We start from the raw sequence: 225093 nt of genomic DNA on the forward strand, positions 1-225093 counted from the left end.
ACAGGACCTTCCGCCGCCCCCGCGAACAGGGGGGCGGTGTCGTGCCAGTAGGAGACGAGCTTCATGGTCCGATCCTTTTCTTAAAGTCCGACGACGCCCGCAAGACCACCGATATTGGCGATTTCCACGTAACCGTAATAGGGGTTTGCCGGTTCATGGCCGCGGTTCACCCAGACCTTGTTCTTGATGCCGAGATCGTGGGCAGACATCAGATCGTAGCGGAACGACGAAGAGACATGCAGAATATCTTCCGGGCCGCAGCCGAGCATGTCGAACAAATATTCGAAGGCCTTGAAATGCGGCTTGTAGGACTGCGCCTGTTCGGCCGTATAGACGGCATGAAACGGTGCGCCAAGCTTTGCGACATTCGATATGATCTGCGAATTCATGGCGTTGGACAGAATGACCAACGGAATTTCCTTGGCGACCTTTGCCAGACCGGCTGGAACGTCGGCATGCGGACCCCAGGTGGGAACCCGCTCGTAGGTCATTACGGCATCCTCGTCCTTGAAGGAAACGCCGTTGCGTTTGCAGGTGCGCGACAGGGCATTGTGAACAACCTCGGCGTAAGGCTTCCAGTCATCCATGACCTCGTCAAGACGATAGGCCGAGAAGTTCTTGATGAACTCCTGCATCTCAGTCTCTCCCAGACGATCGCCATAAAGATCGCGGGCAGCTTCTGCCATCTGGAAGTTGATCAAAGTACCGTGGCAATCGAAAGTGATATATTTGGGGCGGAAGATGGTCATGTCATCGTCATCCTTGCTTGGGGATCGGTGGTGGCCTCGATAATAAGATCATAATGGCCTTTGCCCGGTCGGCGCACCGCAATTGCCATTCGCGGAAGCAGATTGTTGCGTATGCAGCCGCCAGTTTGGCAGAGAGTTGCGTTCCAACGTCCTGCCCGTTTTCACCAGCCCCGTCTTTTCTCCCGAGGTGAACAACGAGCGGCATAAGATGCGGCGGCGGGTGAAAGCAACAGTGAAACATATCGAACCTTGCCATTCGTCGGGACAATGTTCTTTTACCCCCGGTCTATCAATGAATGAGCAGAATAAACGGAGTTGGGCCATGCAAGCCAGCCTGATCGCTATCCAGAATTTCGAGCCTGAACACCTCGATGCCGCCGTCGAACTTTCCCGCCAGGCCGGCTGGCCGCACCGCCGGGAAGACTGGGCACTGGTCCTGGCACTCAGCAAGGGTTTCGTCGCATTGGAAAATGGCCGCGTTGTCGGCACTGCAATGGCAACGCTTCTCGGCAAAACCTGCGCCTCGGTCAATATGGTGATCGTGGATGAGACCATGCGTGGTCGCGGTCTCGGACGCCAGTTGATGAACGCCGCCCTCGAAGCCGCCGAAAATCGCGAATGCCGCCTGACCGCTACCGCCGATGGCCTTCCGCTTTACGAAAAGCTGGGGTTCGTTGCCTGTGGTGAAGTGCGCCAGCATCAGGGAATTCCAGCAGCCTCAGCTAAGCCCGCCAGTGTGGAATGGGCGGAAACGATTGCGCCGACCGAGCTTGCCGCCCTTGATGCGCAAGCTTTCGGTGCGGACCGCATCGCCCTCTTTACGGAACTTGCCGACAGGGCGCGTTTCGCGGTCGTAAAAGAACAGGGCGTCATCACGGGTTTTGCCGGCCTACGCGCCTTCGGTCGCGGTGAAGTCATCGGCCCGGTTGTGGCAGAAAACGCTGAAATCGCACGAGATTTGATCGCTTTCATGCTGTCGGAGCGCTCCGGTGCATTCCTGCGCTTAGACACCACGGTCGATACGGGCCTTGGCCCCTGGCTTGCCGAACAGGGGCTTGCCCTTGTCGGTGGCGGCATCGCCATGCGCCGGCCAAAGGCCGAAATTCCGACTGACAAAAAACTGAAAACCTTCGCATTGACCAGCCAGGCGCTGGGCTGAATCTGGAGAAACCCATGTTAAGCAATTCCCTGATCGAACTGGACCGCGCCCATCTGGTGCACCCCGTCTCTTCCTTCCGCGGCCATGAAAAGCTTGGCGTGCGGGTGCTGAAATCGGCGAAAGGCGCCACCGTCACCGATATGACCGGCCACCAGTTGATCGACGGTTTTGCCGGGCTCTGGTGCGTTAACGCCGGTTACGGCCATGACAGCATCGTTGAGGCGGCGGCAAAGCAGATGCGGGAATTGCCCTATGCCACCGCCTATTTCGACATTGGCAGCGAACCGGCCATCCGGCTGGCCTCCGAGCTTGCCGACCGGGCGCCCGGTGATCTCAACCACGTCTATTTCACGCTTGGCGGTTCCGATGCTGTGGACAGCACCATTCGCTTCATCCGTTATTACTGGCATGCAAAGGGTGAGCCTCAGCGCGACCAGTTCATTTCCATCGAACAGGGTTATCACGGCTCCACCACCGCCGGTTCGGGCCTCACCGCCCTGCCCGCCTTCCATGCCGGTTTCGGGGTGCCTTACGACTGGCAGCATAAAATCCCGTCGCATTATGCCTATCGCAACCCGGTTGGAAACGACCCGGCCGCCATCATCGCCTCCTCACTGCAAATCCTGAAGGACAAGATCGAGGCCATCGGCCCGGATCGGGTCGCGGCGTTTTATGCCGAACCTATCCAGGGCTCGGGCGGCGTTCTGGTGCCACCAACGGGCTGGATCAAGGCGATGCGCGACCTCTGCCGCTCCTATGGCATCCTTTTCGTCGCCGACGAAGTGATTACCGGCTTTGGCCGCACCGGCCCGCTATTTGCCTGCGCCGACGAGGACATCGTGCCGGACTTCATCACCGCCGCAAAGGGCCTCACTTCCGGCTATGTGCCGATGGGTGCCGTCTTCATGGCTGATCATGTTTATGATACAATTGCCGACTTCGCGGGCGAAGCGGCCATCGGGCACGGATATACCTATTCCGCCCACCCTGTCAGCGCCGCCGTTGGTCTGGAAGTGCTGAAGCTTTACGAAGGCGGGCTGCTGGAGAATGGTCGCCGCGCCGGTGCGCGACTGATGGCCGGACTGGAGGGCCTGAGAAGCCATCCGCTGGTGGGCGATGTCCGCGGCCGCGGCATGCTTGCAGCGATCGAGCTTGTGACCGACAAGGAAAAGAAAACACCGCTTCCGGCAGCCGCCACGCCGGCCCGCAAGGTTTTCGACCGCGCGTGGGAAAACGGCCTCATCGTCAGAGCCTTCGCAAACGGCATCCTCGGTTACGCACCGCCGCTCTGCTGCACCGATGGCGAAATCGACGCCATTATCGAGCGGACGCTGAAAACCCTCGACCAGACGCTCGAGGACCCGACGGTGCGGGCGGCAATGGCCTGAGGCGCAACCCGGCTGTATCGCGGCACCTTCTCTAAATGTCGCAACACACCGCATATTCGCAATATTCTGCCGAAGAGCCGATCCATTTCGGCGAATCCGGCGTGCTGGAAGTGCCAAACTATCCTTAGAAAAAGCACAAAGCGCCATGAAAACCGGCGTTTTGAAAAATGGGAACGGGACAAGGATCTCGTCCGGGAACAAAATAAAATGCCGCAGCCTCCCCCAAGAGGAGGAGGCGGCAGAGCGGAGACCGACATTGCCCAAAAAATTGAACGACTTCAAATATATGAGCTTCGATGTGGTGGGAACTCTCATCGATTTCGAAGGGGGTCTGAAATCGACCCTGACGCAGATCGGTACTGAAAACGGTGTCGAGGTCGACGGTGAAAAGGCGCTCGGCCTTTACCGCGCGGCCCGTTACTCAGACGCAACCGACCTGTTTCCCGACGATCTCGTCCGCGTATATCTCATCATCGCTCCGGAACTCGGTCTGCCGGCAGAGCGTGCTCTTGGCGAGCGCCTGCGCGACGCCGCCAAAAACTGGAAGGGTTTCGAAGACAGCCGTGCCGCCATGGCGCAGCTTGCAAAGACACACCGCCTCATCGCCATGACCAATGCCCAGCGCTGGGCCTTCGATTACTTCTCTAAGGAACTCGGCAATCCATTCCATGCCGCTTTCACGGCGGATGATACCGGCACCGAAAAGCCGGATCCGGCCTTCTTCGAGAAGGTGTTTGCCTTTGTTGAGAGCGAGGGCGCATCGAAAGACGACATCCTGCATGTCGCGCAAAGCCAGTACCATGATATCGGCATTTCCCGGAAGCTCGGCATGACCAATTGCTGGATTGAGCGCCGCCACGACCAGAAGGGATATGGCGGTACGATCGAGCCGGAAAACTTTACCGAGCCGGATTATCACTTCACCTCGATGGCCGGCCTTGCCGAAGCCGCGAGGCAGGCGGGGGGCTGAACCGCCCTCCACCAAGGGCGTGGCGCGAACTGGGACGTGGCCCGCCGGAATTTTCTGCAGACGCATTTCAACAAATCATACAAAAGGGGAAGACCATGAGTGACAGGATTACAAACTGGACCCGCTCCGACGATGCCGCCGTTGAACAGGCGATCCGTCGCGGCGCGACGCGGCGTGAGCTGCTTCACATGATGCTGGCCGGCGGCGTCGCCCTTTCCGCCGGTTCTGCGATCCTTGGCCGCGCCTCGCAGGCGCTCGCGGCCACCCCGGTTTCCGGCGGCACGCTGAAGGCGGCCGGCTGGTCGTCCTCCACAGCCGATACGCTCGACCCCGCAAAAGCCTCGCTTTCCACGGATTATGTCCGTTGCTGCGCGCTTTATAACCGGCTGAGCTTCCTCGACGCTTCCGGCGCGCCGCAGATGGAACTTGCCGAATCCATCGAATCCAAGGACGCCAAGACCTGGACGGTCAAGCTGCGTTCCGGCGTCACCTTCCACGACGGCAAGGCGCTGACGGCCGATGACGTGGTCTATTCGCTGAAGCGCCATCTCGATCCGGCTGTCGGCTCCAAGGTCGCCAAAATCGCCGCCCAGATGACCGGCTTCAAGGCGCTCGACAAGAGCACGGTCGAGATCACGCTCGCCAGCGCAAATGCCGACCTGCCGACGATCCTTGCCATGCACCACTTCATGATCGTCGCCGACGGCGCCACCGATTTCTCCAAGGGCAACGGCACCGGCGCCTTCAAGCTTGAGACATTCGAGCCGGGCGTCCGCTCGATCATGTCCAAGAACAGCAATTACTGGAAATCCGGCGGCCCGCACGTCGACAGCTTCGAGTTCTTCGCGATCTCGGACGATAATGCCCGCGTCAATGCACTTCTCTCCGGTGACATCCAGCTCGCGGCCGCCATCAATCCGCGCGCGCTTCGCCTGCTCGACAAGCAGGAGGGTGTCGTCCTGTCGAAGGGAACTTCCGGCAACTACACCAATCTCAACATGCGCCTCGATCAGGCCCCGGGCAACAAGGCCGATTTCATTGCCGGCATGAAGTCGATCGTCAACCGTGAGCAGATCGTCAAGGCGGCCTTGCGCGGTCTTGGCGAAGTCGGCAACGACCAGCCGGTTCCGCCCATGAGCCCCTATCATAATCCGGACCTGAAGCCGAAGGCCTTCGATCCCGAGAAGGCCAAGTTCCACTTCGAGAAAGCCGGCCTCCTCGGCCAGTCCATCCCGGTCATCACCTCGGATGCGGCAAATTCGGCCATCGATATGGCGATGATCATTCAGGCCTCCGCTGCCGAAATCGGCCTCAAGCTGGATGTGCAGCGCGTTCCCGCCGACGGCTACTGGAGCAATTACTGGCTGAAAGCGCCGATCCATTTCGGCAATATCAACCCACGCCCGACACCGGACATCCTGTTCTCACTGCTTTATGCGTCTGACGCTCCCTGGAACGAGAGCCAGTACAAGTCGGAGAAGTTCGACAAGCTGATGCTGGAAGCACGTGGCCTGCTCGATATGGAGAAGCGCAAGCAGATCTACTTCGAGATGCAGACGATGATCGCCGACGAAGCCGGCACCATCATTCCCGCCTATCTTACCAATGTGGACGCCATCAGTTCCAAGCTGAAGGGCCTGGAAGCCAATCCGCTCGGTGGCATGATGGGTTACGCCTTTGCGGAATACGTCTGGCTCGAAGCCTGATAGACCATGGGGCCGGGCGCAAAAACAGCGCCCGGCCAAGTTTTCCGCCGGTGCGGAAAGCCTCCACAATCAGGCAGGTCGCAGGAGCATGTGAATGAACAGCCGGATATTGTCCCTTGTCGCCCGGCGGCTGGTCGTCATGCTGACGACGCTGCTGATCGTGTCATTTATCGTCTTTTCCGCCACCAGCCTGCTGCCCGGCGACACGGCGACGATCCTTCTCGGTCAGGCGGCAACGCCGGAGGCCGTGGCCGGCCTGCGCACGGCCATGCATCTCGACGATCCCGCCCTGCTGCGCTTCGTTCGCTGGGTTTTCGGCCTGCTGCACGGCGAACTCGGCACCTCCTATGCCAACAACATGGCGATTGCCGATCTCATCGGCCCGCGCTTCATCAACTCCATGAAGCTGGCCGGCATCACCACACTCATCGCCGTGCCGCTGGCGCTCACCCTCGGCATCAGCTCCGCCATGCTGCGCGGAACACTCTATGATCGCGTCGTCACGGTGCTGACCATCGGCGTCATCTCGGTGCCGGAATTCATGATCGCCACGCTCGCCGTCCTGCTTTTTGCGGTTTATCTGAAATGGCTGCCGGCGCTTTCGCTGGTCAGCGAGGTTCACACGCTATTCGATGTGCTGCGCGTTTACGCCATGCCCGTCATCACCCTTACCTTCGTCGTCTCTGCGCAGATGATCCGTATGAGCCGCGCCGCCGTCATCGAGACGCTTGATACGCCCTATGTCGAAATGGCGCTCCTGAAGGGTGCGCCGCGCATGCGTATCGTGCTGCGCCACGCGCTTCCCAATGCGCTCGGCCCCATCGTCAATGCGGTGGCGCTGTCGCTTTCGTACCTTGTCGGCGGCGTCATCATCGTCGAGACGATCTTCAACTATCCTGGTATCGCCAAGCTGATGGTCGATGGCGTCGCTACCCGCGATCTGCCGTTAATCCAGACCTGCGCGATGATCTTCTGCGTCGGTTATCTCCTCCTCATCACGACGGCTGACATCATCGCCATCATGTCCAATCCGAGGCTGCGCTGATGGCCGACAATATCAAAACAACTTCGGGGACCTCGCGTTTGGGTTACAAGATCAACGCAGTCGGCGTTTTCGGCTTTCTCGTCATCTTCCTCTGGGCCATGGTCGCGATCTTCGCGCCCTATCTCATTCCCCATCCGGTGGGTGAAATCGTTGATCTCGATTACTTCGGGCCGATGACGTCGGATCTCTGGCTCGGTTCCGATTACCTCGGCCGAGACGTGTTCTCCCGCATCCTCATGGGCGCGCGTTTCACGGTCGGCATCTCGCTCGCCGCCGTCACCATCGCCTGCACCTGCGGCGTCGTGCTCGGCATGTGCGCCGCCGTCGTCGGCGGCTGGTTCGATGCGGCACTCAGCCGTTTCCTCGATGCGGTGAACTCAATTCCGAGCAAGCTTTTCGGCCTCGTGGTCGTCGCCGCCGTTGGCTCGTCCATTCCGGTGCTCATCGTCACGCTGTCGGTCATCTATACGCCCGGCGCCTATCGTTTCGCCCGGGCGCTTGCCGTCAATGTCAACACCATGGATTTCGTCACGGTCGCGCGCGTCCGCGGCGAGAGCCTGCTCTATCTCATCAGCTCCGAAATCCTGCCGAACATCGTCCGTCCCGTACTTGCCGATCTCGGCGTGCGTTTCGTATTCATCGTGCTGCTTCTATCTGGCCTGTCCTTCCTCGGTCTCGGCCTGCAACCGCCGAACGCCGACTGGGGGGCGCTGGTGCGTGAAAACATCGGCGGCCTGCCCTTTGCCGCGCCGGCCGTCATCTTTCCGTCGCTGGCCATTGCCAGCCTGACAATCAGCGTCAACCTGCTAATCGACAATCTGCCGCAGAAAATCCGCGACAGGAGCGAATAATGAACAATCTCGTTGAAATCCGCGGACTGAAGGTCGAAGCCACCACCGATTCCGGCCGCCGCATCGACATCATCAAGGGTGTAGACATCGACATCGCCGAGGGCGAAATCGTCGCGCTGATCGGCGAAAGCGGCTCCGGCAAGACCACCATCGCACTGACCCTGATGGGGTATGCACGACCGGGCTGCCGCATTTCCGACGGCAGCGTCACGGTGGCAGGCCGGGACATGGTGCAACTGTCCGAAGCCGAGCGCGCAAAGGTGCGCGGCACGAAAATATCCTATGTGCCACAGAGTGCGGCCGCCGCATTCAACCCGGCACAGAAAATCATCGATCAGGTCATCGAAGTCACCCGGATCCACCATCTTATGCCGCCTCAGGAGGCGCGTAAAAAAGCGGTCGAGCTTTTCAAGGCATTGTCACTGCCCAATCCGGAAACCATCGGCGAGCGTTACCCGCATCAGGTGTCCGGCGGCCAGCTGCAGCGCCTCTCGGCCGCCATGGCGCTGATCGGCAATCCTCAACTGGTGATTTTCGACGAACCGACGACGGCACTTGACGTGACGACCCAGATCGAGGTTCTGCGTGCCTTCAAATCGGCGATGCGCAAGGGCGGCATTGGCGGCGTCTATGTTTCGCACGACCTTGCCGTCGTCGCGCAGATCGCCGACCGGATCGTGGTGCTGAAAGGCGGCGAGGTTCAGGAAACCGGCACGACCAAGGATATTCTTGAGAATGCCCAACACCCCTATACCCGCGAATTGTTGACCGCCTTTAACGACAAGGTGCGCGTCGTGACGCCGCTCACGAAAAATGAGGCGACACCGCTCCTCGATATCGACCAGCTGATCGCCGGTTATGGCACGAAAGGCGAGGACCGCATGCCGCTGGTGCGTGCGGTGGATTCCGTAAGCCTTGCGGTCTATCCCGGCCGTAATCTTGGCATCATCGGCGAATCCGGTTGCGGAAAATCCACCCTGGCGCGCGCCATTGCCGGCATCCTGCCAGCAGCAAGCGGTCATGTCATCTTCGAAGGCCGCGAACTCGATGCCGATGCACGCCGGCGCACCAGCGACCAGCTGCGCCGAATGCAGATCGTGTTTCAATATGCCGATACCGCGCTCAATCCGGCAAAACCCATCGAAGATATTCTCGGCCGGCCGCTGACCTTTTATCACGGCATGAAAGGCAAGGCCCGGGATGCGCGGATCGATGAGCTGCTCGATATGGTGAAGCTGCCGCGCTCGGTGCGCCACCGCCATCCCTCCGGCCTTTCCGGCGGGCAGAAGCAGCGTGTCAATTTCGCCCGTGCGCTTGCGGCCGAACCATCGCTCATCATCTGCGATGAAATCACCTCGGCGCTCGATACGGTCGTCGCAGCCGCGATCATTGATCTGCTCGGAGAATTGCAACGGGAACTGAACCTCTCCTACATCTTCATCAGCCATGATCTTTCGGTGGTTGAGACAATCTGCGACGAAATCGTCGTGATGTATGGCGGCCAGAAGGTGGAGCATCTGGAAACCGAAGCAATCAAATCACCTACCCATCCCTATTCGAAGCTGCTCTTCTCCTCAGTGCCAAAACTCGATCCGACATGGCTCGACAATCTTCAGCAGGATGCGGAGCTGGTGCGGGCGTTTTCCAAACGGTGAGCCGCTGGAAAATAGTAAGGCGTTGCGAAAACCTGGGTGAGTGCCAAAGAGGATTGAGAAGCTGTCCTCCGTCATGCCGGTCCCCGGAACAAGTCCGAGGATGATCCGACATCCAGCCACGGCGCGTCTGCGCCGTGAGAAGAGTCTTTTGCGATCAAGGGCTTGATCGCGCTGGCCCCCGGATCAAGCCCGGGGTGACGGAGTGCAAGTGCAACACCCTGTCAAACCCATAGGTTTTGCGGACGTCTGATGCACTCCCTCTCACCTCAGAGCGGAAACAGGCTGGTCAGCGGCATATGCGATTTGGTGATCGGCGATTTCAGCACCACGAAGCTGAAATATTTGTCGATGCCGACATCCATATCCGTCAACCGCTCCATGATCGACTGATATTCAACGATACCCGAGGTGACAAATTTCAGCAGGTAGTCGTAACCGCCTGAAACGAGATGACATTCCACCACCTGGTCGATCTTTTCGACAACGCCGAGAAAGCGGGCAAAATCGATCTGGCGGTGGTTCTTGAGCGTGATCTCGGTGAAGACCGTCAGTGTCTGGCCGAGTTTGTTGATGTTGATCTGCGCCGAATAGCCTTCGATGTAACCTTCGGACTGAAGCTTCTTGACGCGCATCAGGCAGGGGCTGGGCGAAAGATTGACAAGCTCCGCCAGTTCCACATTGGTGATGCGACCGTTTTTCTGCAGTTCGTAGAGGATCTTGATATCGATCCGGTCAAGTTTCATCACGTACGGAACCCCTTTTTTGTTTTTTCGAGTGCGCGGCATAAAATTCTGACGCTGCGGTGGAAATCTTATCACATGCACGTGCCCTGTCGATGTAAGCATGTTTTTTTGATGCAGCATAAAGAGTTGCAGACATGGCCACGAACAGCAGGAGATTCCGGCAAACCGCTCAGTCTGGCAGCGTTTACACGCCAGCCAAGGTAAATTAGGACGAATATAAGGAGTCCGACCCATGCCCGCCCCGCTGCAACAGATCACGACATCGCCGGAGCTGCCGAAAGCCGCAGACGCCGTCATTATCGGCGGTGGGATCGTTGGGGTATTCGCCGCTTATTACCTTGCCCGGCGCGGCCTGAAAGTTGCGCTGGTGGAAAAGGGCCTTGTTGGCGCGGAGCAATCCAGCCGCAACTGGGGCTGGTGCCGGCAGCAGAACCGCGATGCGCGCGAATTGCCGATTTCGACCCAGAGTCTTGCGCTCTGGGAGCAGTTTGCCAATGAAAGCGGCGAAGACACAGGCTTTCGCCGCTGCGGATTGTTTTACCTGAGCGACAACGAGGCGGAACTTGCCGGCTGGGCGCGCTGGCGCGACTTCGCCCTCACCGCCGGCGTGACGACCCATATGCTGAGCGCCGATGAGGCAAGCGAGCGCGGGCGCGCCACGGGCAAACTTTGGAAGGGCGGCGTCTTCTCACCCACCGACGGCACGGCCGATCCTTCCATGGCGGCACCCGCCGTGGCGCGCGCCATCATCAAACTCGGCGGCACGGTGCATCAGAATTGCGCCGCACGCGGGCTTGAGACCGAAGGCGGCCGGGTCAGCGCCGTCGTCACCGAAAAAGGCACGATCCGTACCAAAACGGCCATCATGTCCGGCGGCGCCTGGGCGTCTTCCTTCTGCCGCCAGCTTGGCATTCGTTTTCCGCAGGCCTCGGTCCGCTCCTCCATCCTCTCGGTCACGCCCGGTGCGGAAGGTCTGCCGGATGCGTTACACACCGCCGCCGTCTCAGCAACGAAGCGGCACGATGGCGGTTACACGCTCGCCATCAGCGGGCTGGGGCGCATTGACCCAACGGCGCAGCAGATGCGTTTTGCCCGCGAATTCATTCCGATGTTCCTCAAGCGCTGGCGCAGCCTCAGGCCGGGCGGGCTGGAAGGCATTCGCGGCGGCCATGAGACGCTGAAACGCTGGCGGCTGGATGCGCCGACGCCGATGGAGCGGGTTCGCATTCTCGATCCGAAACCCAATGCCGCCGCCATCCGCGAGACCCATAGACGAGCGCTGGAACTTCTGCCTGCACTTCGCAAAACCCGGATTTCCGCCGCTTGGGCCGGCTTTATCGACAGCACGCCGGATGGTGTGCCCGCCATTGGCGAAACCAGCGAATTACCCGGTTTCATCCTCGCTGCCGGCTTCAGCGGCCATGGTTTCGGCATCGGACCGGGGGCCGGTCATCTGATCGCCGATATCGTCACGGGTTCAAACCCGATCGTCGATCCCGCCCCTTATCACCCCAGCCGTTTCCTTGGTTCGTCATGGGGCAAGGTCGCGGATTTCTGAAGCCATAACAGCAAAACAATATCCGCAGGCGAACCTGCGGATATTGCCATCCGCCGCATTTTTTCTACCAGTCAGCTTTTTGGCAGGCCGGGTGGGTTGGTGCGCGATTCCGGCAGGGCCTCTTCCGCAAGCTGCCAGCGATCAAGAATTTTTGCGTAAGCGCCGCTCTTGATCAGATCATTGGTGGCAAGCGTCAGTGCATCCGCCAGTCCCGAACCCTTGCGGGTGGTGATGGCGACGTCGGAGCGTTCCGGCCAGCCGGCGGACAGGGTTCCGACGCGCTTGATAGTCTTGTCGCGTGCGGCGATGAAAACCAGCTGCGCATGCGGCTGGACGATCACATCCGCCCGACCGGCTGAAAGGGCAACGAGCCGCGTGGCTTCGTCATCGTAATATTGCAGCTCGATCGGCTTCAAGCCGGCAGCGACATTCTCGTCGCTCCATTTCAGCAGAATGCGCTCCTGATTGGTGCCGGCACCGACGATGATCCTCAAACCTGCCGCATCCTTCGGCTCGGTGATGGAGGTTATACCGCTGTCGGACTTGACGAAGAAGCCGTGCAGGCCCTGGCGGTAAGTGGAGAAATCGAACTTTTCCTTGCGCTGTTCGGTAACGCCGACATTGGAGATGACGGCATCATATTTGCCCGAGGCAAGGCCGAGCGGCCAGTCGGCCCATGCCACGGCCATCAGTTCCAGTTCAAGGCCGAGACTATCGGCCACGGCAAGCGCGTAGTCCGGGTCTGCGCCCACAACGGTCTTCGCATCCGTCGCATAAGTGGCCAATGGCGGCCCGCCGGGAGAAACGGCGACGGTGAGTTTACCCGGCGTGACGAATTTGAAATCTTTCGGTACGGCGGCAATGGCGCCGGGATCTTTTTCAGCCCTGATACGACCGGGCTGATCCGGTGACAGATCGAAGACATCGGTTGCGAAAGCCGGGGCGAAACCGGAGATGGAAAGAAAGGCGGCGAGCGCGGCCGTGGCGAAACGAGAGGTGAAGGTCATCATGATTTCCCGATAAAGGATTGCGGGACGGAGGTAGCGCGGGCGGGAGGATGCCCGCGCCACCGGCTGAGTGATGTCCCACCTTCGACTCAGCTTTTGGGAACTCGGTTTTTCACGCTCAGCTCTTGGGCAGGCCGGGCGGATTGGTGCGGGATTCGGTGATGGCTTCCGAGCCGAGATTCCAGCGAGCGAGAACCTTGCCGTAATTGCCGTTCTTGATCTGGGCATTCAGCGCAGCGGTGATGGCCTCGGCGATGCCGGCATCCTTTTTCGAAGCGACGGCGATTTCCGCCGCTTCCGGCCAGCCGCCCGAGAAGGTGCCGACGAGTTTCGTCTTTTTCTGGCTTGCCGCCTGGAAGGCAGAGGTGGCATTGGGGCCGAGATAGGCATCTGCGCGACCGGATTGCAGGGCGACGTCAAGCACGGCCTGATCGTCATAATATTGCACTTCAGTGTCGGCCAGTCCCTTTGCCTTGTTGTCCTTGATCCATTTCAGCAGGATCTGCTCCTGATTGGTGGCAGCGCCGACGATCACCTTCAGCCCGGCGACATCCTCCGGCTTGCCGATTGATGTGACCTTGCTGTTGTTGCCCACATAAAAGCCGAGCAGATCGTTGCGATAGCTGGAGAAATCGAACTTCTCCTTGCGCGCTTCCGTCACCGTGATGTTGGAGGCGACGGCGTCGTATTTGCCGGAAGCAAGACCGAGCGGCCAGTCGGCCCAGGCAATCGGAACGAGCTGAAGTTCAAGCCCAAGGCTGTCGGCAACCAGCTGGGCAATATCCGGCTCCACGCCAACAGGCGTTTTAGCGTCGCTCGCATAATCGACCAGTGGCAGGCGGAAAGGCACGGTCGCGAGCGTCAACTTCCCATCGGTAATGAATTTATGGCCGGCCGGCAGAAGCTTGATTGCCTCCTCAACCTTTTCGGCGCGCACCCGGCCCTTCTGTTCGGGCGACAGATCGACCTCCTGCGCATGCGCGGCCGGAATGAGCGCGGTGGTGGCAGTGAAAAGACCGCCGGCGAGCAGGGACAATAATTTCGATGAAAAGGCCATGTGAGTGTTTCCTTTGTTATGATTAGAGAACTTTTGCGAGGAATTCGGCCGTGCGCGGATGTTCAGGGTTGTTGAACACCTTTTCCGGTGTGCCCGTTTCAACGATGCGGCCCTGTTCCATGAAGACGACCCTGTCGGAGACTTCGCGGGCAAAACCGATTTCATGGGTGACGATGATGAGGGTGACGCCGGAGCGGGAGAGCTCCTTGATGACGTCAAGCACTTCATTGACCAGTTCTGGGTCGAGCGCCGATGTCGGCTCGTCGAACAGCAGGACCTTTGGCCGCAGGGCAAGTGCCCGGGCAATCGCCACGCGTTGCTGCTGGCCGCCGGAAAGCTGGCGTGGGTAGGAATTGGCCTTCTCGGCAAGGCCGACACGGGCCAGAAGATCGCGCGCCTCGGCCTCGGCCTGTTCTTTCGAGATGCCGCGAACCGCAACCGGCGCTTCGATGATGTTTTCAAGTGCAGTGAGATGCGGGAACAGGTTGAAGCTCTGGAACACCATGCCCACTTCGACGCGGCGTTTGAGGATTTCCCGCTCCTTCAGCTCATAAAGCGTATCGCCCTGCTGGCGATAACCGACCAGCTCGCCGTCTATGGCGATAAAGCCGTCATCGACGCGCTCCAGATGGTTGATGGAGCGCAGCAGGGTGGACTTGCCCGAACCGGATTGGCCAAGAATGGTGGTGACGCTGCCTGCCGGAATGGAAAGGGAGACATCATCCAGCACCTTGAGCGTGCCGAAAGATTTGGAAACACCGTGGATATTCACCGAACCGCCACGATTTCCGATGCGGAAGCCTCCCGCATGCGCAGATACCGAAGCTTCCCGCTTTGCAGGTACAGCCGCCACGGCCGCCGGCTCCGCCGCTGCCCGGCGTGGCAGGAACGTGCGGTAGACAGTGGCGAAAAGCGAAGGCGGCGGATTGCGCAGTGCACCGCGGGAAAAATGCCGTTCGATATGATGCTGAACGATCGATAGCGCCGTCAGGATCACCAGATACCAGACGGTTGCCACCATCAGCAGCGGGATCACTTCCAGATTGCGGCGATAGATGATCTGGATGGTGTAGAACAATTCCGGCAGCGCAAGGATGTAGACCTGCGACGTTCCCTTTGCGAGGCCGATGATGTCGTTGAAGGCCGTTGGCAGGATGGACCGCATGGCCTGCGGCAGAACGATGCGGGACGCCTGCCGCCTGCGTGGAAGACCGAGCGCGGCGGCGGCTTCCAGCTGTCCCTGATCGACCGAGAGGATGCCGCCTCGCACGATTTCCGATGCAAAGGCCGCCTGATTGAGAGTGAGGCCCAGCACAGCGGCGGCAAAGGGCGTCATCAGCTGCGTCGTATTCCAGCTGAAGAAGTTGATGCCGGTATAGGGCACGCCGATTGTCACAGTTTCATAGAGATAACCGAGATTGTTGAGGATCAGCAGAAGCACGATCAGCGGGATCGACCGGAAAATCCAGATATAGGTCCAGGAGACAGCAACCAGCAGCGGCGAGCGTGACACACGGGCAAGTGCCAGCAGCGTTCCAAGAACAAAACCGAACAGGGCGCCAAGCGCCGTCAATAGCAACGTCCGGCCAAGGCCAACGAGCACCGGTTCGGCGAAGAACCATTCGGCAAAGACGTCCCAGCCCCAGCGTGGATTGCCGAAAACGGAATGCAGCACGGCCGCGATGATCAGGACGGAAAAAACCGTGCCCACGGTTCGCAAGGGGTAACGGGCCGGAACGATGCGGAAATGGCCGTAACCGCCTTTAACCGGCTCGCCCTTCTTCTCGCTGACCGCCACATGCGGAAAATCAGAGGCTATTGTCATCTAAAGAGCCTTTCACGGATGGGCGGAAGAGGGTTGCGGATGCACGGCCGGTATCGGCGCGCCGTCCGGTACGGAACCGGAAACCGCATCGGAAAGAAATTTTTCGAAGGGCAGCGACCTGATCGTCTCAGGGTCGGCCGCCGTATCGAACAAGGCGCGATAACCATTGGTGAGATAAAGGCCGACGGCTTCCGGCTGGCGGAACCCCGTGGTCAGATAAACACGGGCATAACCCTGCCGGATCGCCTGCTGCTCCAGCTCCCGAAGCACGAGCTTCGCCAGCCCCTGCCGACGATGGGCCGAATGGGTCCAGACCCGCTTGAACTCGGCGGTCTCTTCGTCGTAACGCATGAAAGCGCCGCCGGCGATCGGCTTTCCGTCCCGCAGCAGCAGCAGGAAATTGCCGGATGGCGGACTAAAGGCTTCCGGGGGATATTTGTTCAGCTCCGCCCTTGCCCCTTCCGCATTGAAGAACGTGCCGTAGCGGCTGTCATATTCGAACAGCAACTCCTCCAGAAGCGGAGTTGCGAGCGGATCCTTGACCGATGTGTAGAAAAAACTGTCGCTCATGTCCTTGTCCTAAATTTCGTGTCAGGAGAGGTATGCTTCAGCCAGGCGCACCCAGAAGCGTGCCGCAGGCGCAATGATCGCATCGTTGAAATCATAGTGAGGGCTGTGCAGCGGCGCGCTGTCGCCATTGCCGACGAAGAGGTAGGAGCCGGGTCGCTCCTGCAGCATGAAAGCGAAATCTTCGCTCGCAGTGCGCGGCTGAAACCCTTCCGAGACCTGTCCGGCTGAAAAATGCCGTCTGGCAACATCGCGGGCGAAAACCGTCTGCGCGGCGTGATTGATGACAGGCGGAAAACCACGGGAATAAGCAACTTCCGCCTTGGCGCCAAAGCTCTCCGCCTGCGCTTTGGCGAGTGCCGGAAGCCGTTCTTCCAGCCTGTCGCGCACAGCGGGTGAAAAAGCCCGGGCGGTGATCTGCAATTCCACGCTCTCGGGAATGACATTGGAGGCGGTTCCGCCATGAATGGAACCGACGGTCAGCACCGCCATTTCGCGCGGATCGACGTTGCGGGAAACGATGCTCTGCAGGGCGGTGATGAAGCTTGCCGAAGCGAGGACCGGATCGACCGTCTCATGCGGCGCCGCACCGTGGCCGCCTTTGCCGACGATCCGCACCTGCGCCTTGTCGACGGAGGCCATGGCAGGGCCTTCGACGAAACCGAACTGTCCGGTTTCCACACCCGGCCAATTGTGCAGGCCGAAGACCGCATCGACGGGAAACCGCTCGAACAGCCGGTCCTTTATCATCGCCCTCGCACCCGCGCCGATCTCCTCGGCGGGCTGGAAGATCAGCGTCAGGATGCCGGAAAAATTTGAAGTTTCAGCAAGATAACGGGCGGCCGCGAGCAGGATCGTCGTGTGGCCATCATGACCGCAGGCATGCATGACGCCCGGCGTTGCGCTGGCATAGGCAAGGCCTGTCTCTTCATGAATTGGCAGCGCATCAATATCGGCGCGGATGCCAAGACGTTTTTCACCATGGCCCCGTTTCAGGGTGGCAACGACACCGTAACCGCCGACACCCTCCGTCACCTCATATCCGTAAGACAGCAGATAACGCGCAACGAGCGCCGCCGTGCGTTTTTCCTTGAGCGACAGCTCCGGATGCCGGTGGAGATCATGCCGGATGGAGATGCTCTCCTCTATGAAGGCAAGGATTGCCCGTTCGGCGTCGTCCTGCGGACGCGCGCCGTCAATGCGGATATTCATGGTTCTGTCTCCTGCGCGGCCATTTGCGCGCGGCGTCCTGTAATCTGCGCCGGGCGGCGGCCTCGTCGCCCGGCCGCAGCCTTATGCGATGGCCTTGTTCGAGCCGCTTTCGCCACTGGAATAGACGCTTTCCCGGAAAGGCAGGCCGAGATGATCTCGCAACGTCGCCCCTTCCAGATGCGGGTCGAAATAACCGCGCCGCTGCAGCACCGGAATGACGAGGCGGATGAAATCATCCAGCCCTTCGGCAATCACCGGGAAGCCCAGAATGAAGCCGTCGGCCGCATCATTTTCCACCCAGCGGATAATCTCATCCGCCACCTTGTCCGGCGTGCCGATGAAGCCTTCGCGCGGGGTTGCAGCCTCCAGCGCCGCTTCCCGCAGCGTCTGGTTTTTTTCCTTGGCGCGGCGCTTGATGCGGTCGGTCGTTGAACGGAAGCTGTTCTTGCCGATATCACCGAGTTCGGGGAAAGGCTCATCCAGCGGATAGGCCGTGAAATCATGGTGGTCGAAAAAGCGGCCGAGATAGGCAAGCGCGTCCTCGATGGTGATGAGGTTGCGGATGACGTCATATTTCGCCTCCGCTTCTTCCTGCGTCTCACCGACGATCGGGCCGATGCCGGGGAAAATCTTCACGTCGCTGGCGGATCTGCCCTGCGCAACCGCGCTCTGCTTTACACGCTTGAGGAAGGTCTGGTTTTCTTCCAGCGAAGCGGAATTGGTGAAGACGGCATCGGCATGTTTGCCCGCAAGGCCGATGCCCGCATCGGAAGAACCGGCCTGAAACACCACCGGCTGCCCCTGTGGCGAACGCTGGATGTTCAGCGGGCCTTCCACCTGGAAGAACCGCCCCTTGTGACCGAGCGTATGGAGTTTGTCGCGCTCAAAGAACTGTCCGCTCTCCCGGTTGCGCACGAAGGCGTCGTCGTCCCAGCTATCCCACAACCCCTTGATGACTTCGAGATATTCATCGGCAATCTCGTAGCGCAACGCATGTTCCGGATGATTGCGGCTGTAATTCTTCGCCGTGCCTTCAAGCGGCGTCGTCACGGCATTCCATCCGGCGCGGCCGCCGCTCAACAGGTCGAGCGAGGCGAACTGGCGGGCGATCGTGAAAGGGTCGCTATAGGAGGTCGAAACAGTACCCGCGAGACCGATCTTCGAGGTGACTGAGGCAAGCGCCGAAAGGATGGTCAGCGGCTCGAAACGGTTGAGGAAATGCGGGATCGACTTGTCGTTGATGTAAAGCCCGTCCGCCACAAAAGCGAAGGCAATGCCGGCGGCTTCCGCTTTTAGCGCCGTCTTCCTGAAGAAGTCGAAATTGACGCTGGCATCGACCGGGCTTTTGGGGTGTCGCCAGGCATTCATATGCCCGCCGGGACCCTGAAGCATGATACCGAAACGAATTTTCTTTCTCGTCATGTCATTTCTCCTGAGGACAAGATCACGCCGCCCGGGAAAGGCGATGCGTGGCCAAGAGTTCAATCGAGGCAAGCCGCTGATCGGCTCCCACATGCGGCGGTTCGATGATGAACTCCTCGATGCCGTGTTCTTCGGAAAGAGCACGCAACGCCCGGTGAATATCTTCCGGCGCACCATGCAGGACGTTGGGCTTGCGCTCCTCGATGCGATAATCGCTGTCACCGGACTGGCGGGCGAACTCTTCCGCCTGCTCGCGCCGGCCGAGGTTGAACGCCCTGCCATCGCTCAAAAACACCCGGTAGATGCGCTGCCCCTCCACCTGCCTTGCGGCATGGTCAGGGTCACTCGCGGCAAAAGCCGACAGGGCAAGGATCGGGGCGTTTCCGCCGCTTTCCTCGCGGAAAGCCGAAAGGCTGCGGCGAAGAACCTCCGGATCACCATTGAGGTGGCCGGCAAAAACGAAGTTCCACCCTTTTGAGGCCGCGAGCCTTGCGCTTTCCGGGCTGGCGCCGAGCAGAAATCTCTCCGCTGCAACCGGCGGCGCCGGTGTCGCCTGCAATCCGGCCTGCGCGTGATCCTGCGGCGCGACACCGGACAAGAATGTGGTGAGTTCCCCGAAAGCCGTCTCGAAACCCGGCTTTCGCTCAGGGTCATAAGCCTGCTGCAGGGCTGAGGTTGCCAGCGGCAACCCGCCCGGTGTCTTTCCCACACCAAGATCGACCCGGCCGGGTGCAAGCGCCGATAGCACGTTGAAGACTTCGGCAACCTTATAGGGGCTGTAATGCTGCAGCATGACGCCGCCAGAACCAACACGGATGCGGGATGTCTTTGCCAGAATCCAAGCCACCAGCGCCTCTGGCGCGGAACCGGCAAGCTCCGGCGAATTGTGATGCTCGGCCACCCAGAACCGGCGGTACCCCAGATCTTCGGCGCGCCTGGCAAGGTTGATCGTGTCGCGGAATGCGCCTGCCGCATCCTCACCCGCCGAAACGGGGCTCTTATCCAGCAAACTGAGAGTATACATCATCACCTCGCACGTCTTTTGATGCATACTTTGTCTACTGATTTTATATTCTAATAAAGAACGTTCGTTCCACGTTGCGACGCGATCAGAGAAAATATTGTTTTCCGTCACGATTCTGAAAACCGGTTCTGGCAAAAAATATCCGCAGCGCCGGAGATGCGACGTCGAAAAGGCGGAAAACAGGCGGTTTTCAAGGCCATATCCGGACGAAACGGCTTGCGCCGGAATTCGCTAAAAACTACTTAGTAAGTTAGGAATAATATGGCCGGCGTTGCGGAATGTGCCGGCCCTCTTTGCGGATCAGGCGATGTTGACCAAAAAAGGCAAATACGGATTAAAGGCTCTGGTCGATCTGGCGCGGTTGCCGCAGGGAGAGACCGCCTTCGTGACCGAGATTGCCACGCGCAACAATATTCCGAAGAAATTTCTGGACACCATTCTTCTGGAGCTGCGCAACAGCGGTATTCTGCGCTCCAAGAAGGGACCGAATGGCGGTTATTCCCTATCGAAAATGCCATCCGAAATCATGATCGGCCAGGTCATCCGCACGCTGGACGGGCCTTTGGCGCCCATTCGCTGTGCGAGCCGCACCGCCTTTGAAGCCTGCGACGACTGTGACGATCCCGAGACCTGTCAGGTCAGGGTTTCGATGACGGACGTGCGTGACGCCATCGCAACCATTCTGGATAACATGACGCTCGCACAATTCGTCGCAAAGGATGGGCAGGACGCGCTTTCCATTCCTGCTGGCAAATAGGCTTCGCTTATTGCCGGCGCAGATCATCCTCCAGAGAGGCAATCAGCCCGGATTCGCTCAGGCCATCGATAAGGCCGAGACGCGCCATCAGGATTTCAAGCGTGATGGCGTTGTTTCTGACGGAGCGAAAGGTAACGTTTTCCGAGCCCACCTGCGCCGCGTCGATATTTGCCGCCAGGCTGGAAATTTGCGCCTTCAGCAGTTCAATGGCGAGAAAAACCTCGCCGATGACGGGACGCGCCGCGCCTTCGTCTGCCAATCGGTCAATCAGCAGGGTCGAAAGTTCACGCTGTTTTTCACCCAGGGCCACCGCCGCTTTCAACAGGGTGGAGACGGAGGCGGCGAGATTTCCTGCGCCCTCCGCAAGAAACGTAACCTGATCGGCGCGCAGCAGGCCATCCCATGATGTGTCCGGTCGATTGCGCAAGACCACGAGCAGGTTTTTTCCCGCCGCATTCACAGCCGGAACGACAATCCAGTCCGCATCGGTCGCAACAGAGCGCACAACATCGTCGGGAAGCCGCCGGGCGAAATCGTCGTCGTTCGTTAAAACCGTCTGCTCCGCGCTGAGATCGGAAGAAGCAAGAGCGAAGGTTTCGCCAAGATCGAGACGGGCAAAAAGGGCCTTGCGTTGCTCTTCGCCGCCGGCATTCCGGATAAATTCAAGCGCAGTGAAATGTTCGACCAGATCACGCGCCGCCTCCGAATCCGCGGCAGCAATAATCGAAAGCGCCTGCGCGAGAATATCGTTGGTTATATCCGCTCCACCCAGTTCATTCGGAACGGAGAGGGCAAGAAGGCCGGAACGGGCGATCCGCGCTTGGATCTGCCCGCTATTTTCGAAGGGACATTTCCCGGCAATCGCCCGGGCGACGGTCAGCACATCGCCATCCGCGCCGAGACGTGGAGGAACGAAACGAATTCTTTCGCCGAGCGGCGTGACAGATCCCATGCTCAACTCCCTCAAAAAATAACCCGTTGAAAGCGCTTGAATGGCCGTCACTCAGTCCAGCGAATGATAACGCCCGTTCTGATAGACCAGCGAATGTCCGGAGCCGATACGGATCGCCTCCACCTTGCCGATGATGATGACGTGGCTGTGCCGCTCAATTGCCTCTTCGATGGTGCAATCGATAGCGGCAACGGCGTCCTCAAGGATGGGCGCGCCGCTTGCAAGCCTGGTCCACTCCGCACCGCGATAACGATCCGCACCCTTCAGGCCGCCGATACCCGCAAACTGGTTGGCGATGAATTGGTGGTTCGCGCCGATGATATTGACGGCGAAGTGACCGAAACGCTGCACCACCGGCCATGTCGAAGATGATCGGTTGAGCGCCACCAGAATTCTCGGCGGATCGACCGACAGGGCGGTGGCCGAAGTCACCGTCGCACCCGTGCGCGCCTCGCCTTCTCCGGCGGTGATGACGCTGACGCCGCCACCGAGCGTTCTCAGCGCCGCCTTGAGGCTGTCGGCATCCGCCGCCTTACCCGAGACCGGATCGCGAAGATTGATGAATTGTTGATCCTTGGCCGCATATTGCAGTGTCATCGATCGCTCCTGAAAACAGCTTGATTGTCCAATAGCTAGCAGCGGCGGCGGGGGATTAAATAGACATCGTTTTCCATAATATTTATATTCTATGGAAATAATGTTCTATCTATCAGACCCTTTCTTGCTCAACCCGGCCGGCAAGAAACCGGACAAAAAAGAGAGTAGCCAATTCCCCCGGCTATATAAGAAATTTCGTTCCAATTTTTCCGAAGAGGGGAGTGTTTGTCTCCCCCACGAGCCTCGTCACACCGGCAGCCTGCAACCTCAGAAAACCGGGTACAGGCTGAGCATAGCGAAGTTCATTTCGCAGATTTCTTCCCGTTCAAGCTCGAGATCGCTTTTTCCCTGCCTGATACGCCCGGAATGATCCAGCGGATGAAGAGTACCTTGCTCATCTGCGTGCGGCCGACGCCGGGTCAGACCAAACAGATCGAAAGTAAACGCATGAAATCCCTGCGGCATGTGCGCCTCCTTTGCTCAACGTCCACTATCCTCCGGCGACGATCCAAAATCGTCAATATTTTCCATAAAATTACTATTCTATAATTGGTCAGCAGCCTGCAAAGGCGGACTAAGGTTGCCCGGATGCGGAAAATTCCATTTCGCAGGCCAGAATCGGCAGGATTTCAGCACATGAGCGTCACGGCCACGCAAACCGGCGTTTGATAATGAGGCCTGCGAAAGCGCCAAGACCACAAAAAAGGAAAAATACCCAACCCGACACCGCCCCCGCATGAATGCCCGACAGCAGCACGCCGATGGTGCAGCCAAGTGCTGTCATGCCACCCCAGCCCATCAACACACCTCCGGCAAAACGGGTTACCAACCCGCCGGCAGACGGCCAGGATGGCTGGAATTTTCCCGCCGAAAGCGCGGCTGCGAAGCTCGCAAGGACCAGCCCCAGCACAAAGACGCCGTTAGGCGACAGGATCGTGGTTTTCACCGCGCTGATGCAGCCGCGCACCGTGTCAAGGCCCGCAAGGGTTTCCGGCACCCATGCCGCGGATGCGCCGGCCGTTCTGACGATGCTGCCGAGTTCGGCGGTTACCCCAAGCGGCGCGACGCGGAAATAGGAGAAGGCGCTGACAGCTGCAACCACAACCCCGGTGACGACGGGCGGCCAGCGTTCAACAAAAACGCCTCGCAGGGCCTGCCGCAGCCGGTTTTCCGGTAAGCCCATTGGAACAGGCGCCATCCTGTCGAAAAAGAGAACAATGAAAATCAGCCCGGCCAAAACGAAACCGGCAAGCAGCAGCGCCAAGCCATATCCCAGATGGTGCGGCAGCCAGATCGGCGGGTCGTTGAAAACGCTGAGCGTATAAAGAAAATTCCAGCTGAGGAACGCCAGCAGAAAACCGAGGGCCGCACCGGCAATGGCAACAACGGAACCAAAGGCTCCCTCCCCCAGCCGGTAGAAATGCCCCGACAGGCAGGAACCGGAAAGCGCAGCGCCTACACCAAAAACTGTCGACGCCAACGCCAGGACCCAGCCGACCGGGCCAATATGCGCGTTCGGCGGAAGACGGCCGGGCTGCGGAACCGGCATCCACGCGATGGTGATGATCTGATAAAACACCACGCCCGCAAGAAGTGCGACGAGAATTGCAAGAACGCCATCCGAGCGCCTGTCGTCGACGAAATCCCGGAAATTGCAGAGGAAGCAGAACCGCCCGCGCTGCATCACGATGCCGAAAGCGATACCGGCCAATAGTGAAAATGCAAGCTGCCTGCCATTTTCAAGCGTCCCCAGTTGGTGAGCAGCGACAGTCAGCGTGCATAAAATGGCAAAGGCCGCGGAGCGGCGAAAGGTAAGATGCATGAAATACCGGATATGGCAGGAGAAAACGCCGGTGCGCCGCACTGGCGCACCGGCGTCAAAAAGGGAGGCTGCGGCTTATTTGCCCGTCCAGACCGTACCGGTCGGATTTCTGATGGGAACGCCGACCGCATTGCCATATTCGGTCCAGGAACCGTCATAGTTGCGGACGTCGTAACCGAGTATCTTCTTCAAGGCGAACCAGGTGTGGCTGGAGCGCTCGCCGATACGGCAATAGGTGATGACCGGAGCAGAGCCGTCGATGCCCTTTTCCGCATAGATCGCCTTGATCTCGTCTGCAGATTTGAAGGTGCCATCCTTGTTGACAATGGTGCCCCACGGCACGTTGACAGCGCCGGGAATATGGCCGGCGCGCACGGACAGCTCCTTGACGCCATCGGGTGCGAAAATCTTGCCGGAGTATTCGTCCGCCGAGCGAATATCGACCAACTTGATATTGTGTTTGCCTTCGGCCACGGCGACCACATCAACAAACCGCGCCCGCACCGACGTATCCGGTTCGCCAAGCTTCAGCTTCGTTTCAGCCGTTGCGGGTGCCGATGTGTCGAAAGGCAGGCCCTGCGCTTCCCAGAGCTTGCGACCGCCATCCAGCAGCTTCACCCGGTCACCAAGGCCATAGGTTTCAAAAACCCATGCACCCCAGGCGGCGAACCAGTTATTGTTGTCGCCATAAAGAACGATCGTCGTATCGTCACCGACACCGGCCTTCTGCAACAGGGACTGGAAATTTTCCCGCGCGGCAATGTCACGCCGTTCCTTGTCGACGAGGTTCGCATGCCAGTTGAGGTTCACCGCACCGGGAATATGTCCGCGCTCATAGACGCCGGTATCGACGCTGACCTCAAACACCCGAACCTTCGGATTGTCGAGATTTTCCTTCAGCCAATCGGCCGTTACCAGCGCCTCCGATGCTCCGGCAGCAGACAGCGATACCGTGGACAACAACAATCCGCCGAGAACCGACGCTACAGACTTGATCCTGGACATTCCCTTACCCCTTCCTGATTTGATGACCATTGAAAGGTCGCAACAAAATCGTCCGGAGCGAAGAAACAGTTTTTCATATTTTCTGTAGAAAATAAATGCAGCCACTCAAAACAATCAAAAGGTGAGATTCGAAATTTATGCCAGATAAAACAGCCATAAAGCTCTTAATGGTTGCATTTCGTTGACAAAAAAGACTGAGCTGAAACATAACCCTTCATGAGCCGATGGATTATAACGCGCTTGCATCACCCTGAAGATGCGCACCACGAACCACCGGCAATCCCCGTATCCTCGATCTGGCCGTAGGCGATTGGGAGCCCGCACCCGCTTTCAGGCGTGCCAGCAGGTCATACCCCTCTGGCCACCTTCCGAAACCGGCCGCGATATTGATGTGCCCTGCCGGGCCGAGATTGACGAGATCGCTTCCCCAGCTGGCGGCCGTGTGCGCCAGTTCTTCCGGGCTCATATAGGGATCGTTCACACTGCCGACGACGAGACTGGGGAAAGCAAGCGGCGCCAGGGGAAAGGCTCCAAACCGGACAATACAGGGATGCATCGCTTCCACCCTGTCCAGATGGGCCGGCGCGACAAGAAGCGCACCTCTGATTTTTGCCGCCGCGGGCCGGGAGGCCATATTCGCGACCAGCACGCAACCGAGGCTGTGGGCGACGACATAGGCGCTATCGACCGAGGCAAGTGCTGTTTCAAGACGGCCAAGCCAATCCCCGAGAACCGGGCATTGCCAGTCATCCTGATCTACCAGCTGCGCTGCGGGATCATCCAGCAGCCAGTGCCGCTGCCAATGCCCTTCATCCGAACCGTTCAGTCCGGGAACAATCAAGGTGGTACACATGCCTGCTCCGTGGTTGCGGGTGGTCCGTGCAAAGCATGATGATTTTTACGATTCCAGTCGAATGCTCGCTTGCTCACCTTTCTGGATCAAAGAAAAAATCGATCTGAAGAAATTTGATACAGAAGAAAATGCGTTCTCGTTCGCTGATAAATCCCTATTCAGGCGGAATCATTTACTCACATTTTTTACATAGAAAATATGTGCAATATATTCACCTCCTGCGGAAAGCTTTTCCTCCGGCGCACATCAAATGAGACACCGCTGCTTGGCCCATCCGCCGCTGCTTTGTCATTCTCGCACGGCGACAGAAAACGAAAATTCAGGCGGATAATGTGAGCAGCACGAGCGAATTTCTCTGGTATATCCCCAATGACGTCAAACCCGGCCATAGGGGCGATGCCGTCAGCGACAACCATAACAGCCTCGACACATTGACCAGCCACGCAAAGGCGCTGGAAAATCATGGCTGGAAAGGTGCGCTGATCGGCACCGGCTGGGGCCGGCCCGATACATTCACGGTGGCGGCAGCGCTTGCGGCGCGCACCACCACCTTCGAGCCGCTGATCGCCATCCGCCCCGGCTACTGGAAGCCTGCCAATCTCGCATCCGCCGCCGCCACGCTCGATCAGCTCTCGGGTGGCCGGGTACGGATCAATGTCGTCTCGGGTCGCGACGAGCTTGCTGCCTATGGCGATGAAGAAGGTGATCAGGCACAGCGTTATGCGCGCACGAAAGAGTTCATGCGGCTGGTGCGGCGGCTCTGGACGGAAGAAAATGTCACCTTCGACGGGGATCATTTCCGGGTCAAGAATTCCACTGTCCTGCCGCGTATCGCCGTACGCGACAGCCGGCCGCACCCGAAGTTTTATTTCGGCGGCGCATCCGAGGCGGCCGAGCAAGTCGCCGCAACCGAGGCCGATGTACAATTGTTCTGGGGCGAGCCGCTCGCCGGTGTGGGCGAACGGATAGAAAGGCTCAGGCATTTCAGTGAAACGCTTGGCCGCGACTTACCGCCGCTGCAATTCGGCCTGCGGATCACCACGCTGGTGCGTGAGACGACGGCAGAAGCATGGCGCGACGCGGAAGCGAAGGTTGCTGAAATGGCCGCAAATAACGGAGCGCGCTGGAACGACCATCTGCAAGGCGTGGCAATCGGCCAACGCAGGCTGCTGGATTTGCACCGTCAGAGCGACGTGCTGGACGACAATCTCTACACAGCGCCCGGCAAATTCGGCGGCGGCGGTGCCGCAACGACATGGCTGGTAGGTTCGGCGGAAGACGTCGCGGCGTCACTGCGCAAATACCGCGCGCTTGGCATCACCCATTTCGTGCTTTCCGACACGCCTTATCTGAAGGAAATCGAACGGCAGGGCGACAGCTTGCTACCGCTGTTGCGGGATTGATAGGCGTGGCTTGAACATGGGCGGCCCGCCTCAGGCAAGGCCGCCCGGTGCCTTTACCAATCAACCACCCGCCGCCTTGATGCTCTGACGGCCGAGAATCGTGCGGATCATGTGGCTTTGTGGCGCATGCGCCCTTGCCGTGATGGCATCGCGATGATGGCGTTCGAGATTATAATCCCGGCGCAGGCCGCGATTGCCGCCAAGTTCCAGCGCCAGATCCGTCACCGCCACGGCATTGTCGATCACCACGTGACGAACGGCGAGCGCATCGGTTCCCACCCTTTCGCCAGCGTCGATATCGCGGGCGACGGAGAGAAGCAGGCGTCTGTTTGTCGCCAGCAGCACCTCGATCTGGCCAAGACCTTCCTGAATACGGGGAATGGAGGAGAGCGGCGCACCAAGGCTTGCGGGAACATGGCCATTCAGATGGCGCAACAGATCATCCCGCGCCGAAAGCGCAACACCGTGATAGACGGAAGCCAGCAGCGCGAAGAAATTATAACCGTCTGCCTCATCGCGCCGCAGCGGCTCGTCCGCCGGCTGTTCGGCAACGATATCGGCAAGTGGCACCCTTACCTCCTCCAGCACCAGATCATGGCTGGCTGTGGCGTACATGCCGGTCGCCTCCCATGCCTTTTCCTGGGCGATCCCCGGTGCGTCGAGCGGCACCAGAAGCTGAATGAGGCGCGGCGTCTCTTCCGTCGTCACGGCGAGCACGATCGCCCATTTCAGCCCTGGCAGGCCGGTGACGAAACTCTTGCGGCCATTGACCACCCAGAAATCGCCCTCGATCCGCGCCGTCGTTTCCGGCAGACCGCCATGGGCCGGCGAACCGACACCCGGCTCCGCCTGCGCATTGTTCAAAAGCGCCGGCTCCCTGCTATTGGCGGCCAGCACCCTTGCCGCAAGTGCTGCCGGCCACTTGCCGCGCCGGATAGCGGCATGGACACTGTAATGCATGGCGAGAATGAGGGCTGTCGACGGATCGCCACTGGCAATGGCGGCGATGACGGCATGCGCCGTTTCCATGCCCTCGCCCCAGCCACCATCCTTTTCAGCCGTCACGAGACCCAGCAGGCCGGACTTGAAAAGCGCTTCGAAATTGCCGGCGGCGAATTCGCCGCTTTTGTCATGGTCCGCCGCCGTCAGGCTGAAATCTTCGGCCAGCACGGTTGCGACGGTAATGGGGCTGGATTGCTGTTCCGGCGGCCGCGGAACGGCGGAAAGTGCGATGCTCATGCCACCGCCCTTTCACTCGCCGTCACGAAACGGTCGTCAATCCATCCGCCGAGATCGAAGTCGTTCTCAAGGAAACCCCACTGGTGCAGGAAATCCTTGTAATGACCGACAGCAGCCACAAGCTCTGCATCAAGGCCGAGACCGAGATGACGGTGAACTTCCGGCCCGTTGGCAGCCAGAACCTGTTCTTCCGTCGCACCGGCCTCACGCGCAATGAAACGACGGGTTTCTTCCGGATGCTGCTCCGCCCACAGCGAGGCTTTGCCGATGGCGGCAACCAGTCGCTCCACCAGATCGGGACGCTCATCGGCCAGACGCCCGTCCACCGTCAGCACCCGGGGCGAACCGGAATTGATGCGTATCTTCGGATCGGGGTGAAAACCGAATTCCACCACCTGCACCGCGCCGATCAGATTGGCGGCGGCAATACCCGCCGTTCCCTTGACGAAAATCGCATCGACTTCACCCCGCAGCAGCGCGATGATCTCCTCACCGAAGGATTGCCGGCGCTTCAGCCCGAAAAGAGACGGCCCCTCCTGCGAGGCCAATACCGAATCCGTAATGACGATATCCTTCAGTTCGACATCATCAACCGTCAGCCCTTCCAGCGAAAGCGCGGAGACGATGCCCTTCAGCGCCGTCGCCCGCATGAAATCGACAATGCCCTCCGGCCTGCGCGGCACGCCGAAACGGCGACCGACAAGATCGGCAACAGAGCGGATACCGGTCTCCGGCAGGGTGATGATCGCCTGAAACTCATCCGTCCAGGTAATGCCGATGAGGCGCGTATTGCGCCCTTCCGAACGGGCGCGAATGGGCGGCACATTGCCGCCGTGGCGGAAGGACCATTCCAGCGTGTGGTTGAAATGGCTCTGACGAACGGAGCGGTCAGGCGAATCGATGATGGATTTCAGCGCTATGCCAACCTCCTCGAATGTCTGCCCGAGATAACCGAGCTGCGCCGCCAGGCCCACGGGCGTGGGCACTGGGCAGCGTGTGTACCAGATTTCAGAAAGTGACGTGCTCATGGCTTTGTCCTCGATGAAAGGGAAAAATCCCGGCCCGCCGCAAAGGGGGCCGGGTCTGGTGAAACGATCAGGATGCAGCGATATGCGCGAAGGCGAGACTTCCCGCCACACCTTCGGCGCCGATGGTGTGATCGGCGATACGCTTGTTGAAGATGGTAATTTCTGGTGCCGCGACGATGTCGATGGCAGGCACGTCTTCAACGAGAATCTGCTGGATTTCCTTCCATTGCGCGACGCGCTTGTCCGGATCGATCTCGATGGCGGCGGCTTCGAGAAGCGCATCCACCTTCGGATTGCTGTAGGCCGCGCCATTGGAGAAAGGCACGCCCTTCTTGAAGTTCTTCGACCAATAAAGCCGCTGCACGCCGACGGTCGGATCGAAGAGATTGCTCATGCCCTCATAGGCAAAATCGAAATCGCGATCCGTATAGATGCGCTTGGTATAGGTGGCGAAATCCTGCGTGCGCACCGTCACATCCACGCCGACCTTCGCCAGCGCCTGGCGAATATAATCCGCGCCGCGCGGATAGGCTTCGGTGCTCGGCACATAGTCCAGATTGAGCTTGAAACGGATGCCATCCGCACCGCGCTTGTATCCGGCCTCATCCAGCAGCGCTTCAGCCGCCTTCAGGTCGATCGGATAGGTTTTCAGATCATCCACAAACCATTTCGTCAGCTTCGGATTGATCGGCCCGGTGATCGTCGCGCCATAACCGTAATTGACCGTGTTGAAGATGACGTTGCGGTCAATGACATGGGCAAAGGCGCGGCGAACGCGCACATCCTTGAACACATCCTTTTCGAGATTAAACTCAACGCGGCTGACGGAATTCGAATATTGATAGCCGTTGGTTTCGAAGCCGAGGCTCGGCAGCTCCTTCAGCCGGTCGAGATCGCTATAGGCGACTGGCGTGCTAGGCGCGAGATCGATCTCGCCGGTTTCGATGGCAATCGCGCGGGCCGAAGCATCCGGAATGAAACGAACGATCAGCTTGTCGAGATAGGGGCGCGGCGCATCCCAGTAGTCCGCGTTGCGCTCGAAAACGATATGACTGCCGCGTACCCACTCCTTGAACTTGAACGGGCCGGTGCCGATGGGCGCGAGATTGACAGGATTCTCTGTCACTTTCGTGCCTTCATAGAGATGTTTCGGAACGATGGGCGTTTCGGCAGCGGCGAGCGCCGTGATCAAATAGGGCGCAGGTTTGGAAAGAACCAGAACCGCCGTCAGCTCGTCCGGCGTCTCGACGCTTGTGAGGTTCAGGAATGTGTTACGGCCGCGCGGATGCACTTCCTTGATGGTATTGATGGAGAAAGCCACATCGGCGGAGGTAAAGGGCTTGCCGTCATGCCATTTCACGCCGGGCCTCAGCTTGAAGGTGTAACGCAGGCCATCCGCGCTCACATCCCATGATTTGGCCAGGAGCGGCTTGGGGTTGAGATCGAAATCATAGGTCAAAAGTCCTTCGGTGACCTTGGGCGATATGTAGACGGAATTATAGGCCGTATGCGCAATCGTCGTCAGCACCGGCGGTTCCGACGAAATCAGCAGCGTGGCCGTGCCGCCACTTGCCGGCTCCGCCGCGTTAAGCCTCAGTCCCGGCAGCGACACCACGCCAAGCGCCACCGACGCCAGCAGAAATCCACGCCGCGTCGTCTGGTTGAAAACAGTCATGCGATACCCTCTCCTTGATTGAACCGGCGAAAAACCGGCAAACTGAACGGCCGCGCTTAGGAAGAAGTTTGTTCCGCAGAGGAGAGTGAGTTTGGCATGAAGAACCAACCATTCTCGTAATTAGGAATTATCTTTTCTTTATTGCGCATTTTTCCGTAAATTTCAGAAAATAATTCTATTACTCTTTGACAAATTCCATAAAATTAGTCAACTAATACCAACGCCCTCACGGGCTGATTTCACATTTTCACGCTTACGGACTGGAGCCGATGTCGAATTCGAAACGGATTTTATCGCAGGCAAAGCGGGTGGCCATTCAGGCCATTCCGACGGTTCTCGGTATCGTCATCCTGAACTTCTTCCTGCTGCAGCTGGCGCCGGGTGATGCCGCCGATGTGCTGGCGGCGGAAGCGGGTTCGGCAACCGTCGAGACCATGGCAGAAATCCGCTCCCGCTTCGGTCTGGATTTGCCGGTTCTGCATCAGCTGATGAATTATCTCGGCAATCTCGCCCAGTTCAGCCTTGGTTTTTCGCCGCGATACAGCATGCCGGTGGCAGACCTTATCGGCCAGCGCCTGCCCGGCACGCTTGCGCTGATGGGCGCAGCCCTTGGTATCGCGATCTTCGTCGGCGTGTTCCTCGGCTCCATCATGGCGCTCTTCTCCGGCAAGCTGCCGGACCGGATCATTTCGATTGGCTCGCTGATCTTTTATTCCGTGCCCGGTTTCTGGATCGGCCTGATGCTGATCCTGACCTTCTCGGTCAAGCTCGGCTGGCTGCCTTCGGGCGGGGATAGCACCATTGGCAGTAGCCTTACCGGTTTTGCAGCCTTTCTCGACAGGCTTCGCTATATCGTTCTCCCTGCCCTTTCGCTGGCGCTTTATTTTCTGGCGATCTATGCCCGCCTCACCCGCGCGGCGATGCTGGAAGTGAAATCGCAGGACTATGTGCGCACGGCGCGTGCCAAGGGCGTTTCGCCGATCAGGCTCACCACACGCCATATCCTGCGCAACGCGCTCATCCCCATCACCACCATGGCCGGCATGCATATTGGCGGCCTCCTCGGCGGCGCCGTCGTGGTCGAAACCGTCTTTAGCTGGCCGGGCCTTGGCCGGCTCGCCTTCGAAGCCGTGATGGCGAGGGATTTCAGCGTGCTGCTCGGCATTCTGCTTCTCTCCTCCCTCGTCGTCATCATCGTCAATGCCGCCGTGGACCTGTTGCAGGCATGGCTTGACCCCCGCATCGGAGAAAGCCGATGAACTCATCCCACACAACAGCGGTTCTCAACACGGCCGAAATTGGTGCTGAAGAGACCAATCCCAAACCGAAAAAGCCGGAAGAAAAGGCCTGGCCTTATATCCATGCCCCGGATGCGCTTTCGGCCCGCTCCGTCTCCGTGCCGCGGCGCGGCCTGCGGCGGGAACTGAAAATCTTCCTCACCAATCCCAACGCCATCGTCGGGCTGCTGTTTCTCGCGACCGTCATCGTCACCGCGCTGATCGCGCCCTTGATCTATCCCGGCGATCCCCTGGAAATGGTGGCCCGCCCATTCCTTTGGCCGGGCCAGAATGCGGCCTATCCGCTCGGCACCGATTCCATGGGCCGGGATGTTCTGGCCGGCATCGTGCATGGCGCGCGCATTTCGCTTACCGTCGGTGTCGTGGCAACGCTGATCGGGCTGACGATCGGCATCGCCGTCGGCGCCTTCGCCGGTTATTTCGGCGGCGTCATTGACGACATCCTCGTCAAGCTGATCGAAATCTTCCAGACCTTGCCCAATTTCGTGCTCTTGGTGGTGCTCGTCGCCATCGCCCAGCCATCCGTCACCACGGTCACGTCAGCCATCGGCATCATCACCTGGCCGCTCGTTGCGCGTCTTACCCGTGCGGAATTCCGCGCCATCCGCGAGAAGGACTATGTGCTCGCCGCCCGCAGCCTGGGTTACGGCCACGCGCGCATCGTCTTTCAGGAAATCCTGCCCAATGCGCTGCCGCCGATCATCGTCACCTCCTCCGTCATGGTGGCTGGCGCGATCCTCATGGAAGCAGCACTCTCCTTCATGGGGCTTGGCGATCCCAACCGTGTCTCCTGGGGGTCGATGATCGGTTCGGGCCGCGATGTCATCCGCACCGCCTGGTATCTGACCGCCCTTCCCGGCCTCGCCATCGTCTTCACCGTCATTTCGCTGAACCTCATCAGCGACGGCCTCAACGATGCGCTCAACCCCCGTTTTTCGGAGGAACGCCGATGAGCAAACTGATCGAAGTCCATGATCTCTCCGTCAGCTTCGGCTCGGCCCAGCCGGTAAAAGGCGTCAGTTTCGATGTCAGCCCCGGCGAAATGCTGGCTATCGTCGGCGAAAGCGGCTCTGGCAAATCCCTGACGGCGCTCGGCCTGATTGGCCTGCTGCCCTCCCACGCCAAGACCGGTGGGCGGGTTCTGCTCGAGGGCCGCGATCTGCTGCCGCTTTCCGAACGGCAATGGCGCGGTATTCGCGGCCGGGATATCGGCATGATCTTTCAGGAACCGATGACCTCGCTCAACCCTGTCCTGACCGTCGGCGAACAGATCATCGAGGTGCTGCGCATCCATGAGAAGATCGACCGGCACCAGGCGCGCAAACGCGCCATCGAGCTTCTGGATCTCGTCAACATTCCCGATGCCGGCCGCCGGGTGGATGATTATCCGCACCAGCTTTCCGGCGGCATGCGCCAGCGCGTGATGATCGCCATCGGCGTTGCCTGCAATCCTAAATTGCTGATCGCCGACGAGGCGACGACCGCGCTCGACGTGACGATACAGGCGCAGATCCTGCAATTGCTCGATAATCTGCGCCGCGATCTCAACATGGCGGTCATCCTCATCACCCACGATCTCGGCATCGTGGCGCAATGGGCGGACCGGGTGATGGTCATGTATGCCGGCCGCAAGGTGGAAGAAGGATTGCCGGAGCCGGTTTTCTCAAACCCCTACCATCCCTATACGCGCGGCCTGCTTGCGGCGTCACCGCGCGCGGAAGACGGCCAGCATTATCGCGATGGGCCGCTCATTGAAATTCCCGGTTCCATCGTTTCCGCCACGGGGGAACGCGGTTGCGCCTTCCGGCCACGCTGTCCGAGCGCCCGCGGCTTCTGTGGGCAGTTCTTACCGCCGCTGCGGCATATTTCGGAAGGTCGCTACGCCGCCTGCCCCTTCGTTGCTCCCACATCCAAGGAAGTATCCGATGACGCTCTTGTCAGTGCATAGCCTGTCCACCCATTACACGGGCGGACGCGGAACCGTGCGTGCCGTCGATGACGTCTCGCTCGATATCGAGGCGGGCGAGACCGTGGCGCTGGTGGGTGAATCCGGCTGCGGCAAATCCTCGCTCGGCAAGTCGCTGATGCGTCTGGTCGAGCCGTCTTCCGGCCGGATCACCTTCAAGGGTGCCGATGTCACGGCAATGACGTCATCGCAGCTGCGCGGCATCCGCCGCCGCATCCAGATGATCTTTCAGGACCCTTTCGCCTCGCTCAACCCGCGCCAGACGGTGCGCACCATCCTTACCGGCCCGCTGAAGGTGCACGGCATCGGCGACCGGGCGCGCCAGCGGGAGATTGTTGAAGCCATCGTCGCACAGGTTGGCCTGCCGGCTGACGCGCTCGACCGTTATCCGCATGAGTTTTCCGGTGGCCAACGACAGCGCATCGGCATTGCCCGCGCGCTAGTTCTGGAACCGGAACTGGTGGTTTGCGACGAGCCGGTTTCGGCGCTCGATCTTTCGATACAGGCGCAGATCCTCAACCTTCTGGTGGAGATGAAAAAGCGGCTTTCGCTCTCCTATCTCTTCGTCTCCCACGATCTTTCCGTGGTACGCTATTTCTCCGACCGCGTGCTGGTCATGTATCTCGGCAAGATCGTCGAAAGCGCGCCGACGGCGGAACTCTGGGCCTCGCCGAAACACCCCTATACCCGTGCGCTTCTCGCCGCAGTTCCCGATCCCGCCCGCCGCAAGCAGGCGGCCCCCATTTCCGGCGATCTGCCCAGCCCGCACGATCCGCCATCCGGCTGCCGGTTTCACACCCGCTGCCCGCTCGCTACCGATCTCTGTCGCGAAAAAGCGCCGGATTACAGCCTTTTCGGCAAGAACCACGCCGTGGCCTGCCACCATGCCCAATAACCTAAAGGAGCAACCATAATGGTCGATTATCGCTATCTCGGACGCAGCGCGCTGAAAGTTTCACCGCTCAGCCTCGGCACCATGATGTTCGGAGGCCCGACGCCGGATGACGTGGCCTTCCGCATCATCGACAAGGCGCGCGAACAAGGCATCAACTTCATCGACACCGCCGATGTCTATCACGACGGCAAGTCTGAAGAGGTCGTTGGCCGCGGCATCAAGTCCACGCGCGATCACTGGGTTCTGGCGACGAAATTCGTCAATTCCCACACCAAGGGCCCAAACCTTGGCGGCCATTCGCGCAAATGGGTGATCGAGACGGTCGAGAATTCGCTGCGCCGTCTCAACACTGACTATATTGACATCCTCTATTTCCACCGCGCTGTCTTCGATGCGCCGCTGGAAGAGCCGGTGCGCGCCATCGCCGATCTCATCCGCGCCGGCAAGTTGCGCTATTTCGGCGTGTCGAATTTCCGTGGCTGGCGCATCGCCGAAATTTCGCATCTGGCCGATCAGCTCGGCATTGACCGTCCCGTTGCCAGCCAGCCGCTCTACAATATCGTCAACCGCACGGCCGAAGCCGAACAGCTGCCGGCAGCCAATCATTATGGTCTTGGCGTGGTGTCCTATTCGCCGCTCGCACGCGGTGTGCTGACCGGCAAATATCAGCCGGGCGAACAGCCGGGCGCCGATACCCGCGTCGGCCGTGGCGACAAGCGCGTTCTGGAAACGGAATGGCGTCCGGAATCGGTTGACATCGCCCAGAAGGTTGCGGCCCATGCCGCTTCGAAGGGCGTTTCGGCGGCGGATTTCGCGCTCGCCTGGGTGCTGAACAACAAGTTCGTCACCGCCGCCATCACCGGCCCGCGCACCGAAGAACATTGGAACGGCTATATCCGCGCCCTCGATGTGAAGATCGATGCCGAAGATGAAGCGCTGGTCGACAGCCTTGTGACGACAGGCCATCCCTCCACGCCCGGCTTCAACGATCCGAGCCATCCCGTCGAAGGCCGCGTGCCGCGCAATCTCGAGCCCGCACCCCGCCCGGCGCTCAAGCCACGCGCGGTCGCCTGATCGTCCAGACGAACACGCCTGCGGCGCGATTGTGCCGCAGGCCCTCACATCCGTTCAGGGAAAACCGCAATGTCCAATCCGAAACTACAGACAACCACCACCGATAATTCCGGCGTGCCGAGCCGGGACGAGATTCTGACCCGGGCAAAGGACATTGCGGCTATTGCGGCCAGGGATGCCGCCCGCCGCGAACGCCAGCGGGAACTGCCCTTCGATATCTTCGCCCTTATCAAGGAGGCGAAGATCGGCACGCTGCGCGTTCCCGAAGCCAAGGGCGGACCGGGCGGCTCGATTGCCGACTATATCGAAGTGCTGATGATCCTCGGCGAAGCCGACAGCAATATTCCGCACGCGCTTCGCAGCCATTTCAATTTCACCGAAAACCTCGCTCTCGCACCCATCGAGCTGGAGGACCGACGGCATCTCGAACATGTGCTTGCCGGCAAGCTCTTCGCGGGCGCCAGCACCGAACAGGGCACCAAACGCCCCGGTGAAATCACCACGCGTCTAAGCGCCGACGGCGACCGCTACCGGCTGAACGGCCGCAAATGGTATGCGACCGGCACTGCCTTTGCCGATTTCGGCACCTTCAGCGCCATTGGCGATGACGAGCAGCCGATCGGCGTGCTCATTCCGCTCGATCGCGCCGGCATCACCATTCTCGACGACTGGGACAGCATGGGTCAGCGCATGACGGCAAGCGGCGGGGTGCTGCTTGAGAATGTCGAGGTCCTGCCGCATGAGCTGACGACCCGCAAGCTCGGCACCCAGATCGGCCGCCACAGCTCGGCCATGCGGCAGCTGCATCTTGCCGCGTCGGCCGCCGGCGCTGTTCAGGGCGCGCTGAATGACGGTGTCGATTATGTTCTGCGCCAGGCGCGCACCACGCTTCACAGCGCTGCCGAAACCGCTAATCAGGATCCCTTCGTGCAGAAGATGCTCGGCGAAATCAGCGCCGGTGCCTTCGCGGTGAAGACCCTCATCCGCGAAGCGGCGAGAACGCTCGACCGCACCGCTGCGGCCTTCGCCGCCGGGGACGAAGAGGCGATAGAGGCGGCCCTGCTGGAAGGCTCGCTCGCCACGGCACGTACCCAGATCATCGCCTCGCAGCTTTCTTTGACGGTCGCCACCAATCTTTACGAACTCGGCGGCGGCTCGGCGACATCGAGCGATCGGAATTTCGACCGCCACTGGCGCAACATCCGCACTGTCTACAATCACAATCCGCTCGCCCATAAGGCGCGGGTGATCGGTGACTATTACCTGAACGGCACCACGACGCATCTCCGGGAAGGCCGGGTGTTCTGACCATGCGGGAGATGCAGGCGGCAAAGGAGGAACAGCGATGAGAACGGAGTTTGTTGCTCCCGCCGGGAGCCGGGCGGCTTTTCGCCTGCCCACACTTTCCCGGCTGCCGCCGCTGACCGCCTTGCGCGCTTTTGTGGTGGCCGCCCGCCACGCCAGCTTCTCGCGGGCGGCGGAGGAGCTGCATGTCTCGACCGCGGCAATCGGCCAGCAGGTGAGAATTCTCGAAACCCATCTCGGCCAGCCGCTTTTCAGCCGCCAGCGCGGTGAATTGTTGCTGACCGATGCCGGCAATGCGCTTTATCCCGGCCTTGCGGACGCCTTCGAGACCATGATTGGCAGCCTTTCCGACCTGATGGTTTCGAACGCCCGACCGCAGCTGAAGGTGCTGGCCGAAGGCTGTTTTGCCGCCCGCTGGCTGGCTCCGCGGCTGGGCAGCATCGTTCCGGCACTCGGCGACGTCGAGCTTTCGATCGAATCCCTTGAAAGCGAAACCATCGACCTCACCCATTTCGATGCCGATTGCGCCATCGTCGCCACCCATGCGCAAATCCCGGGCTTCATTCACGAGCCGCTTTTCGCCGACACGGTCAGCGCCGTCTGCACCCCGGATTTCGCGGCCCGCCATGCGCTTGCAGACGAACCGGAGCGGTTGCGAAATTTCGGTTTTGCGATGTTGCGTGGCAATGGCGTGGACCCCGCCTTCGAATGGGCAAACTGGCTTCGCGCCTGCCGCATTCCGCTCAGGCTTTCTGCCACCGGCCCCCGCTTTTCACGCCAGACCGCGCTGATAGAGGCGATTTTATCCGGCCACGGCATCGGCCTCGCACGCCACTCGCTGATTTCGGAGGAACTCAGGACCGGCCGGCTGATCGCCCCCTTCGGCACACCGCAGCCAACCGCCAGCCGTTATCACCTGCTGACCAGTCCCGACAGGCGGCGGCTGCCGGAGGTCGCATCTCTACTCGCCCTGTTGCGCGAGGATATGCGCTCTCTCGAGGCCGCCGCCTGAACACGCCCGTCCCACCTCAGGCGCGCTCCCTTTGCGGCTCCTGGGCCGCATAGATATTTTCAGGCCGTGGCAGGCCATAATGGTCGCGCAGCGTGTCGCCCTCATAGTCCTCGCGGAACAATCCGCGCCGTTTCAGGATCGGCACTACCTCGTCCACGAAGATATCGAACCCGCCATTCAGCCATGGCGGCATGATGTTGAACCCATCGGCAGCGCCCTCGCGGAACCAGGTCTCTATCCAGTCCGACACCTGTTCCGGCGTTCCGGAAATAACCTTGTGGCCGCGCCCGCCGGCAAGCCGGTGCAGCAATTGCCGGATCGTCGGATTTTCCCGGTCGATGACATCAAGAACAAGCTGATGACGGCTGCTATCCGCTTGAGCCCGCGTCGCCTCCACGGCCTCCTTCGGCAAAGGCTGGTCGAGATCGGCCGATGACAGGTCTATGCCGGTGATGCGCTGCAATTGCCCGAGCGAAAAGGCAGGCTGGATGAGATCGTTGAAGGAGGCCTCAAGTTTGCGCGCCTCCTCTTCGGTTGACGCAATGAAGGGGCTGATGCCCGGCAGGATTTTTACATGGGCGGGATTGCGCCCCGTGGCCGCGACACGTCGCTTGATGTCAGAATAAAAAGACCGCGCACTCTCCAGAGTCTGATGCGCGGTAAAGATTGCCTCAGCATAGTGAGCCGCAAAACCACGGCCCTCCTCCGAGGAACCCGCCTGAACATAGACCGGCCGGCCCTGTGGTGAACGGGGTACATTCAGCGCGCCCCGCACCCGATAAAATTCGCCATCGTGATTGGCGGGGTGGATGCGGTCTGTCTCGGCAAACAGGCCGCTCTCCTTGTCGGCGACGATGGCATCGTCTTCCCAGCTATCCCAGAGCTTCGTCACCACATCGACGAACTCGATGGCCTGACGGTAACGATCGGCATGCGGCGGATGCTTTTGCAGATTGAAGTTGCCGGCTGCGGCATCGGCCGAGGTCGTGACGATGTTCCAGCCCACGCGCCCGCCGCTGATATGATCGACCGAGGCAAACAGCCGGGCAAGATTATAAGGCTCATAATAGGTGGTGGAGGCCGTTGCAATGAAGCCGATCTTTTCCGTGACGGCGGCGAGCGCCGAAAGCATGGTGATCGGCTCCAGCCGGTGGCGGGCGGCGTAGCGGATATTGGCGTCCAGCACCGGTGCATCGGCAAAGAAGATGGCGTCCAGCTTCGCCGCCTCGGCCTTGCGGGCAATATCCTGATAGAGCCTGATATCGGTGACGCGGTGGGGCTCCGAGTCCGGATGCCGCCAGGCCGCCTCATGATGTCCACCCGGATAGATGAAGGCGTTGAGAACCAGCTTTTCGGATTTTCTGCTCATGGAAATGACCTCTTTTTCGCTCTGATGCGGCTTGAAACCGAAGGCAAGGCGGCTCACGCCTCCTTCGTCACCCAGGCTTTGGCGAGATTGCCGCTGAGACCTTCAGCCCCCGTCGCGTAATCCTTGATGCGGACGCTGCCGACAACCGGCTGGATGGGAGAGACGAGATTGATGACGGGAAGATCTTTTGCGATAACGGCCTGAAACTCCTTGAAGAAGGCGGCGCGTTTTTCGATATCCGGCTCCACCGCCGCCGCTTCCAGCAGCCGGTCCACTTCGGGATTGGCGTAATGGCTGGCATTCGAGAACGGCAGGCCGATCTTGAAGTTCTTGCTCCAGTAGACACGTTGGACACCGGCTGTCGGATCGAAGGTATTGGAAAGGGATTCGACCGACAGGTCCCAGGCGCGATCGGTATAGACTACCTTCACATAGGTGCCGAAATCGAATTTCTGGATCTCCGCCTCGATGCCGATCTTCGACAGCGCCTGCGCGATGAAATCCGAATAGGTCTGGGGATTGAAGGGGTTGGTGGTGACCCGGAGCTTGAAGCGCTTGCCGCCGTCCTTGCGCGGGAAGCCCGCCTCATCCAGCAGCTTTTCAGCCTGTGCGACATCGAACTTGGCGAAACCGATGTCGGGATTGTGGAACTTCGCCAATCCGGGGCTGATCGGCGTCGGCGATGGCACGGCGTAACCATAAAGCACAGTATCGATCAGCGCCGGAACATCGATGGCATGGGCGATGGCCTGCCTGACTTTCAGCTCCTTTAGATACTCGTTCTCAAGATTGATGACGAGCTGGTTCTGCTGGCCGGCATAGGCATAGATGCGGTCATCCACCTTCAGTGTCGGGATGGATTTCAGCCGTTCCAGATCGGCAAGCGCGACCGGGTTGGGGCCAATATCCCCTTCCCCGGTTTCCAGTGCGGCCGCGCGGGCGCCGGCATCGTTGATGAGGCGAATGATGACGCGGTCAAGATGAGGGCGCGGCGCGTCCCAATAATCGGCATTTTTCTCCAGCAGGATATGACTGCCGGGCACCCATTCCTTCAGCACGAAAGGGCCGCTGCCGATGATCTGGGCAGGCTTCGGATTTTCAGTCGGCTTGAAGGTCTCGAAGATGTGCTTTGGCACAACGGGCGATTCCGAGGAGGCGAGCGCGGTGATCAGGCCCGGCGCGGGTTTGGAAAGCTTCACCTTCGCAACCAGCGGATCGGAGGTATCGACACTCTCGACATGCGAGAACGTCGCCCGGCCGCGCGGATGGGCTTCCTTCAGCCGCAGGATGGAAAACTCCACATCCACCGATGTTACCGGCTTACCGTCATGGAACTTCGCATTCGGCTGCAGATGGAAGACATATTCCAGCCCGTCGGCCGAAACGCTCCATTCCTTCGCAAGACTTGGCTGGGGCGATAGCTCGTAATCATAGGTCAAAAGCCCGTCGTAAATCTTTGAGCCGATGAACTGCGGGCCACCCGCGCTGGTATTGATGGCCACGAGCTGGTTCGGTTCAGGGAAATACACGATCTTGAGTGTGCCACCCGAAACGGGCTCTTCGGCAGCGGCAAAAGAACCGCCCGGAAGCGCCACGAATGCGCCGGCGGCAAGTGCAATCTTATGAAACTGGCGTCTGGAAATGGTCATGTCTGTCTCCGAAAAATCCGATATGCGAGGGAGCGGCAACTCAATGCAGCTGCGGGAACCCGTGGCGCTCGGCGAGGATTTGCAAAATGCGTTTGGTGTCCTGAATGAAGTGCGTGTCGCCCTTTGCAGCAGCGTCAGCGGGCGCCTCGCCGGCAAAGACGAACAGCGGCAGCGACTGGTTTTCCTCCCCCACGGCGGCGATGACCGCCTCTCGCGGACGCTGAAAACCGACCCGGCGGATATCGATCTGCGCCGCTAGGTCTGGAAAGGCGGCAAGCAGACCCTCGATCTGGTTACAATGCGGGCAGACGAAGCGGACACCGGGGTGCTTTGGGTCTTCAAATCCGGGGGCGATCAGAAAAAGTGTGTCCTTGGCCATGGCATCCATCATTTGTGGGTGAGATTTCCTGCTCACAGTGCAGGCAGCCAAAGCGTGGGTCCAGAAAGCAATTCTTGCTTTGAAACGAAGAATTGCTTTACTCTAAATTATTGATGAAATTGATTTTTTCGAAATTTTAACACGCGGCATCGCTGTTTCGCCCGATCTGTTTCGTGCGCAAAGTTTTTCCCTGAAACGGGCTTGCCGCGCGAAGGTGCAAACAGGATGGAGGGTGGGTTTTGACAATAAAAAACCCGGCAGAATTGCCGGGTTCTGGTGAGATGCTGTTGGCGTAAAACCTCTCCTTCGTCATGCTCGGGCCTGTCCCGAGCATCTGCGAGCTACACGGTCAGGATGCCCTGGTAGATCCTCGGTACAAGACCGAGGATGACGTCGAATATGGAGGAAAGTTCGCCGCTACTCTCGCTGCACAGGATGCCGGGTTCGCCTTCACTCGCTCTTCCAGGCCGTCGACAAATCCCCATAGGCAATGTCGATGGTCGTGACGAGCGACTTCAGACTGGTATTGCGCAGAATGACGGTCGGCAAAGCGACGATGGAGAAATTCGGCAGGTCGTCACCAGTGATTTTCTGGATGTCGCGGAATTGCGCCGCTCGCTTCGTTTCATCCACCTCGATGGCGGCCGCACGAAAAAGATCATCCACCTTGGGGTTGTTGTAATGGGCAGCGTTGACATAGGGCGCGGGGTTCTTAATGCCATCGGACCAGTAGAGACGCTGCACGCCAGCCGTCGGATCGAACAACCGGCTGATACCGTTTACCGTCAGGTCAAAACCGCGCTCGGTGTAAACGCGCTTGATGAAGGTGGCGAGATCGCCTTCCACGATATCCACCTTCACGCCGAGTTTACCGAAGGATGAGCGCAGATATTCGGCGGTTTTGCGGAAGACGTCAGATGGCAGGAAGGCGAGCCGTAGTGAAAAACGGGTGCCATCAGCACCTTTCGGGTAACCAGCCTTATCCAGTAATTCGTTCGCTTTGGCGAGATCAAAAGGATAGGTGAAAGGCTTCTCGTCATTATAGGCGGTGAAGACGGCCGGGATGTTCGAACCGGCGGGTTTGGCCGTTCCGAAAAAGATGGCGTCGTTGATGAAATCGCGGTCGATGGCATGGGCCAGCGCGTGGCGGATTTCCTTTTTGGCGAGGATCGGGTTCTCCAGATTAAACTCGAAGATGGCGGCATTGTTAAGGTAGGAGTCGGTATATACCTCCACCGCGAGCTTCGGATTTTGCCGCAACCGCTCCAGATCGCTGTACGAAACATCGGCGGTATAATCCGCCTCGCCGGTTTCCACCGAGATAGTGGTGGAGGCGGCGTCCGCAACGAAGCGCGCAACGAAACCATCGAGATAAGGCAGATCGGCCTGCCAGTAGTTCGGGTTCTTCTTCAGCTTCACATAGCTGCCGCGTTTCCATTCCTCGAACACGAAGGGGCCCGTGCCGATTGGCGCGTTGCCGTTCGGGCTTTCATTGTAGTTTTCCGAAGCATAGGCATGAGCCGGCAAAATCGGCGTTTCGCCGCCCGTCAGCGCCCGCAGGAGATAGGGCGCGGGCTTGGACAGCACCACCACGGCCGTCAGCGGATCGGGCGTTTCGATATCGGCAACATTGGCGAAGGTGATGCGTCCGCGTGGACCGACCTTCTTGAAGGCCAGCAGGGAAAATTTTACATCCTGCGACGTGAAATCCTTGCCGTCATGCCATTTGACGCCCTTGCGCAGCTTGAACGTGTGGCGCAGCCCGTCGGCGGAGGTTTCCCAGCTTTCGGCAAGAACCGGATGCGGTTTGAACTCGCTGTCGAAACGTACCAGCCCTTCGAGGATTTTCGTGGAAATGGCGCGGGTGCGCGTATTGGAATCAGAAAGCGGCACCAGCGTCGTCGGCTCACCAAGACCCGCAAGCGTGACGATACCGCCCTTTTTCGGCGTTTCCACCGCCAGCGCGGGCAAGGACGGCAACAGAATTGCCCCGGCAAGAGCGGCACTCAAAAGCAATGTCCTACGTCTCGTAATATCCATGGATGTTTCCTTTTGCGAAATTGTTTTTAAATTTTCAGACAGCCTTCAGCCGGGTTTCCACCAGCCGGGCAAACAGGGTGGCGCCGACTGGAAGAATGGCGTCATCAACGATGAAACCGGGATTGTGAGCGGGCACGGTGCCGGAATGGCCAAGGGTGAAAAATGCACCGGGTGCATGTTTCAGGAGATCGGCGAAATCCTCACTGCCCATGAAGCGGCCGGGCTCGGTGGAAACGCACTCGTCTCCCAGAACCTCGCGCGCCACGCCGGCGACGATCTCCACAGATGCATCGTCATTGGTGAGAACCGAGAATATGTCGCGAACATCCACCTCGGCGGTGAGGCCATGGGCGGCGGCGATGTGGTCGGAAATCGTGTGGATGCGCTGCCGGATGGTTTCACGCACGCTGTCGGAGAAAGCGCGCACCGTTCCGGAAATCGAGGCCGTTTCGGGAATGACGTTATAGGCCGATCCCGCCTCGATACGCGTGATCGACAGCACGGCAGGATCGGTCGGCGACACGTTGCGGCTGACGATCGTCTGCAGGGCCTGAATGAGTTCGCCCGTTGCCGGCACCGGGTCACGCGAAACATCGGGGTGGGCGGCGTGGGCGCCTCTGCCCTTTAGTCGGATATCGAAGAAATCCGCACCTGCCAGAATGGTGCCGGGCGAAACCTTGAGATGATTGGGCGCAGCATGGGTGGAATTGTGCAACCCGTAGATCTCATCGACGGGGAAATCCTTGAAAAGCCCATCGGCAATCATGGCGCGCGCGCCGCCAAGACCTTCCTCGGCCGGCTGGAAAATGAACACCACCGTGCCGGCGAAATCGCGGGTTTCCGCCAGATAACGGGCGGCGCCGAGCAGGATGGTGGTGTGCACATCATGCCCGCAGCCGTGGAACCTGCCGGGATAGACCGATGCATAGGACAACCCGGTTTCCTCCGGCATCGGTAAGGCATCCATATCCGCCCGCAGCCCGATGGAGCGATTGCCCGCATGGCGGCCGCGCAGCACACCCACCACGCCGGTCTTGCCATAACCGCGATGCACCTCAATACCCCAGGAAGCGAGTTTTTCAGCCACGATGCCTGACGTGCGTACCTCCTCGAATCCGATTTCCGGATGCCGGTGCAGATCGTGACGGATGGAGACGAGTTCGGGAACATAGGTCCCGATCCGGTCCAGAATTTTCGGTGCGGATGTTTTGACGGGATCGACGGCGATGTTCACGGTATCTCCTCAGGGCAAAAAATATCGCTTTCGCAATCGGGCGATTGCGAAGGTGGCTTCGGAACTGGAAAATCGGGGTTGGAAAGAGGTCAGAGCCTCAGGCCAGCCTCCTTCATCAAGGGCAGAATGCGCTCGGCGAAGTAATCAAGGTCTTCACGGAAATCGTAGAAATTCAGCTGCACACCATCGATGCCGGCTTTCTTCAAGCCGATCAGCTGCTCGACCACCTGTTCCGGCGAACCGATGATTTCAATATTGCCACCGAGATTGCGCCCCTGCCTGTGGCGTGCATCGCCACGGCCGCGCCAGGCATGGGCGTCGCTGTCGTAATTATTGGTGGCGAAGGCGCGGGTGCCGGCCTGCGGTTTTCCAGCCTCGATGGCATCGGCATAGGCGATCGCCTCCTTTTCCGTATCGCGGCTGACGATAATCGGATTGATGAGAGTCTTCACCCGCCGGCCATGGGCTTTGGCACGGTTCTTGATGGTGGCGACATGACCGGGAAGCGTTTCCAGCGCGCTGTCTATATGCGCCCCGCCTGGCGAAGTGACGAAAACCAGATCGGAATGGCGCGCCGCGAAATCGATACCGGCAGGCGAACCAGTCGCCGTCACCAGTGGCGGGCGGCCGAAGGCCGGCTTCGGTGTAATCCAGCCATTGTTGATGGCCCATGGGTTGAGCTTGCCCTCGTAGGAGAAGTTCTCGGTCTCACCCCACAGGCGGTGAAGCACATCGAACAACTCACCCGCCATATCGTAACGCTTGTCATGGTCGATCCGCTGCCAGCCGAACATTTCATGCTCGATGGCGCGGTGGCCGGTGACGATATTGATGCCCCAGCGCCCCTTGGCGATATGATCCAGCGTCGCGCCATATTTGGCGAGATGCAGCGGATGCAGAGGCCCGTAAAGCACATGGATGGTCGAGATCAGCAGAATGTTCTTCGTGACCGCCACCATGGCGCCGAGCGCGATGAAACTGTCGAGCGAGGATTCGCCGTCATAACCGCCCTTGGGCAGCCATTGCGTGCGGCTGAAGGCGATTTCGAAACCAAGCTCTTCCGCGCGCTTCACCAGTTCGACGTTATAATCGAAAGTCCAGCTGTTGCTGGTCGGCAGGCTGGAGAAATTGATGTCCTGCAGATTGAGGAACAGGCCCAGCATCAGCGGCTGTTTTACCGCCCGGCTGAGCGGGCTGTCGTCAAAATCGGCAGGACTTTTCAGTTCAAGACCTTTCAGCTCCAAACCATCGGGCAAAGGAACACTCAGCGCCATGTCTTTTCTCCCTCGGAATGATCACCCTGCGGGGTATCCGCAGCCAGCCGGGCGCGCAGGTACCCCTCCACACTGCGGGGCTGATGACCGGTGATCTGGTGGATGGTATCGCTGACGGATGCCGCCAGACCTTCGCGGATGAGCTGCCCGAATTCGCCGATCGCTTTCTGTTCGAACACGCCGATATCCGGTGGAAAGGCCAGCACGGCATTATGCGAAACACCAACCGGCCGATGCAGGATACGGGCCGCGATGCGGGCGATCTCCAGCCCCGTCAACGCTTCGCCGCCGGTCAGCACCAAGGGGCCGGCAAGCGGTGCGTCGGCAGTCAATGCATGAACCGCCACATCGGCGATATCGTCGGCATCGATGAAGGAGACGGCCGCATTGCCGAACCGGGCGGGCACATCCTCTCCCTTGCGCAGCGCGGCGACAACGGGTTCCAGCGCCACCTGCATCCATGCATTCGGCCGCAGCACCGTATGCGCTACGCCGGTTCTGGCGAGATGCGCTTCCACCTCAGCATGGGCCGCACCCGAGATGGAGCTGGCGGCATTTTCAATGGTCCAGTCGGAGCCGGATATTTTCACGATCCGCGAAACCCCGGCGGTGAGAGCCGCATCGATGACCGCATTCTGATCAACCGTCAGCGTTTCTCCGATGGGGGAAAGCACAAATATGGCGTTTATGCCGCGCGCAGCCTCCTTCAGACTAGCCGGATCGGAAAAATTCCCCTCCGCAATATCGACCCTGTCGCCCCACAGTTTCAGTGCATCCTCACGTCTGCGGCTCAGCACGCGAACTCTAGCCTGTCTTTGCAAAAGACGGCCGACAACACGCTGGCCGAGTTTGCCGGTTGCACCCGTTACAAGAATGGTGGCTGCCATGATGCCCTCACTTTCCCGCACTGTGTCGCGCGGCCTCTTGCAGTGAAGAAAGGGCGCGTGGATCGGCCCAGTCCCGCACATCGAAATCGTCAGGGATGAATTTCCATTCCAGCAGGAAATCCTTGAAGTGGCTCAGCGCGTCCAGCTCGGCCGGGTCGAGATCGAGCCGCAAATTGCGATGCACATCCGCGCCATTGGCGGCCAGCACCGCCTCTTCGCTGACGCCGATCTCGCGAGCGATGAACCGCACGGCTTCTGCCGGATTGTCATTTGCCCACTGGGCAACCCGCTGAACGGTGGCCACCAGTTCCGCCACCAGATCCGGCCGCTCATCGGCAAAGGTAGCGTCCACCGTCAAGGGACGCGGCGTGCCATTGTTGATGCGAATTCTCGGATCGGGATGAAACCCGGTCGATACGACGACCTGCGCGCCGATGAGATTGGCGACGGTGATACCTTCGGCACCCTTGACGAAAAACGCATCGATCTGGCCGCGGTGCAGTGCTGCAATTTCCTCGCCATAGGGAAGTCGCCGGCGCAGGCCATGGAACCGCTCATCCGTTGGACCAAGCAGCACGGGCTCCCGGGCAGTCAAATCGACAAGTTCGACATCCGCAACGGTGAGATCGGAAACGGTGAGTGCCGACACGATGCCCTTCAGCGATGTGGCGCGCTGGAAATCGATGGTTTCATTCGGACGTTTCGGCAGGCCGATGCGCCGCCCCTTCAAATCACGACCCTTGGTTATTCCGCTTGCGGGTAGCGCTATGACCGCCTGAAACTCATCGGTTCTCGTCAGTCCCACCAGCCGCGTCTGCCGGCCACCCGCCTTCGCCCAGATTGGCGGGATGTTACCGCCCTGGCGGAAGGACCAGTCCAGCCGATGATCGAAATGGCTTTGCCTGATAGCCGGATCAGCCGCATCGCGAATGGAGGAAACGGAGATGCCATGATCGGCAAAACGCTCCTCTATCCAGCCAAGCTGTACCGCGATGGAAAGCGGCGTGGGTGCCGGGCACCGGGTGTACCAGAGCGTTACGGGTTGGGTTGCTTGGCGAAGGGCGGCATCAGCCATGGCGGTCGTCCTCGAAATTGCGATCTGGACAGCACGCTACACGCCGTTGAATAATTTCTATAGATAAAGTGTACTATTTAAGAGGTGATTGAAGAAATTCGTTTCCATGACACCAGCCCGTCACATGACGAACGAAATATCGTTTCGAAAATGGCGTTATTTTCGAACGCGGCTTCCGATTGCATCCATTCATAACCGGGCGCCTACCTGGGAACAGGAAAAGCCATGCTCGAAAGTTTTTCTTCTCCGAGCAGCAAGGATTTTTAACTCGCGACCGCAATCGCGGCTGTTACGCTTTCAGACAAATGTGCCGGCTACAGGCTGGAATCCCCACACAGACGGAAAAGTAAAAGCATGAGCAAGACCGAACGCCGGCTCAATCTCAATGTCGGCATCAACACAACGGGATATCTTCCCAATGCCTGGAAGTATAGAAGCGGAGACCGGCACGATATCAATGATATCGGCTATTACCGGCGGCTGACGGAACTGGCCCACAAAGGCCGGTTCGACGCCGTTTTCCTCTCCGATCACCCGGCATTGCTGACCGACCCGGCAAGCCGCCCATTTCACACCATCGATCCCCTCATCCTCTCCACATCGCTCGCCGCGCAGGTGCCGGATATCGGTTTCGTGGCAACCATATCCTCCACCTATAATTCACCCTATAATTTTGCGAGACGGACGCAGTCTATCGACGTCGTCACGGGTGGCCGGTTGATCGTCAATATCGTCTCGTCCTTCAATCCCAATGTCGCTGCCAATTTCGGCAACGATCCGCTGCCGCCACGCAGCGAGCGTTATGCCAAGGCCACCGAATTTCTTGATGTCGCGAAAAAGCTCTGGTCTAGCTGGGATCCGCGCCGCGAAGGTGAGGTGCCGGAAGACCGCTTCTGGGATGCGGCAACGGCTGCAACCATCGATCACGAGGGGCAATATTTCCATGTAAAAGGCCCACTCAACGTTCCACGTGGTCCGCAGGGACATCCCGTCATCGCGCAGGCCGGCGCTTCCGAAGGTGGCATCGATCTGGCGGCTCGCCATGGCGAGATCATCTATTGCAACATCCTGTCACGCCCGGCGGGTCAGGCCTTCGGCAAAAAGGTGCGTGACCGCGCCGTCTCTTTCGGCCGCGATCCCGCAAGCATCCGCATCGTTCCCGGCCTCGTCGTCATTCTCGGCGAGACCCGTGAGGAAGCGCTGCGCAAGCATGAACTCTTCAGCGGAACCGGCTCGGAAGACGGCCTTCTGGCGCGTTTCGCCAAGGAAAACGGCATTGATCCGCGCGATTTCAACCCGGACATAAAACTCGATGGCGAGCGCTTCATTCCCGACCAGAACCGGCAATGGGCCGTTGGCATGGGGCTTGGCCTTTCCGAGCTGCTGACCCATGAGAAGCTCACCGCGCGTGAGGCCGTGCGCCGCTCCGAGGGACATCACCGGCTGCTGCTCGGCACGCCGGAAGAGGTGGCGGATGGCATTATCGACCTCTGGCAGGATGGCACGGTTGATGGCTACACCCTGCAGCCGCCGCGTGCGCCCGATGATATCGCCGAATTTGTCGAAAAGGTCGTGCCGGTGCTACAGGACCGCGGCGTTTATCCGCGTGAATATGACGGTGCGACGATCCGCGACCGCTATGGTCTGCCTTATCCCGATTGAACCAAGGATGGGGCGCGGGTAAAGCGCCACACCTCCATCGCCCCCCTTTGCGCCGTACATGGCAATGGGGGGCAAGGGCATATTATTGGCCAGCCGCCACTTTCAAAACCGGCAGCCCGCCGGAAAGCTGCGGCACGGCAGACGCGAAATCCGTGACGATCTGGCGATAATCGTCCGGCTGAAACTCATAGGGCAATTCCAGGCGGAATTCAGAGACATGCGGCAGCACGGGATCACGCGACAGCTTCTCCAGAATCTCCTCAGTCGTGCCAACGATGTCGGGCAGGAAAAGCGTGCGGCGCGCGCCATGCGGCGCATGTGTGCGCTTGTCACGCTCAGCGGCGAATTCCGCATAACGGCGGCGTGTCGCGGGGCTTGCGCTATCGGTCGGCAGGATCACCCGTCCCAGCGCGACGCGCGGCTGGCGCTCATGCGCCCATTCCTGCCGGAAGCGGGCAACGAGAGCCGCCTGCGCGGTCAAAAAATCATCGGTATTTTCACCACTGACGATATTGCCGGTCAGAAGATTGAACCCTGCTTTGCCGGCCCATCGGGCGGAATTCTGCGATCCGCCGCCGTACCACAGCCGGTCGGTCAAACCCTTTGCTAACGGACGAAGGCGCGGCACCTGCGCGCCGGCCGCATTACCAGCCTCCGTGTCACTGGATAAAGGTTCAGATCTCAACGCCTTCGCCAGCTTTTCCGCCCGGGCGTGACTGTAATCCGCATCGGCAGCGTTATCGACATAATCCGAAATGAGATGCGCGAAGGGCGGCGCGCCCACCGAAACGCCAACATTCAACCGCCCGTGAGACAGGACATCAACCGTGGCGAGATCTTCGGCCAGCCTGAAAGGATTTTCATAACCCAGCTGAATGACGGCGGTGCCCAGCCCGATCCGCTTCGTGCGCTGCGATGCAGCGGCAAGAAAAGTGGCTGCCGAGGAAACGCCCCGTTCCAGATGGCGCTGACGCACCCAGGCGCTGTGATAACCCAGCGCCTCACCGGCTTCGAAAAGCTGCAGGGTTTCTTCCAGCCCCTTTGCAGGGTCATCATCGTGATAATTGCCGGGAACCAGAAAGGCGAAATGGGAAATACGGGAAAGAGGCATAGTGAACGTCCGGGAATGGTTGTTGACGGAAGATGGGCTCAGGCGACGCGGCTGCGGCAGTTCTTCCGTGCCGCGCATACTCCAGCAGAATGCCTGATGAGGGGCGCGGCTTGCACGGCATGGTCTTTTATAGTCCCGGTCATTGTTGAAAGATCGTTGCGCGATTCAATAGTCTACTAAAATTATAGGTTATTCGCGACAATCCTGCCGCGCCCAGCTCTCCACTTCCCGCGCTCCTTTCGCCGTTTCTGCGAGCCACAAAGCCGGTCTGGCCCACGACGCCAGATACGGGCCAGCCGACAAAAAACTTGATTTCCGCCCCAAACATGTAATACAGATTATCATACATGTTGACAAATAACGCAGACATGTATGACATTGCAGCAATCATGAACGCTGCGATACCTGCACGAGGGAGGAATTATGATCATCACCGACGTCGAGGTCCGTGTTTTCCGCACGACGACCCGTCGGCACTCGGACAGTGCCGGTCACGCGCATCCGGGTCCGGCGCATCAGGTGGAACAGGCCATGCTGACCATCCGCACGGAAGATGGGCAGGAAGGTCATTCCTTCACCGCGCCGGAGATCGTTCGCCCGCATGTCATCGAAAAATTCGTCAAGAAAGTCCTGATCGGCGAGGACCATCGCGACCGGGAGCGGCTGTGGCAGGACCTTGCCCACTGGCAGCGCGGATCGGCCGCGCAGCTGACCGACCGCACATTGGCGGTGGTGGACTGCGCCCTGTGGGACCTTGCCGGCCGCAGCCTCGGGCAACCTGTATACAAGTTGATTGGCGGTTATCGCGACAAGGTGCTGGCCTATGGCTCCATCATGTGCGGTGACGAGCTGGAAGGCGGGCTGGCGACGCCGGAAGATTACGGTCGTTTTGCCGAAACGCTGGTGAAGCGCGGATACAAGGGCATCAAGCTGCACACCTGGATGCCGCCCGTCAGCTGGGCGCCGGATGTGAAGATGGACCTCAAGGCCTGCGCCGCCGTGCGCGAGGCGGTTGGACCCGATATTCGCCTGATGATCGACGCTTTCCACTGGTATTCCCGCACCGATGCGCTGGCGCTTGGGCGCGGCCTCGAAAAGCTCGGCTTCGACTGGATCGAGGAGCCGATGGATGAACAGTCGCTATCCTCCTACAAGTGGCTTTCCGACAATCTCGATATACCGGTCGTCGGCCCGGAAAGTGCTGCCGGCAAGCATTGGCATCGTGCCGAATGGATCAAGGCCGGCGCCTGCGATATTCTGCGCACCGGCGTCAACGATGTCGGCGGCATCACCCCGGCGCTGAAGACCATGCATCTGGCAGAAGCCTTCGGCATGGAATGCGAGGTGCATGGCAACACGGCCATGAACCTGCATGTGGTCGCCGCCACCAAGAATTGCCGCTGGTACGAGCGCGGTCTGTTGCACCCCTTCCTCGAATATGATGACGGCCACGATTATCTGAAGTCGCTGTCCGACCCGATGGATGGCGACGGCTTCGTGCATGTCCCCGATCGGCCGGGCCTTGGCGAGGACATCGATTTTACCTTCATCGACAACAACCGGGTGAGGTAACGGGTAATGAAAACGGTGCTCGCCTTCGGAGACAGCCTCACCTGGGGCGCGGACCCGGCCACGGGTCTCCGGCACCCCGTTGAAAACCGCTGGCCGGAGGTGCTGGAGACCGCGCTTTCCGGAAAGGTGAAGGTTCACCCGGAAGGGCTTGGCGGGCGCACCACCTGTTATGACGACCATGCCGGCCCCGCCTGCCGCAACGGCGCGCGGGCGCTTGAAGTTGCGCTTTCATGCCACATGCCGCTTGATCTCGTCATCATCATGCTCGGCACCAATGACATCAAGCCGGTGCATGGTGGGCGGGCGGAAGCCGCCGTTTCCGGCATGCGGCGGCTGGCGCAGATCGTCGAAACCTTCATCTACAAACCGCGCGAGGCCGTACCGAAACTGCTGATCGTCGCCCCGCCACCCTGCGTCGCAGGCCCGGGCGGAGAACCGGCGGGCGGGCGCGATATCGGGCAATCGCTCAGGCTTGCGCCGCTTTACCGCAAACTCGCCGCCGAACTCGGACACGCATTCTTCGATGCCGGATCGGTCACCAGCGCCTCGCCGGTGGATGGCGTGCATCTGGAAGCACCGGCAACAGCCGCAATCGGCCGGGCGCTCGTCGCACCCGTCAGAGAGATTCTTGGCTGATCCTGCGACGCCCGAGGAGGAACCGGGCGTGTGGATCAAAACGTGGAAAGGCCGTATGAACCGGCCGTATTGGGAGGAAAGATGAGACATTTTCTTGCAACCGCAGCACTTGGCGCATTGCTTATCGGCGCCATGCCGCTCAGCAGCTTCGCCGAAACGCCGAAAGACCAGCTTATCGTCGCCACGACCATGAGCAATATCCTCACCCTCGACCCCGCCGCCATTACCGGCCGCGAGACCGTGCAGGTTCTGAACAATGTCTATGACACGCTGGTCGTGCTTTCCCCTGAGGATCGCAGTGTTCAGCCCCGCCTTGCCGAACGCTGGGAAATTGCCGAAGACCGGAAATCCATCCGTTTCCACCTGCGCGGCGATGCCAAATTCGCTTCCGGCAACGCCGTGACGGCCAAGGACGTGGCGTGGAGCCTGAAGCGGCTGCTCGCCCGCAACCTGGCGCAATCGTCTTTCCTCAAAACCCGCGGCTTCAAGCTCGAGGAAGCCGACAAGCTCTTCGTCGCCGAAAACGACCAGACCTTCGTGCTGAATATCCCGAAGCCCGACGATCCCAATCTGCTCCTGATGATCCTTGCGCAGAACGGCCCCGGCTCGATCATCGACAGCAAGACGGCGCTTGAGAATGAAAAGGACGGCGATCTGGGCGGCGCATGGCTGACGCTGAATTCCGCCGGCTCCGGCCCCTTCAAGCTGACGCAGTGGAAGTCCAACGAATATATCATCCTCACCCGCAATGACGATTATTGGGGCGAAAAGGCCAAGATGAAGCGCATCCTGATGCGCCATTTGCCGGAATCGCAGTCGCAGCGGCTGATGCTGGAAAAAGGCGATATCGACGTTGCCTATTCCCTGCAGGCCCCGGACCTGAAATCGCTTGAGGCCGACAAGACCGTCACCATCGAATCCACACCCGGCTCCGGTTTTTATTACCTCAGCGTTTCGATGAAGGATGAGAAATTCGCCAACAAGAAGGTGCGCGAGGCCCTGCGTTACCTGATCGATTACGACGGTCTCGACAAGGCGGTCATGCCTTACTACGGCAAGCTGCATCAGCGCTCGCTCAGCACCGGCGTCATGGGCGCGCTGCCGGACCAGGGCTACAAGCTCGACATCGCAAAAGCCAAGGCGCTTCTGGCCGAAGCCGGTTACCCCAACGGTTTCAAGACGACGCTTCGCGTGCTTTCCGAAGACCCCTTCATGAAGGCGGCAACGGCGATCCAGAACACGCTTGCCCAGGCCGGCATTCAGGCCGAGTTGATCAGCGGCTCCGGCGACCAGATCTATGGCGCCATGCGCGAGCGGAATTTCGAACTGCTGCTCGGCCGCGGCGGCGGCGGCCAGCAGCCACATCCCGACAACAACCTGCGCTCCATCGCCTATAACCCCAACAATGCCGATGACGCCAAGCTCACCAATTACCAGAGCTGGCGTACCAGTTTCTTCGATGAGAAGCTGAACAAGATGATCGAGGCGGCGCTGGTCGAGCGCGACGTGGCGAAACAGACGAAGCTTTATGAGGAGCTGCAGGGCTATATGGACGAGATTGTCATGTCCATTCAGCCCTTCTCCGAAGTCATCGACACCGCCGCCTTCCGTAGTGACGTCAAGGGCATGATCGTCAGCCCCTGGCTTTCGCGGTTTGAAGAGGTGAGCAAGGAGCGGTAATTCGCCGACACAGCGGTTACTCAGGAAAAGGCGCGGCTTACCCCGCGCCTTTTTTGTTGGCGGCAAGACTGTACAGAGCGGCTCCGACTGGCGAAAACATATCGCTTCCGTCATTCCGGCCTTGAGCCGGAATGACGGTTGGAGGGAGCCCAGCAAAACATCGCCCGTTCCTGCTTCATCATTACATCAATACCCGATGGTGCAGTTGCCGGCCTGCTCCTCTCAAGCCATCCAAAAAAATGCCCGGCAGGGAGGCCGGGCAAGGAAGGAGGATGTTATTATCCGTGACGCCCCGGAGGAGGACGGTCACGTTCTTGGAGCCGTCACGCGCCTTCATATTCCAGCGAGGCGCCGATCAGTTCGCGCGCATAGGGATGCGTCGCGCCATTGCCGGCGATAGCCTCGCGCGGCAGGATTTCGGTGATTTCGCCACGCAGCATCACCGCGAAGCGGTCGCACATGTGATCGACCACGGCGAGATCGTGGGTCACCATGATATAGGTGAAGCCGCGCTCTTCCCGCAGGCGCTGCAGCAGGTTGAGGACTTCCGCCTGCACCGAGACATCGAGCGCAGACGTCGGCTCATCGAGCAGTAACAGTGATGGTTCGAGGATCAGCGCCCGGGCAATCGCCACACGCTGCCGCTGGCCGCCGGAAAGCTGGTGCGGGAAGCGATCCAGAAAGGAGACGGGCAAGCCGACATCGGTGATGACCTTGCGCATGCGCTCTTCACGGTCACCGAGCTTGTGGATCGCAAGCGATTCCGAAAGCACGGTGCGCACCGACTGGCGGGGATGCAGCGAACCATAGGGATCCTGAAACACCATCTGCAGGGTGCGGCATCGTTCGATCAGCGGCATGTCACGCACCGACCGGCCATTGATGAGGATTTCCCCGCTCCAGAAATCATTCAGCATCGACACGCAGCGCAGAACGGTGGACTTGCCCGAACCGCTCTCGCCGACCAGCCCGAAACATTCGCCCGGCTCGACACGGAAGGATACCGAAGGCAGCACTTTCAGTGCCGTATGGCCGCTGCCGAAGGTGATGGAGAGATCGCGGGTTTCAACGGAAACGGCCATTATACGTTCTCCTCCAGCCATTCGGGACGGCGATCCAGCACCGCGAGGGGTGAGCGCGAGCCGCCGATACGCGGCTGCGCCGCCAACAGGCCGCGCGTATAGGGATGTTGCGCCTGATCGAGATCGCGCGCGGCAAGCGTTTCCACCACGCGGCCGGCATACATGATGAGAACCCGGTCGCAGAAATTGCGCACGAGATTGAGGTCATGGCTGATCATGATCAGGCCAATGCCGCGATCCCGCACCAGACCGTCGAGAATATTCAGCACCTGCAACCGCACAGTCACGTCAAGCGCTGAGGTCGGCTCGTCGGCAATGACGAGATCGGGATCGGCAAGCAGCATCATGGCGATCATGACGCGCTGGCCCATGCCGCCTGAGATCTCGTGCGGATATTGCTCATAGACGCGCGCGGCATCGCGGATTTTCACCGCATCGAGCATGGCCAGCGCCTTTTCCCGGGCCTCGGCTTTCGACGCCTTGAAGTGGCGCAGATAGGTTTCCGTCACCTGTTCGCCAACCCGGCGGATGGGGTTAAGGGAGAATTTCGGATCCTGAAGGATCATCGACATGCGTCGCCCACGAACCTTCAGCATCTCTTTTTCACTCAGCGCGAGAAGATCGAGACCCTCGAAACCCAGCTTGTCGGCGGTGATCGTCGCTGATGGCAGGAGGCGCAGAAGGGCACGGCCGACTGTGGATTTGCCCGAGCCGCTTTCGCCGACGATGCCCAGCCGCTCCCGGCCAAGGGTGAAGGAGATGCCGCGCACCGCCTCGGTGGGCGAACCGCCGTAACGAATGCGGAGATTTTCGACGTCAAGGATTGGTTTTTCCATGGTCTTATCTCCGGTTCATCTGCTTCGGATCGAGCGCATCCCGCAGGCCGTCGCCTAAAAGATTGAAGGCGAGGCTGACGGAGAGGATCGCAACACCGGGGAAAGTCACCAGCCACCAGCTATCCAGCATGTAACGTCGTCCCGTGGCGATCATCGCCCCCCATTCCGGCAACGGCGGCTGCGCGCCGAGCCCGAGAAAGCCGAGGCCGGCGGCGGTGAGAATGACGGTCGCCATATTCAGCGTCAGGCGGATGAGAACCGAGGGCAGGCACATGGGCATGATCGACTTGACGATGATGCGCAGTGGCGAGGCGCCCTGAAGCCGTGCGGCGGCAATATAATCCGCCTTTCGGAAAGTCATGGCCTCGGCGCGTGCAAGACGCGCGATCGGCGGCCACGAGGTGAGCGCAATGGCGATGATCGCATTGTTGAGGCTCGGCCCAAGCGCCGCCACGAAGGCGAGCGAGAGGATAAGGCTCGGGAACGACAGGAAGATATCCGTGATACGCATCATCACCGTATCGAACTTGCCTCCGAGATAACCGGATGCCGTGCCGACCAGAAGACCGACCGGGCCGACGATGACCGACACCAGCGTGATGATGGTGAGCGTGATGCGCGCGCCCCAGAGCAGACGGCTGTAAATATCTCGCCCCAGCTCATCCGTACCGAAGACATGGCCATTGCCGGGTGGCTGCAGCGTGTTGGCGAGATCCTGCACGTAAGGATCGTGCGTCGCGAGCCAGGGCGCGAAAATCGCCGAAATGACGAGAAGCAGCAAGATCAACAGGCCGAAGGCCGATGTCGGGCTTTTCAGCAGGAAGAGGATGATGTTCTTCAGCGCGTTCAACGGCACCGGAAGACGAGAGGAAGTTTCTGCACGAGCCGTCATCAGCGGGTCCTCGGATCGAAAAAGCGATAGAGAATGTCGGACAGGAGATTAAGCCCGATGAAGATGACACCAACGATCAGAACGCAGGTCATCACGGCATTCATGTCGCCGATGATAAGATTGCTGGTGAGATATTGCCCGAAACCCGGCCAGGCGAAGACGGTCTCGATAAGCACCGCGCCTTCCAGCAGCGAGCCGTAAGCAAGGGCAATGATGGTGACCAGCTGCACGCGGATATTGCCAAAAGCATGCAGCCACACCGTCTGCCGCTGCGACAGGCCTTTGACGCGGGCTGTCGTTACATATTCCTGCCCCAGCTGATCCAGCATGAAGCTGCGTGTCATTCGGGTAATATAGGCGGACGAAGAATAGCCCAGCAAGGCGGCGGGAAGGATGAGGTGGTTGATGGCCGACCAGAAGACTTCCATATCGCCCGCAAGCAGGCTGTCGATCAGAAGAAAGCCCGTCCGTTCCTCCACCAGACCGATATAGAACTGGTCCATGCGACCGCCGCCGCCGACAAGGCCGAGATGGGCATAAAAAACGATCAGCGCGATCATGCCCGTCCAGAAAATTGGCATGGAATGGCCGAACAGGCTGAGAACCCGCACAAGATGGTCCTGCCAACGGTCTTTCTTGACGGCGGCATAAACCCCCATGGGAATGCCGAGGCCGGCACCGATCAGGATCGCAAAGGTCGCAAGCTCCATCGTCGCGGGCATGACGCGTATGATGTCTTCGATGACCGGGCGGCCGGTGCGGATCGAGGTGCCGAAATCGCCGGTGAACACATCGCCGAGATAATAGATGAACTGCTGCCAGAGCGGACGGTCGAAGCCGAGCGCATGATACACCTGTTCATAGGTTTCACGGGTTGCATCCTCACCGACGATCGCCCGCACCGGATCGGCAGGCATCAGTCGGCCGATAAAGAAGGTCAGCAACAGCAATCCAAGCAGCGTAACGGCAATACTTCCGATCTGGCCGGACAGGCCATAAAGCGAAAGGCGTCTTTTTGACATGATTCCTCCCTTGCCAGAAACCGACCGGCGCAAGGATGAAAGCGCAATCTTGTCTGACAACTATTCGCAAGTTGTCACAGGTGTCGAAAGCTGTCAAGCACGGGTCGGCAAAATCGATAGTGCCAAAGGCTCCGAAAAATTTCTCCCGGTGGAAATTTCACCCTGCGGTTACCGGCGTTTCTACTTCGCCGGAAAATGAACCGCCTGCGTTGCTGCAACCGCAAAAGCCGGTGTTCTTCCGCTTCGAAAATATGCCGGCGCGGGTGCAGTTCCACGACACTACCGACAACATCGAGGGCTTCGGGCGGAGAGCAAGAGATGGCCGATATGACGCTTCTGGCATTTGCCATGGTCGCTTTCGTCGGTATCGCGACGCCCGGTCAGACTGTTCTGCTGGCATTCTCGAATGGCTCGAAATTCGGAATTCAGTGCGCTTTGACCGGCATGGCCGGCGCCACTCTCTCCAATTTCGTTCTAATCGGTGCGGTTGCACTGGGGCTGGGGCTGGGGCTGGGAGCCCTGCTCGCTGCCTCGGAATTCTGGTTCAACGTCGTTAAATGGGTGGGCGTCTGTTATCTTGTCTTTCTCGCTTCATGCTGCTTCGCTCCAGAAGCAAGCTCGACGGCGCGCTGCAACCGGCAGATAGGAACAGGGCAACATCCGCGCGCTCGATCTTCCTCAAAGCACTCTGGTCGCGGCGACCAACCCCAAGGGCTATCTGTTCTTTTCTGCTTTCCTGCCGCAGTTCATCAACCCTTTAGCGCCGCAAATTCCGCAATATGCGTGCTTGCGCTGGTCTTTGCCGCCATCGATTTCATCGTGATGTTCGGATACGCCCTGCTGGGCGCACAGCCCGTCAGAATGTTGCCCAAATCCGGCGCCCTGCGGCTCGACCGGATTTGCGGCGGCGCGCTGCTGACGCTTGCCGCCTCTCTGGCACCTTATCGCCGGGTAAGCACGTAAGCCATTGAGCTAACTATGTTTCCCGCTTACTCCGCCGCCGTACGGGAGCGCAGAAGCACCTTGTAACGTTCAAGACTGCCACGCAGATGCGCCGCCATATATTGGCGCGCTGCCTCCGCATCGCTTTCTATGATGGCGTCAACGATCCTGGCATGTTCCTCCTGCAGATGGAGATTATAGTCCTTCGGACGTGCGCCGGGTGCCGCACCCTGCAATTCGCCGCGCGGAATGATGCCGGAACGGATGAGTTGCAGAAATTCCGGGAAACGCCGGTTCTGCGTCGCCTGCGCAATCGCCAGATGGAATTCGAAATCGGCGTCCCTTGTCGGCAGCCCGGCGGCCAGGCAGTCACCAATCCGCCGGTGCGCATCGACAATCGCCTCCACCTGCACGGCAGAACGGCGCGATGCCGCAAGGCCGGCGGATTCGACCTCGAAAACCGTGCGCAATTCCAGCAATTCGATCACCGAAGAAATCCGCCCGATAGCCAGATCGTTGAAAGGCAGTTCCTTGGCTGGTTTCGTCTCCACGGCAAAAACGCCCGCGCCCTTGCGGGCTTCAACGAGACCATCGGCGCGCAGAATGGCGATGGCTTCGCGCACCACGGTACGGCTTACGGAATATTCACGCGTCAGGGCGCTCTCGCTCGGAAGACGGTCACCGGGACGGAACACGCCCTCCGACAAATCCCGCCTCAGTGCCGAACTGATTTTCGCCGCGAGCGATACCCCCTGCTTCGTGCTGCTCTCAACGTCCATTCCAGCCCACCTGTTTTTAACCTGTCTGGCATGTTAGCAAACGCCCGCAACATTGCAAGGGCCGGGCGCCTTGACGATTGGCTGCCTTGCCTGCTCCTCGCGGTCATCCATCTTGGGCGATGCCTTGCGCCAGCCAGAATGCCCTGTCACGAAGGATGTCAAATCAATCCAGTCACTCGAAAAGAAATTTCCAGCTCTTGCATGAAAACAATATACATTATATAATAACGTATATTAATTTAGAACAACAGGAGATGCTGATGAGCGCCGTGAAGATCAATGAGCGCCTGACCGTAGCCGGCCAGCCGGAGATCGCCGATTTCCCTTCGCTCTCCGCTCAAGGATATAAAAGCATCATTAACGCCCGACCGGATGACGAAGATGTCGGCCAGCCGGGCAACATGCGGGAAAAAAGCGCCGCCGGTACGGCAGGTCTGACTTATAATTTCATTCCGGTCACCGGGCCGACCATGACCGAGGCCGATATTCGCGCCTTCCAGCAGGCGATGGCCGCGGCTGACGGCCCTGTTTTTGCCCATTGCAAAGGCGGCACCCGCGCGTTGACGCTCTACGTGCTCGGAGAAGCGCTTGACGCGCGTATGCAGCAAAGCGAAATCGAGACTTTCGGCAGGACGCATGGTTTTGACCTGTCCGGTGCGGTTCGCTGGCTGGAGCGGCGGTCTTTGGCGGCGCCACACGTCAAGGCTTTCTTCGATCCGCGTACATCCAGCCTGCAATATGTCGTTTCGGACCCAGCGACCGGACGCTGCGCCATTATCGACCCCGTCTATGATTTTGATGAGAAATCTGGCGCGACGGGCACGATGAATGCCGATGCCATTCTGGCCTACGTCGAAAACGAGGGCCTGTCGGTAGAATGGATTCTCGATACCCATCCGCATGCCGACCATTTTTCCGCCGCCCATTATCTGAAACAGAAAACCGGCGCGCAGACCGCCATCGGCGCAAAAGTTACCGGCGTACAGAAACTCTGGCAGGCGAAATACAACTGGCCCGAACTTGAGACCGATGGCTCGCAATGGGACCGGCTGTTTGAAGCGGGTGACGGGTTCAACATCGGTTCGCTGGAGGCCCGCGTGCTGTTTTCGCCCGGACACACGCTGGCTTCCGTCACCTATGTGGTAGGCGACGCCGCCTTCGTGCATGATACGGTTTTCATGCCGGATTCCGGCACCGCGCGAGCCGATTTTCCAGGCGGCAGCGCCAAGGAGCTTTGGGCTTCCATTCAGGATATCCTCGCCCTTCCTGACGAAACACGGCTTTTCACCGGCCATGACTACCAGCCCGGCGGCCGCGCGCCGAAATGGGAAAGCACGGTCGGAGAACAGAAACGCAACAATCCGCATCTAGCCGACATGACGGAAGAAGGCTTCATCCGCCTGCGCGAAGCTCGGGATCGCACCCTGCCTATGCCCAAGCTCATTCTGCACGCGCTGCAGGTCAATATCCGTGGTGGCCGCCTGCCGGAGCCGGAGGCCAATGGCAAACGTTACCTCAAATTCCCGCTCGATGTGCTGGAGGGCAGCACATGGTGAAGGACAATAACTTGCAACAGGCTCGGCGCATCACCGAAATCCCCCTGCCCGCCATGGAGGAACGCGCCGTCGAAGTTGCGCTGCTTTTAAAAACACTCGCCCATCCTGCCCGGCTGATGCTGGCCTGCACTCTGGCGCAGGCAGAATTTTCCGTCGGCGAACTGGAGACGAAGCTTGATATTCACCAACCCACACTTTCCCAGCAGCTCGGCGTGCTGCGGGAAGCGGGTGTCGTCGAAACCCGGCGCGAAGCCAAGCAGATTTTCTACCGGATGAGCGAGACGAAAGCGGCCCAGCTTATCGAAGCTCTCTACGCCATATTCTGTGCACCGGAGGCGGCCCCGTGAGCCCCTATTGGCCCTCGCTTTTCGGCGGCATGCTTCTCGGTCTTGCAAGCATCCTCCTGTTTTTATTCAACGGCCGCATCGCCGGCATCAGCGGTATCATGGGCAAGATGCTCGGCAGGGAGCGGCGTCTCACCGATCTGGCTTTCGTGGCTGGCCTGCTGGCCGGGCCCTATCTTTATGCGGCCGCATTTGGCCGGCTTCCCACGATAACCATAATCGCCCCATGGCCGCTGATCATCATTGCCGGCCTGCTTGTGGGTTTCGGCACGCGCATGGGCTCCGGCTGCACCTCGGGCCACGGCATCATGGGGCTGGCGCGGTTTTCCCGGCGCTCCATCGCCGCAACCGCAACCTTCCTGATCACCGGCATTCTCGCGGCAACGATCGCGGGAGCACTGTCATGAAAAATCAAGCCATGGCGCGTGTTATGCTGGCATTGGTTGCAGGAGCACTGTTCGGTTTCGGTCTGTCGCTCTCCGGCATGGTCGATCCGGCCAGCGTTTCAGGTTTTCTTGATCTGGCGAGCGGCCATTGGGACCCGAGCCTGATGTTTGTTCTTGGCGGTGCAGTCTCGGTCGCCGTGCCGGGTGTCCTGCTCAGCCGTTTTATTGGCAGACCGGTTCTTGCCGAAGACTTCAGCCTTCCGGCAAAAACCCGCATCGACCGGCCCCTCATCCTTGGTTCGGCCATTTTCGGCATCGGTTGGGGGCTTGCCGGTTTTTGCCCCGGCCCGGCACTGTCGGCTTTTGCTCTTGGGCTTCTGCCGGTCATTCTTTTCGTCTGCGCCATGATTGCAGGCATGTTGGCGCATGATCGCCTCGTGGCAAAAGAGCCATAACGCAACCGGCCAACGTTCATACCCAGGCATGAAAAAATGGGCTGCGCGGGTGGCAAAGCACCCGCGCAAGGACCTTCGATTACAGGTCGATCAGGCTCTTGCCCGTCATTTCCGGGGGCAACTCCACGTTCATCAATTGCAGCAAAGTGGGCGCAACATCGGCGAGAATGCCGTCATGCAGCTTTGCGCCTTGCGGACCGCCAAACAGGATCACCGGCACCGGATTGATGGTATGCGCCGTGTGAGGGCCGCCGGTCACTGGGTCGACCATGGTTTCGCAATTGCCGTGGTCGGCGATAACCAGCATGGCGCCACCGACTTTTTCGAGAGCGGCAACGACGGCAGCAAGCCCGCGATCCACGGCTTCGCAGGCCTTGATCGCAGCCTGCAGATCACCGGTATGACCAACCATGTCAGGATTGGCGTAATTGGTGACGATGAGATCGTAGCCCTTGCCGATCGCCTCGACGAATTTCTCCGTCACTTCCGGCGCGCTCATTTCTGGCTGCAGATCATACGTCGCGACCTTGGGGGATTTCGGCATGAAGCGGTCTTCGCCCACCTCCGGCTCTTCCTTGCCACCATTCAGGAAGAAGGTGACATGCGGATATTTTTCGGTTTCAGCAAGACGGAACTGCGTGAGTCCCTGTTTTGCCACCCATGCGCCCAGCGTATTGGCGATATCGCGCTTCGGATAGGCCGTCGTCATGAAAGCCGCGTGGCGGGTGGAATATTCCACCATACCAAGCAATGCCGAAAGCACGGGCTTTTCGCGCGCAAAGCCATCAAAATCATCCGCACCGATGGCAAGCAGGATTTCACGGGCACGGTCGGCACGGAAATTCAGGCAGAACAACCCATCGCCGGCCTTGAAGCCCTCATAACCATTGATCACAGTCGGCAGGATGAATTCATCTGTCACATTGTTCTTATAGCTCTGAGCGACCGCGCTTACCGCATCCGACGCATGTTCGCCCTTGCCGAGAACCATGGCGTCATAGGCCTTTTCAACGCGCTCCCAGCGATTATCGCGATCCATCGCATAATAGCGACCGATCACGGTGCCGATGCTGGCACCTTGCGGCAGGCTCGCGACGAGCGCCGCCACAAAATCCTCCGCCGATTGCGGCGCGACATCGCGGCCATCGGTGATGGCGTGCACGACGACTTTCAGACCGTGGCTGATCATCAGCTTCACCGCCGCCTGGCCGTGGAGGATATGGCCATGGACGCCGCCATCGGAAACGACGCACATCAGATGCGCCACGCCGCCCGCCGCCTTTACCGTGGCGACGAAATCAAGCATCGCCGCATTGCGGAAAAAGCTGCCATCCTCGATCGCCAGATCGATCTGCCCGAGATCCATCGCAACGATACGGCCGGCGCCGATATTGGTGTGGCCGACTTCGGAATTACCCATCTGGCCGGTGGGCAGGCCGACATTCGGTCCGAAAGTGGTCAGCGTCGCATTCGGGCAGGTGGCGAAAAGCCGGTCCATGGTGGGCGTGTTCGCCAGCACCGGTGCGTTGCTGGATTTATCCTCACTCAGCCCCCAGCCATCGAGAATAGTCAGGACAACGGGTTTGGGAGTGCGCATGGGAGGACCTTCTTCTTCATTCGGTTGCCGGCGGACAGCGGATCGCCGGGCACCGGAGCGCCCTCGTCCGCCACTATGATCATGATGAGAAAACATGCTTCTCGTTCTTCTCTTCTATACCCGAAGATCACGAACGCAAGCCTATACCGACACCGAAACAGTTCCGTGAAGCCGGAGCGCTTCACGGAAAAAAGCTTTTGGATGAAACCTCAGCCGTCGATGAATATCAGAGCCGGCTTTTCCAGGAGCGCCTTGATCGCCTGGATGAAGACGGCCGCATCCCAGCCATCGACCACCCGGTGATCAAAGCTGGACGACAGGTTCATCATCTTGCGGGGCACGAAGCGCGTGCCATCCCAGACCGGACGCGTCATGATCTTGTTGACGCCGATGATCGCCACCTCCGGATAGTTGATGATAGGCGTCGAAACCACGCCGCCCAATGCTCCGAGTGAACTGATGGTGATGGTGGAGCCCATCAATTCTTCCCGATGCGCGGTGCCAGTGCGGGCGGCTTCGGCAACGCGCGCGACTTCGTCTGCGCATTGCCAAAGGCCGAGCGTTTCGGTGTGGCGCACGACCGGAACGGTGAGGCCGGACGGTGTTTGCGTGGCAACGCCGATATGGACGGCTTCGTAATGGCTGATGACACCAACCTCGTCATCAAAAGTGGCATTCATGCCGGGATGATCGGCCACGGCTTTCACCAGAGCGCGCATCAGAAACGGCAGGATCGTCAGTTTCGGCTGTCCGGAACGGCGATTGCCGTTCATGGTCGCGCGCAAATCTTCCAAATCCGTCACGTCGATTTCCTCGACGTAGGTGATATGCGGAATACGGGAGGCGGAGAGCACCATCTTCTCGGCAATCTTGCGCCGCAGCCCCGTCACTTTCACTTCCTCGACGGCGCTATCGTGGGCCGCTGCCGGCTCGGGGCGTTCCGGCCGTCCCCGCACGGTTAAGAACCCATCCAGATCGGCATGGGTGATATGCCCGTCCGGCCCGGTTCCCTTGACCTTTGTGAGATCAATATCGAGATCGTCGGCGCGCTGGCGAACGGCGGGAGACGCCAGCGGTTTGTGATGCGGTTCGACTGGAAGGGGCGGCGGCGCATCCTCGGCCTGGCGGACAGCCGGCTGGGTTTCAACGGGTGGTGGTGCTTCCGTCATATCAGCGGGCGCTTCGGCTTCCGGCGCGTTGAGCTCTGGGGCGTCAGCAGAGACATCGGTTTCGATGCGGACGAGCGGTGCTTTCACCGGCACGGTGTTTCCGACCGTCACGGCCAGCCAGGTGACGATGCCCGCCACCGGCGACGGGATTTCAACCGTTGCCTTGTCGGTCATCACAGCGGCCAGCACCATGTCCTCATGTACCGGATCGCCCGGCTTGACGTTCCATTCCACCAGTTCGGCTTCAGCAACGCCTTCGCCGACATCGGGCATCGTAATGGTATATTCCGCCATAATCAGGCCTCCATGACTTCGACAAGTGCGCGCCCGACGCGAGCGGGTCCGGGAAAATAGTCCCATTCCTGGGCATGCGGGTAAGGCGTATCCCAACCGGCGACACGGACGACGGGCGCCTCCAGATGATAGAAACAATGTTCCTGCACCAGCGACACCACCTCTGCGCCAAAGCCGGAGGTCAGCGTCGCCTCATGCACCATGACGCAGCGGCCGGTCTTGGAGACGGATTTGACGATACTGTCGAGATCAAGCGGCAGCAGGCTGCGCAGATCGATGATCTCGGCATCCACTCCGGTTTCTTCCGCTGCCGCCAGCGCCACATGCACCATGGTGCCATAAGCGATGACAGTGACAGCGTTTCCGGGGCGGCGGATTTCGGCCTTGCCGATGGGAATGGTGTAGTGCCCCTCCGGCACCTCGCCCATATCGTGCTTGGACCACGGCGTTACCGGCCGATCGTGATGGCCGTCGAAGGGACCGTTATAGAGCCGCTTCGGCTCCAGAAACATCACCGGATCGGGGTCTTCGATCGAGGCGATCAACAGCCCCTTGGCGTCATAGGGGTTGGAGGGAACCACCACCTTCAGTCCGCAGACATGGGTAAAGAGCGCTTCCGGGCTCTGGCTATGCGTCTGCCCGCCAAAAATGCCGCCGCCGGTCGGCATTCTGAGCACGATCGGGCAGGTGAAATCGCCATTCGAGCGATAACGAATGCGCGCCGCTTCCTGGGTGATCTGGTCATAGGCGGGGTACATGTAATCGGCGAACTGGATTTCGACACAGGGCCGCAATCCATAAGCGGCCATGCCGATGGCGGTGCCGACGATGCCGGATTCGCTGATTGGTGCATCGAAACAGCGGGTCTTGCCGTATTTCCCCTGCAGCCCCTGCGTGGCGCGGAAGACGCCGCCGAAATAACCCACATCTTCGCCGAACACCACGACATCGTCGCTGCGCTCCATGGACACATCCATGGCGCTGCGGACGGCTTCAATCATCGTCATTCTTGCCATGTCTTACCATCCTGCCTTCTGGCGCTGGCGGGCGAGATGCGGCGGCATCTCGGCGTAAACGCCTTCAAAAATATCCTTTTTCGGCGGTTTTTTGCCCTCATGCAGGGTGCCGTGGCTTTCCGACTCGCGTTGCGCTTCCAGCACTTCGTCGGCGATTTCCGCCTCCGCCTGCCGGTGCCGTTCTTCCGACCAGACGCCACGCAGGGTGAGATGCTTCTTGAGGCGGAGAACCGGGTCGCCCAGCGGCCATGCTTCGGATTCGGTCTTGGGGCGATAGGCGCTTGGATCGTCCGAGGTGGAATGGGCGCCGACACGATAGGTGACATATTCGATCAGCGTCGGGCCGAGATTGCGGCGCGCCCGCTCCACCGCCCAGCGCGCCACGGCATAAACGGCGAGATAATCATTGCCATCGACCCGGAGCGCGGGAATACCGAAGCCAAGCCCACGCGCCGCAAATGTGCCGGAGCCACCGCGCGCAATGCCCTGAAAGGTGGAAATGGCCCATTGATTATTGACGATATTGAGGATGACCGGGGCCTTATAGGTGGAGGCGAAGACCAGCGCGGAGTGGAAATCCGACTCCGCCGTCGAACCGTCACCGATCCACGCAGCCGCGATCTTCGTATCGCCCTTGATCGCAGACGCCATCGCCCAACCGACCGCCTGGACATATTGCGTGGCGAGGTTGCCGGAGACGGTGAAGAAACCGTGTTCCTTCGAGGAATAGAGAACCGGCAATTGCCGCCCGTGCAGCGGATCCAGTTCGTTGGAATAGATCTGGTTCATCATCGTGACGAGCGGATAGTCATCGGCGATCAGCAAACCGGCCTGCCTGTAGGTCGGGAAATTCATGTCGCCCTTGGAAAGCGCCTTTCGGAAGGCGCAACTGACCGCCTCTTCCCCCAGATGCTGCATATAGAACGAGGTTTTGCCCTGACGCTGCGCCATCAGCATGCGGGCATCGAAAGCCCGAAGCCGCATCATGTTCTTGAGGCCGACCAGCAATTCCTCGTCCGAAAGCAGCCCCGCCCACGGCCCGACAGCCTCGCCCTGATGATTGAGGACGCGGATGATCGAATAAGCGAGATCGCGCATGCTTTCTGGTGCGGCGTCCACTTCCGGACGCGGCACGGTGCCTGCCTTGGGTATCTTCACATTGGAGAAATCCGGCTCCCCGCCGGGCCGCACCGCAGGCTCCGGAACATGCAGGCTGAGATGTGGCGTTTCTGATATATCCATTCTACTCCTCCCGTCACGGTCTCCTCCAGACCGCGAAACAATCCTCACAGGTTCCGAGCGATCACCATGCGCTGGACATCGCTTGTCCCCTCGTAAATCTGGCAGATGCGCACATCGCGATAGATCCGCTCCACCGGATAATCCGCCATGTAACCATAACCGCCGTGAATCTGGATGGCGTCCGAGCAGACGCGCTCGGCCATTTCGGACGCGAAGAGCTTGGCCATCGACGCCTCCGAAAGACAGGGCTCGCCCGCCTCCTTCAAGGCCGCTGCATGCAGCACCAGTTGCCGCGCCGCCGCAATGCGCGTCGCCATATCCGCGAGACGAAACGCCACCGCCTGATGCTCCACGATTGCCTGCCCGAAGGCCTTGCGCTCGCGGGCATAATCCCGCGCCGCCTCGAAAGCCGCCTGCGCCATGCCGACAGCCTGCGCGGCGATGCCTATGCGCCCGCCTTCCAGATTAGCAAGCGCGATGCGATAACCCTGCCCCTCTTCGCCCAGCCGCAATTCGGCCGGCACCGCCATGTCGGTAAAGGCAATCTGGCAGGTATCGGACGAATGCAGGCCGAGTTTTTCTTCGACCCGGATGACCTCGTAACCCGGCGTATCCGTCGGCACGATGAAGGCGGTGATGCCCTTCTTGCCCGCCGCCGCATCGGTGACGGCGAAGACGATGACGACATCACCATTCTTGCCTGACGTGATGAACTGTTTTGCACCGTCCAGAATGTACCGGTCACCATCGCGCCGCGCCCGGGTTTTCAGATTGGAGGCATCGGAGCCGGCCTGCGGTTCGGTCAGCGCAAAACCGCCAATCCATTCGCCGGAAGCCAGTTTCGGCAGGAAACGCTGCTTCTGGTCTTCGGTCCCGAATTTCAGGATCGGCACGCAGCCGACCGAATTGTGAACGCTCATGATGGTGGAACAGGCACCATCACCGGCAGCGATTTCTTCCAGCGCCAAGGCATAGGCCACGGCACCGGTTTCCGAGCCGCCATAATCCTCGGAGACCAGCATGCCAAGGAAACCGAGGTCTCCCATCTCTTTCAACTCGTCTTTCGGGAAACGGCTTTCCCGGTCCCGCGCAGCAGCCCCGGGGGCGAGCCGCTCGCGGGCGAAATCACGGGCCATGTCCCTGATCTGCTGCTGGGCTTCGTTCAGGATCATCGCCGCCTCCCTCAATGCCGCTCGATGCCGAGCGCGGTTGCTTCACCGCCGCCGATGCAGACGGCGGCCACGCCGCGTTTCAACCCGTGACGCTGCAGGGCGGCCAGCAATGTGACGACGATCCTCGCGCCGGAAGCGCCGATCGGGTGGCCGAGCGCACAGGCCCCGCCATGCACATTCACCTTGTCATGCGGCAGATCGAGATCGCGCATCGCCGCCATGGCCACCACGGCAAATGCCTCGTTGATTTCGAACAGGTCGACATCCTTCGCCGTCCAGCCGGTTTTTTCAAACAGCTTTTTCATCGCGCCGATGGGAGCCGTTGGATATCCGGCAGGGGCATCCGCATAGGCGGCCTGACCGATAATGGTCGCCAGCGGTGAAAGACCCCGCCTTTCCGCTTCGGAACGACGCATGAGAACGAGAGCCGCCGCGCCATCGGAGATAGAACTGGAATTCGCCGCCGTCACCGTTCCGCCATCGCGAAAGGCGGGCTTCAGCTGCGGAATTTTCTCCGGCCTTGCCTTGCCCGGCTGCTCGTCCACGGTAACATCGCCAACAGGCGTGATTTCCGCTTCGAACGCACCTTCTGCTATGGCGCGCCGCGCCCGTTCCAGCGAGGTGAGCGCATAGTCGTCCTGCATGGCGCGGGTAAATTGGTAGTCTTGCGCGCAGTCTTCCGCGAAAGTGCCCATCAGCCGGCCCTTGTCATAGGCATCCTCGAGACCGTCGAGAAACATATGGTCGATGACCTTGCCGTGGCCGAGACGATAGCCATTTCGGGCACGGTCCAGCAGGTAGGGCGCATTGCTCATGCTTTCCATGCCGCCGGCCAACACGATGGAGGCGCTTCCCGCCGCGACCTGGTCATGGCCCAGCATGATCGCCTTCATGCCCGAGCCGCACATCTTGTTGATGGTCGTTGCGCCAATCGAATTGGGAATGCCAGCGGCAATGGCTGCCTGTCTGGCGGGCGCCTGGCCCTGCCCGGCCGTGAGCACACACCCCATCAGCACATCGTCAATATCAGAAACTGGAATAGCGGCCCGCTCGACGGCCGCGCGGATCGCCGCCGCACCGAGATCGGGCGCAGCCACCGATTTGAATTCGCCCTGGAACCCACCCATAGCAGTACGGGCGGCCCCGACGATCACGACAGGGTCATGCACAGCCAAATTCACCTCCCTTGGACATTCCCTCGCTTGAGAAAACGACCGTCATCGCGATCTCCTCCAGACCTCGACTGACATGAACGCTATCACCAACTCGAATTCATTTCAAAGCTATTTTGATTGACAGTTTTTTGATTGACGATATGTTTGATCCAACAATTAGTCATATCATAGAGCAAATGATCCATGATTGAGCTCGACAGTTTCGACCGCAAGATTCTGCATGTGCTCGGCGATGACGGGCGGGTGAGCTGGCGCGATCTGGCGGCCCGTATCGGTCTTTCCTTCACGCCGACGCTGCGCCGCGTGCGCAAGCTGGAAGAGGAAGGCATCATTCGTGGCTATACCGCCGTGTTCGATGAGAACCGGCTGCTCGGCAATATGGGCGTCTTCATCTCCGTCACGCTGGAGCGGCAGATCAAGGAAGCGCTGACGACCTTCGAACACCACGTCGCTTCTATCCCCGAAGTCGTGGGCGGTTACCAGACGAGCGGCAGTTCCGATTATCTGATCCACGCCATGGTGCGGGACCTGCCGCATTATCAGGAGCTACTGGATTTCCTGACCACGGTTCCCGGCGTGTCGCGCATCCAGTCCAACTTTGCCATCAAGACATTCGTGCGCCGTTCTGCCGCCTTCACCGGAGGTGACGCGCCGTAATCAAGGGTTGCCGGCGCGGAGGAGGTGCCGGCAACTGACAAGAGGGACGGCAAATACCGTCCGGAGGAGGAGACGCGATGAGTTTGAACCTCGCCGCCATTTTCGACGCCGACCTCGGCCCGGAAATCGCAGCATTGCGCGACAGCGCAAGTGCATTTGCAGACGATAAAATCGCCCCGCTGGCGGCGGAGATCGACCGCGACGACCGCTTCCCGCGTCAACTCTGGCCGCAAATGGGCGATCTCGGCCTGCACGGCATCACGGTTTCGGAAGAATTCGGCGGTGCTGACATGGGCTATCTCGCCCATTGCGTGGCGATGGAGGAAATAAGCCGGGCTTCCGCTTCCATCGGCCTTTCCTATGGCGCTCATTCTAACCTCTGCATCAACCAGATCCACCGCTGGGGAACCGATGAGCAGAAGCGAAGATATCTGCCGAAACTCGTCTCCGGCGAACATGTCGGCTCGCTCGCCATGAGCGAGACGGAAGCCGGTTCGGATGTCGTGTCGATGCGGCTGAAGGCGGAGCGAAGGGGCGACCGCTACGTGCTGAACGGCGCGAAGATGTGGATCACCAATGGCCACGAGGCCGACACGCTGGTGGTCTACGCCAAGACGGATATGTCCGCCGGCCCGCGCGGCATCACCGCCTTCCTGATCGAAAAGGGCTTCAAGGGGTTTCGTCCGGCCCAGAAACTCGACAAGCTCGGCATGCGTGGCTCGCCCACATCAGAACTGGTTTTCGAGGATTGCGAGGTGCCGGAGGAAAACATTCTCGGCAGCCTCAATGACGGCGTGACGGTGCTGATGAGCGGGCTGGATTACGAGCGCGCCGTACTGGCTGCCGGCCCGGTCGGCATCATGCAAGCGGCCATCGATCTGGTGCTGCCCTATGCCCGCGAGCGCAAACAATTCGGCAAACCCATCGGCGAATTCCAACTGGTGCAGGGCAAGCTTGCCGATATCTATTCGGCCATGAATGCATCCCGCGCCTATGTCTACGCCGTGGCGCGGGCCTGCGACAATGGCCGCATCACAAGGCAGGATGCGGCAGGCGCGATCCTTTTCGCCGCCGAGCGTGCGACGCAGGTGGCGCTGGACGCGATCCAGCTTCTCGGCGGCTCCGGTTACGTCAATGAAAGCCCGGCCGGACGGCTGCTGCGCGACGCTAAACTCTACGAAATCGGCGCAGGCACCAGCGAGATTCGCCGGATGCTGATCGGCCGCGAACTGGTCAAAGGCAACGGGTGAGGACGCGCGATGAAGCTTACATCCAGTCTGAGCCGCGATCCCGCCTTCACCGCTAATACCGCTTTCATGTCCGGTCTGGTGGAGGATTTGAGAGGGCACGTCGAAAAAATCTCCAAAGGCGGCGGCGACAAGGCCCGCGAGCGGCATCTTTCCCGCGGCAAATTGCTGGCGCGCGACCGCATCGAAGGCCTTCTTGATCCCGGCAGCCCATTCCTCGAATTTTCGCAATTTGCAGCTTACGAGGTCTATGACGAACCCGTTCCCGCCGCTGGCATTATCACCGGCATCGGCCGGGTCTCAGGCCGCGAATGCGTGATCGTTGCCAATGATGCGACGGTGAAGGGCGGTACCTATTATCCGCTGACGGTGAAAAAACATCTGCGCGCGCAGGAAATCGCCACTGAGAACCGCCTGCCCTGCATTTACCTCGTGGATTCCGGCGGCGCGAACCTGCCCAATCAGGACGAAGTCTTTCCCGACCGCGATCATTTCGGCCGCATCTTCTATAATCAGGCCAACATGTCGGCGGCCGGCATCGCCCAGATCGCGGTGGTGATGGGCAGTTGTACAGCGGGCGGGGCCTACGTGCCGGCCATGAGCGACCAGTCCGTCATAGTCAAAAATCAGGGCACGATCTTTCTCGGCGGGCCGCCGCTGGTGAAGGCTGCGACCGGGGAAGTGGTGACGGCTGAAGAACTGGGCGGCGCGGATGTGCATTCGCGGCAATCCGGCGTCACCGATCATTATGCCAACGACGACCGCCACGCGCTGGCGCTGACCCGGCGGATCGTTTCCACCCTCAATCGCCGCAAACAGGTGGAGCTGGATATTCGCGAACCGGCGGAGCCGCTTTATCCGGCAGACGAACTTTACGGCATCGTGCCCGCCGATACGAGAAAACCCTTCGAGGTGCGCGAGATCATCGCCCGCCTGGTGGACGGTTCCGAATTCGATGAGTTCAAGGCGCTTTACGGCACGACGCTGGTCTGCGGTTTCGCCCACATCCACGGTTATCCTGTCGGCATCATCGCCAATAACGGCATTCTGTTTTCGGAATCGGCGCTGAAGGGCGCGCATTTCATCGAACTCTGCTGCCAGCGCGGCATTCCCCTGGTGTTCCTGCAGAACATCACCGGTTTCATGGTCGGCAAGGCCTATGAGGCTGGTGGTATAGCCAAGGATGGCGCAAAGCTCGTCACCGCTGTTGCCTCAGCCAAGGTGCCGAAATTCACCGTCATCATCGGCGGCTCCTTCGGGGCTGGCAATTACGGCATGTGCGGCCGCGCCTACTCGCCGCGCTTTTTGTGGATGTGGCCAAATGCCCGCATTTCCGTGATGGGCGGCGAACAGGCGGCCTCCGTTCTGGCGCAAATCCGCCGCGACGGCATCGAGGCCGATGGCCGCCACTGGTCGAAAGAAGGCGAAGAGACCTTCAAGCAGCCGATCCGGGAAAAATACGAGCGGGAAGGACATCCCTATTATGCCAGCGCAAGGCTGTGGGATGACGGCATCATCGACCCGAAAGATACCCGCCTCGTGCTTGGCCTTGGTCTTTCCGCGGCGCTTAACGCACCGATAGAACCCACCCGTTTTGGCATATTCAGGATGTGAGGCGACGATGTTCTCGAAAATACTGATCGCCAACAGGGGCGAAATCGCCTGCCGCATCATCCGCACCGCCCGCAGCATGGGCATCCGCACCGTCGCCGTTTATTCGGACGCCGACCGTGACGCCAAGCATGTGGCACTGGCCGACGAGGCAATTGCCATCGGCCCTGCGCCCGCGCGTGCCTCCTATCTCGACGGCGAAAAAATCATCGCCGCCGCAAAAGCGACCGGCGCGCAAGCCATTCATCCCGGTTACGGTTTCCTCTCCGAAAATGCCGGCTTCGCCGAAGCCTGCGCCGCTGCCGGGCTCGTTTTCATCGGCCCGCCGGCCACAGCAATCCGCGCCATGGGCGGGAAAAGCGAAGCGAAAGCGCTGATGGCGAAGGCCGGCGTTCCCGTCGTTCCCGGCTATCACGGGGAGGATCAGGCAGAAGAACGGCTGGGCAGCGAGGCGGAGGCCATCGGTTATCCCGTTCTGCTCAAAGCCTCGGCCGGTGGCGGCGGCAAGGGCATGCGCATCGTGCGGAAGAAACGCGACTTTGCGGCAGAGCTTGCCGGCGCAAAGCGCGAGGCGCTTGCCGCCTTCGGCGATGACCGGATGTTGATCGAGAAATATCTCGAACGGCCACGGCATGTGGAAGTGCAGGTCTTTGCCGATGGCCACGGCAATTGTGTTTCGCTTTTCGAGCGCGATTGCTCGATCCAGCGCCGGCACCAGAAGGTCATAGAGGAGGCACCCGCTCCCGGCCTGCCCGATGCCTTGCGGCAACGCATGTATGATGCGGCAACCGCCGCCGCCCGCGCCATTGATTATCGCGGCGCGGGAACCGTGGAATTTCTGCTCGACCCTTCCGGCGACTTCTATTTCATGGAAATGAACACCAGGCTTCAGGTCGAGCATCCGGTGACGGAATATATTACCGGGCTCGATCTGGTCGAATGGCAGATCCGCGTCGCGAACGGCGAGGTCCTGCCGGAAAGCTGGACCGATCTCGGCATCAACGGCCATGCCATCGAGGCGCGGATTTACGCCGAAGACCCGGCGCATGATTTCCTGCCGTCGATCGGCACGGTCAGCCATCTCGTTTTTCCCGATGAAGGCCCGTATCTCAGGATCGACAGCGGCATCCGCGCCGGAGACGCGATCACCGTGCATTATGATCCGATGATCGCCAAGCTGATCGTCTGGGATCATGACCGAGCCGCCGCCGTGCGGCGGCTGCGGCTGGCGCTGGAAAAACTGGCAATATGCGGTGTCACCAGCAATGTTGCCTTTCTGGCGCGGCTTGCAAGGCTCGAGGCTTTCGCCAACGCCGATCTCGATACCAGCTTCATCGCCCGCAACGAGGCGGCACTTTTCGCCCCCGCAGCCACCGGCGAGAGCGAGAAAGCTGTAGCCGCGCTTGGCCTTCTTCTTTTGCGACAGAAAGCGGCCAAGACTGGTTCTCTGTCATCGACCGATCCCTATAGCCCTTGGAACAACACTAACGCTTTCCGCCTGAATGCACCAACGCGGGAAACCCTGAATTTCACTCTCGACCACCAGCCGCTCACGGTTGCCGTTACTCATGAGGAGGACGGGTTTTCGCTGGAGATTGACGGCGGGTCGATCCGTGTCGCCGGGAACCTCTCAGAAAATGGCGAGCTGCGTGCGGCCATAAATGGCAGGGGTAAGCAGGGCTATCTCTTTTCGGAAGGTAGCAGCACCGCCCTTTTTCTGGATAGCGAACACTATCGCATCAGCCAGCCGGACCCGGTCGATATTGCCGATTCCACCAGTCACACCGGCGGTCTGGAGGCGCCCATGCCGGGTGTTATCCGCGCTTTGCTGAGCCAGAAAGGTGCGCTCGTCGAAGCAGGCGAGGCGCTGGTGGTAATGGAGGCGATGAAAATGGAGCACACGATACGTGCTCCGGCGAAAGGTATCGTCGCCGCCATCAACTGCGCCGAAGGCGATATGGTGACCGCCGGTGCTGTGCTGGTAGACTTCGAGCCGGAAGGTGCGTGAGATGGACTGGCCCCGCAGCGTGAAGATCGTAGAGGTGGGCGCGCGTGACGGCCTGCAGAACGAAAGCGCCGAGGTTCCCGCCGCCATCAAGATCGAATTGATCGAACGACTTGCCGCAGCCGGTTTGCCAGCGGTCGAGGCAGGAGCTTTCGTGTCGCCCAAAAGAGTTCCGCAGATGGCGGATTCGGCGGCTGTGTTTCGGGGCCTGAAACAGCGGCAAGGCACAGCCTATCCGGCGCTCGTTCCCAATATGAAAGGTTTCGAGACGGCCATTGAAGCCGGCGTGACGGAAATCGCCGTTTTCGTCTCCGCATCCGAAGGCTTCAGCCAGCATAATATTGGTTGCACGCGTGCGGAAAGCCTCGAACGATTACACGACGTCGCAGAGGCCGCAACTGGCCGAAATATCCGCATGCGCGGTTACGTCTCCTGCATCGCCGGCTGCCCCTATGACGGCACGGTTGCGCCCGATGAGGTGGCGGCGATGGCTGAGGCGCTTATCGCGCTGGGCTGCTATGAGATTTCGCTCGGCGATACGATCGGCATCGGCACGGCCGGCCGGATTCGCAATGTCATCGAGCGTGTGTCGAGTCGCATCCCGCGCGAAAAAATCGCCATGCATTTCCATGATACCTATGGGCAGGGCGTCGCCAATGTGCTGGCCTCGCTTGAGGAAGGCATCGTCGTTTTCGACAGTTCCGTTGCCGGGCTGGGCGGCTGCCCCTTTGCGCCGGGAGCGAGCGGCAATGTCGCCACCGAAGATGTCGTTTATCTGCTGCAGGGGCTTGGCATCGGAACCGGTATCGACCTGATGGCGGTAGCGAAGACCGGTGACTGGATCAGCCGGCATCTCGGCAGGCCGAACGCGGCACGCGCCGGAAAAGCGTTGCTCGCCGCAAAACAGGAGGGTGACCTGAATGGCGGATGAGTTGTTGCGTGAGACACGCAAGGATGTTCTGTGGCTGACGCTCAACCGGCCCGAGGTGCACAACGCCCTTAATGCTGCGATGACGGATGCGCTCACGGATGCCATCCGCGCTGCATCCGGTGACCATAGCCTGCGCGCCGTGGTAATAACGGCAGCGGGAGACCGCAGTTTCTGTTCGGGAGCCGATCTCAAGGAAAGCGCGGGGGGCATGTTCCTTTCGCGCGATGGAACAAACCCGATCGCCGATGTGATGCGCGCCATCGAGCGATGCGAAAAACCCGTCATTGCCCGCATCAATGGCCGGGTTTTGGCCGGCGGGCTAGGCCTCGTTGCCGCCTGCGATCTTGCCTATGCCGCAGATCACGCCGAATTCGGCCTGCCGGAAGTGCTGGTCGGGCTTTTCCCTGCCATGGTGGCGGCGAAGCTTCTGGCGAAAATACCGTTGAGTGGGCTTCAGGAAATGGCCTATCTCGGCCAGCCAGTCAGTGCTGCCGAGGCAACGCGTCTCGGCCTTATCAATCGCGCAGCACCTGCGGCCGAACTCGATCGCTTGATCGAGGATGTTCTTGCAAAACTGCGACAGAATGCGCCGGGCGCCATCGCAGCCGGAAAGGCAGCCTTGCTGGCGATGCGCGACATGCCGTCCGATGAGCGGCTGGCCTTTGCCGAAAGTACCATCGCCACCCTCAGCGGCAGCGATGAGGCGCGCGAAGGGCGGCAGGCTTTTGCGGAAAAGCGGCCTCCTGTATGGGCAGGCACATCCTGAACAGCAGCACGCTCACCGTAGTCGTCGTCTCCCTGGGGCGTTAATCGATATAATGCCCGCAGCCGCGTTGACCCGGTTCAGCAAATCGCGTTCTATCCAGCACCTTTCGCCGGACGGTGATCGGGCAGCCGGAGGAGACCCTATGCGCCTTGTAAAAACCGTCACCGAATTGCGGGATGCGATTTCCGCCTTTCGCCGCGAAGGCAAGACTGTCGGCTTTGTGCCGACTATGGGTTTTCTCCATATCGGCCACCTCACACTCGTTGCCAAAGCCAAGGCAGAGAACGACGTGACGGTGGTTTCCATCTTCGTCAACCCGCTGCAATTCGGCGCGAATGAGGATCTGGCGCGTTACCCGCGTGACCTCGCCCGCGACAGCGCGTTGCTGGAAGAGGCGGGCGTCGATATTCTGTTCGCGCCCGAGGTAACGGAGATGTATCCGCGCCCGATGTCAACCGTCGTGGATGTGCCCGAACTGGGCAGCCAGCTGGAAGGCGCGGTGCGGCCGGGGCATTTTGCCGGCGTCACCACCGTCGTGACCAAGCTTTTTAACCTCGTCCAGCCGGACGCGGCCTATTTCGGCGAAAAGGACTATCAGCAAGTGACGTTGATCCGCCGCATGGTCGAAGACCTTGCCCAGCCGGTGCGGGTCGTGCCGGTCGCGACGGTGCGTGAGGCGGATGGTCTCGCCTGCTCCTCGCGCAATGTCTATCTGACCCCCGAGCAACGTGCTGCCGCGGTGATCGTGCCGCGCGCGCTTGAAGAAGCTAACCGGCTTTATGACCAAGGCCTTGATGATCCCGCCGCCCTGGAAGCGGCGATAGAAAAGTTCATCGCCGCTGAGCCATTGGCTTCGCCGGAGGTCGTTGCGGTGCGCGATCCCGATACGCTGGCGCCGGTTACCTCCGTGCAGGCAGGCCCCGTACTGGTGGCGCTGTTCGTGCGCTTCGGCAGCACGCGCCTTCTCGACAACCGCGTCATCGGCCGCGACAAAACCAATCAACAGGAGGCCGCACGATGAGCACCCATGGAAAACTGAAGCGGCTGACGACGGCCTCCATCCGGCAGATGAAAGGTGAGACGCGCATCGTTTGCCTCACCGCCTATACGACGCCGATCGCCCGCCTGCTCGATCCGCATTGCGACCTGCTGCTGGTGGGAGATTCCCTGGGCATGGTGCTTTACGGCATGGACACGACGGTTGGTGTCACACTGGACATGATGATCGCCCACGGCCGCGCCGTCATGCGCGGCGTCAACCGAGCCTGCGTTATCGTCGACCTTCCCTTTGGCACCTATCAGGAATCCAAGGAACAGGCCTTCCGCAACGCGGTGCGGCTGATGCAGGACACCGGCTGCGACGGCGTGAAGCTGGAAGGCGGCGAGGAAATGGCGGAGACAATCGCCTTCCTCGTGGCCCGTGGCATTCCTGTCTTTGGCCATGTCGGGCTGATGCCGCAGCTTGTCCACACCGCCGGCGGCTTCCGCTCGCTCGGCCATTCGGAAGCGGAAACGCAGAAAATCTGGCGAGATGCGATTGCTGTCGATCAGGCGGGCGCCTTCGCCATCGTCGTGGAAGGCACCGTCGAGCCGCTTGCCCGAGAGCTGACCGAGAAACTTTCCGTCCCCACCATCGGCATCGGCGCATCGCCGGCCTGCGATGGGCAGGTGCTCGTTTCCGACGACATGCTCGGCCTCTTCACCGACTTCAAACCGAAATTCGTTAAACGTTTTGCCGATCTTGGTGCGGCGATTTCGGATGCAGCCAGGGACTATGCCGATGAGGTGCGCTCCGGCGCGTTTCCGGGGCCTGAGCATACGTTTCAGGTTCGCAAGCCGTCGCGTTCGGGGGAGTGAGGGAACCGGGCTGATGTGCTGGACAACGCCCTGACCAAAACTCGACGTCATCCTCGGGTCGAGCCCGAGGGCGACGAAGGAGAGGTTGAGGCGCGACGCTGTCAGCTCTCAGCGGTGTACTCGGCCTGATCGCAGGCTTTTCACATCCAGCAAAGCGAGCGACTACACAATCCCACCGCTGCCACCAACCGAGGCAGGTCGTTCCGCCGCCACCCGCTTGCGATAGCCGCTCGCCCGATAGGCCGCAATGGGGTCGATTGCACCCCCAGCCAATTGCCGGGCCTGCGCGAGGATCGGCTCAACATCGGTGCGGTAAGCCCGTTTCAGCGTATCGGAAGCCAGCAGCGCATCATTTTCCTGCTGATAGCCATCCAGAGCTGCGCGATCGACCAGCAGCGCCTGCGCATAGGCGCGACGAATTTCATTGGCGCTGGAGATCAGGCTTTCAATCGGGTCCGTCACATTATGCGACTGGTCAATCATATGAGCGGGATGGAAACCCTTCACGCCGCGGTGTTCGGCATCGACAAGCTCGTTGAAAACGAGGAACAGGCGGTAGGGTTCGATTGAGCCTGCATCCAGATCGTCATCGCCATATTTGCTGTCGTTGAAGTGGAAACCGCCGAGCTTGCCGAACTGGATCAGCCGGGCGACGATCATCTCAATATTGGTGTTGGGCGCATGATGGCCGAGATCGACGAGGCAGAAGGCCTTTTCGCCGAGCGTATTGGCGATCAGGTAATTGGTGCCCCAGTCCTGCACGACGGTGGAATAGAAGGCCGGCTCATACATCTTGTGTTCGGAAAAGATGCGCCAGTCATCCGGCAGCGCCTTGTAGATATCGGCCATGCCGGCGAGATAACGCTCGAAGCTTCTGGTGAAGTTGCTCTGACCGGGGAAGTTGGAGCCGTCACCCACCCACACCGTCAGCGCCTTGGAGCCGATGGCGTTGCCGATCTCGATACATTCGATGTTGTGCTCCACGGCCTGCCGGCGCGTGGCGGCATCGGTGTGGCTGAGCGAACCGTATTTGTAGGAATGGCTCTGGCCCGGCGCATCCGAAAACGTATTGGAATTCATGGCGTCGAAGCCGAGACCCAGCGCATCGGCATGGGCTTTAAGCCGTTTCGGGTCTTCCTTATCCCATGGAATATGCAGGGAGACATTCGGCGTGGCGCGCGTCAGCTGGTTGATGACAGCGCAATCATCCAGCTTGTCGAAAATGCCGCGTGGCTCCCCCGTGCCCGGAAACCGTGCAAAGCGGGTGCCGCCGGTGCCGACGCCCCAGGAGGGCACGGCGACGAAAAACTCCGCCACCTTGGCCGTGACCGCATCGACATCGATATTTCGACGTGCAAGCTGATTGCCCAGCGCCTGATAATCATCCTTCAGCGCGGCGGCGCGTTTGTCGTTTTCTGCCGCGATCACATCGGCGGCGATTTTCGTCTCGGTCATGTCTTCCTCCCCGGTCATGGCGGCGCTGCCGCCGCCTGTCACCGTCCCATATTATCGCGTGAAGCTCTGCGCGTTACCGGCATCGACATTGATGATGTTGCCGGTCGATTTGGCGGAAGCATCTGACGCCAGGAAATAGATCGCCTCGGCGATATCTTCCGGGAACACATTGAGCTTCAGCATCGAGCGCTTGCGATAATGTTCCTCCAGATCGGTCACCTCGATCTTGGACGAAGCCGCACGCTGCTCGCGCCACTCGCCGTTCCAGATTTTCGAACCACGCAACACGGCGTCGGGATTGACGGTGTTGACGCGAATGCCCGCCTCCGCGCCTTCGAGCGCAAGGCAACGGGCGAGATGGATTTCCGCAGCCTTCGCCGTGCAATAGGCCGACGCATTGGGCGAAGAGGCAAGGCCGTTTTTCGAGGCGACGAAGACGACGTTGCCGCCGAGATTTTGACGCCGCAGCAACCGGAACGCCTCCCGCGAGACGAGGAAATAACCCGTGGCGAGAATATCGATATTCTTGTTCCACATGGCAAGCGTGGTGTCTTCCACCGGCGCAGAGGACGCGATACCGGCATTGGAGACGAGAATATCCACGCCGCCAAATTCCACGCTCGCTTCCGCGAAGGCGGAAATGACGGCGTCTTCCTGCGTCACGTCCAGCTTGACGCTACGCACCGCGTCAGCGCTGTAACGCTTGACGAAATCGCCCTTGGCAGCCTCCAGCGCCGCCTCGTCAATATCCGCCAGAACCACGCAGGCGCCCTCGCCCGCCAGCCGTTCCGCCGTTGCCCGGCCAATGCCGCCGGCACCGCCGGTGACGAAGGCCACGCGACCGGCAAGGCTTTTCGGCTTCGGCATACGCTGCAACTTCGCTTCTTCCAGCAGCCAATATTCGATATCGAAGGCTTCCTGCTCCGGCAGGCCCTGATATTCGGAGACGGTGGAAGCGCCGCGCATGACGTTGATGGCGTTGACGTAAAACTCACCGGCTATGCGAGCGGTGGCCTTGTCCTTGGCGAAAGACAGCATGCCGACGCCGGGGATCAGGAAAATCACCGGGTTCGGATCGCGCATCTTGGGCGAATTATCGTGGCGGCACGCCTCGTAATAACGGCTGTAGTCGGCGCGATAGACATCAAGCGCCTTGTCGAGACCGGCCATCAACGCATCCACATCGGGATTTGCCGTATCGAGATCAAGGATCAGCGGGCGGATTTTCGTGCGCAGGAAGTGGTCCGGGCAGGATGTACCGAGCGCACCGAGCGGCTTCAGATCTTTCGAATTGACGAATTCCAGAACCGCATCCTGATCATCGAAATGGCCGAGCTTGCGCTCTTCGCGGCCAATGCGGCCACGAATTTCCGGCATCAGCCGGGCGGCAATCGCACGGCGTTCGGCAAGCGGCAGGCTTTTCGCCACCGCGCCGCCGAAAATCGTCTTGCCTTCGGTCTTTGCCGCAAACCATTCGATCGCCTTGTTGATGATGGCGAGCGTCAGTTCGTAACACGCCTTGGCGTCATTATCCCAGGTGAACAGGCCGTGGCTTTCCAGCACCACGCCCTTGGCCTTGGGATTGGCCTTGACGAAAGCTTCGAGATCGAGACCGAGCTGGAAACCGGGGCGACGCCAGGGCAGCCAGCCGATGTCATCGCCAAAGATCTGCTGCGTCAGTTCCTTCGAATTCTTCGAGGCGGCAATCGCAATGATCGCATCCGGATGCATGTGATCGACATGATCATAAGGCACGAAACCGTGCAGCGGCGTATCGATGGAAGCCGCGCGCGGATTGAGGTTGAAGGTGCAATGCGGCAGGAAGCCGACCATGCGGTCTTCGTCTGCGACACCTTTATAAATGCCCTTCAGCGCTTCCAGCTTGTCGAGATAAAGCGTCGCAAAACCATCAAGCTTGATGGTGCCGACATCGCCGCCGGAGCCTTTCACCCACATGACGCGGACCTTCTCGCCCGTCAGCGGATCGGTCTCAAGCACCTTCGCGGATGTGTTTCCGCCGCCATAATTGGTGATGCGCTTGTCGGCACCCAAGAGATTGGAGCGATAAAGCAGCTTGCCGGGCTCATCGAGCGTTTTGGCATAGGCATCGTCCCAACGGCTTTCGAGAAGGCGGGATGTTCCCGTCATGTCTTCCTCCCAATATCTGTCTGCATTCGCGGAGCCGATCTCGGCCCGCCTCCTTTGATGGCAGGTATCGCGCATCCAAAAGCACAATGTCAATCAAAAACGATCATAAATTTTCATGTTGCAGCGCGATATTGATTAATTTGATCGTTCTTGATTGACAACATAAAGAGATTGCGAATAATCACAATCAGGAGGACCCCATGCACGAACGCGAACGCCATCGCATCATCTTGAGCGCCACACAGGAAAAAGCTGTTGTGACGGTGCAGGATATTGCTGAACTCACGGATGCGTCGGAAGCGACGATCCGCCGGGATATCGCGTCTTTGCATGTTCAGGGCAAGTTGCGGCGTGTGCGGGGCGGGGCGGAAGCGGTGCATCCGCCGCAGCTCGGAAATCTGGCCGCACGGCCATTCCGCGTGTCCGAATCGGTCAATATCGACAAGAAACGCGCAATTGCGCGCAAGGCGGTCGATCTCTGCAATGATGGCGATGCCATTATCCTGAATGGCGGCACGACCACATTCCAGATGGTGCATTACATGGCGGCGCGCCGCCTGCAGGTGATGACCAATTCCTTCGCGATTGCCGAGCATCTGGTCAAGCATTCCAAATGCAATGTCAGCGTGCCGGGCGGCGCGATCTATCGCGACCAGAGCCTTATCCTGTCGCCCTTCGAGAACGACGCGATCCGCAATTTTTATGCGCGGCGGATTTTTCTCGGCGCGCAGGGCGTGGGCGCGCTTGGCATCATGGAATCCGACGCGCTGGTCATCCAGAGCGAACAGAAGCTGATGCGGCAGGCGGAAGAATTGATCGTGATGGTCGATTCCTCGAAATTCAGAAAACGGTCCAGCCTGATTTTATGCCCGCTCGAAAACGTCTCGACCATCATCACCGATGACGGGATTTCGGACGAGGCGGCAAGGATGGTGGAAGATGCCGGCGTCGAATTGCTGATCGCCGGCGCGGTGGCGGTGGGAAAAACCGCCGGTCCGCCGGATGAGGAGAATTCTTCTTCAGTCGCTTGAGGAGCGCTGGAGGGAAAAACAAGGTTCAAAATGGGAGGAAAAGGGACATGAAACTTACACGCAGAACATTGACCAGCGTTTTGGCACTCAGCGCGGCGCTCTCCGTCGCGGGGCTTGGCAGCGTTGCTGAGGCAGCAGACGTCAAGATCGCACTGGTGGTCAAGTCACTCGGCAACGGCTTTTTCGAAGCCGCCAACAAGGGTGCGCAAGAGGCCGCGAAGGATCTCGGCGGCGTCGAGATCATCTATACCGGTCCGACCAGCACCACGGCGGAAGGCCAGATCGAAGTCATCAATTCGCTGATCGCGCAGGGTGTCGACGCCATCGCAATCTCCGCCAACGACCCCGACGCGGTTGTTCCGGCACTGAAAAAGGCGGCGCAGCGCGGCATCAAGGTCATTTCCTGGGATTCCGGCGTCGCGCCTGAAGGCCGCATTCTCCAGCTCAACCCTTCGTCCAACGCGCTGATCGGCAAGATGTGCCTGCAGCTCGCCGCATCGCATCTGGAAGGCGGCAAGGGTGACTTCGCCATTCTTTCGGCCACCACCACCTCCACGAACCAGAATATCTGGATCGACGAGATGAAGAAGCAGCTGAAGGATTTCCCCGGCCTCAACCTCGTCACGACAGTTTACGGTGACGACCTTGCCGACAAGAGCTATCGCGAAGCGCAGGGCCTGCTCTCCTCGCAGCCGAATGTGAAGGTCATCGTCGCGCCGACGACGGTTGGCGTTCTCGCTGCTTCGCAGGCCGTGAAGGATGCCGGCAAGATCGGTCAAGTCTTCGTGACCGGCCTTGGCCTGCCGTCGGAAATGGCCGGCGCCATCAAGTCCGGCGCCACCAAGGAATTCGCCATCTGGAACCCGATCGACCTCGGTTACTCCGCCACCCAGATCGCCTACCGCCTTGTGAAGGGTGAAGCCGACGGCAAGCCGGGCTCGGAAATCGAAGCCGGCCGCATGGGCAAGATCAAGGTCGGTGAAAACAGCGAAGCGGCCATGGCCGATCCGTTCGTTTATTACGCGAAGAATATTGATCAGTTCTCGAAGATTTTCTGATCTGAGCAATATCCGGCGGTGCGGAGGCTACCCCCTCTGCCCTGCCGGGCATCTCCCCCTAAAGGGGGGAGATCGGCTGGACGATAACGCTCGCTCACTCTCAACTTTAGTGATGGCCTCAACGGTGCCGCATATCGATCTCCCCCCTTGAGGGGGAGATGCCCGGCAGGGCAGAGGGGGGTGCCCCTCGTCGCTTCAATCAAACTGACCGGTAAGACGGATGATGCGTATCGAAACGAAAATTTTAGACATTGCCGACGCTTCAAATTCAACGCCCATTCTCGAAATGCGCGGCATCAGCCAGATATTCCCCGGCGTGAAGGCGCTGGATGGCGTCGATATCGCGCTTTACCCCGGCAAGGTCACCGCGCTGATCGGCGAGAACGGCGCGGGCAAATCCACGCTCGTCAAAATCCTCACCGGCATCTACCGCCCGAACGAAGGCGAAATCCTGCTGGACGGCACGGCCGTGACCTTCCACGGCGCGCAGGACGCCATCGATGCCGGCGTCACCGCCATTCATCAGGAAACCGTGCTGTTTGACGAGCTTTCGGTCGGCGAGAACATCTTCCTCGGCCATGCGCCAAAAGGCCGTTTCGGCCTGATCGACTGGAAGACAATCAATACGCGCGCCAGAGTTCTGCTGGAACAGCTCGAAAGCACCATCGATCCGTCCATCCGGCTGAAAGACCTGTCCATTGCCCAGCGTCACCTCGTGGCCATCGCCAGGGCGTTGTCGGTCGAGGCGCGCATCGTGATCATGGACGAGCCGACGGCCGCGCTTTCCCGCAAGGAGATCGACGATCTCTTCCGCATCGTCGAAAACCTCAAGCGGCAGGGCAAGGCGATCCTCTTCATCAGCCACAAGTTCGATGAAGTCTATGAAATCGCCGAGAACTACGCTGTTTTTCGTGACGGCAAGATGGTTGGCGCCGGCAATCTGGCAGCCACGCCACAGGACGAGATCGTGCGCCTGATGGTTGGCCGCGACGTGACGAACGCCTTCCCCAAGCAGCCCGTCACGCTGGGCCCAACGGTTTTGTCGGTCCGCGATTATTCGCACCAGACGGAATTCCGCGATATTTCGCTGGAACTGCGCAAGGGTGAAATTCTTGGCCTTTATGGGTTGATCGGCGCCGGCCGCTCCGAACTCTGCCAGTCGCTGTTCGGTATCACCCGTCCGGCTTCGGGAGAAGTAACGCTGAACGGCCAGCCGCTCACCATCCGTTCGCCTGAGGACGCGATCCGTGCCGGCATCGTTTATGTGCCTGAAGAACGTGGCCGCCACGGTCTGGCGCTGGACATGCCGATCTATCAGAACATGTCGCTGCCTTCGCTCACGCGCACCTCGCGCAAGGGGTTTCTGGCGGCCGCCAATGAATTCGCGCTGGCACGCAAATATGCGTCCCGTCTCGATCTGCGGGCGGCTGCACTCTCCGTTCCAGTCGGCACGCTTTCGGGCGGTAACCAGCAGAAGGTGGTGATCGGCAAGTGGCTCGCCACCCAGCCCAAGGTCATCATTCTCGACGAGCCCACAAAGGGCATCGATATCGGCTCCAAGGCCGCCGTGCATGGCTTCATCAGCGAGCTTGCGGCCGAAGGGCTTTCCATCATCATGATTTCATCCGAACTTCCCGAAATCCTCGGCATGTCCGACCGCGCCATCGTCATGCGTGAAGGCCTGATGGCGGGTCAGTTCGAACGCGCCGATTTTTCTCCGGAAAAGCTGGTGCGCGCCGCCACCGGCAACGCCTGAGAGGGGCAAAACCATGCAACGTTTCCTCAAAAATCGCGAATGGCTGCTGGCAGGCATCATCATCATCATGATCGCCGGTTTTGCGCTGCGCGCCCCCGGTTTCAGCCGACCGGCCAATCTGGTTAACATCTTCAACGATACCTCGATCCTCATCATTCTGGCGCTTGGCCAGATGGCGGTCATTCTCACCAAATCCATCGATCTTTCGGTTGCCGCCAATCTCGCCTTCACCGGCATGGCGGTGGCGATGACCAATGCCGCATTTCCTGGCATTCCGCTGCCGCTTCTGATCGTCATGGCGGTCGGCATCGGTGCGTTTCTCGGCTCGCTTAACGGCGTACTGGTCTGGTGGCTCGGCATTCCGCCCATCGTCGTCACGCTCGGCACACTCACCATCTATCGCGGCATGGCCTTCGTGCTCTCGGGCGGCGGGTGGGTGAATGCGCACCAGCTTTCGCCCACTTTCCTCAATGTCCCACGCACCGTGGTGCTCGGCATGCCGGTTCTTTCATGGGTGGCGATCCTTATCATCGCCGGTGCCTGGCTGGTGCTCAGCCGCACCTCCTTCGGTCGCTCAGCCTATGCGTCAGGCGGCAATCCCGGTGCTGCCGTCTATGCGGGCATCGATGTCGGCCGCACGCGCTTCTTCGCGTTCGTACTCTCGGGGGCGCTCGCTGGTCTCGCAAGCTATCTCTGGGTCTCGCGTTATGCCGTTGCCTATGTAGATATCGCCGCCGGTTTCGAACTGGATAGCGTGGCGGCCAATGTGATCGGCGGCATCTCGATTGCCGGCGGCATCGGCTCGGTGGCGGGGGCGGTGCTCGGCGCGCTGTTTCTCGGCGTCATCAAGAACGCCCTGCCCGTCATCGGCATCTCACCCTTCGCGCAGATGGCGATATCAGGCGTGGTGATCGTGCTTGCCGTCGTTTTCAACGCCCGCGCCGAAGCTCGAAAAGGCCGCATCATCCTGCGTGACCGGGCGGCAGCCGATCAGGCCAAGGAGGCCGCAGCATGAGCCCGATGTCTCAACCGGCACAGAGCCCACGTGTTATCCCCGACAAGCTCGGTACGCCGCTGCGCCGGGTCATGGCCAGCTGGGAAGTGTTGCTGCTTGGCGTTGCGATCCTCATCTTCATCGCCAATTCGCTCGCCTCGCCCTATTTCCTCAATGCCTGGAACCTCTCCGACGCAACCTTCAACTTCACCGAAAAGGCGATCATCGCCTTTGCCATGGCGCTTCTGATCATTGCCGGTGAAATCGATCTGTCCGTCGCCGCCATCATCGCGCTCGCCTCCACCGCCATGGGTGCGGCGGTGCAGATGGGTGTCGGCACACCCGGCCTCGTCGCCATCGGCATCGGCACCGGAGTTTTGTGCGGGGCTTTCAACGGCTTTCTCGTTGCGGGACTGAAACTGCCATCCATCGTCGTCACCATCGGCACGATGAGCCTGTTTCGCGGCATCTCCTATATGGTGCTGGGTGATCAGGCCTATGGCAAATATCCGGCCGATTTCGCCTATTTCGGACAGGGTTACGTGATCTCCGTCATCTCTTTCGAATTTGTGCTGTTCATCGTCATGGCCGTCCTCTTCGCCATTCTGCTGCATGCCACCAATTTCGGCCGGCAGGTCTATGTCATCGGCACCAATCCCTTCGCGGCCCGTTTTTCCGGCATCCCCGTCGAGCGCGTGAAGTTCATCCTCTTCCTGCTCACCGGCCTGATGAGCGGCATCGCCGCCGTCTGCCTCACCTCGCGGCTCGGCTCCACCCGCCCGTCGATTGCTCAGGGCTGGGAGCTTGAGGTGGTGACCATGGTGGTGCTGGGCGGCGTCTCCATTCTCGGCGGCTCCGGCACCATTGCCGGCGTCGTCATCGCCGCCTTCGTCATGGGCCTCGTCACATTCGGTCTCGGGCTGCTGAATGTGCCTGGTATCGTCATGTCGATTTTCGTCGGCCTGCTTTTGATCATCACCATCGCCATCCCCATCGTCGTTCGCCGCCTTAGAGCCATGAGAGGCTGAGCCATGCCGGAATTCGAAAAACACGCCTTCAAGATGAAACTCTTTCCCGGCAAGCAGGCGGAATACAAAAAACGCCATGACGAGATATGGCCGGAACTTGTCGCGCTGCTGCATGAAGCGGGTGTGAGCGATTATTCCATCCATCTCGACCCGGAAACCAACATTCTGTTCGGCGTGCTGACACGCCCGAAGAACCACGGCATGGCATCCTTGCCCGAAAATCCCGTGATGAAAAAATGGTGGGCGCATATGGCCGATATCATGGAGAGCAATCCCGACAATTCGCCAGTCGTGAAAGACCTCGTGCCGGTGTTCCATCTGCCATGAGCGATCCAATCATACCCGGCCGCATCGCGGTCATCGATATCGGCAAGACCAATGCCAAGGTCGTCATTATCGACACCGGCACTGGAGAAGAGATTGCCAGCGACCGACGGACGAACCCGGTCCTTCGCGACGGCATTTATCCGCATTACGATGTGGAAATGCTCTGGAGCTTCATTCTCGCCTCGCTTCGCCGATTTGACCGTGAGCCGGGTTTCGACGCGATTTCCATCACCACCCATGGCGCGGCAGCGGCCCTTCTCGATGGCAACGGCGATCTTGCCATGCCGGTGCTGGATTATGAGCACAGCTATCCCACGGCTATTCAGGAGGCCTATCTTGGCCTCAGACCCGATTTTTCAGAAACCGGCTCGCCACAACTGCCCGCCGGGCTGAACCTCGGCGCGCAAATCCATTTCCAGAAAGCGGCCTTTCCAGATGACTTCGCCAGGGTACGCAGCATCGTCACCTATGCGCAATATTGGGCGGGGCGGCTGACCGGCATTCACGCCACCGAAACGACTTCGCTTGGTTGCCACACGGACCTCTGGAACCCTCGGCGGAAAACCTTCTCCTCGCTGGTCGAACGTCTCGGCATCGAGCAATTGATGGCGCCAGTGCGCTCCGCTTTCGATGTGCTTGGGCCAGTTCGCACGTCACTGGCACAGGAAGCCGGTCTGTCTCCGGATGTGTCCGTCTATTGCGGCATCCACGATTCCAACGCATCCCTCCTGCCGCATCTGTTGCGCCGGCAGGGCGATTTTTCGGTCGTTTCCACCGGTACATGGGTGGTGAATTTCGCCATCGGCGGCACAGTGGATGCGCTGGACCCCGCCCGTGACACGCTGTTGAATGTCGATGCTCTCGGACGCCCCGTTCCGTCGTCCCGCTTCATGGGCGGCAGGGAGTATGAAATGCTGACGCAGCAATTCGGGCCTGCGCCGGACGACGAGATCGAAGCCACGCTTAGTGGTGTGCTGGCCAAGGGCATGATGCTGTTGCCCAGCGTCGTCGGCGGTTCCGGCCCCTTCCCCGGCAAAACGGCGCGCTGGATCAATGACGACAATGCCACGGTCGCGGAACGGCACGCGGCAGCATCCCTTTATCTTGCGCTTATGACGGAGTTCAGTCTTTCGCTGATCGGGCGAAAAGGCCCGGTGCTGGTTGAAGGCCCATTTGCCAGCAATGCGCTTTATCTCAAGGCGCTGGCGGGTTTTGCCGATGCGGAGGTGATCGCCGTCGGCGGTTCCACGGGCACCAGCGCGGGCGCCGCACTCCTCACCGGTATCAGGCCGCTTGCCGGCCGGGAGCGTCATTTCGCTCCTGATAGCATTGCCGGGCTTGGTTCATATCGTAGCGACTGGCTCGCGCGTCTGGATTGACCCAAAATACGAAACGCGGCCTCGAATGAAGCCGCATTCCCTTTCGCCCAAAGATCAGCCCTTGATGAAGGCCAGAAGATCGGCGTTCAGCACATCGGCATTGATGGTCAGCATGCCGTGCGAGAAACCGGGATAGGTCTTCAGCGTGCCGTTTTTCAGCAGCTTTACCGATTTCAGCGCGGAGTCGGCAATCGGCACGATCTGGTCGTCTTCGCCGTGCAGTACCAGCGTCGGAACACTGATCACCTTCAGGTCTTCGGTCTGGTCGGTTTCTGAAAAAGCCTTGATACCATCGTAGTGAGCCTTTGCGCCGCCCATCATGCCCTGCCGCCACCAGTTCTGGATCACGCCTTCCTGAGCGGCCGCACCATCACGGTTGAAACCGTAGAACGGGCCGGACGGCACATCGCGGAAGAATTGCGCGCGATTTGCGGCAAGTGCCGAGCGGAAGCCGTCAAAAACCTCCATCGGCAGGCCTTCAGGGTTGGCCGCGGTCTTGAGCATCAGCGGCGGCACGGCGGAAACGAGCACGGCCTTGGCAACGCGGCCGGCGGGTTCGCCATGTTTAGCGACATAACACGCCACTTCGCCACCGCCGGTGGAGTGGCCGATATGTACGGCGTTCTTCAGATCGAGCGCCTCGACGACGGCAAAGGCGTCGGCGGCGTAGTGATCCATGTCGTGACCGTCGGCAACCTGGGCGGACCGGCCATGGCCACGACGGTCATGGGCGACGACGCGAAAACCCTTGGAGAGAAAGAACAGCATCTGCGCATCCCAGTCATCGGAAGAGAGCGGCCAGCCGTGATGAAACATGATGGGCTGGGCATCCTTCGGGCCCCAGTCCTTGTAGAAGATTTCGGTTCCGTCTGTCGTCTTTACAAAGCCCATGATCATTCTCCTTCGGTTGCGTTGGCATCTTCCGGTGCGGCGTCAGTTGTGCGCCGGTTTGATGGAGGGATGATGACGCAGGACAACGGTTGCGACAATTGCAACAATAATTGGCAATGAATTGCTGTTAATGAAATTATCTTTTCGATCCGCATGTCTGCACACGCATCGAACCGCTCCGCGCCCTCACTCTGCAGTGAGAACGAGAGGATAGGCAGACGGTTCCGTGAATTCAATCACCTCTTGGGCGACCCTTATTTTCAGTCCACGTCGGGATCGTATTCCCTGGGGCTGTCATCGTTGGAGAACAACACGCAGGGCCCGCGGGAACCGCGCGGATCATAGGCATAGCCCTTGGCCGTCAGCGCCTGCATGATATCGCGAACCCCGGCGAGGCCATAAAGATGGTCGTGCAGCTCCACGAATATCCGCTCTACACCGGTAAGCTTGGCCCTGCCAAGCAGGTCGCGTTCGGCACCTTCAATATCCATCACGAGGGCAGTAATGCCGTGGCTGGCGATGAACTCGTCGATATTTTCGGAAGAGATTTCGATGCGCTGTTCATAAGGCCCCTGATTTTCGTCCATGGAGGACATCCAGAGATCCTTGCGGACATAGAAAGGATAGGTGCTCGGCGCATCGGCGGTGAGAAGCCCCTGCGAAAACACGACATTGCCACGGCAATTGGCCTTGAGCACCCGCTCTGCTAGCGCCGCCGTCGAAGGGTTGGCCTCGAAAGCCCACACCGAAACATCGTCTATGCCGGCGATGATGGAGGTAATGATGCCGATTCCGGACCCCAGTTCCAACACGCGGTCGCCGGGCTTGATGGCTTTCAGGACGCTGCGGGCCTCTTTCGCCTCATAGCTGCCGTCGGTCAGCGCCTGCCAGATGACGGGCGATACCTCATCGGAAGAAAGAGGCAGGGCAACTCCATGCACGTCCAGTATTTCCATGTCTCAAGCCTTTTCGCAAAACCCGGTCGTTTCACCGGAACGATCCCGTATCGACCGGGAATGCTCTACAGCATCGCTGCGGCAACCGGTATCGGTTTTAGCAGGAACCAATGCATCCGGTTAAAATTTCGATACGCTTGCGATGGTGCGAAAACGAGGATTTCAGACGGAACTCCAGAACACCAGTTCCTTGGCCGGCAACGGCCTGCTGATCAGATAACCCTGCACCTGATCGCAACCCAGACGTCTGACGCATTCATATTGCTCTTCCGTCTCGATGCCTTCGGCAATCGTGGTCATCCGCAGACTGCGTCCCACCCCGACCACAAATTCGACGATCGCCAGCGCGTCGCGATCGCTGGTAATATCGCGCAGGAAGGACCGGTCGATCTTGATCTTGTCGAAGGGTACGCCGCGCAAATTCGCGAGCGAGGAATAACCTGTGCCAAAATCATCCATGGCGATCTTGATGCCGACATCCTTCAGCCGGGTCAGCGTATTGATCGTCTGGTCGCTCTTGTTCAGCAGGATCGATTCGGTGATCTCAAGCTCAAGCCGGCTCGGCTCCAGGCCGCTTTTTTGAAGAGCACCCATGACGTTCTGGATGAGGTTGGTGCTGTGAAACTGAACCGGCGACAGATTGACCGCCACTTTCATGTCCTCGTCCCAGCCCATCGCTTCACGGCAGGCAGTCTCCATCACCCATTTCCCGAGCGAATGAATAAGGCCGGTTCGTTCCGCAACGGGAATGAACACGCTGGGCGGCACATCCCCCCGCACAGGATGCTTCCAGCGCAGAAGTGCCTCGAAACCGCAGAGCTTGCGTGTCTGAGTCGCCACCTGCGGCTGATAATAGACTTCCATCTCATCGTTCTGCAGTGCGGTCTGCAGATCGGCCTCGAAGGATTTCTTTTCGGTCAGCTGCTTCTGCATACGGACCTTGAAAACACTCGCCCGGCCCGGGCCGATGGCTTTCGCCTCATAAAGCGCCAGATCCGCGCGCTTGAACAATTCATCCGCATCGACTGTGCCATGCGATATGGCGATGCCGATGCAGGTGCCGATTTTGACTTCCTGCTCGCCAAGCTGGTAGGTGCGGCTGATCTGGTCGATGAGCTTGGAGGCAAGGCGGCGGGCCGTGTCCTCGTTAAGATCATCGGACACCACGGCGAATTCGTCGCCGCCCAGCCGGCACACCATGTCGTAATCTCCGCCGATCGCCGAAAGCCGCTGCGCCACAGCCTGGAGCAACGCGTCTCCCGCATCGTGGCCAAGCGTATCGTTGACGTCCTTGAATCCGTCGAGATCAAGCAGAAGGATCGCTGTCGTTCCTGTGCCGCCAAAGGACCGACGCAACCTCTCGATCAGTTCCTGGCGGAACAGGGACCGGTTGGGCAGCCCCGTCAGCGCGTCGTGATAGGCGTCATGTTCCAGCCGTACATTTTTCGCCTGCAGCTCCAGCGTTGCGGCGCGCAGATCGTCCGTCAGGCCGCGCATGCTCTTCTGCGCCCGGTTCAGCAGGTCGTTCTGACGAAGCAGCAATATGACCAGCGCGATGCCGCACAGGATGAGGCCACCCGCCAACGCGGTATAGACGATGTGCAGCTTGCGGACATCCTCATGGGCCGTATCGATGAGATTGACATCATAGGCCACTGATGACGAGGCCAGTGTCGTCATCGGCGCATCGAGCGCGCTCATGGACGAGAGCAGATCCGGAACATCCGCCGGTTCCAGACTGTTCATCTGCTGTTCCAGACGCGCCAGAACGGCGTCAAGCTGGGCTACGAGTTCCCGCCACTGCTGTTTTTCATTGATGAAAGCCCCCAGATTGCCTTGCTTCAAAAGCTCCAGGCGGCTGAGCATGATGTCCAGACGCAGCTGCAGTTCGTCCCGATCAAGCTTGCCCGGGCTCAGCGCGAATACGGCGAGCTTATTCTGAAGACGAAGATATTCCGCCACGGTCTGGCTGACAGCCCACGAATCGTTATAGCGGGCAAACTTCTGCAGAGCGGTTTGCCGCTCGGCAATGACGAAAGCGATATAGCCCGTTGCCAGGACGAAGCAACAGATGATCACCGCCACAAGTTTTCGCAAACGGCACCTTTATTCCACTATCAATTTGGCGACTTGCCACGCGGACCGCGAATAATAGGTCTGCTTCTGCAATTCCGGGTCGCTGTCATAGGGGTAGATGACGAACAACGGACCCTTTTCTCGAACCGTCATGTAATTGCCATCCAGTTTGATCGCCAGAATAACGTTAAATTTCTTAAAATCCTCAACCGGTATCGTGCTGACATAATCATTGAGAGCGACCGCCGTGATGCTGGTGCCTGTCGCACCGACGACCTCCATCAATTTTGCCAGCGAAACACCGTCGAAACGGACGCGACCATCGTGCCATGGCGTCGTCGTCTCCACCGTCACCATGCCGAGCGCCTCCAGCATGTCGCGATCGAACTGCGCGGCACCGTCGGCGTTCGTATTGGTGATCTTTCCAGATATGGTTAATATCGGCTTGCCTTGCGGTTTGGCAATCGTCCCGGCTTGGGCACAGGAAAGCCACACGAGCGACAAGAACGCACTGAGAAGTACCCGGGCGAAACTCATACTTTTTCTCCATCGATAACGTTCAGGTCGAAGGTTTTCGCCAACCGCAATGGTCAAGGGAACCGACGTCCGCAATATATATCAGGAACGGATGTTATATCCTCACTGAGATTTTATCCGTATTTTCTCTAGGTTTTGAGTAAACCCTTTGGATAATTTTTCTGTCTTATTTGTACTTTTTTACGTTTCGCGCACTGTTATGACGCAAGCGAAGCCCACTCATGCTGTCTCATCAAATTCGTCCGGCGGGACGAAGGCCAAATTGTGGCGGGAGCTTTCCTGCTCACATAGAGAAACGTGTGATTCGCGCGAACCGGAGGTTGTGATCGAAAATCCGGCATCGGCTTGCATGCTAAACATAAATGACAAAAGACAAGTTCCACGTCACAGAAAAATCATCGTCTTTGCCGGAGCCGACGGTTGAAACATACCGCGCGGAACTTAATATAAAGACTGTCGTTTCCGTTTCCGGCAACTCCAGAATCCCCGCCGGAAATGTCCAGACACAAGTTCCGCGCAGCGAAAGCCGCGATGCCGGATATCGTCCGGCCAGGAAAATTCTGTTCACGTCTCCGGGCCTGACGGCACCTGCCGTATTGGCCGCATCATGAAGGTAGCCCCTATGCACACCTATCCCGACATCAAACTTCTCATTGATGGCGAATGGCGAGACGCCGTTTCCGGCAAGACGATCGCCGTGTCCGATCCGGCAACCGACGAGATCATCGGCGCGATCGCCCACGCAGAGAAAGAAGACCTCGATCTGGCACTTGCCGCCGCTGACCGTGGCTTCAAGGTGTGGCGCGACACCTCACCCTTCGAGCGTTCGAAGATCATGCGCAAGGCCGCGGATATCCTGCGCGAGCGCAAGGACAAGATCGCCTATGTGATGACCCGCGAGCAGGGCAAACCGCTGGCGCAATCCGCTACCGAAATCATGGGGGCCGCCGATACCATCGACTGGTTCGCCGAAGAAGCACGCCGCACCTATGGCCAGGTCATTCCCGCGCGTGCGACCGGCGTTTCGCAGCTTGCCATCAAGCTGCCGGTTGGTCCCGTTGCGGCGTTTACGCCCTGGAACTTCCCGATCAACCAGATCGTCCGCAAGCTTTCCGCAGCGCTTGCCACCGGCTGCTCCATCATCGTCAAGGCGCCGGAGGAAACCCCGGCCTCGCCGGCGGAGCTGATCCGCGCTTTCGTGGATGCCGGCGTACCGGCTGGCGTCATCGGCCTCGTTTACGGCGTTCCATCAGAGATTTCGGAATATCTGATCCCGCATCCGATCATCCGCAAGATTTCCTTCACCGGCTCCACCCCGATCGGCAAGCACCTCGCGGCGCTGGCCGGCAAGCACATGAAGCGCGCCACGATGGAACTCGGCGGCCATGCGCCGGTGATGATCTTTAACGACGCCGATATCGAAAAGGCGATTGAGGTGACTTCGCTTTCGAAGTTCCGCAATGCCGGTCAGGTCTGTGTCGCTCCCACCCGCTTCCTCGTGCAGGACGGCGTGGCGGACCGTTTCCTTGAAGGTTTCGTGGAAGCCGCCAAGGCGGTGAAGGTCGGCAACGGCCTGGAAGACGGTGTCATCATGGGTCCGCTCGCCAATGAGCGGCGTATTCCGGCGCTGGAAGGCCTCATCAGTGATGCGGTTTCCCATGGCGGCGAATTGAAGACCGGCGGCCGCCGCATCGGTAACAAAGGCAATTTCTTCGAACCGACGGTTCTCGCCAACGTGCCGACCACCGCCAAGATCATGAATGACGAGCCCTTCGGCCCGGTCGCGATCATCAACCGCTTCTCGAGCTTCGACGATGCGGTTGCCGAAGCGAACCGCCTGCCTTTCGGTCTTGCATCTTATGCCTTCACCGGTTCGGTCAAGACCGCGCATGCGCTCGGTCATCAGGTTGAGGCCGGCATGCTGACCATCAACCATAACGGCCTTGCGCTTCCCGAAGTCCCCTTCGGCGGCATCAAGGATTCCGGTTATGGCACGGAAGGCGGCTCGGAAGCGGTCCAGGCCTATCTGGAGACCCGCTTCATCAGCCAGATGAGCTGAATAGGTCTTGAAATTTCTTCTCCCCATCGGGGAGAAGATGCCCCAAAAGGGGCAGATGAGTGGGCAAGCTCTCCGCACATCTCTGTGCTCGCCCCCTCACCCCCCTGACGCGACCTTCTCCCCGGCGGGGAGAAGGAGGCAAGCCGCACTCGCTTATCCTTTCTCACGCCCTGGAAGTTGCTCAGCATTATCTTGCCTCCAGCTTCATCGTGCCCTAGAAGAACAAAAAGTGAACTTTGAGGGCGATATGAGCGACACGGCGGCACCGGCATTGAAGGAAATCTTCAACAGCGAAAAATTGCGGCATATTGCCGATCAGACGAAGGCCGTTCATCCACCATTTGACGTTTCCGCCTTCATGACGCTCGCAACGACAAATCTCGAGGCGCTTGGCATCATGCAGCGCATGCGGCAGGTGGCGACCAGCCTGCATGCCACATTGCCCGGCGACTATGCCCGCAATATCGAAATTCTGACCGCCGCAGCCCCCGGAATCGGCAACGGTTTCGCCTCCATTTCACTGCCGGAATATGTGGCGCTTTACGGCCTCGATGATTTCGATCTTTCCATGCAAGCACTTAGCTATTTCACCCGTTTCGGCTCCTCTGAATTCGCCATCCGGCATTTTCTGCAAAGGGACATGGCCCGCACCCTTGCCGTGATGGAAACATGGTCCCGGCACGAGAACGAGCATGTGCGACGGCTGGCGAGCGAAGGCTGCCGGCCCCGCCTGCCCTGGTCTTTCCAGCTCAAACCCTTGATCGACGATCCGTCACCGGTCACGGCGATCCTTGAGACCATGAAAGCCGATGAGGCGCTTTACGTCCGCAAATCCGTTGCCAATCACCTGAATGACATCACCAAGGACAATCCCGCCTTCGTGCTGGCGCTGATCGATACATGGCCGAAAGACAATCCGCATACGCGCTGGATCATGCGACAAGCCCTGCGTACGCTGATCAAGAAGGGAGATGCAGCCGCACTTTCCCATCTTGGCGCGCATGAGGAAGCGCAGATCGCGCTTGCCGCGTTTCAGGTCTCACCGGAAAAGATCGTTCTCGGCAATCCCGTGCGGATTTCGGCCTCCTTCACCTCCACGGCAAAGAGCCCACAGAAACTGGTGATCGATTACGCCGTACATTACGTCAAGAAGAGCGGCGACGCCTCGGCGAAAGTCTTCAAGTGGAAGGAAATCGAACTTCAGCCGGGCGAAACATGCGCGCTGTCGATCAGCCGCGCCATGCGCGACTTTACCACCCGCAAGCACTATGCCGGTGTCCACAAGGTCGATCTCATGGTCAATGGCAGGCTGGTAGCAGAGGCCTCTTTCGAGCTCCTGATCTAAGGCTGTCGAGGATCTCTCACGCCGCCGGGAAAATCTTTGCCCGGCGGATGATGACGGAACCACGGTCACCGGCGGCAACATCGTTTTCCGGCGGCACGTCGAATTCCAGCAGATCACCGCCATCAGTGCTGGCGATCACCCGGCGCTCGCCCGCCCGGTCGAGAACCCGCGCCACCGAAGCAGGAATGCCTTCATGCAGGTCTTCCCATTCGAGATCGCCGGGACGGGCATAAATATCGACCGCGCCGTCCCCTTGCGCATAAGAGAAAGGCAGTTCGTTTTCACCGACATAAACCTTGCCGCCGCGCGCCACGCCGGACACCCGGTTGGCATCGCCGAGAAAACGCATGACGAAAGAACTATTGGGCTGGCGGCACACCTCTTTCGGCGTGCCCTGCTGCACGATCTCGCCCTGATTGAGAATGACAACGCGGTCGGCGAGATCAAGCGCCTCTTCCTGATCATGCGTCACGAAAATTGTGGTGATGCCCAGTGCATCGTGAATTTCACGCAGCCAGCGGCGCAGGTCGCGGCGCACATTGGCATCCAGCGCGCCGAAAGGCTCATCGAGCAGAAGCACCTTCGGATCGACCGAAAGCGCACGCGCCAGAGCCACACGCTGGCGCTGTCCGCCAGAAATCTGCGCCGGAAAACGCTCGCCGAGACCATCGAGCTTGACCAGGCTCAGAAGCTCCCTGACCCGGGCATCGATCGCCGCTTTGTCGCGCTTGACCTTCGAAACCTTCATGCCGAAAGCAATGTTTTCGTGCAGCGTCATATGCGGGAACAACGCATAGTGCTGGAATACGAAACCGACGCCGCGATCACGCACCGGAATATTGGTGGCGTCTTCATCTCCGAAGAAGATACGGCCGCCATCGGTATATTCGAGACCGGCGACCATGCGCAAAATCGTCGTCTTGCCGGAGCCGGAAGGCCCGAGCAGCGCCAGAAGCTCGCCGCTTTCGATATCCAGCGAAACATCGCGCACCGCGCGGAACGTATCGAAGGTCTTCACCACGTTTTCGAGGCGGATTTTCATGGGAATCAGGTCTCCGTGGCGATGGCGGCATCGCCGTTGGTCTTCTTGGCTCCGCGCCCGGCACCACGCCGTTCCAGCGCCACCTTGGCGATGATGGTGACGACGGCAAGCAAGGCGAGGATGGAGGCTGACGCGAAGGCGCCGGCCGTCTGGTAATCGTGGTAGAGCAGCTCGATATGCAGCGGCAGCGTGTTGGTCTGGCCGCGAATATTGCCTGACACGACCGACACCGCGCCGAACTCACCCATCACGCGGGCATTGCACAGAACGACGCCATAAAGCAGCGCCCATTTGATATTCGGCAGCGTCACCGAAAAGAAGGTGCGCCAGCCGGAGGCGCCAAGCGAGGTTGCCGCCTCTTCCAGATCGCGTCCCTGCGCCTGCATCAAGGGAATGAGTTCACGCGCCACGAAAGGTGCCGTGACGAACATGGAGGCGATGACGATGCCGGGCAGCGCAAAGAGTATCTTGATGTCATGCGCATCGAGGAACGGCCCGAACAGGCCCTGCAATCCGTAAACGAAGAGATAGGCGACGCCCGCAACGATCGGCGAGATGGAGAAGGGTATTTCGATCAGCACCAGCAGGAAGCGCCGGCCGGGGAAATCGAATTTGGTGATGGCCCAGGCAGCCGCAACGCCGAAGGCCGTATTGACGGGCACGGCGATCAGCGCCGTCAGCACCGTCAACATGATGGCGTGGCGGGTATCGGGATGGGTGATGGTGGCGGAATAGACCTTCCAGCCCTGCGAAAAAGCCTCGACGCCGATGATGATCAGCGGTGCGACAACCAGCAAAGCGCCGATGACCAGCACGAAGGCGATCAGGCTGCGGCGAACCCAGTTTGCATCTCCGACGCGCGGCGGCTTGCGGTGTTGGGAAAAGGCGCTCATGTCTAGCTCCTCACCGTGTAGCGCAACGCCCGTGTCTGCAGATAATTGGTCACGGCCAGCATTACGAAAGCGGTGATGAGCAGCACGGAGGCGATGGCGGCGGCGGCCTGATAATCATATTCCTCAAGCCGGATGAAGATCAGCAGCGCGGTGATCTCCGTCGAAAAAGGCTGGTTGCCGGCAATGAAGATGATCGCTCCGAATTCACCGAGGCTGCGGGCGAAGGAAAGCGACAGACCGGCCAGAAGAGCGGGCGTCAAAAGCGGCACGATGACCTTGCGGAAGATTTCCAGATCAGAACCACCAAGCGATTGCGCCGCTTCCTCCAGCGCCGGATCGAGATCTTCCAGCACCGGCTGCACGGTGCGCACGATGAAGGGCAGGCTGGTAAAGGCCATCGCCACCATGATGCCAAGTGGCGTATAGGCCACCTTGATGCCGAGCGGCGCCAGCAGCGAACCGAACCAGCCATTGCCCGCAAACAGCGTCGTCAACGCAATGCCGGCAACGGCGGTGGGCAGCGCAAAGGGCAGATCGACAATGGCATCCACGAGACGCCAGCCGGGAAAGCGGTAACGCGTCAGCACCCAGGCGAGTGCCAGCCCGAAGATGACATTGAACAACGTGGCGGCCAGCGCGCAGAGCACGGTGACGCGATAACTGGCAACGGCGCGCGGCGAAGAAATGATCGCCCAATATTCGGCCGGCCCAAGGCTTGCCGCCTTGAACACCAGCGCCGAGAGTGGCAGGAGCACGATGATGGCAACGTAAGTCAGGGTAACGCCAAGGGACAATTTCAGCCCCGGCAGAACATTCCGCTTCAAACCCCCGCCCCCATTTCATCATGAAGCGACCCGGCAGTTTCCCGCCGGGTCGTTTTCAAGTTCCGTTTCGTTGTGATTAGCGGCTGCCGTAAAGCGTATCAAGCGTCGCGCCGGATGCAAAATGCTCTTTCTGGATTTTATCCCAGCCGCCGAACACGTCGTTGACGTTGACGAGGCGAATGGCCGGAAAGTCACCCTTGAATTCGCCGACGACTTTTTCGTCGTGCACGCGGTGGCCGAACTGCGCCGCAATGCGCTGGCCTTCTTCCGTATAGAGGAAATCAAGGTAGCTCTTGGCCAGTTCACGCGAACCGCGCTTGTCGGCCACCTTGTCCACCACCGCCACCGGGAATTCTGCCAGCAGGCTGACGGAAGGCACGACGCCCTCAACCTTGTCCTTGCCATATTGCTTGGCAATGCCACGGGTCTCGGCCTCAAAAGTGATCAGCACGTCGCCGATTTCACGCTCGACGAAAGTGGTGGTGGCGGCACGGCCGCCCGTGTCGAAAACCGGGGTGTTGTCGAAGATTTTCTTGACGAATTCCTGGACCTTCTTCTCGTCGCCGTTGAACTTCTCCTTGGCGTAAGCCGTGGCGGCGAGATAAGTGTACCGGGCGTTGCCAGAGGTTTTCGGATTGGGGAAAACGACCTTCACGTCGTCACGGGCGAGGTCGTCCCAATCCTTGATGCCCTTGGGATTGCCGGCCCGCACGAGGAAGGACGGAAAGGAATAGAACGGCGACGCGTCGTTCGGGAAATCCTTCTGCCAGTCGGCGGAGACAAAACCCTGCTTCACCAGAAAATCAACGTCGGTCACCTGGTTGAAGGTGACGACATCAGCTTCCAGACCCTCAACGATGGCGCGCGCCTGTTTGGAGGTGCCGGCATGCGACTGATCGACAGTGACGCCCGGGTGCTGCTTGATGAAAGCCTCGTTCTCAGCGGCAAAAACCTCGCGGGCGACATCGTAGGAGGCGTTAAGAATAGTGGTCGGAGACTGCGCCTGCGCCGCACCTGCAAAAAGGGCGGCAATGGCAGTGCCGATAATGAGAAGTCGTTTCATGAATACCCCCGGAAAATCGAATGGTCCTCAACATAGAGGGCGGAGGCAACTGCGGCGAGAAACAGCTGTGCTTTACGGGATCATGAATTGGAAATTTCGCCCAAAGAACAGAATTTCTAAAGGCGATAATTTCATATATGGCGACAAGCCGGATTTCTTTTGCGTCTACCTAGAGACGATGTTCGGGAAACAGATTGCCGGAATGATCGACTAGGTAGTGTGAAATATCCTCCTCCCGCACTTCTTCCAGCCGCGCAGGTCGCCAGCGGGGGTTGCGGTCCTTGTCGACCAAGGCTGCACGCACGCCTTCGTAAAAATCATGCTGGCGCAATATCTCGGTGCCGGCGGCAAACTCCCGCTCCAGGCACTCGATCAGGCTCGCGCTTTCGCGGCCAAGGCGCAGAAGCTTCAGTGTCAATTTCAGGCTGGTGGGAGAGCGTTTTTGCAGAACCTCAAGCGTTTCTCGCGAAAAGGCATCATCCCGCGTCGAGAGCACTGCGAAAATTTCCTCGACCGTATCGAAACGGAATGTCGCATCGATGATATCCCGGTTTGCAGCCAGCACGCCTTCACCCCCATCAATGGCATAGCCCGCTATCGCTGCCTCCACGCCTTCGACATCCGTCGTTTGCGACAGATCCTGCATCAGAGCTTCGAGACGGTCCGAAGGGACGAAATAATCGGCAAACCCGGCATAGATCGCGTCGGCAGCGGTAACGGCGTTGCCGGTTAGCCCGAGCCACGTGCCGCATTCGCCCGGCGCCTTCGGCAAAAGCCAGGAACCGCCGACATCAGGGAAATAACCAATGCCCGTTTCCGGCATGGCGAGCCTTGTGCGCTCGGTGACGATGCGGTGGCTGCCATGAGCGGAAATGCCGACGCCGCCACCCATGACGATGCCATCCATGAACGCCACATAGGGTTTGCCAAAACGGGCGATCCGATAGTTAAGCGGGAATTCTTCCCGCCAGAAATCAAGCACCTGCGGGTCGCCCGCCTTGCCGAGGTCGTGAATGACGCGGACATCGCCGCCGGCGCAGAGCCCTTTTTCGCCCTCCCCCGTCAGCACGACGCAGGAAATGCCGGCATCGTCCTCAAAACGCTGAAGCGCTTGAAACAGGGCACGCACCATCGGCAATGTCAGGCTATTGATGGCTTTCGGACGGTTGAGGTTGATGATGCCGGCCCCTTGCCGTTTCTCGACGATGACCTGCACCTCCGCTTCGGTTCTCAGTTCCAATCTCGCCTCCTCCGCTGCCAGTTATTCGCCCATCTTGGCGGCCTTGGCACAATCACGCAACGTTGATCTTGTCGTGTGGGAACGTCTTTCGCCCAAACCGCTTTCTCAGGCGTAAAATGCCTGAAATCCGCTTTCGCAATGCAGCATGTTTGCTTGACGCCCGGAAGATCATGGCATGTAATGGGTCTTGGAAATGCCGGCATTGATTCCTGTCGAGCGTGTGCCGGACCAAGCGGAATGTAGCCTTCTCAAAGGCGCTGTAAACAGCAACGGGAGACGAGCATGCAGGTTTCGGAAAACGAGTGGATCAGCAAACGCGCCTATACACTCTGGGAAAAGGAAGGCCACCCCCACGGCCGCGATGCGGAACATTGGGAACAGGCAAAACATGAATTTTCACTTCTGAAGACATCGGAAGCGACGAAACCAGCGCAGCGCAAGAAGGCAGCTCCCAAAGCCGTCTCCGCTGATGCGGCGGCACCGGATGCAGAAGCCCCGGCGAAACCCAAAGCCCGCGCTCGCAAGGCTGTCGCTGCGAAATAAAGCCCCCCCAAATAGTCATCTGAAGCACCAAATGAAAAAGCCCGACGAAATCTCGCCGGGCTTTGTCTGTTTAGCGTGGGTCGCAGCCCGGATCGCCGATCCGGCAGCCGCCCCGGAGATTTTCCGAAGCGGGCGCGCGGCGTGGATCATCCCACTGGCGACGTTCCGGAGGGAGCCGACCCCCACTCTCATTTGGTTGACGGTCACGGTTGCGGTCGCGGTTTTCGTCTTCAACGCGGGGGCGATTGTCCTCCCGGCGCGGCCTGTCGCCCTGATTTCTGTCACCCTGATTACGATCACCCTGGTTCCAGTCGCCATAACGACGCTCCCAGCGGCCGTCATTCGGTCCGCCGCCCTGGCGCGGATCACGCGACTCATCGCGGCGGCCATCGCGCCAGTCATCCCGGCGGCCATCACGCCACTCGTCGCGTGGACGCGGGCGATCCCAGTCCGCACGCGGCGGCGGAGGTGCGGCATTCCAGTAACCGCCGGACGGGCGACGCCAGCGATCACGCTCGCGGTAAAAATCGCGGTCGCGATAATAGCGGTCCCAATAGCGGCCGGCTTCGAAGGTGATGATCGGCACGCCGAGATCGCGGTAGTAGCGCGGCTCGACATAGACCCGGTTCTGCCGATAGGTGGTTTCGATATAGCGTCCGGCGACCCAGCCGCGACCGGCCACAAAGGAAACGTCGCACCAGGGTGTATCGGACAGGCAACCATGCACCGTGAGCGGTGCGCCGTTCGGGATCACGACGACGGCCGGGTAAGCCGTGCTCGGGCCGGAGCGCATATTCACGTTCGCTGTGGCAAAGCCGCGTGTCGCGGCTTCGGCAAGTGCCGGCGCAGCAAGCATGGCCACCAGCGCAATTGCGCCAAACAGTTTTCTCTTCACTTCTTTCTCCTCAAGCAAAGGCCCGCTTTGCCCTTGTCGGCATCCATCGTCTTAGATGGACGAGTATGCGTTCCGCATACTGCCACGATCGGAAAATACGCGTCTCTCCATGAACGCAGCATGAAACAAATGAGGTGCCCTATCAGTTCCACCTGCGGCATTGCGCCCCCGACAAATTGCCGGCGGAATGGCCCGTCGGTCTTGACTTCGGGGGGCAATCATCCGACTTCAGTGCAACAGCAATATGGAGCAGAACCATGAGCGAAACCGCACAGACGACCATCGACCAGAGCGAAGTGGATCGTTTCTCCGCGATGGCTGCCGAATGGTGGAGCCCGACGGGCAAGTTCCGCCCGCTGCACAAGTTCAATCCGGTGCGGCTGGAATATATCCGCAACCGCGTCTGCGAGAATTTCGGCCGCGACCCAAAGGCGCATCGCCCGCTGGAGGGGCTGCGCGTGCTGGATATCGGCTGCGGCGGCGGCCTGCTTTCCGAACCCGTAGCGCGCATGGGCGCCACCGTGGTGGGCGCCGATCCCTCGGAGAAGAATATCGGCATTGCCTCCACCCATGCGCATGAAAGCGGCGTCACCGTCGACTACCGCGCCGTAACTGCCGAACAATTGCAGGAGGCCGGCGAAACCTTCGACGTCATCCTCAATATGGAGGTGGTGGAGCACGTGGCGAATGTTGATTTCTTCGTCACCACCTGCGCCAAAATGGTGCGCCCCGGCGGGCTGATGTTCGCCGCCACGATCAACCGCACGCTGAAAGCCAGGGCACTCGCCATCTTCGCCGCCGAGAACGTGCTGCGCTGGCTGCCACGCGGCACCCACCAATATGAGAAGCTGGTTCGCCCGGAGGAGCTTGAGCGGCCGATGGTGGCAAGCGGCATGGATATCATCCACCGCACCGGCGTCTTCTACAACGTCCTGCAGGATCGCTGGAATCTCTCGCCGGATATGGACGTCAACTATATGATGCTGGCGAAACGGCCGGTATAAGTCGGCATTCAGACTGGAATAGCCTGCACCGCCGACAGCAGTTCCTTTTGCCCGGCAGCATTTCTTGCGGCGATCTTCCGGACCTCGGCACGGTCGATTTCAACCGGAGTTCCATTCGCCGCGAAAGGCTGTTTGAAATTGAACGCCTGTGGCGACGGGCCGTGGTCGTGCAGATGCTCGAACCTTCTGACGGCATCCGTCCAGAGGGGATTATCCGCCGCATCCACCCACCATAGAACAAGCGGCGGCCATTTCTGTGGAGTATTCCAGTTGCGTCCGTGCTTCAGGGCCTCCGCATGCACGCCGGAGTAGGAATACGCCATCAGCGATTCGAGATCGCGCCAGAGCGAAAAGGATGAAACACCGCTTGTAGCGCCGTTTTCCTTCAGGAAACGCGGGAAGACCTGCACGCCCCAGCTCGTGGGCCCGGGTTCGCCTTCGTAACCAGACCGACCGATGAAACCTTCCGAGCGTTCGGCGGCCATGAAATTCAAAGGTTCGCGCCGGGCAAATCCCGCAACGGCGGGATCATCATAGGCGGCAATCTGTATTCCGAAATTATAGATTGCTACCCGCATAGGCAAACTCAGTTTATATCGTCAGGTAACGACGGCAGCGGCGCGATTTCGATGCCCTCGTCCAGCAGGGCCTTGGCTTCCTGCACCGAGGCATTGCCGATGATGCCGCGCTCGTCCGCCTCGCCATAATGGATTTTGCGGGCCTCTTCAGGGAATTTATCCCCGACATCCTCCGCATTGGCGCGGATATTGGCGACGGCCTCGCGGATTTTCGCAATCGCTTCCTTTTTCGCCGTGTCCATGGCGAGCGTCTGGCGTTCGTCCTTCTTGCGGGCGGTGGAGACCGAAGGCGCCATCAGAAGTTTGGAGACCTGCACGGAATTGCAGACCGGGCAGGACAGGAAGCCGCGCTGCAACTGATTATCGAAATCGTCGCTACCGGCAAACCAGCCTTCAAACTCATGGCCCTTCTCACAGGCCAGCGCATAACGGATCACGCCGCCTCACCTCCGGCAGGTTTCAGGGGAATAACCGTATCCAGCCCGAATTCGCGGGCATTGCGCAGATTGGGAATTTTTCCGCGCGCAGCCACCACCAGCGCCGTATCGATCTCGGCAAAGATGATCTCTTCCCCGCCGCCGCCGGCCATGGCCAGAACCTTGCCCCAAGGGTCGATGATGATGGAATGGCCGAACGTTTCACGCCCGTCCTCATGCACGCCGGCCTGCGCGGCAGCGATGACGAAAGCGCCGTTTTCAATGGCGCGGGCGCGCAGCAGGATTTCCCAATGGGCCTCCCCCGTCTGGCGGGTGAAGGCGGCGGGCACCGTCAGAACTTCGGCGCCGGCCAGCGCTTCTGCGCGGAAAAGCTGCGGGAAACGGACGTCATAGCAGATAGCAAAGCCGAATTTCGCCAAGGGAAGTTCGGCGATACGCGCCACTTCACCGGGCTCATAGGCAGCGCTTTCGCGCCAGCTTTCGCCATTGTCGAGATCGACATCGAACATGTGGATCTTGTCATAGCTGCAGATGCGCGAACCATCCGGCCCGAAGAAAAATCCGCGATTGGCGATCTTGCCGTCCGGCCTGGCAATCGCCGTCGAGCCGATATGGACATGAATACCGAGTTCGCGCGCAAGGCGCGAGGCGGTCGCAACGATGATGTCACCGTCATCATCACGCAGCTGGGCACGAAGCGCCTGTCTGTCCTTCTGGATCGCGCCCGTCATTTCCGGGGTCTGCACATAAACAGCGCCTGCCGCCGCAGCGGTGCGCACCAGCCGTTCCATGTCGGCGGCGTTTTTCTCCGGATCAACGCCGGAGCGCATCTGGATGGCGGCAGCCTTGAAACTCATCACATCCTCCGTCGATCGGGCCGATCAGGCAGCCAGCATCGCGTCCAGTTTGCCGGCACGCTCCAGGGCGTGCAGATCGTCGCAACCACCAACAAGCTCGCCATTGATGAAGATTTGCGGAAAGGTCGTTCCGCCGGATTTCTCGATCATTTCCTGCCGGTATTCCGGTGTCGTGGTGGCGTTATATTCCGCATAATCAACGCCCTTGCTGTCCAGCAGCGCCTTGGCGCGCGCGCAATAACCACAAAAATCCCGCGTATAGATCGTTACCGGTGCCATGTCTTTCAAAGCCTCGCAAACGTGCGATTAGACGCACGGTTTCCTCATGTCATTCAGGCTTCATATAGGCCCGGAAATGGCCATTGCAAAGGTCAAAACTGTCACATCCGCGGCACCTGCCTTGCGCAGAGCGCGGCTTGCCGCACCCACCGTCGCTCCGGTTGTGTAGACATCGTCCACCAGCACCACGCGCTTGCCATGAACATCGGTTTCCCGGCCGGGCGCAAACGAAAAAGCACCGCGCACATTATCCCGCCGGGCAAGTGCGGAAAGCCCCACCTGACGCTCGGTCGGCTTTACGCGCAACAGCGTGCCGGCGAGCAGGGGTTTGCCGGCCGCCCTCGCCAGATGCCGCGCCAGCTCAGCGGACTGATTGAAGCGACGGCGCAGGAAACGATGACGATGTAAGGGCACGGGCACAACGCAATCGCAGGCATCCACCGTTCCGTCGCTTGCCCGCAGCATCCACAGCGCCATCAACCCGGCGAGATCGGTGCGGTCCTGATATTTCAGACGATGCACCAGCTTGCGGGCAGTGCCCTCATGGCTGGCGACGGCGCGCAGGCGATCAAAGGGTGGCGGATCGGCAATTGCCTGCGCACTGACAACGCCTTCGCCATGATCACGCGAAAAGGGGATGCCCAAAACCTCGCAGAAAGGCCGTTCGATGAAGGCAACCTCTCGCCAGCAATCGGGACACAACGCCCCCCCGCCGCCGGTCATGCGATTGCAGCCCGCGCAGGTTGGCGGATAAACCATGCGGAAGGCCGCGCGCAACAGACCACGGGCAGCGGCCGGCACGGTGGCGGACTTCGACAGTAAACCCGAAAACAGATCGTCACCAGCACCCATGAGGTTGACTTTAGCGCCGAACGGGTGCCTTTGCGAGAGCGATATGGTCCGGCCAGTGACCGGAAAACGATGCCCCAAGGGGGCATGACAGCAAAGATACGGCCCGCCGATCCCGAAGGCGCTATTGGCCGAGCAGGCAAGACGATGGATATTCTCTTTGACCAGACCCTGATCGAACAAAACCGCCGCCGGGCATGGAACCGGCGCGACGACAAGGCCCTGTTTCTTCTCGATATGGCAGCTGAAGAACTCGCCGACAGGCTCGCCATTGTCGAGCGCCAATTCGAGACAGCGATCGAACTGCATGGCGGAACCGGCATCACCGCGCAGCGCCTGGCCGAGACGGGCAAGGTGGAGGCAATCCGCCGTATCGAGACCGAGAGCTGTTTTGCCACGGATGGGAATATTCCGCAGGCAGCCTCAATGGAACATCTGCCGCTTGAGGAGGCGTCCGCCAATCTCGTCGTTTCGCCGCTTGCACTGCATCTCACCAATGATACGCCCGGCGCGCTGATCCAGATCCGGCGGGCATTGAAGCCGGATGGCCTGTTTTTAGGCGCCATTCCCGGCAGCGGCACCCTGCATGAACTGCGCGACGTGCTGCTGACGGCGGAGGCGGAACTGACGGGGGGCGCCAGCCCACGTGTCATTCCTTTCGCCGATGTGCGTGATGTCGGTGCGCTTCTGCAGCGCGCCGGCTTTGCGCTTCCGGTCACCGATTCGGAAACCTATACGGTGCGGTACGATTCGATTTTCCCGCTGATGCGCGACCTGCGCGCCATGGGCATGGCCAATCCGCTGGCAAGCCGCAGCAGAAAACCGCTCAACCGCGCGTTCTTCCTGCGCGCGGCGGAGCTTTACGCAGAACGTTATTCCGATCCGGACGGACGGGTAAGGGCGACTTTTTCCATCATTTATGTTTCGGGCTGGGCGCCGCATGAGAGCCAGCAGAAACCGCTGAAGCCCGGCTCCGCCAAGGTGCGTCTGGCCGATGCGCTGAAAACAACCGAGGTGAAACTGTCCTGAGCGGTTGCCCCGGCACTTTCAACTGTTCGCGAAAGTATCGGCGATAAACTTGAAAACCGTGTTGATGTTACTGCTGATGGTGCCGGCACCAGCGATCAGCGCAGCGGAAATCACCCCGACGATCAGACCGTATTCAATTGCGGTCGCGCCGTCTTCGTTTTTGCAGAAATTGATAAAAGAACGCAGCACAGGATATTCCCCATCCGCCATCCGGTTTATCCCGCCGGCCGGCACTATGCTTTATTGAAATCGAATATATCTTAAGGCGACGAGTGTGAGGAATCGGTTACGGATGATAGTAAACGATCAGCAACCGCTATCGTTGTTATAACCGGTCACGACGCAGGGCATTTCCGGCATCGGCTGGGTTATGCTGCGGCGGATGGAATAGGTCTTGCCCATATCGGTTTTCTTGATCGAGCCGGTGCTGATCATGTCATAATTGTCGGGAAACTGAGCCACACGGGTGGATGATTTTCCGGCAAGCATCGGGGTGATGATCAGGGAGAGAGCGATAACGGCTGTGCCGAAAAGCAGCGCGACATTAAGAACGCCGGTGCGACGGGATTTATCGGAATAAGAGTGACGACCTTCCACCGTCTTCCAGAAATCCTCGTTCATGACCAACCTCGTCTCGCGCAGTTTACCGCTTCTTTAGATTAACAATCTGCCAGAGGGTGCTGAACGATCTCTTAACGCAGGCCCGTTTTGGCACGGCAAAGCGGGGTTGCAAGGGCGTTTTCACGAAGCTGTTACGCGTAAAGCGGCAGCGCCGCCTTAAAGCAGATCCTGCAGGAAAGGGATAAGCGGCTCGTCGGCCGGCGGCATGGGGTAGTCACGCAAGGCCTGCGGCTTTACCCATTTAAGCGCCTGCCCTTCCCGCCCGTGCGGGATGCCTTCATAACGGCGGCACACATAGAGCGGCATCAGCAGGTGAAAGGTCTCATAAGTATGGCTGGCGAAGGTCAGCGGTGCGAGGCAGGCGACCTTGGTCTTGATACCCAGTTCTTCGTCGAGCTCGCGAACAAGGGTCTCTTCCGGCGTCTCGCCGTGCTCCACCTTGCCACCGGGAAATTCCCAAAGGCCGGCAAGCGATTTGCCTTCCGGACGCTGCGCCAGAAGGATACGGCCGTCCTGATCGAGAAGCGCGCAGGCAGCGACCAGCAGGATTTTTTTGCCCGCCTCACTCATTCTTCTGCACCCTTGTGCCAATAGCGGTAACGATAGGCCTCGGTGAAACCGAATTTTTCATAGAGCGCAATCGCGGCAGCATTGGTGGAAACCACCTGCAACCATGCGCTTTTCGCGCCGCTGATCCTGGCCCAGCGCAGCGCCGAGGCTAAAATCTGCGTGCCGAGACCCTTTTGTCGTTGGGACTTGTCGACATCGAGGGAGATGATGCCGGCGAGATCGTTATCCTGCACGCAAATAACAGTCGCAAGCGGGCGGCCTTCAACTTCTTCGTTGATGAACAGGCCGAGCGTCGGCTTGATGGAACTGACGATCTCGGCAATCGCCGGACGCAGGGCCACATCGCCATCGCTGACCTTGAGACTGGCTTCCACAAAGCGACCGATATCGTGGCTCGGCAGGCTGACGAGCGTCTCCGGAAGCTCCATGCCGGAAAGATCAGCCGTCATCACCTTGACTTCCTCGAACACGGACCAGCCGTCCTTGACCAGAAAGTCCTTCAGTTGCGGCGGCATCAGCGTCGTTTCGCGTACCACCAGCGGGCGCCCGAAATCCTCAAAACGTTTGCGCGCCTTTTCCAGCCGCACCGCGCTGTTGCCATAGTCGGAGGGATCCAGCGGCACCACGCAGTTGATGCGCTTGGAGGGATGCGAACCCGTCAGGCGGATTTGCCAGCTGCCGTCATAAATTACCGACGAGGCAGGCCATGCCCGGAAGCTGACGGCTTCCAGACGGCGAACCAGCGGCAGATTGACGGCCTTGTTGTCCTGCATTCTCTTCGGCTCCAACGGTCAGCTCCGGTAGTCGCCGTTGATCGCAACATATTCCTTGGTCAGGTCGCAGGTCCAGACCGTGGCCGTACCCTGGCCGAGACCGATATCCACCTTTACCGGAATGTCTTCCAGCCGCATCACGGCGGTGGTCTCCACTTCCGAATAATCCGGGTCGCGCTCGCCATTCACGGCCACGCGCACGCCGCCGAACCAGATGGCGAGGCGGTCGCGATCAGCCATTTCGCCTGATTTGCCAACGGCCATGACGACACGACCCCAATTTGCGTCTTCACCTGCAACGGCCGTTTTCACCAGCGGTGAATTGGCGATGGAAAGGGCGATCTTTTTGGCGGCGGCATCGTTTTCCGCGCCGGTGACGGTGACTTCCACCATCTTGCGTGCGCCCTCACCGTCACGCACCACCTGCAGCGCCAGATCCTTCAGGAGATCATTGAGGGCGGTGCGGAAGGAGGAGAGGCGCTCATCATCGGCGCTCGTCACCTTCACCTGGCCGTCCTCAGCCGCCGCACCGGTGGCAAACAGCATCAGCGTGTCTGACGTGGACGTGTCGCTATCGACGGTCACGGAATTAAAGGTCGGGCCGACACCGGCCGAAAGCAGGGATTGCAGCGCGGCAGGCTCAATATCGGCATCCGTCACCACAAATGAGAGCATCGTCGCCATATCGGGGGCAATCATGCCCGCCCCCTTGGAAATGCCATTGATCGTCACGATCACGCCGCCGATCTCGGCTGTGCGGGTCGCGACCTTGGGATAGGTGTCGGTCGTCATGATCGCCTTGGCAGCTTCCTGCCAGAAATCGGCTTCCGCCCTAACGTTCATGTCGCCGAGAACACCCGCAAATTTTGAGGCGTCCAGCGGTTCGCCGATCACGCCGGTCGAAGCCAGAAACACTTCACCTTCAGAGCAGCCGACGGCAGCGGCGGCGGATTTCGCCGTCAGCTCGGTTGCGGCCTTGCCCTTGATACCGGTGAAGGCATTGGCATTGCCGGAATTGACCACCACGGCACGTGCTGCGCCGCCGCCGAGATTGGCGCGGCAAAAATCGACCGGGGCCGAGGGGCATTTCGATTTGGTGAAAACGCCGGCCACACTTGCCGGCTTGTCGAACACCATCAGCAGAACGTCGGTGCGGTTCTTGTACTTGATGCCGGCAGCGGCCGTCGCCATGCGAACGCCGCGCAGCGCAGGCATGTCGGGATAGGATTTCGGAGCGAGCGGGGAAACGGCAACGGACATGGGAAGCGCCTGAAATTCTGGAAATGGGAGGTATGGAAGTGCCGGAGATGAAACGGGGCGGCCTCAAAGCCGCCCCGTAACGTGGGTGTTTATTACTGCTGCGGCTGCTGAGCCTGCTGTTCCTTCGTGGCTTCGTCGTAGCCCTTCTTCAGCGTCTCATCCATGATTTCGATCTTCTGGTCAGCCTTTGCCTTCTCGATGAGGGCAACGTACTTGTCACGCATGACAAGCTGACGAACCTGCGGCTCGACCTGCTCGAAAGCCGGCGGCGGCGCGATGCGCTTGTCTTCCAGCTTGATGACGTGGAAGCCGAACTGTGTCTTCACCGGGGTCTTGGTGTAGGCGCCCTTTTCGAGGCCGAAAGCGGCTTCTTCGAATTCCGGCACCATGCGACCCTTGCCGAACCAGCCGAGATCGCCACCGTCATCCTTGTTGGAATCGGTCGACTTTTCCTTGGCGAGTGCGGCGAAATCCTTGCCCGAATCAAGCTGCTTGATGATGTCCTTGGCGTCGTCTTCGCTGGCGACGAGGATGTGGGCAGCCTTGATTTCTTCTTCCTGCGGCAGGGCTGCGACTTCCTTGTCGTAGCGCGCCTTCACTTCGTCAGCGGCAACGGCATCGACCACATGCTTGCGGAAATAGGCATTGTGCAGCTCACGGTCCTGAATGAATTCCATGCGCTTCTTGAAGTCCTCGGTCTTTTCGAGGCCTTCTGCGCTGGCGTTCTTCACGAGAAGCTTGACGTCGATCGCGCCGGAAAGGGCTGCAACCTTCTTCTGCTCGTCGGGAAGCTGCGCGAGCTGCGGATCGAGGTTGCCCATGGCGAGGTCGAGTTCGGACTGGTGGATTTCCAGATCGCCGACCTTGGCGACAACCTTGTCTTCCTGTGCAAAAGCCGGAAGCTGGAGGCCGAGCGTGGCCACAATCACCGCAGCCGCAATTTTATTATAGCGCAACATTTTGAACCTTTCGGGGACAATGCCGGCTCCAGACATGGTTTCCGGCTCTGAAAAAACTTCCAAACACCGGATTGTGGCCATTCTGTAACGGGCAGAACCGTTGACATCATTTGCCCCCCCTCTTATCTGTCACGCAACCTCGCGTCCAGATACGTTGAAGGGCGAAGTCCGTCATTTGTTGCTGAAATCAGCGTGACGGAGAAAAGCGCCCGCGAAAACGGAATTTCAGAAAGGGCCAGTAAGATGGTCAGTCTCGGCGGAATAGCCCGCAAGTTGTTCGGTTCGGCAAATGAACGCCGCGTCCGCTCCTATAAAAGCAAGATCGCAGCCATCAATGCGCTGGAAGAGGCCACCAAGGCTTTGTCCGATGAGGCGCTGGCGGCAAAGACGGCGGAGTTTCGCCAGCAGCTTGCCGACGGCAAATCGCTGGACGATCTTCTGATCCCGGCTTTCGCTGTCGCCCGTGAAGCGTCGCGCCGTGTTCTGCACATGCGCCCCTTCGACGTGCAGCTGACCGGCGCCATGATCCTTCATGGCGGCGCCATCGCCGAAATGAAGACCGGTGAAGGCAAGACGCTGGTGGCGACCCTCGCGGTCTACCTCAACGCACTCGCCGGCAAGGGCGTGCATGTCGTCACCGTCAACGACTATCTCGCCAAGCGCGACGCGGCCACGATGAGCAGGCTCTACGGCTTCCTCGGGCTGACGACCGGCGTCATCGTGCACGGTCTGGACGACGACCAGCGCCGCGAGGCCTATGCCTGCGACATCACCTACGCGACGAATAACGAGCTCGGCTTCGATTATCTGCGCGATAACATGAAATACGACCGCGCCCAGATGGTGCAGCGTAGCCACAACTATGCGATCGTCGATGAAGTCGACTCGATCCTCGTCGATGAGGCGCGCACGCCGCTCATCATCTCCGGCCCGCTGGACGACCGCTCCGACCTCTACAACACCATCGACGCCTTCATTCCGCTTCTGTCGCCGGAAGACTACGAAATCGATGAAAAGCAGCGCTCGGCCAACTTCTCCGAAGACGGCACCGAAAAGCTCGAGAACCTGCTGCGGCAGGCGGGTCTTCTGAAGGGCGAATCGCTTTACGACATCGAAAACGTCGCCATCGTTCACCACATCAACAATGCGCTGAAGGCCCACAAGCTCTTCACCCGCGACAAGGACTACATCGTCCGCAACGACGAAATCGTCATCATCGACGAGTTTACCGGCCGCATGATGCCGGGCCGCCGTTATTCCGAAGGTCAGCACCAGGCTCTGGAAGCCAAGGAAAAGGTGCAGATCCAGCCGGAAAACCAGACGCTTTCCTCCGTCACCTTCCAGAATTATTTCCGCATGTACGCAAAGCTCGCTGGCATGACCGGTACGGCTTCGACGGAAGCGGAAGAGTTCGGCAACATCTACGGCCTCGATGTTATCGAAGTGCCGACCAACCTGCCGATCCAGCGTATCGACGAGGACGACGAGGTTTACCGCACCGGCGAGGAGAAGTTCCTCGCGATCATCACCGAGATCAAGGCGGCGCATGAGCGTGGCCAGCCGGTTCTCGTCGGCACGACGTCGATCGAAAAATCCGAACTTCTGGCCCATATGCTGCGCCAGTCCGGCTTTACCGATTTCCAGGTCCTGAACGCCCGTTATCACGAGCAGGAAGCCTATATCGTTTCGCAGGCCGGTGTTCCCGGTGCTGTAACCATCGCCACCAACATGGCCGGCCGCGGTACCGACATCCAGCTCGGCGGCAACGTCGACATGCGCCTTGAGCGCGAACTGGAAGGCATGGAGCCGGGCCCCGAGCTTGACGCGAAGGAAGAAGCGATCCGCGCCGAAATCAAGGTGCTGAAGGAAAAGGCCCTCGCTGCCGGCGGTCTTTACGTCATCGCCACCGAGCGCCACGAAAGCCGCCGTATCGACAACCAGCTGCGCGGTCGTTCCGGCCGTCAGGGTGACCCGGGCCGCTCGAAATTCTATCTGTCGCTCCAGGATGACCTGATGCGCATCTTCGGCTCCGAGCGCATGGACTCGATGCTGCAGAAGCTCGGCCTGAAGGAAGGCGAGGCAATCGTCCATCCGTGGATCAACAAGGCGCTGGAACGCGCCCAGAAGAAGGTCGAAGCCCGCAACTTCGAGACCCGCAAGAACCTTCTGAAATATGACGATGTGCTGAACGACCAGCGCAAGGTGATCTTCGAGCAGCGCCTCGAACTGATGGAAGCCGACAATATCGGCGAAACCGCAGCTGACATGCGCAACGAGGTCATCGAGACGCTCGTCGCCAAGCATGTTCCGGAAAATGCCTATGCCGAACAGTGGGACATCGCTGGCCTGAAGGCCGGTATCGCCCAGTTCCTGAACCTCGACCTGCCGGTGGAGGAATGGGCCAAGGAAGAAGGCATCGCCGAGGACGACATTCTCCAGCGCGTCACCGAGGCGGCCGACAAATATGCCGCCGAACGCGCGGAACGTTTCGGCCCTGAAATCATGACCTATGTCGAACGCTCGGTCATTCTCCAGACGATCGACCATCTGTGGCGCGAACATATTGTCAACCTCGACCACCTTCGCTCCGTCGTCGGTTTCCGTGGTTACGCCCAGCGCGATCCGTTGCAGGAATACAAGGCGGAAGCCTTCGAGCTGTTCCAGGCACTGCTTGCCAATCTGCGCGAAGGCGTTACCGCCCAGCTGATGCGCGTGGAACTGGTGCAGCAGGAACCACAGCAGCCGGAACTGCCGGAAATGACCGCCCATCATCTCGACCCCGTCACCGGCGAAGACGAGATGTCGTATAGCGCACCCGTCGCTTTGGTACCTGCCGAGGAGCGTGATCCCAACAACCCCGCCAGCTGGGGCCGTATCGGGCGCAATGAAATGTGCCCCTGTGGATCGGGCAAGAAATACAAACATTGCCACGGTGTTTACGAACAGGCGTAAACCGCAGCCCCGTTTTTGATAGCGATCGTCCGTAACCCCGTGTTACGGACGATTTTCTTTACGCCCGTTCATTGCTGTTGACGGATATCAGCGATTTCCAATATGGGAGCCTGACCATCTTCCAGAAAACGCTTTCATGAGCGTATCCGGTCCAGATGGAAGCGTCGGACGGGCTCACGATATTTGTTTTTTGCGCATTTTCCGGACGTAAACCGCTAAGCACTTTTGACGGAAATGCTCCATGGCCCCTCGCGATCTCGCCGCCTATATTTTTCTCGCGCTCGCATGGGGAATGTCTTTCCTGCTGCTTTTGCATGTCGTTGCGGCCTTCGGCTGGATCGGTGCCGTCACGCTTCGCTCGCTTGTCACCGCCGTCACCCTCTTTCTCATCGCGCGAGCCGCGCGCCGCAAACTCGCATTTTCCGCCAGCTGGCGTGCCTTCACCGTCGTTGGAGCGACAACGGTTGCCGGGCAGCTGATCGGCCTTTCTTATGCGACACCGCTGGTCGGCACCGCCATGGCTGCCATTCTGGTGGCGACAATCCCGCTTTTTTCCATGCTCATCTCGCAAATATGGGGGCTTGAGCGGCTGACGCGACAGGGTGTTGCCGGCCTTGTCATCGGCTTTGCCGGCATCATCCTGCTTGTTGGTTTTCCCGCCGTTCCCGTCACAACCGGTTTCATCATCGGCTGCGCCGCCGCTGCCGCCGCCTGCATCTGCGCCGCCTATGGCAGCAATTATGCCAGCCGCTACCTGAAAGGCGTTGGCTCCTGGGAAATCACCATCGGCTCCTTTCTGGCGGGCGGCCTGATGACCCTGCCGCTTCTTCTGGCCGTGCCATTGCCCGGAACGCCGGCTCTCATCGACTACGTCTATCTTCTGATACAGGCCGTGGTCATGAGCGGCCTCACCTACATCACCTATTTCCGGCTGGTCTCCAGCATCGGCGCGACGAAGACCATCAGCGTTGAATTTGCCGTAACCGTCGTGGCAGTTCTTATCGGCGCTCTGGTACTGGACGAGCCATTGTCGCTTCCCCAGCTTTTGGGCGCGGGCATCATCATTTTGGGCTGCGCGCTCGTGCTCGACCTTTTGCCCAAGAAAAAAGCACCGCCCACGCCATCCGGTGCATGAAGGGTTTATTAGCGTTTTCCACTAATAGTCGTGGCGGCTACCGCTGATCACGCGTGATCGCGTTTGCGACGCGAGGGGAAAATGCAACCGGGCAAGTCAGATTATGAGCATTATTGGGATCCCTTGCGGGCTCTCCTCATGTTGCTCGGCATTCCCTATCACGCCTCGCTACTCTACAGCCACGCCCTGCCCTGGGATATCAAGGATTTTGAGACCAGCCCGGTCCTGACGGCACTTGGCGCGGCGCTCGTCACCTTCCGCATGCCGGCGTTTTTTCTGGTGGCCGGTTATTTTTCCGCCATGGTGATCGGCAAGAAGGGCAAAGCGCCGTGGCTCAGGCAGCGTTTCCTGCGCCTTGGGCTGCCGTTCATCGTGGCCGTGCTGATACTGGGACCACTGCAGCTTTTCCTGCTGCAGCTGGCCGGCATCGCCAAGGGTGATATCCCCGCCGATCGGCTGATGCAGAGCCTGCCGGGTCTGTTGCGCCCAAGCGAACAATGGATCATGCATCTGTGGTTTCTGCCCGCCCTCGTTGCCTATTCCGCCCTGCTTGCCGGCCTGTTGTTCCTCGCGGAACGCCCGCCACTGGCATATGCCAGAGACTGGTTCGGCAGGGCGCGGGCACGTTATCCGACCCTGTTTTTTGTCGCGCTCTGCGCCTTGCCTGTTCTGTGGGAACTTATGGTCTATGGCTCAGGCCTGCTTGCGGGGAAAACCGGAAATGGCCTGTTTAGCCTCTACGAACGGGCCTCCGATCCCTACGCGCGCTATCTACCGTTCTTTCTCATCGGGGCGCTGTTGAACCGCGACCGGGTTCTCTTTCACCGCTTTCGCCAAACGGGGGCCCTCACCGGTATTATCGCCTTCGGCGCCATCGCAACAGCCGTGACGCTGCGGCTGCAAAATCCCTTTTCCAGTTCGACCATGCTCGTGCTGGTTTCGGCGATTGCGGCGGTGGCGACAAGCCGCCTGCTGATCGACCTCGCCTGCCGTTATTTCGACAGGCCAAGCCGGATTGCCGGACGGATGACGGATGCCTCTTTCACCATCTACCTGTTTCATCACCCGCTGATTTACGCTTTCGGCACGCTTTTCATCCTGATCTCGCTGCCGCCCCTCCTCGAATTTACGATCATCGTCGCGGCGACGACCGTTACGGCCTATCTGCTGCATCAGGTGATACGCCGCAGTCCGCTTGCGCTTTTTCTTCTCAACGGCACCCGCAAGCCGCGGGCGGCAAACGACATCGGGACAGGCGCCGCCACCTCCCAAACCCTTCGTTAAGGATAAGGCGGTTACAATCCGGCTGCCTATTTAACTGGAAATGATGGCGTGTGGATCATGGCTATCCTCAACACGGCCGAAAAAGCCTTACCCGCAGGCCTGCGCGCGAAGCTCTCGCCGCTGGGAGCGAAAATCGCCGTCCTCGTTTCCGCAAGGGATGATGTTTCCCGCGCCCAGCGCATGGCGCTGGTTGCCTTTGCTGTGCGCATCGTCAGCGCCGGCATCGCCTTCATCTCCCAGATCATCCTGGCGCGCCTGATGGGTGAGTTCGAATACGGCCTCTTCGCCTTTGTGTGGGTTCTGGTGATCCTGTTCGGCAATCTCTCCTGCCTCGGTTTCCACACCACCGTTATCCGCTTTTTACCCGGCTATCGTCTTGAGGACGCCCATGACAAGATCATGGGGCTGACCTCAACGGCACGCATTTTCGCCATGCTTTCGGCCAGCACGCTGGCGCTTTGCGGCTTTGTTTTCCTGTATTTCTTTGGTGAGCGTATCGCCGCCTATTACCTCATTCCCGTTGCACTGGCGCTTTTCACCCTGCCGATGGTGGCGCTTGGCGATGTGCTGAACGGCACTGCGCGCGCCAATGGCTGGGCGATCTCGGCCCTCAGCCCCACCTATATCGTTCGCCCGGTGCTGATATTGCTGTTCATGCTGGTGGCGATCGGGCTTGGTGCAGAAAAAACCGCGACAACGGCCATGCTCACCGCGCTTCTCGCCACCTATGTCACCACGCTGTTCCATTTCGCTTTCCTCAACCGACGGCTCAACCGGAATTTCCGCAGCGTCGCCCGCCGGATCCATTTCAGCCACTGGATGCGGTTTGCCTTTCCCGTGTTCCTGATTGACGGTATCGGCTTCCTGATGACCAATTCCGACGTGGTGATCGTCGGCCTCTATCTGCCGCCGGATCAGGTCGGCATTTATTTTGCAGCGGCAAAAACCATCGTGTTGATGCAATTCGTGTTTTTCTCCGTGCAGGCGGCTGCAGCCCCACGCCTGGCTGCCCTGATTTCCGCCAATGACCGGCAGGGGCTTGCGGGTTTTGCCAGCCAGGCGGCACGCTGGGCCTTCTGGCCGTCGCTTGCCGTCGGCAGCGTTGTGCTTCTGGCCGGCCCATTCCTGCTGTCATTGTTCGGCCCCGGCTTCGTTCAGGGTTATCAGCTGATGTTCTTCCTCTTTGCGGGCTTCCTGGCAAAAGCGCTGATCGGCCCGGGCGAAACCTTGCTGAATATGGCCGGCAAACAAAAATTGTGCGTCGCGCTTTATATTATTATCTTTGGTTGCAACATTGCACTCAACATGGCGCTCATTCCGGTCTATGGTCTGGCAGGGGCTGCGGCAGCGGTCGCAATAGCCATGTGCATAGAAGCTGTGCTATTGCATATTGCCATTCGCCACACACTCGGGATCGTCCTTTTTGCCTTCAACGATCCCCGGGCGGGTCAAGACACTGGGAAGGCGGTGTAACGATAAGCATGTCCAGCGACCCAAAGAATCCGGATTTTCAGGACCCGCGCATCGCGGCGCTCATGGCGTCGGCGGAGCGTGACCGTCCCGTGGCAGACAGCAGCCGGCGCGTTGGGCGCGACGGCCGCGAATTCTGCATCTATCCGGGCCAGCTCGGTTACGACATGCAGGAAGAACTCGACTTCCTGTCCAACCGTGTCATGGAAGCGAATGTCTTCTTCACCGGCCGGCTTCTGGCACCGGCCATGCCGCGTATCGACGACAAGTCCGTGCGCTTCGCCCTCATTCGCGACGAGAACGGCGCCCGAAGCCGCATGCGCTTTCTGATGCCCTTTACCGTTGAAAAGCCCGGTTTCTCCATCGGGCCTTCCATTCTGCGCGTCTGGGCCAACCCCTTCGGCCCGCTCGGCACGCCGCTGGTCGATACCGAGGGGGCTGCGGAAACGCTCGACAATCTTTTCGACGCGCTTTCCGACAGGGAAATGCGGCTGCCGAATGTTCTCGTGCTGCCGGATGTGCGGCTTGAAGGACCTTTCGCCCGTATGTTCAGGGCGATCGCGCTCAGCCGCAACCTGCCAGTGACGACGACTGGCAATTATCAGCGGCCGATGCTGGAAAGCCTTCTGGATGGCGAGGCTTATCTGCGCAGCTCGCTCGCGCCGCACCATTTGCGGGAAATGCGCCGGCAATGGCGACAGCTCGAAAAACTTGGGGCCATCTCCTACACCGTGACCCGCCAGCCGAAGGACGTACGTTATCGTATGGAGGAATTCCTGGCGCTTGAGGCAAGCGGCTGGAAAGGGCGCAAACGCACCGCGCTGGTGAACGACCGTTACCGCGCCGCCTTCGCCCGCGAAGCAATCACCAATCTGGCCGAAGCCGATGCCGTGCGCATCCACACCATCGATCTCGACGGCGCGGCGATCGCATCCATGATCGTTTTCATGACGGCTGGCGAGGCCTATACGTGGAAGACAGCCTTTGACGAGAACTATGCGCAGTTTTCGCCCGGCAAGTTGCTGGTGCAAAAACTGACTGACTGGCATCTGGACGATGCCAATATTCTGCGAAGCGACAGCTGTGCGGTGCCCGATCATCCGATCATGAGCCGCTTCTGGCAGGAACGGCAGGAAATGGGCACATTGGTTGTCGGGTTGACACACAACAGCGACCGGGACGTGCGGCAGGTTTCCACGCAGGTGGATATGTACCGCAACACCCGCAACCTCGCCCGCAGCCTGCGCCAGAAAATCCTCTCCTTCGGACGCAAGGGTAATTAATCGCGAAGGACGCCGGGACGTCCTTCGGATTACCGTCGTGGCAAGACTTGCGTCAGCGTGACGCCGTTCTGATCATCTTGCACAATTGCGTCAACGCCGCATCATATCCGCCGCCCAGAATATCGGCACAACGGCGGGCGAGCCTGATCCGCTCGGTTCGCGACATATCGTTATAGGCCTGGATGGCGTTGCGCATCGCGCCGGGTGACATCGTGCCCGGGTTACCGGGATTGGACGGATTTCCCGGGCTTCCAGGATTCCCTGGATTTCCCGGCGTGCCGGTGGAACCCGAACCGCCGATACCGACGCCGACCCCAAGGCCAAGACCGCTCGATCCGCCGACATTGGCCCCGACATTGGCATTGATGCCGTTGGAGCCGCCAACCGAAGCGTCCACCCCGGCGCTGACGCCGCTGGAACCGCCGACGGATGCGTTGACATCCGCATTGACCCCGTTGCTACCGCCGACAGACGCATTGACATCCGCGCCCAAACCGCCGCTGCTTCTACCGCCAACGTCGGCACTGGCATTGACGCCATTGCTGCCGCCAACGGAAGCATCGACACCGAGCCCACCGCTGCCATTGCCGCCGACACTGGCATTCACCCCGTTTTCGCCGCCGATCCCTATATCCAGCGCATGTGCGTTGACGGGCAAGATAAGGCAGGCAGACAGTAATAAATTGCGAGAAAGCGCCCTCATAATTTCCTCCCTATGAGTTCTGGCTATTCCCGCCCCGCGTGGAAATTCCACACTGGCATCATAATTCAATTAGTAATTGCGTATATTCTAATTTGTTAGAGGTATCTAATATTACGTTAATCCTGCAACTGCAGGTGTGTCGATACGGGACCCACGAACCCTCACCATCCCTTCACTACCGGGCCAGAACGGCCAGGCAATAGCCGCCATAAACACGCGCAAATAAGAAGGATAAATCAGCTTTGGGGTTGCACGCATGGCCCCGGCCGTGATAGACGCCGTGGCATTACCACCGTTGCCCCAATGGCGGAATTGGTAGACGCGCCGCACTCAAAAAGGGATTTGTCTACCAATCCACAGAAAATCACGGTGAAGTGAAAGCGTCGTGTTTTCAACGGACTGGCGGTATGGAAGTGAAGTGAGAGGTTTCCGTCGAAATGGCGCTAGGGGTCGGCTAGGAGCCGAGACCTAGAGTAAGATCGGCGGCAAAGTGCGGGCGTGGCGGAATTGGTAGACGCAGCGGATTCAAAATCCGCCGTCCTTACGGATATGTCGGTTCGAGTCCGACCGCCCGCACCATTGTCTCATTCACTGCAAAAGGCGCTTCTTGATAACGCGAAGTTCGCACTACCTGTCGAAGGACTTCACCAGATCATCGACGGCCTTCTCCTGCGAAAGGGACGCGGGGAGTGCAGCGAGACACAAGGGGCTTGGACCGTCGCACAATGCGTGGTCAGGATCGGGATGGGCTTCAAGGAATAGTCCAGCCAGCGACAAGGCCATTGCCGAACGGACGAGTGAAGCCGGTGGCGCGTGTAAAAGACTTCGGGGTATCGCCCTCAATGGCTTCCCGGCGCTTCATCGCGTAGCATCTACCTAGCCGGGGCTCTCAATGAACACGTCCAATCGACGAGCCGCGTGCGCACATGTTCCGGTCGGAAGCCGATCCCAATGAGGCGGCCGGTCAGCCGCGGCAGTAGGTGTGACTGGGCAATCAGGCGCATGAAAAGCGGAGGTCTTCGAATTTGCGTGTTGCCCGCTTCACCGGCACGCTTCCGGCTGCGCATCATCAATTGCAGTTTCTGGGTTGCCTTGGTCGGGAAGTTGCGACGGCGCTGTACGGCTTCGAGCATGCGCGTTTGCAGCCGCCCCTCGCGAAGAGCCTCCGCCAGCGTGTTGGCGGTGGCGATCGCGTCCTGGATCGCGAGATTCACACCGACCCCGCCAATGGGCGACATGGCATGGGCCGCGTCCCCAATGCAAAGCACGCCGGGTTTCCACCACGACTTGAGACGGTCGATGCGAACACTGAGCAGATGGATGTCATCCCAGGAACGGATTTCTTCAAATCGATCCGCCGACAATGGTGCTACGTCGGCAATCCTGGCGCGAAGCGCCTCAAGCCCTTGCTCTTTCAGCGAATCAACGGTTCCCTTCGTGATTACATAACCGCATTGCCAGTAAACGCCACGATCGATCAAGACCAGCCCTTGGCTCGGACCGGCGTGGCCCATTGCCTGCTGCGGATCGCCTGCTTTTTTGGAGATCTTCATCCAGAGAATGTCGGTAGCGATACCGAAGCTCTGAACCTCAAGTCCAGCCGCCTTGCGGATGATCGAATTGCGTCCGTCCGCCCCGATGACGAGAGCGGCTTCCATGGCGAGTTCACGTTCGCCCTGGCGAGCATTCAGGCCGACAACCCGGCAATTGTCCCAACGGAGCGAAGTTGCCTCAGTGGACATGATCAACCGAAAGCGCGGAAACTCGCCTGCCTTTCGCGCAAGAAAATTCAGGAAGTCCCATTGCGGCATGAAGGCGATGAACTTAGCGCGCGTCGGTAGTCTGGAGAAATCGGCGATCGTGGCCTTGCGGCCGGCGATCTCAGCGTGGAGATGGTAGGCTCTCTGATGGGGGAGAGAAAGAAGCTCATCGAGCAAGCCAAGCTCATGAATCGCTTCGAGGGTCGATGGATGGATGGTGTCCCCGCGAAAATCGCGCAGAAAGTCTTGATGTTTTTCGATGACCGTAACATCGACGCCCGAGCGGGCCAGCAAGAGCCCGAGCATCAGGCCCGCCGGTCCCGCACCGACCACGACGCAGCTCTGGCTCCTTTTCACATGGGAATAGTATCTCAACGTCGTCGGTCCTTGGGATGAGGCTAGTGAATCGATTCGCGGCCTTTGCTTGAAGTTTTCACCTCAGCATCGCCATCGCGGCTGGTGTCTTTCAAGGGCAAAATATCGAGCGGGATCAGATCCCCGTCATTCTCGCTTTCGGCAACGAGCTGGATCATCTTTTCGAGTGTTTCCAGTTGAGCGATTTTTTCCTCGACCGCAGCGAGTTGCTCCTTTGCGATGCGGAGCGCTTCGGCCGGACTTGAGAACGAGACGTCGGCAAGTCGAAACAGGTCCTTGATCGCCTCGATGCTGAAGCCGAGATCGCGGGCGCGGCGGATGAAGAGAAGGCGATGGACCGCGCCGTGGTCATAGCGTCGCTGGTTTCCCTTGCTCCGCAAGCGCTCGCGCAGCAACCCAATCTGCTCGTAGTAGCGGATCGTCGGAATTTTGACGCCGGTGAGCTGAGAGAGTTCGCCGATGCCGATATCCATGTTTGAAGTCCCTTCCGGATAGCCGCGTGTTTATGATTTGCTGCGTGTTCGATCGCTGAGGCCCTGACGGCCCGACCGCGCCGGGGTGCGGCAGCAGCCATGGGCCGCCCCGGCGTGGAATTGTGTGTCGGCCTGCTCAGGTATGGACTTCGGTCGCCTGTTGGGGCGACGCGCTCCGCCTGATCGCGAGCCGCCGCACGACCACATAGAAGATCGGCGTCAGAAGCAGGCCGAATAGCGTCACGCCGAGCATGCCGGCAAAGACGGCGATGCCCATGGCGTGCCGCATTTCGGCGCCCGCTCCGGTGGCGATGACGAGCGGAATCACGCCGGCAATGAAGGCGAGCGACGTCATCAGGATCGGCCGAAGGCGCAGGCGGGCCGCTTCGAGAACGGCGGCCAACGGATCGACGCCTTCATCCTCCTTCGCTCGGGCGAACTCGACGATTAGGATTGCGTTCTTCGCGGCAAGTCCGACCAGAACGACAAAGCCGATCTGCGTGAAGATGTTGTTGTCGCCGCCAGTGAACCACACCCCGGCGATCGCCGAGAGGAGCGCCATTGGAGCGATCAGCAGCACCGCGAAGGGAAGCGACCAACTGTTGTACTGCGCCGCGAGGATCAGGAACGCGAGCAAGACGGACAGCGGGAAGACATACATCGCTGTGTCGCCGGCCTGCTTCTCCTGATAGGCGAGATCGGTCCATTCGAAGGCCATGCCCGCTGGCAAGGTTTCGGATGCGATGCGCTCCATGGCGGCGGTGGCCTGCCCGAACGAGTATCCGGGCGCGGGACTGCCGCTGATGTCCGCAGAGGGGAAGCCGTTATAGTGCATGACACGATCGGGGCCTGAGCTGTGCTTGATGGTCAGCAGAGCCGAAAGCGGAATCATGTTGCCGGTCGCGTTGCGGACCTTCAGGCGGCCGATGTCCTCGGGCTGCATGCGGAACGGCGCGTCCGCCTGCACCATCACGCGGTAGGTGCGGCCGAAGCGATTGAAGTCGTTCGCGTAGAGCGAGCCGAGGTTGACCTGCAACGTCTCGAAGATGGTATTGAGCGGCACGCCTTGCGACTTCGCTTTCACCCTGTCGATATCGACCTGCACCTGCGGCGCGTTCACCTGGAAACTTGCCAGCATGCCGGCCAGCTCGGGCGTCTGCATCGCTCTGCCCATGACCGCGCCTTGAGCCTGCGCGAGCGCCTCGAAGCCGAGGCCCGCTCGATCCTCGATCTGGATCTTGAAGCCGCCGGTCGAACCAAGTCCCGGAACGGGCGGCGGCGGGAAGATGCCGGCGAAGCCATCGGGAATCTGGCTGAACTTGCCCATGAGCTTGCCGGCGATGGCAAAGGCCGAAAGAGACGGGTCCTTTCGTTCGTCGAACGGCTTGAGCATCGTGAACATGACGGCCGCATTGGGGATGTTGACCATGCCGTTGACCGAGAGCCCTGGAAACGCGACGACACTCTCCACGCCCGGCTCGGCCAGCGCGATCTCCGACATTTTCTTGACGACGGCCTCGGTGCGGTCGAGCGAAGCGCCAGTCGGGAGCTGGGCGATGCCGACGAGATAGTATTTGTCCTGGGCCGGCACGAAGCCGCCCGGCACCGTCTGGAAGCCGACCCACGTCATGCCGACCAGGCCGGCATAGACGAGCAGGACGAGAACACTGAGCCTCGCGGCACGGCGCACCGACCAGACGTAGGCGGTCGAAGCGCCGTCGAAGAAGCGATTGAACAGCCGGAAGAACCAGCCGAACAGGAAGTCGATCACGCGGGTCAGGAGATCGCGCTTCACGTCGCCGTGGTGGGGTTTCAGGAGCACGCCAGCAAGCGCGGGAGAGAGCGTGAGGGAGTTGATCGCCGACAGGATGGTCGAGATCGCAATCGTCAGCGCAAACTGGCGGTAGAATTCGCCCTGCAAGCCCGAGAGGAACGCCGATGGAATGAACACGGCCGACAGGACAGAGGTGATGGCTACGATCGGCCCCGTCACCTCGTCCATGGCCTTGCGCGCCGCCTCTTTCGGCGTTTCCCCAAGCGCGATGTGGCGCTCGACGTTCTCGACCACGACGATCGCGTCGTCGACCACGATGCCGATCGAGAGAACGAGGCCGAAGAGGGACAACGTGTTCAGCGAGAAACCGAACATATACATCAGCGCAAATGTGCCGACCAAGGAGACGGGAACGGCGACAAGGGGAATAATCGACGCCCGCCACGTCTGGAGGAACAGAACCACGACGATAACGACCAGCACGACGGCTTCGAGCAGCGTCATGACCACAGCTTCGAGAGACGCCTTGACGAACACCGTTGGATCGTAGGCGATCCGATATTCGATGCCTTCCGGAAAGCCCTTCTGAAGTTCGGCCATGGTGGTGCGGACGGCGCTCGATACGTCGAGCGCATTCGCGCCGGGGCTTTGGATGATCTGCATCGCGAGCGCCGGCTTGCCGTTGAGGAGGCTACGAAGGGCATAGGAGTCTGCGCCAAGCTCGATGCGGGCAACGTCGCGCAAGCGGGTGACCTGACCGTCGGTGCCTGTCTTTACGACGATCTCGCCGAACTGCTGCTCACTGGACAGCCTTCCGAGCGTGTTGACCGTCACCTGAAACGCGGCCGAGGCTTCGGGCTGCTGGCCGACCGAGCCGGCGGCCACCTGAACGTTCTGTTCCTGAATCGCCCCAACGACGTCGCTGGCGGTCAGCCCCCTCGCGGCCACCTTGGCCGGATCGAGCCACACGCGCATGGAATACTCGCCAGCCCCCCAGACGAGTACGTCACCCACACCTGACAGGCGCGCAAGCTGGTCGCGTACCTGCAAGGTGGCGAAGTTCGACAGGTAGACGGGATCGTAGCGATTGTCGGGCGAGACGAGATGGACGACCATCAGGATGTCTGGGGACGTCTTCTGCGTCACGACCCCGATGCGCTGCACTTCCTGCGGAAGCCTGGGCAATGCGCGCGAAACGCGGTTCTGCACCTGAATCTGCGCCATGTCGGGATCGGTGCCCTGCTTGAACGCAATGGTCAGGGTCATGCGTCCGTCGGTCGCCGCCTGTGAACTCATGTAGAGCATATTCTCGACGCCGTTGATCGCCTGCTCCAGAGGGGCGGCGACGGTTTCGGCGATCACGGCGGGATTTGCGCCGGGATAGCTGGCGGTGACCTGCACCGTCGGCGGCGTGACCTGGGGATATTCGCTGAGCGGGAGCTTCAGGAGCGTGAGGCCGCCAGCGATCAGCATCAGGACGGACAGAACGACCGCGAAGATCGGGCGGTCGACGAAAAAGCGCGGGATATTCATTGACGCGCCTCCTGCGAGTCTGCCGCAGCCCGGTCATCTGTAGCGGTGTCGCCGGGCGCCATGGAGATCATCTGCGGAACTACCTGCATGCCTGGGCGGACGAGTCCTTTTACGATGATCTTGTCGGCCGGCTTGAGACCCGCCGCGACGACGCGCAGGCCATCGATCATGGGTCCGATTTCGACCGGGCGGTATTCCGCCTTGTTGTCGGCGCCGAGAGCGAGAACGTAGCGCCGCCCCTGGTCGATACCGATCGCCTGATCGTCGATGAGCACGGTCTGGGCTGGTTCGGCCGTGACGAGCTTGACCCGCGCGAACAGGCCGGGCGTCAGCCTGCCGTCCGGGTTCTTGACGATGGCTCTTGCGCGGATCGTCCCGGTGCTCCGGTCCACGCGGTTGCCGAGGAAGTCGAGTTCGCCGGCATGCGGAAAACCCGTATCGGTCATCAAGCCCAGATGCACCGGGAGCTTGCCGGCAACCGTTCCCGTCTCGGGTGCGCGGGCATTGGCTACGAAGCCGAGATAGGTGGCTTCGTCGATGTCGAAATAGACGTAGAGCGGATCGGTCGCGACAATCGTGGTGAGGAGCGTCGCAGCGCCTGCATTGCCGCCGGTGACGAGATTGCCTTCCGTGACGAGGACCCGGTCGATGCGCCCAGCAATCGGCGCGGTGACGCGGGCAAAGGAGAGATCGAGTTCGGCGGCCGAGACGGCAACCTTGGCGATGTCGACTTGCGCCTGGCGTTGACGCCGCATGGCCAGCGCGTCATCGAAAGCCTTGCGCGGCGCGTTGCCGTTCGAAGCGAGCGCCTCGGTGCGCCCGAAGTCGATCTCGGCCTGATCGAGCAGGACGTTTGCCTGCTGCAACTGCGCTTTGGCCGCGTTCAGGACCACCTCGAACGGTCGCGGATCGATCTGGAAGAGAAGCTCGCCGGGCCGCACGAGACCGCCTTCGGGAACGCTGGCGGCGACGATCGCGCCGCCGACGCGCGGACGCAGCTCGATAGCCTTGGTCGCTTCCAGATGGCCGGTAAACTCAACGGATGGCGCGACCTTGCGCGTGATGACCTCGGCAACCGGCACCTGCGGAACAGGCATCTGTGCCGGCTGCGCGACAGCCTCCGACGCAGCGGTCGAGGAAGCAAGCGCCAGAACGCTTTTGGCGTAGGGTCCGATCTCGTCGCGATAGACGATGGCAAGCGTGCCACCGGCGATGACGGCGCCGGCTAAAAACAGGGCGGCGGCTTTATTACTCATTCTCGTTCACCTTCAAAAGGCGCGCGCCCCCGGCCAGCCGGATGCGGCGACGTTCATTTTCTGCGAAGGTGCGGTTTCCAACGATGGAAAGGTCAAGGGCCTTGCAGGATGTTTCCGAACAGACCCTTGACGCTGCCGCCTAGCCATGTCGTGGCCAACCGCATGTCTCGCTTCGCCGACGTCTTGGAAGAAGCGGAGTCCGTCCCCGAATGAGCGCGATGGATCAGCGTTACCTCGACGGGCTCCAGTTGTGTGAAGCCGCCAGACCGATCCGGTTGGCGGCTCCTTGAGTGCGAGCGACTAGTGGCTTTCGGCCGGGACGAGAGGGTGAGAACGCATGCCCTCATCGCGACCGTCATCGGCAGACTTCGCACCCTTGAAGCGCAAGAGCCGCAACGCATTCAGCGTGACGATCGCCGTTGCGCCCGTATCGGCAAGGACCGCGATCCAGAGGCCGGTGATGCCGAGGACGCTGGTAACGAGGAACAGGCCCTTCAACGCGAGAGCGAAGACGACGTTCTGGTGGATGTTCGCCATGGTGGCGCGGGACAGCGCGACGAGATGGGCGACGTCCGTGACACGGCTCTTGAGCAGGGCGGCGTCCGCAGTCTCGATCGCCACATCGGTTCCGCCGCCCATGGCGATCCCGACGTCGGCCGTCGCCAGTGCCGGAGCATCGTTGATGCCGTCGCCGACCATGGCCACCTTGGACTTCCGCTTCATCTCGTTGACGAGATCGAGCTTGTCCTGCGGAAGCAGCTCGGCGCTCCACTCGATACCGAGACCCTTGGCAATGGCCTGGGCGGTGCGCCGGTTGTCGCCGGTTAGCATGACGGAGCGGACCCCCATAGCTTTGAGCTGGGCGACACCCTCCCGCGCGTCACGGCGCGGTTCGTCGCGCAGGGCGATGAGGCCGAGGACTTCCTTCGCCTGCTCGTCGAAAAGGACGGCAACGGTATTGCCGCGATCTTCGAGCTTCTCGATGGCGCTGCGCTCAAGCACCCCGAGCGTCACCATCTGTGCGGCATGGGTCGGGGAGCTGACGGCGAGGCGACGTCCGGCAACGGTCGCATGTACGGCCTTACCCGCCGTCGCCGATGCATCCTGTGCAAGGGGAACGGCGATGCCATCGGTTTCGGCACGGCCGATGATCGCCTTCGCAAGCGGATGGCTCGAACCTGTTTCGACCGCCGCTGCCAAAGCGAGAACGTCGCTCTCCTCGTTCTTGCCAAAGGCGAAGACTTCGGTGACGCGCGGCTTGCCCTCGGTGAGCGTACCCGTCTTATCGAAGGCGATGGCGCTCACCTTGCCAATGGTTTCGAGCGCATTACCGCCCTTGATCAGGAGGCCGCGGCGCGTGCCGACGGCGAGGCCCGAGGCAATCGCAGCAGGCGTCGAGAGGACAAGCGCACAGGGACATGCGATCAGCAGCAGCGCGAGGCCGCGGTAGATCCATGTGTCCCAATCACCGCCCATCGCGAGCGGCGGGACGACGACGATCAGCGCGGCGATCAGCATCACCGCCGGGGTATAGTAGCAGCTAAAATTCTCAATGAAGCGCGCGGTCGGGGCCTTGGCGGACTGCGCCTGCTCGACGAGCTGGATGATGCGCGAGATCGTGTTGTCGGAAGCCGTCTTTTCAACGCGGACCTGAAGAACGCCATCGACATTGATGGAGCCGGCGAAAATGCTGTCTCCCTTGGCCTTCGAGCGCGGCACGGATTCGCCGGTGATAGGCGACTCGTCTAGGCTGGAAGCGCCCTGTATGATTTGCCCGTCCGCCGGCACGCGGTCGCCGGGCCGCACCAGAACTAGATCGCTGACACGCAAGGACGTGGCCGGGACGCTGCGCTGCCCGCCATTCGGATCGAGCAGGACGGCCGTCTTCGGCACGAGCGATGCAAGGGCCTTTATGCCGGCGCGCGCCCTCCCGGCCGCGACGCTTTCGAGCAATTCCCCGACCGCGAACAGGAATACGACCGCAGCCGCCTCTTCAGCCTCGCCGATCACGAGGGCGCCTATCGAGGCGACGACCATCAACGTCTCTATAGAGAACGGAGATCCAGAGGTCGCGAGCGCGAATGCCTTGCGAGCGAAAGGAATGACGCCCGCGACGACGGCGGCGGCAAAGATCCATTCCGCATAAAGGGGGAAGAATTGGGCAATGGCGTACGCCGAGCCCATCAGCAGACCGAGCCCAATGACATGCTTCCCCTTGCGGGTCTGCCACCAGCGCTGATTGGGCATCGCTGGCGCTGGCGCGACGTCGATGGCCGCATCCGACGAAGCCGAAAGCTCGCGTGTGTTAGACACACCGAAGCCGAGGCTCTTGATCGTCTTTTCGATGTCGGCGACCTTGGTGATCGCGCCGGCAGCGAGCGTCAGTTCAAGCGTTTCGGTCGTGAAGTTCACGCGCACGTCGGAGACGTCTGGCATCCGTGCCAAGGCGACCTCGATCTTGCCGACGCAGCTTGCGCAATCCATCCCCTCGACGCGCATGGAGACATTGGGCGGAGAGGCCGGTGCGGCGCGGGGAGTTGGCGCAAGGCCCGCGTGATCATGTCCAGAGCAACCACCGTGGCCGTGATCATGATCGTGATGAGCGTGGTCGTGGTCATGGTGAGCGTGATCGTGACCGTGACCGTCATGACCATGGTCGTGCTTGTGATCGTGGCCGCCGCAGCCGCTGTGATCGTCGTGGCTTGCGTGACCGTGATCGTGATCGCCGGCGCAGCCGTTGTGATCATGACCAGCATGGGCGTCGGAGCGCTGCTCAGGCGCGGCGGGAATCGCAGAAGACGGCAGCTCGGTCACGTCGAACCCAAGCGAGCGAATCTTCTTGGCGATATCCTTCGACGTCGTTTTGCTCGTGGCATCGCGTGAGAGCAGCAATGTCTCGGTCGCGAAGTTGACGGCAACGTCGGAGATACCCCCCAGACGGCCCAAGGCCGTCTCGATCTTGCCGACGCAGCTTGCGCAATCCATGCCGTCGACACGAAAGCCGAGCCGTTCACCAGCGTCCGGCGTTGAAAGTCCAGTTGTCATTCCGATCTCCTTTCCGGCCGCCGTAGCGGGCGCGCGTGCTCACACGCCCTGCGCGGCTTCGGAAGGAGTCAATAACACACTTGAACAGCTATTCAAGTGTTAGTGGTAAAATTATGCTCTTCTCCAGGCGGATCAGTCGTCCGCATGATCCTCTGAAATATGCGTCGCCATATCCTGAAGAACATGGCTGACGTGCTGGTCGGCGATCGCGTAGAAGATCTGCTTGCCTTGGCGATCGCCCTTGACGAGACGCGCGCCGCGCAGCAGGCGTAGATGGTGGCTGACGAGGGTCACGGACAGGTCGAGCCGCTCGGCGATATCGCCCACCGAAATGGGCGCCGGTACACAGCTCAGCAGGATCTTCAACCGTGAGGGATCGCCGAGCAGGCGAAACGTTTCCGCGAGGATCGTGATCTCGTTCTGCGAGAGTGAAGGGAGCAGGAGGTGACCTTCAACCTCCATATGCTCGGGGGTCGCACGATCGTCTGGCTTCGTGGCGTTTGTCTTCTTGAGAGCAGTCATCTGCGTGCTTTACCTGAGTTCGGGACGGAACCTGCCGGCATTTGATCGCCAAGAGCTGTCCGTGTTTGATTGGTCTCGCCCAGTTTACCGGATGGGCGCGCAATCACAATGCGAAACACGGTCGCTGTCGATCGGCGGGACAGTTGGCGCAGTCCTTCTCTGCCCCTGCGTCATATCTCGAATTTTCCTTTTCCGCGCACGAACAGTCTTGACCTTACAAGCGCTGGAAGCCGCACGCTGACGACAATCCTGCCAAATCCGCCTGCGGTTGGGCGGCCTGGCGGCGGGGCAACCGTGTCGAATTCAGAGAAAGGCAAGACCGATGACGGAGAGCAGCAAACCCCAGATTCTCATCTACACCACACCGACCTGTCCGGACTGCCACGCGCTCAAACGCTGGCTCGACCAACAGGGCCTCGCCTACGAGGAACGCGACCTCACCGACCCGAAGATCGCCGAGGAGGCAAAGGCCCGGACCGGCGTCCGGGTCGCTCCGATCACCATCATCGGATCGGAAGTCTTCTACGGGACCTTCCCGAGCCAGAAGCCGGGCCTCGTCAAGGCGCTCGGTCTCGCCGGGAGCCTGTGAGGAGACGCAGATGACGAGCAAGTTCGTTGATATCCGGCAAGCGCGGACCAGCCTTGAGGTCCAAGAGGACCAAACCATCCTCGACGCCGCGCTCGCCGTCGGCATTCCCTATCCTCACGGTTGCCGTTCCGGCCGCTGCGGCTCCTGCAAGTCCCGCCTGATCGAGGGCGAGGTGGAATTGCTCCAGCACTCGCGCTTCGCGCTCACCGAGGAAGAGAAGGCCGATGGCCTGATCCTCGCATGCCGCGCTATGCCGCAAACGGATGCGGCCGTCGCTTGGCTGGGCAGCGATGACGACGATTCCGTGGAGACGCCGCGACGCCTGGACGCGATTGTCACCGGCCTCGACGATCTCACGCACGATATCAAGCTGGTGCGGATTGCACCCGCGGATGGTAGCCCGTTGCTGTTTACCGCCGGGCAGTATGCGCAGGTCGGCTTCGATGGAGCGCCGGCGCGCAGTTATTCGATGGCCAATCGTCACGGCGACGACAGCCTTGAATTCCACATTCGTCGCGTTCCGGGCGGCGTCACCTCGGAGCATGTGCATTTTGGGCTGAAGACTGGCGACAGGGTGGCGCTCGAATTTCCGCTGGGCTCTTCCTACCTGCGCCAGCATCATTCCGGCCCGATTCTTTGCATCGCCGGGGGCTCCGGCCTGGCGCCGATCAAATCGATCGTCGAAACCGCTCTTGCGCACGGCATGAAGCAGCCGATCCATGTTTACTTCGGCGCACGCGGCGAGCGAGATCTCTATCTCGTGGAGCATTTCCAGGCCATGGCCGAGCGTCACTCCACTCTTGCCTTCTCGGCCGTGCTCTCGGAGGCAGAGTCAGCGCAGCACCGGCGCGGTTTCGTGACCCAGGCGGTGGCCGAGGATCTGGAGGATCTCGACGGCTGGAAAGCCTACGTCGCCGGGCCGCCGCCGATGGTCGATGCAGCGATGGAGGTCGCCTTCGGACGGGGACTGCGCAGGGAGGACATGCACGCTGACGTGTTCTTCACGCCTGACGATCAGGATGCGTGAGGACGCCAGCCAGCAAGAGGGCAAGTCGCGGGCGAAATGGGGGAGAGCAGCTCGCCAGAGCGGGCAAAGGAGACCGAGAGTTATGAGCAGCCATACCGGGCGCCGCCCGAAGCCGACCGTTGCAGAGCTTCTTTCCGATCCGATTGTCCGCGCTGTGATGTCGGCGGACGGAGTGGACGAGGCCCAACTGCGAGAGCTGCTTGATCGCGTTTCCCGAGAGCAGTCGATGTGCGCGCCCCCCCCACGCGCACGAAGCTGTGAAGATAGTCGGGAGCGCTATCGAGCAAGCCTGCGCCGCGATCCCTCGCGGCGCAGGCGCCCTATCACGCTGATACGCTGAACTCGGTCATCATGCCAGTTTGAAGGTGCGGCATGTGGTGGCAATGCAGCATCCAGCGCGCCGCCTCGCCAGCATCGAGCGCCACCGTCACCATGCCCATCGGAGGAACATAGACGGTGTCGCGCCGCGCGCCTTCGAACCGCTTGCCGTTGATCTCCACGACCTGAAAAACGTGGCCGTGCAGGTGCATCGGATGGCCCATCATCGACATATTGTGGAACATGATCTCGACGCGCTCGCCAGTCGTTGCGACAATCGGCTTGTGCTCTCCCCAGACCTTGCCGTCGATGGTCCAGAGGTAGGGCTGCATTGAGCCGCCTAGCATGACCATCTGGGTGCGTTGCGCGGCACGCGGCGGCAGATTGTCCGTCGCCCGCAGCCTCTGCTCTTGCGAAAGCTCGATGTCGAATGCAGGCGTATCCGCGTCGCCGAGTGCGGGAACCTTCTGAATAGTCGCGCCCGGCGTTGCGAGGATCAGCCCGGTGCGCTCCTTTGCGCCCTCGCGCAACGCCAGCACAGGCCAGGCTCCATCTCCGGCAAGCTCCAGCTCAAGATCGAGACGCTGGCCCATGGCGACGCCGAACCGTTTGCCCTCAAGCGGTTGCACGGCATGGCCGTCGACAGCTACGAGGCGCGCCGAAAGCTCGCCGGTATCGATCCAGAAGACGGTGGCCGAAGCGCCGTTGATCACCCGAAGCTTTATCCGTCCGCCCTTCTCGACCCTGACGATCTGCGGATCGGACAAGGTGCGGTCGTTGGTGAGGTAGGCGTCCCAATCGTAGTCGTTCAGGTCCACGGCCATGCCCTGCATCGAGGACATATCCATCTTCATGCCGGAATGGTCCATCGACGCGCCGGGATCGGATTGGCCTCCCATCGCGCTCATATCATGGCCGCCACCATGTCCGCCGGTGATCTCCTGCATGACCTCTTCGGGCGTCTTGAACGAGAAATCATGAAGGAACATCACGACCTCCTGGCGGTCGGCCTTCACGTCTTCGGCGCTGCGCACGATCAAGGCCGCGGCGAGAAGGTTCATTTCTTGAAGCGGGATATGCGCGTGCATCCAGTAGGTGCCGGGAAGCGGCTCATAGTCATAGGAGCGCGTTTCTCCGGGTTGCAGCATCGGGCGCGGCACGTCCGGAACGCCGTCCTGCTCGTTGGGCGGGATCTGGCCGTGCCAATGGATCAGGGTCGGCACATCGAGACGATTGGCCAGGTCGACGCGAAAGCGTTGTCCGGGGTCGAGAACCAATCCTTGCCCGCTCGACCCTTCAAGGCCGAAGACTGTGGCGGCGCGCCCGTCGACGTCCAGCACGCGCGTTGCAGCGCTGAGGGCCATCGCGCTTTGGGCGTTGGCGAAGCGCGGTAGAGCTGCTGCGGATAGCGTGGCAGCGCCTGCGGCGAGAAAGCTGCGGCGTGAGATAAGCTTCATTTTCGGTCTCCTGGGAGGACTATGCTCCCTCTGAATTCAGATCGGCGTGCGACTAGGCAGGCCACTTGCGTTCAGCAAGACCGTCGTTGGGAGGGCGTTCGTTGCGTGCGGGGCCGATGCCGGCGAGGTCCGGCATCTCGGTAATGCTCCAGATCGCTGCGGTAGGAGCGGTGGCATTTGTCGGCGCCTTAGGCGCAAGCCAGTGCGTCATGCCTGAGCATAGGGCATAACAGAAGGCATTGTTTCCGTTGCAGATTCGATGTTCCTGGCACGGCACGGCAGCGGTATCCGCGGCCGGATGCTGCGATCCGTGTTCCGAAATCATTACGTGGGAGTTACTGGCCATGCGAGCACCGAGCGCCGGAACGGTCAACGCCACGCTGGCGAAGGAAAGGAGCATGAGCAGAGCGATGAACAGCCGTTGCATCGCCGTCAAAACGCCGTGCAAGACAACATCATCCGCACCCTCGGCTTGCGTTCATCCAGGGTGGTCCGCTCCCACCCGCTCGCCGCGTCCGCCGCCGAGCGTCTTTTTTGGTGACACACCACGGCGGTTCCAGGCGACACTGGTTACTTGCCTCGGTCGGCGAGCCACTTCTTCATCATGGCGATCTCGCCCTCCTGGGCCTTGACCACCTCTTCGGCGAGTTTGCGGACCTCGGGGTCCTTGCCGTACTGGAGCACGACCTTCGCCATGTCGATCGCGCCCTGATGGTGCGGGATCATACCGCGCATAAAGTCCACGTCGGCGTCGCCGGTATAGGGCACCATCATGTCCTTCATCATGGCATCCATGGCGGTCTCGTATGCCTTCGTCGACGGCGTGTCCGATCCTGGCGTCTGCATGCCTGACATGTCGTGACCTTGCATCGTGTTGTTGTCCGTTTTCATTTGGGTTTGAGCGAATGCCAGGCCGCCGGCGATAGCGATGGCCCCTGCGATGAAGATCGGAGTGAGCTTGTTCATGGTCTCGCTCCCGTTCAGTTTGAGGTCGCCGGATAGCCGGCTTCTTCCAGAACCTGCAAGATCGCGGACGGCGTGGCGGTCGTCTCGACCTTGACGGCGCGCGCGGCGGGATTCGTCTCGATCTTGGCTGCGGAGTCCACCGACTGGATCGCCTTGGTGACGGACTTGGCGCAACCGCCGCAGGTCATGTTTTCAATTTTGAGGTCCATGAGACTTCTCCTTGTTTTGATCTCATGTCGCCCAAGGTGGTGCTTCCAACCGTGGTAAGGTCAAGGGCCAAAAAAAAGAAAATGCGCTATTGACCTTCCCATGGTTGGAAGCCTCATTTTCCGTCCGAACGTGAATTTCGGAACGAGAAAAGGAGGCGGCTATGAATGCCCCCGTTCGAGCTGCGGACACCAGGAACGCGGCAATTTCCCTGTCAATAGAAGGCATGACCTGCGCCTCCTGCGTCGGTCGTGTCGAACGAGCCCTCAAGGCCGTCCCCGGCGTTGCCGATGCGGTCGTCAACCTGGCGACCGAAAAGGCAAGCATCACGACGAATGCTCCCGTCGATCGCGCTACGCTCGTCAAGGCCATCGAGGATGTCGGCTATGAGGTTTCGGAGAGCCCTGCCGCACAAGCGGCCGCCTCGCTTGAAGTCGCGATCGAGGGCATGACCTGCGCCTCCTGCGTGGGTCGTGTCGAGAAGGCCCTGAAGGCCGTGCCGGGCGTCACCAGCGCCGTCGTCAACCTCGCGACCGAGAAGGCCACGATCCAGGGAACCGCAGACACGGCAGCCGTGATTGCGGCCATCGAGAATGCGGGCTACGACGCCAAGGTCATCTCGGCGGCAACCGGATCGAGCCAGGCCGAGACGAATGACCGCGCAGAGAAGAAGGAAGCCGAACGCCGCGAGCTGACCCGCGACTTCACCATCGCGGCGGTGCTGACCGCTCCGGTCTTCCTTTTGGAAATGGGCTCGCACCTCATTCCGGGCGTGCATGGCGTGATCGAATCCACCATCGGCATGACGAACAGTTGGTATCTCCAGTTCGTGCTGACGACGCTGGTGCTGTTCGTGCCGGGCATCCGCTTCTATGACAAGGGGCTTCCCGCCCTCTGGCGTCTGGCGCCGGACATGAACTCGCTGGTGGCAGTCGGCTCGCTCGCGGCTTACGGCTATTCGCTGGTCGCGACCTTCGCGCCGGGCTTCCTGCCCGCAGGGACGATCAACGTCTATTATGAAGCCGCCGCGGTCATCGTCACGCTGATCCTGCTCGGCCGGCTGCTCGAAGCCCGCGCCAAGGGGCGTACCTCGGAAGCGATCAAGCGTCTGGTCGGCCTTCAGGCCAAGACGGCGCGCGTCCGCCGTGACGGCAAGACGGTCGATCTTCCGATCGACTCCGTGCTGTCGGGTGACATCGTGGAGGTCCGTCCCGGCGACCGTATCCCGGTCGATGGCGAGGTCATCGAGGGCGAAAGCTATGTCGATGAATCCATGATCACCGGCGAACCGATCCCGGTTTCCAAGACGAATCGTAGCGAGGTCGTCGCCGGCACCGTGAACCAGAAGGGCGCCTTCGCGATCCGCGCCACGGCGGTCGGCGGCAACACCGTGCTGTCGCAGATCATCCGCATGGTTGAGGAAGCACAAGGCTCGAAGCTGCCGATCCAAGCGCTGGTCGACAAGGTGACGATGTATTTCGTGCCGGCTGTCTTCGCCGTCGCGGCTCTGACCTTCGCGGCATGGCTCTATTTCGGGCCGTCGCCGGCGCTCACCTTCGCGCTGGTCAATGCGGTCGCCGTGCTGATCATCGCCTGCCCCTGCGCCATGGGTCTGGCTACGCCGACCTCGATCATGGTCGGCACCGGCCGGGGCGCGGAGCTGGGCGTACTCTTCCGCAAGGGTGAAGCGCTGCAACTGCTGAAGGACGCCAGGGTCGTGGCCGTCGACAAGACCGGCACGCTGACCGAGGGCAAGCCCGCCCTGACCGACCTCGAACTGGCCGCCGGCTTTGACCGTGCGACCGTGCTGGGTCTAATCGCGGCCGTCGAAGCCAAGTCAGAACACCCGATCGCCCGCGCCATCGTGGAAGCGGCCGAGGCGGAAGGCATCGCGCTTCCCGCCGTGTCTGGTTTCGAATCGGTAACCGGCTTCGGCGTGAAGGCCGTGGTCGACGGCAAGCGTATCGAGATCGGCGCGGACCGCTACATGGTCGAGCTTGGCCATGACGTGGCGGGCTTCGCCGTCGTGGCCGAACGGCTCGGCAACGAGGGCAAGTCGCCGCTCTATGCCGCGATCGAGGGCAGGCTCGCGACGATCATTGCCGTGGCCGACCCGATCAAGGCGACGACGCCGGCCGCGATCAAGGCGCTGCACGATCTCGGGCTGAAAGTCGCGATGATCACCGGCGACAACCGGCGGACGGCCAAGGCCATCGCCGCGCGTCTCGGCATCGACGAGGTGGTGGCGGAAGTGCTGCCGGACGGCAAGGTCGAGGCGATCCGTCGCCTCAAGGCCGAGCACGGTAAGGTCGCCTTCGTCGGCGACGGCATCAACGACGCTCCGGCGCTCGCCGAGGCGGATGTGGGCCTCGCCATCGGCACCGGCACGGATATCGCCATCGAGGCGGCGGACGTGGTGCTGATGTCGGGCAGCCTGACCGGGGTGCCGAACGCCATCGCACTGTCGAAGGCGACGATCGGAAACATCCGGCAGAACCTGTTCTGGGCCTTCGCCTACAACACGGCCCTGATCCCGGTCGCCGCCGGCGCGCTCTATCCGGCCTACGGCATCCTGCTGTCGCCGGTCTTCGCCGCCGGCGCCATGGCCCTGTCGAGCGTCTTCGTGCTCGGCAATGCGTTGCGGCTCAAGACCTTCAAGGTCCCAACCTAATGAACCGAAGCAGCCGACCCTATATTCGGGGTCGGCTGTCGTACCTTACGGGAGAAAACGCATGAATATCGGACAAGCTTCGAAAGCGTCCGGCGTCTCGGCCAAGATGATCCGCTACTACGAACATACCGGCCTCATTCCGGCCGCCGATCGGACGTCTTCCGGCTATCGCGACTATTCGGACACGGACGTTCACATGCTGCGCTTCATCCGGCGCGCGCGTGATCTCGGCTTCTCGGTGGCCGAGATCGGCGATCTCCTCGGCCTCTGGCGCGACGAGTCGCGGCAGAGCGCGGAGGTCAAGCGTCTGGCGCAGGGCCACATCGACGCGCTGGAGAAGAAGATCGCGGACTTGCAGGACATGGCGCACACGCTCACGATGCTGGTGAAAGCCTGCACGGGCGACCATCGCCCGCATTGCCCGATCCTCCAGCGTCTGGAAACCGATCAGGACGATGAGGACCTCACGGTCCAGCCGCGCAGCGGTGCGATTACTCGTTCCGTGCAGTAGAGTAACACTCGGCCCGTTCGCCTAACCGAAGCGGCCTGATGTTTTCGTCCCTGCCAGATATGGCGGGGACTTGTCGTTTCAGGCTTGGGGTTTGCGCGCCGCCTGCCAGAGCAGCGGCACGAGGATCAAGGCGACCGGCGGAAACAACAGCCAGTTGATCGCCGCCCAGCCCGAGTTGTGCAGGACGCTGCCAGCCAGAAACGATACGGCGGCGGTCGTGCCGAAGACCATGAAGTCGTTCGCGCCCTGCGCCTTGGCGCGCTCGCCCGGCGTATGGCAGTCCGTGACCATAGCCGTCGCGCCGATGAAGCTGAAATTCCAGCCGAGCCCCATGATGGCGAGAGATCCCCAGAAATTGATCAGCTCAAGCCCGGCCAGTGCGACCACGGCCGAGACGGCGATGAGCAGCATCCCCGCAGCGGTGACCCGCTCCTTGCCGAAGCGTGTCATGAGACGGCCGGTGACGAAACTTGGCGCGAACATCGCCAGTAGATGCCACTGGATTCCGAGTGCTGCACTGTTGACCGAATGGCCGGTGTTGACCATCGCGATCGGAGCCGCCGTCATGACGAAAGCCATGAGGCCGTAGGAGACGACGCCGGCTGCGACGGCGAGCATGTAGCGGGGCATCATCAGGATCTGAATCAGGGAACGGCCGGAGCTTTCGGACTCGGATTGCGAACCAGATTGCGGCGCGCGTAGCATCAACAGAATCGGGATGGACAACAGCGGAAGCGCCGCCTGGCTGAGAAAGCTGCCGACATAGGGCGTGCCGGGGAAGGAATCGCGTGTCCAGATGACGAGCTGGGGACCGATGACAGCCGCGATCAGTCCGCCGACCATCACCCAGGAGATTGCGCGTGCCTTCAACGCGCCTTCGGCAGCGTCGGCGGCGGCGAAGCGATAGCTTTGAACGTAGGAGCCGTAGAGACCGGCGGTAAAGCAGCCAACGCAGAACAGCAGAAACGATGCCACAAAGATACCAAGTGCTGCGATGAGACCCGCCGCGAGGCCGAAGAAGGCGCCGAACAAGTAACCGCTCCGGCGTCCCCAAGCGCGCATGACGAACGCGGCGGGCAGCGTGCCGATCGCCAGGCCGACGCCGAACAGGCTGACCGGCAGCGTCACCCATGCGGGGTTGTCGGCGAGCTGCTGGCCGACCAGGCCGCCGAGCGACATGACGATTGGCGCGCTCGATCCGCCGAGCGCCTGAGCGGCGGTCAGCACGGTGATGTTGCGCCGGACAGTTGCAGTATCGTCCATGGGAACTCCCACAATTATTTGCTTCGACGTTGACATGCCGGCAAAACTTTTGGGTTTTGCGGGAACGAAACCTTTCCTGAAACGTATATATACCCATACCGGGTAGGGGTAGCTGGATGTGCAATAAAAACTCGAAGCAGATCATTGCGTCACTCAACCGGATCGCCGGCCAGGTTCGCGGCGTCGGTCAGATGGTGGAGGACGAGCGATACTGCATCGACATTCTCAACCAGATCCACGCGGTCAAGGCCGCCCTCTCGAAGGTGGAGAACCAGGTGCTGCGATCGCATGCCGCCTGCTGCGTCGAGGAGGCGATCGCCTCGGGCGATGGCGACCTGCAAAGAGCAAAGTTCAACGAGCTGGTCGAGGTGTTCGCAAAGGCGAAACTATAGATCGAAGGGATCAGACAATGGCGACCCATGCTGCCAAACGCGCCGAACTTCATCGAATGGTGATGGAAAACCATACGTGTCCCTACGGGCTGAAGGCGCTCGATCTCCTCAAGCGCGAAGGCTACGAGGTCGATGATCACCATCTGACGACTCGCGCCGAGACGGATGCTTTCAAAGCAAAGCACAATGTTCAGTCAACGCCACAGACCTTCATAGGCGGCAAGCGGATCGGCGGCTACGATGATCTCGTCCGGTTCTTCGGCGGCAAGGTCAAGGACAAGGACACCGTCACCTACAAGCCGGTGATCGCGCTGTTCGCGATGGCAGCGCTGATGGCATTGGCCGCGAGCTGGGCGGCGTTCGGCAACCTCGCGACGGTCCAGGCGGCCGAATGGTTCATCGCCATCGCGATGTGTCTTCTTGCCCTTCAGAAGCTGAAGGACGTGGAAGGCTTCGCGACCATGTTCCTGAACTACGACCTTCTGGCGCAGCGGTGGGTCCGATATGCCTACATCTATCCCTTCGCGGAGGCGCTCGCCGGCGTCCTGATGATGGCTGGCGCCCTGATGTGGGTGTCGATCCCCGTCGCGCTGTTCATCGGCGGCATCGGCGCGGTCTCAGTGTTCAAGGCGGTCTATATCGACAAGCGCGAGCTGAAATGCGCCTGCGTCGGAGGCGACAGCAACGTGCCGCTCGGCTTCGTGTCGCTCACCGAGAACCTCATGATGATCGGCATGGCGGTCTGGATGATCTTCAAGCCGATGGGCATTGGACACTGACAACCGCGAAAGGACGATCAAATGGCGAGCGACCACACATCTCATGGCGGGCATTCGAGGGGCTCCCATGGCCGTCCCTATCTGATGTTCTGGATCAACATGATCCTCTGCCTCATTGTGATGTATGTCGTGATGTTTTCGATGATCGACGGCTGGGGCGACTTCCGGAATAATCTGAACATGCTTTACATGGCGATAACCATGTGGGCGCCGATGGGCATCTTCATGCTGGCGACAATGCCGGGCATGTTCCCGAACCGGAGCGCGAATATCGCCCTTTACGTCGTCTTCGCGCTGCTGACCGCCGGTTCCTTCTGGGCGACGCGGAGCCAGACCCTGATCGATGATCGCCAGTTCATCGATTCGATGATCCCGCACCATTCCGGCGCGATCCTGATGTGCCGCGAGGCGAAGCTTGCCGACTCGGAACTGAAAACGCTGTGCGACGAAATCATGGCAGCTCAGCGTGAGGAGATCGACAAGATGACGAGCATTCGAAATCGTCTCTAGTGTAGCGGCGGCGATAAAGACTCTACATCACGCACGCCGTCGCCGCCGCCAGAACCAGATATCGCCCGAGCTTGGCGACGCCAACTAGGAGGAGAAAGACGGGTAGCGGCTCCTTCATGATCCCGGCCGCGAGGGTTAGCGGATCGCCGATGACCGGCATCCAGCTTAGCAGCAACGACCATTTCCCATAGCGGCGATACCAACGCCGCGCCCGCTGGAGACCGGCTTCCGACACCGGGAACCAGCGCCGGTTACGGAAACACTCGACGCCGCGCCGATGATCCAGTTGACGACCGAGCCGGCCACGTTGCCAAGGCTCGCTGCGGCGACCAATGCCCAGGCCGCGAAAGAATCGGCCAGCAGCAGCCCGATCAGCGCGGCTTCCGACTGCATCGGCAGCAGGGTGGCAGCAAAGAAGGCGGTGAGGAACAGGCCCAAGCAGGCCGCCAGTGTGCTCAAGCACCGGCCCCGCGATCGCGCGGCGAAGCCGGCCATCTTGTATGATGGCGGTCGATGACGAAGGCATGGCGGTGCCGATATCCGCCATCGGCGGCAGCCGCATCGGACAGATGCGGATGGCTCGCCTCGAGCGTGTCATGCATATGGTCGAGTTCGTCGGGATCGGCCGCGGGCCAGAGGACCGCAGCGGCCGATACGGCGGCGGCGGCCAGCAGCCCCAGCGCAACGAAGGTGATCGGGAGGCCAAACGCGGCGCCCAGGCGCTCCGCGAAGGTCGCTGCGATAGGGGCCACCCCCACATAGGCGACCATCTTGATGGCGAGCGCCGTTCCCAGCACCGCATCCGCATCGGGACCGGCGAGATCATAGGCCAATAGCCCCAGCGCGATCGTGGCAAGCCCTGTTCCGATAAGCGCGATAACCTGTGCCAGGAAGAGGTGGCGATAGGTGCGGTTTCCAAGAACCTGCAACATAGGAACCTCACAAGTACTTGGTTATTTCCTTGAATTCGTCGATCGAACGACGATCGTCCTTAACAAGCGGCCCGACCACGTCGTCGAGACAGTGGTCGAGGTGGTTCTGAATCAGCGTCCGCTTGGCTTGTGCGATGGCCTTTTCGACCGCGTGAAGCTGCTGCGCGATATCGAGGCATGGCCGACCAGCTTCGATCATCTCGACGATCCCGCGCAAATGGCCGTCCGCACGCTTGAGGCGCATTGTGATCGCGGCGTGGGATCTGTGGGCATCGGATTGTTCGCTCATCCAGATATCCTATCCCCCTGGAGAGGATATTGTAACGAGCCTGCCGCCGGCGTCGCCTCAACCCCATGATCGTCGATAAGCCGTCGGCGTCGTCCCGAGCCAGCGCTTGAACATGGCGGTGAGAGAAGCCTGCCTTTCAAATCCCAGCGACGACGCCACCGTGCCGATCTCGTAGCCTTGGACCATCTTTCAGACGCCGCCGTCGCATGGTGGCTGGCTACTTTCTCGTTGCCACGCCAGCGGCGAAGATGCCCAACAGGGTAAGAAGCGCGATGCCGAGCGTAACATAGCGTGCGGAATCCACCGCAGATTCCCCGCCTGCCGCCATCAGCGTGCCAGCGAGTGCGGAAGTGATCGAGAAAGCAATAAGCTGTGTGATGGTGATCGCAGCAGCAGCCTTGCCTCCTTCGGCGGGATCATGTGTGCTGCTCATCGCTGCAACACCGAGCAGCGGCCACGCCAGTCCGATGCCGACGCCGGCAAGCGCGAGGACAGCCGCCCAAATCAGCACCATCCCGATATCGGCACCGAACACTTGTAGAAGTCCATAAGCGATCAGCCCAGCCGTCAACAGCAGTGGGCCGACGCGGATGGCGCGGCGGCGGCCGCTCTCACTCTTGACCGAAACAATGAAGAGCTGGGCGATGACCCATGCCAGCGAAAGAACTGCGCCAAGGAAACCGGCGATCAGCGGCGAAAGGCCCGCCAGTTGCTGACCAAACAGGGGGATGAAGTTCTCCACCATCACGCCCGCGCTCAGGGCAGCGACCGTGAGATAGACCCATTTCAGGGAGTTGCCACGCCGATAGGTGATGTGCGGAAGGATGGTCTCTTTTGCTCGCCGCTCCACGACGACGAAGAGCCAGAGCAGCACGATGCCAATTCCGACCATTGCCAGCGTTGGCCAGCCTATCGGCACGATGGCGCTGAGGCTGATAGCGATGGTCGCAAGCACAAGCGGAATGAGGGAGGCGACGGGAACAGGTGAACGATGCCCCGATCCAGCCATGCGGCCGAACGCGCGTTGAGCGATGATTCCGAACAGCAGCGAAACGACCGCCAGCGCACCGTAGGACCAGCGCCAGAGGCCCAGTTCTGCGAACACGCCGCCAAGCGCCGGCCCGAACAGCGTCCCCAAGCCCCACATGGCCGACACGACGCCGGTTGCCCGCGCCCAATGGCGTTCGGGAAGTGCTGCACGAATTACCGCATAGCCGAGTCCTGCCAGCAAACCGCCGCCAAGTCCTTGCACGACGCGACCGACGATCAGCGGTTCCATCGTTGGGCTGGCGGCATTGGCCGCTGCGCCGAGAGCGAAGACGACGAACGCCGTAACATAGGCAAGCGCCGGCCCCTTCCAGTCGAGAATGCGGCTGACGAACAGCGAGGCTACGATTGCCGAGATAACGAACGCAGTCGTCACCCACGCATAATATTGCTGCCCGCCAATATCCGCGACGATGGAGGGCATCAGTGCGGCGGTGAAATAGAGGTTCATGGCATAGAGCAGCACGCCGCTTGCCATGACCAGAACAATGGCGAGGTGGCGGCCGGACAGAAGATCGGACCATCCGTCCAGATGCGCCGCAGGCGCATTTGCGGGATCGGCCGAACCGGCCGGGGTTGGTGAGCTATTCATCGGGGATTCTCCGAAAGGGGGAAGTTCAGTTGGCTGCGCGCCGGACGGCCAAGGACAGCCCCAACACGACTAGCGAGACGAGCAGGACAATGCTGGGAGCGACCGCATGGCCGTAATCAGCGTTCAGCAGTGTCGTGAGGGAAGCAGCGGCCATCACGAGCGCGCCAAGGCCGGCTCCATAGGGCCGCGAGCCAGCGCGGATCAGCATCAGCCCAGCCGCCAGTTCGAGAATGGCGGTGATGTAGTGGAACCAGTCGGGGTAACCCCAAGCCACATAGGCCGCCGCATTTTCCTCTGAGATGAAGATGTTGCCGTAAGCGCCGAAGAGAAAGAAAGCTGCCAGCAGCCAAGCCAGGCTGGTCGCTATGATCGGAAGGGGTCTGTTCATGTGGCCTCGCATCTTGGAAATCGGACCGGCTGAGGCAGCATAGGACTGGACCAACCAGCCGTTCCGACATAGATTGAATGCTCACTCTAGTTATGATCGACGTGTGGTCAAGCTATATTAGAGCGATCATTCTATGTTTATGGAGGCCCCATGGTCCGCAAGCGCGTTCCCGAGCAGCATGAAGGCAGAAGGCAGGAGATTCTCGCAGCGGCGCATAGGTGCTTCCTGCGCCATGGTCTGCAGGGCGCGTCGATTTCGATGATCTGCAAAGAAGCGGCGATGAGCCCCGGCCACCTCTATCACTACTTCCCCAGCAAGGACGCTATCATTGAGCAGATGGCGGATGATTACCTTGCCAGTCTCCACAGCCATTTCAGCGGCCACCCCGAGGACGAACAGACGGCGACTGTTCTGCTATCGGAATTGTGGAGCATGAAGGGGTGGGACGATCTCGGTCATTGCCGCATTCTGTTCGAGTTGCTGGCAGAAGCGGGGCGTAACGAAAGAATCAGGGCCATCCTCAAACAGAACACTGATGGTGTTCGAACATTGCTGGCAGAAGCGCTGACCGCAGGTCAGGCGCGTGGCGAAGTCGATTCCGGCCTTGACCCTAAGCACACCAGCGCGGTTCTGGTGGCGGTCCTTGATGCCGCGCCGATGCTGCCGTTGATGACAGCGGACCTTGACTTCGAGGAGAGCCGCAAACTGGTCACGACAATGGTTGGCCGATTTCTGAAGCCTCAACAATGAAGCGGATTATGAAAATGGGGGATGGCGGCCGGTCGAAGCATTGGTGCCAGTCGCGCCAAAAACTTCCCTTTGATGTCGCGGATCGCGTCAAGTCATGACAGATGTTTCACAGCTAACCTCGCCCGACTTGTCCGGGTTGCAAGCATTTCTGGCGCTGTGTCTCTATACAGCCGTAACATCGGTCACGCCCGGACCGAACAACATGATGGTGCTGGCATCCGGTGTTAATTTCGGCATTCGGCGGACATTGCCACATATTGCGGGCATCAGCATTGGTTTCGCCGCGATGATCGTCATCATGGGGATGGGCCTTGGAGTGATTTTCGAGGCGTATCCCATGCTCAACACCATCCTGCGATGGGTTGGCGGCGCCTATCTTCTGTATCTGGCATGGAAGATCGCCGGGGCCGCAGCACCGGAGAATGCAGAAAGATCGGCTGCCAGACCCTTGGGCTTCATTGGCGCTGCTGCGTTCCAATGGGTCAACCCCAAGGCATGGGTCATGGCGCTCGGTGCCGTCGCCACCTATCTTCCGGGCTCTCCCTCGTTGTCGTCCGTCGCCGCAGCTGCACTGCTGATGGCAGCGATCAACGCACCCTGCGTCGGCATCTGGGCGGCGTTCGGTGTTGGCCTCCGCCGGCTTCTTACGGAGCCTGCGAAGCTGCGCGCCTTCAATCTCACCATGGCAGCGCTGCTGGTTGTCTCGCTCTATCCAATCTTTGTGACGTAGAGCCAGCTGCTGTTCGCTAAATCGGCATCGAAACACTCCGCAGCGCCAGTCGGAACGGATGACGATCCCGGCTACGCTTCATTCCTCGAATTCAAGATAATCACGTTAAATGCGGATGGAATCTGATGGCAAATACTGAACACATGATCGTCGTAACCGGTGGCCCCGGTTCCGGCAAAAGCAGTCTGATCGATGCCATGGCCCAGCGCGGCTTCCGCACCATGCCCGAGGCCGGCAGGGCGATCATTCGAGACCAGATCAGGATCGGCGGTAAAGCTTTGCCTTGGGCGGATCGCGCACTCTTCGCCGAACTCATGTTGGGCTGGGAACTGCGTTCTTATCAGGAGGCACTTGCAAGTGACGCGCTTGTCTTGATGGACCGTGGTATGCCGGATGTTGTTGGTTATCTCACACTCTGCGGCCTGCCTGTGCCTGCTCATTTCGAGACGGCGGCCAAAACCTACCCTTACAACAAGCGGGTTTTTCTCGCCCCGTATTGGGATGCCATCTTCACGCAAGACACTGAGCGCAAACAGGACAGGCAAGAGGCCGAGGCGACCGGTATGGTCATGGCTGAGACTTATGGCAGGCTTGGCTATCAGATAGTCGAGCTGCCGCTGGTGGGAATCGAGCAGCGGGCCGACTTCGTTGCTGAAAATTTGAGAGCTTAGAGCGAAGTGACAGTCCTCATCCAATTGGCGCTAACTCATCCAGCAACTTCCGAGGCCGCGCCGGTTTCGCGCTCCGTCAAGACGCGATCGATCAAACCCCATTCCAACGCTTCTTCCACCGTCATGAAGCGGTCGCGGTCCATGGCTTGTTCGAACTCTTCATAACTGCGTTTGCAATGCTCCGCGTAGAGCCGGGTCATGCGCTGCTTGGTTTTCAGGATCTCCTCGGCATGGATCAGCATATCCGACGCCTGCCCTTGGAATCCGCCTGATGGTTGGTGAATCAGGATGCTGGCGTTCGGCAATGCCGCGCGTTCGCCGGGTTCGCCGGCCATCAGCAGGAATGACCCCATCGAGCGGGCCGTCCCCATACAAAGAGTATGCACCGGAGCGCGGATGTATCGCATGGTGTCATACATGGCGAGCCCGCTGGTAACGACGCCACCGGGAGAATTGATGTATAGCTGAATTGGCTTCTTGGGATTCTCGGCTTCCAGAAACAGTAGCTGCGCGCAGACGAGCGCGGAAACGGTGTCGTTGACCTCACCGTTCAGGAAAATGATCCTCTCGCGCAGAAGGCGGGAATAGATGTCGAAAGAGCGTTCGCCACGGCTGGATTGCTCGATGACCATAGGGACGAGTTGCATCGCTTCGCGCATAGGCGAACTCCTGTCTTCTAGATTTTGATGTGTTGTTTGAGGTGCTATGCTGCGAGCATAAGCACGGGCCAATTGTTGTTCGCGGCAGGGGGTGTTCGCCGAACGGATCGGGCGTCCACAAGATGATGGATGATCCTCAACCTCGTGCCGCCATAGACATTGGGACCGACTTGGAACGTCACAATGCTTTCGAGGAAAGGCGATTCTTCTTCGCGCATCCGATAGCGGACTTCCTCTCCCGGTTCTGCCGAGATCGGGACAGCATCGGCCAAGTCTTTTTCAGGCAGCCATTTTTCTCGAAGCTCTGGAATACTAATCGCCCGCCAAACCATTTCAGGGGGAGCGTCGATTTCATATTCCACGACGAGATTATCCTTGGGCTTCTTTGCCTCCGTGTCGCTCATTGGTCCATGTCCCTTAGTAAGCTCTTCAAAGCGTCAATTCTCGCAGGCCAATAGGCCCGATACTTCGCCAGCCATTCCGCGATGAGTGCCAGCCCCTCTGGATCGACCTCATAGTTCACAAAGCGGCCCTGACGTTCTTCCCGCACCAGCTTGGCGTTGCGCAGGACAGAGAGATGTTGCGACATCGCCGGCTGACTAATTTCCATACCCTGCCGCAGTGTGACGGCGTTCATGCTGCCGGACGCCAGCTTCTCGAAAATCGCGCGGCGTGTCGGATCGGCCAGAGCTTTGAATATGTCGTTCGGGATCATAACAATAGATAAGCGCACACTTATCTGATTCGCAAGGGCGAACCATCATCACAACATAATCCCTCGTTGCCGCCCTAGCTGCCACGACACCGATCCGCCCTGAACGACGCCCATAACCTCGCGACCGAGCTGTCGGTCTATGACCGGCCGCCATGGGACCAAGGTAAACTCGTGGGACTGCTCGACCACGGCGAACTTGCCGCTCGATAGCTGCACGGTGCCGGTGAATTTGCCGCTGATGTTCTCGCCGTCCGTGGCGGCACGGAAAGGCAGGCCCTTGCTCTCGGCCATCTCCCCGCCAACACGGGCAACCTCGCGCTCGCGCAGGGTGGCGAGAAGGCTGCTCCGGTAGAAGATGCGGCCATTCCGTGCTCGGGTAGCGTCGCCTTGCTCGATATGATGCTCGCGGCGCTGGTCCATGGCCTCGCGCACCTGCTGGCCGAAACCGGCCGGCGCAATATCGGCGGTTTCGCTGTGGATCAATCGCCGGTCCAGCCACGTCGCGCCGTCCGAATGTATCTGCCTTTCCAGATTGATGGGTGACAGGACGCGAACACTGGCCTGCCGGTCTCGGCCGGCATCGTAGTCGGCGGCGCGGCTAACCAGATCATTGGGGATGCGCCATTGGTCGGCGTCGATGCGCTCGACGATCCCGGCGCGGCGCAATGCCTCCAGCCGACGAACATGGGCATCGACATAGCCCTCATAGTCGCCACCGGGAACGCGGCCCTCGAATTTCGCCTGTTCCAGGGTCGATAGATGCCGTCCTCGGCGATGGCGGTGATGGTGCGGTCGGACGGCCGGGCTGTCGCCTCGGCCGGGCCGATCTGGATGACGCCGCGGATACGGGCTTCCGTTGACGACCCTGATGCAAACGCTGGCGGTCGATTCAATTGCCCACCGGAGATGACAGCGTCATTGTTGAGGCAGGCCATCGAATAAGGATTGAGAAAACTATATGGCCAAATGGCCTGCCTGGACGCTTTGAGAGAAAGATCACCATCAGCCCGGTTGAGCTTGGTGACGCACAGTAGCCATCCTGAACATCATACGGACCTCGGCTTCCGGATCGTCTCGAACCCATAGCAATGCGTGAGGGAACGAACGCTGGATGAAACGCCGAGGCGGATGCGACTAACGCTCGTTTAGAGTGCTATAGCGTAAACGTAGTTGTCATCTTCACCCGGTGCAGCGCTCCGCCTTCCTCATCGGCCAGAGTTTCAAGACGGCCACCGAAGAAGTCGATGCAATTTGCGGCCCCTCTCATCGTCGAGAATCCTTCGTTCAGCGCGGCTCCGATGCTTTGTTTGCCGCGTCGCAACTCTGTCATCGTTTTCCGTGCTCACGACGATCAGGAGTGTTGAACGCTGGCGTCGCGTTCGGCGACGCCTTCTCGTTCCTCACGGACATGGGAGAGCATATCGAGCAGGACGTCGCCCACATGCTGATCGGAGATTTCGTAGAACATCTGCTTCGAATGTCGGACCCGCGTTACCAGCCGCGCGCCGCGAAGCAGTCGCAGGTGGTGGCTGACGAGCGACTGCGACAGCTCAAGCGTTTCGGAGATATCGGTGACCGACTTCGGGCCTTCCTCGCAATGGAGGAGAATCCTTAGCCTGCTGGGGTCACCCAGCAGGCGGAATGTTTCGGATAGGAAGTTCAACTCCTGGGTCGAAAGGGGATCTGCCTTGTTCAACGGTTTTCCTTTCCAGCTTTCCGAGTGAACCCATGAAGAGTGGACGGTCAGTGCGAATGCCCTGCGTGGGACACAGCCGCCTTGCTCGGCTCCTCCAGGGTGCAACTGGCCACGCCGTCCCAGTCGATCCCGATCGTCGGGTGCTCGATCTTGAACTGCGTCTTCAGCTCGTGGTCGACTTGCTGCATGACGGTGCGCACATCGACGCCTTCCATCGGCTGCACCTGAAGGGTTGCCAGCACACGGCCGGAAGTCAGCGACCAGACATGGACGTGGTGGACGCTCTGGATGCCGGGAACGGTCTTTCGAAGATGCTCGGAGATCTTCTCCGCGCCGGCGTTGTCGGGCGCACCTTCGAGCAGGATATGCAGCGTGTTCCTGAGCAGGCTCCAGGCGCTGCGCAGGATCAGCAGCGACACGAACACCGACAGGATGGGATCGATCGGGGTCCAGCCAGTGTACCAGATGACGATGGCGGCAATGATCGCGCCGACCGAGCCGAGCAGATCGCCCATGACATGCAGCACGGCGCCCTTGACATTGACGTGATCGGAGTCGCCGCGCGTCAGATACCAGAGGACGAAGAGGTTCACGAGCATGCCGATGATGGCGACGACGAACATCGAACCGGCCATGACCGGCTGCGGCTCTTGGAAGCGCTCGATGGCCTCGTAGACGATCCAGGCGACGATGCCGAACAGGGTAAGGGCGTTGATGAGGCCCGCAATCACCTCGAAGCGGGCATAGCCGAAGGTGCGCTGGCTGTCGGCGACGCGGCGGCCGAGGCGGAAGGCAACGTAGGCGAGACCGAGCGCGATGGCGTCGGTCAGCATATGTCCCGCATCGGCAAGCAGCGCGAGCGAACCGGAGATCACACCGCCGACTGCCTCGACGACCATGAAGATGAAGATGATGAAGAAGGAAATGAGGATCTTGCGCTCGTTTTCCTTCGTTACGGTCGGTACGTGTGAGTGATCATGATCGTGGCCGTGGTGGTCGCTGTGGGAGTGAGAGTGGTCTGCCATAGGTCGGTCCAGTGGTTGCGTTCAGTCTAAACACTTGAATACATGTTCAAGTGTTTATTGTCAACCGGCCCGCGTAAGAAATTTGAAAGCTATTCGAAGGCACCGCAAAATCACGTAAATTTCCCGACAAGTGGGCTTGACCTTGTCACCGTTGGAATCTGCACGATGCCCCCTCGAATGGGTGACGCATGCGGAGGTAGAGGTGATTGCTCAGACGTGACCGCGAGCCTGAAATCCAGATGCGGCAACTCCACTATGTGATTGCAGCGGCCGAGCATGGCAGCTTCCGACAGGCGGCGATAGCGGTCGGCGTTCGAGAATCGGCGGTCAGCCGCCGCATCCGCGATCTGGAGGATCAGGCCGGTGCGGCGCTGTTCATTCGATATCAGCGGGGGGTGGTCATCACCGAGGCGGGACGGAAGTTCCTGACGCACGCTCGGAGGGCGATCGCGGAAATCGATCTGGCCGTGAAGGAAGTGAGAGCTGCGGGCCGCGCCGAAAAGGGCGTGCTACGCATCGGCATATTCTCGTCCCTCGCCTCGGGCTTCATCGCCGATCTGCTGGAGCGATACGCAGGGGAGCATCCCGGTGTTCGCACGAGATTCATCGAAGGCACGCCTGCCGACCACAAGGCCGCTGTCCGGCACCACGAGATCGACATCGCCTTCCTGACGGGCGAGCCGCACGTCGCGGGATGTGAGGTGACGCGGCTGTGGGCCGAGCGCGTGTTCGTCGTCCTGCCGGAAAAGCATGAGCTTGTGGCAAGGGAGGAGATCGAATGGGCCGACCTGCGCGACCGGCATTTCATCGTCAGCGAGGCGGAGCCTGGTCCCGAGATCCACGACTATCTCGTCAAGCATCTCGCCGAGCTGGGCCACCATCCGAGCGTCGAGCAGTGCCCGGTCTATAACCGGGACACGCTGATGCAGTTGGTGGCTCTGGGAAAAGGTATCTCGCTCACCAGCGAGGCCACGACGGGGACCAGATTCCGGGGCGTGGCGTATCGGCTTCTGGTGACGGAAGAACTGCCGTTCTGCGCGGTCTGGTCGCAACGCAACGACAATCCGGCGCTGCGCCGGATGCTGAGCCTCGCCCGCAACCTGTCGGCGAAACGGTTCGGGACTCGCCCGATCAGCGACGATCAGGCGTGACCGAGCGGCGGGCCTTGGCGAACCCGCGGTCGGTGGCGATGAAGCGCTCCAGCATGGGCACGATGAGCTTCATCGGATCGGCGACCGGCTGGCCGGTGTCCCGCCCCAATATCTGCGCGTAGGTGGCAAGGTCATCGGCGAGCGCAGCCGGCAGCTCAAGCGTGACCTTGACCGGCTTGTCGTTGGCGAGCGGACCGAGTTTCAGCTTGGTCATGGATCATCCCCTGTAGGGTTCGAGGACCAGATCGCGGGTCACGATCATCCGGACCGGGAAGCCCGGCCGGATGGTCAGCGTGGGGGCGACCTGCAATTGCCGCTGGATGATCTGCTGGCCCGCCTGATTGATCGTATCCTGCGAGCCGTCGCGGATCGCGCGGATCAGGCGGTCCTCGTCGCTCGTCGCGAGTTCGGCGCCGACGGCAAGCAGGGTGGAGAGCCCGGCCGCCTTGGCGAGATCCCACCAGTGGTAGTCGACACCATCCTCTAGCCCGGCATAGCCTTGGCTGTCCGCGCCGGGCTGGCGCTCCAGCACGATCGAGCGACCATTGGGGAAGATCAGCCGGTTCCAGACCAACAAGACCCTCCTTTGGCCGAACTGCACGCTGTTGTCGTACTGACCGATGATGCGCGTGCCCTGCGGCACGAGGAGAACGCGGCCGGTCGGGCTGTCATAGATGCTTTCCGTGACCTGCGCGGTGATCTGGCCGGGAAGGTCGGAGCGGATGCCGGTGATCAGTGCTGCCGGGATGACCGCGCCCGCCTGAAGCACGAAGGGCGATGCCGGAGCCATGACGCGGTCGGTCGTGGTGGTCCGGCGATCGACGGCGGCGTTGAGGAAGGCGTTCTGCCGGTCCTGCGCGGTATTTCCGCCGAGGCCGAGCCCGGCGAGATTGGGCAGACCTGCGCCGGCGGCCGAATCCGCGCCTGCGGTTGGGTTCGTGCGTGTCTCGGTCTGGAAAAAGACGCGGCTCGTGCGTGCGGCTTCCTCCTCGGCGCGCCGCCGCTGCTCTTCCTGATCCACGGTTGGATCGGGGACGGTGGGCGGAACGACGGGCTTGCCCTCGTTCTGCGCGCTGAGGATCGGCCGGCCGAGATCGCCGGGCAGTGCCGGGCCGAGGACCGGCCCGGTATAGTCGCGTGGAAGGCCGGCGAGCCCATCGGCCGTCGCCCGGTTCTCGGTCGAATAGAGTTCCTCGCCATCCGCGCCGCGATCGCGGGTCTGGAGCGCATAGATCAGCGCGCCGCCGATACCGAGCGAAACGATGAGGCCGGCTCCGGCCAGCGCCTTGCGCGATAGGCGCGTGACGCGCGGGGCTTCGGCGCGAAGGCGCATCGGGGCAGCATTGTTGTTTCCGGTGTCTGTCATGACGACTGCCCTCCCTTGTCCTGGCGGACATTCGTTGCGCGCGAGGAGCCGTCGATGCGTTCGATCCTGACGGTCTGCTGACGCTTGCCCCCGCCAAGCCGCAGCTCGGCCGCGCCGAACAGGCGATCGACGATCAGCACGTTGCGATAGGTGCGCGTATTGGCGATCTGGGCCTCGCCTTCGGGGCCGATCACGAAGATCGGCGGCAATTCGCCCTGGACGATGCCGCGCGGAAACTCGATGTAGACGCGCCGCCCGTCGTCATAGACGGAGACCGGCTTCCACGGCGGATTGTCGCCGGATGCGAAGCCATAGCGATAGTTCCGCGCCGCCACGGCCGGGATAACCGGCGTTGTCGGTATCGCCTGCGCCGAGCCTCCGCGGGCGCGCGGATAGGACCAGGCGACGGACGGCATGTAGGGTTTCTCGCGCGAGCGCAGCTCGATCATGTAGGTGCGCCGGTCGGTGGTGATGACGAGATTGGTCGAGATTTCCGCGCGCGACGGTTTCACCAGCACATGCACGCGCCGCGTCTCGCCGGAGCCGCTCTCGGTGTCGCCGATGATCCAGCGTGCTGTGTCGCCGGCGGCGATCGGGCCTGCGCCGGTCAGGCTTTCACCCGGCTCAAGCGCGATGTTGGTGATCTGTCCGGGCGAGGCATAGATCTGATAGAGGGCGCCGTCGCTCCACGGATAGACCTGGATAGCGTTGTAATAGCCCTCGCGTCGCGGCTCGACGCGGGCGGCGAGATTGGCGTTCTCGACACGGGCGGTCGGCGTACTGGCTCCGCCGCCGCCCCGGCTCACCGTCCAGGCGGGCGGGATGTGGAGCGGCTTTGGCGTGGTGTCCGTCACAGCCGGTACGGCCGGCAGCGGCGGGACGTCGGAATCGTAGGTGATTGCAGGCGGCTTCTTCGCAGAAGCACATCCGCCGAGCACCGCAGTCGATACCAGCAAAGCCGTGATCACGGATTTACGGAAAGCCGGGTTTGCGGCATTGCGGAAGTGCGGCGTCATTGTCCCAACTCCCGCGACCAGTTGATTGCATTGACGTAGATGCCGAGCGGATTGGCCTTGAGCCGTTCGGCGTCGCGGGGCGGCTGGACGACGATGGTGAGAATTGCCGTCCATCGCTCGGTGGTCGAAAGCTGGCCGTTCTCATAGCGCCGCTCTATCCACGCGATCCGGAAGCTCTCCGGCGAGGCGCGGATGACCGAGGAAACCTCGACGGCAACCTGCTGCTTGCCGACCTTGGTGAAGGGGTCGTTGACGCGGGCATAGTCGTTGAGCGCGGCCGCGCCCCGGTCCGTCGTCCATTCATAGGCGCGCAGCCAGTTCTGCCGCACGATGATCGGATCGGCCGGGACGGAGCGGACCTGTTCGATGAAACGGGCGAGATGCCATGCGATCTGCGGATCGGTCGGACGGTAGTCGGCGGTTGCCGCGGCGACGGTCTGGGCCTGTCCCAGCTTGTCGACCTGAACGATCCAGGGAACGACGGTGCCCCGCGCCGACTGGACGACAAGAGCGGCGGCGAAGCCGGCCGACAGCGCCAGGCATCCGAAAGCCATAAAGCGCCAGTTGCGCGCCTGGACGCGGGCGGAGCCGATACGCTCGTCCCATATCTGGGCAGCCTTCTGATAGGGGGTCTCGGGTTGCGGCGTCTTGCCGTAGTGGGTGGCGGGTCGTCGGAAGAGGTTCATGAGCGGTCGCTTTCGGAGAGATTGACGGAAGAGCCGGAGCCGTGGCTGTCGCCGGAGCGGACCGCGTGGGCGGCCGCGGAAACGCCATGGCTCATTGCCTGGCCGCGCTTCATGCGCTGCGCCCAGGCCGGCGGGGTATTCACAGATCCGGCCGCGGCAGCGCCGGCGGAGGCGTCATTGGCGGCCTGCCCGCCACCTCCGACGGTTCCCATGGTCGAAGAGCCGCCCGTCGTTTCGAAAGCGCCCTTGACGCCGCCGGTGTGGCTCGACTTGAGGCTCTCAGCGGCGCGGGCGAGACCGCGACGCAGCGGCGAGGCAGCGCCCGAACCGGCGGCGCGCGCCACGCCGCCGAGACCGGAGGCGATGCCCGACATGCCGGACTGTCCCATCGAGCCGAGCGTATAGGCCGAGGAAGCCGCGCCGGCGGCGGCAGCGCCGCCACGCGCGGCGGCCGCACCTCCAGACAAAGCGAGCGCTCCGCCCTTGGCGGCCAGCACGGCTCCGCCGCCTGCGGCGAGCGCTGCGCCTCCGACCGCCAGCCCTGTGCCTACGGCGGCGCCCGCGCCGAGTTGAGGTCCGCCGGAGACGAGGCCGTTGGCGATGCCGGGGCCGAATATGCCGAGGCCGAGCAGGGAGAGCGCGGCGAGCACGATCGCCATGGCCTGGTCGATGGTCGGCGTCGCGCCGCCGAAGCCGGCGGTGAACTGCGAGAACAACGTCGAGCCGATGCCGATGATGACGGCGAGAACCAGGACCTTGATGCCGGAGGAGATCACGTTGCCGAGCACCCGCTCGGCCATGAACGCGGTCTTTCCGAACAGGCCGAAGGGGATCAGGACGAAGCCGGCCAGTGTCGACAGCTTGAACTCGATCAGCGTGACGAAGAGCTGGATCGCCAGGATGAAGAAGGCGAGGATGACCAGCACCCAGGCGAAGAACATGCAGGCGATCTGGATGAAATTCTCGAAGAAGGCGATCCAGCCCATGAGGTCGGAGATGGAATCGAGCAGCGGCCGTCCGGCGTCGAGTCCGGTTTGCGCCACCTTGCCGGGGCGCAGGAGATCGGCGGTGCTGAAGCTGGTTCCGGAGCCCTTCAGGCCGAGTCCGGCGAAGCTGTCGAAGACGATCTTCGCGAGGCTGTTCCAGTTGGAAATCAGGTAGGCAAAGACCCCGACGAAGAGCGTCTTTTTCACCAGCCGCGCCATGATGTCGTCGTCAGCGCCCCAGCTCCAGAACAGGGCCGCAAGCGTCACGTCGATCACGATGAGGGTTGAAGCTATGAAGGCGACCTCGCCGCCGAGCAGGCCAAAGCCGCTGTCGATGTAGGACGTGAAGACCGAGAGGAAATTGTCGATGACGCTGGTGCTGCCCATCTGCGCTCACCGTGCGTCATTCGCCGCGGGCGCGACCGGCTGCGGCGTGCGGCCGAGAAAGCGATCGCGGGTCTCGGCCCAGACGCGCAGGCATCCGGCATCCTTGCCGGCGGCCTCGCCAAGCTGCTGGCACCGTCGCTGTTCGACGCGAAGCGCATCGATCGAGCGCTCGACGGCCCGCGCCGGCTCCGGGACATTTACCTCGTCCTTGCGGGTCAGCTCGATGGCCGTCGCTGTGATCGCGACAGCCACGAAGACGACGGCGCCCAGCCGGGCCAGCATCTTGCCGTCCATGGTCGTCCCCCTTCCTGCGTCTCAGTTGCCGTTGAACATCTTGGCGTTTCCCGGCTGGTAGCCGGAGCCGGGCGTGAGGAAGCGGCGGCGCTGCTCGCGTCCCTGCTCGGCGGCCGCTGAACGCTCGGCGTCGGTGAGCGCCTGCGCCCGGCCGTTCGCGGCGATCACGGCGGTCAGGTCGGCGAGCTGCTGCGCCTGAAGGGCGAGGAGCTGGTTGCCGGCCTGGGTTGCCTGAAGTGCGCCGGTCGCGCCCTGGCTCTGCCCGACCAGCGCCGACATCTGGGTACGGTTGGTGTCGATGTTGCCGACAACGGTGGCCTGGACGCGCATGGCGTCCTGCAGACCGCCGACGGTGTTCTGCCAGCGGGTCTTCGCGTCCTCGATCAGCTTGGCGTCCGAGGCGGTCAGCGAGGCGTTGCCGTATTGCGTCTTGAACGCCTGATCGATCTGGCCGACGTCGAATGCGATGTTCTGCGCCTGGCTCAGGAGCTGCTGCGTGCGCTGCACGGACTGCTGGAGCTGCTGGAGCGAGGAGAACGGCAGGCTCGCCAGGTTCTTCGCCTGGTTGATGAGCATCTGCGCCTCGTTCTGGAGCGACGTGATCTGGTTGGTGATCTGCTCCAGCGCGCGGGCGGCCTGAAGGACGTTCTGGGCGTAATTGGTCGGATCGTAGACGATCTTCCAGGCGTGTGCCGGGGTGGTCAGGACCGGAGCGACGGCGAGCGGTACGGACAGCACGGTGGCGGCAAGCAGGGCGGCGGAGATGCGAGGCGAGGTGGGCGTCATGTTTCAGTTCTCCTGTTCGGGCTGGGGGTCGAAGTTGACGAGATCGGGGATGAGGTCCGCGGCCCATGCGACGTCGCGCGCCGCGAGCCACGCGGGCAGGAAGCCGTCGCGGCCGTGTTCGGCGACGATCTGGTCGATGAGGGTCTGGTCGGATTTCGAGGAGGCCGCGCAAAGCGCGAGCCCGACTTCCGACAGGCCCAGCTCGAACATCCGGTTGCCGCGCCGCGACTGGCAGTAGTAGTCGCGCTTCGGCGTGGCGCGGGCGATCAGCTCGATCTGGCGGTCGTTGAGGCCGAAGCGCCGATAGATCGCCGTGATCTGGGGCTCGACCGCGCGTTCATTCGGCAGGAGCAACCGGGTCAGGCAGCTTTCGATGATGGCGGGCGCAATGCTGCTGCCATCGATGTCGGACAGCGATTGCGTGGCGAAGATCACGCTGGCGTTCTTCTTGCGCAGCGTCTTCAGCCATTCGCGGAGCTGGCCGGAAAAGCCGTCGTCGTCGAGCGCCAGCCAGCCTTCGTCGATGATCAGGAGCGTCGGCCGGCCGTCGAGCCGGTCGCCGATGCGATGGAAGAGATAAGCCAGCACCGCCGCGGCGGAGCCGGTTCCGACTAGCCCCTCGATCTCGAACGCCTGTACGGACGCCGAGCCGAGATGCTCGCTCTCGGCGTCGAGCAGGCGGCCATATGGACCGCCGACGCAGTAGGGGCGCAGCGCCTGTTTCAGGTCGTTCGACTGGAGCAGCACGGCAAGGCCGGTGATGGTGCGCTCCCCGACCGGCGCGGAGGCGAGCGAGGTCAGCGCGGTCCAGAGGTGCTCCTTGACCTCCGGTGTGATCTGCACGCCCTCGCGCATCAGGATGGCGACGATCCAGTCGGCCGCCCAGGCGCGTTCCGGCACCTCATGGATGCGGGCGAGCGGCTGGAGGGAAACCGAGGTTTCCGAGCCATCGGTCAGGTCGCCGCCGAGATCGTGCCAGTCGCCGCCCATGGCGAGCGCCGAGGCGCGGATGCTGCCCCCGAAATCGAAGGCGAAGACCTGCGAGCGCTTGTAACGACGGAACTGCAAGGCCATGAGCGCGAGCAGCACGGACTTGCCTGCGCCGGTCGGGCCGACGACGAGCGTATGGCCGACATCGCCGACGTGAATTGAAAGCCGGAACGGGGTCGAGCCTTCGGTCCTGCCATACAGCAGCGGGGGCGCGCCGAGATGCTCGTCCCGTTCCGGCCCCGCCCACACGGCGCTGAGCGGCATCATGTGGGCAAGGTTGAGGGTGTTGACCGGCGGCTGCCGGACATTTCCGTAGACGTGGCCGGGCAGGCTGCCGAGCCAGGCATCCACGGCGTTGATGGTCTCGGGCATGCAGGTGAAATCGCGGCCCTGGATCACCTTCTCGACCAGCCGCAGCTTCTCGTCGGCCACGCGGGCGTCGCCGTCCCAGACGGTCACGGTGGCGGTGATGTATGCTTCTCCGGCGAAGTCCTGGCCGAGTTCCTGAAGCGCGAGATCCGCATCCTGCGCCTTGTTCGCGGCGTCGGTGTCGACGAGCACGGATTGCTCGTTGGTCATCACCTCCTTGAGGATCGCGGCGATCGATTTGCGCTTGGCGAACCACTGCCGCCTGATCTTGGTCAGGAGGCGGATGGCATCGGTCTTGTCGAGGAGGATCGCGCGCGTCGACCAGCGATATTCGAAGGCGAGCCGGTTCAGCTCGTCGAGAATGCCGGGCGTCGTCGCGGTCGGAAATCCGACAATGGTGAGGATGCGAAGATGTTGCTCGCCCAGGCGCGGCTCCAGCCCGCCGGTGAGCGGCTGGTCGGCGAGCAGCGCATCGAGGTACATCGGTGCCTCCGGCACGCGGACGCGGTGCCGGTTGGTCGAAATTGTCGAATGCAGGTAGGTGAGCGTCTCGCCGTCATCGAGCCATGCGCATTCCGGCATGAAGCCGTCGAGCAGTGCCAGGATGCGATCGGTGCGGTCGGTGAAGGCGCGCAGCGCCTCATGAGGATCGACGCCGGAGCGCTCCCGGCCTTCATAGAGCCACGCTTCCGTGCGGGCGGCTTCCTCGGCGGGCGGCAGGTAAAGCATGGTGAGGAAATAGCTGGACACGAAATGCGCGCCCTCTTCCTCGAAATCGGCCTTGCGCTCGGAATCGACCAACGATGAGGCGGGATCGGGAAAGCGGCTGTCGGGATAGGTCGCGGCCTCGGACCGCTGCGCCTCGACGAAGATCGCCCAGCCGGAGCCGAGGCGGCGGAAGGCGTTGTTGAGGCGGGCGGCGACGGCGACCAGTTCGGCCGCCACGGCGGAATCCAGATCCGGCCCGCGAAAGCGCGCCGTGCGCTGGAACGAGCCATCCTTGTTGAGGACGACGCCGGCGCCGACGAGCGCGGCCCAGGGCAGGTAATCAGCGAGGCGGGCGGAGGTGCGGCGGTATTCGGCAAGGTTCATCATGGCCGCGCCCTCACACCGACAGGTGGCCGGGGATGCGCAGATGTCGGCGCCCGACCTCCACGAAGAGCGGATCGCGCTTGGCCGCCCAGACGGCGGTGAGATGGCCGATCATCCAGATCGCGAGCCCGACCAGCCAGAGCCGCAGGCCAAGGCCGACGGCGCCGGCGAGCGTCCCGTTCATGATGGCGATCGAGCGCGGCGCGCCGCCGAGCAGGATGTGCTCGGTCAGCGCGCGATGGACGGGAACCGAGAACCCCGGCACGGCGTCGAGCTGTTCGAAGCCGGCCGCCATCAGATGAGCGCCCCGCCGCCGAACGAGAAGAAGGAGAGGAAGAAGGAACTGGCCGCGAACGCGATCGACAGGCCGAAGACGATCTGGATGAGACGGCGGAAGCCGCCGGCCGTATCGCCGAAGGCGAGCGTCAGACCCGTCACGATGATAATGATCACGGCCACGATTTTCGCGACCGGCCCTTCGACGGATTCGAGGATCTTCTGAAGCGGCGCTTCCCACGGCATCGAGGAGCCGGAGGCGTGGGCGGACGGCGCGGCCGACATCATCATGATGGTGACGAGCGCGGTCGAACTGGCGAGCCGGTCGTATGCTCCCCGCAGCACGGAGGACCTGGGCGGCTTGGCCGGAACCGGCGGAACGGTCGTGATCGGGGCGGAAGCGGGCGACTTCATCAAGGTTCTCCTGTGGGGGGCTGAGTTGCGGGAATGACGTGGTAGTCGCCGTCGGCGGTGAGCCCTTCGACGCGGGCGAGCTGGGCGAGACGGCGGCCGGAGCCTCGGCCGGCGAGCACGGCGACGAGATCGATGGTCTCGGCGATCAGGGCGCGCGGGACGGTGACGACGGCTTCCTGAATGAGCTGTTCGAGGCGGCGCAACGCGCCGATCGCCGTGCCGGCATGGATGGTGCCGATGCCGCCGGGATGTCCGGTGCCCCATGCCTTGAGAAGATCGAGGGCCTCGGCGCCGCGCACCTCGCCGATGGGAATGCGGTCAGGGCGCAGGCGCAGCGACGAGCGCACGAGATCGGAGAGGGTGACGACGCCCTCTTTGGTCCGCATGGCGACGAGGTTCGGCGCGGCGCATTGCAGCTCGCGGGTGTCTTCGATGATGACCACGCGATCCGCGCCCTTCGCCACTTCGGCCAGCAAGGCGTTGGTCAGCGTCGTCTTGCCGGTCGACGTGCCGCCGGCGACAAGGATGTTGGCGCGTGACTGGACCGCCATGCGTAGCGTCTGCGCCTGGTCGGCGGACATGATGCCGGAGGCGACGTAATCGGCGAGGGTGAATACCGCGACGGCCGGCTTTCTGATCGCGAAGGCGGGCGCGGAGACCACGGGAGGAAGAAGGCCCTCGAACCGCTCGCCGCTCTCGGGCAGCTCGGCCGAGACGCGCGGCGCTCCGGCATGGACCTCCGCGCCGACATGATGCGCGACGAGCCGCACGATGCGCTCGCCATCGGCCGCCGACAGCCGCTCCCCCGTATCGGCCAGCCCTTCGGAGAGCCGGTCGATCCAGAGCCGCCCATCGGGATTGAGCATTACCTCGACAACCGCGGGGTCCTCCAGAAACCCGGCGATTGCGGGTCCGAGCGCGGTACGGAGCATCCGCGCTCCCCGCGTCGTCGCCTCGGTCTGTTGGAAGGATCGCGCCACGTCGTCCCCGTCCGGTAGCGGGCACGCCCCATGCGCAGCCCTGGATCGGGGATGAGTAAAAGAGCCCGAAGTCGGGCCGATTCAACAAGTATCGGTCGTAGTAGTGCGGTGGCGTGCAAAGACAGGAAAACGGCGGAGTCCGCTCGTGACGGTGATCCCGGTGGGCGCGCGCGAAAACCGAATCAGTTGCTTGGACTTATCTGTTTTCGCGGCGCGGTGGTCAGATTGCGGACTGTATAATTCGCCTCGGCCTACGGCGTGCCGCCCTCGTCCTTGCCCGCCGCGTCCATGTCCTCCGAAACCTCCTGCCGGAGCTTCGGGCCTTTGACGAGCCGCTGGCCGAGGACGGCGACGAAGGCATCGTAGCGTTCGCCGGCCTTCGCCTTCGCGGCCTGCGCGGCAGGCTCGGGCAACGCGGGCGTCGTCGTGAGCCAGAAGCGGACGAAGACGGCCAGCGTCTCGACGGCGATGCCGAGATCGCGCTCCAGGCGCGTCATGCGGCGGTCGAGCTGATCGAGGCGCTTGGCGACGACCGCCTCCCGGCGCTCGGCATCGTCGGGTGACAGGAAGGACGCGATCGCGGCTTCGGCGATCAGCGAGCGCGACTGGTCGCGCCGGGCCGAATAGGCAACGAGCGCCTGCATGACATCGGGATCGAGATAGACGGACAGGCGCTGCTTTTTCGGTGTTCGGATCATCGCGGGCCTCACAGGTCGATGCCGTCATTGGGATCGAGCGAAGCCTGCCGCGCGACCTGCCGCATAAGCCGGTTCATCCGGCTGTTGCGAACGGTATCGTCCTCGCTGTCGTCGCCGGGATCGCCGCCGAACTCGTTGTCGATCGGCTCCTTTTTCTCGACGGTTTTGACGCGGCTGAGTTCAGGCTGGTGCCGCCGCTCGGATTCGGTCGGATCGTCGTCATCCTCGCCAACGCCGGAGACCGGGGTCAGATCGACCTCCGGCCGCTGCGGCAGGGGCAGGCTGCTCCAGTCGTCCGGCTCGACATTCTCGGAGACCAGCGCCGGGGGCGGCAGGACCCTTTCCTGAAAACGCGGGTCCTCGAAGTAGCGGGCCTTCTTCGCCCGGATCGGCGGCGTGCCCGCCACCATGACGATTTCGTCGGCGGGCGGAAGCTGCATGATCTCGCCGGGCGTGAGCAGCGGTCGCGCCGTCTCCGAGCGCGACACCATCAGGTGGCCGAGCCAAGGGCTCAACCTGTGCCCGGCATAATTCTTCATCGCCCGCATCTCGGTCGCCGTGCCGAGCGCGTCGGAGACACGCTTGGCCGTCCGCTCGTCATTCGTGGCGAAGGCGACGCGGACATGGCAGTTGTCGAGGATCGAATTGTTCGGCCCGTAGGCTTTCTCGATCTGGTTCAGCGACTGCGCGATCAGGAAGCTCTTCAGCCCGTATCCCGCCATGAAGGCTAACGCACTCTCAAAAAAATCCAGCCGGCCGAGTGCGGGAAACTCGTCGAGCATGAGGAGCAGACGATGGCGATCGCCCCTCGTCTCCAGCTCCTCGGTGAGCCGGCGGCCGATCTGGTTGAGGATCAACCGGATCAGCGGCTTGGTCCGGTTGATGTCGGAAGGCGGGACCACGAGATAGAGCGTCGTCGGGCGCGCAGCGCCGACGATATCGCCGATCCGCCAGTCGCAGCGGCGCGTCACCTCGGCCACGACCGGATCGCGGTAGAGGCCGAGGAACGACATCGCGGTGGAGAGCACACCCGAGCGTTCGTTATCGGATTTGTTGAGCAGCTCGCGCGCCGCGCTGGCGACGACAGGGTGCGGCCCGGCCTCGCCCAGATGCGCCGTTCGCATCATCGCGTCGAGCGTGGCTTCGATCGTCCGCTTCGGATCGGAGAGAAAGGCGGCGACACCGGCGAGCGTCTTGTCCTTCTCGGCATAGAGGACATGGAGGATCGCGCCGACCAGAAGCGCGTGGCTGGTCTTCTCCCAGTGGTTCCGCTTCTCCAGCGAGCCCTCCGGGTCGACGAGAATGTCGGCGATGTTCTGGACGTCGCGGACCTCCCACTGGCCCTTTCGCACCTCGAGCAGAGGATTGTAGGCCGAGGAGCGCGCATTGGTCGGATCGAACAGGAGGACGCGGCCGTGCCGCGAACGGAAGCCGGCGGTCAGGCTCCAGTTCTCGCCCTTGATGTCGTGGACGACGCAGCTTCCCGGCCAGGTCAGCAGGGTCGGCACGACGAGGCCGACGCCCTTGCCGGATCGGGTCGGGGCGAAACACATGACATGCTCCGGCCCGTCATGGCGCAGATAGGAGCGATCCATCCGGCCGAGCACCACGCCATCCGGGTCGAGAAGACGCGCGGCGGTGATCTCCTCCGGCCGCGCCCATCGCGCCGAGCCGAAGGTTTCGACCTCCTTGTTCTCGCGCGCCCGCCAGACCGACATGCCGATGGCAACGGCGATGGCGATGAAGCCGCCTGATGCCGCGACGAGGCCGCCTTCCATGAAAACGGACGGCGCATAAGCGTCGTAGAAGTACCACCACAGGAAGAAGGACGGCGGATAGTAGACCGGCCATCCGGCGAGTTCGAACCATGGGGTGCCGAGCTGCGCCTGAAACCCGAGCCGCCACGCGGTCCACTGCGTCGCCGTCCATGTCGTCGCGAGGACGATCAGGAAGACGGTGAGGATCTGGCCCCAGAGGATTTTCGTGGCGGACATTGCGGGGTCCTTTCTTGGAAGGGTGTGATGGTCAGAGGCCGAGCCCGCGCTTGCGGCCAAAACTCCAGTCGACGCCGCCGTCCCCGCGCGCGACGCCGGAGACGTGCCTGGCGAGCTGCTTTTCGAGCGAGGGCGACCAGGGCACGAGCTGGAAGCCGAGGCCGTCGTCGATCATGGCGAAGCGGCCAGAGGCGAGCGTGAAACGCTGGCGATAGGTCCCGGCGACGTATTCGCCGCCGGCGGAATGGTTGAACACGCGCCCCGTCTGCGCGGCGATCTGCTCGCCGAGCGCGTCGACCTCGCGCTGTCGCAGGGTACGCAGGAGGTTGCGGTTGAAGATCACGCTGCGGCCGTGCCGCTCGGCAAAGCCCTGCTCGATCAGGCGCTCGGCGCGGCGGTCGAGCGCGTCGCGCACCTCCGCGCCGAAGCCGCCCTCCGAGAGCGACGCCGGCTCGCGGGCAATGTTCTGCCGGTCGAGCCAGGTCGCGCCGGTCGCCGTGACCTGCCGGCCGATGTCGAGGTCGGAGCGGACGGCGAGAGCGACGCGGCGGCGCCCCTGCGCGTCGTCGAACTTGCGCAGCTCGACGATCGATCCCGGCGCGCTGTCGCCGGTCGAGTCGAGATCGGGGAACTTGATGTGATGGGTGCGGCCGTCGACGCCATCGACCACGGCATAGGCTGTGCCCTTCAGCTCGTCATCCAGGCCGCGCTCGACCAGCCGGCCGACGATCGGGTCGTCAAGGCTCTCGGCCGCGAGCACATAGCTCGCCGTGCCACGCTCGATGCCGCGTTCGGCGAGCGCACGGTGCATGCGCTTGATGATGTCGCCGCGCTCTCCGAGTTCGCGCAGCGTCGGCTCGGCCTTGTCCGAGATCGTCCACTGGCCGGGGCCGATCTCTTCGGCGAGGCCGAGGGATTCGAGCTTGCGCAGCCGGCCGACCTTGAGCGGGAGATATTCGTCGGGCTGGCGGTCGGGATGCGGCGCGACGTCGATGACGCCGGTGCGATAGCCGTCGCGCGCGAGCTGCCGGTCGAGATCGGTCCAGCGCTCGGCCTCGACCTGCCGCTCCAGATGGCCGCGGATTTCGAGATCGCTGCGCAGGCCGAGGTCCTGCGTCACGAGATCCTGCGCGCGTGCTCGCATCCCCTCCTTGATGTAGTCGCGGGCGATCACGAGGTCCTGCCCGTCGTCCGTGCGGCCGCGCAGGATGATGTGGACGTGCGGGTTGTCGGTGTTCCAGTGATCGACGCCGACCCAATCGAGCTTCGTGCCGAGGTCCTTTTCCATCTGGCTCATGAGATCGCGGGCGAAGTCCCTCAGATCGGTCATGCGCCCGGCGTCTTCGGGTGAGACGATGAAGCGGAAGTGGTGCCGGTCGTCCTCGCAGCGCTCGGCGAAGTCGCGGGCGTCCACCTCGTCCAGCTCGGCGCCGAACAGGCGGGCCTTCTCGCCGTCGCGGGTCACGCCGTCACGCTGGAGATATTTGAGATGGGCGGCGAGCGGAGCGGCGCGCGCCGAGTGCCGGACCACGCGGGTCTTGATCACCACGTTGCGCGAGCGGCGCGTGAGCACGCGGTTCGCCTGCACGCTGGCGCGCCGGCCGCGCCCGAACTGCGAGCGGTTGCCGGGCGTGATCCGGCCGGAGCGCGAGACGCGCCCGCCGGCCTTCTGCGCGGCAGCGAGCGCCTGAGCGATGAACGGTCTGGCGCGCTCCGCCTTCGAAGAGCGGATGCGGCCAGGGCGGATGCGGAAATCGTCCTCGGCGCTCATCACATGAGCCCCGCACATCGCGGCAAGTCATGGAAAAGACGGCGAAAGCCGGAAAATCGCGAGGTTCGCCAGAACCGCGCACATCGCGCAGACGGCGCGTAACTCCTTGAAAAACCACAACCGGAATCAGGCGCACCTCGCGCCTTTTTATCTCGCCATCGTCCGGTTGTGGTTCTGCGCCTCCCCGGCCACCCCGCCGATCCTCGCCGGTTGCACGCTACGCCGACCGAGACCGCGAACGCCGTCATCTCGGACCTCCAGCGCCCGAACGGGCGATGAAGAGGTCGCCGGACTGCGGCGCGACGGCAGGCTGACGGCGCGCCGGTAGGGAGGCGGCCGCATCGCCGGGCGCGCCGACGAAGAGCGGCGCATCCCGCCATCCGCGGCGCTTGCCGCGCAGCATGGCGGCGGCGCGGAGGTCGGCTTTCACGCCGATTGCCGGCAGGATCGCCGCGACATAGGCGCGGGTTTCGGCGGGCAGCGCACGGCCGGTCGCGAGATGCTGGTCGAGCCGCGCCGGCCCTGCATTGTAGGCCGCCAGCATCGCCGCGACATTGCCGTAGCGGTCGAGCATCTCGCGCAGATAGGCCGTGCCCGCGAGGATGTTGTCGCGCGGCGCGAACGGATCGCGGCCGAGGCCATAGCGACCGCGCAGCTCGGCCCAGGTCGCGGGCATGATCTGCATCAGGCCCATCGCACCGGCCGGGGACACGGCGCGCATGTCGCCGGCGCTTTCGGCGCGCTTTACCGCGACGATCCACGCCTGCGGAATGGCGAAGCGTCGCGACGCCTCGGCAACGTGGGCGGCATGCGGATCGGCGGCCGCGTTGCGCGCCGGCTGCACGGTCTGCGCGTAAGCCGGGAACGCCGAGGGCGCGGCGAAGATCAGGCCGGAAAGAAGAAGGAGGAGTGCTGGGCGTCGGGCGGCGGAAGGTGGTCCGACGCTGGCGGAAGGTTGGACCGGCACCATTCAGTCCTCCGCCCGCTTCTTCTTCGAGGGAGTGACGTGCAGGCCCCAGACCGTCTCGTCGTCGGGGTCGCGGAAGAGATTGGCGCGCAGAATGCCGCCAAAGAGCGGGCTGTAGAGGTCGACGGAGACGAACTCGCCAGCGCGTTCGCCGACATGCGACCAGCCCGCGCCAATGTCGAGACCGTCCTGATCGCCGAGCAGGATGCGGTATTGCGGCGCGTTCTCGGTCTCCAATGGTTCGGCTGGAACGAAAGTGAGCGGCTCGTCGATGCCGAGCGCGTGGAAGCGCCCTTCGAAGCCGGTTTCTGTGCGGGTGAAGTGGCCGAGATGCGCCATGGTTTTCGTCTCCTGTGCGTTGCGGTGAGGATGAAAGGAGCGCGTCGTCACCGCGTCGGCGCGCGCCAGACGAAGCGGCCATCGCCGTCGTCATCGGTGTAGAGAGGCATCGCGCGGCCGATGACCGCCGAGGCGGGAAGCGCGCCGAAGTAGCGGCCATCGAGGCTGTCGCGGACGTCGTTCATGAGGAAGAGTTCGCCGTCGCCGATCACCCGGCAGCCCTGCCAGGCGGGCAGGTCGCGGCCCATACGGTCGCGCTCCAGCGCCTCGCCCATCTCCACCGCGTCGACCGTGATGGTGCGCCCGGTGCGGCAGACCCTTTGCCCCGGCAGGCCGAGCACGCGCTTGAGGAGCGGCACGCCGCGACCGACATAGCCGCGCGCGACCATGAAGCTCGCGAGCGGCTCGGGCGGCAGCACGGCGACCAGATCCGGTACTTCCAGGGCAACGGCGGGCTCGACCGTGTAGAATCCGACTGGCGCGCTGGCGGTCGCGTTCCAGATCAGCCGTGTCGGCGCCGGGACGATCGCCGCCGCGACCGCGCCCGTGGCCGCGAGGCACGTCACGACGGCGTAGCCGAGGCGGGTCATGGCTCCGCCCTCCGGCGCAGGAGAAACGCCTTGTGCCGGGTGACGGTGTAGGCGCGCGGTTCGTGACCCGCGGCGAGCCGGTTGTGGACGTGCCGCCAGTGGTCGGGCGAAACCTCGGCGGGATCGATGCCCTGCGCCTCGATCGCGTCGACGATCTGGAGCACGCGCTCAACCTTCGGCCAGCCGTCGATCTTGAGCAGGATGTCGCCGCCGGGCCGCACGAATGGCAGCGTCTGGAACGGCTCGCCTCGGTCGACGGCGCGCACGATGTCGACGCGCGAGATGATCGTGCCGTGCTCGTTGGCGGCCCAGCGCACGAGGCAGAAGATCGTCTCGGGCGCGAAGCCGACGAGCCTGCGGCGGCGGTCGAGCTTCTGCTCGTAGCTCTCCTGGCCGAACCTGATCCAGCACTCGATCCGCTTCTCGATCCAGGTGAGTTCGACGAGCGTGGTGAAGGGCGCCGGTCCGTTCGGCAGCGGACGGCCGCGCAAGCGGTAGGCCGCATTGCCGGTCATGGCATGTCTCCTTGGCGGTCGGGAAATTCGCGTTCGAGCAGCTCGCGGAGCATGTCGGACGCCGTGACGCCGCGCCGGAAGGCGGCGATCTTGATGCGGCCGCGCAGCTCGGGCGTGATGTCGATGGTGAGGCGCGCGGTGAAGGCGGCGGCATCGCCACTGCGCGCGGGCGGCGTCTCGCCAGCCTTGATCCAGCCTTCGGCGTCGCCGGGCCGGGAGGCGAAGCCGCGCTTTTCCGTGCGGACCGTCATGGCGCGGCTCCCGCGTCGAATGGCAGCACGGAGGCGATGCGCGCGCGGGCACGCTCGGCCATGGCGGCGTCGATCTCGCAGCCGAGATAGCGGCGGCCGGAAAGCCGGCAGGCTTCGCCCGCCGCGCCCGAACCGGCGAACCAGTCGCCGACCAGGCCGCCAGGAGGGCAGCTCGTGCGGATCAGGATTTCGAGAAGCGCGGACGGCTTCTCGGTCGGATGGATGGCGCGGCCATGCGCGTTGCGCACGTAGATGACCGAGCGCATGAGGCGCGGCCCGCCGTCCTGGCTGACATAGTGGCCGGCGTCGATCTGGCCGGTAAGGGGCGGCCGCTTCTTTCGCCGCACCGTGCGCGCCAGCGCGTCCGGCGTCGTCTGGACATCGTTGTAGACGTCGCGCCAAGGCGTCTCGGCGGGATAGAATTGAACGGCCAGCTCATGCACCCGCTTGAAGCGGTCGGCATGGAAGCTGGAGCCGTTCTGCTTCTCCCAGACGATCTCCTGCGCGATGCGAAAGCCTGCATCCGCGAACCGGATCGCCGTGACCATGAAGCTGCGCAGCGAACCGAACACCCACAAAGAGCCGGTCTGCTTGAGGGCGGCCCGCGCGAGCGGAAGCCAGCCTTCGACGCGGCGGTCCCAGGAGAGCGAGGTGTCGCCGTAAGGCGGATCGGCGAGGATCATGTCGAACGGGCCGCGTTCCGGCATGAGGTCGCGGCAATCGCCGGCCAGGAGGGTTTCGGAAAGCACCGTCATGGCGCGGTCCTCCCGACGCCGAGCCGCGCGATCTCGGCCGCCAGCGCCGAGATCTCGCGCGCGGCCAGGCTGTCGGCGGCGATCTCGCAGGCAAGCCGTCCGGTCTGCGCGGCGTCGGCGAAGATGACGCGCTGGCCGATCGTCGTGGCGAGCACCGGCGGATCGTGCTCGGCCAGCGTCTCGGCCGTCTCGCGCGCGATCACCGTGCGGGCGGCGCAGCGGTTGAGGACGAAGCGGGCGACGAGCTGAGGCCGGTAGATGCGCGCCTCCGTCAGGAGCGCCAGCATCTCCGCCGAGGCCCAGCCGTCGAGCGGCGACGGTTGCACCGGCATCAGCACGAGGTCGGCGGCGAGCAGCGCGGAGCGCATGAGTCCGGCGACACGAGGCGGTCCGTCGATGACGATGTGGTCGGCGTCGCGGGCGAGTTCCGGGGCTTCGCGATGCAGCGTGTCGCGGGCGAGGCCGACGACGCCGAAGGCGCGTGGCAGGCCCTCCCGCCCGCGCTGCTGCGACCAGTCGAGCGCGGAGCCCTGCGGGTCGGCGTCGATCAGGGTGACGCGCTGGCCGCGCCGCGCCCATTCGCCGGCGAGATGGAGGGCGAGCGTCGTCTTGCCGACGCCGCCCTTCTGGTTGAGCACGGCGACGATCATGTGTGCCCTCCCGGCTTTCGGGATCGGGGCGGCGTCGGCGCGTTTGAAGTATCGTCGGCCGTAAGGGAGGATTTACGGAAAGACGTAACCGGACTAGCCTGCGGCCCATGTCCGTGTTTCGTCTTCGTGACGCCGGCATCGAGACTTCTGGCGGCGCTGCGGATGAGGTTTTCCACATCGCGCGCGCGCCCAACAATGTTAGATTCTCTATTAGACTCTAAGTTAAGGCCGGGAATCGTGGTTTCGGGCCAGAGACTTAACTGTGGTGCGTGCGTGCGAAGTCCCGATACCGCCTGCGTGCGAAATCCCGATAGTGCTGCGTGCGAAATCCCGATCGCGTCCACAGCCTTGTCCACAGGGGCCGCTGACGGGCTGACCGGTACGATCCTTAGCAGTTCGCGGCGGCCCTCCCGCTCGATGCGCAGGCGGTAGCCGGGCAGCGGCTGGCGCAGGGCGATGCGGCGGAGCTGGAGCGCGAAGTCGGAGACGCGCACCAGGCTGCCGGATTTCTCATGGAGGTGCGGAACGTCGAACAGCCAGCCGCCGGGCTGGCGTCCGGCGTGCTTGCGGGCGACGCGGTAGAGCCACCGCTCGATGCCGCCGCTCAATCGGAAGTAGGCCGGATCGATGGTGAGGACCAGCGAGCGGTCGACGACGCCCCGGTAGAACCAGTCGGGCAGGACGAACTCCATGCCCTCGACGCGGCCGTCGGCGCGGGAAAGTTCCTCCCACTCGTTGATCCACGAGAACTGGTGCCGCCGCCAGTTCTCGCCCTGGCGGATGTTGGTGCGGATGACCGTCGACTGGAGCCGCGAGAGTGCGCCCTTGAGGAGCTTGTAGTCGCGCGCGCCGGTCTCGCGGCCGATCGCGGTGAGAAGCTGATAAGGGGTGAAGCGCAGGAAGCGCGAGGTTCGAAGGCCGAGATTCTCGGCTTCGACGATCTGGCTCGCGGCCCAGATCAGGACGTCGGCGTCCCAGATGGTCGCCATGCCGTGCTCCTGCACGGCAAGGACCTCGACGCGCACGTCGCCGGCCTCGTAGAGGATCGGCACGACGCGCTTGGCCTTGGCCAGCGAGAAGAACGGCCGTTCCATGAGATCGCGCTGGTCGCGCGGCCGCGCATCGCCGGTCGCGACGACGAAAGGATCGAGCGTGTTGCGTTCGCTGGGCGTGATGAGGCGGCGGCGCTGCATGCCGGGTCCGCCTCAGCGATGCCGCCGCACGCCGTTGTAGGCGGGCGACACCAGGGAAGCGTGGCGCTTGGCGGGCAAGACCGAGCCGCGTGGATCGGCGGTCGAGGTGACAGCGCCCCGCTCGGCCCAGGCTTTGAGGTCGTCGATCGCGTAGACGACGCGGCCGCCGAGCTTGCGATAGGCCGGGCCGGTGCCGTAGGTGCGATGCTTTTCGAGGGTCCGGCCAGACAGGCCGAGGTATAGCGCGGCCTCGGGCGTGCGAAGATAGCGTGGCGGCAGGTCGGAAATGTCGGGCGTCATGATCGGGCCTCCGTGGGGTTCGCGAGGCCGCTGATGGTCAGCGGCGGTCGAAGGCCACGGTGGCGAAGAAGCAACGGCAGGGGGGAGTGCGAAGATGGCGATGCTAAAATCGCACCCCCTGGCCCGACGCCGGATTATTTGCGCCGGCGCCGGCGCAGGAGGCTGAGATAGCCGCCCTCGATCATGGAGAAGGCGTCCTTGACGAGATCCATGACGGCATCGCGCAGGGCCGACGTCTTCCAGGGCTCGTCGGCGATCCGGGCCTGTCCGTAGATGACGCCCGCGATCTCGCGGTAGGTAGCGCCGTTCATGCGGCCATCGACAGCCTGGAGCATGTGCCGCGCCCGCCGGCGTTGCTGGCGGGTCAGACGCCGGTCCTCCGGCACGCGCCGCCGCAACAGCCGGCTGAACAGGCGTTGGACGGCATCGGCGCGGTCGAGCCCGTCCGTATCGATCGGAATGACGATCGAGAGCGGTCCGCCGGCGTCAGCGCCGGAAAGGCGTACGAGATTGAGGTAGCGGCCGCCGCCGAGGTCGTACCGGAAATATTCGCCGTCGTCGCTCGCTCTGGCCTCGGCCGACCCGAGCGCGGCCGAGAGATCAAGTCCGCCGGAAAGGATTGGCGGCGTGGCGGCGAGGACGAGAGCGCCGGTGTCGTGGCCGGGCAGCCAGAATACCGGCGTTTCTACGGCCGAGAGGCCGGGCCGGACGGGGAAAGCAAAGCCCCCAGTTGTTGATCAGGTCTACGGTGGCAGGCGTATCGTCGACCGCCGCGTCCGCCACGGCCCGGTAGTCGCCCTGATATTTCGCATTGCGGCGAAGCCACTCCCAGGCGATGTCAGGGGAGTCGATATCGTCCAGGAAGTCGTAGGTGGAGGAAGATCGCCACTGCGATATGTCGGGTTTCATCGCCTCCTCCTCGCAGTCGTAGAATTAGGGCGTGCAGAGGAGTGATGATTACAATTGCCGCTTGCTCGCGGAAGCCCGATCGCTGGCAACGGATGTTGCCGCGCAGGCATCACGGTGATCGCTTATTTCCGGTATCCTTCGCGCACGAGATGGCGATAGCCCTGCTCGGTCAGCCAGCGCGCCCGCGCCAGGTGGGTGTCGTAGACGTGCCGCGCGCGTTCAGGCTCGCTGTCCGCGTCGAGGCCGAACAGGATCGAGACCGCCTCCCGCCAGCACGCGCCGTCCGCAGCCGAGTCGTGCAGGCGGAAGTAGCGCTTCATGTTCTTGCGGTCGTAGGGTGTCAGTTCCGGGCAATCCGGCGGTGCATCGAGAAAGGCGTTGTCGGTCACGGCAGGGTCCGATCATGGCTTGTCCCCTGGGATTGCGCTCCAGCGCGCCGCCAATGTGCCAGCCCGGCATGGCAGAATGACAAAGGAAGGTTTGCTTCAGAAGGAAATAGCGGCATCAGTATTCTTTGCGGTGCTGTTGTTTCGGCCGAACAAGCATCAAGCCCTCACCCTGATCGGTGCTCAGAAACATGATGCCGTTGTTTTCGAGAGCCCGGCGCACCTGATCCCGCGTGCTTTCGTAGACCTTGAGGCCGCTCTCGGACTCAAGGCGCTTCAGCGCGGTCAGGGAAACCTGGGCCTTGTCAGCGAGCGTCTCCTGCGTCCATCCAAGCAACGCGCGCGCGGCCCGCGACTGTCGGGCGGTGATCATGCATGATCACCTCCTACAGCCACGAATGCGCACGCCAGAACTACGACTAATTTAGTCGCTCTTGGCAAAAAGAGCCAGCGGTAATCGAGTGAAATTCACGGGTTCTCTATAGGTTAGGCCGAACTGATTCGGTCGCCGTGCGCCACGCTCGCCCGGTATGTGGTGCCTTCCCGTCGGCGAGCCGGAAAGAGGGCGAGCGCCCCCTGGCCGGATCAGGCGAACGGGTCGATCTCCCCGACGATCGCATCCTCGTCGCCGTCATATTCGGCGAAGGGCATCACGGCCATCGTGCCATCCCCGGCCCGGAAGATGACGATGGAGACCATCAGGGTAGAGGCGAGGCTGAAGGCGTAGGCGTTTGCATCTGGAAGGGACATTTCTCGGCTCCTGTGCGGGAGCGGGACCATCTCCGCTCGACAGGCTCCCGAAATGTTTCGGCATGGCCGCGATCACCTTGCAGGCTGCGCCGGCAAAGGCCGCACGCATTGCGTAGCGGACCCTTCACGGGTTGATCGTGGAAGGGCATGGCGAAACCAGAGTGGAGCATTCAAGAGCAGGGTGGCGTCCGACCGCGAGCCTCGAACGCCTTCCTGATGCCACCGCCAGGCCGAGCACGCGACGGGTGATCGGGCGCCTCACTCGGTCCGGCGTCGGCAACGAAGCTGCGCACCCGCCGTTCTGCCGGGCGGATTCGCGCCATCGCGGCGAATGATCAATGCCAGGGCTGCGTTCCCCTGCGCGGAGGTAGTCCGCTCAGGGCGCAGCGGAAAGCGGCTTCCGGGAGAGGGAAAGGGGTTTGGGGAAAGGGAGGAGGGAACCGTCCCCTTTCCCCATGGGAGGATGTTTGAAGGAGGGGCTTGCCCTTCCTTCATGGGGAGAGCGCGAGAGGGGGCAACGCCCTCTTTTCGCAAGCAAAGGCGGCCGGTCGAACCGGCGGCCTTGGCTCCCGGCTCAACGGAAAGGCGACAGGCGGCCGAAGCCGCCTGTCGCCTGATGACGTCATCCGTCCTGCTCTTCGTCCTCGAAGGCCGGATCGGTGGTGTAGGTATTGAACCGGATGCCGGTCTCGGCGGCGATCTGGCGCAGGATGGCGCAAAGGCCGTTCAGTCGGTCGTCACCGACTTCGACGCGCGGCGGAGGGAAGCCGTCGAGGAAGCGCCACGTCCCGGTGCGGCTGTCATAGTATTCCTTCGTGGCCCAATCAACGTGAACCTCGCAATGAAGAAGATCGATGCCGTCCGGTTCGCGCCAGTTGTAGGTGAGGTCCTGCCCGGCGCCCCAGATCTGCTCGCCGAGATCGTCTGCATCGGGGCCATCGGGGTTCAGCGCCAGCGCATGCTGAGCGGCGAGCGTCCCGCGCGCCAGGTCGATGAGCTGGTCGAGCTTGGCCACCAGCCTGTCGTGAGCGCCGCGGCTGAAATCGTCGTCGCAGGCAAGCCGGTTGGCAAGCACCATGATTCGGAAGCCTGCGAACTTCGCATAGAGTTCGACATAGTGGAAATCAGACATATCAAGTCTCCTTTCGTTTCTGACGAAAGGTGTCCACGCCTCAAGCACAGAGGGGTCAGGGACCGCGGAACGCGGCCGCCGTGCGGCAAGCGGAGGAACCGATTTTGTGGAGTCGGCCTCTGGCCGGCGGAGGAAAATTGGAGGGGCCGCGCAGTCCTTGACGCCGGATGGGCTGGCGTACAATGCGTAGTCAGAGAGAGATAGCCCGCGGCCCCGACAGGGGCCGCGTCCGTATGGGCCGGGGTGGTTTGGAGGGGGTGTTTCACCCCCTTCATGGGTGGGGGAGCTGGAGGGGGCGGGGCTCTGCCCTGCCCCTTCCGGGGTGAGTTTGAGAGGGGTGGCTTGCCCCCCTTTCATGAGCAAGGTCGAGCGGTCGATCCGCTCGGCTTTGCAGCCAGGACGTCGCAAAGGCGGCAGGCGGTTGCCGCCGCCCGCCGCCTCTCCGGCACTATCGGTATCTGTCGTTTCTGATCGGGGTCTCGTAGATCGCGGGTTCGATGCCCGCCGCCCCGTCCGGCCCGATGCAGTCGTAGTAGAGATAGGTGGTGAAGCGGATGCCGGTATCGGCCGCGATCCGCCGGATGATCCCGCCGAGGCCGCACAGGTGCTCGTCGCTGACCGTGAAGCTCTCCGGGATCGGACGAGGGCACCACATTTCCGCGACCGGATCTCTGTAGCCGCCCCAGTCTATCTCCGGATCGATGCAATCCAGGAGATGCCAGGGATAGAAGCCGCCGCCGCTGGTTTCGAGATCGCCGACGCAGAAGTCGATGGTCATTTCCAGGGCCTCGCGCGCGGCCGGATCGGTTTCGGTCCGAAGCAACGCTTCCGCCCGATGGCCTTCCCGGCAGAACCCGGCAAGCTGCTCGAGCGCATCGGCGAGCCGGTCATGGACGACCTCGGCAAAGCGCGTGTCGCACTCGGCGCGGTTCGCACGAACCTGATTTCCGAAGGCGATGAACTTCGCATGGAAGTCGAGGAAATCGAGCTTGGACATTCTAAGTCTCCTTTCGTTTCTGACGAAAGGTGTCCACGCCTCAGCACAGAGGGGTCAGGGAACGCGGAACGCGGCCGCCGTGCGGCAAGCGGAGGAACCGATTTTCTGATCCGGGCCTAGCAAGGAACGGAGTCGAAAATTGGAGGGGCCGCGCAGTCCTTGAGGCCGGATGGGCTGGCGTACAATGCGCAGTCAGAGAGAGATAGCCCGCGGCCCCGACAGGGGCCGCGTCCGTATGGGCCGGGGTGGTTTGGAGGGGGTGTCGCACCCCCTTCATGGGTGGGGGAGCTGGAGGGGGCGGGGCTTTGCCCTGACCCTTCGGGGTGAGTTTGAGAGGGGCGGCTCCGCCCCCCCTTTCATCAGGGGAGCATCGGGCCAAAAAGTGGATGCCGGTTTTTGGACCTGCCCGATGCCCCGGCGAAGACCTCGGACCGTCGCGCCGCAGCGCGGGGCGGTTCGGGCCGGTAAATCTTCCGGCGGCGCGATCGGTCGCGAACATGGAGAAACCCGGCGGCTTGCGCCGCCGGGCCTTGGGCCTCCCGCTCAAAACGGGATGTCGTCGTCGTAGTCGGTCTGTCCGCCCCGCTCATTTTCGGTCTGCTTTGCCCGGCTCAGGAAATCGACCGTCTCGGCGATGATCTCGCATCCGTAGCGGTCGTTGCCTTCCTGGTCCTTCCACTTCGTGTAGTGGATGCGGCCGCGAACCAGCACCTTCATACCGCTCTTGCAATAGTCCTGGACCGTCTTGCCGAGGCCGTTGAAGGCAGTGATCCGGTGCCATTCAGTGTCTTGAACCCGGTAGCCCTTCTCGTCCCGGACAACCTTGCCTTCAGAGTAGCGGGGGCGCGAGGTGGCCAACGTGAAGTGGGTGATCCGGGTGCCGCCCTGGGTGGTGCGGGTTTCGGGGTCCTGACCGATGTTACCGGCGAGAATGACGATGTTCTGCATTGTAAGTCTCCGTTGCTTCTCGGAGGGACCATCCCTCCGACGAGACCCGGCCAAGGCCGGCGGGAGACGCCTGCAACTGCACGCTCGCGGGCAGCTCGCCCATAAGGCCCGGAGTGGGGCGGGCAGCCGCGCTTGCGCGGCAACACGGTCCGGAGCCGCGTGGGTTGCGGCCGGAAACCGAACGGTCTTAGGGGATCAGTCAGTCGGAGGGATTGGTGCCTCTGAACGCACACGGGATCAGACGCACGGCAGACCATCGCCATTCTCGCCGGCAACAGCGAAACGTCAGGCCCGATGATTCCGCGCCGCCGGGACGACACCTCCATCATCCGCTTCCGGCCACCCGCGTCTCGCTGCTCGGAGGGCATGGGCCTCCGGGAAGGCAATGAAGAGGGCTGACGGGTGCTGAAGGCACGGAACGGCGCTGCGTCCCCCGGTTCGACGGCCGGCAGTGCGGTCCATTAGCATCGTGGCGAGGCGGAAATGAAGGTGGTCGCGGCCAGCCTTCACGACACGAGGGGAGTTGGCCAGCGGGCGAAAGACGCTCGCGGCCTGCGGGCTCATGCCGATGATCGGCCGCTCCTGACCGGGCGAAGCAGACCCGAAGCGGGCGCATGGGCCGACCGGCGCCGACGCTGCATCGCGTTCTGAGCGGGAGGCCGAAGGGCGGGCGGCGCAAGCCGCCTCAGTTTGTCCTGGGAGCGGCGGATCGCGATGCCGGATCAGCGCGAGAAGACCGAGACGCCGAGGGCATTGAGATTGACCATGGCGGCGATGCCGATGAACAGGCCGCCCGTGCCGCCGAGCAGATTGAGCACGATCGCAGAGTCGACCGCATTCTTCGTAACGCCGTGGACAAGGGCATAGCCGGCAATGGCGGCGGGAACTGCGAAGATCGCGAGTGCGATCAGGCGCAGGGCCGGGTTCTTCGCGAAGCCGAGAACGCCGATCACCAGCGCGATCGCCCCCAGGGCGGCGGCGATGGCGGCGAAGCCGGTCATGAACAGGCCCGCGCCGGCGGCCCAGGCATATTGTGCGGCCGTGAGGCCGACCATGAAGGGCAGTGCATAGATCGCGAGATTATAGGCGATGATGCAGAGCATGATGGTCAGGGAGATAGCGAGCAGGATCAGCGACATGGAAGCCTCCGCATGAACGGTTGAGGATCACGACAGGCTTCCGGTGAATACGCTCCGCCTGCGACTATGCTGCTGTGCCGGTTCTGCAAGGATGTTCAATCAAAGCCATCATCATCTCCCGTAGTCAAGTATTCGGCCGGTGAAGGGTTGCCGGAAGGCGGCGCTTTACGCGCCGCCCTCGAACTGCATGGTCGGGATGCCGAGCTTGCGGGCCTTGTCCGCGAGGTTTCCCTGAATGCCGCCGCCGCCGAAGACGAGGACGCCGACCGGCAGGACTTCCAGCATCGTGTCGTTACGCTTGTAGGGAGCCTGCTTTGCCGGATACTTCTGGAAGTCGGGCTCGAAGGCGATCTGCGGCACCTTGCGGCTGGCTGCCCAGCGGGCGGCGATGCGTTCCGCGCCCGTCTTCGCGCCGCCGTGGATGAGCACCATGTCGGCGTGCTTCGCACGAACCTGATCGAGTTTCGCCCAGATCAGGGTATGATCGTTGAAGTCGGTTCCGCCCGAGACGGCAACTTTCGGACCGGCGGGCAGCAGCACCTCCTTCTCAGCCCGGCGCTTCGCGGCAAGGTAGTCTCTGGAGTCGATCATCGCGGCGGTCAGATTGCGATGGCTGACCTTCGAGCCGGTGCGGGGCCTCCAGGCGCTGCCGGTGTGGTGCTCGAAGGCTTCGGCGGCGACATCGCGGAAGAGTTCCATGCTGTTGCGCCGTTCGATCATGGTCTGGCCCTCTGCCGTGAGGCGTTCGAGTTCGACCGACTTCACCTCGCTGCCGTCCTGTTCCGTCTGAAACCGGCGCTGCGCCCGCTCGTTGTCGTCCAGCTCGCGCTCCACCCGGCCGGTGGCGCGGTGGAAGAGATTGACGGCTCCCCAGAGCAGCTCTTCGAGATCGGGTTCGAGGCGGGTGTCGCCGAGGGTCGCGACGAGGGCATCGAAGATATCTGCGACGGCTGCGGCGACGGCATTGCCCTCCGGAAGCGGCCTCGGATCTGGTTCGTCCTGATATGGCCGCCAGCCGTAGAGCTGGAGTTCGTTGAGGACATGATCGGTGGGGGATGCGGTGTGGATCGGCTCGTAACCTGCGTTTTCGTCTTCGTTCGTCATCGTGAGCGTCCTTGTCTGGAGACCGCGCCCATCGCGGCCTTCGCAGGCGTCGACGCCCACAGGCGGACCGGACTGGCAGCCCTCGCCTCTCGCGAGGGCCTCGATGGCCAAGCCCGGCTATTTTGTTTCGCGCTGCAAAGGCGGGGCTCGCCCCGCCGGCGGAAAATAGCCGCGCGCCGCGCCATTGCCCGGCCGGGCCGTTTGTGGGCCGATCGCCCTCTCAGAAGGCCGTGGGCGTGGGCTCTCCGACAGCAAAGGTCGCTTGCGATGATGAAGGGAGACGGCAAGTGGAGACGCCTGATCCACACCGCATCCCCTGCCGATCGCCTCAGCCCTCCACGAAACGGCGGACGTCATCGGGATGAACCTGCTCCAACAGGGTCGCCCGGAGGGCGTCGACGCCGCGCCAGCGCAGATCATCGTTGAAGTCCTCAAGCTTCGGCGACAGGGAAATCGCCTCGATCCCGAGGCTCGTTGCTCTGGCGACCAGGCTGTCTCGCGCACCGTCCCCTGCCGGATCGCGATCCCGGAGGACATAGAGCCTGCGCAGGCTCAGTGGGAACAGGATGGCGGCGAGGTGTGCGGCCGAAAGCGCCGCCATCATTGGCATGTGGGGCAGGACCTGACGGGGCGATAGCACGGTCTCGATGCCTTCGCCGGCCGCCAGCACCTCACCGGCGGCGCCGAAGCGGACACCGTGCCCGAGAAGATCGCCCATCGCCCGCCGCGGTGAATCGACGGGCGCCTTGCCCGAACCGTCCGGTGAAAGCCAGGTGCGGTGCGCGCCGGTCTGCTTGCCGTCGAGGTCGGTGACGGACGCGACGATCGCCGGCCAGATCTCGGTGGGCGAATGCGCATCCGGTTTATAGTAGCACCGCCCATGGTAGCGCAGCGCGGCGACGCCGGAGAGGGACGTGATCGCCCGCCCGTTGAGGTAGATTTCCGCAAGCGTGCCGCCGATCGGCTGCGACATCGCGAAAAGCCGGCGCGAGGCTTCCGGCGACCCCGACGGCGCGGGGCTGGAGGTCCTGCCGGTCGGTGCCCCCGTCGTCGCAGGCTCGGGATGCGGGAGCGAGAGGAACCGGCGCGCTTCCTCGGCTACGTCCTTGAAGTCGACGAGGCCGAGCGCCTCGCGGATGACGTCGAGGAGATCGCCATGCTCCCCGGTCGATGCGTCGGTCCATTTGCCTGCCGCGCCCTTGCCGGTTTCCGGCCCGGTCAGGCGCACGAACATCGAGCGTCCGGGGCTGTTGCGCGCATCGCCGACCTGCCAGTACCGTCCGGCGCGCCGGCCGGACGACAGGTATTCGCGGCAAACCGCTTCGGCGTGATGGCCGAGGCGGATCGCCAGCTCGGAGGCGTCGGGACGGGGCATCACGCCGCCTCCCGCTCGCCGATGCGCTCGACCGGCCAGCGATCGAGCACCCTGGCAAGCACGTCCGGGCCGCTGGCGTCGCTCGGCACGAACATGCGCAGCTTCCACGAGATGATCTCGTGGAACAGCCCGTAAGCCGTCAGGCGCTCGCGCATCGTGTCGTCGAAGCCCGACAGTTCGATGCGGTTCGCGCCCATGACGCGCACCCGGCGAAGCTGAAGGCCCTCGGCGAGGTCGAGGATGGTGCGGCCGTCCATCAAGGCGGCGAAGGCGTCGTCGGGCGCGATCGACGCGGCGCCGGTCGTGGTCGCGGTTGCGGCCCAGGCCGGAGAGACCTGCCGGCCGATGATGCGCTCGCCATCGTCCGTCTGGAGCCGATAGACGCGCGTCGAGTCGTTGGGCAGGCGCTTCCAGATCGGCAACAGCAAGCCCGTAACCATGTGAAGCCTCGCATCGGTGAACTCCGGCACCTCGGCGATCTCGGCTTCCCAGGCCGATGCGAAGGCATCCCGGTCGGCTTCGGCCCAGTGCGTCCCGCCCATGAGGCGGATCGGGATGTTGTGCGCCTCGGTCGGGCGGATCAGGCGGACACGGCGGTCGATCTCGCCGTCGTCGAGCATGACGCTGCTCGCTGGTATCTGCACGGCGGCCCGGCCGGAGCGCTCGTTGACGAGCAGCTTCGCGCGCGGATCGGCAAGTTCGGCAAGAGCTGCGTCGAGCGTCACCGGCCGGTTGCGCCTGCGTTCGTTGATCGTGAGCAGGCTGGTTTCCGCGCCGGTGCGGGGGTGGGTGTAGATCGTCTGGCGATCGACGACGACGAAGCTTTCGGCGCGCAGGGTCTCCAGCCCGGCGTCATAGGTGCCGGACGCGATGGCACCTTCGATGCGGGCCGTCAGCAGCCCTTCAAAGGCGGTGAACAGCACGCCTTGAAGCTCGATCGTCAGCGCCAGCAGCCTGTTCAGGAAGGTCGTGATCGGCGGCAGCTCGTCCTTGAGGCCGTTCGAGTCCATCAGCTTCAGCCCGGTGGCCTGCTCGAAGCGGTCGAGCGAGCATCCCTCGACCTTGCCGCGCACCAGCAGGAAATAAAGCTGACGCAGCGCGTCGCGGGCGTAGGGGCTCTCCAGATTGTCCTCGGGCCGGAACAGGCCCTGGCCGCCGGTCTGGCGCTGGCCGCGCGTGATCGCGCCCAGCGTGTCGAGGCGGCGTGCGATCGTGCTCAGGAAGCGCTTCTCCGCCTTCACATTCGTCGAGATCGGCCGGAAGAGCGGCGGTTGTGCCTGATTGGTGCGGTGCGTCCGGCCGAGGCCCTGAATGGCGGTGTCCGCCTTCCAGCCCGCCTCGAGCAGATAGTGGACGCGCAGCCGCGTGTTCTTCGCCGACTTCTCCGCATGGTAGCTGCGGCCGGTGCCGCCGGCGTCGGAGAAGACGAGCACGCGCTTCTGATCGTCCATGAACGCCTGTGTCTCGGCGAGATTGGCGGCGCCTGCGCGCGTCTCGACGACGAGACGGTCGACGGTGACGCTGCCGCCGGGCTTGCGCACGATGCGCCGCGAGCGGCCCGTCACCTCGGCAACCATGTCCGTCCCGAAATGCTGGACGAGCTGGTCGAGCGCGCCGGGAACCGGCGGCAGGCTGGCGAGCTTGGCGATCAGCGCGTCGCGTCGGGCGACGGCCTCGCGGCTTTCGACCGGCAGGCCGTCGCGATAGACCGGGCGCGACGACAGATTGCCCTCCGAGTCCGTGAACGGCTCGTAGAGCTGGACCGGGAAGGAATGGGCGAGATAGTCGAGGACGTATTCGCGCGGCGTGATGTCGACGCGGACGTCGTTCCACTCCTCGGTCGGCAGCTCCGCCAGCCGCCGTTCCATCAGCGCCTCGCCGGTCGAGACGATCTGGATGACGGCCGAATGGCCCGCCTCCAGATCGGCGGCGATCGAGCGCAGCAGGGTCGGCGCTTTCATGCTGCATAACAAATGGCCAAAGAAGCGCTGCTTGGCGCTTTCGAAGGCCGAGCGGGCGGCGGATTTCGCCTGCCTGTTCAGCGTGCCGGAGCCGCCTTCGCCGCCGCCGGTGATGTTGGCGGCCTGCATCGCCGCATCCAGATTGTTATGGATGATGGCGAAGGCGGCGGCATAGGCGTCGTAGATGCGGACCTGCTGGGGCGTCAGCTCATGCTCGACCAGCTCGTATTCGACGCCGGCGAAGGAGAGCGAGCGGGCGGTGTAGAGGCCGAGGGCGCGCAGGTCGCGGGCAAGCACCTCCATCGCCGCCACGCCGCCGGCCTCGATCGCCTCGACGAACTCCGCGCGCGTGGCGAAGGGGAAATCCTCGCCGCCCCACAGGCCGAGCCGCTGCGCATAGGCGAGATTGTGGACGGTGGTCGCGCCGGTGGCGGAGACATAGACGATGCGCGCGTTCGGCAGCGCATGCTGGAGGCGCAGCCCGGCGCGACCCTGCTGCGAGGCGGCAACGTCACCGCGTTCTCCCTTGCCGCCAGCGGCGTTCTGCATCTGGTGCGCCTCGTCGAAAATGATCACTCCATCGGCGTCGGAGCCAAACCATTCGACGATTTGCCGGACGCGCGAAACCCTCTCTCCGCGGTCGTCGGAGCGCAGCGTGGCATAGGTTAGAAATAGGATGCCCTCGTTCAGCGTGATCGGCTTGCCCTGCGGGAACCGCGACAGCGGCGTGACCAGCAGGCGCTCCATGCCGAGCGCGCCCCAATCGCGCTGCGCGTCCTCGATCAGCTTGTCGGACTTCGATATCCAGACCGCCTTGCGCCTTCCTTGCAGCCAGTTGTCGAGGATGATCGCGGCCGACTCGCGTCCCTTGCCGACGCCGGTGCCGTCGCCGATCATGAAGCCCTGGCGGAGGCGGACGGCGCCGCTGGCGTCCTCGGCCGCGGCGCTCAGCTTGTCGAAGGTGTCGTCGACCGTCCATGCGCCGGCGAGGAAGTCGGAATGCGCCTCGCCGGCATAGATCACCGTTTCGAGCTGCGCGTCCGACAGCAGGCCGAGCACGTCCGCCGGCAGCATCGGGCGATAGCTCGGCTTCGGCGGGGCGACGCTCGCCATCGACGTCGACTGGACGAGCTGGGTGGGATGCGCGCAAGCCCCGGAAATCCGGATGGTCTGGAGACCGTATTCCTCATAGATCGCATCCGACAGGCGACCGGCCTGGGCAGGCTTCCAGTCGACCGTCTCATAGGCGAGCGGAACGCCCTCCGGCTCGCGATGCGCCACAGCCGGCGCGGCCTTCGCCGCCCGGTTGATATAGGCGCGCACGGTCCGGGGCGCGGCGGTCGCGGCCATGGGCACGGCGATGGAAGGGTCGACCGGCGGGCGGGCCGGGAGATGCTCGGCCAGCCATCCGAGAAGCGTGGCGACGTCCGGCGCGACGCCGGGCGCGGTCGGGAACGCGGTCGGATCGTCCGCCGGCAGCTTGTCGATGACGGTGAGCCGCGTCGGGATGGTCGTGCCGTGCTTGGCATAGACCGACCCGTCGATCGCGGCGGAGAAGACGACGCGGCCGCGTTCCTGCAGACGGGCATAGGCCGAGGACCAGGCCGGTGCGTCCGGCGCGAAATTCGCCCCGGTGATCGCCACCAGCCGGCCGCCGGGCGCAAGGCGCGCCAGCGCCGAGGCGACATGGCGGAAGGCGGCGTCGGCCATGCGGCCCTCGACATTCGCCATCACCGAAAAAGGCGGGTTCATGAGAACGACGGTCGGAAGGAGAGCCCGGTCGAGGTGATCGTCGATCTGGGCCGCGTCGAAGCGCGTGACGGCAAGGGCCGGAAAGAGGTGGGAGAGAAGATCGGCGCGGGTGTCGGCCAGCTCGTTGAGCAGGAGCGAGCCGCCGGCGATCTCGGCCAGGATGGCGAGAAGCCCGGTTCCGGCCGAGGGCTCCAGCACGCGGTCGGCCGGCGTGATGGCTGCGGCGAACGAGGCTGCCAGGCCGAGCGGGATCGGGGTGGAGAACTGCTGGAAGGTCTGCGCCTCCTCGGAGCGGCGCGTATGCGTCGGCATCAGGCCGGCGATCTTGGAAAGCTGCGGCAGGACCGCGGCGGCGGAGCCGGCCTTGCGGAAAAGCGGCTTTCCGTATTTGCGCAGCATGAGGACGGTCGCGACCTCGCAGGCTTCGTAGGCGGTCTTCCAGTCCCAGGCGCCGGCAGTGTCGGAGCCGCCGAAGGCGGTTTCCATCGCGCCGCGCAGCATGGTGGCGTCGACGCGCTGGCCGCGTTCGAGGTCAGAAAGGAGGATCTGCGCGGCAACGACGATCGCCGAGGGCGTGGCGGACGCAGCGACGGGCGGAAGCGATGCGGCGACCTCGGCGGCCGCGGTTGCGGATATCATGTTCATGATGGGGAACCTCGGGAGAGTGGACGGAAACGAGCCGCGCAGCGCTCTCTCTCGACCGCACCGGCTCAAATCCGTCCCGGCCCCTCTCTTCCTCTCACAGCTTCCGCGAAATCGCCGAGAGCAGCCGTTCGCCGCCGGAGGTTTCCGGCCGTCACCTCGTTGAGACGACGGCTTTGATCTACAATTGAGCGGGCTGGATTTTGCGCCGGTTTGCTTGCGCAAATCCCGAAACAACCGCGATATTGGAAGGATTAAGCTCGTGAGGACATGGCTGCTTCCGCGTGCGCCGAGATTCTACTGGCTCATCATCCTGGCGTTCGCGGCATCGACGATCACGTCCGATTTGCCGGATTTCGGAGAGGGGCATTGGTCGACCTCGACCGCCTTCCGTGCCTGCATCATCGCGATCGCGCTTCTCCTCGCCGCCCTGTCGGAGTTCTGGGACATCGCGCCCGCGATCATCGTCAGCGCGGAGGCCCGCTACCAGAACCGGCAGGCGCAGGCGGTCTACACGATCCCCGTCGTTTTCGACACCGCACCGACCGTCGTGCCGAGGATGTCGCGACTGCGCGTGACGCGGACGGATGACCATCGGCCCGTCAGGCCGTGGACCTTGCGCTTCGACTATGCCGCCGAAGGACAGAAGGGCGAATGGTAGGACGGCCGCCCCCGCCGCGCCGAACGGGCCATCGCGAACACGACGAGAGCGCCCCGCCGTGAGGCGAGGCGCCCGGTCAAGTCAGTCGATCGCCGCGAAGATAGCCGAAGCTTCGGCATGTCCCTTCGAATAGGCTGCGAGGCGATGGTAGGCTTCCGCCAGATGGTCGGAATCGTGGCGCAGCGCGAGGTTCGAGAGGACGAAGAGGGTCGCGATGATGCCGGCGGCCTCGGCCGACACCTCGCCGCGAAACTCGGTGAGCCCGCTTTCGATCCGCATGGGCGATCGCGACGCGGGGGCGAGGAACAGCGGGCGGCCCCCATACTCGTAGAAATTCCAGAAGCCCCCGCGATAGTCATAGGGGCTGAGCCGCTCCATCACATGATAGACGGTGTTTTCCGCGATGATGAGGAGCCGCAGGCCGAACAGGGTCGGCAGGAAGGTTTCGCGGCAATCGTCCGCTACGATCGTTGCGGTCTGGCGGGCAGTGGCTTGAAGGGTCATGGCCTGGTTCTCCGGAGAGAGGAAGGAGACAGGTCCGGGCGGCGCTCTCTCTTCAACCGCCCCGAACCGTCCAGGCCCCGTCCCTTCTCTCCCTCGCTCACAGGCGCCAGAGGCCGCCGGCGATCTCCCGCACCAGCATGTCGCGCGCCTTCGCCATCACCTCGCGGCCGCAGGTCTCGGGGTGATCGAAGAAGCGCGCGGCCGGGCCGTTCTCGGTCCAGTCGGCGTAGTAGCAATAGGACCGATCCTGAAGCCGGAAGGCCGTCATGTCGGCGGCCCAATGCGGCTTCGGCTCGACGACGACGGTGACGCCATCGCGCGTTTCGGGCCAGGGCAGCGAGCGCTGCGAGGGCGGGCAACGAAGGTCCGCCGCCAGTATCTCGTCGACGGTGATCATGACGCGGCTCCCTCGCCCGACCTGGCGATGAAGCCGTCCGGATCGTCGGGATCGGGCGGCAGGTAGGCGTCGTAGGGATTGCCATCGGCCAGATGGCCGAAGGGCGTCATGACGAAATCGCCGTCCTCCGCGCGGCCGACGGCGCAAAGGACGTAACGGCGCTCGCCGGTGACGGCATCCAGGCACTCCATGAGTGCGAGATTGCCGTCGCCGGCGGCGCGGAGAAGCGTGTTGAAGTTGGTGCGGGCGTGATCGGGAATGGCCATGTCAGGCTCCTGAAACGAGAACGCCCGGCGCGATGGCCGGGCGATGGATGGGGATTGCGATCGGGGAGACGCAGGCGTCAGAGGCGGAAGCGCGCGACGAGGCGTTGCGCCTCGGCGTGGTGGCGCAGCATCTTGCGATAGAAGCGCTTGCGCGCGTCCCGCCTGTCGGGATCGCGCAGGGCGGAGCGGGACAGCTTGCGCCGCGCCGCCCCGACGACCGTGCGGCCGCGTTCCCACACGGGAACAGCGAGACGGAGATAGGTGGCGTACATCGCGGCCACCTACACGTTGATGCGCTCGCACAGCGCGTCGATCTCGGGGAGATCGAGCCCGGCGTGCGCGCCGTCGTTGTTGTAGATGTCCAGGAACACCGGATCGAGCGGCCCGTTGACAAGGGCGAGCTGAAGGGTGCGAAGACCGGCGAGCACCGCATCGCGCTCGTGGGCGGTCATGGCGACGATCAGGAACGCCTCGACCGTCTCACCCTTTTCGAGAAGACGGACGCCGGTGGATTCGTCGATTTCATAATCGTCGAACTCCTGCACCTCGCCGGTGGCGATCCATTCGCCATCGTAGCGGACGCTTTCGGCGACGCTTCGCGCCTCTGCGGGCGTGCCGGCCTCGACGACGGTTTCGTAATAGACAAAGGCATCGTGGCCCTTGCGGACAACAAATCTGGGCATGGGAAGCTCCATAGGGAAAGCACCGGGCGCGACGGCCGGTCTGGTTGACGGGATGGTGGGAAGGCTCAGTGCCAGGTCTGCCACGCGCCGCTTTGGGCCGCGGCGTGGCAGCGCAGCATCTCGCGGTAGAACTTGCGGCGCAGAAGGCGTTTGCAGCGGTCCCGGCGGACCCAGGCGGGAAGCATTCGCGCCGCCGCCCGCAGGACCGCCCGGTCGGTGTCGATCACCGTGATGCCGAGATCGGCATAGATCGAGTGCATCATGGCCGGCCTCCCTTGGTGTTGCGCCACAATGCCGGTCCGAGGGCGGTGAGCACCGCGCGGATCTCGGCCGTGCCGGTCCGGTCGTCGGGAGCGGTCGATCTGACGACAGCCAGGCATGCCGAGCTGATCTCGCAGTCGGTCACGGCGTCGGGCGACAGGCCGCCGAAGTCCGGATCGGTTGCGAGGATCGTCGCGATGCGATCGCGAACTCGATCTTCCTCAAGCCATGCCAGGACATGGCGACGTCCGGGAAGATCGGCGGCAGGGTCGGGATCGCGCGCGCCGGCGATGATCGCCTCGCCGCGTGCGACCTCCCAGGAGGCGCGCGAGATCCAGTCCCTCTCCGTGGCGGTATTCGCGCAAACGTCTGCGACCAGCATCTTCAGCAGGCCGAGAACGATCTCGAACTGCGCGATCTTCCGGGCGTCCGTCTCCGCGAACTGCGAGGGAACGGCAATGGATGACCGTGCGAGGGGCGCATCCGGTCCGGGCCAGATGCCGGTGACGTAGGTCTCGCCGGCCGACTCGTAGGCGATCGCATCGCCATCCCGATCGTCGTCCTCGATGGCGAGCCGGCAAGCCAGCTCGGGCGTGTCGGCCTCGTATGTCCGCGTCCGGTAGGCCGGGAGCCGGTAAGCGGTCTCGATGGTGAACATCGGCATGATGTGCTCCTGAAACGAAAACGGCCCGGCGAGCGCCGGGCCTGGAGGTGGAAGGGGGAAGATGCGGGGCGACCGCGGCCGCCCCGCGGATGTGGGACTATTCGGCGGCGACGAGCACCGCCGGATCTTCGCCGGTGCCGGCTTCGGGGGCCTCGTCGTCGCCGGCGAGGAAGTCGGGAAGCGCCACGTCGGGCTCGTCCTCTTCGGCTGCACCCTCGATCGCGGGCTCTTCGCTGGCGAGACGCAGCGGTTCCGGGAGCCAGCCGGTATTCGCCAGCCGCTCCTCCGCCTCGGACGCCATCCACATCTTGTCCTTCTTCTGGTTGTCGAGGAGATTGGCGGTGCTCTCGCCGACGGCCTCGGCGATGGCTTCGAGGATGCGCTGCTTGGTCACGCGACCGAAGTAGTTCGCGACGGTCGGCCGGAATCCGGCCTCCGCCATGTCGAGGCCGGTCACGCGGGCCAGGCGGTCGGCTTCCGCCATGCGCGCCTGGAGCTGCCTTTCGGAGATGCCGGTGGCGCTCATGGGATTGGGCCGCTCGTAGAGCGCGTTGATCCCGAGAGACATGCAATGCGCCAGCAGCGCCATGCGGTTCTCGTCGTCGAGCGCAACGAGCCAGTCCCAGAGCGCATCGTCGTCGGTCGGCACCTTGGCCTTCCATGCGGCGTGGCGCTTGTCCACGGCCTTCGCATAGGGCGTGGTCTTCAGGTCGGTTCCCTGATTGCCGCAAAAGACCTCGTGAACCGAGACCTGGACGGTCGCGCCATGGGTGGATCGCCTGAAGGCGTCGCGGGCGAGCTTGTGCAGCAGCGCCGTCATGGCGACATGGGGATTGCTGCCGACCGCGTTGCGCAGCGCGATGGTACGATGCGCCGACAGCTCGATCACCAGCTTTTCGGGGAGCGGCCGGATGACGTCCACGTCCTCCTCTGGCTCGACCGGCCGGCCGTTGACGGCGATGACGGTGCGCGGTCCCTCGGGCGAGAGATCGTCATCGTCCTCGCCGTCGATACCGGCATCCGGCTCGACGCCTTCGGTGTCGACGGTCTCGACCGGCTCGTCCTCGGGGCGCACCCAGCCGCGATTGACGACAAGCTCGCCGTCCTCGTCGACGGTGACGAAAGCGCCGGCGATGGCGATCTCGACCGGATCATAGACGGTCGGGCGGCGCTCGAAGGCTTCGAGCTGCCTTTCGATCTCGCCTAGGCGCCGGTCGATGTCCTCGGGCAGCTCCTGATCGGCCGGGTACTTGGCCTCAAGCCGCTCCTGCTGGCTGCGCAGCTTCTCGCGTTCGCGCCGCTCCTTCTTGGACAGTTCCGCCGGCGTGCCGACGACGCCGCGCAGGCCGTGGTCATAGCCGTAGGGAAGTTCGAGGTCTGCTTCGACCCACTTCCAGCCTTCGGCGGCCACAGCATCCGCGGCCGCCTTCAGCTTCTCCCCGACCAGCCGGTCGAGAAGCGGCACGTCTTCCAGCCATCCCTCCTCGTCATCGTCGAAGAGATAGCGCGGCAGGAGAGACCCGCTCGCCGCCAGATAGGCGTCGAGGCCGACGAAGCGCGCACGCTTGTCGGATGCGGGAACCTCGGTCTCGGTGAGCATTTCCCGGATCTGCCAGGGCTCCTTGTTGTGGGACTGCCGGACGGCATCCCAAACCTGCTCCTGGCGTTCGTGATCGGGATGGGCGGTGAACGCCTCCAGCGTCCGGAGCGTCATGCCGTTCGCGGCATAGACCTCGTGCAGCTTGGGCGAGACCTTGGCGAGCACCAGGCGCTGCTCGACATAGCGCGTCGTCGTGAAGTAGGCGCTGGCGACCTCCTCGTGGGTCATGCCGCCATCCACCATCCGCTTGAAGGCGCGGAACTGGTCGAGCGGATGCAGCCCGACGCGGAAGGTGTTCTCGGCCAGCGAGTCGTCGACGGCCGAGGTCTTGGCATTGGCCTTCTTGACGAGGCAGGGGACCAGGCCGTCCTCGGGGAAGCGACCCTTTGCCACCAGGCGGGCGATGACGCGGTAGCGGCGACCGCCGGCCGGGGTCTCGAAATCGCCGGTCTCGTTGCCGTCGGCGTCGAGAACGGCGCGGACATTGATGCCGAGGATCAGGTCCTCGCGGCGCTCGACATCGAACTCAAGCTCATCGAGGCCCGCATCGGCGTCGACTTCGCGAACATTGTCGTTCGACAGATGGATGCGGTTGAAGGGAATGTCGCGCGACCGCGAGAACTCGATCATCGCGAGGGCGGGCTTCTTCTTGGCAGCTCGGGCCATGGTGGGGTACTCCGTGACGGGCGCCGAGAGCCTCTCTCTCCGCTATCAACCCGTCACGAAATCCCCATCCCCTCTCTCACTCTCTGGAACGCCGATGCGGGCGCCTGCCTCACCGGGCGGGGAGCGACGGCCGCGGCGCGTCCACCCCGTATTTCCGCCGCAGCGTGTCGATCGCCGCCTCCTGCCGGACGATCCTGCGACGAAGCCGGTCGAGATCGGGACCGGACGCCTTGAGCAGATCGTCGAGGATGCGGCGGTATTCCGCCTCGTCCGCGCCGGTCCAGCGGCTCATCGCACGATGGTAGTGCCGCGCTTTCGGCCGCCGGCGGATCGCCTCGGCTTCGGCCCGGCGGCATACCGCGCGCTCGGCCAGCGCGAGATTGTCCCGGCTTCGGGCGAGGCCGGCTTCCATGCGCACGAGAGCGGCGTGAAGTCGCGCGCGGTCAATCACGCCGCCCGCCTGTCAGGCTCGGCCTCCACCGGGCGCAGCCCGTCATCGGGGGCGAAGGACAATATCCAGTCGGCCGCCTTGCTGGCCTGGCTGGCGGCGCGGACCACGGCGCGGGAATCCTCGCGCAGCACGTCGAGCCAGGAGCCGATATAGTCGGCATGGCGCACGGTCGGGACGATGCCGAGCGACGCGCAGCAGAATGCGGCGCTCATCTCGGCGATCAGTTCCTCGAAGGCATATTTCTTCGTGCCGAAGGAGGAGGAGAAATCGCGGTTCAGCCGGCTGCGATGGCCGCTGGCGTGACCCAGCTCGTGCAGGGCCGTCCGGTGCCAGTTGATCGGCTCGAAATAGGCTTGCGGCGGCGGCACGACCACATAGTCGTCGGCCGGTACATAGAATGCCCTGTCGCCGCCGATGCGGAAGTCGACGCCCGTCGCCCTGATCAGCGCCTCGACCCTCGGCTCGATCAGGCCGGGGGGCGGCGGCGGAACCGCGACGGTGATGTCGTCGGGCAGCCGTTCGCATTGCGCTGCATTGAAGACGGTGAAGCGCTTGAGGAAGGGGATGGCCTGGGCTTCCTCGCCGGTCTCGCGCGCCCGGCGCTTCTCGTCCTCTGGGACGAAGCGGTCGGCATAGACGACGGTGGTGCCCTGCTCGCCCTTGCGGACATTGCCGCCGAGCGCGGCGGCCTGCCTGTAGGTGAGCCAGCCCTGACCGGGAAAACCGTGCTGCACGACGGCGCCCCAGAGGATCAGGATGTTGATGCCGCTGTAGCTGCGGCCGGTGGCGGCGTTCCTCGGCAGGCCGAGCGGCGCTTTCGCCGACGCCGTGCCCCAGGGCTGGACCCAGGGGAAGCGGCCGACCTCGAGCTCGGCGATGATCTTGCCGGTGATCTCGTCATAGAGGTTCGTCCGGTCCGAGCCGGCGCGAGGGGTGCGGTCACGTCTGGACATCGCGGTTCTCCGCGACGGGCGCCGGGAGCCTCTCTCCCAGCCCTCAACCCGTCACGGCAAACCCCGTCCGCACTCTCACTCTCGGGGGGCGTTGCGGGGTCTCCCCGCAGAAGGGGGTGTGTCGGCAACGAAGTGCCGACCAGGGGGAAGGCTTTCCCCCGCAAGACCGTAAAACCGTGGAAGCGTATAAATGCAAAAGCATAGATACGGACCGCCGGAAATCGCGAAGGACCGCCAGCCTCGAAATCGCTCCGGTCCCGCCCTATCTTGCCATCCATGTGCAACGCCTATGAACAGCATGTGAAATGGGTCGAGTATTGCAGGATGATGCAGGCGCTGGAGCTTGGGATTCCGACGCAACAAAGCGACCTTGACCTTCCCGAACATGACGACATCCGCATCAACCAGATGGGTCCGGTGATGCGGGCGACGGCGAACGACCGCGAGGTCGAGCTGGAGCGGATGAATTTCGGATTGCCGTCGAACCGGCCCGAGGGCGGCCCGGTGTTCAACTTCCGCTCGGAAGGGCGCGATTTCTCCAACACCCATCGCTGCCTCGTCCCGGCCTCGGCCTTCTTCGAGTTCACCGGCACGAAATATCCGAAGACCAAGCACCGCTTTACGCTGAACGGAGCGCCCTTCCTTGCCGTCGCCGGCATCTGGCGCGAGGCGCAGGGCAATCACCCGGCCTCCTTCGCCATGCTGACGACCGATCCCGGTCCCGACGTGAAGCCGATCCACGACCGGCAGATCGTGGTGCTGCGGCCGGAAGATTGGGCGGCCTGGCTATGGCTGACGAAACCGGAGGCCGAGTTATTACGGCCGCTGGAGCAAGTCTCCCTCTCGGTCGAGACGGTGCGGAAGGGTGCCGACTAGCCCCATCGCCGCTTCCATCCGCCACTATGACAGCGGCATCCGACGACGAAAGCGGCCGTCAGCTTCTCCAACATGCGATAGTGCGCTCGACCGCTTCCCGGCCGAGGTGACGCCTTTCCTTGAAGAGTCTAGGGTAGATTTGTGGAAGTTTCGGAGCTGTTGGCGGGGGCATGGCGGATATATTTGAGAATGCGGTAACTTCGATTGTGCTCGGTATCGAAGATTTCCGAGAGGGTTCCGACGCGCGCATGTTGAGTGCGGCGCGCAACTACTATGCGGGCGTGCTGTTACTGGGCAAGGAATGCCTCGTCCGTGCCGCCCCTGACGCCGATCCGATGGAGATCATCGGCGCGAAATTCGAACCCGTCCCCGATGGTGACGGCGGCGTTGACCATGAGGTTGTCGGCTATGCGACGGTAGATCTCGCCCAGCTCAAGAGCCGATTCAAGAAATTCGGCTTGTCCTGGCCTGACGTGAACATCGAAAAGCTGCAACGATTCCGAAACAATCTTGAGCATTATCACCTGGCCGAACCCGTTGGAGCGCTGAAGGAGGCGATCGCCGCCTCATTTCCGATGGTTATCGACTTCCTGGAGACGCTGAAAGAAGATCCGCAAGACGTCTTGGCGGACGTCTGGGATACAATCCTTGAAGAGACGAATGCCTTCAATAAGGTCCAGAAGAGCTGCATGGACAGCCTTCTGCGCCTGAATTGGCCCGGTGAGATCGGGCAACTGGATCGTATGTCTTGCACCAATTGTGGCTCGTCTCTTATCGGTCAGACCGACCGCGACAATATCGAGAGCGAAGCGGCCGATGCCAAATGCTTCCAGTGTGGCCATGAGTACGATCAGCGGCAGCTTGCTGAGATGGTCGTGTCGGCGAGCTACGAGATCGACGCCTATTATGCCGCCAAGAACGGTGACTCGTCACCGATCGCGACATGCCCCGAATGCAGCGCCGACGCCTATGTCGAGAATGGAGAAATGAGCATTTGCTTTGCATGTAAGGAAACGATCGGTGGCGAGTGCAGTCGATGCAGTGCCGACATCACGGTCCATGAGTACAATCCAGACTATCCCGGTTTGTGCAGCTACTGCGCTCACACCTGGGAAAAGGTTATGCGAGAGTGACGAAGGATATTGTCATCCGCACCGCCGTCGAGACGGATAATTTGATGGAGATGGTGCGAGCCTCTGCCGCACGGGCTCAACAATGGATGGCGTCGCAATCGGGGGACCCGCTGGACCTGTTGCGCCGGATGAAGTTCGATCCAATTGGCTTCCATCCCCTCGAGGATCGGCCGTTAAATCTGATCGAGCAAATCAATCAGACTTGGACCTTCGCCGTCGCCATCGCGGCTGCCCGCCAATTGTTGAACCTACATCCAGACGTGAGCGGGTTTCGGCTCGCCCCTGGCGCGCACGCATCGCTTGAACTCGACATCATGAGTGAGGAAGCCGGCTATGTCGGCGCCGAGACCTTTGCGGCTGTCAATCCACGCAACAACGGCAAGCTGGCAGCCGATCTTGTTAAGCTCGCATCTCGCATGGAGCGATATAAGTACGTATTCTTCATGTCACCCTTGTTCCCCGGCAACGAACGCCGACCGCAGTTCGAACGCAATGGGATAGAGGTCTGGTCTGTCGATTTCTGACCAGGACGAAAGGGTTGTCCGACAGGGTGGTCGTCGGTGGTTGCAGCAGACTGAGAGAGGCGATGAACCCAAACTTCTTGGGTCACGCACGCGGTGATGCGACTACTGTCCCTTTCTCTCCTGGTCGTCCGTCCACCATGTAGATCTGCCAGCCGAGCATCTCGACGTCGCTGGGTAGTTCCCAAGATGTCAAGACAGTTTGGTATAGGCACTCGGGACTGCCGAAGAAGTCCAAATAGGGCTGGATAGCACCCCAATCCATTCCAAGCGACTTAAGCTCGACCAATAGCAGCGTCGGCCCGAATTGGGTTCCTTCACGGGCTAGCGCCATCGCGAGTTCAAGTAGAACGCGCCCCCTTTCGCCACCCGATAATTGCTCGAACCTCATCACTCGACCATTGGTCAGATGACTTTCCAACACGTAGACAGGTGCGTCAAGATCATCTCTCTGAAGCTCGTCCTCGTCGTCTTCCTGCTGCGTCCGCTGGACAAATTCCACTTTCTTTACGAAATCACCGGATACGCGAGTGCCCAAGCTGCGCAACGCGAACTCATCAATCTGGAGCAAGTCCATGATTCGACGAAGATCGCACACAATGCGGTTGTCACCGCGTCCGCTTAGATAAACCGCGCTTGATCGGGCGTGGTTTCGGCTAACCGTTTTTCCATCAAGGTCTAGAGTGAGGATGCCTTCTGTTTGAACGGAGAGCCGATGTTCGGCGGGGGCGTCGAATATGATATCGTAGTGGACGTTGTTGTTTGCGAGCCAACGCCGGATATTGTCACTCGCCTCAAGTATGCTCACCCACTCGCAAATAGCGGATTTGCCACTGCCATTAGGCCCGATTAGAAATGTGGTCTTGGCGAAATCGATCTGCGTGCCGGGCGTGAAGAGCGGTGAACGCTCAAGCCTTAGAGTTCGCACGAATCCGAAAGCTGCCTGATTTCCGCTATGTTCAAACGATGTGCGGTATTCGTGGAGCGCTTTCCAGCTCTGCAACACATTGACGGGAAAGCGCACGCCGCTTTTCTTGTCGATCAGGTTCTCGTGCGCTCCGCACATCCAAATACCATTGGATGCGTGTTTTAGTTGCGCAGGCTTTAGCCCGCCCTGCCCACGGGGGCCACGAAGAGAGGCGGCGTGAATATGGCTGGCGAAGCCGGTGTCCTCGTACTGGTCAGGTGCGACCGCTGGCCCGAGGGTCAACTTCTGGCAGCCCGGATAGGAACAACGATAGCCTGCCCTGGAAGCGATGACATGGCGCGTCGTTGATGTAAAACCGTGCCGCGTCACGTAGATCGTACTCCGATTTGCGAGGCCCTAAGATACACAACTGAATAGACCAAATTACCTTCATTCACTTAAAATCGCGCGTTTTCACGCGAATTTCTCCGATATGCCCATATCCGTCCGTGAGCGTGCGCCCCCGGAATGGGCGCGGTGGCAACCGAAGCGTTCCGAAAATGAAGAGCCAGACCCGACCATGTGCGCCCCCCAATCAGTACCGGAATCCGAGCAGACTACCGCTCGCGTCGGTATCCGTCAGACGCAGCCGAACGAGCGCTTCATAGTCGAAGCCCGGCGAAAAGTCGCTGACCGGGACCATGTCGGTGTTGAGGGTGCAGATATATTGAAAGTCGTATTTTGCGGCCATCGCTGCCGCTAGTTCGAGCGCGTGGGCTCGCTGACGGGGATCAACGCCGTCGAAGATCGTGCTGTCGTGAATCAGGAAGTCGATCCCGAGACCGCGCTGCCGCGCGAATGAGATCAGCATGAGATCGTAGCAGAAGATTTTCATCTTGCTGATACCCTCGCTCGGGCTACCGGCAATCTCTACGTCGAACTTGTAGCCCGTATCATCGATGTCGATGACTAGGCGACCGGGCGATTTGTAGAGACTCTCGGAGAATTCAGAGAACAGGCTGAGCGCCTGTGACCAGAGTGCGCGCCGTTCTTCATAATCGAGTGCTGTCGCTCGCTTCAACTCCACGGTCTCGACCTTGATCGTGTCCGCCTTCGTGGTCATCTGGCGAAGCTGTGTGATCCTGTTGGTCAGTTCATCGACCTTCAGCCGGGTGGCGGCATGCAGCTCCTGTAGCTGCGTCAGTTCCTCCAGCGCGCCCTGTCCGGCAAGCGCGCTAAGGTAGCCGGCACGGCGATCCGTGAGAGTCGCTATGTTCGTCTCGCGCTCGCTGACAGCAGCCTCAAGCGCGGCAATCTCGCTGGCGATGAACTCGCGGCGGTTGGCGATAATCTGCGCATTGAAAGCCCGCGCATCCTCCAGCGTCTTCTTGACGGCGCCAGGCAGGGCGATGCCCGCCTCACCGTAGAGAGCTTCCAGCCGGTCTTCGGTCGGGACATCTTCGCTGACCAGCGAGTCGCGGTAGCGATCGAGCCGGCGCTTATCCACGATATTGGCGTTGACCAAGCCGTGGATTTCGCCGGTCAGGACGTTCGCCTGGCCCTCGATCTCACGGTACTGGGGAAGCACGCGGAAGCTTGAGAGAGCATCGCGCTCGCGTTCGAGCTGTGTCGACAGGCGAAGGCGTTCGGCTTCGAGTTCACCGAGGGACGCCAGTTCGCCGTCGACCGCTCCGGTCTTGATCGCCTGTTTGAGCGCATCGAGTGCGTTCTTTTGATCCTTGAGCTGCTGCCAGGTCGCAGCTTTCTCCCAGTTCAATCCGAGAAGGAATGCGTTGTGGACCTGGATATCCCAGGTCTTCTGATTATCGAAATACTTGAAGGGGATGTTGTACGCGGCTGTCTGGTTACGCACGAAATAGGAAAGCAGCGACCGCGCCGAGGGCTTGTAGCCCGACTCGGCAGACAACTCGCTGATGCCGAACAGCGCCCAGGCGAGGACCGCTCGCCATTTCTTCGCGTCGAGACCGGGCACGCCTTCCTTGTTAGGGGTCGGGCGGACAGGCCAGTCGTCGGTCGCGCCTTCGATCGCGAAGAAACCGGGCGTGTCGGTGGCTCGCGTTACCGCGACGTCGCGGCCGGACAGGGAAAGCTCCAGCGTGAATGCCCAACCCTGCAAAGCCTCGATGCGAAGTCCCTTTCCGGGTGAGGTATTGCTTGCGAGACAGAAGTCGATGATCTCGATGAGCGTCGATTTGCCAAGTGCGTTCGTCGTGTCCTTGTCGCCGGCCGAGGTGGATCGGTCGGCCAGTATGAGATTGACTCCTGGCTGAAGCAGAGCGGCGTGGAAGCCTTTGTGATTGGCGCGAACAGCTCGGATCATGAGGCGGTCCTGACGATGAGGCCGTCTCGAATGTCGATGGCGCCGATGAGATAGAGGAGATTCGAGGCCAGCACGAACCGCTCGAAAGTTCCGACGTTCGGCTCCGTGCGCAGACGCTCCCAAAGGCCCGAGACGGTCATGGGCATGCTGAGGTGGGCAAGCAGCGTCGCGCCGACACCGATCAGCGCCTCGTTCTGCGGGATATGTTTGGTCGGAAGAATCATTTCTCAAACACGTCGCAGATTTCGAAAAGATAGATCAGCACCGCGATACCAGCAGTCTTGTCCGCCTGCCGACGCAACCCGCGTTGGGCAAAGGCGCACATCAGCTCGAACAGCTCGTCGCCCTTATGGCCCTCCTTCCGACGCGCGTAATATTCCTCAAGGAAGCCGGCTTTCAGGCGTTCGGGAAAGTCCGGATCGAGCTGCGCTTCGGCCTCGACATAGTCGCCAACGGTAGCTCGCGAGGTCAGACCGGCAGCAATGATATGCCGAGATCCGTTCGATAGAGCGTTCTTCTTGATCTTCTCGTCGGGCGCGGTGAGATCGAACGATCCATTGCCTACAGGAGCTTGGCTGGCGACCCACGACACAGCGTTCTGCAATTCGGGAAAGGCAACGTCCGCAAAAGCCGCCTCCATCGCCTGGCGAACCTGCTCTTCGTGGCTTTCCTTCAGTTGCTGCAACGTCGCGGTGGGCCAATCAGCCTCGACCTTGTCGATGATCGTATGGTGGTCGGTGCAGAGATAGATAAGGTTGCGGACGTTATCGCGCTCCGCATCGGTCATGGAGGCGTCGTAGCGCGCGGCGGTCGGCTTTTCACCCCGAATATGTGCCGCCTCGCCGACATAGGTGTCGTCTCCCACCTGGGCGTCGTAGGTGAGATGCTTGCCGCATTTCGGAAAGGCGCAGACGCCGCCGCTTCGAAACGCCAGGATGATTCTCGTCGGATAACTAGCGCCCACGCCGACCGCCCATCTGCGCGCGCGTGCCAGGACGGCGGGTCGTTATCTGTGGAGGAGCGCTGGCATCGCCGAGCTGGTGAATCCGCAATGCGGGCCGCTGCGGCAGCTTGACCGTCAATTCGAGCTCTCCCCCCACAGCTTCCACATAGCTGCGGAGAGTGGAGAGATACATATCGGTCTGTCGCTCGATCTGAGAAACCGAGGGCTGCTTGATGTTGAGCGCGGATGCGATCTCAGCCTGGGCCTTACCCGCAATCTGCCGCAACTCGCGAAGGCCCTCGACTTCCTGCTTCAAATCCTGATAGCGGGCGTCGATCGCTGCCTGCTCTTCGGCAGGGAGCGCGGCAATGATGTCATTCAGGCTCCGACCCATCTCATTTGCCCTTCTTTGCGGATTTCAGGCTTTCCAGATGCTCGGAAAACCGTAGATCCGCCTTTGCGATCAGCGTTTTGTAGAAGCGCTTCTGACTGACGCCCGATTTGTCACCCGCTACAAGAACGATGGCTTTGCGCTCGGGATCGAAAGCGAAGGCCGCACGCCATTCGCCATCGCTGCCTTCGAAGCGCAGCTCCTTCATATTGGCGTGTTTCGATCCTTTGAGCGTGTCGGCGTGAGGCCGGCTAAGCTGCGGTCCGTAATCGGACAGCAGCTTGGTGGCGGCGATCAACGCGACCCGGACATCACGCTCAAAAGTCAGAACCTCAGCCTCGAAGGCGGAGTGGAATTCGACCTCCCATTCCATATAGGTTAGAACCTATATCCGGTCAATGGGAAGGATGCGGGGCGGTTCTGGCGATACCGTCGTGGTGCGACGGCAGCTCTTAGCCCAAGCGTCCAGATCATCGACTGCATAGCGGACCCATTTGCCGAACTTATGATAGGCGGGGCCTCCTCCTCGCGAGCGGTAGCACTCCAACGTATGTGCTTCGAGGGCGAGGTAGCGCGCCGCCGCCTCAGTGTCGACGAAACGAACTGGTCCCGCCTCGTCGACGAACCTGGCGCGCTTGAGGATGTCCGGCGTTGGCCAGCGGCGATCCGGCTTTGCTCTATCGGACATGACCGGCCTCCATCGCTTCGGTGCGCTTCGAGCCAGGCGGAACCGAGCGGTTTTCGCCGCTGCGGTGACGATAGGGTCTGTAATTGCCGAGACGGGTGGGGGACTAGCGCCCCGACCGCAGATAATTCGAACATCCCTGACTCCGCGCGACAGTCCGGGGAGCGGGCGTAAACATGAGTCATGGCGTTCCCACATAGATTGAAAACTGTCAGAAAACTGCGTATATTTCTGACAGGAGATTTATCATGCAGCGACTGACCGAACAGATTCTGGCGCATACCGAGGGTTTGCCCGAGGGCGCTCCGATCGCCGCGAAAAGCCTGCTCCATCTCGGCAACCGCCCCGCATTGGACCAGGCATTGTCGCGACTGGCAGAACGTGGCCGGCTGATACGGGCCGGGCGCGGCGTTTACCTACGTCCGGTTTCGAGCCGGTTCGGCGTTCGCGCGCCCTCCGTCGATAAAGCCGTTGAAGCCCTTGCGACGCAGCGTGGTGAAATCATCGTGTCGAACGGAGCGGCGGCTGCCAATGCGCTCGGGCTCACGACCCAAGTACCGGTCCGGTCGGTCTATCTGACCTCGGGCCGAAGCCGGACCATGACTCTGGGCCAGCAGACTATTGAGCTGCGCCATGCGCCACGCTGGCAGTTGGCGTTGGCCGATCGCCCTGCCGGGCAGGCCGTGCGCGCACTCGCCTGGCTGGGACCGGAGAAGGCGGAAGCGGCCTTGAAGACGCTGAAACACAAGCTGCCGTCTTCTACGTTCGGCGAGCTTGTCGCGGCCGCGCCGCAACTACCGAGCTGGCTCGCCAGATCGGTCGGCAAGGTCGCTCATGGCTGAAGCCTTCGTCACATTGTCAGCGAACGATCGGCGCGAGGCTCTTGCCGTTGCCGCCGATCGATCCGGCCGCCCGGCCCATCTGCTTGAAAAGGACGTGTGGGTCGTCTGGACTCTCGCAACGCTGTTCGGGTCAAATTTCGGCGAACATCTCGTGTTCAAGGGCGGCACATCACTGTCAAAGGCTTATCACGTCATCCGGCGTTTTTCCGAGGACGTGGATCTCACCTACGACATCCGCGCCATCGCCCCCGACCTGGTGGGCGAAAACGGCGAGGGCCTGCCGAAAAACCGGAGTGAGGAGAAGCGATGGTCGAAGGCAGTCCGCCACCGGCTGCCAGAATGGGTCGACGGAACAGTCCGACCTCTCCTTGCCCGCGCGATCGACGCGCAGTCGTTGCCTGCAACGTTCAGGGCCGAAGGCGACAAGCTGTTCATCGACTATGAGGCGACCTCTTCGGGATCGGGCTATGTGGCTCCGAGCGTGATGCTGGAATTCGGCGCCCGCTCGACCGGGGAGCCGGCCAGCCCGCGCGATGTTGTATGCGACGCGGCCGGATTGGTCGACGGCGTCGAATTCCCAACGGCTCGTCCCCGGGTCATGCATGCCGAGCGAACCTTCTGGGAGAAAGCGACGGCAATGCATGTTTATTGCCTCGAGGGCCGGTTGCGGGGCGATCGGTTCGCCCGTCATTGGCACGATGTCGTCCGACTGGATGATGCGGGGGTCGCCAACGCCGCAATATCGGATCGTGAGCTCGCCGACGCGGTTGCCCGCCACAAAACCATGTTCTTCGGGGCGAAGACGGTTGATGGCGAGGTTATCGACTACGAAGCCGCCGTCGGTGGAAAGCTGCAACTCGTGCCGGACGGAGATGCGCGCGCTGCGCTGGCAACGGACTATGCGCACATGGTCGAGGATGGGTTGCTGCTTGACGACGCGGAACCCTTCGAGGCGCTGATCATGCGATGTGCGGACATCGCCGGGCGAGCCAACCGTGCTGCGAAGTGATGATGGGAGATAGGGTGTCGAGCTATTTTACGGATCGTGAATATGGGGCACGCCCTGCAACAATCGATGTCATTGGTGACCGTCTGTGGGCGGGTCTTTTCACCTTGATCGAGACGAGGATTGGCGATGGCTCGTTTGGCTTTCGCTTTCCGGAACAGTGCCCCGACGGGAATGGTCCGTGCGGATGTGACGTCCAAGCCTTCAGCCGGGTGCTGGGCGCCGAGGTGCCGTGGATCGAATGGCCGTTCTCTGTGAACGAAGTGCCCGATACGCCGGTGATCCTCGATCTGCTCGAGTTTTGCGCCAGCGCCGTCGGCGAGCCGATTCAAGGCAGTTATCATTCCTACTTCGGTCACCATCACTTGAGCTGGAACCGGGACGGCGGCCTTGCTCGGTTCGTAGCCGACGTAAACCTCCTGTTTCGCCGGAACGCGATTGCGTATGAACTCACATCGAGCGGACAGGCCCGCCGGCTTCTCCCACAGCCGGTCGCCGATGTTCTCGGTTGGGCGATGTTTCATACCGGTGATGCGGAGACGGACCGCCTGCTCGAAGCCGCTCGCCAACGGTTTCTATCGCCCAAACCTGAAGACAGGCAGGACGCGCTGGAGAAACTGTGGGATGCCTTTGAACGGCTGAAGACACTGGAACCCGGCGCCAACAAGCGCGCTCAGGCCGAAGCGATGCTGGACCGTGTCGCCACGCCGGACTCTGGATTCCGGGAAGCCCTTGGGCGGGAGGCCGCTGAGCTGACCTCCATAGGGAACAGCTTTCGCATTCGTCATTCCGAGACGACCCAAGAAACCCTGACCTCTCTGGATCAGGTGGATTATCTGTTTACGCGGATGTTTGCATTTGTGCGTGTGATCCTGAGAGGGACCGGGCGTGGCGGATGATCTTTATCGGCTTATCTTCGGAATTCTGCACGGGATGAGCCACGCCCAAATGAGTCAGGAGCCGGGGCTGGTCGCTGGGCTGGTCGTGCCGGCACCAGAGGGCTTCTCAAAACGGCAGCGTATCGAACTTGCGCTCGAAAACCTCACGCAGGCGGACTTGGCTCGACTGGCGCTCAAATTCGCTGCTGCTCGCAGCGACATCCCGCTTGATGAGGCGGGCCGCAAGGTGCTTGAGGCTGATGATCCACCGCTGACGCAGATCACACGACGAGACGTCGCGCGGATTCTCGGCAACGACCTCGCCGGCGAGCGTAGCACCGTGGAGGTCGTCGAGAGCTACTTCCCGCTTTCCTCACCATTCGAAGCCCTTTTTGGCAGCAAAGGCCAGAGCCTGCGCGACCGCATCGCCCGGCACATGGATCACAATCCCGGCGATTGGTCGGTCGAACAACTGTTTGGAGAAATCGGGGCCTTCGATTGTTCCAGGGCCAGGTTCGGCGCCTTGCTCGAACAAGCTGTTCACCCCCTTTCCCGATCAGGTGATGAGCAGACGAAGACAGTCGAAGCGTTGAACAGGGTGCTCGCGCGGGATGGATATGAGCTTGCGCAGGATGGCGAGGTATCCGGCCATCCGCTTTTCAGTTTCCGCTCTCTGGTGCGGGGGGTTGGCGGCCGGCCGAAAAACCTGATCTTTGCGTCACGAGGACCGAAGCCGGAAATCGGCTTCGCCGATGCGATCAACAACGACATCGTCATTCTGTCCGGCGAAGAGAGCTGCCTGATCTACGACCGGCCGATCAGCGCGAGCGGCCTTCTGTGGTCGGAACTCGTTTCCTGGTGGGGCGACGTTACGCCCGGTGCTGATGCCGCAAGACTCGGAGCGCGTCTCCAGGAATCCCTGGCCTCGGATGCGGAACGCAAGCTTTTCGCGGCCTACTTCAAGGCTTATCGGTCTACCCTCGGCGAGGCGCTGCCCGCGCTGCTGCCGCAGGTCTACCTTCACTATGATCCTGCCGTCGTAAAAACCCTGCGTCACCGGCTTCCATTGCCGCGTCAACGCATGGACTTCCTGCTTCTGTTACCCAGCCGTCAGCGCGTCGTGATTGAGGTCGACGGTAAGCACCATTTCTCGGAAAACGACCTTCCTTCATTGAAGGTCTATGCCGATATGGTGTCGGCCGACCGCGAGCTGCGCCTTGCGGGATATGAGGTCTATCGGTTCGGTGCAAATGAACTGGTCGGTGACGGCGCCGAAGCGAAGATCAAGGATTTCTTCGACAAACTTTTTCGCCTGCATCGCATTCGCCAATGAACTCACTCGCTGATCGGTTGGCGTATGATCAAATCAGGGCGCATTCTCGATCTGGCGGGCAACCCATTGGGTATGTTCACGAGAGAACGCTCGCTCGGCTTCATTTACGAAGGCAGAAAACTTCTCTTCGCTGTCAATCGTGCCAAGCCGCGTCTGCAAGATGCCGATCTCGTGGGCGGTGAGGCTGTAGGCAGAAGCGAGTTCGTTGAATTTCTTCAGTTGGATCCAACCTATGGCGGAAGACGCTATCACCAGCAAAGGTTCGGTTGGCCAAATCATCCATGGTGGATCATGGCGGATTCGGAGGAGAGCTAAAGCGATTGCGGCACCTTGAACGAGGACGCATATCAATATCCATAGGCGAAAACGCTGCCTATTCCAGGTAACCTTTGCTACATACCATTCGCGTTGGTCCGTAATCCGGTCAGTATTATATCGTTGAACACGCTCTGCGAGAGGCAGAGCACGAACCGCATTCATTTCGTTGGTGATCTGATCGCCGGTTACCGGCCGACGGCTTATCGAGTCGCGGACGTGGCTGTTGGCATCCAGAATCGCCCTCAGAAACTCCGAGAATTTCTCTGCTACTGTTGAGAGTTTCGGGGCATCTTCGAATGGCTCAGCTCGCATCATGTAACGCCAGGTTGATGTCTTGATCGACTCCGCCAGCGCTCGGCACCCGTACCACTCTTTCTCAGGTTTTTGGACTGCCATATATAGTAGGAGACCCGTAGAGGCGGCCAGAACTAACGCATAAGCGATGTATAGATCAGGAGACGCTCCAAACCAAATAGAGATCGTCGCTGCGACAGTGAGCAGAAGGTACTGCAGCCGAATAAGCCTTAGATAGGTGGACTGGGCATCGGCGGCGGAGCCGTCTGCCGAGCGGTACAGGGCGGGAAAACTATCAGGCGTCATATCGACGGATCTCCGGGCTATTTCAGTTCAGCGGCCAATTGATTCCACTGGACGACTTTCACGCCGTGCTTCGCCACCCAAGGCGGATTTTGCCGTGGGGCGCCCCCCTTGGGGTGAACCGCCACCACCTTTTTCCCAAGAGCGAGGCTGGTCTCCACTTCCCAAGTCACCCAACGGCTTTGCGCAGTATTGTCGGAGATGTAGACGACACAAACAGATGAGCGCTCTATCCGCTCGCTGATCTTTTGTTTGATATATTCTGCGCGTTCGCTGTCGTAGGGCTCGCGAACAGAATGATCGTTGAACTCGATATCACTGTTCTCGTTCTTCGCATGCGCGCGCAGAAGATTGACCTCGTCCATATCTTCGGTTGCAAAACTGATAAAGACATTTCGTTTGCCGCCCTGAAGCGCCGCCTTGGCTTTCTCCTCCAGGGACCGAATGTCGCCTAACCTGCTCCAGCTCCCGCTACTCCCGCCGCCCATATCAGACCCCCTCAGCCTTGAATTCATTACATGCTATGCACGCTCCACAAGGTGTTTCACCCCCGAGATGACAGGAATAAGTGCCCTCGATGCCTTTAAGCGTCGCGAGTTCGATGACTTCCTGCTTGTGGAACGACGAGAGCGGTGCAAGGACCTTTATTTCACGCCCCATGCTCCTTGCGATCATTGCCTCCGCCTCCTGCAAGAACGCCGATGTCTGGTCAGGAAACAGGCTGGTTTCCTCATGGAGGAGTCCAATCGATATCGCATCGGCGTCGCGCTGAAATGCGTAGGCTGCTGCTACAAGCAGAAAGAGGAGATTTCGACCAGGAGTAAACGCATCCTCCAGCACTCGCTGGTTCGGGTCCGTCAACCCGGACTTAATGAGGCGGCCATAGCCCGACAGGTCGGCCACCTCCAAATCTGGTAGCTGCAACTTGGCCATCGCTGACCGGCAAGCCGCGTGCTCTCGATCGCGGGATCGCTGCCCATAGTCGATGAAAATCGGATATTGCTGAATCCCTTCCTCTTTTGCGAGGTAGGCGACCAGCGTGGAATCAAGCCCACCGGAAACGAGAGTGACAATGCTCATGCTAACGCGCGCTCCGTATCTTGAGAACCCGCAACCCGCATCACTATCCAGATCGCCCAATCCATAAGGCCGACTGCAAATCCGAGCCTATTTGCATGTGAAATCAGTTTATCTTCTTGCATGTGATAGTGTGAAAGCTTCGAGATGGCTCGGCCGGCCCCTGTGTAGAGTCCAATAATCGTCATGTAGTTCAATACGTGGCGATCCAGGACTGCGAGATCGTAGCTGATACCTGCGTTACGCAGGAACATACTCGCCTGCTTTGGCCCGATTCCAGCTACGTTCGACACAAGCCACGAGCGAGCGGTTGCCGCATCTCCGAAGGCATGCACGAGTGAGCACAGGTCCCCGCTTTCCTGCGAGACCGATTCGCGCGCAGAGGCCAATTGCATCGACTTTGATCGAGGAAAGCGATAATTTCGAAGGCTGCCGTTCACCAGTACAGGTTGACGGAGAACCCCGAGGATTTCATCGGCGAGTTCGGCCCGGGGTGCCGATGTGTTGAGGAGAAGCTGCCGTTTATCCAAAGCATCGGCGGTGGCTACGGCAAGCCCATACGGTACTTGACTGCTGAGCAGGCAGCATGAGAGTTCCCACCAGAGATTTCGCTCGTCAAGCGCACTCTGAGAGCGCTTAGCCCGCTCTTCAATCTCCGGGCATATTGCGGCAACGGCGTGCTCCAGCCTGGCAGCATCGTTTCTCATCTGAACAAATCCGGCATTTGATCCCTAAGTTGTTTTGAATTGGATTGGCCCAACAGGCCGACGGCAAATGCTTCTAAGCGATTTGTTGAAGCGGCAGCCTGCAAGTCGTGGGTTAGCTCCCGATAGTAGTCCAAATTATGGAAGGCAACTTTACCTGCGTAGTCTATATTATCGTCGGAGAGCGCAGAAACAGTGATGGCCGAAGCCGCCATCTGCGCCTGGTATGCGAAAAAATCGAAATGTTGGTAGTGATTTAATCTGTGCTGCTGTCGGTCAACGGCAACCCGGCACCACTCTAACCCATCGAAGCTGTCTGCTCCAGCTGCCGTTAGGATCGCTATACTCCATGGATTTCCCGTACCCAAGAGATGGATCGGCTGATAAAAGGATAAGCGATCAAGCTCGTTCCGGACGCGCCTCATGGTCTGTGCGCGCTGGATCAGCCCTCGGCCCAACTCGCGCTCCGCCAGCGCGATCATCGGTGGCTGGAGCTGGTCGGCGACATCCCGCACGACCTCGGGGAGAATAGTAAGATCGTACCCTTTCGACCTAGTGGCGGGAGCATGAATGATTGGAAGGACGGGGGCTTTGGTGAACTTCCTGTCTCGTTCGACCGCTGCAATGACTTGCCCAACCGCACGCTTTCTGTCCCTCGACGGATCCATCTCGTCGAAGCAATACACCCAATCGTGTGAAATCCCTTCCAGCGCCAATTCGAAATCTTGGGGCTTCCAGCTGTCGTCGTCGCGTCGCGTCGCTTCATAATTGCCTGAATCGACGAGGACAAATCCGCCTTGCGCGCGGATACGCTTCAGCTCCTGCTGGATACCTCGAGGGCGGCGGGGTGGAAACAGGTCGTAGGCGGAGACAAGGACCGTCGATGTACCGAAGAGACGAAGAGCCTTAAGAGCTTCGAGAGGAACGAGTTGTGTCTCGTGTGATGACACGGAGAGGAACAAGCTCGGAAGGGGGACTCTACCCGCAGCGATGGCTGATGGGCGGGTTGGCGCCATCCTCGGCGGGACGACAGTCGAAATCTTGCGCATCAGGTGCTGGATACCAGGATGATCGTCTTCTCCGGTCCAGCCCAGAAGATCAACCGCACTATAGCCGTTAAAGCCGTACGGCGCATTTGTCGGAATGATCTTAGCGGGAATAATCGGAATATTATATTGCTCAGCTAAGCGGAGTTCGTCCTTTACATTACTCTTGTCCTTAGCTGTCGGCGACCAGAGCGGAACGACGCATTTTGTATTCTGGATTTCACGTTCGATCACGGTCGAGAAGTCGCCGACGATTTTATCGTCCCACCAAACATCCCATCGGGTTGAAAGTGTTTTTACTAATCTCTCCGCCTGTCCGACATCTTCTCGTGAATAGACTATGTAGACGTCTGACATACGTAATTACTCCCCCCAGAGTAGTGAATCAGAAGTCTCACAAATTATGCGTCGCCGCAACTGTCTAGGCTACGGCAAGATGCACGAGGCCAGGCAGCTCGGTACAAAGACGAGGCGAAGTCGGGAACAATCGTAACGCCGAGATCGGAGAGTGCAGCGATATCGGACCGCTGCTCCTCGTCCAGTATTACAATATTTTGGTGAGATCGCGTTGCGCAGAGTCGTCGAATTTCCGTTGTGCTCAATCCGTCCGCCACTAGAAGTGAAGGTGCATTTTCGAGGAATGAATCTGGGACCTCATCGAGTTGAGGTGAGAGCACTTCAACACCAAGCTCTTTCAGGCGGAAGCGCGCCTCCTCAAGCGTATACCGCCTTCCGATTGTAGATGTTGAGCCATGCAGAACAATCCGGTTTGGTGCCTGCCCTGTTATGGGCTCGCGGCTACTGAGCAAGTCGGTTTGCACCGGAAGGGTCATTGTCTCACAGTAGGCGGACACCGATCGGGAGGCGAGGTCCGCGGCTTCGGCCGCGGAAGTTCCGGCTTCGCCCCAATGATATGCAAACACGGCACTGAAGACATCCCCTGTTCCGATCTTGAAGACCCGAGATGAATAATATGCGGGAATGGTATTAGGTTCGGCATGACGCTCAAAGACGGTGACCCCCCGCACCCCTCTTTTTACGACTATCACAGTCACCCGATCGCCATGCGACATGGCTTTCGCGGCGGCAGTCGCCAAGTCGGTGCAACCCGCATAGCGGCAGAGCTCTAGCTCATTCATAACCAAAGCAAGCCGTTTCGCTGTCGAGCCATTGGCTCCAAATGGCTCAGGACGGACAGCTGTCTGAGGATCGTAAATCGCGCGGACAGCGTGCACGATGGCAGATCCTTCCAGGAACCCGAATCTCAGGACCACATCTCCCGAAACATGTATCGGAGGCTGCTGAGGAAATGACCCAGGTCGCGGCTCGATGTGTGGTTGAGACAGTGGGTGGAAGTACGCAAATGCGATCGCAATATCGGAATGGGTGCGGGATAGCCGCACACCGAGGTCCGACAGTTCGTCCGCTCCCGGGCTGCTCTCGTCCCGTGCATAGGTGTGAAGAGTGCTCCCTGGCGAAAGAGCACTGACGGCTGCCGCCGCGCGCCCGCCCGAGCCAAACTGTGCGTTCCACTTCGGCGTTTCGCACAATTCGCGATATAGTCCACCTGCGATTTGCATGATGCATACGTCCAGCTAATGGCCGATGATTGTCTGCATGCGGGCTAGTAGCGTCGCGGACAACTCGGCCCGACCTTGGTCGTTGTTGAGGTAGCGCACATATCGGAGATGGCGCAGGTCGAACGGGATATCGTGATCGCTTTGTGCAATGAGGATGACCTCTCGACCTAAGGTGTGTGCAATCCCGGCTTCGTAAAATACATTCGGATTTCGACCTGAGCAGTCACAGATCACGATGCGCGAACGATCAATCAGGGAAACGACATCCTGAATAATTGACGCATTCTCCCAGATGTCGTCCGCCCGTCGGCAACGAAGTCCGACACCTTGAGCAGCGTTTCGGATAGCATCAAAAACAGGATTAAACGCCGCATCGAAGGGCATCATGGCGGATGCAAGATGGGGGTCTAAATTCTCATGCTCGGCCAATGGGAAGACCGTTGGCCGCTGTCGCCGGGGGCGTACCTGGCGAAGTAAAAAGCGGTACAAGTCGACCTCTTTCACGGCCCAATGGTTGCGAGAGAATTCGAAATCTCGGGGCATGTCCAGTTCAGCCCGGCTATCATAAAGCAGCGAGTTTGTTAGGGGAGGAACGTCGGGGTCAAAGCTTACCTCGAGTGAGACTTCGCCCCCTACGATGCGCGCCCGGTTTATCTGCCCGACATACGCGGACTCATCGCCGGTCCCCTCTTCGCAGAAGAGACAAGGCAGAGCCGTAAGTTTGTCCAGAAGTGGCGTATTGTTCAATCTGAATAGTTCGGCGATATGCGCTTCCGTATATTCGAACATCCGGCCGATCGGCACAGTGACTCTTCCCGATGGCCAATCAGCATTAAACATCAAAAGATTGAAAATCGACGTCCCCTCCGCGTTAAATTACAGGCCCCAGCTACGATACTGATCCGTGCCGTAGTGCCGTGCTCCCCCGGCCCTTTCGGTGCGGCTCAAATGTTGGAATTCAGTTGGCCAATGTCTTATAGCATGTTCTATGGCCTTCAGTTTGAATGGTACGTGTACAACACAATGATCCCTAATGATCGGCGGGCACAAACTGTCCTGTACGCGGCTTTCATTGAGGTTGACGGCAATAATCGGCAGATCCAAGCTCAACGCGAGTTCTAGCTCCCACCTTACAAAGCGGAAAAGATTCTTGGTCGAGTTTCCAATCAACACCATAACTGCTGTCGATTGTCGCATTCGCTCCCGCAATTTCGATTTTACGTAATCCTCATTCTGAGCACGCGACGTCATGTTGTCGAGATCATGAGAGTCCACGAACTGGAACGGTATTCTGGGGTTGGCATGCCACCCCCGGACATACCGGTAAGCCCATTGGTCGTTATCGCCATCGAAAACGACGTAAGTCGACATTTTCCGTTCCCCCCAAGACTACTTAACGCTGAACCCGATCTACAAAACTCAGAAGCTTCCTTCGCCGCGTGCGAACCCCAACGCGATTCAGAACTCTCGGTCAAAGGCTCGAATCTCATCCTCGAAGGAAGAGTGAGCGTGCCCCTCCAAGAGACATAGCCTCAAACCTATGTTCGATTAAGAGGGAGAATGCGCGGTGCTTCCGGAGAAGCGGTCGTCGAACGTCGGCAGCTTTCCGCCCAGGCATCAAGGTCGCCGACCGCGTACCGGACGTAGCGTCCGAACTTGTAGAATGCCGGCCCCGTATCGAGAGATCGGTAGCATTCGAGCGTATGGGCATCGAGCGCCAGATATCTTGCCGCTGCGTCTGTATCGACAAAGCGGACGGGGCCAGCATCTTCCACGTAGACCGCGCGCGCGAGGAGGTCTGCGGACGGCCATTTTGCTCGGTTGTTAGGTCGCGACATGACGCACCTCCGTTCGTGCTTCGGCAGGGATCGATGTGAAACGGGGCGCGCTCATCGCGTTGCCTCCCTGTTTTCATCATGTCGGGCGCCGGGCGGGGTGGCGCGATTGGCCCCGTTGCGATGGCGGAATGGCCGATAGTTTCCGACCTTGGTGCGCGACGAATACTTGCCGTCTTCCAGGCCGGGAGGCGGCGACGCGGGCTCGGCAACGTCCGCTGTTTCCAGCGCGGCGCCGACCTCGATCTCGACCTCTGTCGACGGTTCCTCAGCGACCGGGGCTTCGGCGCCGACGACGATGCGCCTGCGCGCGGCGACCGCATCCGCAGCCATGCGCACCGGGTCTTCCTCGTTGTGAACGTAGCGCATGAACATGGTGACGGTCTTATGCGCCGTGAGCGCCATACCGACCTTCAATGGCACGCCCGAGTTCGCGATATCGGTTGCGGCGCGATGGCGGATGCCGTGCGTACCGACATGGGGGACGCCCGCTCGGGCAAGGATGCGCCGCCATCCGTGTTGATAGGTATTGTCCGTCATCGGCTTCGAGGGATCGAAGATCGACGGGCACACATAGGGCGACGTCTCGAAGCGCGGAGCCTTGCTGAGCAGCCGGTGAGCCTCGTCGCTGAGAGGCTTCGTCATTCCTCCCGTCTTGCTGTCAGGCCAGGTCACGCGCCGGCGTTCGAGGTCGATCCAGGCCCATTCGAGCGTAAGCACCTCGGACTTGCGCGCCGCCAGCTCGAACTGGAGCCGGATGGCGAGGGTGATGAAGGGATGCTCCAGGCCCTCCCGGTCCGAGCGGTCGAGATAGGCGAAGAGCTTGCGCATCTCCTCGTCGGTGATGAACCGGGTCGATCCGTTCTCCGCGAATTTCTGGACGTGCCTGCACGGATTGGAGCCGTCTGGCCGATATCCCCACAGTTCGGCGAGGTTGAACATCTTCCGAAGGGCAGCGAGCGTTCGATTGGCGTTCACCGGCCGGTCGGCCATGCCGGTCATCAATTCCGAGATGTGGGCGCGGGTGACTTCATGAGCCTTGTAGCGGCCCAGGCGCGGAAGGATGTGGTTCTTGATGTTCAGTTCGTTCGTCGCGACGGTGGAGGGCTTGTTGTGAAGCTTCGAGTGCTCCTCGATGAACTTGGTGCACAGCTCCTTCATGGTCGGTGCTGCGCGCGCGGCTGTCTTCTCCGCGCACGGGTCGCGTCCATAACGAACCTCCGCGAGCCAGTCCTGTGCCAGGTTGCGGGCCTGATCGACGGTGAGTTCTCCGAATCGACCTAGCGCGGGCTTCCGGCGGACGCCGGAATTGGTCACGTAGGCGAGCATGAAGATCTTGCCGCCGAACGGTGTGACTTTCAGCATGAAGCCCGGTACGATCGTATCGCGGAGTTCGTATTCGCGCTCCTTCGGGCGCGCGGCGTCCACAGCCGTCTTGGTGAGTTTGATTTTGGCCATCAGAGGTCTCCAAACACGTTAGTCGTAGGAGTCGCGCGAGGGTGTCTAGGAGCACGATTCCCGGCTATTGCCGGCAAGTATGGAGAAGTTTGAAGCCTACGATGGTCAAGCTAAATCATTGATCGTAGTAGGTTTTCGCGCTTTTACTTGCAATCGGCGGTGTTTAGAATATCGTCCTTTGGGCCGCTCAAAATGCGGTTCCGCAAGGAGTGCTGGTTCGATCCCGGCTTGGGGTACCATTTCCTGAAAATAGCATTGATTTTCTTAGGTTTTCCGATCCAAAATGTCCAAGTGACTTCGCCATGTTTTACGACTGGCAAAGTTTTACAGCGCTATTGAAACCATTGAGAGAATTTCGACGCGAAAGAGCGAATTTTACTCACAAGCGCTTGAAATCCTGACATAGATCGAGCTTCCCAAGCTGTCTGTCCGTAGTCGCTTACAAAGGTAGCGTCCTCTCATTAGCTGAATTGGCTATTCATTGTCTTGCGGCATGCTATGAGTGTTTTGTCCCAAAGATTCCTCCGTGCGTTGTGAGTTCGCGTTTAGGTATCTGCGGATGAGGGCCACATCACGAGGAGCGGGCAATTTTGACGGCGGATGAAGTTGAGGAGCTTTTAGAAGGCGCAGAAGAAACCGACGCATTGGAATTTAAGCGTGCCATGAACTGGGACGAAGGCGTTATAAAAGACATCTTAGCCATGGCAAACATCGAAGATGGCGGCCGGATTTTGATTGGTATCGAAGACGAAACGCATACCCGACAAGGTATGACAGAAGAACAGCTAGCATCTTACAACTCGGACCAAATCAAAGATGCTGTCGGCCAATTTGCCGATCCGTTTGTCGAGTTCACAGTGAGTAAGGTGGCTGACAAAGGTGGGCTTAATTACGTGGTAATCGCAGTGGCACCTTTCAAACTTCTACCTGTCATTTGCAGAAAGGACGGCGGAAAGAAGAATGAATTCCGGAAGGGCGATGTTTATTATCGCGGAAAAACAAAGCGTCCATGTAGCGAGCGCATCAACAATTCTTCAGAAATGCGTGATCTTTTGGATAGGGCTACAGTTCTTCGAATGAGGCACTTCGAAGCTCTTGGCCTACAGGCCGTGCCAGCAGAAACCTATGACTTCAACAAGGAGCTTGCAGGCCTATGATGCCAGAAGGTTTTGTCGATTTGATCAAGTCGGCGGGGTACACTCGCGTTGTTGTCAGGCCTCAGAGCAAGCCAGAAGACATCTCGATAGCGGACGCCAAACTGCTTGTCGAGGCATCCAGCGTATCTTTACGAGGATGGGATTATCCGCATATTTCCCTGCGCGATGACGACTCAGGCGGTTACGAGAATTTTGCGGAGTTTGCGCAAAACTGGTGCGATTGGCATCACCACCGCGAGTTTTGGAGGATATATAAAAGCGGGCAGTTTCTTCACTACAAATCATTACGAGAAGATTTAACCAACGATGAACATGTCCCGAAACACCGACCTGTGGTCGGAATCGGCAGCTTGATATTCACCGTCACCGAAGTGGTTGAGTTTGCACATCGGTTGTTTCGCAATGGCTTGTACCAGCGGGGTTCGCAAATCGAGTTTACGCTGGGCCAATCTCACGGGCGCGAACTCTGGGTGGACGATCCAAATCGCATGCCTTTTACATCGCCGCGCGCCACCTCGTCGAATTCTATCAAAGTCGAAAGATCATTGGATCCCTCGCATCTTCTCGCTGGTGATCCCAAAGAAACTGCGCGTTCCATGCTCATGGAGATTTTTGACGCTTTCGGGTGGCGACCTTCTGAAGATCAACTGCAAAACAAGCAAAATCAACTCTATTCGCTCGGCTTTGGACGCGGATGAATGTGAGCGGGGGCAACGTTGTATCCACTACTTGAACATGAAGATTTTCAGAAGAGCAGGAAGGCCCTGATGGCAACTTCCGCTTTCGTTCTATTGATCCACAATTTTCAAATCGCAGGCACCGTTATTGAAATTTCTGGCTTGAAGCTAAATTTTGATCGAGAGGTTATCGTCGGCTTTGCAAGCCTGTTTCTCGTATATTTCACTTACGTGTTCGTTGTTCGGGCCAGTGAATATTTCGTAACCGGGCGGCATCAAGAGATTTTAGATTTGGAGAAAGAACTAGCCACCCGGCGCGCGGCGCAGTTGGAGGCATTCAAGAATGATCCAATGGGTGAAGGTCATCTTGATTATGGCATCTATCACCCGAGGGCTAGCGTAATTCTTCGCTTCCTTCGTTTGCTCGCGCTATTTACCGTTGACTTAGCTCCACCGTTGATCTTCGCCTTTATCGCAATAACAAAGGCTGGGTCTTACACGGCGATGAAGGCGTTCTTGATCTAAGTCCACGCTTGCGGACGTGAACATGACAGGGGGAAGAAAGTGCTTGGACACTTTCGCGAAAACATAATGTTTAGTTGGATAATAACGAGGTCCAAGAATAGCGTAAGCCGCTGATTTATCTAAGAATCAGCGGCCCGGCTTGGGGTACCATTTCCTGAAAATTGCATTGATTTTTATGGTTTTTGTTCGGCGCACCGGCCCGTAACAATCATCCCGATGATAGCCGTCCAGAACGGATGCTGGCAAACGAAAATTTTCGTTTCAGCCTGTCGAAAGGCCGTCGCATTCATCTACATCCTTGCTATAGCCGAACCTGCCTCGGGATCAGGGGCTGCTCCCCCGTCATAATAGGATTTCACCGCATCGTGGCCGCGTAATCCTTCTGGCCGATACGCCTTCGTTTCATCGTAATGGACCACACCAGCCAACTTGAAACGATCAACGACGCTTGGATGTATTGGCGCGTCGGCAGGAATTTTGCGAACGCATGATTTCCACGGCAACCAGCCCGACTTGATTTCATCGTGCTGACCGCCTGCACTGGAGGGATATAAATGCAGCCATTTATCGTCTACGACGATGGGATGCGTCACATTCGTCGCTCTGTTCACCATCCACGCCAGCGCGATGTCTGATAGACGGGATTCCGTTTCCAGATAGCTCCCTCCAATGTCTGAGTGCACACCCGCAAACCAGACCTGCTCGAACCAGCCGTCTTCCTTGTTTGCCGAGTCGGTCGATTCATCAGTCCATGGCACGCGGGCAAACTTCGCTCTATTCTCATCTATGGAGAGGGCGTGTTTGGCATATTCGACGCGCGGATTGAGAACCGTGTCGTAGAATTTCATACGCCAGCCCGTCAGATGAATGGTTTTCCACCATGGGTCGCTCAGCCCTGTAGCCCACTTCAAATGGGTCGCCAGATACCACGTTACCATGAATGTCACCGCCACACCCACGCTGGCAAAAAGCCATGCGTTTAATGCAATCTGCCACGGCATCATCGCCCAGACGGCCGTGGCCAACAGGGCAACTCCCAAGGTGGCCGCGAGGAGGATGAGTATTTGCTGGACGGCATTGACCCCCAACGCGCCCACGGTGTCCCACACTCCGACGAAGTAAGGTACCGTATTGGCCCGGTTGGTTTCATCAGAGGATCGATATTTTTCGCGAAAGCGGGCGGCCAACTCTTTCCGCTGGGCGTCAAGCAGCTTGCTGCCTTTACCGGCGCCGTGCTGATAAACCGTTTTCACCGCTTCGTTTGCAACCTTGCGAGCGGTTTTCGGGTCACGATAAAAGGCAGTCACGCCGTCATCCATCCTTGTCGGCACGCCGCACCAACCCAGTACGCCACCCAGGCATCGCGCGGTGTAGGCGCCACGGCTGAATCCAAACAGGAAAATCCGGTCACCTGGTTCCCAGGACTGGAGAATAAAAGTGTAACAGTCCACGATATTCTTGGTTATTCCAAGTCCTGTCGCCTGTGAGAGAACGTTGTAGATCTTCCGGAAGGCACCGATCTTGATATCGTCGGCATCTGAAGCTGACCCCAACCCGGCATCGTAAAAAGCGATTTGATCATCGGGGTTCACGGCCGATTCTGGACCGCACCGGGTTGCACGAAATAATTTATAGACGTTACTGCGGCGCTCATCGGGAAGTAGCCCGCCGGCCTGACCTGTGCCATCTGAAAGTATAAGGATGTTCTTCGGCATGCGGCTTCGCTCCAATGAACCTCAGCCATCTTGCTGGATTTGTGATATTCAGTAAGCACAAAAGGATTTCAACCGGGAGTTTTCCCCAAAATTCTCTTCTAGTGAAGCCTCTATACGATGCAGAGAAACAAACCGCCGTTCGACTGTGTCATCGCCGCCATAAAATCACGAAACTTTGCTCATCCACCTCCCGTTTATTAACGGGCTTTCATTTGCCAGAAGTAACGGACTGGATTAGACGAATCCCGTAACACACCGTTGACCGGCGACTTAATTTCGCCATCACGCCCGCCTTTTTGAAAGCCCGTCCGGGATATCTGCTTCTTCGCGAAGTTTGGGGAAAACATCATGGCCAATGCGACCACCGCCGACAACAGCCGTACGCTCGCCGCTCTCGGCGTCACGGCGGGAATGATCTTCACCGTCGGCTCCGCCCTCGGTTTCCAGCATATTGGCGGTTACACGCCCTGCGCCTTGTGCCTGTTGCAGCGCGATCCCTATTATTATGCCATTCCGCTGGGCATATTGGCCGTTGCAACCAGTGTCTTCAAACTGCCGGTTCAGATCACGCGGCTGCTCCTCGCCCTCATCGGCGTGGCCATGCTGATCGGCGCCGGGCTTGGTGTTTATCATGCCGGTGTGGAATGGGGTTTCTGGGAAGGTCCGATCACCTGCGCCACCGGCGCGCCGTCCATCACCACCAATGCCGGCGATCTGCTGGGCAATCTGAATGCCATCAAGGCGCCTTCCTGCAATGACGCAGCACTTCGGGTGCTCGGCCTTTCCTTCGCGGGCTGGAACGTCATCGCAAGCATTGCACTTGCGGCCATCGCCTTTTTTGGCGCGAGCCGTAAAAGCCGGTAAGCGGAAAAAGCCGCGTTGCAGTCCTGAGGGATCAGGGCTGCAGCTCGGTATCCCAGTAAAGATAGTCCATCCAGCTTTCGTGCAGATAGTTGGGCGGGAACAACCGCCCATTATTGTGCAAATCCTGAACCGTCGGCTGGAAGGGCTTCTGTGCCGGGAACATGCCCGCCTGTTTGGGAAGCTTGCTGCCTTTTTTAAGGTTGCAGGGAGAGCATGCCGCCACGACATTGTGCCACGTGGTTTCACCGCCATGCGCGCGGGGGATAACATGGTCGAAGGTCAATTCATCCCGCGTCCCGCAATATTGGCATTCAAACTTGTCCCGAAGGAAAACGTTGAAGCGGGTGAAGGCGGGGTTGCGGGTGGGCTGCACATAGGTCTTGAGGCTGACGACGCTCGGCAGCCGCATGGAAAAACTGGGGGATGACACCGCGTGATCATATTCTGCAATGATGTTCACACGGTCTAGAAAGACAGCCTTGATCGCGTCCTGCCAGGACCACAACGACAAGGGATAATAACTCAGTGGCCTGTAGTCTGCGTTCAGAACGAGCGCCGGCAGGGCCTGTGGTGAAACTGCAATCGTCAAGGGCTTCTCCTGAGCGATTCGGCATCTGCACTTGTATATTAGGTCCGTTGTTACAGGATTGTGAAGCCTATAAATGCAGCGGAGAAGAGCTTAATTTTTCAGCGGGAAAAAGGCTCTTTTATGTTCCTGATGACCGGACGACAGTCCGCCCGATCGCTTGCCGCCTGACAAGCGCGTGAACAGCGATTCGCCGCTCGCGGTCACAAAATCGGTCTCACGCTTGTTGCGCCATCGGTGATATGATTATCGCGACCGAGAGGGCGGCGCGCACATTCCGAACTGACACCTATCGGTCGCTCCATCAGCAGGAGGAGAGCGCATGGTTTCGCGCAGGCACCATCCATCGACAGCGTTGCGGGCCGGGCTGGCAACAGGCCTGTTTGTCCTTACGATAAGTCTGGCCGCACTGGCCCATGCGCAGCAATATCAGAATTTCGAAGTCACGCCGGATGGTCGCGGTGGCGCGCAGGGCACGATCGGCGGGCGCAATTTCGAAATCGAACGCAACTATGACCGGCCGCCGGCAAACCGCCGCTCCTCATCGGACGCACGGCGCGACTATAGGAGCCCCGTGCCGCAGCAAACATGCCTTGTCGACACCGAGGGCAGAACCCGCTGCAACTAAACGCGGCTGCGCCGATTTTCCGGTCGGCTTCCTCTGTCGGCAACAAAATTCGATTTCACTAAAAAGCAATCTATCGACTTAAACGGCCTGCAAGAAAGGGCCGGTATGTTCAGGCACAGACAAAACAACTGTGCAGGGGCAGAGACATGGCAAAGAAAACAGGCCGTCTGGTAAAGACTTTGGCAGTCGCCGTCAGCATGGCGGCAAGCATCGCGACGACGGCTTCGGCCGTTCAGCTTGGTGGTCTCGCCAAAAACCCGGTCACATCGCGGCCCGGCCAGTTCATGTCAACAAGCCGTCCGACCATCGCGCCCATCGCCTTTGCTAAATTCTGCGACAATGCCGCAGACCAGTGCGCCCGCATTGGCGATCGTGACACGATCGAGCTGACGAAACAGAAGCGCACGGAACTGCAGCGCATCAACTCCGAGATCAACTCCGCGATCGTCTATGTCGGCGAACTTGAGGGACAAGATGAGTGGAAGCTCAATCCGGCCAGCGGTGACTGCGACGACTACGCCGTGACCAAGCGACAACGCCTGCTGCGGGCCGGCTGGCCATCGGGTGCGCTTCGCATCGCCACAGCCCGCACACCGAGCGGTATCGGCCACGCGGTTCTGGTCGTCAGCACGACCCAGGGTGATCTGGTGCTGGACAACCGCACCAACGTCGTCAAGCCGTGGAAAGCGGTGGATTTGAAATGGATCAAGATACAGTCACACGAAAATCCGCGCGTCTGGCTGAAGCTCTAAAACGTCTCCGGCAATACCCGCACATCCCATCGTTTCGCAGGACCGGATGCACGCTCGACCAGCGATTTAAGGCGTCATGTATTTCGAATGCGAAAGAGGGTATGCTGCCCCCATATCGAAGTATTCTTGACCGAAAAAACGCCGCTGATGCGGCGCTTCAACAGAACGTTTGCAGAGATCGTGGCTTCCAAACGACCCAGCCCAAAAAGGCTGTTCGGCCGCCGCAGTCAACGCTCTTGACCTTGTACCGGAGAGACAGTATCGGCAGCTATGCCTAAGGTGCTCAACTGGATTCGCGGTCGTAAACAACCAGCCCCCCGCGACGACCGGAGGCGCCGCAGGTTGGACCTTGGCGACAAGCCTACCTCCTTTCCGATCTACGCCATTGGTGACGTGCACGGCTGCCTCGACCTGCTTTTGCAGGCGGAACGGAAAATCCTAGCGGATCTGGGTCCCGCCCCCTCCCCCGCTCTGGTCGTTCTCGTTGGAGACTATGTCGACCGCGGACAGGATTCCTGCGGTGTCATCGACCACCTTCTGCAGCCGCCGCCGGCGCCACTGCGCCGTATCGCGCTCTGCGGCAATCATGAGCAGCTGTTCAGCGACTTTCTCGAAAATCCGCAGGACAACATGCACTGGCTGGATTTCGGCGGCCGCCAGACGCTTTTATCCTATGGTGTCGATATCGATTATTTCATGCATAAGGGCCGTTTACGACTTCAGCCTTTCAGAGACGCACTGATCGGTGCGATCCCGCATATCCACCGCCAGCTTTTAGCCAGCCTGCCAGTCTATGCGCGCATCGGACCCTATATTTTCGTGCATGCCGGCTTTCGGCCGGGAGTGCCGCTGGATGCGCAGACCGATGAGGACATGTTATGGATCAGGGAGCCGTTCCTGTCGCAGGGAGCCGGGCTGGACCTGCTTGTCATTCATGGCCATACGCCTGTTGCGGCACCCGAAACAGGCCCGCGACGGATCGGCATCGACACCGGAGCTTTTACGACGGGCAGGCTTACGATTTTAAGAATTTCAGACTCTGAAATTACTCTACTTGCATAATATTAAACGCATGGCATGATTTTTTAAGGTCGCAGGACAAAACCCCGTCGAAATCCCCTTCTCAAGATGAGAGTGAGAAAACCGGTAGGACACGTCGTTAACAATAGCTAAAAGTTCCGTTCGAAGCGCTATTTTAACACTTGATCGTTCGTTTGGGCTGTGCGATTTAAAAAAGAGAAATTTTTACATGTTGGATAGTCATATTCGACATTGAATGTATTTAAAGTCGTATTTTAAAGATTTGGAGACGTATTATGTCCCGCCTTCACAACGGCCCGGCGCTTGCTGGCGCAATGTTGATCGCCAGCATGGGTTTTTCTTATGCGAACGCCCAGAGCATAGAGCCCGTTCCGCCGCCCGCACCTCAGCAGGCTACACCGGCACCGGTTGTGGCACCCGTAAAGACCGCCGACGAAACGACGGCCGCCTTCCTCGGCCGTGTCAACACCGCGAATCCGGAAACGGTTTCGCTTGCAGCCGCTGAACTCTTCAAGCAGTCTCCGACGCAGGTAACGGTGGGTGACTTGATCGCCCTTGCATCAAGCACGGATGCCGCAGCAGCGGACATGACCGGAAGAGTAACAAGCGGCTTTCCGATTATCGCCGTTTCCACCAACGCTGCGCAATTCTCCGAACAGCTTTCCGCACTGATTCTGAGTGATTCGAGCCAGCTGCCCACCATCGTTGCGCTGGCCAAAAAGGTCGCCAACAAGG

At 61.1% G+C, this 225093-nt stretch carries 226 protein-coding genes, 1 tRNA gene and 3 pseudogenes (2 of these 230 cut by a window edge); 79 read left to right on the top strand and 151 right to left on the bottom strand.

Annotated features, from left to right (window positions below; translation table 11 throughout):
• Positions 1-65, bottom strand: the 5' portion of a protein-coding gene (locus ACQZ5F_RS15030; RefSeq protein ID WP_225338614.1) for an NAD(P)/FAD-dependent oxidoreductase. The gene continues 1210 nt to the left of window position 1, outside the view; 65 of the gene's 1275 nt are visible here — the first part of the coding sequence; its start codon is at positions 63-65; its stop codon lies off the left edge, out of view.
• Between the two features lie 15 nt (positions 66-80).
• Positions 81-749 (bottom strand): haloacid dehalogenase type II, encoded by a 669-nt coding sequence (locus ACQZ5F_RS15035; RefSeq protein ID WP_225338615.1) that lies wholly within the window; start codon positions 747-749, stop codon positions 81-83.
• A gap of 322 nt (positions 750-1071) precedes the next feature.
• Here ACQZ5F_RS15035 and ACQZ5F_RS15040 point away from each other — a divergent pair, with 322 nt between their 5' ends.
• The 7 genes from ACQZ5F_RS15040 (at position 1072) to ACQZ5F_RS15070 (ending at position 9523) form a co-directional block, all read left to right on the top strand.
• Complete coding sequence (locus ACQZ5F_RS15040) at positions 1072-1908, top strand: GNAT family N-acetyltransferase (RefSeq protein WP_225338616.1); 837 nt, start codon at positions 1072-1074, stop codon at positions 1906-1908.
• Positions 1909-1922: 14 nt separating this feature from the next.
• Entirely contained in the window at positions 1923-3296 is a 1374-nt protein-coding gene (locus tag ACQZ5F_RS15045; protein ID WP_225338617.1) for an aspartate aminotransferase family protein, read from the top strand.
• Positions 3297-3582: 286 nt separating this feature from the next.
• Complete coding sequence (locus tag ACQZ5F_RS15050) at positions 3583-4266, top strand: HAD-IA family hydrolase (protein ID WP_432704566.1); 684 nt, start codon at positions 3583-3585, stop codon at positions 4264-4266.
• 95 nt (positions 4267-4361) lie between these two features.
• Complete coding sequence (locus ACQZ5F_RS15055) at positions 4362-5972, top strand: ABC transporter substrate-binding protein (RefSeq protein WP_046801434.1); 1611 nt, start codon at positions 4362-4364, stop codon at positions 5970-5972.
• Positions 5973-6066: 94 nt separating this feature from the next.
• Complete coding sequence (locus tag ACQZ5F_RS15060) at positions 6067-7017, top strand: ABC transporter permease (protein ID WP_046801435.1); 951 nt, start codon at positions 6067-6069, stop codon at positions 7015-7017.
• Positions 7017-7868: an ABC transporter permease gene (locus ACQZ5F_RS15065; protein ID WP_046801436.1), complete on the top strand. Its 852-nt coding sequence runs from the start codon at positions 7017-7019 to the stop codon at positions 7866-7868. The genes ACQZ5F_RS15060 and ACQZ5F_RS15065 overlap by 1 nt, the downstream gene beginning before the upstream one ends.
• A complete protein-coding gene (locus ACQZ5F_RS15070) occupies positions 7868-9523 on the top strand; it encodes an ABC transporter ATP-binding protein (protein WP_225338619.1) in 1656 nt (551 codons plus the stop codon). Before ACQZ5F_RS15065 ends, ACQZ5F_RS15070 begins: the two co-directional genes overlap by 1 nt.
• Before the next feature lie 266 nt (positions 9524-9789).
• Here the strand turns inward: ACQZ5F_RS15070 and ACQZ5F_RS15075 are convergent, their stop codons facing one another.
• Entirely contained in the window at positions 9790-10266 is a 477-nt protein-coding gene (locus tag ACQZ5F_RS15075; protein ID WP_046801438.1) for an Lrp/AsnC family transcriptional regulator, read from the bottom strand.
• A 232-nt stretch (positions 10267-10498) separates the two neighbouring features.
• Between ACQZ5F_RS15075 and ACQZ5F_RS15080 the strand changes: the two genes are divergently transcribed.
• A complete protein-coding gene (locus ACQZ5F_RS15080; protein ID WP_225338620.1) occupies positions 10499-11824 on the top strand; it encodes an NAD(P)/FAD-dependent oxidoreductase in 1326 nt (441 codons plus the stop codon).
• Between the two features lie 71 nt (positions 11825-11895).
• Here the strand turns inward: ACQZ5F_RS15080 and ACQZ5F_RS15085 are convergent, their stop codons facing one another.
• The 7 genes from ACQZ5F_RS15085 to ACQZ5F_RS15115 all read right to left on the bottom strand — a co-directional run bounded on the left by ACQZ5F_RS15085 (position 11896) and on the right by ACQZ5F_RS15115 (position 19941).
• The gene (locus ACQZ5F_RS15085) at positions 11896-12831 is read right to left on the bottom strand and encodes an ABC transporter substrate-binding protein (RefSeq protein WP_448730612.1); all 936 of its coding nucleotides are present in this window, start codon (positions 12829-12831) and stop codon (positions 11896-11898) included.
• A gap of 118 nt (positions 12832-12949) precedes the next feature.
• Positions 12950-13888, bottom strand: coding sequence for an ABC transporter substrate-binding protein (locus ACQZ5F_RS15090; RefSeq protein WP_225338621.1), 939 nt, complete (start codon positions 13886-13888; stop codon positions 12950-12952).
• A gap of 22 nt (positions 13889-13910) precedes the next feature.
• A complete protein-coding gene (locus ACQZ5F_RS15095) occupies positions 13911-15713 on the bottom strand; it encodes an amino acid ABC transporter permease/ATP-binding protein (RefSeq protein WP_080842810.1) in 1803 nt (600 codons plus the stop codon).
• A 12-nt stretch (positions 15714-15725) separates the two neighbouring features.
• Positions 15726-16283 (bottom strand): GNAT family N-acetyltransferase, encoded by a 558-nt coding sequence (locus tag ACQZ5F_RS15100; protein ID WP_225244253.1) that lies wholly within the window; start codon positions 16281-16283, stop codon positions 15726-15728.
• Positions 16284-16304: 21 nt separating this feature from the next.
• Positions 16305-17492, bottom strand: coding sequence for a M20 aminoacylase family protein (locus ACQZ5F_RS15105; RefSeq protein ID WP_225338622.1), 1188 nt, complete (start codon positions 17490-17492; stop codon positions 16305-16307).
• 81 nt (positions 17493-17573) lie between these two features.
• On the bottom strand, positions 17574-18914 hold the full coding sequence (locus tag ACQZ5F_RS15110) for an LLM class flavin-dependent oxidoreductase (RefSeq protein ID WP_052818927.1): 1341 nt from the start codon (positions 18912-18914) through the stop codon (positions 17574-17576).
• A gap of 22 nt (positions 18915-18936) precedes the next feature.
• A complete protein-coding gene (locus tag ACQZ5F_RS15115; protein ID WP_175414593.1) occupies positions 18937-19941 on the bottom strand; it encodes an LLM class flavin-dependent oxidoreductase in 1005 nt (334 codons plus the stop codon).
• A gap of 304 nt (positions 19942-20245) precedes the next feature.
• Between ACQZ5F_RS15115 and ACQZ5F_RS15120 the strand changes: the two genes are divergently transcribed.
• A complete protein-coding gene (locus ACQZ5F_RS15120) occupies positions 20246-20695 on the top strand; it encodes an RrF2 family transcriptional regulator (protein ID WP_046801485.1) in 450 nt (149 codons plus the stop codon).
• A 7-nt stretch (positions 20696-20702) separates the two neighbouring features.
• On the opposite strand, the gene ACQZ5F_RS15125 is transcribed toward ACQZ5F_RS15120, so the two are convergent.
• The 6 genes from ACQZ5F_RS15125 to ACQZ5F_RS15150 all read right to left on the bottom strand — a co-directional run bounded on the left by ACQZ5F_RS15125 (position 20703) and on the right by ACQZ5F_RS15150 (position 25924).
• Positions 20703-21647: an acyl-CoA dehydrogenase family protein gene (locus ACQZ5F_RS15125; RefSeq protein WP_225338624.1), complete on the bottom strand. Its 945-nt coding sequence runs from the start codon at positions 21645-21647 to the stop codon at positions 20703-20705.
• A gap of 51 nt (positions 21648-21698) precedes the next feature.
• Positions 21699-22244: a flavin reductase family protein gene (locus tag ACQZ5F_RS15130; protein ID WP_052818925.1), complete on the bottom strand. Its 546-nt coding sequence runs from the start codon at positions 22242-22244 to the stop codon at positions 21699-21701.
• 267 nt (positions 22245-22511) lie between these two features.
• Positions 22512-22709 carry a hypothetical protein gene (locus ACQZ5F_RS15135; protein WP_225244250.1) on the bottom strand — a complete coding sequence of 66 codons (198 nt, stop codon included), beginning with the start codon at positions 22707-22709 and terminating at the stop codon, positions 22512-22514.
• A gap of 178 nt (positions 22710-22887) precedes the next feature.
• Entirely contained in the window at positions 22888-24066 is a 1179-nt protein-coding gene (locus ACQZ5F_RS15140; RefSeq protein WP_225338625.1) for a YeeE/YedE family protein, read from the bottom strand.
• 75 nt (positions 24067-24141) lie between these two features.
• The gene (locus ACQZ5F_RS15145; protein ID WP_225338626.1) at positions 24142-25071 is read right to left on the bottom strand and encodes a sulfurtransferase; all 930 of its coding nucleotides are present in this window, start codon (positions 25069-25071) and stop codon (positions 24142-24144) included.
• Between the two features lie 229 nt (positions 25072-25300).
• Positions 25301-25924, bottom strand: coding sequence for an alpha/beta hydrolase (locus tag ACQZ5F_RS15150; protein WP_225338627.1), 624 nt, complete (start codon positions 25922-25924; stop codon positions 25301-25303).
• Positions 25925-26256: 332 nt separating this feature from the next.
• Here ACQZ5F_RS15150 and ACQZ5F_RS15155 point away from each other — a divergent pair, with 332 nt between their 5' ends.
• Positions 26257-27327, top strand: a complete 1071-nt coding sequence (locus tag ACQZ5F_RS15155) for an LLM class flavin-dependent oxidoreductase (RefSeq protein WP_225338628.1) — start codon at positions 26257-26259, stop codon at positions 27325-27327.
• A gap of 60 nt (positions 27328-27387) precedes the next feature.
• On the opposite strand, the gene ACQZ5F_RS15160 is transcribed toward ACQZ5F_RS15155, so the two are convergent.
• The 3 genes from ACQZ5F_RS15160 to ACQZ5F_RS15170 form a co-directional block, all read right to left on the bottom strand.
• Complete coding sequence (locus tag ACQZ5F_RS15160; RefSeq protein ID WP_225338629.1) at positions 27388-28566, bottom strand: acyl-CoA dehydrogenase family protein; 1179 nt, start codon at positions 28564-28566, stop codon at positions 27388-27390.
• Positions 28563-29594: an ABC transporter substrate-binding protein gene (locus tag ACQZ5F_RS15165; RefSeq protein WP_137086588.1), complete on the bottom strand. Its 1032-nt coding sequence runs from the start codon at positions 29592-29594 to the stop codon at positions 28563-28565. Before ACQZ5F_RS15165 ends, ACQZ5F_RS15160 begins: the two co-directional genes overlap by 4 nt.
• A 67-nt stretch (positions 29595-29661) precedes the next feature.
• A complete protein-coding gene (locus tag ACQZ5F_RS15170; RefSeq protein WP_225338630.1) occupies positions 29662-31269 on the bottom strand; it encodes an ABC transporter substrate-binding protein in 1608 nt (535 codons plus the stop codon).
• A gap of 269 nt (positions 31270-31538) precedes the next feature.
• Between ACQZ5F_RS15170 and ACQZ5F_RS15175 the strand changes: the two genes are divergently transcribed.
• The 7 genes from ACQZ5F_RS15175 to ACQZ5F_RS15205 all read left to right on the top strand — a co-directional run bounded on the left by ACQZ5F_RS15175 (position 31539) and on the right by ACQZ5F_RS15205 (position 38819).
• A complete protein-coding gene (locus tag ACQZ5F_RS15175; RefSeq protein WP_225338631.1) occupies positions 31539-32528 on the top strand; it encodes an ABC transporter permease in 990 nt (329 codons plus the stop codon).
• On the top strand, positions 32525-33520 hold the full coding sequence (locus ACQZ5F_RS15180; RefSeq protein ID WP_225244242.1) for an ABC transporter permease: 996 nt from the start codon (positions 32525-32527) through the stop codon (positions 33518-33520). Before ACQZ5F_RS15175 ends, ACQZ5F_RS15180 begins: the two co-directional genes overlap by 4 nt.
• Positions 33517-34515 (top strand): ABC transporter ATP-binding protein, encoded by a 999-nt coding sequence (locus ACQZ5F_RS15185; RefSeq protein WP_225338632.1) that lies wholly within the window; start codon positions 33517-33519, stop codon positions 34513-34515. The genes ACQZ5F_RS15180 and ACQZ5F_RS15185 overlap by 4 nt, the downstream gene beginning before the upstream one ends.
• Positions 34493-35428: an ABC transporter ATP-binding protein gene (locus tag ACQZ5F_RS15190; protein ID WP_052818914.1), complete on the top strand. Its 936-nt coding sequence runs from the start codon at positions 34493-34495 to the stop codon at positions 35426-35428. The genes ACQZ5F_RS15185 and ACQZ5F_RS15190 overlap by 23 nt, the downstream gene beginning before the upstream one ends.
• A gap of 18 nt (positions 35429-35446) precedes the next feature.
• Positions 35447-36502 carry an aldo/keto reductase gene (locus ACQZ5F_RS15195; RefSeq protein WP_225338633.1) on the top strand — a complete coding sequence of 352 codons (1056 nt, stop codon included), beginning with the start codon at positions 35447-35449 and terminating at the stop codon, positions 36500-36502.
• Between the two features lie 69 nt (positions 36503-36571).
• Positions 36572-37810 carry an acyl-CoA dehydrogenase family protein gene (locus tag ACQZ5F_RS15200; RefSeq protein ID WP_225338634.1) on the top strand — a complete coding sequence of 413 codons (1239 nt, stop codon included), beginning with the start codon at positions 36572-36574 and terminating at the stop codon, positions 37808-37810.
• Between the two features lie 37 nt (positions 37811-37847).
• Positions 37848-38819 (top strand): LysR substrate-binding domain-containing protein, encoded by a 972-nt coding sequence (locus ACQZ5F_RS15205; protein WP_225338635.1) that lies wholly within the window; start codon positions 37848-37850, stop codon positions 38817-38819.
• Positions 38820-38835: 16 nt separating this feature from the next.
• Here the strand turns inward: ACQZ5F_RS15205 and ACQZ5F_RS15210 are convergent, their stop codons facing one another.
• The 8 genes from ACQZ5F_RS15210 to ACQZ5F_RS15245 all read right to left on the bottom strand — a co-directional run bounded on the left by ACQZ5F_RS15210 (position 38836) and on the right by ACQZ5F_RS15245 (position 48726).
• Positions 38836-40188 carry an LLM class flavin-dependent oxidoreductase gene (locus ACQZ5F_RS15210; protein WP_225338636.1) on the bottom strand — a complete coding sequence of 451 codons (1353 nt, stop codon included), beginning with the start codon at positions 40186-40188 and terminating at the stop codon, positions 38836-38838.
• A gap of 53 nt (positions 40189-40241) precedes the next feature.
• Positions 40242-41837 (bottom strand): ABC transporter substrate-binding protein, encoded by a 1596-nt coding sequence (locus ACQZ5F_RS15215; RefSeq protein ID WP_225338637.1) that lies wholly within the window; start codon positions 41835-41837, stop codon positions 40242-40244.
• Positions 41838-41877: 40 nt separating this feature from the next.
• Positions 41878-42228 carry a DUF3088 domain-containing protein gene (locus ACQZ5F_RS15220; protein ID WP_052818910.1) on the bottom strand — a complete coding sequence of 117 codons (351 nt, stop codon included), beginning with the start codon at positions 42226-42228 and terminating at the stop codon, positions 41878-41880.
• Between the two features lie 438 nt (positions 42229-42666).
• Positions 42667-44256, bottom strand: a complete 1590-nt coding sequence (locus ACQZ5F_RS15225) for an ABC transporter substrate-binding protein (RefSeq protein ID WP_225338638.1) — start codon at positions 44254-44256, stop codon at positions 42667-42669.
• 34 nt (positions 44257-44290) lie between these two features.
• Positions 44291-45490: a M20 aminoacylase family protein gene (locus tag ACQZ5F_RS15230; protein WP_225338639.1), complete on the bottom strand. Its 1200-nt coding sequence runs from the start codon at positions 45488-45490 to the stop codon at positions 44291-44293.
• 89 nt (positions 45491-45579) lie between these two features.
• A complete protein-coding gene (locus tag ACQZ5F_RS15235; protein WP_448730611.1) occupies positions 45580-46764 on the bottom strand; it encodes an LLM class flavin-dependent oxidoreductase in 1185 nt (394 codons plus the stop codon).
• Positions 46755-47651, bottom strand: coding sequence for an NmrA family NAD(P)-binding protein (locus ACQZ5F_RS15240; protein WP_225338641.1), 897 nt, complete (start codon positions 47649-47651; stop codon positions 46755-46757). Before ACQZ5F_RS15240 ends, ACQZ5F_RS15235 begins: the two co-directional genes overlap by 10 nt.
• 7 nt (positions 47652-47658) lie before the next feature.
• Positions 47659-48726, bottom strand: a complete 1068-nt coding sequence (locus tag ACQZ5F_RS15245) for an ABC transporter substrate-binding protein (RefSeq protein ID WP_225338642.1) — start codon at positions 48724-48726, stop codon at positions 47659-47661.
• Positions 48727-49080: 354 nt separating this feature from the next.
• Here ACQZ5F_RS15245 and ACQZ5F_RS15250 point away from each other — a divergent pair, with 354 nt between their 5' ends.
• A complete protein-coding gene (locus ACQZ5F_RS15250; protein WP_225338643.1) occupies positions 49081-50388 on the top strand; it encodes an NtaA/DmoA family FMN-dependent monooxygenase in 1308 nt (435 codons plus the stop codon).
• Positions 50389-50470: 82 nt separating this feature from the next.
• Here the strand turns inward: ACQZ5F_RS15250 and ACQZ5F_RS15255 are convergent, their stop codons facing one another.
• On the bottom strand, positions 50471-51499 hold the full coding sequence (locus tag ACQZ5F_RS15255) for an LLM class flavin-dependent oxidoreductase (RefSeq protein WP_225338644.1): 1029 nt from the start codon (positions 51497-51499) through the stop codon (positions 50471-50473).
• 423 nt (positions 51500-51922) lie between these two features.
• Between ACQZ5F_RS15255 and ACQZ5F_RS15260 the strand changes: the two genes are divergently transcribed.
• The 3 genes from ACQZ5F_RS15260 (at position 51923) to ACQZ5F_RS15270 (ending at position 55387) form a co-directional block, all read left to right on the top strand.
• A complete protein-coding gene (locus ACQZ5F_RS15260) occupies positions 51923-53071 on the top strand; it encodes a mandelate racemase family protein (RefSeq protein WP_225244227.1) in 1149 nt (382 codons plus the stop codon).
• A 6-nt stretch (positions 53072-53077) separates the two neighbouring features.
• Positions 53078-53707 carry an SGNH/GDSL hydrolase family protein gene (locus tag ACQZ5F_RS15265; protein WP_225338645.1) on the top strand — a complete coding sequence of 210 codons (630 nt, stop codon included), beginning with the start codon at positions 53078-53080 and terminating at the stop codon, positions 53705-53707.
• An 81-nt stretch (positions 53708-53788) separates the two neighbouring features.
• On the top strand, positions 53789-55387 hold the full coding sequence (locus tag ACQZ5F_RS15270; RefSeq protein WP_225338646.1) for an ABC transporter substrate-binding protein: 1599 nt from the start codon (positions 53789-53791) through the stop codon (positions 55385-55387).
• A 323-nt stretch (positions 55388-55710) separates the two neighbouring features.
• Here ACQZ5F_RS15270 and ACQZ5F_RS15275 read toward each other — a convergent pair whose 3' ends face one another.
• The 4 genes from ACQZ5F_RS15275 to ACQZ5F_RS15290 are packed head-to-tail and all read right to left on the bottom strand — an operon-like array spanning position 55711 to position 59219.
• Entirely contained in the window at positions 55711-56469 is a 759-nt protein-coding gene (locus ACQZ5F_RS15275) for an ABC transporter ATP-binding protein (protein ID WP_448730610.1), read from the bottom strand.
• Entirely contained in the window at positions 56469-57305 is an 837-nt protein-coding gene (locus ACQZ5F_RS15280; protein ID WP_448730609.1) for an ABC transporter ATP-binding protein, read from the bottom strand. The genes ACQZ5F_RS15275 and ACQZ5F_RS15280 overlap by 1 nt, the downstream gene beginning before the upstream one ends.
• Before the next feature lie 4 nt (positions 57306-57309).
• Positions 57310-58197 (bottom strand): ABC transporter permease, encoded by an 888-nt coding sequence (locus ACQZ5F_RS15285; protein WP_052818900.1) that lies wholly within the window; start codon positions 58195-58197, stop codon positions 57310-57312.
• Positions 58197-59219: an ABC transporter permease gene (locus tag ACQZ5F_RS15290; protein ID WP_046801475.1), complete on the bottom strand. Its 1023-nt coding sequence runs from the start codon at positions 59217-59219 to the stop codon at positions 58197-58199. The genes ACQZ5F_RS15285 and ACQZ5F_RS15290 overlap by 1 nt, the downstream gene beginning before the upstream one ends.
• Positions 59220-59537: 318 nt before the next feature.
• On the opposite strand from ACQZ5F_RS15290, the pseudogene ACQZ5F_RS15295 reads away from it, so the two are divergent.
• Positions 59538-60182: pseudogene (locus ACQZ5F_RS15295) on the top strand (LysE family translocator).
• 26 nt (positions 60183-60208) lie between these two features.
• Here the strand turns inward: ACQZ5F_RS15295 and ACQZ5F_RS15300 are convergent.
• Positions 60209-60940 (bottom strand): FadR/GntR family transcriptional regulator, encoded by a 732-nt coding sequence (locus tag ACQZ5F_RS15300; protein ID WP_225338648.1) that lies wholly within the window; start codon positions 60938-60940, stop codon positions 60209-60211.
• A gap of 260 nt (positions 60941-61200) precedes the next feature.
• Here ACQZ5F_RS15300 and blh point away from each other — a divergent pair, with 260 nt between their 5' ends.
• From blh to ACQZ5F_RS15320, 4 genes are read left to right on the top strand one after another with little or no spacing between them, the layout of a single operon-like run.
• Entirely contained in the window at positions 61201-62496 is a 1296-nt protein-coding gene (gene blh, locus ACQZ5F_RS15305; RefSeq protein ID WP_225338649.1) for a bifunctional sulfur transferase/dioxygenase Blh, read from the top strand.
• Entirely contained in the window at positions 62490-62843 is a 354-nt protein-coding gene (gene bigR / locus ACQZ5F_RS15310) for a sulfite-sensing transcriptional repressor BigR (protein ID WP_052818897.1), read from the top strand. Before blh ends, bigR begins: the two co-directional genes overlap by 7 nt.
• Positions 62840-63247 (top strand): YeeE/YedE family protein, encoded by a 408-nt coding sequence (locus tag ACQZ5F_RS15315; protein WP_046801912.1) that lies wholly within the window; start codon positions 62840-62842, stop codon positions 63245-63247. The genes bigR and ACQZ5F_RS15315 overlap by 4 nt, the downstream gene beginning before the upstream one ends.
• Positions 63244-63681, top strand: coding sequence for a YeeE/YedE family protein (locus ACQZ5F_RS15320; protein WP_225338650.1), 438 nt, complete (start codon positions 63244-63246; stop codon positions 63679-63681). The genes ACQZ5F_RS15315 and ACQZ5F_RS15320 overlap by 4 nt, the downstream gene beginning before the upstream one ends.
• 79 nt (positions 63682-63760) lie before the next feature.
• Here ACQZ5F_RS15320 and gpmI read toward each other — a convergent pair whose 3' ends face one another.
• The 6 genes from gpmI to ACQZ5F_RS15350 form a co-directional block, all read right to left on the bottom strand.
• Positions 63761-65278 (bottom strand): 2,3-bisphosphoglycerate-independent phosphoglycerate mutase, encoded by a 1518-nt coding sequence (gene gpmI / locus ACQZ5F_RS15325; RefSeq protein ID WP_225338651.1) that lies wholly within the window; start codon positions 65276-65278, stop codon positions 63761-63763.
• Between the two features lie 209 nt (positions 65279-65487).
• Complete coding sequence (locus ACQZ5F_RS15330; RefSeq protein WP_225338652.1) at positions 65488-66741, bottom strand: dihydrolipoamide acetyltransferase family protein; 1254 nt, start codon at positions 66739-66741, stop codon at positions 65488-65490.
• Positions 66742-66743: 2 nt separating this feature from the next.
• Positions 66744-67757, bottom strand: coding sequence for an alpha-ketoacid dehydrogenase subunit beta (locus tag ACQZ5F_RS15335; RefSeq protein ID WP_153514590.1), 1014 nt, complete (start codon positions 67755-67757; stop codon positions 66744-66746).
• 3 nt (positions 67758-67760) lie between these two features.
• Positions 67761-68999: a 3-methyl-2-oxobutanoate dehydrogenase (2-methylpropanoyl-transferring) subunit alpha gene (locus tag ACQZ5F_RS15340; protein ID WP_046801907.1), complete on the bottom strand. Its 1239-nt coding sequence runs from the start codon at positions 68997-68999 to the stop codon at positions 67761-67763.
• Between the two features lie 44 nt (positions 69000-69043).
• A complete protein-coding gene (locus ACQZ5F_RS15345) occupies positions 69044-70171 on the bottom strand; it encodes an acyl-CoA dehydrogenase family protein (RefSeq protein ID WP_225338653.1) in 1128 nt (375 codons plus the stop codon).
• Positions 70172-70182: 11 nt separating this feature from the next.
• A complete protein-coding gene (locus ACQZ5F_RS15350; RefSeq protein WP_225338654.1) occupies positions 70183-71346 on the bottom strand; it encodes an acetyl-CoA C-acyltransferase in 1164 nt (387 codons plus the stop codon).
• A gap of 183 nt (positions 71347-71529) precedes the next feature.
• Here ACQZ5F_RS15350 and ACQZ5F_RS15355 point away from each other — a divergent pair, with 183 nt between their 5' ends.
• From ACQZ5F_RS15355 to panB, 8 genes are all read left to right on the top strand, one after another.
• A complete protein-coding gene (locus tag ACQZ5F_RS15355; protein WP_035221263.1) occupies positions 71530-72003 on the top strand; it encodes an Lrp/AsnC family transcriptional regulator in 474 nt (157 codons plus the stop codon).
• A 77-nt stretch (positions 72004-72080) separates the two neighbouring features.
• Positions 72081-73253, top strand: a complete 1173-nt coding sequence (locus tag ACQZ5F_RS15360; RefSeq protein ID WP_225338655.1) for an isovaleryl-CoA dehydrogenase — start codon at positions 72081-72083, stop codon at positions 73251-73253.
• Between the two features lie 9 nt (positions 73254-73262).
• The gene (locus ACQZ5F_RS15365; RefSeq protein ID WP_349506703.1) at positions 73263-74864 is read left to right on the top strand and encodes a carboxyl transferase domain-containing protein; all 1602 of its coding nucleotides are present in this window, start codon (positions 73263-73265) and stop codon (positions 74862-74864) included.
• 7 nt (positions 74865-74871) lie between these two features.
• Positions 74872-76869: an acetyl/propionyl/methylcrotonyl-CoA carboxylase subunit alpha gene (locus tag ACQZ5F_RS15370; RefSeq protein ID WP_225338656.1), complete on the top strand. Its 1998-nt coding sequence runs from the start codon at positions 74872-74874 to the stop codon at positions 76867-76869.
• 1 nt (position 76870) lies between these two features.
• On the top strand, positions 76871-77797 hold the full coding sequence (locus tag ACQZ5F_RS15375) for a hydroxymethylglutaryl-CoA lyase (RefSeq protein WP_225338657.1): 927 nt from the start codon (positions 76871-76873) through the stop codon (positions 77795-77797).
• Positions 77787-78563, top strand: a complete 777-nt coding sequence (locus ACQZ5F_RS15380; protein WP_225338658.1) for an enoyl-CoA hydratase-related protein — start codon at positions 77787-77789, stop codon at positions 78561-78563. Before ACQZ5F_RS15375 ends, ACQZ5F_RS15380 begins: the two co-directional genes overlap by 11 nt.
• A gap of 142 nt (positions 78564-78705) precedes the next feature.
• Positions 78706-79584: a pantoate--beta-alanine ligase gene (panC, locus tag ACQZ5F_RS15385; protein ID WP_225338659.1), complete on the top strand. Its 879-nt coding sequence runs from the start codon at positions 78706-78708 to the stop codon at positions 79582-79584.
• Positions 79581-80420: a 3-methyl-2-oxobutanoate hydroxymethyltransferase gene (gene panB, locus ACQZ5F_RS15390; RefSeq protein WP_225338660.1), complete on the top strand. Its 840-nt coding sequence runs from the start codon at positions 79581-79583 to the stop codon at positions 80418-80420. Before panC ends, panB begins: the two co-directional genes overlap by 4 nt.
• A 162-nt stretch (positions 80421-80582) precedes the next feature.
• Here panB and rhaI read toward each other — a convergent pair whose 3' ends face one another.
• Together rhaI and ACQZ5F_RS15400 are read right to left on the bottom strand one after the other, a co-directional pair.
• The gene (gene rhaI, locus ACQZ5F_RS15395; protein WP_046801922.1) at positions 80583-81875 is read right to left on the bottom strand and encodes an L-rhamnose catabolism isomerase; all 1293 of its coding nucleotides are present in this window, start codon (positions 81873-81875) and stop codon (positions 80583-80585) included.
• Positions 81876-81926: 51 nt separating this feature from the next.
• Positions 81927-84023, bottom strand: a complete 2097-nt coding sequence (locus tag ACQZ5F_RS15400; protein WP_225338661.1) for a bifunctional rhamnulose-1-phosphate aldolase/short-chain dehydrogenase — start codon at positions 84021-84023, stop codon at positions 81927-81929.
• A gap of 200 nt (positions 84024-84223) precedes the next feature.
• Here ACQZ5F_RS15400 and ACQZ5F_RS15405 point away from each other — a divergent pair, with 200 nt between their 5' ends.
• From ACQZ5F_RS15405 to ACQZ5F_RS15435, 7 genes are all read left to right on the top strand, one after another.
• Complete coding sequence (locus ACQZ5F_RS15405; protein WP_225338662.1) at positions 84224-85054, top strand: DeoR/GlpR family DNA-binding transcription regulator; 831 nt, start codon at positions 84224-84226, stop codon at positions 85052-85054.
• A gap of 47 nt (positions 85055-85101) precedes the next feature.
• Positions 85102-86112, top strand: coding sequence for a rhamnose ABC transporter substrate-binding protein (rhaS, locus tag ACQZ5F_RS15410; protein WP_448730608.1), 1011 nt, complete (start codon positions 85102-85104; stop codon positions 86110-86112).
• 220 nt (positions 86113-86332) lie between these two features.
• The gene (locus ACQZ5F_RS15415) at positions 86333-87868 is read left to right on the top strand and encodes a sugar ABC transporter ATP-binding protein (protein WP_225338663.1); all 1536 of its coding nucleotides are present in this window, start codon (positions 86333-86335) and stop codon (positions 87866-87868) included.
• A gap of 13 nt (positions 87869-87881) precedes the next feature.
• The gene (locus ACQZ5F_RS15420) at positions 87882-88883 is read left to right on the top strand and encodes an ABC transporter permease (RefSeq protein WP_046801893.1); all 1002 of its coding nucleotides are present in this window, start codon (positions 87882-87884) and stop codon (positions 88881-88883) included.
• A complete protein-coding gene (locus ACQZ5F_RS15425; RefSeq protein WP_046801892.1) occupies positions 88880-89890 on the top strand; it encodes an ABC transporter permease in 1011 nt (336 codons plus the stop codon). Before ACQZ5F_RS15420 ends, ACQZ5F_RS15425 begins: the two co-directional genes overlap by 4 nt.
• 3 nt (positions 89891-89893) lie before the next feature.
• On the top strand, positions 89894-90217 hold the full coding sequence (gene rhaM / locus ACQZ5F_RS15430) for an L-rhamnose mutarotase (RefSeq protein ID WP_052818881.1): 324 nt from the start codon (positions 89894-89896) through the stop codon (positions 90215-90217).
• On the top strand, positions 90214-91596 hold the full coding sequence (locus ACQZ5F_RS15435) for an FGGY-family carbohydrate kinase (RefSeq protein WP_225338664.1): 1383 nt from the start codon (positions 90214-90216) through the stop codon (positions 91594-91596). Before rhaM ends, ACQZ5F_RS15435 begins: the two co-directional genes overlap by 4 nt.
• Before the next feature lie 54 nt (positions 91597-91650).
• Here ACQZ5F_RS15435 and ACQZ5F_RS15440 read toward each other — a convergent pair whose 3' ends face one another.
• The 4 genes from ACQZ5F_RS15440 to ACQZ5F_RS15455 form a co-directional block, all read right to left on the bottom strand.
• Positions 91651-92487: an alpha/beta fold hydrolase gene (locus ACQZ5F_RS15440; protein WP_225338665.1), complete on the bottom strand. Its 837-nt coding sequence runs from the start codon at positions 92485-92487 to the stop codon at positions 91651-91653.
• A 260-nt stretch (positions 92488-92747) separates the two neighbouring features.
• Positions 92748-93443, bottom strand: coding sequence for an FkbM family methyltransferase (locus tag ACQZ5F_RS15445; protein WP_046801889.1), 696 nt, complete (start codon positions 93441-93443; stop codon positions 92748-92750).
• Positions 93444-93605: 162 nt separating this feature from the next.
• Positions 93606-95528 (bottom strand): putative bifunctional diguanylate cyclase/phosphodiesterase, encoded by a 1923-nt coding sequence (locus ACQZ5F_RS15450; RefSeq protein WP_232370444.1) that lies wholly within the window; start codon positions 95526-95528, stop codon positions 93606-93608.
• A gap of 21 nt (positions 95529-95549) precedes the next feature.
• On the bottom strand, positions 95550-96056 hold the full coding sequence (locus tag ACQZ5F_RS15455; RefSeq protein ID WP_046801887.1) for a putative pterin-binding protein: 507 nt from the start codon (positions 96054-96056) through the stop codon (positions 95550-95552).
• A gap of 622 nt (positions 96057-96678) precedes the next feature.
• Between ACQZ5F_RS15455 and ACQZ5F_RS15460 the strand changes: the two genes are divergently transcribed.
• Complete coding sequence (locus ACQZ5F_RS15460; RefSeq protein ID WP_046801885.1) at positions 96679-98115, top strand: NAD-dependent succinate-semialdehyde dehydrogenase; 1437 nt, start codon at positions 96679-96681, stop codon at positions 98113-98115.
• Positions 98116-98362: 247 nt separating this feature from the next.
• The gene (locus ACQZ5F_RS15465; RefSeq protein WP_225338923.1) at positions 98363-99460 is read left to right on the top strand and encodes a DNA alkylation repair protein; all 1098 of its coding nucleotides are present in this window, start codon (positions 98363-98365) and stop codon (positions 99458-99460) included.
• Between the two features lie 16 nt (positions 99461-99476).
• Here the strand turns inward: ACQZ5F_RS15465 and ACQZ5F_RS15470 are convergent, their stop codons facing one another.
• The 5 genes from ACQZ5F_RS15470 to ACQZ5F_RS15490 all read right to left on the bottom strand — a co-directional run bounded on the left by ACQZ5F_RS15470 (position 99477) and on the right by ACQZ5F_RS15490 (position 104522).
• Complete coding sequence (locus ACQZ5F_RS15470; RefSeq protein WP_046801883.1) at positions 99477-100502, bottom strand: sulfate/molybdate ABC transporter ATP-binding protein; 1026 nt, start codon at positions 100500-100502, stop codon at positions 99477-99479.
• A 5-nt stretch (positions 100503-100507) separates the two neighbouring features.
• Entirely contained in the window at positions 100508-101395 is an 888-nt protein-coding gene (cysW, locus tag ACQZ5F_RS15475) for a sulfate ABC transporter permease subunit CysW (RefSeq protein WP_052818873.1), read from the bottom strand.
• A 2-nt stretch (positions 101396-101397) separates the two neighbouring features.
• Positions 101398-102219, bottom strand: a complete 822-nt coding sequence (cysT, locus tag ACQZ5F_RS15480; protein ID WP_225338666.1) for a sulfate ABC transporter permease subunit CysT — start codon at positions 102217-102219, stop codon at positions 101398-101400.
• Positions 102220-102295: 76 nt separating this feature from the next.
• Positions 102296-103282, bottom strand: a complete 987-nt coding sequence (gene cysP / locus ACQZ5F_RS15485; protein WP_046801880.1) for a thiosulfate ABC transporter substrate-binding protein CysP — start codon at positions 103280-103282, stop codon at positions 102296-102298.
• 169 nt (positions 103283-103451) lie between these two features.
• The gene (locus ACQZ5F_RS15490) at positions 103452-104522 is read right to left on the bottom strand and encodes an enoyl-CoA hydratase/isomerase family protein (RefSeq protein WP_225338667.1); all 1071 of its coding nucleotides are present in this window, start codon (positions 104520-104522) and stop codon (positions 103452-103454) included.
• Between the two features lie 282 nt (positions 104523-104804).
• Between ACQZ5F_RS15490 and ACQZ5F_RS15495 the strand changes: the two genes are divergently transcribed.
• Positions 104805-105065 (top strand): DUF2934 domain-containing protein, encoded by a 261-nt coding sequence (locus ACQZ5F_RS15495; RefSeq protein ID WP_046801878.1) that lies wholly within the window; start codon positions 104805-104807, stop codon positions 105063-105065.
• Between the two features lie 70 nt (positions 105066-105135).
• Here the strand turns inward: ACQZ5F_RS15495 and ACQZ5F_RS15500 are convergent, their stop codons facing one another.
• Positions 105136-105960: an SH3 domain-containing protein gene (locus tag ACQZ5F_RS15500; protein ID WP_046801920.1), complete on the bottom strand. Its 825-nt coding sequence runs from the start codon at positions 105958-105960 to the stop codon at positions 105136-105138.
• A 257-nt stretch (positions 105961-106217) separates the two neighbouring features.
• Between ACQZ5F_RS15500 and ubiG the strand changes: the two genes are divergently transcribed.
• Complete coding sequence (gene ubiG / locus ACQZ5F_RS15505; protein ID WP_137086672.1) at positions 106218-106964, top strand: bifunctional 2-polyprenyl-6-hydroxyphenol methylase/3-demethylubiquinol 3-O-methyltransferase UbiG; 747 nt, start codon at positions 106218-106220, stop codon at positions 106962-106964.
• Between the two features lie 8 nt (positions 106965-106972).
• On the opposite strand, the gene ACQZ5F_RS15510 is transcribed toward ubiG, so the two are convergent.
• From ACQZ5F_RS15510 to ACQZ5F_RS15530, 5 genes are read right to left on the bottom strand one after another with little or no spacing between them, the layout of a single operon-like run.
• On the bottom strand, positions 106973-107542 hold the full coding sequence (locus ACQZ5F_RS15510; RefSeq protein ID WP_225338668.1) for a DUF3291 domain-containing protein: 570 nt from the start codon (positions 107540-107542) through the stop codon (positions 106973-106975).
• Between the two features lie 8 nt (positions 107543-107550).
• On the bottom strand, positions 107551-107979 hold the full coding sequence (locus ACQZ5F_RS15515) for a DUF1178 family protein (RefSeq protein ID WP_046801875.1): 429 nt from the start codon (positions 107977-107979) through the stop codon (positions 107551-107553).
• The gene (locus ACQZ5F_RS15520) at positions 107976-108836 is read right to left on the bottom strand and encodes a carbon-nitrogen hydrolase family protein (protein WP_225338669.1); all 861 of its coding nucleotides are present in this window, start codon (positions 108834-108836) and stop codon (positions 107976-107978) included. The genes ACQZ5F_RS15515 and ACQZ5F_RS15520 overlap by 4 nt, the downstream gene beginning before the upstream one ends.
• A gap of 24 nt (positions 108837-108860) precedes the next feature.
• Positions 108861-109115: a glutaredoxin 3 gene (gene grxC / locus ACQZ5F_RS15525; RefSeq protein WP_046801873.1), complete on the bottom strand. Its 255-nt coding sequence runs from the start codon at positions 109113-109115 to the stop codon at positions 108861-108863.
• A gap of 60 nt (positions 109116-109175) precedes the next feature.
• A complete protein-coding gene (locus tag ACQZ5F_RS15530) occupies positions 109176-109967 on the bottom strand; it encodes a ComF family protein (RefSeq protein WP_225338670.1) in 792 nt (263 codons plus the stop codon).
• Positions 109968-110111: 144 nt separating this feature from the next.
• Between ACQZ5F_RS15530 and ACQZ5F_RS15535 the strand changes: the two genes are divergently transcribed.
• The gene (locus tag ACQZ5F_RS15535; RefSeq protein WP_225338924.1) at positions 110112-110993 is read left to right on the top strand and encodes a methyltransferase domain-containing protein; all 882 of its coding nucleotides are present in this window, start codon (positions 110112-110114) and stop codon (positions 110991-110993) included.
• 18 nt (positions 110994-111011) lie between these two features.
• Here ACQZ5F_RS15535 and ACQZ5F_RS15540 read toward each other — a convergent pair whose 3' ends face one another.
• The 6 genes from ACQZ5F_RS15540 to ACQZ5F_RS15565 form a co-directional block, all read right to left on the bottom strand.
• Complete coding sequence (locus tag ACQZ5F_RS15540; protein ID WP_225338671.1) at positions 111012-111203, bottom strand: Flp family type IVb pilin; 192 nt, start codon at positions 111201-111203, stop codon at positions 111012-111014.
• Between the two features lie 96 nt (positions 111204-111299).
• Entirely contained in the window at positions 111300-111614 is a 315-nt protein-coding gene (locus ACQZ5F_RS15545; RefSeq protein WP_046801870.1) for a hypothetical protein, read from the bottom strand.
• Between the two features lie 156 nt (positions 111615-111770).
• Positions 111771-112184: an 8-oxo-dGTP diphosphatase MutT gene (mutT, locus tag ACQZ5F_RS15550; RefSeq protein WP_046801869.1), complete on the bottom strand. Its 414-nt coding sequence runs from the start codon at positions 112182-112184 to the stop codon at positions 111771-111773.
• A complete protein-coding gene (locus ACQZ5F_RS15555) occupies positions 112181-112957 on the bottom strand; it encodes a GNAT family N-acetyltransferase (protein WP_046801868.1) in 777 nt (258 codons plus the stop codon). Before ACQZ5F_RS15555 ends, mutT begins: the two co-directional genes overlap by 4 nt.
• A gap of 18 nt (positions 112958-112975) precedes the next feature.
• Positions 112976-114217 carry a bifunctional glutamate N-acetyltransferase/amino-acid acetyltransferase ArgJ gene (argJ, locus tag ACQZ5F_RS15560; protein ID WP_046801867.1) on the bottom strand — a complete coding sequence of 414 codons (1242 nt, stop codon included), beginning with the start codon at positions 114215-114217 and terminating at the stop codon, positions 112976-112978.
• A gap of 92 nt (positions 114218-114309) precedes the next feature.
• Positions 114310-115176, bottom strand: a complete 867-nt coding sequence (locus ACQZ5F_RS15565) for a peptidylprolyl isomerase (protein ID WP_225338672.1) — start codon at positions 115174-115176, stop codon at positions 114310-114312.
• 243 nt (positions 115177-115419) lie between these two features.
• On the opposite strand from ACQZ5F_RS15565, the gene secA reads away from it, so the two are divergent.
• The 5 genes from secA (at position 115420) to ACQZ5F_RS15590 (ending at position 123300) form a co-directional block, all read left to right on the top strand.
• Entirely contained in the window at positions 115420-118128 is a 2709-nt protein-coding gene (secA, locus tag ACQZ5F_RS15570; protein WP_137086674.1) for a preprotein translocase subunit SecA, read from the top strand.
• 241 nt (positions 118129-118369) lie between these two features.
• Positions 118370-119263 carry a DMT family transporter gene (locus tag ACQZ5F_RS15575; RefSeq protein ID WP_225338673.1) on the top strand — a complete coding sequence of 298 codons (894 nt, stop codon included), beginning with the start codon at positions 118370-118372 and terminating at the stop codon, positions 119261-119263.
• 81 nt (positions 119264-119344) lie between these two features.
• Complete coding sequence (locus tag ACQZ5F_RS15580) at positions 119345-120547, top strand: acyltransferase family protein (RefSeq protein WP_225338674.1); 1203 nt, start codon at positions 119345-119347, stop codon at positions 120545-120547.
• 57 nt (positions 120548-120604) lie between these two features.
• Positions 120605-122020, top strand: a complete 1416-nt coding sequence (uppV, locus tag ACQZ5F_RS15585) for a Wzx-type polysaccharide biosynthesis protein UppV (RefSeq protein ID WP_137086680.1) — start codon at positions 120605-120607, stop codon at positions 122018-122020.
• Between the two features lie 8 nt (positions 122021-122028).
• Positions 122029-123300 carry a GNAT family N-acetyltransferase gene (locus ACQZ5F_RS15590; RefSeq protein WP_046801862.1) on the top strand — a complete coding sequence of 424 codons (1272 nt, stop codon included), beginning with the start codon at positions 122029-122031 and terminating at the stop codon, positions 123298-123300.
• Between the two features lie 52 nt (positions 123301-123352).
• On the opposite strand, the gene uppQ is transcribed toward ACQZ5F_RS15590, so the two are convergent.
• The gene (uppQ, locus tag ACQZ5F_RS15595; RefSeq protein ID WP_225338675.1) at positions 123353-124003 is read right to left on the bottom strand and encodes a polysaccharide biosynthesis GNAT family N-acetyltransferase UppQ; all 651 of its coding nucleotides are present in this window, start codon (positions 124001-124003) and stop codon (positions 123353-123355) included.
• Positions 124004-124495: 492 nt separating this feature from the next.
• Here uppQ and ACQZ5F_RS15600 point away from each other — a divergent pair.
• A tRNA-Leu gene (locus tag ACQZ5F_RS15600) sits at positions 124496-124582 on the top strand.
• A gap of 48 nt (positions 124583-124630) precedes the next feature.
• Here ACQZ5F_RS15600 and ACQZ5F_RS15605 read toward each other — a convergent pair.
• From ACQZ5F_RS15605 to ACQZ5F_RS15635, 7 genes are all read right to left on the bottom strand, one after another.
• The gene (locus ACQZ5F_RS15605) at positions 124631-124846 is read right to left on the bottom strand and encodes a hypothetical protein (RefSeq protein ID WP_375797014.1); all 216 of its coding nucleotides are present in this window, start codon (positions 124844-124846) and stop codon (positions 124631-124633) included.
• 29 nt (positions 124847-124875) lie between these two features.
• Positions 124876-126138 (bottom strand): FAD-dependent oxidoreductase, encoded by a 1263-nt coding sequence (locus ACQZ5F_RS15610; protein WP_046801861.1) that lies wholly within the window; start codon positions 126136-126138, stop codon positions 124876-124878.
• 23 nt (positions 126139-126161) lie between these two features.
• Positions 126162-126611, bottom strand: coding sequence for a MerR family transcriptional regulator (locus ACQZ5F_RS15615; RefSeq protein ID WP_003500212.1), 450 nt, complete (start codon positions 126609-126611; stop codon positions 126162-126164).
• A gap of 136 nt (positions 126612-126747) precedes the next feature.
• The gene (locus tag ACQZ5F_RS15620; protein ID WP_003500205.1) at positions 126748-129918 is read right to left on the bottom strand and encodes an efflux RND transporter permease subunit; all 3171 of its coding nucleotides are present in this window, start codon (positions 129916-129918) and stop codon (positions 126748-126750) included.
• Positions 129915-131174: an efflux RND transporter periplasmic adaptor subunit gene (locus tag ACQZ5F_RS15625; RefSeq protein WP_003500202.1), complete on the bottom strand. Its 1260-nt coding sequence runs from the start codon at positions 131172-131174 to the stop codon at positions 129915-129917. Before ACQZ5F_RS15625 ends, ACQZ5F_RS15620 begins: the two co-directional genes overlap by 4 nt.
• 300 nt (positions 131175-131474) lie before the next feature.
• Positions 131475-134219, bottom strand: coding sequence for a heavy metal translocating P-type ATPase (locus ACQZ5F_RS15630; protein WP_080600488.1), 2745 nt, complete (start codon positions 134217-134219; stop codon positions 131475-131477).
• 132 nt (positions 134220-134351) lie between these two features.
• On the bottom strand, positions 134352-134741 hold the full coding sequence (locus ACQZ5F_RS15635; protein WP_428839562.1) for an ArsR/SmtB family transcription factor: 390 nt from the start codon (positions 134739-134741) through the stop codon (positions 134352-134354).
• A 322-nt stretch (positions 134742-135063) separates the two neighbouring features.
• Here ACQZ5F_RS15635 and ACQZ5F_RS15640 point away from each other — a divergent pair, with 322 nt between their 5' ends.
• Positions 135064-135330, top strand: coding sequence for a glutaredoxin family protein (locus ACQZ5F_RS15640; RefSeq protein ID WP_003500194.1), 267 nt, complete (start codon positions 135064-135066; stop codon positions 135328-135330).
• A gap of 10 nt (positions 135331-135340) precedes the next feature.
• On the top strand, positions 135341-136357 hold the full coding sequence (locus ACQZ5F_RS15645) for a 2Fe-2S iron-sulfur cluster-binding protein (protein WP_003500193.1): 1017 nt from the start codon (positions 135341-135343) through the stop codon (positions 136355-136357).
• A 323-nt stretch (positions 136358-136680) separates the two neighbouring features.
• Here the strand turns inward: ACQZ5F_RS15645 and ACQZ5F_RS15650 are convergent, their stop codons facing one another.
• The 4 genes from ACQZ5F_RS15650 to ACQZ5F_RS15665 form a co-directional block, all read right to left on the bottom strand.
• The gene (locus ACQZ5F_RS15650; protein WP_003500192.1) at positions 136681-138132 is read right to left on the bottom strand and encodes a multicopper oxidase family protein; all 1452 of its coding nucleotides are present in this window, start codon (positions 138130-138132) and stop codon (positions 136681-136683) included.
• Positions 138133-138184: 52 nt separating this feature from the next.
• Positions 138185-138580: a hypothetical protein gene (locus tag ACQZ5F_RS15655; protein ID WP_035243490.1), complete on the bottom strand. Its 396-nt coding sequence runs from the start codon at positions 138578-138580 to the stop codon at positions 138185-138187.
• A gap of 122 nt (positions 138581-138702) precedes the next feature.
• The gene (gene copM / locus ACQZ5F_RS15660) at positions 138703-139098 is read right to left on the bottom strand and encodes a CopM family metallochaperone (RefSeq protein ID WP_003500191.1); all 396 of its coding nucleotides are present in this window, start codon (positions 139096-139098) and stop codon (positions 138703-138705) included.
• Between the two features lie 14 nt (positions 139099-139112).
• Positions 139113-139307, bottom strand: coding sequence for a heavy-metal-associated domain-containing protein (locus tag ACQZ5F_RS15665; protein WP_003500190.1), 195 nt, complete (start codon positions 139305-139307; stop codon positions 139113-139115).
• 161 nt (positions 139308-139468) lie between these two features.
• Between ACQZ5F_RS15665 and ACQZ5F_RS15670 the strand changes: the two genes are divergently transcribed.
• On the top strand, positions 139469-141976 hold the full coding sequence (locus ACQZ5F_RS15670) for a heavy metal translocating P-type ATPase (protein ID WP_024899654.1): 2508 nt from the start codon (positions 139469-139471) through the stop codon (positions 141974-141976).
• Positions 141977-142037: 61 nt separating this feature from the next.
• A complete protein-coding gene (gene cueR / locus ACQZ5F_RS15675; RefSeq protein WP_003500188.1) occupies positions 142038-142487 on the top strand; it encodes a Cu(I)-responsive transcriptional regulator in 450 nt (149 codons plus the stop codon).
• Between the two features lie 78 nt (positions 142488-142565).
• On the opposite strand, the gene ACQZ5F_RS15680 is transcribed toward cueR, so the two are convergent.
• Positions 142566-143750, bottom strand: coding sequence for an MFS transporter (locus ACQZ5F_RS15680; protein WP_024899653.1), 1185 nt, complete (start codon positions 143748-143750; stop codon positions 142566-142568).
• A 116-nt stretch (positions 143751-143866) separates the two neighbouring features.
• On the opposite strand from ACQZ5F_RS15680, the gene ACQZ5F_RS15685 reads away from it, so the two are divergent.
• From ACQZ5F_RS15685 to ACQZ5F_RS15695, 3 genes are read left to right on the top strand one after another with little or no spacing between them, the layout of a single operon-like run.
• Positions 143867-144142: a metal-sensitive transcriptional regulator gene (locus ACQZ5F_RS15685; protein ID WP_003500186.1), complete on the top strand. Its 276-nt coding sequence runs from the start codon at positions 143867-143869 to the stop codon at positions 144140-144142.
• A gap of 17 nt (positions 144143-144159) precedes the next feature.
• Positions 144160-144921, top strand: a complete 762-nt coding sequence (locus ACQZ5F_RS15690; protein ID WP_003500183.1) for a glutaredoxin family protein — start codon at positions 144160-144162, stop codon at positions 144919-144921.
• A 21-nt stretch (positions 144922-144942) separates the two neighbouring features.
• On the top strand, positions 144943-145431 hold the full coding sequence (locus tag ACQZ5F_RS15695; protein WP_024899651.1) for a DUF305 domain-containing protein: 489 nt from the start codon (positions 144943-144945) through the stop codon (positions 145429-145431).
• 22 nt (positions 145432-145453) lie between these two features.
• Here the strand turns inward: ACQZ5F_RS15695 and ACQZ5F_RS15700 are convergent.
• The 6 genes and pseudogenes from ACQZ5F_RS15700 to ACQZ5F_RS15725 form a co-directional block, all read right to left on the bottom strand.
• Positions 145454-145890: pseudogene (locus tag ACQZ5F_RS15700) on the bottom strand (YqaA family protein).
• A 257-nt stretch (positions 145891-146147) separates the two neighbouring features.
• A pseudogene (locus tag ACQZ5F_RS15705) lies at positions 146148-146363 on the bottom strand (MFS transporter); the annotation flags it as partial.
• Positions 146364-146370: 7 nt separating this feature from the next.
• On the bottom strand, positions 146371-146652 hold the full coding sequence (locus ACQZ5F_RS15710; RefSeq protein WP_024899650.1) for a metal-sensing transcriptional repressor: 282 nt from the start codon (positions 146650-146652) through the stop codon (positions 146371-146373).
• A 57-nt stretch (positions 146653-146709) separates the two neighbouring features.
• Positions 146710-146838, bottom strand: a complete 129-nt coding sequence (locus ACQZ5F_RS15715) for a helix-turn-helix domain-containing protein (protein WP_003500177.1) — start codon at positions 146836-146838, stop codon at positions 146710-146712.
• 31 nt (positions 146839-146869) lie between these two features.
• Complete coding sequence (locus ACQZ5F_RS15720) at positions 146870-148291, bottom strand: MFS transporter (RefSeq protein ID WP_003500174.1); 1422 nt, start codon at positions 148289-148291, stop codon at positions 146870-146872.
• Between the two features lie 25 nt (positions 148292-148316).
• The gene (locus ACQZ5F_RS15725) at positions 148317-148679 is read right to left on the bottom strand and encodes a DoxX family protein (protein ID WP_003500172.1); all 363 of its coding nucleotides are present in this window, start codon (positions 148677-148679) and stop codon (positions 148317-148319) included.
• Between the two features lie 150 nt (positions 148680-148829).
• On the opposite strand from ACQZ5F_RS15725, the gene ACQZ5F_RS15730 reads away from it, so the two are divergent.
• The 3 genes from ACQZ5F_RS15730 to ACQZ5F_RS15740 all read left to right on the top strand — a co-directional run bounded on the left by ACQZ5F_RS15730 (position 148830) and on the right by ACQZ5F_RS15740 (position 150830).
• Positions 148830-149429 (top strand): TetR/AcrR family transcriptional regulator, encoded by a 600-nt coding sequence (locus tag ACQZ5F_RS15730; protein WP_003500170.1) that lies wholly within the window; start codon positions 148830-148832, stop codon positions 149427-149429.
• 94 nt (positions 149430-149523) lie between these two features.
• The gene (locus tag ACQZ5F_RS15735; protein ID WP_024899649.1) at positions 149524-150159 is read left to right on the top strand and encodes a LysE family translocator; all 636 of its coding nucleotides are present in this window, start codon (positions 149524-149526) and stop codon (positions 150157-150159) included.
• A gap of 122 nt (positions 150160-150281) precedes the next feature.
• Positions 150282-150830 (top strand): AAA family ATPase, encoded by a 549-nt coding sequence (locus ACQZ5F_RS15740; RefSeq protein WP_280113797.1) that lies wholly within the window; start codon positions 150282-150284, stop codon positions 150828-150830.
• Positions 150831-150865: 35 nt separating this feature from the next.
• On the opposite strand, the gene ACQZ5F_RS15745 is transcribed toward ACQZ5F_RS15740, so the two are convergent.
• The 6 genes from ACQZ5F_RS15745 to ACQZ5F_RS15770 form a co-directional block, all read right to left on the bottom strand.
• Positions 150866-151489: an ATP-dependent Clp protease proteolytic subunit gene (locus ACQZ5F_RS15745; RefSeq protein WP_024899647.1), complete on the bottom strand. Its 624-nt coding sequence runs from the start codon at positions 151487-151489 to the stop codon at positions 150866-150868.
• A gap of 44 nt (positions 151490-151533) precedes the next feature.
• On the bottom strand, positions 151534-151893 hold the full coding sequence (locus ACQZ5F_RS15750) for an SRPBCC family protein (RefSeq protein ID WP_024899646.1): 360 nt from the start codon (positions 151891-151893) through the stop codon (positions 151534-151536).
• A complete protein-coding gene (locus ACQZ5F_RS15755) occupies positions 151890-152204 on the bottom strand; it encodes an ArsR/SmtB family transcription factor (RefSeq protein ID WP_003500156.1) in 315 nt (104 codons plus the stop codon). Before ACQZ5F_RS15755 ends, ACQZ5F_RS15750 begins: the two co-directional genes overlap by 4 nt.
• Positions 152205-152252: 48 nt before the next feature.
• Complete coding sequence (locus tag ACQZ5F_RS15760; RefSeq protein WP_080600487.1) at positions 152253-153098, bottom strand: DUF3363 domain-containing protein; 846 nt, start codon at positions 153096-153098, stop codon at positions 152253-152255.
• 457 nt (positions 153099-153555) lie between these two features.
• The gene (locus tag ACQZ5F_RS15765; RefSeq protein ID WP_035243485.1) at positions 153556-153900 is read right to left on the bottom strand and encodes an ArsR/SmtB family transcription factor; all 345 of its coding nucleotides are present in this window, start codon (positions 153898-153900) and stop codon (positions 153556-153558) included.
• Positions 153901-153947: 47 nt separating this feature from the next.
• The gene (locus ACQZ5F_RS15770) at positions 153948-154925 is read right to left on the bottom strand and encodes a cation diffusion facilitator family transporter (protein ID WP_024899644.1); all 978 of its coding nucleotides are present in this window, start codon (positions 154923-154925) and stop codon (positions 153948-153950) included.
• Between the two features lie 206 nt (positions 154926-155131).
• On the opposite strand from ACQZ5F_RS15770, the gene ACQZ5F_RS15775 reads away from it, so the two are divergent.
• Positions 155132-156076, top strand: coding sequence for a LysR family transcriptional regulator (locus ACQZ5F_RS15775; RefSeq protein WP_003500137.1), 945 nt, complete (start codon positions 155132-155134; stop codon positions 156074-156076).
• Here ACQZ5F_RS15775 and ACQZ5F_RS15780 read toward each other — a convergent pair.
• The 35 genes from ACQZ5F_RS15780 to ACQZ5F_RS15950 all read right to left on the bottom strand — a co-directional run bounded on the left by ACQZ5F_RS15780 (position 156057) and on the right by ACQZ5F_RS15950 (position 188839).
• The gene (locus ACQZ5F_RS15780; protein WP_003500135.1) at positions 156057-156290 is read right to left on the bottom strand and encodes a DUF2274 domain-containing protein; all 234 of its coding nucleotides are present in this window, start codon (positions 156288-156290) and stop codon (positions 156057-156059) included. The genes ACQZ5F_RS15775 and ACQZ5F_RS15780 overlap by 20 nt on opposite strands.
• Before the next feature lie 3 nt (positions 156291-156293).
• Positions 156294-157442, bottom strand: a complete 1149-nt coding sequence (locus ACQZ5F_RS15785; RefSeq protein WP_024899643.1) for a TraB/TrbI/VirB10 family type IV secretion system protein — start codon at positions 157440-157442, stop codon at positions 156294-156296.
• Complete coding sequence (gene trbG / locus ACQZ5F_RS15790) at positions 157439-158458, bottom strand: P-type conjugative transfer protein TrbG (protein ID WP_003500131.1); 1020 nt, start codon at positions 158456-158458, stop codon at positions 157439-157441. The genes ACQZ5F_RS15785 and trbG overlap by 4 nt, the downstream gene beginning before the upstream one ends.
• On the bottom strand, positions 158455-159144 hold the full coding sequence (gene trbF / locus ACQZ5F_RS15795; protein WP_003500130.1) for a conjugal transfer protein TrbF: 690 nt from the start codon (positions 159142-159144) through the stop codon (positions 158455-158457). Before trbF ends, trbG begins: the two co-directional genes overlap by 4 nt.
• Positions 159141-160517 (bottom strand): P-type conjugative transfer protein TrbL, encoded by a 1377-nt coding sequence (gene trbL / locus ACQZ5F_RS15800; RefSeq protein ID WP_003500129.1) that lies wholly within the window; start codon positions 160515-160517, stop codon positions 159141-159143. Before trbL ends, trbF begins: the two co-directional genes overlap by 4 nt.
• Before the next feature lie 6 nt (positions 160518-160523).
• Positions 160524-160811 carry a putative entry exclusion protein TrbK-alt gene (gene trbK-alt / locus ACQZ5F_RS15805; protein WP_003500127.1) on the bottom strand — a complete coding sequence of 96 codons (288 nt, stop codon included), beginning with the start codon at positions 160809-160811 and terminating at the stop codon, positions 160524-160526.
• Positions 160812-160832: 21 nt separating this feature from the next.
• Positions 160833-161597, bottom strand: a complete 765-nt coding sequence (gene trbJ, locus ACQZ5F_RS15810) for a P-type conjugative transfer protein TrbJ (protein WP_003500125.1) — start codon at positions 161595-161597, stop codon at positions 160833-160835.
• A 3-nt stretch (positions 161598-161600) separates the two neighbouring features.
• On the bottom strand, positions 161601-164051 hold the full coding sequence (gene trbE / locus ACQZ5F_RS15815; protein ID WP_003500123.1) for a conjugal transfer protein TrbE: 2451 nt from the start codon (positions 164049-164051) through the stop codon (positions 161601-161603).
• Between the two features lie 10 nt (positions 164052-164061).
• Positions 164062-164343: a VirB3 family type IV secretion system protein gene (locus ACQZ5F_RS15820; RefSeq protein ID WP_003500121.1), complete on the bottom strand. Its 282-nt coding sequence runs from the start codon at positions 164341-164343 to the stop codon at positions 164062-164064.
• Positions 164343-164615, bottom strand: coding sequence for a TrbC/VirB2 family type IV secretion system protein (locus ACQZ5F_RS15825; RefSeq protein ID WP_234825348.1), 273 nt, complete (start codon positions 164613-164615; stop codon positions 164343-164345). The genes ACQZ5F_RS15820 and ACQZ5F_RS15825 overlap by 1 nt, the downstream gene beginning before the upstream one ends.
• A gap of 122 nt (positions 164616-164737) precedes the next feature.
• Positions 164738-165670: a P-type conjugative transfer ATPase TrbB gene (gene trbB, locus ACQZ5F_RS15830; RefSeq protein WP_003500105.1), complete on the bottom strand. Its 933-nt coding sequence runs from the start codon at positions 165668-165670 to the stop codon at positions 164738-164740.
• Between the two features lie 299 nt (positions 165671-165969).
• Positions 165970-166416: a hypothetical protein gene (locus ACQZ5F_RS15835; protein ID WP_003500104.1), complete on the bottom strand. Its 447-nt coding sequence runs from the start codon at positions 166414-166416 to the stop codon at positions 165970-165972.
• Between the two features lie 8 nt (positions 166417-166424).
• Complete coding sequence (locus tag ACQZ5F_RS15840; protein WP_003500103.1) at positions 166425-168410, bottom strand: conjugal transfer protein TraG; 1986 nt, start codon at positions 168408-168410, stop codon at positions 166425-166427.
• Positions 168411-168441: 31 nt separating this feature from the next.
• Positions 168442-170181, bottom strand: coding sequence for a relaxase/mobilization nuclease domain-containing protein (locus tag ACQZ5F_RS15845; RefSeq protein ID WP_024899641.1), 1740 nt, complete (start codon positions 170179-170181; stop codon positions 168442-168444).
• Between the two features lie 244 nt (positions 170182-170425).
• Positions 170426-171151: a lytic transglycosylase domain-containing protein gene (locus ACQZ5F_RS15850; protein WP_003500099.1), complete on the bottom strand. Its 726-nt coding sequence runs from the start codon at positions 171149-171151 to the stop codon at positions 170426-170428.
• Positions 171152-171487, bottom strand: a complete 336-nt coding sequence (locus ACQZ5F_RS15855; RefSeq protein WP_024899640.1) for a DUF736 domain-containing protein — start codon at positions 171485-171487, stop codon at positions 171152-171154.
• A gap of 47 nt (positions 171488-171534) precedes the next feature.
• Positions 171535-172077 (bottom strand): S26 family signal peptidase, encoded by a 543-nt coding sequence (locus ACQZ5F_RS15860; RefSeq protein ID WP_003500095.1) that lies wholly within the window; start codon positions 172075-172077, stop codon positions 171535-171537.
• The gene (locus ACQZ5F_RS15865; protein WP_003500094.1) at positions 172074-172592 is read right to left on the bottom strand and encodes a DUF2840 domain-containing protein; all 519 of its coding nucleotides are present in this window, start codon (positions 172590-172592) and stop codon (positions 172074-172076) included. The genes ACQZ5F_RS15860 and ACQZ5F_RS15865 overlap by 4 nt, the downstream gene beginning before the upstream one ends.
• Positions 172589-172843: a ribbon-helix-helix protein gene (locus ACQZ5F_RS15870; protein ID WP_003500093.1), complete on the bottom strand. Its 255-nt coding sequence runs from the start codon at positions 172841-172843 to the stop codon at positions 172589-172591. The genes ACQZ5F_RS15865 and ACQZ5F_RS15870 overlap by 4 nt, the downstream gene beginning before the upstream one ends.
• Entirely contained in the window at positions 172840-173598 is a 759-nt protein-coding gene (locus ACQZ5F_RS15875) for a DNA-methyltransferase (RefSeq protein ID WP_003500092.1), read from the bottom strand. Before ACQZ5F_RS15875 ends, ACQZ5F_RS15870 begins: the two co-directional genes overlap by 4 nt.
• Positions 173595-174248, bottom strand: coding sequence for a ParA family partition ATPase (gene parA, locus ACQZ5F_RS15880; RefSeq protein ID WP_003500091.1), 654 nt, complete (start codon positions 174246-174248; stop codon positions 173595-173597). The genes ACQZ5F_RS15875 and parA overlap by 4 nt, the downstream gene beginning before the upstream one ends.
• Positions 174245-175441, bottom strand: coding sequence for a replication initiator protein A (locus tag ACQZ5F_RS15885; RefSeq protein WP_003500090.1), 1197 nt, complete (start codon positions 175439-175441; stop codon positions 174245-174247). Before ACQZ5F_RS15885 ends, parA begins: the two co-directional genes overlap by 4 nt.
• Positions 175442-175453: 12 nt before the next feature.
• Positions 175454-175741, bottom strand: coding sequence for a helix-turn-helix transcriptional regulator (locus ACQZ5F_RS15890; protein WP_003500089.1), 288 nt, complete (start codon positions 175739-175741; stop codon positions 175454-175456).
• A 134-nt stretch (positions 175742-175875) separates the two neighbouring features.
• Positions 175876-176409, bottom strand: a complete 534-nt coding sequence (locus ACQZ5F_RS15895; protein ID WP_107327474.1) for a DUF2285 domain-containing protein — start codon at positions 176407-176409, stop codon at positions 175876-175878.
• Positions 176342-176650, bottom strand: coding sequence for a transcriptional regulator domain-containing protein (locus ACQZ5F_RS15900; RefSeq protein WP_174005926.1), 309 nt, complete (start codon positions 176648-176650; stop codon positions 176342-176344). Before ACQZ5F_RS15900 ends, ACQZ5F_RS15895 begins: the two co-directional genes overlap by 68 nt.
• A 122-nt stretch (positions 176651-176772) precedes the next feature.
• Positions 176773-177039, bottom strand: a complete 267-nt coding sequence (locus tag ACQZ5F_RS15905) for a DNA -binding domain-containing protein (protein ID WP_003500087.1) — start codon at positions 177037-177039, stop codon at positions 176773-176775.
• Positions 177040-177154: 115 nt separating this feature from the next.
• Entirely contained in the window at positions 177155-177409 is a 255-nt protein-coding gene (locus ACQZ5F_RS15910; protein WP_003500086.1) for a helix-turn-helix domain-containing protein, read from the bottom strand.
• A gap of 212 nt (positions 177410-177621) precedes the next feature.
• Positions 177622-177786, bottom strand: a complete 165-nt coding sequence (locus ACQZ5F_RS15915) for a hypothetical protein (RefSeq protein ID WP_167666299.1) — start codon at positions 177784-177786, stop codon at positions 177622-177624.
• 622 nt (positions 177787-178408) lie between these two features.
• The gene (locus tag ACQZ5F_RS15920) at positions 178409-178918 is read right to left on the bottom strand and encodes a hypothetical protein (RefSeq protein WP_003500079.1); all 510 of its coding nucleotides are present in this window, start codon (positions 178916-178918) and stop codon (positions 178409-178411) included.
• Between the two features lie 448 nt (positions 178919-179366).
• On the bottom strand, positions 179367-179915 hold the full coding sequence (locus ACQZ5F_RS15925; protein WP_035242850.1) for a hypothetical protein: 549 nt from the start codon (positions 179913-179915) through the stop codon (positions 179367-179369).
• Between the two features lie 543 nt (positions 179916-180458).
• Positions 180459-180863, bottom strand: coding sequence for a single-stranded DNA-binding protein (locus ACQZ5F_RS15930; RefSeq protein WP_003497247.1), 405 nt, complete (start codon positions 180861-180863; stop codon positions 180459-180461).
• 722 nt (positions 180864-181585) lie between these two features.
• Complete coding sequence (locus ACQZ5F_RS15935) at positions 181586-182002, bottom strand: hypothetical protein (RefSeq protein ID WP_003497248.1); 417 nt, start codon at positions 182000-182002, stop codon at positions 181586-181588.
• Between the two features lie 165 nt (positions 182003-182167).
• Positions 182168-183106, bottom strand: a complete 939-nt coding sequence (locus ACQZ5F_RS15940; protein ID WP_024897978.1) for a DUF2493 domain-containing protein — start codon at positions 183104-183106, stop codon at positions 182168-182170.
• Positions 183107-183434: 328 nt separating this feature from the next.
• On the bottom strand, positions 183435-184481 hold the full coding sequence (locus ACQZ5F_RS15945) for a DUF7146 domain-containing protein (protein ID WP_003497251.1): 1047 nt from the start codon (positions 184479-184481) through the stop codon (positions 183435-183437).
• Positions 184481-188839: a strawberry notch family protein gene (locus tag ACQZ5F_RS15950; RefSeq protein ID WP_003497253.1), complete on the bottom strand. Its 4359-nt coding sequence runs from the start codon at positions 188837-188839 to the stop codon at positions 184481-184483. Before ACQZ5F_RS15950 ends, ACQZ5F_RS15945 begins: the two co-directional genes overlap by 1 nt.
• Before the next feature lie 259 nt (positions 188840-189098).
• Here ACQZ5F_RS15950 and ACQZ5F_RS15955 point away from each other — a divergent pair, with 259 nt between their 5' ends.
• On the top strand, positions 189099-189497 hold the full coding sequence (locus tag ACQZ5F_RS15955) for a hypothetical protein (protein ID WP_003497254.1): 399 nt from the start codon (positions 189099-189101) through the stop codon (positions 189495-189497).
• An 81-nt stretch (positions 189498-189578) separates the two neighbouring features.
• Here the strand turns inward: ACQZ5F_RS15955 and ACQZ5F_RS15960 are convergent, their stop codons facing one another.
• The 10 genes from ACQZ5F_RS15960 to ACQZ5F_RS16005 all read right to left on the bottom strand — a co-directional run bounded on the left by ACQZ5F_RS15960 (position 189579) and on the right by ACQZ5F_RS16005 (position 195942).
• Positions 189579-190001, bottom strand: coding sequence for an antirestriction protein (locus tag ACQZ5F_RS15960; RefSeq protein WP_003497256.1), 423 nt, complete (start codon positions 189999-190001; stop codon positions 189579-189581).
• A gap of 97 nt (positions 190002-190098) precedes the next feature.
• Positions 190099-190398, bottom strand: coding sequence for a hypothetical protein (locus ACQZ5F_RS15965; RefSeq protein ID WP_003497258.1), 300 nt, complete (start codon positions 190396-190398; stop codon positions 190099-190101).
• Positions 190395-190664, bottom strand: coding sequence for a DUF6117 family protein (locus ACQZ5F_RS15970; RefSeq protein ID WP_003497260.1), 270 nt, complete (start codon positions 190662-190664; stop codon positions 190395-190397). The genes ACQZ5F_RS15965 and ACQZ5F_RS15970 overlap by 4 nt, the downstream gene beginning before the upstream one ends.
• A 77-nt stretch (positions 190665-190741) precedes the next feature.
• Positions 190742-190936 (bottom strand): hypothetical protein, encoded by a 195-nt coding sequence (locus ACQZ5F_RS15975; protein WP_024897976.1) that lies wholly within the window; start codon positions 190934-190936, stop codon positions 190742-190744.
• Between the two features lie 9 nt (positions 190937-190945).
• A complete protein-coding gene (locus ACQZ5F_RS15980; protein ID WP_024897975.1) occupies positions 190946-191347 on the bottom strand; it encodes a hypothetical protein in 402 nt (133 codons plus the stop codon).
• Positions 191348-191412: 65 nt separating this feature from the next.
• The gene (locus ACQZ5F_RS15985) at positions 191413-191610 is read right to left on the bottom strand and encodes a hypothetical protein (protein ID WP_003497264.1); all 198 of its coding nucleotides are present in this window, start codon (positions 191608-191610) and stop codon (positions 191413-191415) included.
• The gene (locus ACQZ5F_RS15990) at positions 191607-192272 is read right to left on the bottom strand and encodes a hypothetical protein (RefSeq protein WP_024897973.1); all 666 of its coding nucleotides are present in this window, start codon (positions 192270-192272) and stop codon (positions 191607-191609) included. The genes ACQZ5F_RS15985 and ACQZ5F_RS15990 overlap by 4 nt, the downstream gene beginning before the upstream one ends.
• Before the next feature lie 97 nt (positions 192273-192369).
• Positions 192370-194538 (bottom strand): ParB/RepB/Spo0J family partition protein, encoded by a 2169-nt coding sequence (locus tag ACQZ5F_RS15995; RefSeq protein ID WP_024897972.1) that lies wholly within the window; start codon positions 194536-194538, stop codon positions 192370-192372.
• A gap of 109 nt (positions 194539-194647) precedes the next feature.
• Entirely contained in the window at positions 194648-194989 is a 342-nt protein-coding gene (locus ACQZ5F_RS16000; protein ID WP_003497267.1) for a hypothetical protein, read from the bottom strand.
• On the bottom strand, positions 194986-195942 hold the full coding sequence (locus ACQZ5F_RS16005) for an ArdC family protein (protein WP_003497268.1): 957 nt from the start codon (positions 195940-195942) through the stop codon (positions 194986-194988). Before ACQZ5F_RS16005 ends, ACQZ5F_RS16000 begins: the two co-directional genes overlap by 4 nt.
• Positions 195943-196218: 276 nt before the next feature.
• Between ACQZ5F_RS16005 and ACQZ5F_RS16010 the strand changes: the two genes are divergently transcribed.
• The 3 genes from ACQZ5F_RS16010 (at position 196219) to ACQZ5F_RS16020 (ending at position 198475) form a co-directional block, all read left to right on the top strand.
• Positions 196219-196818, top strand: a complete 600-nt coding sequence (locus ACQZ5F_RS16010; RefSeq protein ID WP_003497270.1) for an SOS response-associated peptidase — start codon at positions 196219-196221, stop codon at positions 196816-196818.
• Positions 196819-196988: 170 nt separating this feature from the next.
• Positions 196989-197951 carry a hypothetical protein gene (locus tag ACQZ5F_RS16015; protein ID WP_003497272.1) on the top strand — a complete coding sequence of 321 codons (963 nt, stop codon included), beginning with the start codon at positions 196989-196991 and terminating at the stop codon, positions 197949-197951.
• Positions 197948-198475 (top strand): hypothetical protein, encoded by a 528-nt coding sequence (locus ACQZ5F_RS16020; protein ID WP_003497274.1) that lies wholly within the window; start codon positions 197948-197950, stop codon positions 198473-198475. The genes ACQZ5F_RS16015 and ACQZ5F_RS16020 overlap by 4 nt, the downstream gene beginning before the upstream one ends.
• A gap of 82 nt (positions 198476-198557) precedes the next feature.
• On the opposite strand, the gene ACQZ5F_RS16025 is transcribed toward ACQZ5F_RS16020, so the two are convergent.
• The 7 genes from ACQZ5F_RS16025 to ACQZ5F_RS16055 all read right to left on the bottom strand — a co-directional run bounded on the left by ACQZ5F_RS16025 (position 198558) and on the right by ACQZ5F_RS16055 (position 203742).
• The gene (locus ACQZ5F_RS16025; RefSeq protein ID WP_003497275.1) at positions 198558-199769 is read right to left on the bottom strand and encodes an AAA family ATPase; all 1212 of its coding nucleotides are present in this window, start codon (positions 199767-199769) and stop codon (positions 198558-198560) included.
• Positions 199770-199974: 205 nt separating this feature from the next.
• Complete coding sequence (locus ACQZ5F_RS16030) at positions 199975-201720, bottom strand: DUF2326 domain-containing protein (RefSeq protein ID WP_003497277.1); 1746 nt, start codon at positions 201718-201720, stop codon at positions 199975-199977.
• Positions 201717-201944 (bottom strand): ABC-three component system middle component 6, encoded by a 228-nt coding sequence (locus ACQZ5F_RS16035; protein ID WP_003497278.1) that lies wholly within the window; start codon positions 201942-201944, stop codon positions 201717-201719. The genes ACQZ5F_RS16030 and ACQZ5F_RS16035 overlap by 4 nt, the downstream gene beginning before the upstream one ends.
• Positions 201941-202684: an HNH endonuclease gene (locus tag ACQZ5F_RS16040; protein WP_003497280.1), complete on the bottom strand. Its 744-nt coding sequence runs from the start codon at positions 202682-202684 to the stop codon at positions 201941-201943. The genes ACQZ5F_RS16035 and ACQZ5F_RS16040 overlap by 4 nt, the downstream gene beginning before the upstream one ends.
• Positions 202674-203057, bottom strand: coding sequence for an XRE family transcriptional regulator (locus tag ACQZ5F_RS16045; protein WP_003497282.1), 384 nt, complete (start codon positions 203055-203057; stop codon positions 202674-202676). Before ACQZ5F_RS16045 ends, ACQZ5F_RS16040 begins: the two co-directional genes overlap by 11 nt.
• Position 203058: 1 nt before the next feature.
• Entirely contained in the window at positions 203059-203427 is a 369-nt protein-coding gene (locus ACQZ5F_RS16050) for a type II toxin-antitoxin system RelE/ParE family toxin (RefSeq protein WP_003497284.1), read from the bottom strand.
• 12 nt (positions 203428-203439) lie between these two features.
• Positions 203440-203742 carry a helix-turn-helix domain-containing protein gene (locus tag ACQZ5F_RS16055; protein ID WP_024896899.1) on the bottom strand — a complete coding sequence of 101 codons (303 nt, stop codon included), beginning with the start codon at positions 203740-203742 and terminating at the stop codon, positions 203440-203442.
• 245 nt (positions 203743-203987) lie between these two features.
• On the opposite strand from ACQZ5F_RS16055, the gene ACQZ5F_RS16060 reads away from it, so the two are divergent.
• The 4 genes from ACQZ5F_RS16060 to ACQZ5F_RS16075 are packed head-to-tail and all read left to right on the top strand — an operon-like array spanning position 203988 to position 207798.
• The gene (locus ACQZ5F_RS16060; protein WP_003497286.1) at positions 203988-204581 is read left to right on the top strand and encodes a DUF6088 family protein; all 594 of its coding nucleotides are present in this window, start codon (positions 203988-203990) and stop codon (positions 204579-204581) included.
• Positions 204574-205590, top strand: a complete 1017-nt coding sequence (locus ACQZ5F_RS16065; protein ID WP_003497288.1) for a nucleotidyl transferase AbiEii/AbiGii toxin family protein — start codon at positions 204574-204576, stop codon at positions 205588-205590. The genes ACQZ5F_RS16060 and ACQZ5F_RS16065 overlap by 8 nt, the downstream gene beginning before the upstream one ends.
• A 14-nt stretch (positions 205591-205604) precedes the next feature.
• On the top strand, positions 205605-206486 hold the full coding sequence (locus tag ACQZ5F_RS16070; protein WP_024896898.1) for a hypothetical protein: 882 nt from the start codon (positions 205605-205607) through the stop codon (positions 206484-206486).
• Entirely contained in the window at positions 206476-207798 is a 1323-nt protein-coding gene (locus tag ACQZ5F_RS16075) for an AbiJ-related protein (RefSeq protein WP_003497293.1), read from the top strand. Before ACQZ5F_RS16070 ends, ACQZ5F_RS16075 begins: the two co-directional genes overlap by 11 nt.
• A 33-nt stretch (positions 207799-207831) precedes the next feature.
• Here ACQZ5F_RS16075 and ACQZ5F_RS16080 read toward each other — a convergent pair whose 3' ends face one another.
• The 10 genes from ACQZ5F_RS16080 to ACQZ5F_RS16125 all read right to left on the bottom strand — a co-directional run bounded on the left by ACQZ5F_RS16080 (position 207832) and on the right by ACQZ5F_RS16125 (position 216413).
• A complete protein-coding gene (locus tag ACQZ5F_RS16080) occupies positions 207832-208716 on the bottom strand; it encodes a DUF4231 domain-containing protein (RefSeq protein ID WP_024896897.1) in 885 nt (294 codons plus the stop codon).
• A gap of 17 nt (positions 208717-208733) precedes the next feature.
• Positions 208734-209201 (bottom strand): TIR domain-containing protein, encoded by a 468-nt coding sequence (locus ACQZ5F_RS16085; protein ID WP_024896896.1) that lies wholly within the window; start codon positions 209199-209201, stop codon positions 208734-208736.
• A 1-nt stretch (position 209202) separates the two neighbouring features.
• On the bottom strand, positions 209203-209793 hold the full coding sequence (locus ACQZ5F_RS16090; RefSeq protein ID WP_024896895.1) for a 7-cyano-7-deazaguanine synthase: 591 nt from the start codon (positions 209791-209793) through the stop codon (positions 209203-209205).
• Positions 209790-210497 carry an 8-oxoguanine DNA glycosylase gene (locus ACQZ5F_RS16095; protein WP_024896894.1) on the bottom strand — a complete coding sequence of 236 codons (708 nt, stop codon included), beginning with the start codon at positions 210495-210497 and terminating at the stop codon, positions 209790-209792. The genes ACQZ5F_RS16090 and ACQZ5F_RS16095 overlap by 4 nt, the downstream gene beginning before the upstream one ends.
• Positions 210494-211897, bottom strand: coding sequence for a toll/interleukin-1 receptor domain-containing protein (locus tag ACQZ5F_RS16100; RefSeq protein ID WP_003497299.1), 1404 nt, complete (start codon positions 211895-211897; stop codon positions 210494-210496). Before ACQZ5F_RS16100 ends, ACQZ5F_RS16095 begins: the two co-directional genes overlap by 4 nt.
• Positions 211898-211941: 44 nt before the next feature.
• On the bottom strand, positions 211942-213120 hold the full coding sequence (locus ACQZ5F_RS16105; protein WP_003497300.1) for a carbohydrate kinase family protein: 1179 nt from the start codon (positions 213118-213120) through the stop codon (positions 211942-211944).
• A 15-nt stretch (positions 213121-213135) separates the two neighbouring features.
• On the bottom strand, positions 213136-213909 hold the full coding sequence (locus ACQZ5F_RS16110; protein ID WP_199777866.1) for a hypothetical protein: 774 nt from the start codon (positions 213907-213909) through the stop codon (positions 213136-213138).
• Positions 213910-213996: 87 nt separating this feature from the next.
• A complete protein-coding gene (locus ACQZ5F_RS16115) occupies positions 213997-214491 on the bottom strand; it encodes a TIR domain-containing protein (protein ID WP_024896892.1) in 495 nt (164 codons plus the stop codon).
• Positions 214492-214658: 167 nt separating this feature from the next.
• Positions 214659-214958, bottom strand: a complete 300-nt coding sequence (locus ACQZ5F_RS16120) for a MerR family transcriptional regulator (RefSeq protein ID WP_024896889.1) — start codon at positions 214956-214958, stop codon at positions 214659-214661.
• 51 nt (positions 214959-215009) lie between these two features.
• Positions 215010-216413 carry a tyrosine-type recombinase/integrase gene (locus tag ACQZ5F_RS16125; RefSeq protein WP_003497302.1) on the bottom strand — a complete coding sequence of 468 codons (1404 nt, stop codon included), beginning with the start codon at positions 216411-216413 and terminating at the stop codon, positions 215010-215012.
• Between the two features lie 590 nt (positions 216414-217003).
• On the opposite strand from ACQZ5F_RS16125, the gene ACQZ5F_RS16130 reads away from it, so the two are divergent.
• The 3 genes from ACQZ5F_RS16130 (at position 217004) to ACQZ5F_RS16140 (ending at position 218772) form a co-directional block, all read left to right on the top strand.
• Positions 217004-217570 carry an AlbA family DNA-binding domain-containing protein gene (locus ACQZ5F_RS16130; RefSeq protein WP_225338676.1) on the top strand — a complete coding sequence of 189 codons (567 nt, stop codon included), beginning with the start codon at positions 217004-217006 and terminating at the stop codon, positions 217568-217570.
• Entirely contained in the window at positions 217567-218268 is a 702-nt protein-coding gene (locus ACQZ5F_RS16135; RefSeq protein ID WP_225338677.1) for a hypothetical protein, read from the top strand. The genes ACQZ5F_RS16130 and ACQZ5F_RS16135 overlap by 4 nt, the downstream gene beginning before the upstream one ends.
• 69 nt (positions 218269-218337) lie before the next feature.
• Positions 218338-218772 (top strand): hypothetical protein, encoded by a 435-nt coding sequence (locus tag ACQZ5F_RS16140; RefSeq protein ID WP_225338678.1) that lies wholly within the window; start codon positions 218338-218340, stop codon positions 218770-218772.
• A 290-nt stretch (positions 218773-219062) separates the two neighbouring features.
• Here ACQZ5F_RS16140 and ACQZ5F_RS16145 read toward each other — a convergent pair whose 3' ends face one another.
• Complete coding sequence (locus tag ACQZ5F_RS16145; protein ID WP_225338679.1) at positions 219063-220487, bottom strand: DUF2235 domain-containing protein; 1425 nt, start codon at positions 220485-220487, stop codon at positions 219063-219065.
• A gap of 348 nt (positions 220488-220835) precedes the next feature.
• Here ACQZ5F_RS16145 and ACQZ5F_RS16150 point away from each other — a divergent pair, with 348 nt between their 5' ends.
• On the top strand, positions 220836-221351 hold the full coding sequence (locus ACQZ5F_RS16150) for a disulfide bond formation protein B (protein ID WP_046799774.1): 516 nt from the start codon (positions 220836-220838) through the stop codon (positions 221349-221351).
• A gap of 31 nt (positions 221352-221382) precedes the next feature.
• Here ACQZ5F_RS16150 and ACQZ5F_RS16155 read toward each other — a convergent pair whose 3' ends face one another.
• Positions 221383-221940 carry an HNH endonuclease gene (locus ACQZ5F_RS16155; protein WP_003585610.1) on the bottom strand — a complete coding sequence of 186 codons (558 nt, stop codon included), beginning with the start codon at positions 221938-221940 and terminating at the stop codon, positions 221383-221385.
• 319 nt (positions 221941-222259) lie between these two features.
• Between ACQZ5F_RS16155 and ACQZ5F_RS16160 the strand changes: the two genes are divergently transcribed.
• The 4 genes from ACQZ5F_RS16160 to ACQZ5F_RS16175 all read left to right on the top strand — a co-directional run.
• Positions 222260-222565 carry a hypothetical protein gene (locus ACQZ5F_RS16160; RefSeq protein WP_225338680.1) on the top strand — a complete coding sequence of 102 codons (306 nt, stop codon included), beginning with the start codon at positions 222260-222262 and terminating at the stop codon, positions 222563-222565.
• A 146-nt stretch (positions 222566-222711) separates the two neighbouring features.
• On the top strand, positions 222712-223317 hold the full coding sequence (locus ACQZ5F_RS16165; protein WP_225338681.1) for a transglutaminase-like cysteine peptidase: 606 nt from the start codon (positions 222712-222714) through the stop codon (positions 223315-223317).
• A 270-nt stretch (positions 223318-223587) separates the two neighbouring features.
• Positions 223588-224379, top strand: coding sequence for a metallophosphoesterase family protein (locus ACQZ5F_RS16170; protein ID WP_349506704.1), 792 nt, complete (start codon positions 223588-223590; stop codon positions 224377-224379).
• A 254-nt stretch (positions 224380-224633) separates the two neighbouring features.
• Positions 224634-225093: the 5' portion of a hypothetical protein gene (locus tag ACQZ5F_RS16175; protein WP_225338683.1), read on the top strand. 416 nt of this gene lie beyond the right edge of the window; 460 of the gene's 876 nt are visible here — the first part of the coding sequence; it begins with the start codon at positions 224634-224636; its stop codon lies off the right edge, out of view.

The organism is Agrobacterium sp. 22-210-1 (genome assembly GCF_053522525.1).

Excerpts from the sequence above, each read along its gene's own strand:
- ACQZ5F_RS15035 (WP_225338615.1), bottom strand. The coding sequence starts at position 749 with ATGACCATCTTCCGCCCCAAATATATCACTTTCGATTGCCACGGTACT.
- ACQZ5F_RS15040 (WP_225338616.1), top strand. The coding sequence starts at position 1,072 with ATGCAAGCCAGCCTGATCGCTATCCAGAATTTCGAGCCTGAACACCTC.
- ACQZ5F_RS15045 (WP_225338617.1), top strand. The coding sequence starts at position 1,923 with ATGTTAAGCAATTCCCTGATCGAACTGGACCGCGCCCATCTGGTGCAC.
- ACQZ5F_RS15050 (WP_432704566.1), top strand. The coding sequence starts at position 3,583 with ATGAGCTTCGATGTGGTGGGAACTCTCATCGATTTCGAAGGGGGTCTG.
- ACQZ5F_RS15055 (WP_046801434.1), top strand. The coding sequence starts at position 4,362 with ATGAGTGACAGGATTACAAACTGGACCCGCTCCGACGATGCCGCCGTT.
- ACQZ5F_RS15060 (WP_046801435.1), top strand. The coding sequence starts at position 6,067 with ATGAACAGCCGGATATTGTCCCTTGTCGCCCGGCGGCTGGTCGTCATG.
- ACQZ5F_RS15065 (WP_046801436.1), top strand. The coding sequence starts at position 7,017 with ATGGCCGACAATATCAAAACAACTTCGGGGACCTCGCGTTTGGGTTAC.
- ACQZ5F_RS15070 (WP_225338619.1), top strand. The coding sequence starts at position 7,868 with ATGAACAATCTCGTTGAAATCCGCGGACTGAAGGTCGAAGCCACCACC.
- ACQZ5F_RS15075 (WP_046801438.1), bottom strand. The coding sequence starts at position 10,266 with ATGAAACTTGACCGGATCGATATCAAGATCCTCTACGAACTGCAGAAA.
- ACQZ5F_RS15080 (WP_225338620.1), top strand. The coding sequence starts at position 10,499 with ATGCCCGCCCCGCTGCAACAGATCACGACATCGCCGGAGCTGCCGAAA.
- ACQZ5F_RS15085 (WP_448730612.1), bottom strand. The coding sequence starts at position 12,831 with ATGACCTTCACCTCTCGTTTCGCCACGGCCGCGCTCGCCGCCTTTCTT.
- ACQZ5F_RS15090 (WP_225338621.1), bottom strand. The coding sequence starts at position 13,888 with ATGGCCTTTTCATCGAAATTATTGTCCCTGCTCGCCGGCGGTCTTTTC.
- ACQZ5F_RS15095 (WP_080842810.1), bottom strand. The coding sequence starts at position 15,713 with ATGACAATAGCCTCTGATTTTCCGCATGTGGCGGTCAGCGAGAAGAAG.
- ACQZ5F_RS15100 (WP_225244253.1), bottom strand. The coding sequence starts at position 16,283 with ATGAGCGACAGTTTTTTCTACACATCGGTCAAGGATCCGCTCGCAACT.
- ACQZ5F_RS15105 (WP_225338622.1), bottom strand. The coding sequence starts at position 17,492 with ATGAATATCCGCATTGACGGCGCGCGTCCGCAGGACGACGCCGAACGG.
- ACQZ5F_RS15110 (WP_052818927.1), bottom strand. The coding sequence starts at position 18,914 with ATGACGAGAAAGAAAATTCGTTTCGGTATCATGCTTCAGGGTCCCGGC.
- ACQZ5F_RS15115 (WP_175414593.1), bottom strand. The coding sequence starts at position 19,941 with ATGATGTATACTCTCAGTTTGCTGGATAAGAGCCCCGTTTCGGCGGGT.
- ACQZ5F_RS15120 (WP_046801485.1), top strand. The coding sequence starts at position 20,246 with ATGTTGACCAAAAAAGGCAAATACGGATTAAAGGCTCTGGTCGATCTG.
- ACQZ5F_RS15125 (WP_225338624.1), bottom strand. The coding sequence starts at position 21,647 with ATGGGATCTGTCACGCCGCTCGGCGAAAGAATTCGTTTCGTTCCTCCA.
- ACQZ5F_RS15130 (WP_052818925.1), bottom strand. The coding sequence starts at position 22,244 with ATGACACTGCAATATGCGGCCAAGGATCAACAATTCATCAATCTTCGC.
- ACQZ5F_RS15135 (WP_225244250.1), bottom strand. The coding sequence starts at position 22,709 with ATGCCGCAGGGATTTCATGCGTTTACTTTCGATCTGTTTGGTCTGACC.
- ACQZ5F_RS15140 (WP_225338625.1), bottom strand. The coding sequence starts at position 24,066 with ATGCATCTTACCTTTCGCCGCTCCGCGGCCTTTGCCATTTTATGCACG.
- ACQZ5F_RS15145 (WP_225338626.1), bottom strand. The coding sequence starts at position 25,071 with ATGTCCAGGATCAAGTCTGTAGCGTCGGTTCTCGGCGGATTGTTGTTG.
- ACQZ5F_RS15150 (WP_225338627.1), bottom strand. The coding sequence starts at position 25,924 with ATGTGTACCACCTTGATTGTTCCCGGACTGAACGGTTCGGATGAAGGG.
- ACQZ5F_RS15160 (WP_225338629.1), bottom strand. The coding sequence starts at position 28,566 with ATGAGCATCGCACTTTCCGCCGTTCCGCGGCCGCCGGAACAGCAATCC.
- ACQZ5F_RS15165 (WP_137086588.1), bottom strand. The coding sequence starts at position 29,594 with ATGAGCACGTCACTTTCTGAAATCTGGTACACACGCTGCCCAGTGCCC.
- ACQZ5F_RS15170 (WP_225338630.1), bottom strand. The coding sequence starts at position 31,269 with ATGACTGTTTTCAACCAGACGACGCGGCGTGGATTTCTGCTGGCGTCG.
- ACQZ5F_RS15175 (WP_225338631.1), top strand. The coding sequence starts at position 31,539 with ATGTCGAATTCGAAACGGATTTTATCGCAGGCAAAGCGGGTGGCCATT.
- ACQZ5F_RS15180 (WP_225244242.1), top strand. The coding sequence starts at position 32,525 with ATGAACTCATCCCACACAACAGCGGTTCTCAACACGGCCGAAATTGGT.
- ACQZ5F_RS15185 (WP_225338632.1), top strand. The coding sequence starts at position 33,517 with ATGAGCAAACTGATCGAAGTCCATGATCTCTCCGTCAGCTTCGGCTCG.
- ACQZ5F_RS15190 (WP_052818914.1), top strand. The coding sequence starts at position 34,493 with ATGACGCTCTTGTCAGTGCATAGCCTGTCCACCCATTACACGGGCGGA.
- ACQZ5F_RS15195 (WP_225338633.1), top strand. The coding sequence starts at position 35,447 with ATGGTCGATTATCGCTATCTCGGACGCAGCGCGCTGAAAGTTTCACCG.
- ACQZ5F_RS15200 (WP_225338634.1), top strand. The coding sequence starts at position 36,572 with ATGTCCAATCCGAAACTACAGACAACCACCACCGATAATTCCGGCGTG.
- ACQZ5F_RS15205 (WP_225338635.1), top strand. The coding sequence starts at position 37,848 with ATGAGAACGGAGTTTGTTGCTCCCGCCGGGAGCCGGGCGGCTTTTCGC.
- ACQZ5F_RS15210 (WP_225338636.1), bottom strand. The coding sequence starts at position 40,188 with ATGAGCAGAAAATCCGAAAAGCTGGTTCTCAACGCCTTCATCTATCCG.
- ACQZ5F_RS15215 (WP_225338637.1), bottom strand. The coding sequence starts at position 41,837 with ATGACCATTTCCAGACGCCAGTTTCATAAGATTGCACTTGCCGCCGGC.
- ACQZ5F_RS15220 (WP_052818910.1), bottom strand. The coding sequence starts at position 42,228 with ATGATGGATGCCATGGCCAAGGACACACTTTTTCTGATCGCCCCCGGA.
- ACQZ5F_RS15225 (WP_225338638.1), bottom strand. The coding sequence starts at position 44,256 with ATGGATATTACGAGACGTAGGACATTGCTTTTGAGTGCCGCTCTTGCC.
- ACQZ5F_RS15235 (WP_448730611.1), bottom strand. The coding sequence starts at position 46,764 with ATGGCGCTGAGTGTTCCTTTGCCCGATGGTTTGGAGCTGAAAGGTCTT.
- ACQZ5F_RS15240 (WP_225338641.1), bottom strand. The coding sequence starts at position 47,651 with ATGGCAGCCACCATTCTTGTAACGGGTGCAACCGGCAAACTCGGCCAG.
- ACQZ5F_RS15245 (WP_225338642.1), bottom strand. The coding sequence starts at position 48,726 with ATGGCTGATGCCGCCCTTCGCCAAGCAACCCAACCCGTAACGCTCTGG.
- ACQZ5F_RS15250 (WP_225338643.1), top strand. The coding sequence starts at position 49,081 with ATGAGCAAGACCGAACGCCGGCTCAATCTCAATGTCGGCATCAACACA.
- ACQZ5F_RS15255 (WP_225338644.1), bottom strand. The coding sequence starts at position 51,499 with ATGCCTCTTTCCCGTATTTCCCATTTCGCCTTTCTGGTTCCCGGCAAT.
- ACQZ5F_RS15260 (WP_225244227.1), top strand. The coding sequence starts at position 51,923 with ATGATCATCACCGACGTCGAGGTCCGTGTTTTCCGCACGACGACCCGT.
- ACQZ5F_RS15265 (WP_225338645.1), top strand. The coding sequence starts at position 53,078 with ATGAAAACGGTGCTCGCCTTCGGAGACAGCCTCACCTGGGGCGCGGAC.
- ACQZ5F_RS15270 (WP_225338646.1), top strand. The coding sequence starts at position 53,789 with ATGAGACATTTTCTTGCAACCGCAGCACTTGGCGCATTGCTTATCGGC.
- ACQZ5F_RS15275 (WP_448730610.1), bottom strand. The coding sequence starts at position 56,469 with ATGGCCGTTTCCGTTGAAACCCGCGATCTCTCCATCACCTTCGGCAGC.
- ACQZ5F_RS15280 (WP_448730609.1), bottom strand. The coding sequence starts at position 57,305 with ATGGAAAAACCAATCCTTGACGTCGAAAATCTCCGCATTCGTTACGGC.
- ACQZ5F_RS15285 (WP_052818900.1), bottom strand. The coding sequence starts at position 58,197 with ATGACGGCTCGTGCAGAAACTTCCTCTCGTCTTCCGGTGCCGTTGAAC.
- ACQZ5F_RS15290 (WP_046801475.1), bottom strand. The coding sequence starts at position 59,219 with ATGTCAAAAAGACGCCTTTCGCTTTATGGCCTGTCCGGCCAGATCGGA.
- ACQZ5F_RS15300 (WP_225338648.1), bottom strand. The coding sequence starts at position 60,940 with ATGGACGTTGAGAGCAGCACGAAGCAGGGGGTATCGCTCGCGGCGAAA.
- blh (WP_225338649.1), top strand. The coding sequence starts at position 61,201 with ATGAGCGCCGTGAAGATCAATGAGCGCCTGACCGTAGCCGGCCAGCCG.
- bigR (WP_052818897.1), top strand. The coding sequence starts at position 62,490 with ATGGTGAAGGACAATAACTTGCAACAGGCTCGGCGCATCACCGAAATC.
- ACQZ5F_RS15320 (WP_225338650.1), top strand. The coding sequence starts at position 63,244 with ATGAAAAATCAAGCCATGGCGCGTGTTATGCTGGCATTGGTTGCAGGA.
- gpmI (WP_225338651.1), bottom strand. The coding sequence starts at position 65,278 with ATGCGCACTCCCAAACCCGTTGTCCTGACTATTCTCGATGGCTGGGGG.
- ACQZ5F_RS15330 (WP_225338652.1), bottom strand. The coding sequence starts at position 66,741 with ATGGCGGAATATACCATTACGATGCCCGATGTCGGCGAAGGCGTTGCT.
- ACQZ5F_RS15335 (WP_153514590.1), bottom strand. The coding sequence starts at position 67,757 with ATGGCAAGAATGACGATGATTGAAGCCGTCCGCAGCGCCATGGATGTG.
- ACQZ5F_RS15340 (WP_046801907.1), bottom strand. The coding sequence starts at position 68,999 with ATGGATATATCAGAAACGCCACATCTCAGCCTGCATGTTCCGGAGCCT.
- ACQZ5F_RS15345 (WP_225338653.1), bottom strand. The coding sequence starts at position 70,171 with ATGATCCTGAACGAAGCCCAGCAGCAGATCAGGGACATGGCCCGTGAT.
- ACQZ5F_RS15355 (WP_035221263.1), top strand. The coding sequence starts at position 71,530 with ATGATTGAGCTCGACAGTTTCGACCGCAAGATTCTGCATGTGCTCGGC.
- ACQZ5F_RS15360 (WP_225338655.1), top strand. The coding sequence starts at position 72,081 with ATGAGTTTGAACCTCGCCGCCATTTTCGACGCCGACCTCGGCCCGGAA.
- ACQZ5F_RS15365 (WP_349506703.1), top strand. The coding sequence starts at position 73,263 with ATGAAGCTTACATCCAGTCTGAGCCGCGATCCCGCCTTCACCGCTAAT.
- ACQZ5F_RS15370 (WP_225338656.1), top strand. The coding sequence starts at position 74,872 with ATGTTCTCGAAAATACTGATCGCCAACAGGGGCGAAATCGCCTGCCGC.
- ACQZ5F_RS15375 (WP_225338657.1), top strand. The coding sequence starts at position 76,871 with ATGGACTGGCCCCGCAGCGTGAAGATCGTAGAGGTGGGCGCGCGTGAC.
- ACQZ5F_RS15380 (WP_225338658.1), top strand. The coding sequence starts at position 77,787 with ATGGCGGATGAGTTGTTGCGTGAGACACGCAAGGATGTTCTGTGGCTG.
- panC (WP_225338659.1), top strand. The coding sequence starts at position 78,706 with ATGCGCCTTGTAAAAACCGTCACCGAATTGCGGGATGCGATTTCCGCC.
- panB (WP_225338660.1), top strand. The coding sequence starts at position 79,581 with ATGAGCACCCATGGAAAACTGAAGCGGCTGACGACGGCCTCCATCCGG.
- rhaI (WP_046801922.1), bottom strand. The coding sequence starts at position 81,875 with ATGACCGAGACGAAAATCGCCGCCGATGTGATCGCGGCAGAAAACGAC.
- ACQZ5F_RS15400 (WP_225338661.1), bottom strand. The coding sequence starts at position 84,023 with ATGACGGGAACATCCCGCCTTCTCGAAAGCCGTTGGGACGATGCCTAT.
- ACQZ5F_RS15405 (WP_225338662.1), top strand. The coding sequence starts at position 84,224 with ATGCACGAACGCGAACGCCATCGCATCATCTTGAGCGCCACACAGGAA.
- rhaS (WP_448730608.1), top strand. The coding sequence starts at position 85,102 with ATGAAACTTACACGCAGAACATTGACCAGCGTTTTGGCACTCAGCGCG.
- ACQZ5F_RS15415 (WP_225338663.1), top strand. The coding sequence starts at position 86,333 with ATGATGCGTATCGAAACGAAAATTTTAGACATTGCCGACGCTTCAAAT.
- ACQZ5F_RS15420 (WP_046801893.1), top strand. The coding sequence starts at position 87,882 with ATGCAACGTTTCCTCAAAAATCGCGAATGGCTGCTGGCAGGCATCATC.
- ACQZ5F_RS15425 (WP_046801892.1), top strand. The coding sequence starts at position 88,880 with ATGAGCCCGATGTCTCAACCGGCACAGAGCCCACGTGTTATCCCCGAC.
- rhaM (WP_052818881.1), top strand. The coding sequence starts at position 89,894 with ATGCCGGAATTCGAAAAACACGCCTTCAAGATGAAACTCTTTCCCGGC.
- ACQZ5F_RS15435 (WP_225338664.1), top strand. The coding sequence starts at position 90,214 with ATGAGCGATCCAATCATACCCGGCCGCATCGCGGTCATCGATATCGGC.
- ACQZ5F_RS15440 (WP_225338665.1), bottom strand. The coding sequence starts at position 92,487 with ATGGGCTTTGTAAAGACGACAGACGGAACCGAAATCTTCTACAAGGAC.
- ACQZ5F_RS15445 (WP_046801889.1), bottom strand. The coding sequence starts at position 93,443 with ATGGAAATACTGGACGTGCATGGAGTTGCCCTGCCTCTTTCTTCCGAT.
- ACQZ5F_RS15455 (WP_046801887.1), bottom strand. The coding sequence starts at position 96,056 with ATGAGTTTCGCCCGGGTACTTCTCAGTGCGTTCTTGTCGCTCGTGTGG.
- ACQZ5F_RS15460 (WP_046801885.1), top strand. The coding sequence starts at position 96,679 with ATGCACACCTATCCCGACATCAAACTTCTCATTGATGGCGAATGGCGA.
- ACQZ5F_RS15465 (WP_225338923.1), top strand. The coding sequence starts at position 98,363 with ATGAGCGACACGGCGGCACCGGCATTGAAGGAAATCTTCAACAGCGAA.
- ACQZ5F_RS15470 (WP_046801883.1), bottom strand. The coding sequence starts at position 100,502 with ATGAAAATCCGCCTCGAAAACGTGGTGAAGACCTTCGATACGTTCCGC.
- cysW (WP_052818873.1), bottom strand. The coding sequence starts at position 101,395 with ATGAGCGCCTTTTCCCAACACCGCAAGCCGCCGCGCGTCGGAGATGCA.
- cysP (WP_046801880.1), bottom strand. The coding sequence starts at position 103,282 with ATGAAACGACTTCTCATTATCGGCACTGCCATTGCCGCCCTTTTTGCA.
- ACQZ5F_RS15495 (WP_046801878.1), top strand. The coding sequence starts at position 104,805 with ATGCAGGTTTCGGAAAACGAGTGGATCAGCAAACGCGCCTATACACTC.
- ubiG (WP_137086672.1), top strand. The coding sequence starts at position 106,218 with ATGAGCGAAACCGCACAGACGACCATCGACCAGAGCGAAGTGGATCGT.
- ACQZ5F_RS15510 (WP_225338668.1), bottom strand. The coding sequence starts at position 107,542 with ATGCGGGTAGCAATCTATAATTTCGGAATACAGATTGCCGCCTATGAT.
- ACQZ5F_RS15520 (WP_225338669.1), bottom strand. The coding sequence starts at position 108,836 with ATGAGTTTCAAGGCTGCCGCCATCCAGATGCGCTCCGGCGTTGATCCG.
- grxC (WP_046801873.1), bottom strand. The coding sequence starts at position 109,115 with ATGGCACCGGTAACGATCTATACGCGGGATTTTTGTGGTTATTGCGCG.
- ACQZ5F_RS15530 (WP_225338670.1), bottom strand. The coding sequence starts at position 109,967 with ATGGGTGCTGGTGACGATCTGTTTTCGGGTTTACTGTCGAAGTCCGCC.
- ACQZ5F_RS15535 (WP_225338924.1), top strand. The coding sequence starts at position 110,112 with ATGGATATTCTCTTTGACCAGACCCTGATCGAACAAAACCGCCGCCGG.
- ACQZ5F_RS15540 (WP_225338671.1), bottom strand. The coding sequence starts at position 111,203 with ATGGCGGATGGGGAATATCCTGTGCTGCGTTCTTTTATCAATTTCTGC.
- ACQZ5F_RS15545 (WP_046801870.1), bottom strand. The coding sequence starts at position 111,614 with ATGAACGAGGATTTCTGGAAGACGGTGGAAGGTCGTCACTCTTATTCC.
- mutT (WP_046801869.1), bottom strand. The coding sequence starts at position 112,184 with ATGAGTGAGGCGGGCAAAAAAATCCTGCTGGTCGCTGCCTGCGCGCTT.
- ACQZ5F_RS15555 (WP_046801868.1), bottom strand. The coding sequence starts at position 112,957 with ATGCAGGACAACAAGGCCGTCAATCTGCCGCTGGTTCGCCGTCTGGAA.
- argJ (WP_046801867.1), bottom strand. The coding sequence starts at position 114,217 with ATGTCCGTTGCCGTTTCCCCGCTCGCTCCGAAATCCTATCCCGACATG.
- ACQZ5F_RS15565 (WP_225338672.1), bottom strand. The coding sequence starts at position 115,176 with ATGTTGCGCTATAATAAAATTGCGGCTGCGGTGATTGTGGCCACGCTC.
- secA (WP_137086674.1), top strand. The coding sequence starts at position 115,420 with ATGGTCAGTCTCGGCGGAATAGCCCGCAAGTTGTTCGGTTCGGCAAAT.
- ACQZ5F_RS15575 (WP_225338673.1), top strand. The coding sequence starts at position 118,370 with ATGGCCCCTCGCGATCTCGCCGCCTATATTTTTCTCGCGCTCGCATGG.
- ACQZ5F_RS15580 (WP_225338674.1), top strand. The coding sequence starts at position 119,345 with ATGCAACCGGGCAAGTCAGATTATGAGCATTATTGGGATCCCTTGCGG.
- uppV (WP_137086680.1), top strand. The coding sequence starts at position 120,605 with ATGGCTATCCTCAACACGGCCGAAAAAGCCTTACCCGCAGGCCTGCGC.
- ACQZ5F_RS15590 (WP_046801862.1), top strand. The coding sequence starts at position 122,029 with ATGTCCAGCGACCCAAAGAATCCGGATTTTCAGGACCCGCGCATCGCG.
- uppQ (WP_225338675.1), bottom strand. The coding sequence starts at position 124,003 with ATGAGGGCGCTTTCTCGCAATTTATTACTGTCTGCCTGCCTTATCTTG.
- ACQZ5F_RS15615 (WP_003500212.1), bottom strand. The coding sequence starts at position 126,611 with ATGGATATCGGCATCGGCGAACTCTCTCAGCTCACCGGCGTCAAAATT.
- ACQZ5F_RS15620 (WP_003500205.1), bottom strand. The coding sequence starts at position 129,918 with ATGAATATCCCGCGCTTTTTCGTCGACCGCCCGATCTTCGCGGTCGTT.
- ACQZ5F_RS15625 (WP_003500202.1), bottom strand. The coding sequence starts at position 131,174 with ATGAGTAATAAAGCCGCCGCCCTGTTTTTAGCCGGCGCCGTCATCGCC.
- ACQZ5F_RS15630 (WP_080600488.1), bottom strand. The coding sequence starts at position 134,219 with ATGACAACTGGACTTTCAACGCCGGACGCTGGTGAACGGCTCGGCTTT.
- ACQZ5F_RS15635 (WP_428839562.1), bottom strand. The coding sequence starts at position 134,741 with ATGACTGCTCTCAAGAAGACAAACGCCACGAAGCCAGACGATCGTGCG.
- ACQZ5F_RS15640 (WP_003500194.1), top strand. The coding sequence starts at position 135,064 with ATGACGGAGAGCAGCAAACCCCAGATTCTCATCTACACCACACCGACC.
- ACQZ5F_RS15645 (WP_003500193.1), top strand. The coding sequence starts at position 135,341 with ATGACGAGCAAGTTCGTTGATATCCGGCAAGCGCGGACCAGCCTTGAG.
- ACQZ5F_RS15650 (WP_003500192.1), bottom strand. The coding sequence starts at position 138,132 with ATGAAGCTTATCTCACGCCGCAGCTTTCTCGCCGCAGGCGCTGCCACG.
- copM (WP_003500191.1), bottom strand. The coding sequence starts at position 139,098 with ATGAACAAGCTCACTCCGATCTTCATCGCAGGGGCCATCGCTATCGCC.
- ACQZ5F_RS15665 (WP_003500190.1), bottom strand. The coding sequence starts at position 139,307 with ATGGACCTCAAAATTGAAAACATGACCTGCGGCGGTTGCGCCAAGTCC.
- ACQZ5F_RS15670 (WP_024899654.1), top strand. The coding sequence starts at position 139,469 with ATGAATGCCCCCGTTCGAGCTGCGGACACCAGGAACGCGGCAATTTCC.
- cueR (WP_003500188.1), top strand. The coding sequence starts at position 142,038 with ATGAATATCGGACAAGCTTCGAAAGCGTCCGGCGTCTCGGCCAAGATG.
- ACQZ5F_RS15680 (WP_024899653.1), bottom strand. The coding sequence starts at position 143,750 with ATGGACGATACTGCAACTGTCCGGCGCAACATCACCGTGCTGACCGCC.
- ACQZ5F_RS15685 (WP_003500186.1), top strand. The coding sequence starts at position 143,867 with ATGTGCAATAAAAACTCGAAGCAGATCATTGCGTCACTCAACCGGATC.
- ACQZ5F_RS15690 (WP_003500183.1), top strand. The coding sequence starts at position 144,160 with ATGGCGACCCATGCTGCCAAACGCGCCGAACTTCATCGAATGGTGATG.
- ACQZ5F_RS15695 (WP_024899651.1), top strand. The coding sequence starts at position 144,943 with ATGGCGAGCGACCACACATCTCATGGCGGGCATTCGAGGGGCTCCCAT.
- ACQZ5F_RS15710 (WP_024899650.1), bottom strand. The coding sequence starts at position 146,652 with ATGAGCGAACAATCCGATGCCCACAGATCCCACGCCGCGATCACAATG.
- ACQZ5F_RS15715 (WP_003500177.1), bottom strand. The coding sequence starts at position 146,838 with ATGGTCCAAGGCTACGAGATCGGCACGGTGGCGTCGTCGCTGGGATTT.
- ACQZ5F_RS15720 (WP_003500174.1), bottom strand. The coding sequence starts at position 148,291 with ATGAATAGCTCACCAACCCCGGCCGGTTCGGCCGATCCCGCAAATGCG.
- ACQZ5F_RS15725 (WP_003500172.1), bottom strand. The coding sequence starts at position 148,679 with ATGAACAGACCCCTTCCGATCATAGCGACCAGCCTGGCTTGGCTGCTG.
- ACQZ5F_RS15730 (WP_003500170.1), top strand. The coding sequence starts at position 148,830 with ATGGTCCGCAAGCGCGTTCCCGAGCAGCATGAAGGCAGAAGGCAGGAG.
- ACQZ5F_RS15735 (WP_024899649.1), top strand. The coding sequence starts at position 149,524 with ATGACAGATGTTTCACAGCTAACCTCGCCCGACTTGTCCGGGTTGCAA.
- ACQZ5F_RS15745 (WP_024899647.1), bottom strand. The coding sequence starts at position 151,489 with ATGCGCGAAGCGATGCAACTCGTCCCTATGGTCATCGAGCAATCCAGC.
- ACQZ5F_RS15750 (WP_024899646.1), bottom strand. The coding sequence starts at position 151,893 with ATGAGCGACACGGAGGCAAAGAAGCCCAAGGATAATCTCGTCGTGGAA.
- ACQZ5F_RS15755 (WP_003500156.1), bottom strand. The coding sequence starts at position 152,204 with ATGATCCCGAACGACATATTCAAAGCTCTGGCCGATCCGACACGCCGC.
- ACQZ5F_RS15770 (WP_024899644.1), bottom strand. The coding sequence starts at position 154,925 with ATGGCAGACCACTCTCACTCCCACAGCGACCACCACGGCCACGATCAT.
- ACQZ5F_RS15780 (WP_003500135.1), bottom strand. The coding sequence starts at position 156,290 with ATGACCAAGCTGAAACTCGGTCCGCTCGCCAACGACAAGCCGGTCAAG.
- ACQZ5F_RS15785 (WP_024899643.1), bottom strand. The coding sequence starts at position 157,442 with ATGACAGACACCGGAAACAACAATGCTGCCCCGATGCGCCTTCGCGCC.
- trbG (WP_003500131.1), bottom strand. The coding sequence starts at position 158,458 with ATGACGCCGCACTTCCGCAATGCCGCAAACCCGGCTTTCCGTAAATCC.
- trbF (WP_003500130.1), bottom strand. The coding sequence starts at position 159,144 with ATGAACCTCTTCCGACGACCCGCCACCCACTACGGCAAGACGCCGCAA.
- trbL (WP_003500129.1), bottom strand. The coding sequence starts at position 160,517 with ATGGGCAGCACCAGCGTCATCGACAATTTCCTCTCGGTCTTCACGTCC.
- trbK-alt (WP_003500127.1), bottom strand. The coding sequence starts at position 160,811 with ATGGACGGCAAGATGCTGGCCCGGCTGGGCGCCGTCGTCTTCGTGGCT.
- trbJ (WP_003500125.1), bottom strand. The coding sequence starts at position 161,597 with ATGACGCCCACCTCGCCTCGCATCTCCGCCGCCCTGCTTGCCGCCACC.
- trbE (WP_003500123.1), bottom strand. The coding sequence starts at position 164,051 with ATGATGAACCTTGCCGAATACCGCCGCACCTCCGCCCGCCTCGCTGAT.
- ACQZ5F_RS15820 (WP_003500121.1), bottom strand. The coding sequence starts at position 164,343 with ATGGCGGCCGGCTTCGAACAGCTCGACGCCGTGCCGGGGTTCTCGGTT.
- ACQZ5F_RS15825 (WP_234825348.1), bottom strand. The coding sequence starts at position 164,615 with ATGATGATGTCGGCCGCGCCGTCCGCCCACGCCTCCGGCTCCTCGATG.
- trbB (WP_003500105.1), bottom strand. The coding sequence starts at position 165,670 with ATGCTCCGTACCGCGCTCGGACCCGCAATCGCCGGGTTTCTGGAGGAC.
- ACQZ5F_RS15835 (WP_003500104.1), bottom strand. The coding sequence starts at position 166,416 with ATGATCCGAACACCGAAAAAGCAGCGCCTGTCCGTCTATCTCGATCCC.
- ACQZ5F_RS15840 (WP_003500103.1), bottom strand. The coding sequence starts at position 168,410 with ATGTCCGCCACGAAAATCCTCTGGGGCCAGATCCTCACCGTCTTCCTG.
- ACQZ5F_RS15845 (WP_024899641.1), bottom strand. The coding sequence starts at position 170,181 with ATGAGCGCCGAGGACGATTTCCGCATCCGCCCTGGCCGCATCCGCTCT.
- ACQZ5F_RS15850 (WP_003500099.1), bottom strand. The coding sequence starts at position 171,151 with ATGGTGCCGGTCCAACCTTCCGCCAGCGTCGGACCACCTTCCGCCGCC.
- ACQZ5F_RS15855 (WP_024899640.1), bottom strand. The coding sequence starts at position 171,487 with ATGGCGCATCTCGGCCACTTCACCCGCACAGAAACCGGCTTCGAAGGG.
- ACQZ5F_RS15860 (WP_003500095.1), bottom strand. The coding sequence starts at position 172,077 with ATGACCCGCCTCGGCTACGCCGTCGTGACGTGCCTCGCGGCCACGGGC.
- ACQZ5F_RS15865 (WP_003500094.1), bottom strand. The coding sequence starts at position 172,592 with ATGACCGGCAATGCGGCCTACCGCTTGCGCGGCCGTCCGCTGCCGAAC.
- ACQZ5F_RS15870 (WP_003500093.1), bottom strand. The coding sequence starts at position 172,843 with ATGACGGTCCGCACGGAAAAGCGCGGCTTCGCCTCCCGGCCCGGCGAC.
- ACQZ5F_RS15875 (WP_003500092.1), bottom strand. The coding sequence starts at position 173,598 with ATGACGGTGCTTTCCGAAACCCTCCTGGCCGGCGATTGCCGCGACCTC.
- parA (WP_003500091.1), bottom strand. The coding sequence starts at position 174,248 with ATGATCGTCGCCGTGCTCAACCAGAAGGGCGGCGTCGGCAAGACGACG.
- ACQZ5F_RS15885 (WP_003500090.1), bottom strand. The coding sequence starts at position 175,441 with ATGCAGCGCCGCCGCCTCATCACGCCCAGCGAACGCAACACGCTCGAT.
- ACQZ5F_RS15890 (WP_003500089.1), bottom strand. The coding sequence starts at position 175,741 with ATGACGCCCGACATTTCCGACCTGCCGCCACGCTATCTTCGCACGCCC.
- ACQZ5F_RS15900 (WP_174005926.1), bottom strand. The coding sequence starts at position 176,650 with ATGAAACCCGACATATCGCAGTGGCGATCTTCCTCCACCTACGACTTC.
- ACQZ5F_RS15910 (WP_003500086.1), bottom strand. The coding sequence starts at position 177,409 with ATGATCACCGCCCGACAGTCGCGGGCCGCGCGCGCGTTGCTTGGATGG.
- ACQZ5F_RS15915 (WP_167666299.1), bottom strand. The coding sequence starts at position 177,786 with ATGTCCCTTCCAGATGCAAACGCCTACGCCTTCAGCCTCGCCTCTACC.
- ACQZ5F_RS15920 (WP_003500079.1), bottom strand. The coding sequence starts at position 178,918 with ATGTCTGATTTCCACTATGTCGAACTCTATGCGAAGTTCGCAGGCTTC.
- ACQZ5F_RS15925 (WP_035242850.1), bottom strand. The coding sequence starts at position 179,915 with ATGTCCAAGCTCGATTTCCTCGACTTCCATGCGAAGTTCATCGCCTTC.
- ACQZ5F_RS15930 (WP_003497247.1), bottom strand. The coding sequence starts at position 180,863 with ATGCAGAACATCGTCATTCTCGCCGGTAACATCGGTCAGGACCCCGAA.
- ACQZ5F_RS15935 (WP_003497248.1), bottom strand. The coding sequence starts at position 182,002 with ATGTCGCTGATCCTGCTCGCTATCTCCCTGACCATCATGCTCTGCATC.
- ACQZ5F_RS15940 (WP_024897978.1), bottom strand. The coding sequence starts at position 183,106 with ATGACGAACGAAGACGAAAACGCAGGTTACGAGCCGATCCACACCGCA.
- ACQZ5F_RS15945 (WP_003497251.1), bottom strand. The coding sequence starts at position 184,481 with ATGCCCCGTCCCGACGCCTCCGAGCTGGCGATCCGCCTCGGCCATCAC.
- ACQZ5F_RS15950 (WP_003497253.1), bottom strand. The coding sequence starts at position 188,839 with ATGAACATGATATCCGCAACCGCGGCCGCCGAGGTCGCCGCATCGCTT.
- ACQZ5F_RS15960 (WP_003497256.1), bottom strand. The coding sequence starts at position 190,001 with ATGACCCTTCAAGCCACTGCCCGCCAGACCGCAACGATCGTAGCGGAC.
- ACQZ5F_RS15965 (WP_003497258.1), bottom strand. The coding sequence starts at position 190,398 with ATGATCACCGTCGACGAGATACTGGCGGCGGACCTTCGTTGCCCGCCC.
- ACQZ5F_RS15970 (WP_003497260.1), bottom strand. The coding sequence starts at position 190,664 with ATGGCCATTCCCGATCACGCCCGCACCAACTTCAACACGCTTCTCCGC.
- ACQZ5F_RS15975 (WP_024897976.1), bottom strand. The coding sequence starts at position 190,936 with ATGTACGCCACCTATCTCCGTCTCGCTGTTCCCGTGTGGGAACGCGGC.
- ACQZ5F_RS15980 (WP_024897975.1), bottom strand. The coding sequence starts at position 191,347 with ATGCCCAGATTTGTTGTCCGCAAGGGCCACGATGCCTTTGTCTATTAC.
- ACQZ5F_RS15985 (WP_003497264.1), bottom strand. The coding sequence starts at position 191,610 with ATGATGCACTCGATCTATGCCGATCTCGGCATCACGGTGATCGACACC.
- ACQZ5F_RS15990 (WP_024897973.1), bottom strand. The coding sequence starts at position 192,272 with ATGCCGATGTTCACCATCGAGACCGCTTACCGGCTCCCGGCCTACCGG.
- ACQZ5F_RS15995 (WP_024897972.1), bottom strand. The coding sequence starts at position 194,538 with ATGGCCCGAGCTGCCAAGAAGAAGCCCGCCCTCGCGATGATCGAGTTC.
- ACQZ5F_RS16005 (WP_003497268.1), bottom strand. The coding sequence starts at position 195,942 with ATGTCCAGACGTGACCGCACCCCTCGCGCCGGCTCGGACCGGACGAAC.
- ACQZ5F_RS16010 (WP_003497270.1), top strand. The coding sequence starts at position 196,219 with ATGTGCAACGCCTATGAACAGCATGTGAAATGGGTCGAGTATTGCAGG.
- ACQZ5F_RS16015 (WP_003497272.1), top strand. The coding sequence starts at position 196,989 with ATGGCGGATATATTTGAGAATGCGGTAACTTCGATTGTGCTCGGTATC.
- ACQZ5F_RS16030 (WP_003497277.1), bottom strand. The coding sequence starts at position 201,720 with ATGATCCGAGCTGTTCGCGCCAATCACAAAGGCTTCCACGCCGCTCTG.
- ACQZ5F_RS16035 (WP_003497278.1), bottom strand. The coding sequence starts at position 201,944 with ATGATTCTTCCGACCAAACATATCCCGCAGAACGAGGCGCTGATCGGT.
- ACQZ5F_RS16045 (WP_003497282.1), bottom strand. The coding sequence starts at position 203,057 with ATGGGTCGGAGCCTGAATGACATCATTGCCGCGCTCCCTGCCGAAGAG.
- ACQZ5F_RS16050 (WP_003497284.1), bottom strand. The coding sequence starts at position 203,427 with ATGGAATGGGAGGTCGAATTCCACTCCGCCTTCGAGGCTGAGGTTCTG.
- ACQZ5F_RS16055 (WP_024896899.1), bottom strand. The coding sequence starts at position 203,742 with ATGTCCGATAGAGCAAAGCCGGATCGCCGCTGGCCAACGCCGGACATC.
- ACQZ5F_RS16060 (WP_003497286.1), top strand. The coding sequence starts at position 203,988 with ATGCAGCGACTGACCGAACAGATTCTGGCGCATACCGAGGGTTTGCCC.
- ACQZ5F_RS16065 (WP_003497288.1), top strand. The coding sequence starts at position 204,574 with ATGGCTGAAGCCTTCGTCACATTGTCAGCGAACGATCGGCGCGAGGCT.
- ACQZ5F_RS16080 (WP_024896897.1), bottom strand. The coding sequence starts at position 208,716 with ATGACGCCTGATAGTTTTCCCGCCCTGTACCGCTCGGCAGACGGCTCC.
- ACQZ5F_RS16085 (WP_024896896.1), bottom strand. The coding sequence starts at position 209,201 with ATGGGCGGCGGGAGTAGCGGGAGCTGGAGCAGGTTAGGCGACATTCGG.
- ACQZ5F_RS16090 (WP_024896895.1), bottom strand. The coding sequence starts at position 209,793 with ATGAGCATTGTCACTCTCGTTTCCGGTGGGCTTGATTCCACGCTGGTC.
- ACQZ5F_RS16095 (WP_024896894.1), bottom strand. The coding sequence starts at position 210,497 with ATGAGAAACGATGCTGCCAGGCTGGAGCACGCCGTTGCCGCAATATGC.
- ACQZ5F_RS16100 (WP_003497299.1), bottom strand. The coding sequence starts at position 211,897 with ATGTCAGACGTCTACATAGTCTATTCACGAGAAGATGTCGGACAGGCG.
- ACQZ5F_RS16105 (WP_003497300.1), bottom strand. The coding sequence starts at position 213,120 with ATGCAAATCGCAGGTGGACTATATCGCGAATTGTGCGAAACGCCGAAG.
- ACQZ5F_RS16110 (WP_199777866.1), bottom strand. The coding sequence starts at position 213,909 with ATGTTCGAATATACGGAAGCGCATATCGCCGAACTATTCAGATTGAAC.
- ACQZ5F_RS16115 (WP_024896892.1), bottom strand. The coding sequence starts at position 214,491 with ATGTCGACTTACGTCGTTTTCGATGGCGATAACGACCAATGGGCTTAC.
- ACQZ5F_RS16120 (WP_024896889.1), bottom strand. The coding sequence starts at position 214,958 with ATGTCGCGACCTAACAACCGAGCAAAATGGCCGTCCGCAGACCTCCTC.
- ACQZ5F_RS16125 (WP_003497302.1), bottom strand. The coding sequence starts at position 216,413 with ATGGCCAAAATCAAACTCACCAAGACGGCTGTGGACGCCGCGCGCCCG.
- ACQZ5F_RS16135 (WP_225338677.1), top strand. The coding sequence starts at position 217,567 with ATGATGCCAGAAGGTTTTGTCGATTTGATCAAGTCGGCGGGGTACACT.
- ACQZ5F_RS16140 (WP_225338678.1), top strand. The coding sequence starts at position 218,338 with ATGGCAACTTCCGCTTTCGTTCTATTGATCCACAATTTTCAAATCGCA.
- ACQZ5F_RS16145 (WP_225338679.1), bottom strand. The coding sequence starts at position 220,487 with ATGCCGAAGAACATCCTTATACTTTCAGATGGCACAGGTCAGGCCGGC.
- ACQZ5F_RS16150 (WP_046799774.1), top strand. The coding sequence starts at position 220,836 with ATGGCCAATGCGACCACCGCCGACAACAGCCGTACGCTCGCCGCTCTC.
- ACQZ5F_RS16160 (WP_225338680.1), top strand. The coding sequence starts at position 222,260 with ATGGTTTCGCGCAGGCACCATCCATCGACAGCGTTGCGGGCCGGGCTG.
- ACQZ5F_RS16165 (WP_225338681.1), top strand. The coding sequence starts at position 222,712 with ATGGCAAAGAAAACAGGCCGTCTGGTAAAGACTTTGGCAGTCGCCGTC.
- ACQZ5F_RS16170 (WP_349506704.1), top strand. The coding sequence starts at position 223,588 with ATGCCTAAGGTGCTCAACTGGATTCGCGGTCGTAAACAACCAGCCCCC.